The sequence below is a fragment of the Pseudomonas sp. Tav-5-1A genome (genome assembly GCF_055755055.1).
The window spans coordinates 2,979,248-3,203,274 of the sequence record NZ_CM146901.1; the positions used below are offsets into that span (position 1 = coordinate 2,979,248).

203 protein-coding genes and 4 pseudogenes (1 of these 207 cut by a window edge) are annotated in these 224,027 nt (G+C 65.9%); 95 read left to right on the plus strand and 112 right to left on the minus strand.

The features are described 5' to 3' along the window. The 5 genes from gspM to AC0J42_RS13620 all read left to right on the plus strand — a co-directional run. A protein-coding gene (gspM, locus tag AC0J42_RS13600) for a type II secretion system protein GspM (protein ID WP_473006542.1) crosses the window boundary here: on the plus strand, nt 1-359 show its 3' portion. 256 nt of this gene lie to the left of the window's left edge; only the last 359 of its 615 coding nucleotides appear in the window; its start codon lies beyond the left edge, outside the window; the stop codon is at nt 357-359. Beyond that, on the plus strand, nt 356-913 hold the full coding sequence (locus AC0J42_RS13605; protein WP_473006543.1) for a hypothetical protein: 558 nt from the start codon (nt 356-358) through the stop codon (nt 911-913). Before gspM ends, AC0J42_RS13605 begins: the two co-directional genes overlap by 4 nt. Nucleotides 914-915: 2 nt before the next feature. Next, on the plus strand, nt 916-3,177 hold the full coding sequence (gspD, locus tag AC0J42_RS13610) for a type II secretion system secretin GspD (protein WP_473006544.1): 2,262 nt from the start codon (nt 916-918) through the stop codon (nt 3,175-3,177). Nucleotides 3,178-3,384: 207 nt separating this feature from the next. Then, nucleotides 3,385-4,563, plus strand: a complete 1,179-nt coding sequence (gene hpxO, locus AC0J42_RS13615; protein ID WP_473006545.1) for an FAD-dependent urate hydroxylase HpxO — start codon at nt 3,385-3,387, stop codon at nt 4,561-4,563. A gap of 142 nt (nt 4,564-4,705) precedes the next feature. Continuing rightward, nucleotides 4,706-5,263 carry a YceI family protein gene (locus AC0J42_RS13620; protein ID WP_473006546.1) on the plus strand — a complete coding sequence of 186 codons (558 nt, stop codon included), beginning with the start codon at nt 4,706-4,708 and terminating at the stop codon, nt 5,261-5,263. A gap of 121 nt (nt 5,264-5,384) precedes the next feature. Here the strand turns inward: AC0J42_RS13620 and AC0J42_RS13625 are convergent, their stop codons facing one another. The 10 genes from AC0J42_RS13625 to AC0J42_RS13670 all read right to left on the minus strand — a co-directional run bounded on the left by AC0J42_RS13625 (nt 5,385) and on the right by AC0J42_RS13670 (nt 18,386). Beyond that, nucleotides 5,385-6,950, minus strand: a complete 1,566-nt coding sequence (locus tag AC0J42_RS13625; protein ID WP_473006547.1) for a DHA2 family efflux MFS transporter permease subunit — start codon at nt 6,948-6,950, stop codon at nt 5,385-5,387. Then, on the minus strand, nt 6,947-8,065 hold the full coding sequence (locus AC0J42_RS13630) for an HlyD family secretion protein (protein ID WP_473006548.1): 1,119 nt from the start codon (nt 8,063-8,065) through the stop codon (nt 6,947-6,949). The genes AC0J42_RS13625 and AC0J42_RS13630 overlap by 4 nt, the downstream gene beginning before the upstream one ends. 920 nt (nt 8,066-8,985) lie before the next feature. Then, complete coding sequence (locus AC0J42_RS13635; protein ID WP_473006549.1) at nt 8,986-11,385, minus strand: DUF3772 domain-containing protein; 2,400 nt, start codon at nt 11,383-11,385, stop codon at nt 8,986-8,988. 97 nt (nt 11,386-11,482) lie between these two features. Beyond that, a complete protein-coding gene (locus tag AC0J42_RS13640; RefSeq protein WP_416424073.1) occupies nt 11,483-11,707 on the minus strand; it encodes a hypothetical protein in 225 nt (74 codons plus the stop codon). A gap of 370 nt (nt 11,708-12,077) precedes the next feature. Further along, a complete protein-coding gene (locus tag AC0J42_RS13645) occupies nt 12,078-12,356 on the minus strand; it encodes a DUF3077 domain-containing protein (protein WP_416424074.1) in 279 nt (92 codons plus the stop codon). A 320-nt stretch (nt 12,357-12,676) separates the two neighbouring features. Continuing rightward, the gene (locus tag AC0J42_RS13650; protein ID WP_473006550.1) at nt 12,677-13,051 is read right to left on the minus strand and encodes a MarR family winged helix-turn-helix transcriptional regulator; all 375 of its coding nucleotides are present in this window, start codon (nt 13,049-13,051) and stop codon (nt 12,677-12,679) included. A 286-nt stretch (nt 13,052-13,337) separates the two neighbouring features. Then, on the minus strand, nt 13,338-14,612 hold the full coding sequence (locus AC0J42_RS13655) for a sugar MFS transporter (protein ID WP_416424076.1): 1,275 nt from the start codon (nt 14,610-14,612) through the stop codon (nt 13,338-13,340). 234 nt (nt 14,613-14,846) lie between these two features. Beyond that, on the minus strand, nt 14,847-16,565 hold the full coding sequence (gene poxB / locus AC0J42_RS13660; protein WP_473006551.1) for a ubiquinone-dependent pyruvate dehydrogenase: 1,719 nt from the start codon (nt 16,563-16,565) through the stop codon (nt 14,847-14,849). Nucleotides 16,566-16,661: 96 nt separating this feature from the next. Beyond that, on the minus strand, nt 16,662-17,519 hold the full coding sequence (locus AC0J42_RS13665) for a transporter substrate-binding domain-containing protein (RefSeq protein ID WP_473006552.1): 858 nt from the start codon (nt 17,517-17,519) through the stop codon (nt 16,662-16,664). Between the two features lie 78 nt (nt 17,520-17,597). Then, the gene (locus AC0J42_RS13670) at nt 17,598-18,386 is read right to left on the minus strand and encodes a HalD/BesD family halogenase (RefSeq protein WP_473006553.1); all 789 of its coding nucleotides are present in this window, start codon (nt 18,384-18,386) and stop codon (nt 17,598-17,600) included. Between the two features lie 105 nt (nt 18,387-18,491). On the opposite strand from AC0J42_RS13670, the gene AC0J42_RS13675 reads away from it, so the two are divergent. Then, nucleotides 18,492-19,388: a LysR substrate-binding domain-containing protein gene (locus tag AC0J42_RS13675; RefSeq protein WP_473006554.1), complete on the plus strand. Its 897-nt coding sequence runs from the start codon at nt 18,492-18,494 to the stop codon at nt 19,386-19,388. 78 nt (nt 19,389-19,466) lie between these two features. On the opposite strand, the gene lldD is transcribed toward AC0J42_RS13675, so the two are convergent. Further along, nucleotides 19,467-20,621, minus strand: coding sequence for an FMN-dependent L-lactate dehydrogenase LldD (gene lldD, locus AC0J42_RS13680; RefSeq protein WP_473006555.1), 1,155 nt, complete (start codon nt 20,619-20,621; stop codon nt 19,467-19,469). A 375-nt stretch (nt 20,622-20,996) separates the two neighbouring features. Here lldD and idi point away from each other — a divergent pair, with 375 nt between their 5' ends. Further along, nucleotides 20,997-21,506, plus strand: a complete 510-nt coding sequence (idi, locus tag AC0J42_RS13685; protein WP_416424082.1) for an isopentenyl-diphosphate Delta-isomerase — start codon at nt 20,997-20,999, stop codon at nt 21,504-21,506. A gap of 5 nt (nt 21,507-21,511) precedes the next feature. On the opposite strand, the gene AC0J42_RS13690 is transcribed toward idi, so the two are convergent. The 4 genes from AC0J42_RS13690 to AC0J42_RS13705 form a co-directional block, all read right to left on the minus strand. Next, a complete protein-coding gene (locus tag AC0J42_RS13690; RefSeq protein WP_416424083.1) occupies nt 21,512-22,261 on the minus strand; it encodes a substrate-binding periplasmic protein in 750 nt (249 codons plus the stop codon). Nucleotides 22,262-22,327: 66 nt separating this feature from the next. Next, nucleotides 22,328-23,251 (minus strand): sugar ABC transporter substrate-binding protein, encoded by a 924-nt coding sequence (locus tag AC0J42_RS13695; protein ID WP_473006556.1) that lies wholly within the window; start codon nt 23,249-23,251, stop codon nt 22,328-22,330. A 37-nt stretch (nt 23,252-23,288) separates the two neighbouring features. Next, nucleotides 23,289-24,440, minus strand: a complete 1,152-nt coding sequence (locus tag AC0J42_RS13700; RefSeq protein ID WP_473006558.1) for a phytanoyl-CoA dioxygenase family protein — start codon at nt 24,438-24,440, stop codon at nt 23,289-23,291. Beyond that, on the minus strand, nt 24,440-25,285 hold the full coding sequence (locus tag AC0J42_RS13705; RefSeq protein WP_473006559.1) for an SDR family oxidoreductase: 846 nt from the start codon (nt 25,283-25,285) through the stop codon (nt 24,440-24,442). The genes AC0J42_RS13700 and AC0J42_RS13705 overlap by 1 nt, the downstream gene beginning before the upstream one ends. A gap of 118 nt (nt 25,286-25,403) precedes the next feature. Between AC0J42_RS13705 and AC0J42_RS13710 the strand changes: the two genes are divergently transcribed. Next, nucleotides 25,404-26,435: a LacI family DNA-binding transcriptional regulator gene (locus AC0J42_RS13710; protein WP_473006560.1), complete on the plus strand. Its 1,032-nt coding sequence runs from the start codon at nt 25,404-25,406 to the stop codon at nt 26,433-26,435. Here AC0J42_RS13710 and AC0J42_RS13715 read toward each other — a convergent pair whose 3' ends face one another. Genes AC0J42_RS13715 through AC0J42_RS13725 form a run of 3 tightly spaced genes read right to left on the minus strand, consistent with a single transcriptional unit; the run spans nt 26,436 to nt 28,737 of the window. Continuing rightward, nucleotides 26,436-27,500, minus strand: coding sequence for a maleylacetate reductase (locus tag AC0J42_RS13715; protein ID WP_473006562.1), 1,065 nt, complete (start codon nt 27,498-27,500; stop codon nt 26,436-26,438). Next, on the minus strand, nt 27,475-27,903 hold the full coding sequence (locus AC0J42_RS13720; protein WP_473006563.1) for a nuclear transport factor 2 family protein: 429 nt from the start codon (nt 27,901-27,903) through the stop codon (nt 27,475-27,477). Before AC0J42_RS13720 ends, AC0J42_RS13715 begins: the two co-directional genes overlap by 26 nt. A gap of 21 nt (nt 27,904-27,924) precedes the next feature. After that, nucleotides 27,925-28,737, minus strand: coding sequence for a dioxygenase family protein (locus tag AC0J42_RS13725; RefSeq protein ID WP_473006564.1), 813 nt, complete (start codon nt 28,735-28,737; stop codon nt 27,925-27,927). A gap of 128 nt (nt 28,738-28,865) precedes the next feature. On the opposite strand from AC0J42_RS13725, the gene AC0J42_RS13730 reads away from it, so the two are divergent. From AC0J42_RS13730 to AC0J42_RS13775, 10 genes are all read left to right on the plus strand, one after another. Continuing rightward, nucleotides 28,866-29,780: a LysR family transcriptional regulator gene (locus AC0J42_RS13730; RefSeq protein ID WP_473006565.1), complete on the plus strand. Its 915-nt coding sequence runs from the start codon at nt 28,866-28,868 to the stop codon at nt 29,778-29,780. 181 nt (nt 29,781-29,961) lie between these two features. Next, complete coding sequence (locus AC0J42_RS13735) at nt 29,962-31,437, plus strand: sugar porter family MFS transporter (protein WP_473006854.1); 1,476 nt, start codon at nt 29,962-29,964, stop codon at nt 31,435-31,437. Between the two features lie 45 nt (nt 31,438-31,482). Beyond that, nucleotides 31,483-32,379: an intradiol ring-cleavage dioxygenase gene (locus AC0J42_RS13740; RefSeq protein WP_473006566.1), complete on the plus strand. Its 897-nt coding sequence runs from the start codon at nt 31,483-31,485 to the stop codon at nt 32,377-32,379. A gap of 41 nt (nt 32,380-32,420) precedes the next feature. After that, a complete protein-coding gene (locus AC0J42_RS13745; protein WP_473006567.1) occupies nt 32,421-33,287 on the plus strand; it encodes a sugar phosphate isomerase/epimerase family protein in 867 nt (288 codons plus the stop codon). A 106-nt stretch (nt 33,288-33,393) separates the two neighbouring features. Beyond that, nucleotides 33,394-34,389, plus strand: coding sequence for an inositol 2-dehydrogenase (gene iolG, locus AC0J42_RS13750; protein WP_473006568.1), 996 nt, complete (start codon nt 33,394-33,396; stop codon nt 34,387-34,389). A gap of 24 nt (nt 34,390-34,413) precedes the next feature. Beyond that, nucleotides 34,414-35,505 (plus strand): Gfo/Idh/MocA family protein, encoded by a 1,092-nt coding sequence (locus AC0J42_RS13755; protein WP_473006569.1) that lies wholly within the window; start codon nt 34,414-34,416, stop codon nt 35,503-35,505. Nucleotides 35,506-35,613: 108 nt separating this feature from the next. Next, nucleotides 35,614-36,684, plus strand: coding sequence for a multiple monosaccharide ABC transporter substrate-binding protein (gene chvE / locus AC0J42_RS13760; protein WP_416424098.1), 1,071 nt, complete (start codon nt 35,614-35,616; stop codon nt 36,682-36,684). After that, nucleotides 36,681-38,207: a multiple monosaccharide ABC transporter ATP-binding protein gene (mmsA, locus tag AC0J42_RS13765; RefSeq protein WP_473006570.1), complete on the plus strand. Its 1,527-nt coding sequence runs from the start codon at nt 36,681-36,683 to the stop codon at nt 38,205-38,207. The genes chvE and mmsA overlap by 4 nt, the downstream gene beginning before the upstream one ends. Beyond that, nucleotides 38,204-39,394 carry a multiple monosaccharide ABC transporter permease gene (gene mmsB, locus AC0J42_RS13770; RefSeq protein ID WP_473006571.1) on the plus strand — a complete coding sequence of 397 codons (1,191 nt, stop codon included), beginning with the start codon at nt 38,204-38,206 and terminating at the stop codon, nt 39,392-39,394. The genes mmsA and mmsB overlap by 4 nt, the downstream gene beginning before the upstream one ends. Before the next feature lie 4 nt (nt 39,395-39,398). Next, a complete protein-coding gene (locus AC0J42_RS13775) occupies nt 39,399-39,710 on the plus strand; it encodes a Dabb family protein (protein ID WP_473006572.1) in 312 nt (103 codons plus the stop codon). Between the two features lie 43 nt (nt 39,711-39,753). Here the strand turns inward: AC0J42_RS13775 and AC0J42_RS13780 are convergent, their stop codons facing one another. Further along, nucleotides 39,754-40,677, minus strand: coding sequence for a LysR family transcriptional regulator (locus tag AC0J42_RS13780; RefSeq protein ID WP_473006573.1), 924 nt, complete (start codon nt 40,675-40,677; stop codon nt 39,754-39,756). A 268-nt stretch (nt 40,678-40,945) separates the two neighbouring features. On the opposite strand from AC0J42_RS13780, the gene AC0J42_RS13785 reads away from it, so the two are divergent. Next, on the plus strand, nt 40,946-41,725 hold the full coding sequence (locus AC0J42_RS13785) for a sugar phosphate isomerase/epimerase family protein (RefSeq protein WP_473006574.1): 780 nt from the start codon (nt 40,946-40,948) through the stop codon (nt 41,723-41,725). Nucleotides 41,726-41,969: 244 nt separating this feature from the next. Here the strand turns inward: AC0J42_RS13785 and AC0J42_RS13790 are convergent, their stop codons facing one another. Further along, nucleotides 41,970-42,587 carry a TetR/AcrR family transcriptional regulator gene (locus AC0J42_RS13790; RefSeq protein ID WP_473006575.1) on the minus strand — a complete coding sequence of 206 codons (618 nt, stop codon included), beginning with the start codon at nt 42,585-42,587 and terminating at the stop codon, nt 41,970-41,972. A 129-nt stretch (nt 42,588-42,716) separates the two neighbouring features. On the opposite strand from AC0J42_RS13790, the gene AC0J42_RS13795 reads away from it, so the two are divergent. The 5 genes from AC0J42_RS13795 to AC0J42_RS13815 all read left to right on the plus strand — a co-directional run bounded on the left by AC0J42_RS13795 (nt 42,717) and on the right by AC0J42_RS13815 (nt 48,467). Next, nucleotides 42,717-43,943 carry a serine hydrolase domain-containing protein gene (locus AC0J42_RS13795; protein ID WP_473006577.1) on the plus strand — a complete coding sequence of 409 codons (1,227 nt, stop codon included), beginning with the start codon at nt 42,717-42,719 and terminating at the stop codon, nt 43,941-43,943. Nucleotides 43,944-43,968: 25 nt separating this feature from the next. Next, on the plus strand, nt 43,969-45,072 hold the full coding sequence (locus tag AC0J42_RS13800) for a polyamine ABC transporter substrate-binding protein (protein ID WP_416424106.1): 1,104 nt from the start codon (nt 43,969-43,971) through the stop codon (nt 45,070-45,072). A gap of 144 nt (nt 45,073-45,216) precedes the next feature. Beyond that, complete coding sequence (locus AC0J42_RS13805; protein WP_473006578.1) at nt 45,217-46,011, plus strand: TorF family putative porin; 795 nt, start codon at nt 45,217-45,219, stop codon at nt 46,009-46,011. Nucleotides 46,012-46,043: 32 nt separating this feature from the next. Further along, nucleotides 46,044-47,891 carry a CocE/NonD family hydrolase gene (locus AC0J42_RS13810; protein WP_473006579.1) on the plus strand — a complete coding sequence of 616 codons (1,848 nt, stop codon included), beginning with the start codon at nt 46,044-46,046 and terminating at the stop codon, nt 47,889-47,891. A gap of 9 nt (nt 47,892-47,900) precedes the next feature. Then, nucleotides 47,901-48,467 (plus strand): DUF3237 domain-containing protein, encoded by a 567-nt coding sequence (locus AC0J42_RS13815; RefSeq protein WP_473006580.1) that lies wholly within the window; start codon nt 47,901-47,903, stop codon nt 48,465-48,467. 143 nt (nt 48,468-48,610) lie between these two features. Here AC0J42_RS13815 and AC0J42_RS13820 read toward each other — a convergent pair whose 3' ends face one another. Then, a complete protein-coding gene (locus tag AC0J42_RS13820; protein WP_473006581.1) occupies nt 48,611-49,150 on the minus strand; it encodes a TetR family transcriptional regulator in 540 nt (179 codons plus the stop codon). Between the two features lie 144 nt (nt 49,151-49,294). Between AC0J42_RS13820 and AC0J42_RS13825 the strand changes: the two genes are divergently transcribed. Beyond that, complete coding sequence (locus AC0J42_RS13825; RefSeq protein ID WP_473006582.1) at nt 49,295-50,083, plus strand: SDR family NAD(P)-dependent oxidoreductase; 789 nt, start codon at nt 49,295-49,297, stop codon at nt 50,081-50,083. 9 nt (nt 50,084-50,092) lie between these two features. Here AC0J42_RS13825 and AC0J42_RS13830 read toward each other — a convergent pair whose 3' ends face one another. From AC0J42_RS13830 to AC0J42_RS13850, 5 genes are all read right to left on the minus strand, one after another. Beyond that, nucleotides 50,093-51,004 carry a hypothetical protein gene (locus AC0J42_RS13830; RefSeq protein ID WP_473006583.1) on the minus strand — a complete coding sequence of 304 codons (912 nt, stop codon included), beginning with the start codon at nt 51,002-51,004 and terminating at the stop codon, nt 50,093-50,095. Beyond that, on the minus strand, nt 51,001-52,281 hold the full coding sequence (locus tag AC0J42_RS13835) for an AAA family ATPase (RefSeq protein WP_473006584.1): 1,281 nt from the start codon (nt 52,279-52,281) through the stop codon (nt 51,001-51,003). The genes AC0J42_RS13830 and AC0J42_RS13835 overlap by 4 nt, the downstream gene beginning before the upstream one ends. Before the next feature lie 109 nt (nt 52,282-52,390). After that, nucleotides 52,391-53,815: a sugar porter family MFS transporter gene (locus tag AC0J42_RS13840; protein WP_473006585.1), complete on the minus strand. Its 1,425-nt coding sequence runs from the start codon at nt 53,813-53,815 to the stop codon at nt 52,391-52,393. Nucleotides 53,816-53,910: 95 nt separating this feature from the next. Continuing rightward, nucleotides 53,911-54,870, minus strand: a complete 960-nt coding sequence (locus AC0J42_RS13845; protein WP_473006586.1) for a sugar phosphate isomerase/epimerase family protein — start codon at nt 54,868-54,870, stop codon at nt 53,911-53,913. Continuing rightward, on the minus strand, nt 54,867-55,895 hold the full coding sequence (locus AC0J42_RS13850) for a Gfo/Idh/MocA family oxidoreductase (RefSeq protein WP_473006587.1): 1,029 nt from the start codon (nt 55,893-55,895) through the stop codon (nt 54,867-54,869). The genes AC0J42_RS13845 and AC0J42_RS13850 overlap by 4 nt, the downstream gene beginning before the upstream one ends. 196 nt (nt 55,896-56,091) lie before the next feature. On the opposite strand from AC0J42_RS13850, the gene AC0J42_RS13855 reads away from it, so the two are divergent. Then, complete coding sequence (locus AC0J42_RS13855) at nt 56,092-57,120, plus strand: LacI family DNA-binding transcriptional regulator (protein WP_473006588.1); 1,029 nt, start codon at nt 56,092-56,094, stop codon at nt 57,118-57,120. A 90-nt stretch (nt 57,121-57,210) separates the two neighbouring features. Here AC0J42_RS13855 and AC0J42_RS13860 read toward each other — a convergent pair whose 3' ends face one another. The 13 genes from AC0J42_RS13860 to paaF all read right to left on the minus strand — a co-directional run bounded on the left by AC0J42_RS13860 (nt 57,211) and on the right by paaF (nt 70,573). Next, nucleotides 57,211-58,110, minus strand: coding sequence for a helix-turn-helix domain-containing protein (locus tag AC0J42_RS13860; RefSeq protein WP_473006589.1), 900 nt, complete (start codon nt 58,108-58,110; stop codon nt 57,211-57,213). A gap of 282 nt (nt 58,111-58,392) precedes the next feature. Further along, nucleotides 58,393-60,441, minus strand: a complete 2,049-nt coding sequence (gene paaZ, locus AC0J42_RS13865) for a phenylacetic acid degradation bifunctional protein PaaZ (protein WP_473006591.1) — start codon at nt 60,439-60,441, stop codon at nt 58,393-58,395. 112 nt (nt 60,442-60,553) lie between these two features. After that, nucleotides 60,554-61,630, minus strand: a complete 1,077-nt coding sequence (gene paaE, locus AC0J42_RS13870; RefSeq protein ID WP_473006592.1) for a 1,2-phenylacetyl-CoA epoxidase subunit PaaE — start codon at nt 61,628-61,630, stop codon at nt 60,554-60,556. Between the two features lie 19 nt (nt 61,631-61,649). Further along, entirely contained in the window at nt 61,650-62,183 is a 534-nt protein-coding gene (gene paaD, locus AC0J42_RS13875; protein ID WP_473006593.1) for a 1,2-phenylacetyl-CoA epoxidase subunit PaaD, read from the minus strand. Then, the gene (gene paaC / locus AC0J42_RS13880; RefSeq protein ID WP_473006594.1) at nt 62,170-62,931 is read right to left on the minus strand and encodes a 1,2-phenylacetyl-CoA epoxidase subunit PaaC; all 762 of its coding nucleotides are present in this window, start codon (nt 62,929-62,931) and stop codon (nt 62,170-62,172) included. The genes paaD and paaC overlap by 14 nt, the downstream gene beginning before the upstream one ends. 8 nt (nt 62,932-62,939) lie before the next feature. Beyond that, entirely contained in the window at nt 62,940-63,221 is a 282-nt protein-coding gene (gene paaB / locus AC0J42_RS13885; protein WP_473006596.1) for a 1,2-phenylacetyl-CoA epoxidase subunit PaaB, read from the minus strand. A 14-nt stretch (nt 63,222-63,235) separates the two neighbouring features. After that, nucleotides 63,236-64,225, minus strand: coding sequence for a 1,2-phenylacetyl-CoA epoxidase subunit PaaA (gene paaA, locus AC0J42_RS13890; protein ID WP_473006597.1), 990 nt, complete (start codon nt 64,223-64,225; stop codon nt 63,236-63,238). A 220-nt stretch (nt 64,226-64,445) separates the two neighbouring features. Further along, entirely contained in the window at nt 64,446-65,753 is a 1,308-nt protein-coding gene (paaK, locus tag AC0J42_RS13895) for a phenylacetate--CoA ligase PaaK (protein ID WP_473006598.1), read from the minus strand. Between the two features lie 63 nt (nt 65,754-65,816). After that, entirely contained in the window at nt 65,817-67,022 is a 1,206-nt protein-coding gene (gene pcaF, locus AC0J42_RS13900; protein WP_473006599.1) for a 3-oxoadipyl-CoA thiolase, read from the minus strand. Continuing rightward, a complete protein-coding gene (paaI, locus tag AC0J42_RS13905) occupies nt 67,015-67,464 on the minus strand; it encodes a hydroxyphenylacetyl-CoA thioesterase PaaI (RefSeq protein ID WP_473006601.1) in 450 nt (149 codons plus the stop codon). Before paaI ends, pcaF begins: the two co-directional genes overlap by 8 nt. Further along, nucleotides 67,457-68,974, minus strand: coding sequence for a 3-hydroxyacyl-CoA dehydrogenase PaaH (gene paaH / locus AC0J42_RS13910; RefSeq protein WP_473006602.1), 1,518 nt, complete (start codon nt 68,972-68,974; stop codon nt 67,457-67,459). Before paaH ends, paaI begins: the two co-directional genes overlap by 8 nt. Nucleotides 68,975-68,977: 3 nt before the next feature. Then, nucleotides 68,978-69,769 carry a 2-(1,2-epoxy-1,2-dihydrophenyl)acetyl-CoA isomerase PaaG gene (gene paaG / locus AC0J42_RS13915; protein ID WP_473006603.1) on the minus strand — a complete coding sequence of 264 codons (792 nt, stop codon included), beginning with the start codon at nt 69,767-69,769 and terminating at the stop codon, nt 68,978-68,980. A 33-nt stretch (nt 69,770-69,802) separates the two neighbouring features. After that, nucleotides 69,803-70,573, minus strand: a complete 771-nt coding sequence (gene paaF, locus AC0J42_RS13920; protein ID WP_416424130.1) for a 2,3-dehydroadipyl-CoA hydratase PaaF — start codon at nt 70,571-70,573, stop codon at nt 69,803-69,805. A gap of 342 nt (nt 70,574-70,915) precedes the next feature. Here paaF and AC0J42_RS13925 point away from each other — a divergent pair, with 342 nt between their 5' ends. Beyond that, nucleotides 70,916-72,415 (plus strand): aldehyde dehydrogenase family protein, encoded by a 1,500-nt coding sequence (locus AC0J42_RS13925; RefSeq protein ID WP_473006604.1) that lies wholly within the window; start codon nt 70,916-70,918, stop codon nt 72,413-72,415. A gap of 67 nt (nt 72,416-72,482) precedes the next feature. On the opposite strand, the gene AC0J42_RS13930 is transcribed toward AC0J42_RS13925, so the two are convergent. The 3 genes and pseudogenes from AC0J42_RS13930 to feaR form a co-directional block, all read right to left on the minus strand. Beyond that, nucleotides 72,483-72,731, minus strand: a complete 249-nt coding sequence (locus AC0J42_RS13930; RefSeq protein WP_416424132.1) for a BrnA antitoxin family protein — start codon at nt 72,729-72,731, stop codon at nt 72,483-72,485. Further along, nucleotides 72,709-72,985, minus strand: a pseudogene (locus AC0J42_RS13935) (BrnT family toxin). The gene AC0J42_RS13930 and the pseudogene AC0J42_RS13935 overlap by 23 nt, the downstream one beginning before the upstream one ends. A gap of 316 nt (nt 72,986-73,301) precedes the next feature. Continuing rightward, nucleotides 73,302-74,189, minus strand: a complete 888-nt coding sequence (gene feaR / locus AC0J42_RS13940) for a transcriptional regulator FeaR (RefSeq protein ID WP_473006605.1) — start codon at nt 74,187-74,189, stop codon at nt 73,302-73,304. Nucleotides 74,190-74,271: 82 nt separating this feature from the next. Here feaR and paaY point away from each other — a divergent pair, with 82 nt between their 5' ends. Both paaY and paaX read left to right on the plus strand, forming a co-directional pair. Continuing rightward, entirely contained in the window at nt 74,272-74,868 is a 597-nt protein-coding gene (gene paaY / locus AC0J42_RS13945) for a phenylacetic acid degradation protein PaaY (RefSeq protein ID WP_473006607.1), read from the plus strand. A gap of 66 nt (nt 74,869-74,934) precedes the next feature. Continuing rightward, on the plus strand, nt 74,935-75,858 hold the full coding sequence (paaX, locus tag AC0J42_RS13950) for a phenylacetic acid degradation operon negative regulatory protein PaaX (protein ID WP_416424135.1): 924 nt from the start codon (nt 74,935-74,937) through the stop codon (nt 75,856-75,858). A 101-nt stretch (nt 75,859-75,959) separates the two neighbouring features. Here paaX and tynA read toward each other — a convergent pair whose 3' ends face one another. Beyond that, entirely contained in the window at nt 75,960-78,248 is a 2,289-nt protein-coding gene (gene tynA / locus AC0J42_RS13955) for a primary-amine oxidase (protein WP_416424136.1), read from the minus strand. A gap of 260 nt (nt 78,249-78,508) precedes the next feature. On the opposite strand from tynA, the gene AC0J42_RS13960 reads away from it, so the two are divergent. The 6 genes from AC0J42_RS13960 (at nt 78,509) to leuD (ending at nt 84,470) form a co-directional block, all read left to right on the plus strand. After that, the gene (locus AC0J42_RS13960) at nt 78,509-79,420 is read left to right on the plus strand and encodes a LysR family transcriptional regulator (protein ID WP_473006608.1); all 912 of its coding nucleotides are present in this window, start codon (nt 78,509-78,511) and stop codon (nt 79,418-79,420) included. A 128-nt stretch (nt 79,421-79,548) separates the two neighbouring features. After that, a complete protein-coding gene (locus AC0J42_RS13965) occupies nt 79,549-80,262 on the plus strand; it encodes a GntR family transcriptional regulator (RefSeq protein WP_416424138.1) in 714 nt (237 codons plus the stop codon). A gap of 491 nt (nt 80,263-80,753) precedes the next feature. Further along, nucleotides 80,754-81,623: a sulfotransferase family protein gene (locus tag AC0J42_RS13970; RefSeq protein ID WP_473006609.1), complete on the plus strand. Its 870-nt coding sequence runs from the start codon at nt 80,754-80,756 to the stop codon at nt 81,621-81,623. Between the two features lie 26 nt (nt 81,624-81,649). Continuing rightward, nucleotides 81,650-82,306, plus strand: a complete 657-nt coding sequence (gene cysC, locus AC0J42_RS13975) for an adenylyl-sulfate kinase (protein WP_473006610.1) — start codon at nt 81,650-81,652, stop codon at nt 82,304-82,306. 131 nt (nt 82,307-82,437) lie between these two features. Next, nucleotides 82,438-83,859, plus strand: coding sequence for a 3-isopropylmalate dehydratase large subunit (gene leuC / locus AC0J42_RS13980; RefSeq protein ID WP_473006611.1), 1,422 nt, complete (start codon nt 82,438-82,440; stop codon nt 83,857-83,859). Continuing rightward, complete coding sequence (leuD, locus tag AC0J42_RS13985) at nt 83,856-84,470, plus strand: 3-isopropylmalate dehydratase small subunit (RefSeq protein ID WP_473006612.1); 615 nt, start codon at nt 83,856-83,858, stop codon at nt 84,468-84,470. The genes leuC and leuD overlap by 4 nt, the downstream gene beginning before the upstream one ends. An 11-nt stretch (nt 84,471-84,481) precedes the next feature. Here the strand turns inward: leuD and AC0J42_RS13990 are convergent, their stop codons facing one another. Beyond that, nucleotides 84,482-85,399, minus strand: a complete 918-nt coding sequence (locus AC0J42_RS13990; RefSeq protein ID WP_416424142.1) for a LysR substrate-binding domain-containing protein — start codon at nt 85,397-85,399, stop codon at nt 84,482-84,484. 195 nt (nt 85,400-85,594) lie between these two features. On the opposite strand from AC0J42_RS13990, the gene AC0J42_RS13995 reads away from it, so the two are divergent. Both AC0J42_RS13995 and AC0J42_RS14000 read left to right on the plus strand, forming a co-directional pair. Next, nucleotides 85,595-86,974 (plus strand): purine-cytosine permease family protein, encoded by a 1,380-nt coding sequence (locus AC0J42_RS13995; protein WP_473006613.1) that lies wholly within the window; start codon nt 85,595-85,597, stop codon nt 86,972-86,974. A gap of 108 nt (nt 86,975-87,082) precedes the next feature. Beyond that, nucleotides 87,083-88,501: an MFS transporter gene (locus AC0J42_RS14000; protein ID WP_473006614.1), complete on the plus strand. Its 1,419-nt coding sequence runs from the start codon at nt 87,083-87,085 to the stop codon at nt 88,499-88,501. Here the strand turns inward: AC0J42_RS14000 and AC0J42_RS14005 are convergent. Continuing rightward, the gene (locus tag AC0J42_RS14005) at nt 88,483-88,815 is read right to left on the minus strand and encodes a hypothetical protein (protein ID WP_416424145.1); all 333 of its coding nucleotides are present in this window, start codon (nt 88,813-88,815) and stop codon (nt 88,483-88,485) included. The two genes, AC0J42_RS14000 and AC0J42_RS14005, sit on opposite strands and share 19 nt — an antisense overlap. A 62-nt stretch (nt 88,816-88,877) precedes the next feature. Then, on the minus strand, nt 88,878-89,162 hold the full coding sequence (locus AC0J42_RS14010; protein ID WP_416424146.1) for a hypothetical protein: 285 nt from the start codon (nt 89,160-89,162) through the stop codon (nt 88,878-88,880). Between the two features lie 600 nt (nt 89,163-89,762). On the opposite strand from AC0J42_RS14010, the gene AC0J42_RS14015 reads away from it, so the two are divergent. Together AC0J42_RS14015 and AC0J42_RS14020 are read left to right on the plus strand one after the other, a co-directional pair. Beyond that, nucleotides 89,763-90,272, plus strand: a complete 510-nt coding sequence (locus AC0J42_RS14015) for a CinA family protein (protein WP_473006615.1) — start codon at nt 89,763-89,765, stop codon at nt 90,270-90,272. A gap of 312 nt (nt 90,273-90,584) precedes the next feature. Beyond that, nucleotides 90,585-92,996, plus strand: coding sequence for a glucose/quinate/shikimate family membrane-bound PQQ-dependent dehydrogenase (locus tag AC0J42_RS14020; RefSeq protein ID WP_473006616.1), 2,412 nt, complete (start codon nt 90,585-90,587; stop codon nt 92,994-92,996). A gap of 103 nt (nt 92,997-93,099) precedes the next feature. Here the strand turns inward: AC0J42_RS14020 and AC0J42_RS14025 are convergent, their stop codons facing one another. Further along, entirely contained in the window at nt 93,100-93,546 is a 447-nt protein-coding gene (locus AC0J42_RS14025) for a GNAT family N-acetyltransferase (RefSeq protein ID WP_473006617.1), read from the minus strand. 65 nt (nt 93,547-93,611) lie between these two features. On the opposite strand from AC0J42_RS14025, the pseudogene AC0J42_RS14030 reads away from it, so the two are divergent. Next, nucleotides 93,612-94,283, plus strand: a pseudogene (locus AC0J42_RS14030) (efflux RND transporter permease subunit); the annotation flags it as partial. 56 nt (nt 94,284-94,339) lie between these two features. Here AC0J42_RS14030 and AC0J42_RS14035 read toward each other — a convergent pair. From AC0J42_RS14035 to AC0J42_RS14050, 4 genes are all read right to left on the minus strand, one after another. Beyond that, nucleotides 94,340-94,765, minus strand: coding sequence for a hypothetical protein (locus tag AC0J42_RS14035; protein WP_473006618.1), 426 nt, complete (start codon nt 94,763-94,765; stop codon nt 94,340-94,342). Beyond that, nucleotides 94,762-95,304 carry a YncE family protein gene (locus AC0J42_RS14040; RefSeq protein ID WP_473006619.1) on the minus strand — a complete coding sequence of 181 codons (543 nt, stop codon included), beginning with the start codon at nt 95,302-95,304 and terminating at the stop codon, nt 94,762-94,764. Before AC0J42_RS14040 ends, AC0J42_RS14035 begins: the two co-directional genes overlap by 4 nt. Nucleotides 95,305-95,445: 141 nt before the next feature. Beyond that, a complete protein-coding gene (locus AC0J42_RS14045) occupies nt 95,446-95,934 on the minus strand; it encodes an acyl-CoA thioesterase (RefSeq protein WP_416424151.1) in 489 nt (162 codons plus the stop codon). Between the two features lie 252 nt (nt 95,935-96,186). After that, complete coding sequence (locus AC0J42_RS14050) at nt 96,187-97,089, minus strand: LysR family transcriptional regulator (protein WP_473006620.1); 903 nt, start codon at nt 97,087-97,089, stop codon at nt 96,187-96,189. Nucleotides 97,090-97,182: 93 nt separating this feature from the next. Between AC0J42_RS14050 and AC0J42_RS14055 the strand changes: the two genes are divergently transcribed. The 9 genes from AC0J42_RS14055 to AC0J42_RS14095 all read left to right on the plus strand — a co-directional run bounded on the left by AC0J42_RS14055 (nt 97,183) and on the right by AC0J42_RS14095 (nt 105,337). Beyond that, complete coding sequence (locus AC0J42_RS14055; RefSeq protein ID WP_473006621.1) at nt 97,183-98,136, plus strand: ketopantoate reductase family protein; 954 nt, start codon at nt 97,183-97,185, stop codon at nt 98,134-98,136. After that, nucleotides 98,133-98,519 (plus strand): VOC family protein, encoded by a 387-nt coding sequence (locus AC0J42_RS14060; protein WP_416424154.1) that lies wholly within the window; start codon nt 98,133-98,135, stop codon nt 98,517-98,519. Before AC0J42_RS14055 ends, AC0J42_RS14060 begins: the two co-directional genes overlap by 4 nt. 8 nt (nt 98,520-98,527) lie before the next feature. After that, the gene (locus AC0J42_RS14065) at nt 98,528-98,983 is read left to right on the plus strand and encodes a MaoC family dehydratase (RefSeq protein ID WP_473006622.1); all 456 of its coding nucleotides are present in this window, start codon (nt 98,528-98,530) and stop codon (nt 98,981-98,983) included. Next, the gene (locus tag AC0J42_RS14070) at nt 98,980-100,212 is read left to right on the plus strand and encodes a CaiB/BaiF CoA transferase family protein (RefSeq protein ID WP_473006623.1); all 1,233 of its coding nucleotides are present in this window, start codon (nt 98,980-98,982) and stop codon (nt 100,210-100,212) included. Before AC0J42_RS14065 ends, AC0J42_RS14070 begins: the two co-directional genes overlap by 4 nt. Beyond that, entirely contained in the window at nt 100,209-101,027 is an 819-nt protein-coding gene (aroE, locus tag AC0J42_RS14075; protein WP_473006624.1) for a shikimate dehydrogenase, read from the plus strand. Before AC0J42_RS14070 ends, aroE begins: the two co-directional genes overlap by 4 nt. Before the next feature lie 4 nt (nt 101,028-101,031). Then, nucleotides 101,032-101,487 carry a type II 3-dehydroquinate dehydratase gene (gene aroQ, locus AC0J42_RS14080; RefSeq protein ID WP_473006625.1) on the plus strand — a complete coding sequence of 152 codons (456 nt, stop codon included), beginning with the start codon at nt 101,032-101,034 and terminating at the stop codon, nt 101,485-101,487. Between the two features lie 126 nt (nt 101,488-101,613). Continuing rightward, a complete protein-coding gene (locus tag AC0J42_RS14085) occupies nt 101,614-102,951 on the plus strand; it encodes an MFS transporter (protein ID WP_473006855.1) in 1,338 nt (445 codons plus the stop codon). A gap of 84 nt (nt 102,952-103,035) precedes the next feature. Next, nucleotides 103,036-103,917 (plus strand): helix-turn-helix domain-containing protein, encoded by an 882-nt coding sequence (locus AC0J42_RS14090; protein WP_473006626.1) that lies wholly within the window; start codon nt 103,036-103,038, stop codon nt 103,915-103,917. A gap of 151 nt (nt 103,918-104,068) precedes the next feature. Beyond that, nucleotides 104,069-105,337, plus strand: a complete 1,269-nt coding sequence (locus tag AC0J42_RS14095; RefSeq protein WP_473006627.1) for a DUF1479 domain-containing protein — start codon at nt 104,069-104,071, stop codon at nt 105,335-105,337. Nucleotides 105,338-105,390: 53 nt separating this feature from the next. On the opposite strand, the gene arsH is transcribed toward AC0J42_RS14095, so the two are convergent. The 10 genes from arsH to AC0J42_RS14145 all read right to left on the minus strand — a co-directional run bounded on the left by arsH (nt 105,391) and on the right by AC0J42_RS14145 (nt 114,623). After that, nucleotides 105,391-106,104: an arsenical resistance protein ArsH gene (gene arsH / locus AC0J42_RS14100; RefSeq protein WP_473006628.1), complete on the minus strand. Its 714-nt coding sequence runs from the start codon at nt 106,102-106,104 to the stop codon at nt 105,391-105,393. Between the two features lie 19 nt (nt 106,105-106,123). Further along, nucleotides 106,124-106,594 carry an arsenate reductase ArsC gene (locus tag AC0J42_RS14105; RefSeq protein ID WP_473006629.1) on the minus strand — a complete coding sequence of 157 codons (471 nt, stop codon included), beginning with the start codon at nt 106,592-106,594 and terminating at the stop codon, nt 106,124-106,126. 16 nt (nt 106,595-106,610) lie between these two features. Then, entirely contained in the window at nt 106,611-107,894 is a 1,284-nt protein-coding gene (locus AC0J42_RS14110; RefSeq protein WP_473006630.1) for an arsenic transporter, read from the minus strand. Nucleotides 107,895-108,016: 122 nt separating this feature from the next. Beyond that, complete coding sequence (locus AC0J42_RS14115) at nt 108,017-108,553, minus strand: arsinothricin resistance N-acetyltransferase ArsN1 family B (protein ID WP_473006631.1); 537 nt, start codon at nt 108,551-108,553, stop codon at nt 108,017-108,019. Nucleotides 108,554-108,611: 58 nt separating this feature from the next. Next, on the minus strand, nt 108,612-108,962 hold the full coding sequence (locus AC0J42_RS14120; protein ID WP_416424163.1) for a metalloregulator ArsR/SmtB family transcription factor: 351 nt from the start codon (nt 108,960-108,962) through the stop codon (nt 108,612-108,614). A gap of 192 nt (nt 108,963-109,154) precedes the next feature. Next, nucleotides 109,155-110,396: an MFS transporter gene (locus AC0J42_RS14125; protein ID WP_473006632.1), complete on the minus strand. Its 1,242-nt coding sequence runs from the start codon at nt 110,394-110,396 to the stop codon at nt 109,155-109,157. Between the two features lie 48 nt (nt 110,397-110,444). Next, a complete protein-coding gene (locus tag AC0J42_RS14130; RefSeq protein ID WP_473006633.1) occupies nt 110,445-110,945 on the minus strand; it encodes an ectoine synthase in 501 nt (166 codons plus the stop codon). After that, nucleotides 110,866-111,576, minus strand: a complete 711-nt coding sequence (locus tag AC0J42_RS14135; RefSeq protein ID WP_473006634.1) for an acyl-CoA dehydrogenase family protein — start codon at nt 111,574-111,576, stop codon at nt 110,866-110,868. The genes AC0J42_RS14130 and AC0J42_RS14135 overlap by 80 nt, the downstream gene beginning before the upstream one ends. Nucleotides 111,577-112,039: 463 nt before the next feature. Beyond that, nucleotides 112,040-113,065, minus strand: a complete 1,026-nt coding sequence (locus AC0J42_RS14140; RefSeq protein ID WP_473006635.1) for a class I SAM-dependent methyltransferase — start codon at nt 113,063-113,065, stop codon at nt 112,040-112,042. A 16-nt stretch (nt 113,066-113,081) separates the two neighbouring features. Further along, nucleotides 113,082-114,623, minus strand: coding sequence for a class I adenylate-forming enzyme family protein (locus AC0J42_RS14145; RefSeq protein WP_473006636.1), 1,542 nt, complete (start codon nt 114,621-114,623; stop codon nt 113,082-113,084). Nucleotides 114,624-115,393: 770 nt separating this feature from the next. Here AC0J42_RS14145 and AC0J42_RS14150 point away from each other — a divergent pair. Continuing rightward, nucleotides 115,394-115,579, plus strand: a pseudogene (locus AC0J42_RS14150) (transposase); the annotation flags it as partial. Between the two features lie 212 nt (nt 115,580-115,791). Here AC0J42_RS14150 and AC0J42_RS14155 read toward each other — a convergent pair. After that, nucleotides 115,792-116,706, minus strand: a complete 915-nt coding sequence (locus AC0J42_RS14155; protein WP_416424182.1) for a LysR family transcriptional regulator — start codon at nt 116,704-116,706, stop codon at nt 115,792-115,794. 214 nt (nt 116,707-116,920) lie between these two features. Here AC0J42_RS14155 and AC0J42_RS14160 point away from each other — a divergent pair, with 214 nt between their 5' ends. The 6 genes from AC0J42_RS14160 (at nt 116,921) to pgm (ending at nt 127,024) form a co-directional block, all read left to right on the plus strand. Beyond that, nucleotides 116,921-117,937, plus strand: coding sequence for a zinc-dependent alcohol dehydrogenase family protein (locus AC0J42_RS14160; RefSeq protein WP_473006637.1), 1,017 nt, complete (start codon nt 116,921-116,923; stop codon nt 117,935-117,937). Nucleotides 117,938-118,376: 439 nt separating this feature from the next. Further along, entirely contained in the window at nt 118,377-119,882 is a 1,506-nt protein-coding gene (locus AC0J42_RS14165; protein ID WP_473006638.1) for a hypothetical protein, read from the plus strand. Continuing rightward, entirely contained in the window at nt 119,882-121,279 is a 1,398-nt protein-coding gene (locus AC0J42_RS14170) for a GntR family transcriptional regulator (RefSeq protein ID WP_473006639.1), read from the plus strand. Before AC0J42_RS14165 ends, AC0J42_RS14170 begins: the two co-directional genes overlap by 1 nt. Before the next feature lie 85 nt (nt 121,280-121,364). Next, on the plus strand, nt 121,365-123,008 hold the full coding sequence (locus tag AC0J42_RS14175) for a VRR-NUC domain-containing protein (RefSeq protein ID WP_473006640.1): 1,644 nt from the start codon (nt 121,365-121,367) through the stop codon (nt 123,006-123,008). After that, entirely contained in the window at nt 123,005-125,260 is a 2,256-nt protein-coding gene (locus tag AC0J42_RS14180; protein ID WP_473006641.1) for an ATP-dependent DNA helicase, read from the plus strand. Before AC0J42_RS14175 ends, AC0J42_RS14180 begins: the two co-directional genes overlap by 4 nt. A 123-nt stretch (nt 125,261-125,383) precedes the next feature. Next, entirely contained in the window at nt 125,384-127,024 is a 1,641-nt protein-coding gene (pgm, locus tag AC0J42_RS14185) for a phosphoglucomutase (alpha-D-glucose-1,6-bisphosphate-dependent) (RefSeq protein WP_473006642.1), read from the plus strand. A gap of 53 nt (nt 127,025-127,077) precedes the next feature. Here the strand turns inward: pgm and AC0J42_RS14190 are convergent, their stop codons facing one another. Then, complete coding sequence (locus AC0J42_RS14190; RefSeq protein WP_416424189.1) at nt 127,078-127,776, minus strand: pirin family protein; 699 nt, start codon at nt 127,774-127,776, stop codon at nt 127,078-127,080. 284 nt (nt 127,777-128,060) lie between these two features. Here AC0J42_RS14190 and AC0J42_RS14195 point away from each other — a divergent pair, with 284 nt between their 5' ends. Further along, on the plus strand, nt 128,061-130,523 hold the full coding sequence (locus AC0J42_RS14195; RefSeq protein ID WP_473006643.1) for a UvrD-helicase domain-containing protein: 2,463 nt from the start codon (nt 128,061-128,063) through the stop codon (nt 130,521-130,523). Between the two features lie 210 nt (nt 130,524-130,733). Here AC0J42_RS14195 and AC0J42_RS14200 read toward each other — a convergent pair whose 3' ends face one another. Then, on the minus strand, nt 130,734-131,009 hold the full coding sequence (locus AC0J42_RS14200) for a DUF1652 domain-containing protein (RefSeq protein ID WP_416424191.1): 276 nt from the start codon (nt 131,007-131,009) through the stop codon (nt 130,734-130,736). Nucleotides 131,010-131,382: 373 nt separating this feature from the next. On the opposite strand from AC0J42_RS14200, the gene AC0J42_RS14205 reads away from it, so the two are divergent. From AC0J42_RS14205 to AC0J42_RS14220, 4 genes are all read left to right on the plus strand, one after another. After that, entirely contained in the window at nt 131,383-133,008 is a 1,626-nt protein-coding gene (locus AC0J42_RS14205; RefSeq protein WP_473006644.1) for a methyl-accepting chemotaxis protein, read from the plus strand. A 69-nt stretch (nt 133,009-133,077) separates the two neighbouring features. Beyond that, on the plus strand, nt 133,078-134,259 hold the full coding sequence (locus AC0J42_RS14210; RefSeq protein ID WP_473006645.1) for a pyridoxal phosphate-dependent aminotransferase: 1,182 nt from the start codon (nt 133,078-133,080) through the stop codon (nt 134,257-134,259). Nucleotides 134,260-134,466: 207 nt separating this feature from the next. After that, a complete protein-coding gene (locus AC0J42_RS14215; protein ID WP_416424194.1) occupies nt 134,467-135,270 on the plus strand; it encodes a class I SAM-dependent methyltransferase in 804 nt (267 codons plus the stop codon). Nucleotides 135,271-135,821: 551 nt separating this feature from the next. Then, on the plus strand, nt 135,822-136,568 hold the full coding sequence (locus tag AC0J42_RS14220; protein WP_473006646.1) for a hypothetical protein: 747 nt from the start codon (nt 135,822-135,824) through the stop codon (nt 136,566-136,568). 14 nt (nt 136,569-136,582) lie between these two features. On the opposite strand, the gene AC0J42_RS14225 is transcribed toward AC0J42_RS14220, so the two are convergent. Next, nucleotides 136,583-136,864 (minus strand): YkgJ family cysteine cluster protein, encoded by a 282-nt coding sequence (locus AC0J42_RS14225; RefSeq protein WP_473006856.1) that lies wholly within the window; start codon nt 136,862-136,864, stop codon nt 136,583-136,585. Between the two features lie 212 nt (nt 136,865-137,076). On the opposite strand from AC0J42_RS14225, the gene AC0J42_RS14230 reads away from it, so the two are divergent. After that, entirely contained in the window at nt 137,077-137,808 is a 732-nt protein-coding gene (locus AC0J42_RS14230) for a hypothetical protein (RefSeq protein WP_473006647.1), read from the plus strand. A gap of 19 nt (nt 137,809-137,827) precedes the next feature. Here the strand turns inward: AC0J42_RS14230 and AC0J42_RS14235 are convergent, their stop codons facing one another. The 15 genes from AC0J42_RS14235 to moaA all read right to left on the minus strand — a co-directional run bounded on the left by AC0J42_RS14235 (nt 137,828) and on the right by moaA (nt 156,476). Then, on the minus strand, nt 137,828-138,397 hold the full coding sequence (locus AC0J42_RS14235) for a hypothetical protein (RefSeq protein WP_473006648.1): 570 nt from the start codon (nt 138,395-138,397) through the stop codon (nt 137,828-137,830). 108 nt (nt 138,398-138,505) lie between these two features. Beyond that, the gene (locus tag AC0J42_RS14240; protein WP_473006649.1) at nt 138,506-139,501 is read right to left on the minus strand and encodes a nucleoside hydrolase; all 996 of its coding nucleotides are present in this window, start codon (nt 139,499-139,501) and stop codon (nt 138,506-138,508) included. Nucleotides 139,502-139,671: 170 nt separating this feature from the next. Next, nucleotides 139,672-140,670: a PstS family phosphate ABC transporter substrate-binding protein gene (locus AC0J42_RS14245; protein WP_473006650.1), complete on the minus strand. Its 999-nt coding sequence runs from the start codon at nt 140,668-140,670 to the stop codon at nt 139,672-139,674. After that, nucleotides 140,667-141,698: a PstS family phosphate ABC transporter substrate-binding protein gene (locus tag AC0J42_RS14250; protein WP_473006651.1), complete on the minus strand. Its 1,032-nt coding sequence runs from the start codon at nt 141,696-141,698 to the stop codon at nt 140,667-140,669. The genes AC0J42_RS14245 and AC0J42_RS14250 overlap by 4 nt, the downstream gene beginning before the upstream one ends. Nucleotides 141,699-141,713: 15 nt before the next feature. After that, nucleotides 141,714-143,804 carry a TonB-dependent siderophore receptor gene (locus AC0J42_RS14255; RefSeq protein ID WP_416427600.1) on the minus strand — a complete coding sequence of 697 codons (2,091 nt, stop codon included), beginning with the start codon at nt 143,802-143,804 and terminating at the stop codon, nt 141,714-141,716. A gap of 253 nt (nt 143,805-144,057) precedes the next feature. After that, nucleotides 144,058-146,463 carry a TonB-dependent siderophore receptor gene (locus AC0J42_RS14260; protein ID WP_473006652.1) on the minus strand — a complete coding sequence of 802 codons (2,406 nt, stop codon included), beginning with the start codon at nt 146,461-146,463 and terminating at the stop codon, nt 144,058-144,060. A gap of 68 nt (nt 146,464-146,531) precedes the next feature. Beyond that, a complete protein-coding gene (locus AC0J42_RS14265) occupies nt 146,532-147,539 on the minus strand; it encodes a FecR family protein (protein ID WP_473006653.1) in 1,008 nt (335 codons plus the stop codon). Then, nucleotides 147,536-148,090 carry an RNA polymerase sigma factor gene (locus tag AC0J42_RS14270; RefSeq protein WP_416424203.1) on the minus strand — a complete coding sequence of 185 codons (555 nt, stop codon included), beginning with the start codon at nt 148,088-148,090 and terminating at the stop codon, nt 147,536-147,538. The genes AC0J42_RS14265 and AC0J42_RS14270 overlap by 4 nt, the downstream gene beginning before the upstream one ends. Nucleotides 148,091-148,155: 65 nt before the next feature. Further along, on the minus strand, nt 148,156-149,010 hold the full coding sequence (gene thiM / locus AC0J42_RS14275; protein ID WP_473006654.1) for a hydroxyethylthiazole kinase: 855 nt from the start codon (nt 149,008-149,010) through the stop codon (nt 148,156-148,158). A 203-nt stretch (nt 149,011-149,213) separates the two neighbouring features. Continuing rightward, a complete protein-coding gene (locus AC0J42_RS14280; protein ID WP_473006655.1) occupies nt 149,214-150,194 on the minus strand; it encodes an ABC transporter substrate-binding protein in 981 nt (326 codons plus the stop codon). Continuing rightward, the gene (locus AC0J42_RS14285) at nt 150,191-152,314 is read right to left on the minus strand and encodes a TonB-dependent receptor (RefSeq protein WP_473006656.1); all 2,124 of its coding nucleotides are present in this window, start codon (nt 152,312-152,314) and stop codon (nt 150,191-150,193) included. Before AC0J42_RS14285 ends, AC0J42_RS14280 begins: the two co-directional genes overlap by 4 nt. Before the next feature lie 26 nt (nt 152,315-152,340). Further along, on the minus strand, nt 152,341-153,111 hold the full coding sequence (locus AC0J42_RS14290; RefSeq protein WP_473006658.1) for an ABC transporter ATP-binding protein: 771 nt from the start codon (nt 153,109-153,111) through the stop codon (nt 152,341-152,343). Then, nucleotides 153,108-154,127, minus strand: coding sequence for a FecCD family ABC transporter permease (locus AC0J42_RS14295; RefSeq protein WP_473006659.1), 1,020 nt, complete (start codon nt 154,125-154,127; stop codon nt 153,108-153,110). The genes AC0J42_RS14290 and AC0J42_RS14295 overlap by 4 nt, the downstream gene beginning before the upstream one ends. A gap of 388 nt (nt 154,128-154,515) precedes the next feature. Next, nucleotides 154,516-155,412: a LysR family transcriptional regulator gene (locus AC0J42_RS14300; protein WP_473006660.1), complete on the minus strand. Its 897-nt coding sequence runs from the start codon at nt 155,410-155,412 to the stop codon at nt 154,516-154,518. A 65-nt stretch (nt 155,413-155,477) separates the two neighbouring features. Next, nucleotides 155,478-156,476, minus strand: a complete 999-nt coding sequence (moaA, locus tag AC0J42_RS14305) for a GTP 3',8-cyclase MoaA (protein WP_416424210.1) — start codon at nt 156,474-156,476, stop codon at nt 155,478-155,480. Nucleotides 156,477-156,684: 208 nt separating this feature from the next. Here moaA and AC0J42_RS14310 point away from each other — a divergent pair, with 208 nt between their 5' ends. The 4 genes from AC0J42_RS14310 (at nt 156,685) to AC0J42_RS14325 (ending at nt 162,533) form a co-directional block, all read left to right on the plus strand. Further along, nucleotides 156,685-159,009: an FdhF/YdeP family oxidoreductase gene (locus AC0J42_RS14310; protein ID WP_473006661.1), complete on the plus strand. Its 2,325-nt coding sequence runs from the start codon at nt 156,685-156,687 to the stop codon at nt 159,007-159,009. Between the two features lie 156 nt (nt 159,010-159,165). Beyond that, nucleotides 159,166-159,657: a sugar dehydrogenase complex small subunit gene (locus AC0J42_RS14315; RefSeq protein ID WP_416424212.1), complete on the plus strand. Its 492-nt coding sequence runs from the start codon at nt 159,166-159,168 to the stop codon at nt 159,655-159,657. Then, nucleotides 159,650-161,248: a GMC family oxidoreductase gene (locus AC0J42_RS14320; RefSeq protein ID WP_473006662.1), complete on the plus strand. Its 1,599-nt coding sequence runs from the start codon at nt 159,650-159,652 to the stop codon at nt 161,246-161,248. The genes AC0J42_RS14315 and AC0J42_RS14320 overlap by 8 nt, the downstream gene beginning before the upstream one ends. A 103-nt stretch (nt 161,249-161,351) precedes the next feature. After that, complete coding sequence (locus tag AC0J42_RS14325; RefSeq protein ID WP_473006663.1) at nt 161,352-162,533, plus strand: acetyl-CoA C-acetyltransferase; 1,182 nt, start codon at nt 161,352-161,354, stop codon at nt 162,531-162,533. A gap of 63 nt (nt 162,534-162,596) precedes the next feature. Here AC0J42_RS14325 and AC0J42_RS14330 read toward each other — a convergent pair whose 3' ends face one another. Continuing rightward, complete coding sequence (locus tag AC0J42_RS14330; RefSeq protein ID WP_473006664.1) at nt 162,597-163,943, minus strand: MFS transporter; 1,347 nt, start codon at nt 163,941-163,943, stop codon at nt 162,597-162,599. A gap of 429 nt (nt 163,944-164,372) precedes the next feature. Here AC0J42_RS14330 and AC0J42_RS14335 point away from each other — a divergent pair. Then, a pseudogene (locus AC0J42_RS14335) lies at nt 164,373-164,819 on the plus strand (REP-associated tyrosine transposase); the annotation flags it as partial. A 119-nt stretch (nt 164,820-164,938) separates the two neighbouring features. Here AC0J42_RS14335 and AC0J42_RS14340 read toward each other — a convergent pair. After that, nucleotides 164,939-166,561, minus strand: a complete 1,623-nt coding sequence (locus AC0J42_RS14340; RefSeq protein WP_416424216.1) for an NADP-dependent glyceraldehyde-3-phosphate dehydrogenase — start codon at nt 166,559-166,561, stop codon at nt 164,939-164,941. Between the two features lie 184 nt (nt 166,562-166,745). On the opposite strand from AC0J42_RS14340, the gene AC0J42_RS14345 reads away from it, so the two are divergent. Beyond that, nucleotides 166,746-167,684 (plus strand): site-specific integrase, encoded by a 939-nt coding sequence (locus tag AC0J42_RS14345; RefSeq protein WP_416424217.1) that lies wholly within the window; start codon nt 166,746-166,748, stop codon nt 167,682-167,684. An 87-nt stretch (nt 167,685-167,771) separates the two neighbouring features. On the opposite strand, the gene copD is transcribed toward AC0J42_RS14345, so the two are convergent. Both copD and copC read right to left on the minus strand, forming a co-directional pair. After that, complete coding sequence (gene copD, locus AC0J42_RS14350; protein WP_473006665.1) at nt 167,772-168,635, minus strand: copper homeostasis membrane protein CopD; 864 nt, start codon at nt 168,633-168,635, stop codon at nt 167,772-167,774. A 4-nt stretch (nt 168,636-168,639) separates the two neighbouring features. Continuing rightward, the gene (gene copC, locus AC0J42_RS14355) at nt 168,640-169,005 is read right to left on the minus strand and encodes a copper homeostasis periplasmic binding protein CopC (protein WP_416427601.1); all 366 of its coding nucleotides are present in this window, start codon (nt 169,003-169,005) and stop codon (nt 168,640-168,642) included. Between the two features lie 151 nt (nt 169,006-169,156). On the opposite strand from copC, the gene AC0J42_RS14360 reads away from it, so the two are divergent. Further along, complete coding sequence (locus tag AC0J42_RS14360; protein ID WP_473006666.1) at nt 169,157-169,693, plus strand: DUF4946 domain-containing protein; 537 nt, start codon at nt 169,157-169,159, stop codon at nt 169,691-169,693. 112 nt (nt 169,694-169,805) lie between these two features. Here the strand turns inward: AC0J42_RS14360 and AC0J42_RS14365 are convergent, their stop codons facing one another. Continuing rightward, on the minus strand, nt 169,806-170,930 hold the full coding sequence (locus AC0J42_RS14365; protein WP_473006857.1) for an MFS transporter: 1,125 nt from the start codon (nt 170,928-170,930) through the stop codon (nt 169,806-169,808). Nucleotides 170,931-171,286: 356 nt separating this feature from the next. Here AC0J42_RS14365 and AC0J42_RS14370 point away from each other — a divergent pair, with 356 nt between their 5' ends. Next, a complete protein-coding gene (locus AC0J42_RS14370; protein WP_473006858.1) occupies nt 171,287-172,561 on the plus strand; it encodes an Nramp family divalent metal transporter in 1,275 nt (424 codons plus the stop codon). Between the two features lie 280 nt (nt 172,562-172,841). Here the strand turns inward: AC0J42_RS14370 and AC0J42_RS14375 are convergent, their stop codons facing one another. The 4 genes from AC0J42_RS14375 to AC0J42_RS14390 form a co-directional block, all read right to left on the minus strand. Then, nucleotides 172,842-173,519: a TetR family transcriptional regulator C-terminal domain-containing protein gene (locus tag AC0J42_RS14375; protein ID WP_473006667.1), complete on the minus strand. Its 678-nt coding sequence runs from the start codon at nt 173,517-173,519 to the stop codon at nt 172,842-172,844. Between the two features lie 120 nt (nt 173,520-173,639). After that, nucleotides 173,640-174,137 carry an HPP family protein gene (locus AC0J42_RS14380; protein WP_473006668.1) on the minus strand — a complete coding sequence of 166 codons (498 nt, stop codon included), beginning with the start codon at nt 174,135-174,137 and terminating at the stop codon, nt 173,640-173,642. A gap of 7 nt (nt 174,138-174,144) precedes the next feature. Then, the gene (locus AC0J42_RS14385) at nt 174,145-175,344 is read right to left on the minus strand and encodes an NAD-dependent formate dehydrogenase (RefSeq protein WP_473006669.1); all 1,200 of its coding nucleotides are present in this window, start codon (nt 175,342-175,344) and stop codon (nt 174,145-174,147) included. A gap of 111 nt (nt 175,345-175,455) precedes the next feature. After that, the gene (locus AC0J42_RS14390; RefSeq protein WP_473006670.1) at nt 175,456-176,367 is read right to left on the minus strand and encodes a LysR family transcriptional regulator; all 912 of its coding nucleotides are present in this window, start codon (nt 176,365-176,367) and stop codon (nt 175,456-175,458) included. A 202-nt stretch (nt 176,368-176,569) separates the two neighbouring features. Here AC0J42_RS14390 and AC0J42_RS14395 point away from each other — a divergent pair, with 202 nt between their 5' ends. The 10 genes from AC0J42_RS14395 (at nt 176,570) to AC0J42_RS14440 (ending at nt 188,198) form a co-directional block, all read left to right on the plus strand. Next, nucleotides 176,570-177,445: an alpha/beta fold hydrolase gene (locus AC0J42_RS14395; protein ID WP_473006671.1), complete on the plus strand. Its 876-nt coding sequence runs from the start codon at nt 176,570-176,572 to the stop codon at nt 177,443-177,445. 89 nt (nt 177,446-177,534) lie between these two features. Then, nucleotides 177,535-178,440 (plus strand): LysR family transcriptional regulator, encoded by a 906-nt coding sequence (locus tag AC0J42_RS14400; RefSeq protein WP_416424226.1) that lies wholly within the window; start codon nt 177,535-177,537, stop codon nt 178,438-178,440. A gap of 112 nt (nt 178,441-178,552) precedes the next feature. Next, a complete protein-coding gene (locus AC0J42_RS14405) occupies nt 178,553-179,353 on the plus strand; it encodes a class II aldolase/adducin family protein (RefSeq protein ID WP_473006672.1) in 801 nt (266 codons plus the stop codon). A 402-nt stretch (nt 179,354-179,755) separates the two neighbouring features. Next, nucleotides 179,756-182,191: a TonB-dependent receptor plug domain-containing protein gene (locus AC0J42_RS14410; RefSeq protein ID WP_473006673.1), complete on the plus strand. Its 2,436-nt coding sequence runs from the start codon at nt 179,756-179,758 to the stop codon at nt 182,189-182,191. A gap of 10 nt (nt 182,192-182,201) precedes the next feature. Beyond that, complete coding sequence (locus tag AC0J42_RS14415; RefSeq protein WP_473006674.1) at nt 182,202-183,158, plus strand: amino acid ABC transporter permease; 957 nt, start codon at nt 182,202-182,204, stop codon at nt 183,156-183,158. Then, nucleotides 183,151-183,936, plus strand: coding sequence for an amino acid ABC transporter ATP-binding protein (locus tag AC0J42_RS14420; RefSeq protein WP_416424230.1), 786 nt, complete (start codon nt 183,151-183,153; stop codon nt 183,934-183,936). The genes AC0J42_RS14415 and AC0J42_RS14420 overlap by 8 nt, the downstream gene beginning before the upstream one ends. A gap of 5 nt (nt 183,937-183,941) precedes the next feature. After that, entirely contained in the window at nt 183,942-184,859 is a 918-nt protein-coding gene (locus tag AC0J42_RS14425) for an ABC transporter substrate-binding protein (protein WP_473006675.1), read from the plus strand. A 13-nt stretch (nt 184,860-184,872) separates the two neighbouring features. Next, complete coding sequence (locus tag AC0J42_RS14430) at nt 184,873-186,450, plus strand: flavin monoamine oxidase family protein (RefSeq protein ID WP_473006676.1); 1,578 nt, start codon at nt 184,873-184,875, stop codon at nt 186,448-186,450. A 33-nt stretch (nt 186,451-186,483) separates the two neighbouring features. Next, nucleotides 186,484-186,918, plus strand: a complete 435-nt coding sequence (locus tag AC0J42_RS14435; protein ID WP_473006678.1) for a RidA family protein — start codon at nt 186,484-186,486, stop codon at nt 186,916-186,918. A gap of 152 nt (nt 186,919-187,070) precedes the next feature. Further along, nucleotides 187,071-188,198, plus strand: coding sequence for a GGDEF domain-containing protein (locus AC0J42_RS14440; RefSeq protein ID WP_473006679.1), 1,128 nt, complete (start codon nt 187,071-187,073; stop codon nt 188,196-188,198). Nucleotides 188,199-188,323: 125 nt separating this feature from the next. On the opposite strand, the gene AC0J42_RS14445 is transcribed toward AC0J42_RS14440, so the two are convergent. Next, nucleotides 188,324-189,094: a MetQ/NlpA family ABC transporter substrate-binding protein gene (locus tag AC0J42_RS14445; protein WP_473006680.1), complete on the minus strand. Its 771-nt coding sequence runs from the start codon at nt 189,092-189,094 to the stop codon at nt 188,324-188,326. Nucleotides 189,095-189,143: 49 nt separating this feature from the next. Beyond that, nucleotides 189,144-189,809, minus strand: coding sequence for a methionine ABC transporter permease (locus tag AC0J42_RS14450; RefSeq protein WP_473006681.1), 666 nt, complete (start codon nt 189,807-189,809; stop codon nt 189,144-189,146). A 499-nt stretch (nt 189,810-190,308) separates the two neighbouring features. Here AC0J42_RS14450 and AC0J42_RS14455 point away from each other — a divergent pair, with 499 nt between their 5' ends. Further along, nucleotides 190,309-190,785, plus strand: a complete 477-nt coding sequence (locus AC0J42_RS14455) for a BRO-N domain-containing protein (protein ID WP_473006682.1) — start codon at nt 190,309-190,311, stop codon at nt 190,783-190,785. A gap of 81 nt (nt 190,786-190,866) precedes the next feature. Here AC0J42_RS14455 and AC0J42_RS14460 read toward each other — a convergent pair whose 3' ends face one another. From AC0J42_RS14460 to AC0J42_RS14490, 7 genes are all read right to left on the minus strand, one after another. Then, the gene (locus AC0J42_RS14460; RefSeq protein ID WP_416424236.1) at nt 190,867-191,628 is read right to left on the minus strand and encodes an amino acid ABC transporter ATP-binding protein; all 762 of its coding nucleotides are present in this window, start codon (nt 191,626-191,628) and stop codon (nt 190,867-190,869) included. Further along, a complete protein-coding gene (gene ehuD / locus AC0J42_RS14465) occupies nt 191,621-192,271 on the minus strand; it encodes an ectoine/hydroxyectoine ABC transporter permease subunit EhuD (protein ID WP_473006683.1) in 651 nt (216 codons plus the stop codon). The genes AC0J42_RS14460 and ehuD overlap by 8 nt, the downstream gene beginning before the upstream one ends. A 2-nt stretch (nt 192,272-192,273) precedes the next feature. After that, a complete protein-coding gene (gene ehuC, locus AC0J42_RS14470; protein WP_473006684.1) occupies nt 192,274-192,945 on the minus strand; it encodes an ectoine/hydroxyectoine ABC transporter permease subunit EhuC in 672 nt (223 codons plus the stop codon). Beyond that, nucleotides 192,933-193,787 (minus strand): ectoine/hydroxyectoine ABC transporter substrate-binding protein EhuB, encoded by an 855-nt coding sequence (gene ehuB, locus AC0J42_RS14475; RefSeq protein ID WP_473006685.1) that lies wholly within the window; start codon nt 193,785-193,787, stop codon nt 192,933-192,935. The genes ehuC and ehuB overlap by 13 nt, the downstream gene beginning before the upstream one ends. A 129-nt stretch (nt 193,788-193,916) precedes the next feature. Continuing rightward, complete coding sequence (locus AC0J42_RS14480; protein WP_473006686.1) at nt 193,917-194,954, minus strand: ABC transporter substrate-binding protein; 1,038 nt, start codon at nt 194,952-194,954, stop codon at nt 193,917-193,919. Between the two features lie 99 nt (nt 194,955-195,053). Continuing rightward, entirely contained in the window at nt 195,054-195,821 is a 768-nt protein-coding gene (locus AC0J42_RS14485) for an ABC transporter permease (protein ID WP_473006687.1), read from the minus strand. After that, nucleotides 195,818-196,792, minus strand: coding sequence for an aliphatic sulfonate ABC transporter substrate-binding protein (locus tag AC0J42_RS14490; protein WP_473006688.1), 975 nt, complete (start codon nt 196,790-196,792; stop codon nt 195,818-195,820). The genes AC0J42_RS14485 and AC0J42_RS14490 overlap by 4 nt, the downstream gene beginning before the upstream one ends. Before the next feature lie 324 nt (nt 196,793-197,116). Here AC0J42_RS14490 and AC0J42_RS14495 point away from each other — a divergent pair, with 324 nt between their 5' ends. Further along, nucleotides 197,117-197,671, plus strand: coding sequence for a DsbA family protein (locus tag AC0J42_RS14495; RefSeq protein WP_473006689.1), 555 nt, complete (start codon nt 197,117-197,119; stop codon nt 197,669-197,671). Nucleotides 197,672-198,383: 712 nt separating this feature from the next. On the opposite strand, the gene AC0J42_RS14500 is transcribed toward AC0J42_RS14495, so the two are convergent. After that, complete coding sequence (locus AC0J42_RS14500) at nt 198,384-199,199, minus strand: DUF1838 family protein (RefSeq protein WP_473006690.1); 816 nt, start codon at nt 199,197-199,199, stop codon at nt 198,384-198,386. Between the two features lie 131 nt (nt 199,200-199,330). Between AC0J42_RS14500 and AC0J42_RS14505 the strand changes: the two genes are divergently transcribed. The 3 genes from AC0J42_RS14505 to surE all read left to right on the plus strand — a co-directional run bounded on the left by AC0J42_RS14505 (nt 199,331) and on the right by surE (nt 201,526). Next, on the plus strand, nt 199,331-200,278 hold the full coding sequence (locus AC0J42_RS14505) for a Dyp-type peroxidase (protein WP_473006691.1): 948 nt from the start codon (nt 199,331-199,333) through the stop codon (nt 200,276-200,278). A gap of 82 nt (nt 200,279-200,360) precedes the next feature. Then, nucleotides 200,361-200,738 carry a VOC family protein gene (locus AC0J42_RS14510; RefSeq protein ID WP_473006692.1) on the plus strand — a complete coding sequence of 126 codons (378 nt, stop codon included), beginning with the start codon at nt 200,361-200,363 and terminating at the stop codon, nt 200,736-200,738. A gap of 23 nt (nt 200,739-200,761) precedes the next feature. Beyond that, the gene (gene surE / locus AC0J42_RS14515) at nt 200,762-201,526 is read left to right on the plus strand and encodes a 5'/3'-nucleotidase SurE (RefSeq protein ID WP_473006693.1); all 765 of its coding nucleotides are present in this window, start codon (nt 200,762-200,764) and stop codon (nt 201,524-201,526) included. 97 nt (nt 201,527-201,623) lie between these two features. Here surE and AC0J42_RS14520 read toward each other — a convergent pair whose 3' ends face one another. From AC0J42_RS14520 to AC0J42_RS14535, 4 genes are all read right to left on the minus strand, one after another. Continuing rightward, nucleotides 201,624-203,621, minus strand: a complete 1,998-nt coding sequence (locus AC0J42_RS14520) for a peptidase U32 family protein (protein ID WP_416424249.1) — start codon at nt 203,619-203,621, stop codon at nt 201,624-201,626. A gap of 156 nt (nt 203,622-203,777) precedes the next feature. Then, nucleotides 203,778-204,146, minus strand: a complete 369-nt coding sequence (locus tag AC0J42_RS14525) for a RidA family protein (RefSeq protein WP_416424250.1) — start codon at nt 204,144-204,146, stop codon at nt 203,778-203,780. A 57-nt stretch (nt 204,147-204,203) separates the two neighbouring features. After that, on the minus strand, nt 204,204-205,394 hold the full coding sequence (locus tag AC0J42_RS14530; protein ID WP_473006694.1) for an MFS transporter: 1,191 nt from the start codon (nt 205,392-205,394) through the stop codon (nt 204,204-204,206). A 211-nt stretch (nt 205,395-205,605) separates the two neighbouring features. Then, entirely contained in the window at nt 205,606-206,844 is a 1,239-nt protein-coding gene (locus AC0J42_RS14535) for a multidrug effflux MFS transporter (RefSeq protein WP_473006695.1), read from the minus strand. Between the two features lie 187 nt (nt 206,845-207,031). On the opposite strand from AC0J42_RS14535, the gene AC0J42_RS14540 reads away from it, so the two are divergent. Further along, entirely contained in the window at nt 207,032-207,778 is a 747-nt protein-coding gene (locus AC0J42_RS14540; protein WP_473006696.1) for an EcsC family protein, read from the plus strand. A 3-nt stretch (nt 207,779-207,781) separates the two neighbouring features. Here AC0J42_RS14540 and AC0J42_RS14545 read toward each other — a convergent pair whose 3' ends face one another. Then, entirely contained in the window at nt 207,782-208,579 is a 798-nt protein-coding gene (locus AC0J42_RS14545) for a helix-turn-helix transcriptional regulator (RefSeq protein WP_473006697.1), read from the minus strand. Between the two features lie 96 nt (nt 208,580-208,675). Between AC0J42_RS14545 and AC0J42_RS14550 the strand changes: the two genes are divergently transcribed. Continuing rightward, entirely contained in the window at nt 208,676-209,662 is a 987-nt protein-coding gene (locus tag AC0J42_RS14550; protein WP_473006698.1) for a threonine dehydratase, read from the plus strand. A gap of 18 nt (nt 209,663-209,680) precedes the next feature. On the opposite strand, the gene AC0J42_RS14555 is transcribed toward AC0J42_RS14550, so the two are convergent. Then, a complete protein-coding gene (locus tag AC0J42_RS14555) occupies nt 209,681-210,859 on the minus strand; it encodes an MFS transporter (protein WP_473006699.1) in 1,179 nt (392 codons plus the stop codon). Between the two features lie 110 nt (nt 210,860-210,969). Between AC0J42_RS14555 and AC0J42_RS14560 the strand changes: the two genes are divergently transcribed. The 3 genes from AC0J42_RS14560 to AC0J42_RS14570 are packed head-to-tail and all read left to right on the plus strand — an operon-like array spanning nt 210,970 to nt 213,244. After that, entirely contained in the window at nt 210,970-211,905 is a 936-nt protein-coding gene (locus tag AC0J42_RS14560) for a LysR family transcriptional regulator (protein ID WP_473006701.1), read from the plus strand. A 35-nt stretch (nt 211,906-211,940) separates the two neighbouring features. Then, nucleotides 211,941-212,354, plus strand: coding sequence for a response regulator (locus AC0J42_RS14565; protein ID WP_473006702.1), 414 nt, complete (start codon nt 211,941-211,943; stop codon nt 212,352-212,354). After that, a complete protein-coding gene (locus tag AC0J42_RS14570) occupies nt 212,354-213,244 on the plus strand; it encodes a DNA-3-methyladenine glycosylase family protein (RefSeq protein ID WP_473006703.1) in 891 nt (296 codons plus the stop codon). The genes AC0J42_RS14565 and AC0J42_RS14570 overlap by 1 nt, the downstream gene beginning before the upstream one ends. Nucleotides 213,245-213,341: 97 nt before the next feature. Here the strand turns inward: AC0J42_RS14570 and AC0J42_RS14575 are convergent, their stop codons facing one another. From AC0J42_RS14575 to AC0J42_RS14590, 4 genes are read right to left on the minus strand one after another with little or no spacing between them, the layout of a single operon-like run. Continuing rightward, on the minus strand, nt 213,342-214,349 hold the full coding sequence (locus AC0J42_RS14575) for a transketolase family protein (RefSeq protein WP_473006704.1): 1,008 nt from the start codon (nt 214,347-214,349) through the stop codon (nt 213,342-213,344). Next, entirely contained in the window at nt 214,346-215,194 is an 849-nt protein-coding gene (locus tag AC0J42_RS14580; RefSeq protein WP_473006705.1) for a transketolase, read from the minus strand. The genes AC0J42_RS14575 and AC0J42_RS14580 overlap by 4 nt, the downstream gene beginning before the upstream one ends. An 18-nt stretch (nt 215,195-215,212) precedes the next feature. Then, a complete protein-coding gene (locus AC0J42_RS14585; RefSeq protein ID WP_416424262.1) occupies nt 215,213-216,511 on the minus strand; it encodes an MFS transporter in 1,299 nt (432 codons plus the stop codon). 60 nt (nt 216,512-216,571) lie between these two features. Then, on the minus strand, nt 216,572-217,321 hold the full coding sequence (locus AC0J42_RS14590; RefSeq protein WP_473006707.1) for an SDR family NAD(P)-dependent oxidoreductase: 750 nt from the start codon (nt 217,319-217,321) through the stop codon (nt 216,572-216,574). A gap of 181 nt (nt 217,322-217,502) precedes the next feature. On the opposite strand from AC0J42_RS14590, the gene AC0J42_RS14595 reads away from it, so the two are divergent. Both AC0J42_RS14595 and AC0J42_RS14600 read left to right on the plus strand, forming a co-directional pair. Next, nucleotides 217,503-218,411 carry a LysR substrate-binding domain-containing protein gene (locus tag AC0J42_RS14595; protein ID WP_416424264.1) on the plus strand — a complete coding sequence of 303 codons (909 nt, stop codon included), beginning with the start codon at nt 217,503-217,505 and terminating at the stop codon, nt 218,409-218,411. A 91-nt stretch (nt 218,412-218,502) separates the two neighbouring features. Further along, on the plus strand, nt 218,503-218,721 hold the full coding sequence (locus AC0J42_RS14600; protein ID WP_416424265.1) for a hypothetical protein: 219 nt from the start codon (nt 218,503-218,505) through the stop codon (nt 218,719-218,721). A gap of 3 nt (nt 218,722-218,724) precedes the next feature. Here the strand turns inward: AC0J42_RS14600 and AC0J42_RS14605 are convergent, their stop codons facing one another. The 3 genes from AC0J42_RS14605 to AC0J42_RS14615 form a co-directional block, all read right to left on the minus strand. Continuing rightward, nucleotides 218,725-218,997: a hypothetical protein gene (locus AC0J42_RS14605; protein ID WP_473006708.1), complete on the minus strand. Its 273-nt coding sequence runs from the start codon at nt 218,995-218,997 to the stop codon at nt 218,725-218,727. A gap of 133 nt (nt 218,998-219,130) precedes the next feature. Next, nucleotides 219,131-219,907 (minus strand): alpha/beta hydrolase, encoded by a 777-nt coding sequence (locus AC0J42_RS14610; RefSeq protein ID WP_473006709.1) that lies wholly within the window; start codon nt 219,905-219,907, stop codon nt 219,131-219,133. 200 nt (nt 219,908-220,107) lie between these two features. After that, nucleotides 220,108-220,980: a helix-turn-helix domain-containing protein gene (locus AC0J42_RS14615; protein ID WP_473006859.1), complete on the minus strand. Its 873-nt coding sequence runs from the start codon at nt 220,978-220,980 to the stop codon at nt 220,108-220,110. 178 nt (nt 220,981-221,158) lie between these two features. Here AC0J42_RS14615 and AC0J42_RS14620 point away from each other — a divergent pair, with 178 nt between their 5' ends. Genes AC0J42_RS14620 through AC0J42_RS14630 form a run of 3 tightly spaced genes read left to right on the plus strand, consistent with a single transcriptional unit; the run spans nt 221,159 to nt 223,991 of the window. Further along, a complete protein-coding gene (locus AC0J42_RS14620; RefSeq protein ID WP_473006710.1) occupies nt 221,159-221,968 on the plus strand; it encodes an SDR family NAD(P)-dependent oxidoreductase in 810 nt (269 codons plus the stop codon). Then, on the plus strand, nt 221,965-223,680 hold the full coding sequence (locus AC0J42_RS14625) for an FAD-dependent oxidoreductase (RefSeq protein ID WP_473006711.1): 1,716 nt from the start codon (nt 221,965-221,967) through the stop codon (nt 223,678-223,680). Before AC0J42_RS14620 ends, AC0J42_RS14625 begins: the two co-directional genes overlap by 4 nt. Continuing rightward, a complete protein-coding gene (locus AC0J42_RS14630) occupies nt 223,677-223,991 on the plus strand; it encodes an NIPSNAP family protein (RefSeq protein ID WP_473006712.1) in 315 nt (104 codons plus the stop codon). The genes AC0J42_RS14625 and AC0J42_RS14630 overlap by 4 nt, the downstream gene beginning before the upstream one ends. Nucleotides 223,992-224,027 lie beyond the last annotated feature (36 nt).

A 224,027-nucleotide genomic window follows, 5' to 3' on the forward strand; every position in this document is an offset into this window, starting at 1 on the left:
GCGCCGTGGCCGCCGACCTGATGCAGAACGTCGCCCAGCGCATCAAGGCGCTGGCCGGCCGCGGCGCCGGCTGCCAGCTGACCCAGCGCATGCCCATCGTCACCCAGGAGCAGGCCACGGCGCCGTTTCGCCAGGTGCGCCTGAGCCTGGACCTGGTCTGCGGCATCGAACCCTTGACCGCCTTGCTGCAGCAGCTGGAGGCGGCGCAGCCGTTGCTGTTCGTCGACGAGATGAACGTGCACCGCGCCACCAACGCCCCACCCGCCGGTGGCGCCGGGCGGCTGGTGGTGCACCTGCTGGTCAGTGGCTACCTGGCGGCGGCGCCCGCTGGCACGCCTGCCGAGGCACCGGCGCAATGAGGGCCTGGCGCCGGCCGCTGGTGCAGGCGCTGGCCCTGCTGGCGCTGGTGCTGGCGGCCGCCCTGGCGTGGCTGTGGAACGGCGTGGGCAGCCAGCCGCAGTGGCCGGCGACCGAGGTGCGCCAGGCGCCGGTGGCCGCCGCCGATGCCCCGGCCCTGCCTGAGGCGCCCGGTTTGCAGCAGCTGGGCAACACCTGGCAGAGCCCACTGTTCAGCCCCGACCGCGCGCCGGACAAGCCTGTACAAACTGCCCAGGCCGCCCCGGACCTGAATGGCCTGCGCCTGACCGGCGTGGTGATCGACGGCAACGTGCGCCGGGCGCTGTTCAAGCAGGCCGATGGCCGCGACCTGAGCCTGCGCGAGGGTGCCCAACTGGCCAACGGCTGGCACCTGCTGCACGTCGACGCCCAGGCGGTGCAGCTGGAGCTAGATGGCCAGCGCCGCAGCCTGCAACTGCCGGCGCCGCGCCTGCCAAATATGCCGATGAAGCCGGCACGGTCGTCCATACTGCCAAACGTGCCCGCGCCTTTGCCGCCTGCCCCCGGGGGTCATTGAATATGCCATCATCCTTGGTTCCGGTCCTGCTCGCCCTGTTCCTGCTGGCTGCCTGTTCCACCGCACCGCACAGCCTGGACAACGACTACAGCCTGGAACGCGAGGCCCTGCGCGGCACCGGCGACCAGCGCGGGCCGGTGCCGCCCAGCCCGCTCCCGCCACCGGTGGCCAACCCGCCGGGCACGGTCAGCGGCGGCCAGCGGCAGATCATCCAGGGCAACCAGCGCTTCGTCCAGGGCCCGGGCAACAGCGTCGGCCTGCCGGTGGCGGCCCCCGGCGCGGCGCGCCAGGGCGACGGCAGCGGCGGGGTGATGTTCAACTTCAACAACCAGTCCATCGTCGCCGTGATCAACACCATCATGGGCGACCTGTTGCAGGAAAACTACAGCATTGCCCAGGGCGTGACCGGCGACGTGTCGTTCTCCACCTCCAAGCCGGTGGACAAGGCGCAGTCCATGGCCATCCTGCAGTCGCTGCTGTCCTGGACCAACAACGCCATGATCCGCCAGGGCGACCGCTACCTGATCCTGCCGGCCAGCCAGGCGGTGGCCGGGCAGCTGGTGCCGTCCATGGACCTGCGCCAGCCGGCGGCGGGGCTGTCGGTGCGGCTGTTCCCGCTGCGCTTTATCTCGGCCACCGAGATGCAGAAACTGCTCAAGCCGTTCGCCCGGGAAAACGCCTTCCTGCTGGTGGACCCGGCGCGCAACGTGCTGGGCATGGCCGGCACCAGCGACGAACTGGCCAACTACCAGGCCAGTATCAACACCTTCGACGTCGACTGGCTGCGCGGCATGTCCATCGGCGTGTTCGGCCTGCAACGCGCCACGGTGGCGGAACTGATGCCCGAGCTGCAGAAGGTCTTCGGCCCCGACAGCGGCACGCCCCTGGCGGGCATGCTGCGCTTCATGCCCATCGAGCGCACCAATTCGGTGGTGGCGATTTCCTCGCAACCGCAGTACCTGCAGGAGGTGGGCGAGTGGATTCGCACCATCGACAACGGCGGCGGCAACGAGCCGCAGCTGTACGTGTACGACGTGCGCAACATGAAGGCCACGGACCTGGCCAAGTACCTGCGGCAGATCTACGGCAGCGGCGCGATCAAGGACGAGGCCGCCGCCGAGGTGGCGCCCGGCCTGACCACCACCACCCTGGGCACGCCTATCGGCAGCAACGGCGGCATGGGCGCCGGCGGGCTCAGCAGCCTGAGCCGCAGCAACGCCATCGGCCAGGGCAGCAACAACCCGATTATCCAGGGCGCCACCAACCAAACCCAGGGCTATGGCCAACAGGCCCAGGCCACGAGCACCGCCGCCGACGAAGGCGACACCACCGACACCAGCACCAACGGCCGCAAGAGCCTCGACGACAGCACCCGCATCACCGCCCAGCAAAGCAGCAACCAGTTGCTGATCCGTACGCGCCCCAGCCAGTGGGCCGAGATTGAAAGCGCCATCCGCCGCCTGGACAACCCGCCGATGCAGGTGCAGATCGAGACGCGCATCCTCGAGGTGTCGCTGACCGGCGAGCTGGACCTGGGCGTGCAATGGTATCTGGGCCGCCTGGCCGGCAATTCCACCACCACCGGCATCGGCAACGTCAGTGGCAGCCAAGGTGCGCTGGGCAGCGGCGGGGCAGGGCTGGGCGCCACCGACGCGCTGTTCTACTCGTTCGTTGGCAACAACCTGCAGGTGGCCATCCATGCCCTGGAGTCCAGTGGCAAGACCCAGGTGCTGTCGGCGCCATCGCTGGTGGTGATGAACAACCAGCAGGCGCAGATCCAGGTGGGCGACGACATTCCCATCAGCCAGACCACGGTGAACACCATTGCCTCGGACACCACCCTGAGCAGCGTCGAGTACGTGCAGACCGGGGTGATCCTTGACGTGGTGCCGCGCATCAATCCGGGCGGCCTGGTGTACATGGACATCAAGCAGCAGGTCAGCGACGCCGGCACCACCACCAGCGCCGACGTCAACCCGCGCATCTCCACGCGCTCCATCGCCACCCAGGTGGCGGTGCAGAGCGGCCAGACCGTGCTGCTGGGCGGGTTGATCAAGCAGGACAACGCCGAGACGGTGAACAAGGTGCCGTACCTGGGGTCCATTCCCGGCCTGGGCTGGCTGTTCGGCGCCACCACGCGCAGCAAGGGCCGCACCGAACTGATCGTGCTGATTACTCCCAGGGTGGTGACCAGCAACAGCGAGGCGCGCGAGGTGACGGACGAGTACCAGCGCCAGTTCAAGCTGTTGCAACCGGCGCGGTGATGCCCTGGCGTGGGGCGCCCTCGTCGCGGGCGCTCCACCGTGTGGCATTTCTTCCTGCGCTCGCGCAGGGCCATGTGCCCCCCTGGCGCCCCGCGTACACAGGCCCGCGAGGGCTCTGGCACAAGCTTCATGTGCCGTTTGGCAAAGCTGGCAAGCAACCTGCAATACCTGACCAATCGATCAGGTTTGTTATCAAGGTACTTCGCCATGTCCCCAACTTCCCGCCCCCTCGACATCGTCATCATCGGCGCCGGCATCGGTGGCCTGTCCGCCGGCATCGCCCTGCAGCGCGGCGGCCACCGCGTGCGGCTGTTCGACCGGGTGCCGCAGCTGACCCCGGCCGGCGCGGCCATTTCCATCTGGCCCAACGGCGTCAACGTGCTGGCCAAGCTCGGCCTGGGCGAGGCGATCAAGGCGGCCAGCGGCGACATGCGCGGCATGAGCTACAGCACCGCGGCAGGCGAGCTGCTGACCCGCTTCAGCCTGGAACCGCTGTATGACACCGTCGGCCAGCGCGCCTGCCCGATCGCCCGCACTGCCTTGCAGGCGATCCTGCTGCAAGCCTGCGGGCCGCAGCACGTGACGCTCGGGGTTAGTTATGAAACCGTCGAGCCGCTGGACGACGGCGTGCGGGTGACCTTCAGCGACGGCCAGCAGATCAAGGCCGACCTGGTGGTGGCGGCCGACGGCACGCACTCGCGCCTGCGCAACCACGTGGTGGGCCGCGAGGTGCAGCGCGAGTACTGTGGCTACGTCAACTGGAACGGCCGCATCGACGCGGCTGCCGACCTGGCGCCTGAAGGCGAGTGGACGCAGTTCGTCGGCGAGCACAAGCGCGTGTCGCTGATGCCCATGGGCAACGGCCAGCTGTATTTCTTCTTCGACGTGCCGTTGCCAGCCGGCACGGCGAACCAGCGCGAGGCCTACCGCGATGACCTGGCCAGCCACTTCAGCGGCTGGGCCGCCCCGGTGCAGCGCTTGATCGAACGCCTGGACCCGGCCATCGTCAGCCGGGTGGAAATCCATGACATGGCGCCCATCAGCAGTTTCGTCAAAGGCCGCGTGGTGCTGCTGGGCGACGCTGCCCACCCCATGGCCCCGGACCTGGGCCAGGGTGGCTGCCAGGCCATGGAGGACGCCTGGGTGCTGGCGCGCTGCCTGGACGGTGACATTGGCCTGGACGCCGCCCTGCAACGCTACGACGCTGCGCGCGCCGAGCGCACCGCGCAGATCATGCAGCGCGCCCGCGCACGGTCGCAGGTCACCCATGGCGGTGAGCCGCAGGCCACCCAGGCCTGGTACCAGGAGCTGGCGGCGGAAACCGGCGAACGGGTGATCGCCGGCCTGGCCAAGACCGCCACGGGCGGCGGCGAATTGCTGATGTAACCCCACACCGATGCGTGCGTAGCCGCTGCCGCAGGCTGCGCTGGCCCTGAGTTACGCAGGAGACCTCCAGTTTGGACGAGGGCCAGCGCAGCCTGTCGGCAGCGGCTACAGTGAAGGGTGTGCCGTGCGTCAGGGGTGTGCCATGAAACGATTGTTGTGTTGCACCTTTTGGGCAGCCTTGGTTCTCGCCCCTGCCATCCAGGCGGCGCAATACACCGACGTCAACCCCACGGCCAGTACCCTGAGCTTCACCTTCAACCAGATGGGCTCGGGGACCTACGGCACCTTCAAGCGTTTCGTCGGCAGCCTGAGCTTCGACACCGAGCACCCCGAGGCTGCGCATTCACGGCTGGTCATCGAGCTGGCCAGTATCGACGCCGGCAGCGACACCGCCAACACCGAACTGCGCAAGCCGGCCTGGTTCGACACCGCCGCCAACCCCCAGGCCACCTTCGAATCCACCGCCACCCAGGCCCTGGGCGACAGCCGTTACCAGGTCACCGGCAACCTCACCCTGCGCGGCATCACCCGCCCAGTGACCGTGCCCTTTCACCTGAAGGCCGAAGGCGGCATCGGCATCTTCGAGGGCGAGCTGACCCTCAAGCGCAGCGACTTCAACATCGGCAAGGGCGAATGGGCGGACACGGTGGTCTCGGACGACATCGCCATCAAGTTCCGCCTCGTAGCCCCCCAGCTGTGACCGCTGCTTTTGTGGGAGCTGGCTTGCCAGCGAGTTTTCAGGGCCGCAACAGCTCGCTGGCAAGCCAGCTCCCACAATCCGCGTAGCAGCTGCCGAAGGCTGCGTCCAGGCACCCCCGCGATCAATGGGCGTCGGCCGAGGGCTGTTGCGGCGGTTGCACCTTGCGCATCAGCGGCACCAGCGCCGTGGCGACGATGAAGCAGGCCATGATCATCAGGAACGCATCGGCGTAGGTCAGCACCTGTGCCTCGCGCCAGGTCAGCGCCCACAGCTGGCGCAGGGCCGTCTGGCTGGCGTCGAGGCTGTTCTGGCCCAGCAGTTGGGCGTTCAGGGTGAGTTGCTCGAGCCAGTTGTTCATGCTTTCGTTGCGGGTGTTGAGGTGCTCGGCCAGGCGCAGGAAGTGCAGGTTGCTGCGGTCATTGAGCACCGTGGCGCAGGCGGCGATACCGAGGGCGCCGCCCAGGTTGCGCATCAGGTTGAACAGACCCGAGGCCAGTTTCAGGCGGTCAGGGGCCAAGGAACCGAGCGTCAGGGTGACCACCGGCGGCACCGCCATCTGTTGGGCAAAGCCGCGGATGGCTTGGGGCAGCAGCAGTTCCTTGGCGCCCCAGTCGTGGGTGATGGGCGAAAAATCCCACATGGACAGGGCGAACAGCGACAGCCCCAGCATCAGTATCCAGCGCAGGTCGATGCGGTTGGCCAGCAACGCGTACACCGGAATCGCCAGCAGCTGGAAGATGCCGGTGGAGAACACCGCCAAGCCGATGTCCAGTGAACCGTAGCCACGCACGCGGCCCAGGAACAGCGGGGTGAGGTAGATGGTGGCAAAGATACCGATGCCGGTGATGAACGAGAACAGGCAGCCCAGGGCGAAGTTGCGCTCGCCCAGGGCACGCAGGTCGACGATGGGCTCGCGTATTTCCAGGCAGCGCCAGATGAACAGCGCGCCGCTGACCGCGGCGATCCAGGCGGTGGTGGCGATGGTGCTGTCGCTGAACCAGTTCCAGCGCGGGCCTTCTTCCAGGGTGTACTCCAGGCAGCCGAGGAACACTGCCATCAGCGCCATGCCGATGTAGTCGGCGCCCTTGAGGAGGCTGGGGTTGGGGCGGTCGACCTTGACCAGCATCGGTACGGCGAAGGTCACGAACAGCCCCGGCAGCAGGTTGATGTAGAACAGCCAGTGCCAGGACGAGATGTCGGTGATCCAGCCGCCCACCGCCGGGCCCAGGGTCGGCGCCAGGGAGGCGATGGCGCCGATGGTGGAGGCGGCGATGACGCGCTGCTTGCCGGTGAAATACATGAAGGCGGTGGTGAAAACCAACGGGATCATCGAGCCACCCAAGAAGCCCTGCAAGGCGCGGAAGGCAATCATGCTCTGGATGTTCCAGGCCAGCGCGCACAGCAGGCTGGTCAGGGTGAAGCCGGCCGCCGAGGCGGCGAACAGCCAGCGCGTGCTCATCACCCGTGACAGCCAGCCGGACATGGGGATGACGATGATTTCGGCGATCAGGTAGGCGGTCTGCACCCAGGCGGTGTCGTCGGCGCCGGCAGACAGGCCGCCGCCGATGTCCTTGAGCGAGGCGGAGACGATCTGGATGTCGATCAGGGCGATGAACATGCCGACGCACATGGTGGCGAAGGCGGCGACCTTCTGGCCGGTGCTGAGGGTGGGCAGCGGGCTGTTCATGGCCGGCTGGCAACGGCAACGTCATCGTGGGCGGCGTGCTGCTGGGTGTCGACCCGGGCGGTCACCGACAGGCCGGGGCGCAAGGCGCCGAATTCGGCATCGCTGCTGTCCAGGCGCACCCGCACCGGCACGCGTTGGACGATCTTGGTGAAGTTGCCGGTGGCGTTTTCCGGCGGCAGCACGCTGAACTGTGCGCCGGTGGCCGGCGCCAGGCTGTCGATGTGGCCATGGAACACACGCCCTGGGAGGATATCGGCGCGGATGCTGACGCCCTGGCCCACCTGCATGCGCGCCAGCTGGTCCTCCTTGAAGTTGGCGTCGATCCACAGGCCCTTGGCCGGCACCACCGAAATCAGCTGGCTGCCGGCGGCCGCGTAGGCGCCCACCCGTGCACGGCGGTTGCCGACGTAGCCGTCCACCGGCGCGCGCAGCTCGGTGTAGCCGATGTTCAGCTGCGCCTGGTCGCGCTCGGCCTGGGCCTGCTGCAACGCGGCGCGGGCCTGGCCGCGCTGGCTGTCGATCACGTCCAGTTGGCGGCGCGCGGCTTGCAGGCCGGCCTCGGCGCGGGCACGGTCGGCGCGCGCGGTCTTCCAGGTGGCGTCGGCGCGCTGGGCGCTTTCCACCGACACGGCCTGGCTGCGTACCAGGGTCTGGTAGCGGGCGTGGTCGTCGCCGGCGCGCTGGGCCTCGGCGTCGGCGGCGTCGATCTGCGCGCGGGCCTGGTTGATCACCGCCTGTTGCAGCTGTTCGGTGGCGTCGAGGTTGACCAGCGTTGCCTGCTGCGCGGCCACGGCGCCGTCGGCCTTGGCCAGGGCGGTGCGGTAGTCGCGCACATCGATGCGCGCCAGCAGGTCGCCGGCCTTGACGAACTGATTGTCCTGCACCGCCACGTCGGTGATGTAGCCGGGCACTTTGGCGCTGATCACGGTCACGTCGGCGCCGACGTAGGCGTCGTCGGTGTCCTCGATGAAGCGGGCGGCCAGCCACCAGTGGCCGGCGTAGGCCAGGGCGCCGAGCACGGCGAGGGTCAGCACGCCCAGGCGCAGGGCTTGCTTGCGACTGGCGCCAGGGGTGGCGGTGAGGGTTTCGGGCGCGGGGGTGACGTGAGCGTCCATGGCGGGCGGCCTCGTGTTTTTCGGGGATGGTGTTTATATTATGGTCATAATATTACACAGTGAATTTAATAATGGAAGGGCGGGGGGAGGTCCGGTTGTCGGCGCGGCGCGGCGCAGCCGCGCCCAGGAAACGCCGCGAGCCGCGTTTGATCTTGATCCCGTGCGGCCGTTGATCTTGATTGTGTGCCCCGTAAAGCGCCAGGGCCGACTGGAGGCGTCGAGCAAGCGGTCCGAGGCGGAGCCGAGGAAGACGGAACCGGAGACGCTTCTATTCCGGGCCGTCGTCCGCTTGATCGGCGCCGGAGGGAGGGGACCCGCAGCGAAGCGTAGGGACCAAGCAGGGGCAAGCCTTTTTTGCTTACTTTTTGTGGCGTTTGACAAAAAGTGAGCCGGCGTAAGGCCGGAAAGGTGATTGTGCATCACCCTTGGTAATGGATATGTGCATGGCTTTCGAATCTCGCTTCTGAGGGATTTGGACATATCCATTTTCGCGGGGATACCACTGACCGTTTCGGCCTTACGCCGACTCACTTTTTGGCAGTCGCCCCAAAAAGTAAGCAAAAAAGGCTTGCCCCTGCTTGGGCCCTCCGCTGCGCTACGGGTCCCCTCCTTCCGGCGCCGATCAACGGGCAGACGGCACCCGCTATAGAAGCCTGCGGGTTACCGTCTCTTCGGCCTGCGGCCTCGGCCCTTCGGGCAGCCCGTTGATCGACGCCTCCAGTCGGCCCGGGCGCTTTACGGGGCATACAATCAAGGTCAAAAGCCAGATCAAGATCAAAAGCCAGATCAAGATCAAAAGCCAGATCAAGATCAAAAGCTAGATCACAAGCAGATCACAAGCAGATCACAAGCGCGTCGTACGCAACGCGCCTGTGTGTGCCGCGCCCGGCGAGGGATGCCGGGCGCGGCTGGGGGCGCTGTTACAGGGGGAGGGGGGCTTTGCTGGATTCGTCGTTGATCAGCAGCATGCTTTGCGGCGAAGACAGCGCTACGCCCATCTCGCGCAGCTGGCCAAGGATGGTAAACAGCAAGTCACTACGCGCGCCCGACACCGAACGCGGGCTGTTCACGTAGCCGCTGGCGCTGATGATCAGCCCGCTGGCAGTCAGGTCCTTGAACGACACCGACGGCGCCGGCGCATCGAGGATCGACTCATGGGCGTTCAGCGCGTTGAGCAGCAGCTCGCGGATCTTCAGCACGTCGGTGTCCAGCGGCAGGGTCAGGGTGATGCCGACCACGCCCAGGGCGTTGCCCATGGTCACGTTGCGCACGTTCTGGGTGATGAACTGCGAGTTCGGCACGATCACCGTGGAACGGTCGGACATCTGGATTTCCGTGGCGCGCACGTTGATGCGGCGAATGTCGCCCTCAACGCCGGCCAGGCTGACCCAGTCGCCTACCTTCACCGGGCGCTCGGTGAGCAAGATCAGGCCGGAGATAAAGTTCTGCACGATCGCCTGCAGGCCGAAACCGATACCCACCGACAGGGCACTGACCACCCAGGTGAGGTTGGTGAGGCTGATGCTCAGGGTGGACATCACCATGATCGCCAGCAACACGTAGCCGATGTAGCCCACCAGGGTCACCAGGGAGGCGCGCATGCCGGCGTCCATGGTGGTTTCCGGCAGCAGGCGCTCGGTGAGCCAGGCCTTGAGGATGCGAATGCCCAGCAGGCCGCCGACCAGCAGGGCCAGGGCCAGCAGGATGTCGCCGGGCAGCACTTTCAGGCCGCCCAGGGGCTTGTCGCCCAGGTCCAGCAGGGTGAAGCTCTCGAGGATCTCGGCAGGGCTGGAGCCGGACGGCATGAACGCCAGCAGCATGCCGGAGAACAGCAGCAGCGTGCGGCCAATGCCGGCCAGCAGGGTGCTGACCTGCGCCTGGTGGCGTTGCGACAGGCCCAGCGCCGAGGCCAGGGCCAGGCCGCCGGGTTCCTTGGGCGACAGCAGGGTTTCGCACAGGTCGCCGAAGAAGGCGATCAGCAGGTAGGCGCTGGTTGCCACCACGCTGATCCACAGCATCTTCACGGTGAGGAAGTAGGCCAGGGTCAGGTAGCCCGTCACCAGGGCCAGCAGGATTACGCCCACCCAGGTGCCGAGCAGCAGCGGCAGCAGTGCGGGGAAGCCGGTGGGACGTTCCACCTCGAACTGGTGGTGGCTGCGGTGGTAGCGCACCAGCGCCCAGAAGGCGATCAGCGAGACCACAAGGGCGGTCAGGCCGTTGACGGCCACGGTCAGGGCCAGGCTGCTGGCGATGACGCTGTTGATACGTTCCTGGGTGCCGATCAGCATCAGCGCCAGGGCCAGCAGTTTCGGGAACGGGCCCAGGGCGCTGGCGATTTCATCGGCGATGTTGGGCAGGCGCCACGAAGGCCGGCGCAACATCAGCATGGCGCGGCCCAGGCCAACGATGAAGGCGCAGAAGATCGCCAGGGTCATCATCTGGTCCAGCAGGTTGACCACGTTGGCGCTGAGGTCGGCGTTGCCGGTGATGCCCCAGTGCAGCACCTGCGCCGAGACGCCGATGGTCAGCACGGTGGTCAGCCCCACGCTCAGCGCCAGGGCGCTGCGGCGCAGGCGGCCTTCGGGCAGGAAGCGGGTCATCGACCAGGCCAGCAGGCGCTCCAGCAGGCGGCGGCCGCTGGTCCAGATCAGCACGGCCACGACCAGTGCGCCGAGGAAGAACCAGCGCGCCTGCGGTGCCATGACCGCGGCACTGCCGTTGCCCACGTCCTGGGCCAGGCTGCTCAGGCGACGCACGTCGTCGTCGGTGGGGCGGATCAGATTAGACCAGAAGGTCGGGCTCAGCGGGCTGGCCGAACGGGCGCTGATCTGCGAGTTGAACAGGCCGCGGCGCAGGTTGACGATCTGCGTGGCCAGGTCGCGGGCCGACTGGCTCAGGGCCGTCAGCTGCTTCTCGTCGTCCACCAGCGCGTTGCGCTTGCCGGTCAGGGCCTGGCGCTGGGCGGTAAGGGTGGGCGCCTCGTCGGGCACCAGTGGGCCGATGACCTTGAGCTGGTCGTCCAGGTGCTCGATGCTGACCGAGCGCTGGGTGTTGAGGTCGTCCGCCTGCTTCTGCACCTGCAGCGCCGCCTGGCGCAGGGTGGACAGTTGGTCGTCGTTGGCGCTGCCGGTGACCCGCTGGCGAATCAGGTCGAGCTGGTCGTTGAGGGTTTCCAGGGTGGCGCCGTCGGCCAGCGTCGGCAGGGCGGTTGCGGTCTGTGACGGGGCAGCACTGGACTGCGCGAAGGCTGGCAAGGTGGTACAAAGCAGTAGCAGGGTGAGCACCCCGGCGTACCAACGGTTCAGCTTGGCTTGCTGCATTCTCGGTTCTCTTTGTGCGGTGAGCGTGTAAACCGCAGAAGAGTAACAGAAAATTACCGCCCGCCCGGTGAAGGCCGCCGGGCGGGCCTGGCCCTGTTCAGCCGTTGAGCATGCGCGCGATGCCGAAGGTCATGGCGCTGGCCAGTGCGGTGAGGGTGAAGGCGGTGGCCACCAGCCACTTGATCAGCGTCGACTCCATGCCCGCGAGGTCGGCCTTGGTGGCGCCATGTTTCTCGATCGAGTCGGCCTTGCCTTCTACGCGGGTGAGCTTGTCGCGAATCTCGGGCAAGGTGTGCTCCAGTTGTTCGATGCGCTTTTCCATGCCGTTTCCTCCCGACGGGTTGGAACCTGGGCGGCAGTTGCCCCGGTTGGGTTCACTACGCTTGAGCACGGCGGCTGAAGGCGTCTTGAAATGCCGTTTGCAGTCGATGCTTCCGTTCATGGTGATTCATCCTCTTCCAGCGCAGCCCAGGTGCCGATGGTTGGGGGCAGGCGACAGGAAAAGCTTACGGGGGCAACCAGGCCCTCACAAGCTGGCCGGGAAGAATCAGAAGCGTCCTACGGTGGGTCCTACGGCAGCAGGGCGGGCGGCCCGTAGCCGCTGCCGCCAGGCTGCGCTGGTCCGTACATACGCTGGAGATCCTCAGCGTGGCTCATGGCCAGCGCAGCCTTCGGCAGCGGCTACGGCGGCTTCATAAGCTGGCGCCATTCCTCAACGCAAGCCCTTTCAGTAACGCATCCGTCAGCGCTTTTGCGCTGTCTATGCAGTGAATGGTCGCGCCCAGAAGCCCCCGCTGCGGTAGTTCACAGTCGGAGAGTTCATACGTCGTCTGCCCGGCGTACTTGAGTAGTTGCGAAATATTGATCAGGGCATCTTCCAGCACGATGCCTCCGTTCACCGCGAACAGTGGCTGCTGATTGGCGTCGCATTCGCCGAAAGAGTGGGGGGCTGTGTCGAGATCGTCGTTCATGAGTCATTCCTGTGCAAACCAGCATGGAGGCCGCACCTTTCGCTACCAAACGAAGGGTGGCGGCCGTACGCAGGTTGGTAGACCGGTGCACAGGACCCGGCGCACACGAATGTGCCCTACGCACGGCCACCGTCAAACGGCGCAATGCGCATGTGCATGCTGGGCTACCAAACCCGGTCGCCGATAGTGGCAACGGCGGGCAGGTTAGAGCATGCACATGGGGTTGGGGAGCTTACACGGCGAAAACAGAATCGTCCTACAGGAAATGCGAAACTGCCTTTGTCAGACCATCCAGCAATGTCCTGTTGGTCCGGGGCGGCTCAAAACGCCCGCAACATCACGTTCAACGCTTCGAAATAAGCCCCTGGCACAACGCGCTCAACCTCGTCGGGCAGTCGTGCCAGCAGGGCGGTTGCGCGCGCATGGACCTCGCTGCCGGCTGGGGTGGGGCTGAGTTTTATCCGGCGCCGGTCGGGCTGGTGGTGCAGGCGCTCGAGCCATTGCTTGCGTTCCAGCTGGTCGACCAGGGTGGTCACGCCTGACAGCGAGATGCCCAGCTGCTGGCTCAGGTGCATCGACACGCTGGTCTTGTGCTGTACCAGCTGGTCGAGCAGGGTGAACTGCGAAAGAGTCAGCCCCAGGGGGGCCAGGCATTGGCTCAGCGTGCGCTCAAGCGTGCCACGCGCTTGGGTCATGAGCCGGTAGGAATCCAGGTACGCTAATGTCATGCAGGTAACGCCAGTGGTTCGGGACGGGAAAACTTGCCGCGGCAGGGTACGACGACTGGCACTGGAAATTAACGAGGGATCGCTCAAAGCAGCGTTGCGGGGGGCGCAATGATCTGGGGACGCGGCCTGTGGCCGCTGCTACAGACAATTGATGGGGGGGTACGGATTCGCGTAGCAGCTGCCGCAGGCTGCGTCCGCTGCACGCGGGTGTCAGGTGCAGGACGCGGCCGGCGGCCGCTGCTACGGGGTTACATCAGGCGGGCTTGCGGGTGTACCAGCCGTAGCCGGCGATGGCGGCGTAGCACACCGCCGGTACCGCGAGGGAGAACGACAGGGTGCTGAAGTCGGCCACAAGGCCGGTCAGCGGCGGGACGATGGCGCCGCCGACGATGGCGCAGCAGATCAGCCCCGAACCTTCGGCGGAACGCGCACCCAGGTTGGCGCAGGCAAGCGCGAACAGGGTTGGGAACATCACCGAGTTGAACAGGCCCACCGCCAGGATCGACCAGCCGGCCACGGCGCCGTGGCTGTTGGCCGCCAGCAGGATCAGGCTGATGGAGCAGGCGGCGGCGCAGGCCAGCACCTTGCCCGGGGCGAAGCGGCGCAGCAGCGCGGCGCCGATGAAGCGGCCGACCATGGCGCCACCCCAGTAGTAGGCCACGTGCTTGCCCGCCAGTTCAGCGTTGAAGCCGAAGGTGTTGTCCTGCATCAGGAAGTTGGTCAGCAGGCTGCCGATGGCCACTTCCGCGCCCACGTAGAAGAACAGGCTGGCGGCGCCGAACGCGAAGCGCGGGCGCTTGAGCAGGCTCAGGGCTGCCAGTGGGTTGGTGGCTTCGGGGTTGATGGTCGGCGGCAGCTGCTTGCGCTGCTGCCAGACGATCAGCGCCACGGCCACCAGCGCCAGGGCGATGCCCAGGTAGGTGTGGCTGATGACCTGGGCTTCTTCGGCCAGGAAGGCGATCAGCGCCTGGGGCGACAGGCTGGCCGGGTCGACGGCGTTCAGCGTGCCCAGGATCAGGATGGCGCCCAGGTACGGGGCCACGGTGGTGCCCAGCGAGTTGAAGGCGTGGGCGAAGGTGACGCGGCTGCTGGCGGTGTCGGTCGGGCCCAGCAGGTTGATCAGCGGGTTGGCCACCACTTGCACGATGGTCACGCCGATGGCCAGCACGAACAGCGCACCCAGGAACGCGCCGAACACGCCCACCAGGGCGGCGGGAATGAACATCAGGCAGCCGGCGGCCATGGTCAGCAGGCCGATGACTGCGGCGCGCATGTAGCCCACCCGTGCCAGCAGCAGGCCGGCCGGAATCGAGGCAATCACGTAGGCCAGGAAGAACGAAGACTGCACCAACATGGCCTGGGCGTAGGTCAGGCTGAACAGGCTCTTGAGTTTCGGGATCAGCACGTCATTGAGGCTGGTGATGCTGCCGAAAATGAAAAACAGCGAGAAAACGAAAAAACTCAGGCGCTGGACGTTGCCGGTGGCAAGGGAGTTCAGCTCTGGTTTGGCAGTGGCAGTGCCGGTCATGAAATGGCTCTCGGTCTTATTTATGCTTGGAGGAATGGAAGTACGCCGGAGCGACGTTGCAGAGGAAGGTCATGGTGAATCAGCCAGTGTAGGGGCCGCGGATAATACTATTGTGGTGTCGAAATTCAACCGAATGGTCATGAAAACAGGCACTTGCGTGCAAAGAAGGAAGGCGGGCGCAGCGCCGTAGCCGCTGCCGAAGGCTGCGCTGGCCCGGATAAACGATGGATTTCTTCAGCGCAACCAGTTGGTCTTTGCCAGGTTTACCAATTCCTTGGCCCGCCCATCCAGCACCGCGCGCAGCATGAACAGACCGAACCCCTTGACGTTGGCGGCGGTGATTTCGGGTGGGATGATCAGCTCCTGGCGCTCGCTGACCACGTCCACCAACACCGGCCCGTCATGGGCGAAAGCATTGGCCAGGGCGCCTTCCAGGTCCTGTGGCCGTTCCACGCGGATGCCCTTGATGCCCATGCTTTGGGCAAAGGCGGCGAAGTCGGGGTTCTTCAGTTCACAGCCCACGTCCGGCAGACCGCTGGCCTTCATCTCCATCTCGACGAAGCCCAGGGTGCCGTTGTTGAGCACGATCACCTTCACCGGCAGGTTGGCTTGGCTGAGGGTGAGGAAGTCGCCCATCATCATGCTGAAACCGCCGTCGCCGGACATCGACACCACCTGGCGCCCCGGGTAGGTGGCCTGGGCGCCGATGGCCTGAAGCATGGCGTTGGCCATGGAACCGTGGTTGAACGAGCCGACCAGGCGGCGCTTGCCGTTCATTTTCAGGTAGCGCGCGGCCCAGGCAGTGGGGGTGCCCACGTCGCAGGTGAAGATGGCGTCCTCGGCGGCCATTTCGCTGACCAGGCGGCTGAGGTATTGCGGGTGAATGGTGCTGCTGCCGGGGCCGCTTTCGGCCAGGCCGTCGAGGTCCTTGCGGGCCTTGGCGTAGTCGGCCAGGGCCTGGTCCAGGTGCGCCGAGTCGGTGCGTTCGGGCAGGCGCGGCAGTAGCTGCTGCAAGGTGTGCTTGACGTCGCCGATCATGCCCAGGGCCAGCGGGCAGCGGTTGCCCAGGGCTTCGGGCTGCAGGTCGATCTGGGCGATGCGCGCGTGCTCGGGGAAGAACTGCCGGTAGGGGAAGTTGCTGCCCAGGATCAGCAGAGTGTCGCAGGCCTTCATGGCCTTGAAGCCTGACGCGAAGCCGATCAGCCCGGTCATGCCCACGTCATAAGGGTTGTCATATTCCAGGTGCTCCTTGCCGCGCAGCGCGTGCACGATGGGCGCCTTCAGCTGGCGGGCCAGGGCCACCACTTCGGCGTGGGCGCCGGCGCAACCGGCGCCGCACAGCAGGGTGATGCGCTGGCCCGATTGCAGTAAATGGACCAGTTGGTCTATTTCCGCTGCCTGGGGCACTACCACGGGCGGCTTGGGCGCCAGCCACTGGCTTACCGGCGCGTCCAGTGCGGCCAGGGCCACATCGCCGGGGATCACCACCACCGCTACGCCACGACGGCTGACCGCTACGCGCATGGCCCGCTCCATGATCTGCGGCAGTTGCTCGGGGCGCGATACCAGCTCCACGTAATGGCTGCAGTCCTTGAACAGGCTTTCGGGATGGGTGGCCTGGAAGTAGTCGATGCCGATTTCGCTGCTGGGGATGTGCGCGGCAATGGCCAGCACCGGCACGCCGCTGCGGTGGCAGTCGAACAGGCCGTTGATCAGGTGCAGGTTGCCCGGGCCGCAACTGCCGGCGCACACCGCCAGCTCGCCGGTCAGGTGCGCCTCGGCGCCGGCGGCGAACGCGCCGGCCTCCTCGTTGCGCATGTGCACCCAGTCCAGCCCGCCCAGGCGCCGCAGGGCGTCGGTGAAGCCGTTGAGCGAATCGCCCACCACGCCGTAGACGCGCTGGACGCCGGCTTGCTTGAGGGTGTTGACCATGTAATCGGCTGCGGTGGGCATGCTGCGCACTCCTGGATTCAAGTAGGTTCCTGAGTCTGAGTGCGCAGCGCCGCGGGTGTTCCGGGGCAATTATTAAGAAATTGCCATGAAGCGGGTTCAGGGCGCGACGTCGGCCTTGAACCATTTCTGCGAGAGTTTCTGTACCGTGCCGTCGGCCAGGGCCTCGGTCAGCGCTGCATCCAGGCGCGCCTTGAGGTCGCCGTCGCTCTTGCGGAAGGCCAGCGCCTCACCCGGGCCCCAGATGGCGCCGCCGATCTTCGGGCCGACCATGTGCACGGCCTGGTTGTCGGGGTTCTGCAGCGCCGAGGCGAAGAAGGTCACGTCATCGAAGGCGAAGTCGATGCGCCCGGCGTTGAGGTCCATCATGTGCTCGCCGGACTTCTTGTAGACGCGCACGGTGGCGACGTCGGCGAAGTTCTTCTCGATGAAATCGGTGTAGGCGGTGCCTGACTGGATGCCGATGGTCTTGCCTTTCACCAGGGCTTTCAGCGCCTCGATGGTCGGCCGGTCGTGGGCGGCATCACCGTCCAGCTTGACCACGGTATCGCTGGGGGCGCTGGCGATCAGCGCCGGGGTGGCGCTGACGAACACGCCCTGGGTGGCGGCGTAGGGGCGGGAGAAGTCGACGATGGCCTGGCGCTCCGGGGTGATGACGATGGCGTCCATCAGCATGTCGAACTTGCCGGTGTTGAGGCCGGCGATCATGCCGTCCCAGTCCTGGGCCTGCAACTTGCAGTCCAGCTGCACGCGGGCGCAGAGGTTGCTCAGCAGCTCGGGTTCGAAGCCGGCGATTTCGCCGCTGGGCAGGGTGGTGTTCCAGGGCTCGTAGGCGCCCTCGGTGGCGACGCGCACCTGGGTCCATTCCTTGGCGTTGGCCATGGCCGTGGTTAGCAGGGCGCTGCCGAGCAGGCAGCAGGTGACAAGGGTACGGGTAGTGCGGCTGATCGCGTTCATGTGTTTCCCCAGAAGTTCGAGTGGTTCGGCAGGGGCAAAAGGTGCTGACGCTGTTGTTATTGTGCTGACGCGCTGGGCTCAGGCGGTGCGGCCGTAGAAGCCCTGTTGTTCCTCGGGGCTGAACAGCACGCCGGGGGTTTCGTAATAGGAGAACACCGCCACCATGCGCTCACGGTCGCCGCGCACCGGGGTCACGCGGTGCGCGGTGTGCTTGCCGCGGAACACGTTGAGAGTGCCGGCCTGCAGGGCCAGGGTCTGCACTTGCGGGTCGCGGCCTTCCAGCAGTTCGGCGACGCCGGCGTAGTTGGGGTCATCGGCGCTGCGCAGGTCGGTGCGGTACTGGAACTCGCCGCCTTCGGCGGGCGATTGCAGCATCAGCGTGGTGGTGAATTCGGAGCGGTCGAAATGCCAGTTCAGGGTTTCGCCATGGCGGTAGCTCATCACGTTGACCCGGGCCAGCGGGTCGGCCATCAGGTACAGGTGGGGCTTGTCCATCACTGCCGCCAGGAAAGCTACCAGTGGTGCGTACTCGTACACTTCGCTGACCAGGCTGTCGCGCAGCTGGTCGGCGCACAGGGTGTGGCTGACGGTTTCCACCTGGCGCAGGGCCGGGTGGTCGGCGGGCAGGCCATCGATGCTCGGCTTGAAGTAGATGTTGTGGGTGCGGCTGTGGGTGTGGGATTCACGGTCCATCACCGGCTGGATCTGCTGGGCGGCATCGCGCACCGCGTCGCTGCGAATGAAGCCTTCCAGGCTGAACATGCCGTGCTGCTGCAACTGCGCGCGGGACTCGTTGACCAGTTTGTGCCAGGCGTCGCTGCCGGGCTGGTGCAGGGGGTAGCGCTGAAGATCAATGATGCTGCTCATGATGGACCTCGCGTTTGACGATGGAGCCACCGTAACCCGAGAAAAACTTAGCAACAACGGCAGAAATTGTTAGGCTTCCCGCAGAAAAACTGGAGGGAAAGCCCCATGCGCCTGCCACCGCTGAATGCCCTGCGTACCTTTGAAGTGGCTGCCCGGCTGGGCAGCTTTGTGCTGGCTGGCAGCGAGCTGGGGGTGTCGGCGGCGGCCGTGAGCCTGCAGGTCCGCCACCTGGAGGATTACTTCGGCAAGAAGCTGTTCACCCGCAGCGGCAACCGCCTTGCGCTGACCGATGCCGGCCTTGCGGTGTACCCGCAGACCGCCCGGGCCCTGGGCGAAATCGCCAGCATGACTCTGCGCACCCTGGAGGGCGAGGTGCGCACGCGGCTGATCGTCAGCGTGCCGTTTTCCCTCGCCGAGGGCTGGCTGGCCCCGCGCCTGGCGCGGCTGCTGGAGGTGTACCCGCAGCTGTCGGTGGACGTGCGCGTGGAGGACGACCCGGTGGACCTGGCCCGGCATGACGTGGATATTCGCGTCAGCTACGGCGACTACCATTATCCGGCGTGCAAGGCGGTACCGTTGTTCCATGACCAGGTGGTGCCGGTGTGCACGCCAGAGCTGTGGTACCGCCACGGCAACCCGCAGTTCGACCTGGGCCAGTTGCCCCCCAGCCTGTTCATCCACACCCAGTGGGGCGCCAATTACGCCTCGCACCCTACGTGGAGCGACTGGTTTGCGGCGCGGCAGGTGCAGCGCTCGCCAGACCCGGCGCTGGGGCGGCGGTCGGGGCTGTCGAGCCTGTCGGTGACCCTGGCGCGGCTGGGCATGGGCATTGCGCTGGGGCAGCAGGCCCTGGCCGCGCCGGACCTGGAGGCGGGGCGGTTGATTGCCCTGTCCACCGCGTCGTTGCAGTTGGGGCACCCGTATTGCGCGTTCGTGCCCGGCGGCAAGGAGCAGCGCGCCGACGTCGAACGCATGCTGGCCCTGTTGAAACACCCCCTGTAGCAGCTGCCGCAGGCGGCGTCCTCACCACGGGGCGTGTCAGGTCCAACGCGTCGCCGATGACGCGGCCTGCGGCCGCTGCTACGGGGCGGCAGCGAAGGCGGTGGCGGCCAACGACTCGCGGGTGATTTCCTTGATCGACTTCGCGCCGGTCAGCACCATGGCTACGCGCATTTCCTTTTCGATCAGGTCGAGCAGGTTGCTCACGCCGGCACCGCCGGCGACGGCCAGCGCATAGATAAAGGCGCGGCCCAACAACACCGTGTCGGCCCCCAGGGCAATCATCCGCACGATGTCCAGCCCGTTGCGCACCCCCGAGTCCGCCAGTATCGCCAGCTCGCCCTTCACCGCATCGGCAATCGCCGGCAGCGCGCGGGCGCTGGACAGCACACCGTCCAGTTGGCGACCGCCGTGGTTGGACACCACGATGCCATCGGCGCCGAACGTCACCGCGTCGCGGGCGTCCTGGGGGTCGAGGATGCCCTTGATCACCATCGGCCCCTGCCAGTAGTCACGAATCCACTCCAGGTCCTTCCAGGAAATCGACGGGTCGAAGTTGCTGCCCAGCCAGCCGATGTAGTCGGCAAGGCCGGTGGGGTGGCCACGGTAGGTGGAGATATTGCCCAGGTCGTGGGGCCGGCCCAGCAAGCCCACGTCCCAGGCCCAGACCGGGTGGGTGACTGCCTGCAGCATGCGCCGCAGCGGCGCGTTGGGGCCGCTCATGCCCGAGTGCGCGTCGCGATACCGCGCGCCGGGCACCGGCATGTCGACGGTGAACACCAGCGTGGTAACCCCCGCGGCCCGGGCGCGCTCCAGGGCGTTCTTCATGAAGCCGCGGTCCTTGAGCACGTACAGCTGGAACCACATGGGCCGCTTGATGGCCGGCGCCACCTCTTCGATAGGGCACACCGACACCGTCGACAGCGTGAACGGAATGCCCTTGGCATCGGCCGCCTTCGCCGCCTGCACCTCACCGCGCCGGGCGAACATGCCGCACAGGCCGATGGGCGCCAGCGCCGCTGGCAGGCTCAAGGTCTCGCCGAACAACTGGGTCTCCAGGCTCAGCTCGGCCATATTGCGCAGCACCCGCTGGCGCAGGGCGATGTCGGCCAGGTCGTCGACGTTGCGCCGCAGGGTATGCTCGGCGTAGGCGCCGCCGTCGAGGTAATGGAACAGGAAAGGCGGCAGTTTGGCTTGCGCCGCAGCGCGGTAGTCGGTGGCAGCCGAAATGATCATGAGCGAAGGGGTTCTCCTTGAGGGCGCAATGCGCAGGCCATGCACGTCGCACCACTGTAGCAGCAACTGTCTTTGTGGGAGCTGGCTCGCCAGCGAGTTTTCAAGGCCTCAACAGCTCGCTGGCAAGCCAGCTCCCACAGTCCGTAGCAGCAACGCCTTGAAACCGCGTCGTCTGCATCGCGACCATGTACACGCGTTCCCGTAGCAGCGGCCGCAGGCCGCGTCATGGCAACACCGCAGGGCCCCGGACGCCGCCTGGCGGCAGCTGCTACGGGATTCATAAGCGGGCGCTTATCAATGATGCACCCTTTAGTGAATGGATTGCCCATTCATTTGCGTTCATCGTGCAGGCTTGTCCGATTACGCGAAGTTCTTATGCCCACGCACGCCCTCCACACACCGCAAGTTGCCAAGGCCTTTTCCTGCTACATCTTCGATGCCCAGGGCAGGGTACTGATTACCCGCCGCGCGTTGGGCAAGCGCGTGTGGCCGGGGGTGTGGAGCAACTCGCTGCATGGCCACGCCCAGCCAGGCGAGGCGCTGGACCAGGCGCTGCTGCGCAGGTCGGCCTGCGAGCTGGGCATTGCCGTGGAGCAGGTGGAGCTGTTGATGGACGACTTCAGCCAGCCGGCGGACCCTGCGTGCGCAGGCGTCGAGGTGTTCCGCGCGGTGACCCGCGACGCGCCGCTGCCAGCGCCTGACGAGGTCATGGAGTGGCAATGGGTGAAGGCCGAGACCGTGCTCAGCAGCGCCAGCGCCACGCCGTTCCTGTACAGCCCGTGGATGGTTGCGCAGCTGGAAGCCATTCTGGTGCGGGGCCTGTACCTGCGCTGGCGCGGCAACGCCATCAAGCGCAGCAACGGCCGCTTTCCGTACCGCTGGTAGGCCGCTCAGCGCTCGATGTAACGGCGCTGGATGCGCGCCAGCTCGCCCGACTGCCGCAGCTGTTCCAGGGCTCGGCCCCACGCCGCCACCAGCCTGTCATCCGAGTCCTGGCTGAAGGCGATGTAGAGTGATGAGCGATACAGCTCCACGGGGATCTGCCGCAGGGTGCCCGGGGCAATGTGCAGCACCTGGCTGTAGTAGGCGACGCCCGCCGCGGTGTCGCCGATGATGATGCCAGTACGGCCGGCCAGCAGCATGCGGTACAGCTGCAGGTTACTGGCGGCGCTCTTGTCGAGGTTGCCGAAACCCTGCGCCTCCAGCTGTTCAGGCACCAGCCCGGCCTGCCGGGTGGTGATCTGCGGGGCGTGCAGCAGCTGCTCGCGGGAGTCGAGTTGCTGGGGCGCGCTGGCCAGCTGGTAGGGGTAGATCGACTCTTCGACGATAGGCCCGACCCATTTGTACAGCGGCTCGCGCGCGGCAGTGCGGAACAGCGAAAACATGATTGTCCGGGGGCGGGTCTGCAGGGCATGGGTGCTGCGCATGCTGGGCAGCAGCTGCACCTGGAAGTCATCCCCGGTCAGCGCCATGATCGCCCGGACCACGTCGGTGGTCATGCCGGTGAGCTGATTGTTTTCCAGGTAGTTGTACGGGGCCCACTCTTCGGTTACCACCCGGTAAGGCTCGGCGGCGGCGACCTTGCCAAGTGGGCCCAGCAACAGACAGAGCAACGCGGTGATGAGTGTCGTCGATTTCACGTGTCCTGCCCGGTCGGCTGTACGGGGGAAGCAGCCCCAGTATAGACCGAGGCGCCCCGGTAACCGCTAGGGGTTCACAAACTGCTGGTAGTTGGCCTTGGTAATCAGCTGGTAGGGGATGGTCAGCTCCGCCTGGTAGGGTTCCTTGCGCACCATCTTCAGCGCCAGGTCGATGGAGCCGTAGGCCTGGCCCTTGTTGTCCTGGTACACGGTCACGCTCAGGTCGTCCTTCTTGATCGCCTCGAGGCCCGCCGGGCCGCCGTCGCTGCCGCCCACCAGGATGTCCTTGCCCGGCTGCAGGCCGGCCTGGCGGATGGCCATGGCAGCGCCGATGGCCATCTCGTCGGCGTTGGCGGCCACGGCGTCGATCTGCTTGCCCGAGACGATCCAGTTGTTCATCAGGTCCATGGCCTTGCTGCGCTGCCAGTCGGCGGTCTGCTCTTCCACCACGTGAATATTGGGGTAGTCCTTGAGCACGCTTTTCACCCCGCGGGTGCGGTTGTGGGTGGCGTCGTTGGACAACAGCCCGAGCATGATCGCCAGGTTGCCCTTGCCGCCCATTTTGTCAGCCAGGTAGCGCATCTGCATTTCCCCGGCCTTCACCTCGTCCGAGCCCACGTAGCCCACGCCCACTGGCAACTGCGGGGTTTCCGGGCGACGGTTGACGTACACCAGCGGGATGTGGGCCTTTTGCGCGTCTTCGGTGATCTTGGCAGTTGCGGCGGTGTCCACCGGGTTGACGATGATGGCGTCCATGCCCTGGGCGGTGAAGCTGAGCACCTGGTTGAGTTGGCGTACCACGTCGCCCTGGGCGTCCTCGAACTGCAGGGTCACGCCCTGCAGCTGTTTGCCGTGGGCGGCCATGTAGTCGCGCATCTGCGCCAGGAACACATCATCCACCTGGGCGATGCTGATGCCGATGCGCACATCGGCCATGGCCAGGGGGGACAGCAGGGCACTGAACAGCACGGCGAGCATTTGTTTTTTCATGGGTAGATCCGCTTTGTCGTTATTGTTGGAAGGATGTTCAGGCCCTGCGTTTGTCGCGCAACTGCTGCACGCGCTCGGTAAAAGTGGCCACGCTGCAGCCTTCGGCCAGTGCCGCCAGCATCAGCTGTTGCCCGGTCTGCGGGGCCAGGCCGTGCAGGGGCGGGTCGGTGTCGAGGTTGGTGGGGAACGAATAGCCGTCCGCGGTGCAGGCCACCACCGCCGCCACCTGCTCGGCGCTCAGCACCTGGTCGCGCACCTGCTGCAGCAGGCAGGGGTACAGCGCCAGCATCATGCGTTCGCGGTCCAGGGCCTCCATGGGCTTGCCGAACGCCGAGGAAATCTGCAGCAGGTTGGCCATGCGCTGGCGGTCGGCAGTGCGGTTGGTACCGGCTGCATGGAACAGCGCCGGGTTGAAGAACAGCAGGTCGCCCTTGTTCAGCGGCAGCTGCACCGCATGCGCCTGAAAGTACTCGATGAACTCCGGGCGGCGCCAGGCCAGGTAGCCCAGCGGGTACTGCTGGGAAAACGGCAGCAGCAGGGTCGGCCCGGTGTCCAGCGGCATGTCCGAATGGGCGATGGCGCCCTGCAGGGTCAGGTACTGGGACAGCACGTGCAGCGGCAGCGGGAAGCGCTCCACCACTTCCGGCACCTGGAAGCCCAGGTGGTAGTCGCGGTGCGGCTGCTGCGCCTGGCCGCCGGGGTGCACTACGTTGACTTGGGCGGTGACCTGGAAATCCGGGCCCAGCCAGGCCTCGGCGATCAGCCCCAGCAGCGGGTTGGCGTAGTACTCGATGAACGAGGCCGGCGAGTGCAGCGCGGCCTTCTGCAAAGCGTTCCAGATGCGCCCGTTGCTGCCGGCCTTGGCGAAATGGTCGGCTGCCACGCCCTGGGCTGCCTCTTCGGCGAAGATGGCGTCGAACACCTCGCTGTGGCGGTCCACCACTGCCAGGTCGGTGTAGGCCTGGCGCACCACCATCACCCCCGGGCCCTGGCTGAACAACTGGTGCAGCTCGTTGAGCACCGCGCCGCGCTCGGCGTCGCGCAGGGTGTGAGCCTGGTAGATGGGCACATTGGCCTGCACCTCGGCGCACAGCGGGTAGTGCTGGGGCAGCGCCTGTTGCTCGCACAGGCGGCTGAAGTCCTGCAGCTGCACGGCGTCGCTGCGCACGAATACCGATGGGCTGTTCATCAGGCGCCCTCCGGCAGGGTCAGCGGGCCGCTGGGGCGCGGCGCGGTGTCGTCGCCGCAGCCGACTACGCCTTGCTCAAGGTCGAGCACGGTGCCGGTCATCATTCCCGACTCGGCGGACAGCAGGTAGGCGACGCTGCGCGCTACTTCTTCAGGCTTGAGCAGGCGGCCAAACGGCAGCCCTTGCTCGGCCCGTTCCAGCCAGCCGTCCTGGGCGCCGTGGTAGCGGCGCTGGATCTCGTCCTCGTGGGGCGTGTCCATCCAGCCGATGTTCAGGCCGTTGACGCGGATGCGGTTGCGCAGGGCGCTGAAGGCGACATTCTTGGTCAGCACCGCCAGCGCGCCCTTGGAGGTGGAGTAGGGGCACAGGTACGCCGGGCCACCGTGGCCGACGATGCTCTGGATATTGACGATGGCGCCGGCCACGCCCTGGCCGATCATCAGCTTGATGGCCTCCTGCATGAGGAAGAACGGCGCGCGCACGTTCACCGCGAACAGCCGGTCGAACAGCTCGGGCGAGGTGTCGAGGATGGTGCCGCGGTCGGACATGCCCGCGCAGTTGACCAGCCCGTGCAGGGTGCCGAAGTGGGTGCGCGCGGCCTGGATGATGGCGCGGCAGTCTTCCACGCGTTCGAGGTCGGCCTGCACGAAGTGCGCCTGGCAATCGAGCCGGGCCAGTGCCTGCACCTGGGCCTGGCCTTCGGCCTGGCGGCGGCCGCAGATGATCAGGCCGGCGGCGCCACGCTGGGCGAGGGTGTGCGCCACGGCCGCGCCCAGGCCCTGGGTGCTGCCGGTGACGACGAAATACTGGCCGTGGAAGGGGCGGTTGAGGTCAGCTGCTGCCATGGGTTTGCTCCTGGTTTTTTGTTGTTGTGCTGCCCTGGCTCGACGCCTGGCGAAACTGAGACTAGCATTGCGCTGACCTCGTCAAACCCCAAAAAGACCTCAGAAAAACCTCACGCCCATGACCCTTCTCGAACGCGCCCGGCACTTCTCCATCAAGCAGCTCTCGACCCAGGCCGGGGTCAGCAAGGCCACCGTCGACCGCGTGCTGCACCAGCGCGGCAGCGTGCATTACCAGACCCAGCGGCGCATCGAGCAGGCCCTGGGCGAACTGGAGGCCCAGGAGCAGAACGGCCTGGCCGTGGGCCGCACCTTCCATGTCGATGTGATCATGCACACGCCCAAGCGCTTCAGCGCCGCCGTGCAGGCGGCCATCACCCAGCAGCTGGGCAGCCTGGCGCCGTTCCGCATTGCCCCGCGCTTTCACCTGTTCGAGGAAATCGAGCCCCAGGCCATGCACGACCAACTGCTGCGCTGCCTGCACACCGGCAGCCAGGGCGTGGTGCTGAAGGCCGCCGACGAGCCGGTGGTGAACCAGGCGGTGAAGCAGCTAAGCGCCGCCGGCATTCCCGTGGTGACCCTGGTCACCGACCTGCCGCACAGCGAGCGCATCGGCTATGTGGGCATGGACAACCGCACCGCCGGGCAGACCGCCGCCTACCTGCTGTCCCGCTGGCTGGCGCCTCAGGCGCAGCAGGTGGCGGTGGTCATCGGCAGCGCCTTGTTCCGCGGCGAGGAGGAGCGCGAGATGGGCCTGCGCATGTGGCTGCGCGCCCACGCCCCGCACGTGCAGGTGATTGATATCAGCGGCGGCTATGGGGTGTACGAGCGCACCCGCGAGCGGGTTACCGCGGCGCTTGCCCAGCACCCCGGCTTGCGCGCGGTGTACAGCGTGGGCGGCGGCAACCGCGCCATCGTCGACGCCTTCGCCGCGTGCGGGCGGCCGCTGGAGGTGTTCATCGGCCACGACCTGGACGAGGAAAACCGCCAGCTGCTGGAAGAACAGCAGATGGCTGCGGTCATCGACCACAACCTGCAGGTGGATGCACGCAACCTGTTCCTGCACATCCTGCAGTACCACCGGGTGTGGAAAACGGGGCCCATCGCACCCTCGCAGGTGCAGATCGTCACCCCGTTCAACCTGCCGTACTGATTACTGCGGGCGCACGCCGTCGTAGGCGTCCTGCAGCAGCTGGCGAATGGCCGTGGCCTCGATGGCGCGCGGGTTCCAGTAGGGGTTGGAAAGGGCGATGTCGGTGGCGCGGTCCAGGTCGACCTCGGTCAGGCCCAGGTCCTTGAGGCGGGTGGGCGCGCCCAGCGAGCTGGACAGGTCGAACAGCGCCTGCGCCGGGCTGCTGTCCACGCCCAGCGCGCGGCTGATGCGCGACAGCGCCGGCGCCGCCGACTGGTTGTAGGCGATGGCGTGGGGCAAGACGATGGTGTGGGTTTGCGCGTGGGGCAGGTTGAAGCTGCCGCCCAGGGTGTGGCACAGCTTGTGGTGCAGGGCCATGCCGACGTTGCCCAGCACCGTGCCGCACAGCCAGGCGCCGTACAGGCAGTCGCCACGGGCAGCCAGGTCGGCGGGGTCGCGGTGGATGCTTTTCAGGCCTGCGGCCAGGGCGCGGATGCCTTCCTCGGCCATCAGCGACATCACCGGGTTGCCGTCCTGGGCGTACAGCCCTTCGGCGGCGTGGGCGATGGCGTTCATGCCGCTGGTGATGGACATTTCCACCGGCAGGCTGACGGTCAACTCAGGGTCGTAGATCACGGTTTTCGGCAGCACGCGCGGGTCTTTGCCGGTGCGTTTCAGGCCGTTTTCGGTGAGGCCGAACACCGGGGTCATCTCCGAGCCGGCGTAGGTGGTGGGAATGGCCAGAATCGGCAGGCCGGAATCCATGGCAATGGCCTTGCCCAGGCCGGTGGTGGAGCCGCCGCCAATGGCCACGGCGCAGTCTGCGCCCAGGCGCCGGGCTACCTCGCGGGCTTCGCGCGCGGTCTCGATGGGCACGTGCATCACCGCCTTGTCGAAAATGTCGGCGGCGCGCTCACCCAGCAATTGCGCAATGTGCTCGGCCTGGGCGCGCTGTTCGGGGGTGCACAACACCAGCGCGCGCTTGGCGCCCAGGCGGTCGATCTCCGCTTCCAGCTGTTGCAGCGAACCCTGGCCGAAGATGACGCGTGACGGCTGGCCGTTATAGACGAATGGGGGCGTGGACATGGGGCAGGTCTCCTTGAGAAGTGACGGGGCGCTGGACGACGGCGGTGGGCTGGTAGGCGACCAGCGCCCATTGCCCGCCGCTGTTGAGCCAGACGCTCAGCGTGCGGTTGTGCAGGGTCTTGGCGACACCGTGGGAGGTGATGTCGGCCGTCATCTCGCCGAACGCCAGGGCGGTGTCGCCCAGGCGGCGCACCTCGTGCACCTGGTGGTCGATGCGGTGGTACAGGTACAGGCCCTGGCGGCACTTTTCCAGATAGGCGGCCAGGGTGTCCTTGACGCCATTGGAATGCACGTAGACCAGGTCCGGGTGGGCAAGCCGTGCGAAGGTGTCCAGGTCGCCCAGGCGCATGGCCTGGTAGCGCTGGTGTTCCAGCGCGGCAATGGCAGCGTGATCGTCGTGCAAGGGGGCCTCCAGGGGCAGGGTTCAGGCGTGTTTCGCCAGGACAAAGTCGAACGCAAGGGTGTAGAACACCTCGTCGCTGTGGCCGCCATCGGGCGTGGCGCCTGCCGGCTGGCATTGCCACTGGGTGATCAGCGACGGGCGCACGGCAAACAGCGCGTCCGAGTCCAGGTACGGGTCGCCTTCACGGTACACATGGGTGGTCAGCGGCTGGTAGCCGCTGGCGCTTACCGAAAACGCCAGGTGCGCCGGGCGCCAGGCATGGCGGTTGAGCACGCTCAGCAGCTGGTTCACCGGGCCGTCGTGGCGCACTTGCTGGCTGCCGGGCAACGAGGTGCTGAAATGGTAGCGGCCCTGGTCGTCGGCCTGCAGCAACGCCTCCACCCCGGCCACGCGCAGGTGCAGTTCGGCGTAGGGCACGGCGGCGCCCTTGTCGTCGCGTACCACGCCCTGCACGTAGCCCTTGGGGCCGCCCAGGTGCGGGTTGATGTCGGCGCCCAGGTCGTGCAGCACGGCACTCGGGCCGGGGGCTACGTAGAAGGCGGTGGCCTGGGTGCAGGCCGCCGGCTTGCGCTCGTTCTGCGCCAATACCAGGGTCGACAGCCCCAACACGTTGGACAGCAGCGCGAATTCCTCGCTGGCCGGCGCCACCTGGCCCACCTGGCCAAGAAACTCGATACCCTGGCGCCATTCGGCTTCGGTCAGCTTGATGTCCCGGGCGAAGGCGTGCAGGTGCTGCACCAGGCTGGTCATCAGCTCGCACAGGCGCGCATCGCCGGTGCCGCGGTTAGAGGCCAGCACTGCCTGGGTAATGGTGGTTTCGTCCAAATCGCGCATCGTCACTCCTGCGGGGCAGCACGCTTCTCAGCCTGTAGCGCCGCACGTTATAGTTCCGCAGGATGTAAGAAAAGGCCGCTCGCGGAATTCTTTATTTCACCTGTGAAAAAATAAAAAGGACGTACACAGTGGACCGCCTGACCGAACTTGAGCTGTTTGTACTGACCGCCGAAGTGGGCACCCTGAGCAAGGCGGCAGAGATTCTGGGCCTTTCCAACGCCGCCGCCAGCCGCCACCTGGTGGCGCTGGAGCAGCGCCTGAACACGCGGCTGATCGACCGCAATACCCGGCGCCTGGCCCTGACCAATTCCGGCCACCAGTTCTATGCCAGCTGCAAAAGCCTGCTGGGCGAACTGAAGGAAGCCGAGGCCTCGCTGAGTGAATCGCTGGTGCAGCCGGTGGGCACGCTGACCATCACCTCGTCGATTTCCTTCTGCATGCTGCACATCGCGCCGCTGATTCCGGCGTTCCGCAAGCTGTACCCGCACATCACCGTGAAGCTGCTGGGCGAGAACCGCTACTTCGACATCATCGACAGCGAGATCGACCTGGCCATCCGCACCAAGGAATACGAGCCGGACTCCAACATCACCATTCGCCGCCTGGCCGAGACCCGCCGGGTGCTGGCGGCGTCCCCCGGCTACCTGCAGCGCAAGGGCACGCCCAGGTCGATCGACGACCTGGCCAACCATGACCTGCTGATCTACAGCCACGCCAACCAGCCGCGCACCCTGCGCTTCACCCGAGGCAAGGAAGAGGCGGCGTTCAAGGCCGAGCCGATCCTGGAAACCAACGACGGCCAGATAGTGCGCGCTGCCGCCCTGGCCGGCGGCGGCATCCTGGTGCAGCCCAAGTACATCATCAACGCCGACTTGGTGGCGGGGCGCTTGATACCGGTGCTGGACGATTGGGATTTGCCACGGCTGACCATCAACATGGCGTTCCAGAGCCGGCGCTACATGCCGGCGAAGTTGCGGGTGTTCATCGAGTTTCTGCTGGCTGATTTCAACACGCACGAATACGAGCGTCATTGGACGCGTTGAGGGTTGTTTAAATGTGCGGCGCTTGCGGACGCGGCCTGCGGCCGCTGCTACGGGGGGGCGGCGTCCGGCGGCGCCGCGGTGTTGCTGGGAATATGCGGTACATCAGTCTTCCACCCAGCGGAAAACACAATTGCCGTTACGGCATTTTTCTTCCACTTCAACCCCGGTAGTCTCGACCCCACTGAGCGAACACATAAATTCAATAAAGGTTGACCTCATGCCCCGCACTCAAGCCGCTACCGGCGCGTCCGCGAAAATCCTCTGGCGCATTGCCGCCATCACCACCATGGGCTCGTTGGGGTTCGGTTACGACACCGGGGTCATCTCCGGCGCATTGCCATTCATGGCCCTGGAACCCGCCCAGGGCGGCCTGGGCCTTACGCCCATGTCCGAAGGCCTGGTGGCCTCGGCACTGATCTTCGGCGGCGCTTTCGGCGCACTGTTCGCCGGCCAACTCTCCGACCGTTATGGCCGCCTCGGCGTGCTCAAGGCCCTGGCCGTGCTGTTTGCCCTGGGCGCCCTGGGCACTGCGCTGTCGCCCACCCTGTGGAGCATGGTCGCCACCCGTTTCGTGCTGGGCATCGCCGTGGGCGGCGCCTCGTCGGCAGTGCCGGTGCTGATCGCCGAGCTGGCCGCGCCCAAGCATCGCGGCCGGCTGGTGTGCCAGAGTGAACTGATGATTGTCTCCGGCCAATGCCTGGCCTACATCGCCAGCGCCGGCCTGGTGCACCTGTTCGAAAGCCCCTCGGTGTGGCGCTACATGCTGGCCATCGCGCTGATTCCGGCGGCGCTGCTGTACGTGGGCATGCATTTCGTGCCTTCGTCGCCGCGCTGGTTGGTCAGTAAGGGCCGCATCGACGAAGCCAAAGCCACGTTGCTGGGCATCCGCGACACCCACCGCGAAGTGGACCGTGAGTTGAAGGAAATCATCGCCCAGTGCGACGTCGAGCGCCGCCATGGCGGCAGCCTGGCCAAGCTCGCCGAGCCCTGGCTGCTCAAGCTGCTGGGCATTGGCATCGCCCTGGGCTTCATCATCCAGTTCACCGGCGTCAACGCCTTCATGTACTACACCCCCATGATTCTCAAGGAAACCGGCATGGGCACCCACGCCGCCCTGATCGCCACCATCGGCAACGGCGTGGTGGCGGTGGTGGCGACGCTGATCGGCATGTGGTTGATCAACCGCCTGGGCCGGCGCACGATCCTGCTGCTGGGCCTGACCGTGGTGGTGCTGGCGCAGATCTTCCTCGGCGTGGTGATGAACTTCATGCCCCACTCGCTGCTGCAAAGCTACCTGGCGCTGGGCGGCGTGCTGATGTTCCTGTTCTTCATGCAGATGTGCATCGGCCCGGTGTACTGGCTGCTGATGTCCGAACTGTTCCCCACCCACGTGCGCGGTTTGATGAACGGCATCAGCGTCGGCATCTTCTGGCTGTTCAACGCCGTCGTCGCCTTCGCCTTCCCGCTGATGCTCAGCGTGATGGGCGGCATGACCTTCTTCCTGTTCGCCGTCATCAACATCGGCTCCATCGTGTTCTGCACCTTGTGGTTGCCTGAAACAAAGGGCATGACCCTGGAGCAGATCGAGCAATTCATGCAGCAGCGCCTGGGCGGCCGCACCTGGCGCCGCGCCAGTGCCAACGCCAATCCCTGCTGACACCGACCACCGGCCTTCCACAATAATGATCAAGGACATCAAGCCATGACTGCTCACCTGAACACCGACACGCCCGTAGGCGGGCTCTTCGAGGAAGAGCGTTCGGCCGAGATCGTCAACGCGCGCATCACCGCCGAAGCCGACCCGCGCCTGCGCGAGGTCATGTCAGTCATCACCCGCCACCTGCACGCGGCTATCAAGGAAATCGAGCCCACCCACGAAGAGTGGTTCAAGGCCATCGAATTTCTCACCACCACCGGCCATATGTGCACCGACTGGCGCCAGGAATACATTCTGCTGTCTGACGTGCTGGGCGTGACCATGCTGGTGGACGCCATCAACCACCGCCGCCCCAGTGGCGCCACCCCCAACACCATCCTCGGCCCGTTCTACGTGGCCGACGCGCCGCGCTACGAGAACGGCGCCAACATCTGCCTGGACGGCAAGGGCGAGCCTACCCTGGTCAGCGGCCGGGTGCTGGACACCGCGGGCAACCCGGTGGTCGGTGCCACCCTGGACATCTGGCAGACCAACGACGACGGCTTCTACGACGTGCAGCAGAAGGGCGTGCAGCCCGAGTACAACCTGCGCGGCCTGTTTACCACCGACGCCGACGGCTACTACGCCTTCCGCACGGTGAAGCCACGGCATTATCCGATTCCGGCCGACGGCCCGGTGGGCAAGCTGCTAGGCCAGCTGGGGCGCCACCCCAACCGCGCCGCGCACCTGCACTTCATCGTCACCGCGCCCGGCTACGACCAGGTCATTACCCACATCTTCACCCCCGACTGCCCGTACCTGCACGAGGACACGGTGTTCGGCGTGAAGAAAGAGCTGATCGCCGAATTCACCACGCAGCGCGACGCGGCCACGGCCCAGCGCTACGACCTGCAAGTGCCTTACCTGGCCGTGAACTGGGACTTCGTCCTGACTACGGCCTGATACCTCGACCCGATCTTCAACGACAATCAAAAGTGATCGACATGCCCGACAAAAACGTTGAACTGCTTGCAGCCTACTGGACCCTGGCCGGTGATACCTACCCCGGCGCGCCCAGCGAGATCAGCCCGTTTTCCCTGCAGGCGCGTGCCGAGGCGGCCGCCAAGGCCGGCTGGCGCGGCATGGGCCTGGTGCACGCGGACTTGGTGCACAACGTCGCCAAGCTGGGCATCTCCACCGTGCGCAACATTCTCAAGGACAACGGCATCAAGCACGTGGAGGTCGAGTTCCTGACCGACTGGCACCTGGAAGGTGACGTGCTGGCGGCCTCCCACGTGATTCGCGACGAGCTGCTGGAAATAGCCGGCGAGCTGGGCGCGCGCAGCCTGAAAGTGGCCGGCGGCCTGTTCGAGGAAGGCCCACCTGACGTGGCGCGCATGCGTGACGCCTTCGCCATCCTCTGTGATGCCGCGGCGCCCTATGGCACCAACGTGGTCATCGAGTTCCTGCCGTTCTCCAGCGTCAACACCATCGACCGCGCCATCGCCGTCACCGAAGGCGTGCGCCCCAACGGCGGCCTGCTGGTGGACACCTGGCACGTGGCCCGTGGCGGCATGAGCTTCGACGAAATCAGCAAGATCCCGCTGGAACTGATCAAGTCCATCGAGCTGGACGACGCCAACCATGCGGTGGTCGAGTCGTTCTTCAACGACTCCACCCACCACCGCAAGCTGTGTGGGGAAGGGCAGTTGGACGTGCCGGAGTTCATTCAGCAAGTGGTCAACGTCGGCTACCGCGGCCCCTGGGGCGTGGAGCTGATCAGCGCCGAGCTGCGCAAGCTGCCCCTGGACGTCGCGGCCAAGCGGGCCTTCGACACCACCATGGCGCAGTTTGAAAACATCAAGTTCTGAAAAAAATGTGGGAGTTGGCTTGCCAGCGAGCCTTTCAGCCGTTCAACAGCTCGCTGGCAAGCCAGCTCCCACACATACAAACAACAGCGTTTTCAGGAGAAACAACATGGTAGGTATCGCAGTGCTGGGCGCAGGCCGTATCGGCAAGATCCACGCCGCCAACGTGGCCGCGAGCAAACTGGCCAAACTGGTGGTGGTGGCCGACCCCTTCGCCGAAGCGGCCTCGCGCCTGGCCGATGAGCTGGGCGCCGAAGCCATGACCGATTGCGAGGCGGCCATCGACCGCGCCGACGTCGATGCCATCGTCATCGGCACGCCCACCCACACCCACATCAACCTGATGCTGCGCGCCGTGCGCCAGGGCAAGGCGGTGTTGTGCGAAAAACCCATCGACCTGGACATGGCCAAGAGCCTGGCCGCGGTGGAAGAAGTGGAGCGCCTGAACGGCCGCGTGATGCTGGCCTTCAACCGCCGCTTCGAGAGCACCTTCGCTGAAATGCGCGCTGCCATCGACGCCGGCGACATCGGCGAAGTGCGCCAGGTGGTCATCACCAGCCGCGACCCGGGCCTGGCACCGGAAGACTACATCCAGCATTCGGGTGGCATCTTTCGCGACATGACCATTCACGACCTGGACATCGGCCGCTGGCTGCTGGGCGAGGAGCCGGTGGAAATCAACGCCATCGGCAGCCGCCTGATTGACCCGGCCATGATGGAAAAGTACGACGACTACGACACCGCCATGGTGCAGATGCAGACCGCCTCGGGCAAGCAGTGCCACATCAACAACTGCCGCAACGCGGTGTACGGCTACGACCAGCGCATCGAGGTGTTCGGCGCCAAGGGCATGCTGCAAATGGACAACCTGCGGCCCACTACCATCCGCCGCTGGAGCCAGGACGTTACCGACGCCCGCGAGCCGTTGCTGAACTTCTTCCTGGAACGCTACCAGCAGGCCTACAAGTCGGAACTGGAAGCCTACATCGACGCCCTGGTGCACAAGAAGCCGCTGCCCACCACCGTGCAGGATGGCCTGAAAGCCCTGAAACTGGCCGACGCCTGCGTGGAATCGGTGGCCAGCGGCCGCACGGTCAAGATTTAAGCCGCGGATAACAGGAGAACAACCATGACTTACCAACGTGAGCGCGGCACCCCAATCGGCGTGGCCTGCCTGGGCATTACCCACCCGCACACCTCGGGCCGCGTCAAGGCCTTCAAGCGCCTGGTCAACGTGCAGTTCCACGGCGCCTACGACGACACGCCGCTGCTGCAGCCGTTCTGCGACGCCCTGGACGTGCAGCCGCGCAGCAAGGAAGAAATCCTCGCCGACCCCAACGTGCACATCGTGCTGGTGCACCCCAAGAGCTACCTGATGGCCGAGTGGGCCATCGAGGCCCTGGAAGCCGGCAAGGCAGTGCTGTGCGAAAAACCCGCCGGCCGCGGCACCCAGGACACCCAGCGTATCGTCGAAGCCGTCGAACGCACCGGCGGCCTGTTCCAGGTGGGCTACTGCTGGCGCTACGCGCCGTCGGTGGAAAAGATGCAGCAGGTGCTGCAGAGCGGCGAGATCGGCAAGGTGCTGCAGGTGCGCGCCCACGCCGGCTGCTCCCACGACGAGGCCGACACCAACCACATGAAGCAGCCGGGCGACCGTGGCGGCGCGTTCTACGTGATCGGCTGCCACACCATCGATCGCATCCTGCTGCACTTCGGCAAGCCGAAATCAGTGAACGCGCGCATCACCAAGTTCGCCGGGCAGATGAGCGATTCGGCCCGCGAAGATGCCGTGGGCGCGGTGCTCAACTATGACGACAAGCTGGTGACCATCGACTTCATGTCCTGGGACCCGATGCCCTGGACCGAAAGCTGGGACATCACCGCCTACGGCACCCACGGCGTGATGCATTCCACGCCCATGCCGGCCTCGTACAAGCTGTACCACGACGGCAAGAACGGCCACCAGCAGGGCTGGACCCACTGGAACGAAAACAGCTTCCCGGAGATCTGGGCGGTGCGCAAGACGGTCTATTCGCCGGAAATCGCCGAGATCGGCAACCCGGTGTATTTCGACCGCGAAGCCGCGGCCTTCATGCACTCGGTGTACACCGGCGCGCCATCCAACGTGCCGGCCACCCAGGCCCATGACATCAACGTGATCCTCGAGGCACTGTTCGAGTCCGCTGATGCCAACGGCCAGGAAGTCACCCTGGCGCTGTAACACCACCCGCAGTCCCGGTACGCGAAGTGCCCGCTCGGCTCGATTGATTTCGAGCCGACTGGGGCTCTGCATGCCCGAGAAAACCACAACAACAAAGTCGAGGACGCCATGCATACATTCATCAAGGCCGCTGCTGTCGTGATACTGGGGGTGGCACTGGCCGCCTGCAACAAACAGGAAACCAACACCAAGGGCACCATCGGCATCGCCATGCCGTCGAAAACCGAGGCGCGCTGGGTGTCGGACGGTGCCAACATCGTCGACTCGCTCAAGCAGCTGGGCTACGACACCGACCTGCAATACGCCCAGTACGAGGCGCCCACGCAGCTGTCGCAAATCGAAAACATGATGGTCAAGGGCATCAAGGGCCTGATCGTCGCGCCCATCGACGGCACCACCATGGCCGACGTGCTCAAGCAGGCGAAGGAGAAGGGCATCAAGGTCATCAGCTATGACCGGTTGATCCGCAATTCCAAGGACTTCGACTACTACGTGACCTTCGACAACTACCGCACCGGTGTGCTGCAGGGCCAGTCCATCGTCGATGCGCTGCACCTGAAGGAAGGCAAGGGCCCGTTCAACCTGGAAATTTTCGCCGGCTCCACCGACGACAACAATGCCCACGTGGTGTACGCCGGGGTGATGTCGCAGCTCAAACCTTACATCGACAGCGGCAAACTGGTGATTCGCAGCGGCCAGCAGGCCATCGACAAAGTGGCCACGCCGAACTGGGACGGGGCCCTGGCCCAGGCGCGCATGGACAACCTGCTCAGCGCCTTCTACAGCACCGCGCACCTGGACGCCGTGCTGGCCATGAACGACCAGATCGCCAACGGCGTGGTGTCCTCGCTGCGCGGCGTGGGCTACGGCAGCGGCAAGGCAGCGATGCCGATCGTCACCGGCCAGGACGCCGAAGTGGGCAGCGTCAAGTCGATCATCCGCGGCGACCAGACCTCCACCGTCTTCAAGGACACCCGCGCGCTGGCCGGGGCTGCCGCGCAGATGATGGACGCCGAACTCAGCGGCAAGGCGGTCAGCGTCAACGACACCACCTCCTATGACAACGGCTCCATGGTAGTGCCCACCCAGCTGCTGACCCCGCAACTGGTGAACGGCGGCAATTGGCAGAAAGTGCTGGTGGACGACACCAAGTTCTACACCCAGGCGCAGCTGCAATGATTCTGCAGATGCGCGACATCCGCAAAAGCTTCGGCGCGGTGAAGGCGCTGAGCGGTGTCAACCTCAAGGTGGGCGCGGGCGAGATCCACGCCATCTGCGGCGAGAACGGTGCCGGCAAGTCGACGCTGATGAAGATCCTCAGCGGCGTCTACCCCCACGGCAGCTTCGACGGTGAAATCATTTTCGACGGTGCACCGCGCACCTTCCAGCGCCTGCGTGACAGCGAGGCGCTGGGCATCTGCATCATCCACCAGGAACTGGCGCTGGTGCCGATGCTGTCGATCACCGAAAACCTGTTCCTGGGCAACGAGATCGCCCACCACGGCGTGATCGACTGGGACGCGGCGCACCTCAAGGCCCGCGACCTGCTGGCGCGGGTGGGCCTGGACGCACGGCCGCAGACCCTGGTGGGCAACCTGGGCATCGGCCAGCAGCAAATGGTGGAAATTGCCAAGGCGCTGGCCAAGGACGTGCGCCTGTTGATCCTCGACGAGCCCACCGCCAGCCTCAACGAGAAAGACAGCGACACCCTGCTGCGGCTGATGCTGGAGCTGAAGGGGCGCGGCATCACCTCGATCATCATCTCGCACAAGCTCAACGAGATAGGCCGGGTGGCCGATGAGATCACGGTGATCCGCGATGGCAGCACCGTCGACGTCATCGACTGCCGCGCCGACGGCATCGACGAGGGCAGGGTGGTGCGCAGCATGGTCGGCCGCGAGCTGTCCGACCGCTACCCCACGCGCGTGCCGGCCCTTGGCGAGACGCTGTTCGAGGTACGCGATTGGTCGGTGGGCGACCCCCAGCGGCCCGAGCGCGACCGCGTGCGCAACATCAACTTCCACGTGCGCCGCGGCGAAGTGGTGGGCATCGCCGGCTTGATGGGCGCCGGCCGCACCGAGTTCGCCATGAGCGTGTTCGGCCGTTCCTACGGTGTCAACGTGCGTGGCACGGCGCGTCTGGAGGGCCGCGAGGTGGACCTGGGCACTGTGCGCAAGGCCATCGACCAGGGCCTGGCTTACGCCACCGAAGACCGCAAGGGCGCCGGCCTGGTGCTGGGCGACAGCATCACCCACAACACCTCCATGGCCAACCTGGCCGCCGTGTCGCGGCGCTGGGTGATGAACGAACTGGGCGAGACGGCGGTGGCCGACGGCTTTCGCGCGCGGTTGCGTATTCGCAGCCCGGACGTGACCCAGTCGGTGGAAAAGCTCTCGGGCGGAAACCAGCAGAAAGTGGTACTGGGCAAGTGGCTGTTCTCCGACCCCAAGGTGCTGATCCTCGACGAGCCCACCCGCGGCATCGACGTGGGCGCCAAGTACGAGATCTACGGTGTGGTCAACCAGGTGGTCAGCGAAGGGCGCGCGGTGGTGATGATCTCTTCGGAGATGCCTGAGCTGCTGGGCACCTGCGACCGCATCTATGTGATGAACGAAGGGCGTTTCGTGGGCGAGTTCCTCGCCGCCGACGCCTCGCAGGAAAAAATCATGCACGCAATCATGAAAAACGAGGTGATCCAATGAGTGAAGCCAGCCTGCCTCTCTCTTCCAAACCCGGCCCCCTGACCTCGTTCAAGCGCGGCGCGCGCGAGTATGGCCTGCTGGTATCGCTGATTGTCATCATGGTGTTCTTCCAGGTGGCCACCGGCGGTGCGCTGATGCAACCGCTGAACCTCACCAACCTGCTGCTGCAGAACAGCTACATCGTAGTGATGGCGCTGGGCATGCTGATGGTCATCGTCTGCGGCCATATCGACCTGTCGGTCGGTTCGGTGGTGGGCGTGGTCGGCTCCATCGCCGCAGTGCTGATGGTGCAGTACCGCCTCGATTTCTTCACCGTTACCCTGATCTGCCTGCTGGCCGGTGGCTTGATCGGCGCAGCCCAGGGCTATTGGGTGGCGGTGTGGGGCATGCCGTCGTTCATCGTTACCCTGGCGGGCATGCTGATTTTCCGCGGCGCTACCATTGCCATCTCCCAGGGGCAGTCCATCGGCCCGTTCCCGCCGGCGTTCTCGGCCATCAGCTCAGGCTTCGTGCCGGAACTGTTCAGCCATGAACAGCTGCGCATCACCTCGCTGCTGCTGGGCATCGCCGTGGCCGTGGCGTTCTGGGTGATCGAATACCGCAGCCGCCTGCGTACCTTGAAAAGTGGCGGCAACGTGGCGCCGATGCTGGTGTTCGCCCTGAAAAACGGCGTGGTCACCGCGCTGATCGGGTACTTCTGCTACCTGCTGTCCACCTACCGTGGCATCCCCACGGTGCTGGTGATCATGAGCGTGCTGATTGGCCTGTACACCTTCATCATGAACCGCACGGTGATCGGCCGCTGGGTGTACGCGGTGGGCGGCAACCTCAAGGCGGCGCGGCTATCGGGCATCAACACCGCGCGGGTGACCTTCTTCGCCTTCGTCAACATGGGCGTGCTGGCGGCGGTGGCGGGGCTGATCTTCGTCGCGCGCCTGAACAGCGCCACCCCGCGCGGCGGCACCGGCTTTGAACTGGACGTGATTGCCGCGGTGTTCATCGGCGGCGCCTCGGCCTCCGGTGGCGTGGGCAAGGTGGTGGGCGTGGTGATTGGCGCGTTCATCATGGGCGTGCTGAACAACGGCATGTCGATCATGGGCATCGGTATCGATTACCAGCAGATGATCAAGGGGGCGGTGCTGCTGGCCGCCGTGTTCGTGGATGTTTACCAGAAGAACAAGGGCTGAGGCCATGGATGACAAGACCGTCAAGCATATCGTGATGTGGAACCTGGCGGGGGACACCCCGGAGCGCAACCGCCAGGCCTGCCAGTTCCTCAAGGAGCAGTTCGAAGGGCTGGCGGGGTTGATTCCGGGACTGCTGAAGATCGAAGTGGGGGTGGACTTCAGTCGTATCGACTACGCCTGCGACGTGGTGCTGTACAGCGAGTTCGCCTCGGCCCAGGCCCTGGCGGCCTACGCCACCCACCCCGAGCACCTGCGGGTGAAGCGCGTGCTGGGCGATTGCCGCATTGCGCGGCACCAGGTGGATTACGTGGTGTAAGCGAAAACCCCGTAGCAGCGGCCGCAAGGCCGCGTCCTGGCCATCACGCCTGTGTCTGGTTCAACGCATACGGCCCCTCACGCAACTCACGGCGCAAGTAATCAATACACACCCGCACCTTGGCCGACTGGTCGGTGCGGGCCACGGTTACTGCCCACACATCCGCCGGCTGGCTCCATTTCGACAGCACCCGCACCAGGCGGCCGTCGCCCAGTTGCTGCCGCACGTTCCAGTCCGCCATCATCACGATGCCGTGCCCGGCCAGGCACCAGCGCAACGCCACCTCGCTGTCGTTGGACGCCAGGCTGCCCGTCACGTTGACCGTCTCCCAGCGGTCGGGCCCCTTGAGCTTCCACGTGCCGAACGGCTCGTCGCGGTCGCGGAACACCATGCAGTCGTGGTTGGCGAGGTCTGTGGGCGTACGCGGTCGGCCATGTCGCTCCAGGTAGGCGGGGCTGGCGCACAGGATGCGCGGGGTGCTGGCGATGTGATGGGGGATCAGCCCTGGTTCTTCCACCTCGCCAACGCGGATGTCGATGTCGAAGCCTTCCTCGATCAGATCCACCCGCCGGTCCATCAGTTCCAGCCACACCAGCAACCCCGGGTGGGCCTGCTGCAGCGCGCCGATGAGCGGCGCGATATGCCGCCGGCCCAGGCGTTGGCTGGAACTGACCCGCAGCGCCCCCGTGGGTTCGGCCCGCGCGCCGGCTAGCTGTTCTTCCAGTGCGCGGGCCTGTTCCAGCAGCGCCTGGGCGTACTGGTACACGGTGGTGCCGGCTTCCGAGATTTTCACCTTGCGGGTGGTGCGGTGCAGCAGTTTGACCCCCAACGCCGTCTCCAGCTGCTTGATGCGCTTGCTCACCGACGCCTGGGTGACGCCGCTGGCCTGGGCCGCACCGAGGAAACTGGCGTGGCGCACCACCAGGCAGAACAGCTGCAGGTCGCGCAGGGGGACGTCGTTTAACACCGTGAAGGTCCTTGTCGGCGGGTGAGGGCGGTCATCATAACGCAGCCCACTTGTGGGGAATGGGCGCAGGGGGTGGAATTAACAGAAAGTCCACAATGGAATAAATTCAACGCATTGATTTGTATGGTTAATGACGAATTTGAGCGCTGTGTAGACGCGCCTGTGGGCAACGTGCAGTGGGCTGATTGGCAGACGGCGATTTGACCACCCGCCAGGCGGGTTTCACCATTCGCCGCACACGACATTGACCCGCTACAAGGACGCACAGATGAAATTCGGATGGTGTGGCACCCTCGACAAAGCCCACGACATGGCCGCCGCTGGCCTGGACTACATCGAGGTGCAACTGGTGCCGTTGAACCTTGAAGATGACGCCGCCTTCGCCGAGGCCAAACAGCGCATCCGCGATCTGCCCCTGCCGGCGCTGGCCTCCAGCTACCTGTTCCCGCGCGACTTCAGGATAGTCGGCCCGCAGCGCGACGAGCCACGCAACCGCCGCTACTTTGAGCGCGTGGTGCAGCTGCTGGCCCTGGCCGGCACGCGCATCGTGGTGCTGGGCAGCGGCTGGACCCGCGACATTCCACCCGGCTGGAGCCGCGCCCAGGCCGAAGACCAGTTCGCCCACACCCTGGGCTGGTGCGCCGACCTGCTGCAAGGCGGCCCTACCACGCTGGTGATAGAGCCGCTGAACCGTAGCGAATCGAACCTCATCAACAGCGTGGGCGAGGGCGTGCAATTGGCGCGGCGCGTGAACCGCAACGAAGTACGCGGCCTGGCCGACTTCTACCACATGGACCAGGAGCACGAGCCGTTGGCCGAGGTCGGCGCCTACCCGGGCTGGCTGAGCCACGTGCACCTGGCCGACACTGGCCGCCTCAACCCCGGCACTGGCCAATACGACTACGACAGCTTCTTCCGCCACCTGCAAGCGGGCGGCTACCAGGGCCTGCTGAGCAGCGAATGCAGCCTGCCCAATGGCGCCGACCCTGTGCAGGCCATGCGCGAAAGCGCCACCTTCCTGCGCCAAAAATGGCAAACAGCCTCGTAGCAGCAACTGTGTTGTGGCAGCTGCCGTCAGGCGGCGTCCGGGGGCCCTGGGGCACCCCGAGCACCTGTGGGTAAAACGCGCCCTGGGCGCCTGCCGCATTGCCCGGCACCAGGTGGATTACGTGGTGTGAACGCATGGGGCTGGCAGCATCACCCAACCGCGTATATCGCAGGGCCCCTGTAGCAGCGGCCGCAGGCCGCGTCCAAAGGCGCCGCGGTTGTCCGGACGCAGCCTTCGGCAGCTGCTACGCGGTAGCGGGCCGCGGCGCCAAGCCGTCGAACAGCATCTGCGTCATCTGCCGCACCCGCGCCTGGTGCGCGGTGAAGTCCGGTGGGTCTTCCTGTACCAGGCGCATGAACTGCATCGAGCTGTAGTCGTTGAGGAAGTACGCCACGAAATCCACGTCGATGGCCTGGTTCAACAACTGGCGCGCCTGCAGGTCGCGCAGCAGCCGCGCTATCTCTTCCACCAGCCGCGCGTTCAGCGGCAGCACGGTCGCAGGCTTGGGCCCCACCAGCCCCAGCGGTAGCAGCTCGCGCCAGATGCTGGGCGGCAGCACCTGCAGTTCGTGCTGCACGATCAGCGCTTCGAGGTGGCACATGGCGTCCACGGCGTTATCGAACGCCGGCATCGACAGCTGGGCATCGGTGACGGCGCGCAGGTCGGCCTGTTCCACCACCGCCAGCAGAATGTCCTGCTTGCTGCCGAAGTAGTTGAACACCGTGGGGATCGACACCCCGGTGCGCTCGGCTATCTGCTCCACCGTGGTGGCGGCGAACCCCTGGTCGTCGAACAAGCCCAGCGCCGCCTCGAGAATGGCTTCTCGCCGCTGCTGCTTCTGCCTTTCCCGCAATCCGCTCATGCCGTCTCCCGCACCCCGAAGGTTTAAGTGCTTGATTCTAATCGAAGGATTAGTCGAGGCAAATGTTTTATTTGACTAAAACGTTTTATCGCAATAAAACTATTCCCATCACGACAGAGGGAAGCGTTCATGACCACCGATTTTCACCAGGCCTTGCGCAGCGCCTACGCTGCCACCGACGCCGAGCCGCACCCGGCGTTGATGCAGGGCTTCCCGCCGCAGCCAGCGGCGCGCGTCACCTGGCACAACTTCATGCAGCCGCCGTACAACCGCTGGGCGTTCCTGAACCTGGGCCGTATTCGCCCCAGCATCAGCGTTCCCCGTGGCCAGGCGCCGGCGCAGCCGCTGCCTCAGGGCGAACCACGGCTTGAAAACTTTCAGTTTCACAGCGCCTCGGGGGCCAGCGTGGGCTTGCACGAGCACCTGTTGGCCAGCTGCACTGACGGCTGGCTGGTGATGAAAGCGGGGGCGGTGGTGCAGGAGCGCTATTTCAACGGCCACGCGCCGATGAAGCGGCACATCATGTTCTCGGTGACCAAGTCGCTGATCGGCCTGCTGGCCCAGGACCTGGTGCGCCAGGGCGTGCTGGTGGAGCAAGCGTTGGCCACGGCCTACGTGCCGGAGCTGGCCGGCAGCGCCTTCGGCGACGCCACGGTGCGGCAGCTGCTGGACATGGCGGTGGCCATCGATTACGACGAGGTCTACGACGACCCGCGCTCGGGCAGCTCGCAGTTCGGCTACGCCTGCGGCCTGACGCTGCCGCCCGCCGACGTGCAGGCAGCTTACCAATCGCTGTACGAATACCTGCCCGCCACCCGCAAGAACGGCGAGCACGGCGGCTTCTTCCACTATGTCACCGCCACCACCGAGGCCCTGGCCTGGGTGATGGAGCGCGCCAGCGGCGTCAGCTGCGCCCAGCAGTTGAGCACGGTGTGGCAGGGCCTGGGCTGTGACCGCGACGGCTTCTTCATCGCCGACCCCTGGGGCCGCAACGTCGCCGGCGCCGGCTTCAACGCCACCCTGCGCGACATGGCCCGCTTCGGTGCCATGCTACTGGCCGGCGGCCAGGGCCTGCTGCCGCGGCAGGTGATCGACAACGTGCTGGCCGGCGGCGACCCGGCGGTGTACGCCGCCAACCCGGCGTTCGCGCAGTGGAGCCCCGGTGCCACCTACCGCAGCCAGTGGTACGTGTACCCCGGCGAGGCGCTGCTGGCGGTGGGCATTCATGGCCAGTACCTTTACGTGGATTTCAGCCGCCAGGTGGTCATCGTCAAGCAGTCCTCGCTGCCGGTGGCCGAGAGCGTGCTGGACGTCGACACCCTGCGCCTGATCCGGGCGCTGGCAACCGCGCTGTAACCCTGACCTTTGCTGGAGTCTTTCGATGAAACGCTTGTTATCCGCCAGCCTGGCCGGGCTGTTGTGCGCGGTGGCGGGGCTGGGCGCCCGGGCCGAACCCATCGGCGGCCAGTTGCACATCTACAACTGGATCGAGTACCTGCCCAAGGACGTGCTTGAAGACTTCAGGCAGCGCACCGGCATCGAGGTGATCTACGACATCTTCGACAGCCCGCAAACCCTGGAAGCGCGCCTGCTGACCGGCAACTCCGGCTACGACGTGGCGTTCCCCAGCAGCAGCCAGCTGCCGACGCTGATCAACTCGGGGGCGGTGCTGCCGCTGGCCCGCCAGCAACTGCCGAACTGGCAGCAACTGGACCCTGTGCTGATGCACCAGCGCGAAGGCCTGGACCCGGGCAACCGCTTCGCCGTGCCGTACCTGTGGGGTAGCACGCTGCTGGGCTACAACAAGGCCAAGGTCGAGGCGGTGCTGGGCAAGGGCGTGGACATGCGCGACTACGACCTGCTGTTCAAGCCCGAGAACATCGCCAAGCTCAGCCAGTGCGGGGTGGCCATCCTCGACAGCCCCAGCGAGGTGTTCCCCATCGCCCTGAATTACCTGGGCCTGAACCCCAGCAGCAGCAACCCTGCCGACTACGACAAGGCCACCGCGCTGTTGCAGGCGATACGCCCGTACGTGCGCTACTTCAACTCGGCCAAGTACCCGCAGGATTTGGCCAACGGCGATATCTGCGTGGCCCTGGGCTGGTCGGGCGGCATGCTGGCGGCGCGCAACATGGCCAAGGCCGCGCACAACGGCAATGACATCGGCCTGGCCTTGCCACGCCAGGGCACGCTGATGTGGTCCGACGACATGGTCATTCCCAAGGGCGCGAAGAACCTGGTGCAGGCCCATGCCTTCATGGACTTCCTGCTGCAGCCGGCGGTGATCGCCCGCGTCAGCAACGAGATCGGCTACCCCAACCCCAACCCGGCCAGCACGCCGCTGATAGACCCGGCGTTGCGCGCCGAGGAAAACCTGTTCGTGCCGGACAAGGACCGCGGGCTGCTGTTCCAGATAGAGCCGCCGTCGTTGAAGGTGCAGCGCCTGATCACGCGCTTGTGGAACCGCATCCGCTCGGACGTCTGACCCCGTTCACCCGCTAACCCACACGGCCGGCTTCCTGAGCACGGCCCGGGCACCGCTGCACCCGCAACATTCACACACCAAAAACAAAACAGCTGTCGCTTGAACTTTTCTGCCATTTCAAACAAAACAACGGAGCAGAAGTACATGAACAAGTGGGTATTCGTGGCCGTGGGGCTCGCCAGTGCGAGCTGCACGTTGCCAAGCCAGGCCTTTGACCTGACCCCGGAGGTGATGCTCAACGTCGACGCCACCGCCGCCAGTGACTACCGGGTGGGCGGTTTCTCGCTGACCCAGGGCAACCCGGCGCTGTTGACCGCGGCCACCCTGGTGCACAAGCCCAGCGGGCTGTTCGCCGGGGTGTTCACCACCAACGTCGATTTCGGCACGGCCACGCGCCGGGAGTTCGACTACTACGCCGGCATTGCCCGGCCCCTGAGCCAGAACACACGCTTTTCCCTGGCCTACGTGGCCTACGACTACCCCAAGGACAGCTGGGTGAACTTCAACGAATGGATCGGCACGTTCGGCGTCTACGGCGCCACGCTGGGCTTCAAGTATTCCAGCAACCTGCAGAACCCGCCGGCGCGCCAGGCCCTGGCCGCGCAGCTGGCGCCCTATGGCGTGGTGATCAAGCCGCGCGACAACGACCGCTTCATCACCTGGGTGGAATACAACGTGCCGCTGCCGTACCAGACCCTGCTCAACCTGCGCTACGGCTACACCGACACCCACGATGACCAGGCCTACCAGGCCGGCGACGGCTCGTTCCGCAGCACCTACCGCGACTGGGGCGTGTCGCTGAGCAAGCCGTTCCTGGGCCTGCTGTGGAAGGCGGCCTACATCGATACCGACCTGTCCAGGGCCGAATGTTATTCGGCGTTCGGCAGCGCCGGCGACTGTTCCGCCACGGTGGTCGCGTCCGTGACCAAATCCTTTTGAGCCGTCTTTCACTGTGCAGGTCGAGGCCTTCCATGTTCGCGAAAAAATTCAATCACATCACCTGTGCGCTGGCCCTGTCGCTGCTGGCAAGCGTGGCCGTGCAGGCCGCCGAACCCGGCGCCCAGGAGGGGCCGGCGCGCAGCTGGCAGCCGTTCTGGGGCAAGCGCGTGACCGGCTACCTGGCCGCCGCCGACGGCACCCAGCTGCGCTATTCGGTGCTGCTGCCCAAGGGCGAGGGGCGCTTCCCGGTGGTGGTGCGCTACAGCGGTTATGACTCGGGCAGCATCGGCGGCCCGGCGTACCTGCACGACAACGAAACCTTCTCGGTGGCCACCGACAAGCAACTGGTGGAGCAGGGCTACGCGGTGATGGGCGTGCAGGCCCGTGGCACCGGCTGCAGCCAGGGCACCTTCGATTTCCTGGGCCCGGCCTATGGCCTGGACGGCCGCGACGCGGTGGAGTTCGCCGCCGCGCAGCCCTGGTCCAACGGTGACATTGGCATGTTCGGCTGGTCGTGGTCGGGCATGTCGCAATTGATGACGGCCGCCGCGCAGCCACCGCACCTGAAGGCCATCGCCCCGGGCATGGTGATCGGCGATGCGCGCAGCGACAGCTGGGCGCCGGGCGGGGTGCCGAACCAGGCGTTCACCACCTCGTGGCACTGGTTCGTGGACATGCGCTGGGACGCCGTGAAGGCCAGCGCCAAGGCCGAAAACGATGAGCGCTGCCTGGCCCAGGTCACCCAGAACCAGGCCAAGGTGGTCAGCACTTCATTGATGTACAACCTGCTGCGCCACCCGCTGCGCGACGCCTGGGCCAACCAGCGCAGCCCGCGCGAGCAGGCCGCGCGCATCAAGGTGCCGGTGCTGTCCATGCACAGCTGGCAGGACGAGGCGGTGCTGGCCCGCGAGGGCTATTACCAGGAGCGCCTGGACCCCAACCAGCTGTGGCTGGTGGAGTCCAGCGGCGGCCACAACCTGTATGAGTCGGAGCGCTTCCGGCAGAAGCTGATCGCCTTCCTCGACCACTTCGTCAAAGGCAAGGCCAACGGCTTCGAGCACAGCCCACGCGTGGAAGTGTGGCAGGAAACCGTGGCCGACCAGCGCGACGGCGGCCGCCATGAACCCAATGAAACCGCGCGGCCAGGCTGGACCATCGAGCGCGATCATTTCCCCCTGGCGGTGCAGCCGGTGACCTTTGCCCTGGGCGAACACGGCAGCCTGGTGGAGAACGGGCAGGGCGGCGGTGCGCCAGACAGCTACAACTACCCCATCCCCGGCCCGGAGGTGAACACCTACCTCAACGACAACGCCTGGGGCGCGCAGCACCCGGTGTGGAAACAGGGCAGCCTGGCCTACACCAGCGCGCCGTTGCAGCGTGACCTGCTGACCTACGGCACCGCCAGCGCCGACCTGTGGCTGACCACCTTCCTGGCGCCGGACACCGACCTGCAGGTGACCGTCACCGAAGTGCGCCCCGACGGCCAGGAGGTGTTCGTGCAGCGCGGCTGGCTGCGCATGTCCCTGCGCAAGCTGGACGAAGCGCGGTCCACCGCGCTGCGCCCCTGGTTGCTGGACGACCCGGACGGCATCCAGCCGATGCTGCCCAACGTGCCCGCCCTGGGCCGGGTGGAAATACCGCCGTTCTCGCACCCGTTCCGCAAGGGCTCGCGCCTGCGCCTGTGGGTGGACACGCCGTCCGGCACCGGCGGCTATGGCTTCGATTACTTCTCCATCCCCAGCCGCAACAGCGTGCTGCACGACGCCGCGCACCCTTCGCGCCTGGTGCTGGGTGAACTCACCGGGGTACCGGTGCCAGCGGCCCGGCCGGCCTGTGGCGCGCTGCTCAAACAACCTTGCCGTCCCGACCCTTTGAACTGAGGAAATACAATGCTTACTACTTTCAAGACCCTGACCGGCATCGCCTTCGCGGCTGCCCTGGCTGCGCCGTCCATGGCGGCTGAACTCAAGGAACGTATTCCTGACCGCCTGACCCACGAGCTGGTGATGCAGATCGACGTCCAGCTCGGCCCCCAGGAAGACATGGGCAAGGGCGCGGACGGCGCGCGCATCAACTACCCGATCATCGGCGGCACCTTCACCGGCAAGGGCATGAAGGGCACCGTGGTGCCGGGCGGCGCCGACATGTCGGTGACCCGCGACGACGGCGTCACCCACATCAACGCCCTGTACCGGCTCAAGACCGACGACGGCCAGGTGATCATCATCAACAACGCCGGCATCTGGCGCCTCAACGAGTCGGGGCTGGCGAAAAAGGCCAAGGGCCTTGCGATCAAGGATATGCAGGAGAGTGATTTCTACTGCCGCACCGTGCCGTCGTTCAAGACCGCGCCGGGGGCCCATGCGTGGCTGAACGACTACATCTTTACCGGCACCATCGATGGCATCAGCGAGCATGAGGTGCTGATCAGCGTGTACCGCGTGGGGGGCCAGTAACGTCCCGGACGCGGCCTGCGGCCGCTGCTATAGGGGATGTGAAACACCGTTGTGGGAGCTGGCTTGCCAGCGAGCTGTTGAGGCCCTCAATGCAACGCAGTTTTTTGCCCTCTGTAGCAGCGGCCGCAGGCCGCGTCCACGCACTACGAAGCCAACCCCGCCAACGCCTGCGCGCAACACGCCTGCAGAATCTCGTCCGCCAGCGCCGAATCGTCCGGACACGCCCTGGACAGCAGGATGGCCCCCACCAGGTGCGCCATCTCGTTGATGCGCCTGGCCCGCGCAGCATCACCTTGCGCCTGCTCCAGCGAGCGCTCGATCGCTTGCCCAAACACCTCTTTCACCTCCGCCGGCTGGCGCGACGCATCGGCCGACAGCGCGGCCATGGTGCAGCCATCGCCGGGCCCGTCGCGGTGCTCGCGCGACAGGTACTGTTTGATCAACGCCGCGCGCTCGGCCGTGCCGGTGCGCGCCTCGGTCTGGGCAAAACCGCAGGCCGCGGCCTCGGTCATCAGGTCGGCCTTGGAGCGGAAATGCTTGTAGAAGCCGCCATGGGTAAAGCCGGCGGCGCCCATCAGGTCCGCCACGCTGACGCCGTCGTAGCCGCGCTCGCGGAACAGGGTGGCGGCGGTGGCGACAATGTGCGCGCGGTTGGCCTGCGCCTGGGCCTTGGTGACCTTCATGTTCGTGCCTGCACAAATGGGGGAGTGACTGCCCGTCAGTATACATTGATGTTGATTGACATCAAAATGCTTGACGGTTTAGATTTCGGTCATCATCATAAATTCAATACTAACCCAGCACGTCCAACCCAGGAGCAGGACCTCATGAGCAAGCTTCCAGCTGTTTTGATCACAGGCGCGTCCAGCGGAATCGGCGCCACCTATGCACAACGTTTCGCCCGCCGCGGCCACGACCTGGTGCTGGTGGCCCGCAACAAGGAGCGCCTGGATGCCCTGGCGGCCCGCTTGCGTGACGAAAGCGGCGTCAACATTGATGTGCTGCAGGCCGACCTGACCCAGGCCCAAGACCTGGCGCGCGTGGAGCAACGCCTGGCCGAAGACGCCACCATTGGCGTGCTGATCAACAACGCCGGCGCCGGGCAGTCAGGTGGCTTCACCCAACAAACCGCCGCCGCCATCGACAGCCTGCTGGCCCTCAACGTCACCGCGGTGACCCGCCTGGCAGCCGCCATAGCCCCGCGCCTGGCGCAGGCAGGTGAGGGCGCCATCGTCAACATTGGCTCGGTGGTGGGGCTGGCCCCGGAACTGAACATGACCGTCTACGGCGCCACCAAGGCCTTCGTGCTGTTCCTGTCCCAGGGCCTGCACCTGGAACTGGGGCCCAAGGGCGTGTACGTGCAGGCCGTGCTGCCCGCCGCCACCCGCACCGAGATCTGGCAGCACTCGGGCATCGACATCAGCACCTTGCCCGAGGTGATGGAAGTCGAGGACCTGGTGGACGCCGCGCTGGTGGGCTACGACCGCCGCGAGCTGGTGACCATTCCGCCGCTGCACGTGGCCGAGCGCTGGGACGCGCTGGATGGCGCGCGGCGGTTGCTGCTGTCGGATCTGCGCCAGGCGCAGCCGGCCAAGCGTTATCGGGCAGCGGGCTAGGCCGCCGGTTCAGCCGATGCTTGCGGCGCGATCGTGGTCGTAAGGAGGCGCAGTGCCTGCCTCGCTAAACATGTATTCGCGGCACTGCTCGAAGACCCGTTGGGCAAGCGCGGCATCGCGTGCCCATAGCTGCTTGTAGGCGCGCAAGCAGCTGCAATGCGGCAGATTGGCCTCGGTCATGCTGGCGATGAGCCGCAGGTCCGAGGCGCTGGCGGTGCCTTGGGCCTGCGCCAGCAGTGCAGGGCCGAACAGGGCCAGCACGCGTGCCCGGTCACGGTGCAGTTGTTCGCGCCTATTGAGCCCGAAGAAGTCGATGATGATCTGCCCGCGCAACCGCCCGGGGCCATCGGCCTGGGCTGGAACTGCAACGGTGGCGATGAAGGTGACCAGGGTTTCCGGGTCTTCGCCATCGGCGCCGAGGGGATAGCACAGGTACGGTGCTTCGGCCGCAAGCTCGGCTGTCGTCGAATTGACCGCGCCACGCGGGCCTGCGACGGGGAAATAGTTGAGCTTGAACGTGGTGTTGCACACCTTGCAGGACGCGGCATAGTTGAGTGGGTCATAGGCTAGCCAGAAATAACCTGCTGGTGCTGCGTCCCCCATCGCGACTGAATAGGCGAGCTGCGGGTGCTTCCTGGGATCCGGCCACGCCAGGACAGATGACTTCGGCCGAAAATGCTCAAGGTCAAACTCGATGGTCCCGTACTGGGGGCTCTCGAATTGTCGCTCGCAAAACACGCACTTGTTGAACTGCACCTTCATGTAGACAGGTTTCACCTGGCTCCAGATCGAGGTTTTCTCCTGGAAAGCCCCCAGTTGCACCAGCTTGCGGGCGCGTTTGGCGGCGTTGCTCGACCATCGGGGCACAGCCGCTTCGATCGCATCCTCCAGGGCTGCCGGTGTGATGGAGTATTTGATCATTCCTGCCGCTTCCCACCCTTGGGTTCATCCGGGTCGGAAGGTAACGGCGCGGCTTGGGTAAGCTGGGCCAGGAAATCCAGCGCGGCGTTCGCGTCGCCCTCGGCAGCCTTGCGGAACAGTTGTTCGCCGTCCGCCTGGAACGCCTCCGGGCGCGTGGTCTGCATGCCGAAGTAGGAGGACAGCAGCAGTTGCTCCATGCTTCTGCCGTAGACGTGCTCTTCCAGCTGCCGGACGGTGGCGGTGCCGCCGGGCGCGGTGTCGGTGATGAACACGTTCTCGCGTTTTACCGTGCTGGCCACCAGCGGGCTGTGGGAGGTGAACACAAACTGCAGCTGCGGGAAGGCGGCGGCCAGGGAGGGCACGACGCCGCGTTGCCATTCCGGGTGCAGGTGCAGGTCGATCTCGTCCACCAGCACGATGCCGGGAATCTCGTCGATGGCCTTGCCCTCGGGCGTCACGTCGCAGAGGTGCCCCAGCAAGTCGGTCACCCAGCCGATGAAGGCCTTGTAGCCATCGGAAAGCGAAGTGAATGGGGTCGGCACGCCATCGAACAGGAACAGGTATTGCTCGTCTTCTTCATCCTGCTCGCCGGTGAAGCAGACGTTGCCCGGCAGCACGCTGTTGAGCAGGTTGATCACCCGGTTGAACCGCTGTGGGTTGCGCGATTGCAGTTTTCCCAGCCACGGCTGCAACGGCCGCAGCGCCACCTGGTCTTCGAACAGCCCGGCCAGGCGCTGGTAGCGCAGGCCGCGGGAACGGCGCGCGCTGCTGGGCGAATAGTCATCGGTCTCGACCCGGCGCGTTGCGCCATAGCCCACCATGAAGAATGCCGGCGACTTGTCGTCCTCCAGCAGGCGGGCGATGGGGGAGTCGGGGGTGCTGTCGAGGTGCAGGCGGTCCTGGCTGCCTTTCGGGCCGCGGGGTTCGAGGCGCGCCAGCAGTTCGAGCTTGCGGCTGCGGGGGGCGGCTGGCGAGTAGTCTTCGCCGGTGGCCACGGCCTCGATTTTCAACAGGCATTCCTTGACCGGGGCCTGCCCCAGGGCCGGCCGCCGTACCAGGCGGTACGGTACGAAACCGGAGTCCAGGAGCGCCGGCGCCAGTGCGGCGATGGCCAGCGCCCGCAGGATGGAAGATTTGCCGCCGCCATTGTCTCCCAGTATCAGGTTGACATTCTTCAACGCCGACACGCCCTTGCCAGTACGCCCCGGGTACTGCAGGCGCAGGACCGCCTTGCCGTAGCATTTGAAGTCGTAGATATGCAGGGATTTGGCGTACAAGAAAGAACCTCGCGGAAGCGGCTGCGGCATGACGAGCCATTCTGCGGGCGATGGGTGGCGTGTGCAACCCTGGACACCGCCCGTCCAGGGTTGCCCGCCACGGCGTGGTTCAGCCGTACAACCGCTGCTCGATCTCCTCCAGCGTGCTGCCCCGGGTCTCGGGCACCCACAGCGCGACAAACACCAGCGACAGCACCCCCGCAGCCACGAACACGAAGAAGGTCTGGCCAATGCCGATGGTCGCCACCAGCGTGGGGAAGAACAGGCCGATCATGACGTTGGTCAGCCAGAACGCGCCGATGGCCATGCCCATGCAGCCACCCCGGATGCGCATCGGGAAGATCTCGGCCAGCAGCACCCAGAACGCCGGGCCGATCAGGCCTTGCATGGAGGCCAGGAACAGCCCCATGGCACCGAGGATGAGCATGGCGCGCGACACCGAAGGTTCGACCAGCACCGACACCAGGCCAATCAACAGCAACGACAGGGTGGTGCCGGCAAAGCCCATCAGCATCATCGGCCGCCGGCCCAGGCGGTCCAGCAGGTAGATGCCGATGAAGGTGGCACCAATGGAGATCACCCCGTTGACCACGTTGGCGATCAGCGCGCTGCGCTGGGCCAGGCCGGCCTCGGTGAGGATCTGCGTGCCGAAGTACATGATCGAGTTCACCCCGGTGAACTGCGAGGTCACCGCAATGCCGATGCCGATGAAGAAGATGCGCCGCGCGCCCTTTTTCGACAGGTCGCGCCAGCCGCCTTGCTTGATGAATTTCTCGTTGCCGATCTGCCGGGCAATGGCGTCCATCTCGACCTTGGCATGGTATTCCTCGCGCACCAGTTTCAGCACCGCCAGGGCTTCGCCCAGGCGGCCCTTGGTGGCCAGCCAGCGCGGGCTTTCGGGCATGTAGAGCATGCCCAGCCACAGGGCTATCGCCGGCAGCGTGGCCAGGGCCAGCATCCAGCGCCACACGCCGTCGAGGTCGCCGAACAGGTTGCCGAGCATGGCGTTGGTGGTGAAGGCCAGGAACTGCCCGGTGACGATCATCAGCTCGTTGCGGGTGATGATGCGCCCGCGGATGTTGGACGGCGACATTTCCGCCAGGTACGCCGGCACCACCACCGAGGCGCCGCCTACCGCCAGCCCCAGCAGGAAACGGGCGGCGACCATGACGCCCAGCGTGGGCGCCAGGGAGCAGCCCAGGGCGCCGATGAAGAACAGCACGGCCAGGAACAGGATGCTGCGGCGCCGGCCCTTGAGGTCTGACAAGCGCCCGCTGCACAGCGCGCCCAGCATGGCGCCGATCAGCAACGCGCTGGTCACCAGGCCTTCGGTAAAGGGCGTCAGGCCCAGGTCGGTCTTCATGTACAGCAGGGCGCCGTTGATCACGCCGGTGTCAAAACCGAACAGCAGGCCGCCGAAGGTGGCGACCAGGGTGACCTTTTGCAGGTAGCGACGTGCCTGGCGTTTCTCGCCGTTGAGGTAGGGGGCGGCGACGTCGGCTGCAGCGGTATTTCCGTAGGAATTAATTGTCATTGTGATATTCCTGACTGAAATTGCGGAACGGCGCCCAGCCGGGGTCGCGGGCAGGCGCCAGTGCGGTGGTTACATCGAGGGGGCTCCGGGGTGGGTCAGATGGCCTGGGGCTTGAAGTCGGCGGCGGCGACCGGCATCACGCCTTGCAGCAGGGCGATGGATTTCTCCAGGCCCTCAAGGCTGTTGAGCAGCACGTCTTCGTGCTCCACCGACAGCCAGCCGTCATAGCCGGCCATTTTCAGGCGGTAGCAGAACTGCCGCCACCACTGCTCGCCATGGCCGAAGCCGAGGGTGATGTACGACCAGCTGCGCGCCGCAATGTCCATCAGCGAGCCGTTTTCCAGCAGCGAGTCGACCGCTTGCACCGGGGTGTTGAGCAGGGTGTCCTTGGCGTGCACGTGGTAAATCGCCTCGCCCAGGGCTTCGGCGGCCGCCAACGGGTCGGCGCCCATCCAGAACAGGTGCGAGGGGTCGAGGTTGGCGCCGATCAGCGGGCCGATGGCCTCGCGCAGTTGCAGCAGCGAGCGCACGTTGTACACGCACTGGCTGCCGTGCAGTTCCAGGGCGATGCGCTCGACGCCGTTTTCCTTGGCCAGCGCGGCGATCTCCGCCCAGAACGGCAGCAGCCGCTCCTGCCACTGGTAGCGCAGGATGGCCTGGGTTTCCGGCGGCCACGACGCCACCACCCAGTTGGGCATGCGGTCGCCGGCCTGGCCTTCGGGCAGGCCGGACATGGTGCACACGGTCTTGACCCCCAGCTCGCCGGCCACGCGAATAGTGTCCTTCAGGCATTGGCCCTGTTCGGGTTGGGTGGGGTGCAGCGGGTTGCCGTTGGCGTTGAGGGCGATGATCTCCAGGTTGCGCGTCTCGAAGCTGCGCTTGAGCTCGCGGCGTGAGGCAGTGCTGTCGAGCATCTGCGCCAGGTTGAAGTGCGGCGCCGTGGACCAGCCGCCGGTGTTGATCTCCAGGCCCGAGACGCCCAGGCGTTGCGCGTGGTCGAGTACGTCCTGGAAGGGCAGGCCGCCCAGGCTGTCGGTGACGAATCCCAGTTTCATGGACGTGCTCCTTGGCGTGGCAGGTAAAGGTCGGGGGTGGCGAGGCTGTGCAGGATGACCCGGCGGCCCTCGTTCAGGGCCTGGATGCCGGCCTGGGCCACGCTGGCGGCGCAGTAGCCGTCCCAGGCGTTGGCCGCCTGGGCGGGGAACACGCCGGTGGTGACGAACTCAAGGAACGCCTGGTCCTGCAAGCGGTAGGCGTCGGCAAAGCGCGGGCGCCAGTCGGCGGCGTAACGGTGGCCGGCGTGCAGGTGGCGGTTGACGCGGGCCTGCACCGGCGCCGCCAGCTCGATGGAGCCTTGCTCGCCCACCAGTTCGCCGCGCACGTCGTAGCCGTAGGCGGCGTTGTTGTTGACCTCGATGTTCACCAGGTGGCCGTCGCGGGTTTCCAGCACCATGAACACCGGCGCACCGACGCCTGTGCTGGAGCTGCGGGCGGGCTGGAACACGGCGATGGCGCTGTACTCGGTGCCCAGCACGTGGCGCGCCACGTCGAACTCGTGGGGGGCGGAGTTGCTGATTGCCATCTGCCCGCTGAAGTTGGCCGGCGCTTCGACGTTGCGGTGGAAGTTGTGCATCATCACCGCGCGGCCGATCAGGCCGGTGTCCAGGGCGTGCTTCATTTCCCGATAAGAGGGGTCGAAGCGGCGCATGAAGCCCAGCTGGATGAATTGGCGGCCCAGGGACGTCTCCCGGTCGATCACCGCCAGGCACTCGTCCGGGCTCTGCGACAGGGGTTTTTCGCACAGGGCCGGTTTGCCCGCGCTGATGGCGGCCATGGCCAGTGAGGCGTGGGTGTCGTCGGGGCTGGCGATGATCACCGCGTCGACGTCGGCGCGGGCGATGGCTTGCAGCGGGTCGTGGGTGGCGTCGACGGCGCCGAACTGGTCGGCCACGGCGCGGGCACGGCCGGGGGAGGGGTCGCAGATCAATTGCAGGGTGGCCCCGGGCACCTCGCGGGCGATGATGCGGGCGTGATCCTGGCCCATGATGCCGGCGCCAATGACGGCGATGCGTATGCTCATGTTCGCGTACCTGATCGGTTTGTTGTGGTTGTTGTGGGCCGATTATCAGCAGCGCAAAACCAGCCGGCAACGAGCACGAAGGTCACTTTCTGATGTGATTCCAATCAAATCAGGTATGGGCGTTTTTTCGCCAGGTGCTGGAATAGTTGAGCCATAGGCCTATTCTTGATGGGAAATACATCAACGGGGAGATGGCATGGGCGGCGCAACACCGGGACAGGTATGGAAGGGCCCCAAGGTGCAGGACATCGCCCGGGTCGCGCGGGTGGGGCCGGCCACCGTGGACCGGGTGCTGAACAACCGCCCCGGCGTGCGCGAGGGCACGCGCCTGAAGGTGCTGGCGGCGCTGGAGAAACTGCGCCACGACCTGGCCGAGGGCCGCGCCACGTTGCAGATCAAGCTGTTCTGCGATTCGGGCGAGACCTTCAACGCCACCCTGGCCCAGGCCGAGGCGGTGGTGAACAGCTCGATGCCGGGGGTAGTGGTGCAGGGCGTGTACGTGCCCACCAGCCAGGTCGACCCGGCGGCCTTCGCCGACCGCGTGCAGGCCGAAGGGGCGTCGGCCGACGGCGTGATCGTGGTGTCGCGCGAGCACCCGGCCATCAACCGCGCCATTCGCACGCTATGTGGGCAGGGCGTTGCCGTGGTGTGCCTGACCACCGATTTGCCCAACTCCAACCGCAGCGCCTACGTGGGCAACGACCAGTACGCTGCCGGCAGCGTGGCGGGTGTATTGATCGGCAACGGCCTGCCGCGTGCGCCGGCGAAGATTCTGTTGGTGAACAGCATGCCGTTTCGTTGCCAGCAGGAGCGCGAGATGGGCTTCCGGCGGGTGCTGCGGGCGGATTTTCCGTACCTGAAGATCGATGAGCGAATGATGTCCGACGATCGCCCGCAGACCACGACCGACCAACTGATGCGCTATTTCTCCAAGCATGACTACCCGGCGGCCATTTATAACGTGGCCGGCGCCAACCGTGGCGTGGCCCAGGCCATCGCCACGGTGCCAGTTGCGCAGCGGCCGATCTTCGTCGGCCATGAGCTGACAGTGCACACCCGGGCGATGCTGGAAAGCGGGGTGATGGACTACGTCATTTCCCACGACTTCGCCGGTGAGCTGGCCGCGGCGGCGCGCTGGATACGCGGCGCGGTGGAAGGCAGCCGCGCGGCGCCGGGGTTTACGCAGATAGTGGTGCATACCCGGTATAACTGCGAGGGGGGCTGAGGTGAGGCTGTTGTGGGAGCTGGCTTGCCAGCGAGCTGTCGAGGCCCTAAAAACTCGCTGGCAAGCCAGCTCCCACAAAGACAGTTGTTGTTACGGGGGGCTGGGTTTGCGGCGGTCGGAGGGTTTTTCGCCGAACAGCTTGTGGTACTGGCTGCAGAAGTAGCTGGTGTGCTCGAACCCCCATTGCGCGGCAATGTCGCTGATGCGCGCCTGGGGCTGGCGGGTGAGGGCGCGGCGTGCCTCGTTGAGGCGCACCGAGCGCAGGTACTGCACGGGGTTGACGTCGGCGACGCTCTGGAAGCTGTACTGCAACGTGCGCCGGGAAATCTTCAGGCGCCTGCACAGCTCCACCAGGCTGGCGGTGCCGTGGGGGTCTTCCATCACCAACTCGTGGCAACGCTGCACGATGTACTGGCGGGTGGTGAAGCTGGGCTGGTGGCTGGGCTGCACGTCCAGCGCGCCGAGCAGGCTGGCGGTCAGTTCCAGCAGCCGCGGCTTGATGCACTGGTCGGCGTGGCTGCCCAGCAACGCCACCAGTTCGCGGCAGGCACCCCGGTGGGCCAACGCCGGCAGGGCCACGCCCTGCACCGCCTGGCTGGCGCGGCAGCGGGCCAGGGTGGCGTCGCTCAGCACATCGGCCAGTTCGGCGTAGGGAATGGACAGCCCCAGCACGTCCATGCCGGCGCCGGTGACGGTGCGAAATTCACGCTGGTTGGGCAGCAGGTTGAGGCCATCGAGCAGCCATTTCTGCTCGCTGCCGCCCTGTGGCCACACCAGCGGCAGGATCAGGTTGAGGTGGTCGCGCGGCAGCTGCATGTGCTGGATCGCGGCCTGGCTCAGCCGCTCGCGGAACAGGCGGATGGCGCCGACGTCGCGCACCCACAGCGCGGCGTCCAGCGGGCCGCTGCTCAGCTGGTCATAGCGCTGGTCCCAGCCGGTGAGGTGGCTGGCGTGTTCGGACATGTCGGCGGACTGAAAAAACTGCTGCATCAGGCAACCTGCTGGATGAGGGTTGGGACTGAAATTGCAATTGCCGTGCCGGTTGTGAGTAGGCGTAGTAACCTGTTGAAAACCCTGAACTAGAGCGGTTTCAACAGGCCTGGGAAAGCTCTCGTCCGTGAGAGTGTTGCAAGATGTTTCTGAATGCACCATCACGGCCCCCGCAGCGACCGTGACGGTAACAATTGGGGCGCGAACATCAGGTGGGAGCTGGCTTGCCAGCGAGCTTTTCGTGCCTCAAAAGCTCGCTGGCAAGCCAGCTCCCACCAAGGTTCAGCCTTCGCGCTTCACCACCAGGGTCAGGATGTCGTAGCTGGCCACCACTTCATCGCGCTGGTTGGTGACTTCCACGTCCCAGGCCACCACCCCCTGCGGGATGCCCTGGGGGCTCTGCTTGCCCTGGTCGATCTTGCGCTTGCAGGTCAGCCGCGCGCGGATGGTGTCGCCGATAGCCACCGGGTTGATGAAGCGCAGGGTGTCCAGGCCATAGTTGGCCAGCACCGGCCCTTCGCCCGGGGAGACAAACAGCCCGGCGGCGGCCGACAGCACGAAGTACCCGTGGGCGATGCGCTGGCCGAACTGCGAGCGGCGCGCCGCCAGCTCGTCGAAGTGCATGTAGAAATGGTCGCCGGACAGGCAGCCGAAGTTCACCAGATCGGCCTCGGTGACGGTGCGCCGGTGGGTGAGCAGCGACTCGCCGATTTGCAGGTCCTGGAAGTGCCGGCGGAACGGGTGCACTTCGGTTTCGATGACGTCGGCGCCGCGCACGTACTCGCCAGTGATGGCCGCCAGCATGGTCGGCGAACCCTGGATGGCGGCGCGTTGCAGGTAGTGCTTGACGGCGCGCAGGCCGCCCAGTTCCTCACCACCGCCGGCACGCCCCGGGCCGCCGTGCTTGAGCTGCGGCAGCGGCGAGCCGTGGCCGGTGGATTCGGCGGCAGCGTGGCGGTCCAGCACCAACAGGCGGCCATGCCAGGCGGCTGCGGCCGGGATGGCCTTGGCAGCAATCTGCGGGCTCCTGGTGACCAGGCTGGCGACCAGGCTGCCTTTGCCGCGGGCGGCCAGCACCAGGGCTTCATCCAGGTCGTCGTAGGCCATCAGCGTGCTCACCGGGCCGAACGCCTCGATGTCATGGGCGCCGCCTTCGGCGTGGGCGTCGCGGGCCAGCAGCAGGGTGGGGGCGAAGAACGCGCCCTCGGCCACTCCCTCGCCACGCGGGCTGAAGCCGTCGGCGGTGCCGAACAGGGTGTCGCAGCTTTGCTGCAGCAGCGCCAGGCGCTCGCCGACGTCACGCTGCTGGGCGTGGGAGGCCAGGGCGCCCATGCGTACGCCTTCCACCGCGGGGTCACCGACCACCACTTTGGCCAGGCGCTCGCGAATGCGCGTGGCCACCGCGTCCAGGTGCTGGCGCGGGACGATGGCGCGGCGGATGGCGGTGCACTTCTGCCCGGCCTTGGTGGTCATCTCGCGTACCACTTCCTTCACGTACAGCTCGAACTCTTCGTCGTCCGGGGTCACGTCCGGGGCCAGGATGGCGCAGTTCAGCGAGTCGGCCTCGGCGGTGAAAGGCACCGAATGGCGGATCAGGTTGGGCGTGACGCGCAGCTTGGCGGCGGTGTCGGCGGAGCCGGTGAAGGTCACCAGGTCCTGGCCTTGCAGGCGGTCGAGCAGGTCGCCGGTGCTGCCGATCACCAGCTGCAGGCTGCCGGCGGGCAACAGGCCGGACTCATCCATCAGCCGCACCACCGCTTCGGTAAGGTAGCTGGTGGCCGTGGCCGGCTTGACCACGCAGGGCATGCCGGCAAGGAAGCACGGCGCGAACTTTTCCAGCATGCCCCAGATGGGGAAGTTGAAGGCGTTGATGTGCACCGCCAGGCCGCCGCGTGGCACCAGGATGTGGCTGCCGGCGAACTGGCCGAGCTTGCCCAGGGGGAACGCCGGGCCTTCGTGCACCACGTTGCCCGACGGCAGTTCGCGGCTGCCGATGCCGGCGTAGCTGAACAGCGTGGCGTTGCCGCCCTCGATGTCGATCCAGCTGTCGGCGCGGGTGGCGCCGCTGTGGTGGGACAGGGCGTAGAGCTGTTCCTTGCGCTCGGCCAGGTACAGCGCCAGGGCCTTGAGGCGCTGGGCGCGCTGCTGGAAGTCAAGGGCGCCGAGGCTCAGGTTGCCGACGCGGCGGCCGTGGTCCACGGCTTCGGCGAAGTCGAGGGTGTCCTCGTGGGTGCGCGCCAGGGGCTGGCCGTTGAGGGCACTGCGCAGGGTTTGCGCGCCGTGCTGGCCGACCCAGCGGCCGGCGATGAAGGATTGCAGGGTAGGGGTCATGAGGCATCTCCACAAACAAACAGGGCATGAGCCCGTAGCAGCTGCCGCCAGGCGGCGTCAGGGGGCACCGTGGTGGCAGGGGACGCGGCCGGCGGCCGCTGCTACGGGGGTGTCAGATTTGGTCGAAATCGAGGACGACTTTCTGGCTGAGGGGGAAGGTCTGGCAGGACAGGACATAACCCGCCGCCACTTCGTAGTCCTCCAGGGCATGGTTGGCGTCCATCTCCACCTCGCCCTCGATGACCTTGCACTTGCAGGTCGAGCACACCCCGGCCTTGCACGAATAGGGCAGCTCGGCGCCGATGGCGTTGCCGGCGTCCAGCACGCTGACGCTGTTGCGCGGCAGGTCGAAGGCCAGGGCGCGGCCGTCGCTGATCACGGTGATCTGGCTTACCGCCGAGTCCAGTTGCCGCGCCGCTTCGCGGGCCTCGCGCTTGTGGCCGTCGTCGGCCACGCCGAACAGCTCGAAGTGGATGCGCTGGGCGGCCATGCCATGGGCCTTGAGCTGGTCGCGCACGGTCTCGGTCATGGCCTGGGGGCCGCAGATGAACGCGGCGTCCAGGGTTTTCACGTCCACCCAGCGGCTGAACAGTTGCTGGCACTTGGCGGCGTCGATGCGACCGTTGTACAGGTCCACGTCCTGCTGCTCGCGGCTGAACACGAACACCAGGTTCAGGCGTTGCAGGTAGCGGTTCTTGAGGTCTTCCAGCTGCTCGCGGAACAGCGCCCCGGAGCTGGAGCGGTTGCCGTACAGCAGGGTGACGCGGCTGTGGGGCTCGTGTTCCAGGGTGGTCTTGATGATCGACAGGATCGGCGTGATGCCGCTGCCGGCCGCCACCGCCAGGTAGCTGCCGTGGCGCGCCGGGTCCAGCGGCACGCTGAACTCGCCGGCGGGCGGCATCACCTCAAGCTGGTGGCCAGCCTGCAGGTGCTGGTTGGCGTAGGCGGAAAAACGCCCGCCGGCCACCTGCTTGATCGCCACCCGCAGCTCGTTGTCGTTGACCCCGGTGCAGATGGAGTAGGAGCGGCGCACTTCCTCGCCATCCAGCTGGGTGCGCATGACCAGGTGCTGGCCCTGGGTGTAGCGGAATTCGTCCTGCAGGTGGGCCGGCACGTCGAACACGATAGACACCGCGTCGCGGGTCTCGGCGCGGACCTGCTTGATGGTCAGGCTGTGGAACTGGCTCATTGTTGTTCTCCGGTAGCCATCAGATGCACTTGAAATAGTCGAACGGCTCGCGGCATTCGACGCAGCGGTACAGCGCCTTGCAGGCCGTGGAGCCGAACTGGCTGAGCAGCTCGGTGTGGGCGCTGCCGCACTGCGGGCACAACACCTGCGGCGCCTGGCCCAGCAGCGTGCGCTTGCTGGTGCTGCCTTCGGGCGGGGCGATGCCGTAGGCGCGTAGCTGCTCGCGGCCCTGGGGGGTGATCCAGTCGGTGGTCCAGGCCGGGGTCAGCTGGCGTTGCAGGCTGGGGGCGGGGAAACCGGCCCGTTCCAGGGCGTCGCGAATGTCGCCCTCGATCACCTCGGTGGCCGGGCAGCCGGAGTAGGTGGGGGTGACCACCACCTGCAGATGCCCGGCCTCCCAGGCCAGGTCGCGGACGATGCCCAGGGCCACCACGCTGACCACCGGCACCTCCGGGTCCATGACCTGGTCCAGCACGGCCCAGGCCTGGGCCAGGTCGCCGGCCTGTTGCGGCCGCGCGCCCCGGTCGCTGACGATCAGCTCACCAGGTTGCATCGGGGTAGGCTCGCGGCAGGTATTGCATTTCGGCCAGCAGCAGGCCCAGGTGTTCGCTGTGCAGGCCCTCGCGGCCGTCGAGGTAGAACGGGCTGGCGGGCTCGGGCAGCGGCAGGGTGGCGCGGGCGAACACGTCGGCGACCTTGGCGCGCCACGCCGCTGCGACCTCCAGGGGGTCGCCGATCAGCCCGGCGGCCGCCAGGCGCTGCTCGGCGGCGCTGGGGTTGACCAGTTCCACGGTGAAGCGCCAGACCTTGGGCAGCGCCGCCAGCATGCGCGCGTGGCTTTCCTCGGTGCCGTCGCCCAGGCGCTCCACCCACTCGGCGGAGCGGCGCAGGTGGTAGGTCACCTCTTTCAGGCCCTTGGCGGCGATGCCGGCGATGCGCGCGTCGCTGGTACCGGCAAGCCCGTGCAGCACCTGCAAATGCCAGGCGTCGTAGAAGAACTGCTTGAGCATGGTTACCGCGAAGTCGCCATTGGGCTGTTCCACCAGCAGCAGGTTGCGCAGCTCGCGTTCGTTGCGCAGGAAGGCAAGGGCGTCGGCGTCGCGGCCATCGGCCAGGCGCTCGGCGGCGTATTCCAGCCAGTGGCGCGCCTGGCCGATCAGGTCGAGGCCGACGTTGGCCAGGGCCAGTTCTTCTTCCAGCGCCGGCGCGTGGCCGATCCACTGGCTCAGGCGCTGGCCCTGGATCAGGGCGCTGTCGCCCAGGTGCAGCAGGTAATGGGTCAGGTCGTGTTCGATGCTCATGGTCGGCCTCACATGTGCCCCACTTCGGGCGGCAGTTCGTAGAAGCTGGCGTGGCGGTAGACCTTGTCGTCGGCCGGTTCGAACAGCGGTTCCTTGTCGTCCGGCGAGGAGGCGGTGATCAGCGCCGAGGGCACCACCCACAGGCTCACGCCTTCGCTGCGACGGGTGTACAACTCGCGGGCGTTCTCGATGGCCATGACCGCATCGGCGGCGTGCACGCTGCCCACGTGCTTGTGGTTGAGGCCGTGCTTGCTGCGCACGAAGACTTCGAACAGGGTCCAGTCGGACATGGGGTTTCTCCAGCTCAGGCGGCGTTCTTGTTGTGGTGTTTGCGGGCGTGGGCCACGGCGGCCTGGCGCACCCAGGCGCCGTCCTCGATGGCCTGCTTGCGGGTGGCCACGCGTTCGGCGTTGCACGGGCCGTTGCCCTTGAGCACTTCGTGGAATTCATCCCACTGGATGGCACCGAAGTCGTAATGGCCGGTCTCGGCGTTCCATTTCAGGTCCGGGTCGGGGCAGGTGCAGCCCAGCAGCTCCAGCTGGGGGATGGTCTGGTCGACGAAGCGCTGGCGCAGTTCGTCGTTGCCCTGGCGCTTGATCTTCCAGGCCATGGACTGGGCGCTGTTGGGCGAGTGTTCGTCGCTGGGACCGAACATCATCAGTGCCGGCCACCACAGGCGGTTGATGGCGTCCTGCACCATGTCCTTCTGGGCCTGGGTGCCGTGGCGCATCATGGTCAGGAGCATTTCGTAGCCCTGGCGCTGGTGGAAGCTCTCTTCCTTGCAGATGCGCACCATGGCCCGGGCGTAGGGGCCGTAGGAGGTGCGCTGCAGCACCACCTGGTTGACGATGGCGGCGCCATCCACCAGCCAGCCTACCGCGCCCATGTCGGCCCAGCTCAGGGTGGGGTAGTTGAAGATGCTCGAATACTTGGCCTTGCCGGCGTGCATCTTGGCAATTTCTGTATCGCGATCGGCGCCCAGGGTTTCCATGGCGCTGTACAGGTACAGGCCGTGGCCGGCTTCGTCCTGGATCTTGGCCATCAACTGCAGCTTGCGCTTGAGCGTCGGCGCGCGGGTGACCCAGTTGCCTTCGGGCAGCATGCCGACGATTTCCGAGTGGGCGTGCTGGGAGATCTGGCGAATCAGGGTTTGCCGGTAGGCGTCGGGCATCCAGTTCTTGGCTTCAATCTTGATTTCAGCGTCGATACGTGCCTGGAAGGCGCGTTCCTGGGCGTCCATCTCGTCGAGGGTCTTGAGGCGCTTGACGCCGGTTTCCACTAGCTGTGCGTACATGAAGGGTCTCCGCCATGATGGGGCATGGCTATTTTATAAGTGATACAGAATCAAATATCAAACACAAAATATGCGTATCAAATAAATTTCCGTATCACGTTTCCGAGGCAAACGAATCCCGTAGCAGCGGCCGCAAGGCCGCGTCATGGGCGCTGCGGTGCAGCAGGTACACCGCGGGGTGAGGGGAAGGACGCGGCCTGCGGCCGCTGCTACGGGGTTACTAGCGTTTGTCGAAGACGTGGGCGGCCTTGCCTTCCGAGCGCTTGAGGGAGTGCAGCGGCTGCAGCAGCACGCGGGTGCTGATGCCGATGTAGGTCTTGATCTGCTTGCTTAGCTCGTTGCACACGGCCTGCTGCTGGGCCGGGTCCAGGTGCTGCTGTTCGGGGCGCAGTTCGACGTGGACGTCCACCGAATCGAGGTTGCCGTTGCGATACAGGTGCATCTCGTAGCATTCGCTGAGCTGTTTGATTTTCAGCACTTGCTCTTCCACCTGGGTGGGGAACACGTTGACGCCGCGGATGATCAGCATGTCGTCGCTGCGCCCGGTGATTTTGTCCATGCGCCGCATCGGCCGGCCACTGCCGGGCAACAGCCGGGTGAGGTCGCGGGTGCGGTAGCGGATCATCGGCAGGGCCTCCTTGCTCAGGGAGGTGAACACCAGCTCGCCGAACTGGCCGTCGGGCAGCACCTGGCCGGTGACCGGGTCGATGATTTCCGGGTAGAAGTGGTCTTCCCAGATGGTCGGGTGGCCGCGGCTGTCGGCGCATTCCATGGCCACGCCCGGGCCCATGATCTCCGACAGGCCATAGATGTCCTGGGCGACGATGCCCAGGCGGCGCTCGATGGCGCCGCGCAACTCGTCGGTCCAGGGTTCGGCGCCGAAGATGCCCAGGCGCAGGGCGAGTTTCTGCGGGTCGATGCCCTGGCGCTCGATCTCGTCGGCGATGTTGAGCATGTACGAGGGCGTGACCATGATGATGTCGGGGTTGAAGTCGCGGATCAGCTGCACCTGTTTCTCGGTCTGCCCACCCGACATGGGGATCACCGTGCAGCCCAGGCGCTCGGCGCCGTAGTGGGCGCCCAGGCCTCCGGTGAACAGGCCGTAGCCGTAGGAAATGTGCACCTTGTCGCCGCGCTTGCCGCCGGCGGCGCGAATCGAGCGGGCGACGATGTTGGCCCAGGTGTCGATGTCGTTCTGGGTGTAGCCCACCACGGTGGGCTTGCCGGTGGTGCCGCTGGAGGCGTGCAGGCGCACCACCTCGTGCTGGGGCACGGCGAACATGCCGTAGGGGTAGTTGTCGCGCAGGTCGTTCTTGCCGGTGAAGGGGAAGCGGCCCAGGTCGTCCAGTGACTTCAGGTCGTCGGGGTGCAGGCCCAGGGCGTCGAAGCGCTGGCGGTACAGCGGCACGTTCTGGTAGGCGTGGGTGAGGCTCCAGCGCAGGCGCTGCAGCTGGTGTTCGCGCAGTTGGTCGACGCTGGCGGTTTCGAACGGGTCCAGCAAGGCTTCAGGGTCAAGGTGCATGTTCATGGTTTCACTCGAATTGTTCTTGTGTGAGTGTCCGGCCCGCAGCAGGGCGGGCTGTGCATAGGCTTACAGGCGTTCGATGATCAAGGCAATGCCCTGGCCGACGCCGATGCACATGGTGCACAGGGCGTAGCGGCCATTGGTCTGTTCCAGCTGGTGCAGGGCGGTGGTCACCAGGCGCGCGCCGCTCATGCCCAGCGGGTGGCCCAGGGCAATGGCGCCACCGTTGGGGTTCACCCGCGGGTCGTCGTCGGCCAGGCCCAGTTCACGCAGCACGGCCAGGCCCTGGGCGGCGAAGGCTTCGTTGAGTTCGATCACGTCCATGTCGGCCAGGGCCAGGTTGGCGCGCTCCAGCACCTTGCGCGTGGCGGGCACCGGGCCGATGCCCATGATGCGCGGCTCGACGCCGGCGGTGGCCATGGCCAGCACCCGGCCACGGGCCTTGAGGCGGTAGCGCTCGGCTGCTTCGGGGCTTGCCAGCAGCAGCGCGCAGGCGCCGTCGTTGACCCCCGAGGCGTTGCCGGCGGTGACGCTGCCGTTGGCGCGGAACGGCGTGCCCAGCTTGTGCAGTTGCTCAAGGGTAGTATCGCCGCGCGGGTGCTCGTCGTGCTCTACGACTTTGGCCGGGCCCTTGCGCTGGGCGATGCTGACCGCGACGATTTCCCGTGCCAGGCGCCCGTTGGCCTGGGCGGCGGCGGCGCGTTGCTGGCTGCGCAGGGCGAAGGCGTCCTGGTCGGCGCGGCTGATGTTGAACTGCGCGGCGACGTTCTCGGCGGTCTCGGGCATCGAGTCGATGCCGTACTGCGCCTGCATCAGCGGGTTGACGAAGCGCCAGCCGATGGTGGTGTCGAACAGCTCGGCCTGGCGCGAAAAGGCCGTCTCGGCCTTGCCCATCACCAGTGGCGCACGGGACATGGATTCCACGCCGCCCACCAGCATCAGCCCGGTCTCGCCACTGCGAATCGCCCGCGCCGCCGTGCCCACCGCGTCCAGCCCCGAGCCGCACAGGCGGTTGAGTGTGGTGCCGGGCACGCTCACCGGCAGGCCGGCCAACAGCGCCGACATGCGCGCCACGTTGCGGTTGTCCTCGCCGGCCTGGTTGGCGCAGCCATAGATGACATCGTCCACCTGGCTCCAGTCCACCTGCGGGTGGCGCTCGAGCAGGGCGCGCAGGGGCACGGCGCCGAGGTCGTCGGCGCGCACGCCGCTGAGGGCGCCGCCGTAGCGGCCGATGGGGGTGCGCACGGCGTCGATGATAAGGGCATCAGTCATGAGGGTTCTCCGGCGTCAGCACGGTGCCGCGCACTTGGTAGGACTTGCCCCGGAACAGGGCGATCAGTTGGCCGTTCTGGTTTTCGATGCGCACGTCGTAGGTGCCGGTGCGGCCGCGACGGCTGAGTTCGTGGCAGGTGGCGGTAAGCACGTCGCCCACCGGCACCGCGCCGATGTACTCGATGCTGCAACCCTGGGCCACGGTGGCCAGGTCGTAGCTGTTGCAGGCCACGGCGAACGCCGAGTCGGCCAGGGCGAAGATGAAGCCGCCGTGGCAGGTGCGGTGGCCCTGGAGCATGTCGGGGCGCACGGTCATGGTCAGCTGCGCGTAGCCGGCGTCGGCGTCCAGCAGGTGCAGGCCCAGGGCGCGGCTGGCATTGTCGCGTTCCAGCAGCGCCATGGCGCATTGCTGGGCCAGGTCGCGGGCGGTGGCTTCAGTCATGCAGGCTTCTCCCTTGCGCCAGGCAGCGGCGCAGCAGCAACGAGGGGCGGTAGCGCTCTTCGCCGTAGGCGGCCTGCAGGTGCTGCAGCACGGCCACGACCGTGTCCAGCCCCAGGGCGTCGGCCCAGGCCAGCGGCCCGCGCGGGTAATTGACCCCGGCGCGCATGGCCAGGTCGATGTCGGCTGCCGAGGCCACGCCTTGCAGCGCGGCGTCGGCGCCTTCGTTGGCGAGCATGGCCACGGTGCGCAGCACGCACAGGCCGGGGCTGTCGGTGAGGGCGCTGACGGCCAGGCCGGCGCGGTTCAGCAGGGCCACGGCCTGGTCGATGGCGGCGGGCGAGGTGGCGGCTGCCCAGCTGATGCCGATGCGCGTGGCCGTGGCAAAGTCCAGGGCCAGGTCCAGCAGCACCAGGTGTTGCAGGCCGTGGTCCAGGGCGCGCTGGCTGGCCATGCGGCCGTCGGACAGGGCCAGCACGGCGTCGCCGCAGCGCAGCAGGCCGTTGCCGGGGCGGCGGGTCACCTGCACGCCCTGGGCTTCCAGGCGTGCCAGCAGGCCGTCGAGCAGCGGCGGCAGGCCTTCGGCCACGCAGTGCTGCACCGTGGCGCTGCTGGCCAGGGTGTGCGGCAGCGGCCGTTGCGCGCCGTCGCGGTAGTCGTAGAAGCCCTGGCCGCTCTTGCGGCCCAGGCGCCCGGCGTCCACCAGCTCCTTCTGCAGCAGCGAGGGCTGGAAGCGCATGTCTTGGTAATAGGCGTCGAACACCGAGCAGGTCACCGCGTAATTGACGTCGTGGCCGATCAGGTCGGTCAGCTCGAAGGCGCCCATGGCAAAGCCACCGGCCTCGCGCAGCAGGGCGTCGAGGGTGGCGCTGTCGGCGGCCCCTTCCTGCAGCAGGCGCAGGCTCTCGGCGTAGAACGGCCGGGCCACGCGGTTGACGATAAAGCCCGGCGTTGAGCGGGTGTGCACCGGCCGTTTGCCCCAGGCGCTGGCAGTGTCATGCAGGGTGCGCGCGGTGTGCTCGGCGGTGGCCAGGCCGCTGACCACTTCCACCAGCGCCATCACCGGCGCCGGGTTGAAGAAATGCAGGCCGGCGAAGCGTTCGGGGTGCGCAAGCTCGGCCGCCAGGGTGGTGATGGACAGCGACGAGGTGTTGCTGGCCAGCAGGCAGTCGGGCGCGCACAGGCGCTCCAGTTCGGCGAACAGTTGGCGCTTGACCGCCAGTTGCTCGACGATGGCCTCGATCACCAGGCGGGCGTCGGCCAGTGCGGGCAGGGCGTCGCAGGCGTGCAGGTTGGCCAGGCAGGCGAGGCGGGCGCTGTCGGCCAGCTTGCCGGCCTTCACCCGCTGGCCCAGGCGCTGGTCGATGGCGGCGATGGCCTGGGCGGCGGCGCCGGGGCGGTTGTCGTAGAGCTTCACCGGGTGCCCGGCCTGGGCGGCCACCTGGGCGATGCCGGCGCCCATGGCACCGGCGCCGATCACCGCCACTTCGGCGGACAAGGGCAATGCGGCCATGGCTCAGTTCCCCTTGAACGCGGCGGGGCGCTTGGCCATGAACGCGGCCACGCCTTCGCGGTAGTCGTGGCTGCGTCCGGCCAGGCGTTGCAGGTCGCGTTCAAGTTCCAACTGCTGGTCCAGGCTGTTGTCGAAACTGGCGTTGAGGCTGCGCTTGATCAGCGCCAGGCCGTAGGTGGGCTGGGTGGCCAGGTGGCGCGCCAGTTTCAGCGCTTCGTCGCGCAGCGCGTCGTCATCCACGCAGCGGTAGATCAGCCCCCATTGCTCGGCCTGTTCGGCGCTCAGGCGTTCGCCCAGCAGGGCCAGGGCCTTGGCGCGGGCCATGCCCACCAGCCGTGGCAGCGCCCAGGTGCCGCCCGAGTCGGGGATCAGGCCGATCTTGCAGAACGCCTGGATAAAGCTGGCCGAGCGCGCCGCCAGCACCAGGTCGCAGGCCAGCGGGATGTTCGCGCCGGCGCCGGCGGCCACGCCGTTGACCGCGCAGACCACCGGCAGCGGCAGCTCGCGCAGGGCGCGGATCAGCGGGTTGTAGAACTGCTCGATGGACTGGCCCAGGTCCGGCGCATCGGCGCGGGGGGCGACGTTGCGGTCGGCCAGGTCTTGCCCTGCGCAGAAGCCGCGGCCTTCGCCGGTCAGCAGCAGCACGCGCACGCTGGCGTCCTGGCGCACGCGCTTGAGGGCTTCGCGCACCTCGCCGTGCATCTGGGCGTTGAAGCTGTTGAGTTGCTCGGGACGGTTGAGGCTGAGCAAGGCGACGCCGTCGTCGATGGCGAACACGATGGTTTCGAAGGTCATGGCTGGGGTGCCCCTGGAGGGTGAACGGATGGGTTACTGCCCGCGGAACTGCGGGCGGCGCTTGTCCTGGAAGGCGCGGATGCCTTCGTCGCGGTCCTGGGTGCCAGCCAGCAGCGTGAAGGCGTGGCGTTCGAAACGCAGGCCGCTGGCAAGGTCGGTGTCCTGGGCCTTGAGCAGCGCTTCCTTGGCCAGGCGCACGGCCAGCGGCGCCTTCTCGGCGATGCGCCGGGCGATGGCCAGGGCGCGCTCCACGGTGAATTCCGGCTCGGTGATTTCGCTGACCAGCCCGGCCTCCAGGGCCTGGCGGGCGCCGATGGGCTCGCCGGTGAGCACCATCTGCATGGCCAGGGACTTGCCCACGGCCCGCAACAAGCGCTGGGTGCCGCCGGCGCCGGGCATGATGCCGAGGTTGATTTCCGGTTGGCCAAACAGCGTGTCGCGCCCGGCAATCAGGATGTCGGCGTGCATCGCCAGCTCGCAGCCGCCGCCCAGGGCATAGCCGTTGACGGCGGCGACCAGGGGCTTGGTGAAGGCGGTGATGCGCTGCCAGGAGGCCACGCGCGGGTCATTGAGGATGCCCACCAAGTCGCGTTCGGCCATTTCCTTGATGTCGGCACCGGCGGCAAAGGCCTTGCGGCTGCCGGTCAGCACCACGGCCCGGGTGTCCGGGCACTGCTCGGCGTCGCTCAGCGCTGCGGCCAGCTCGGCGAGCAGTTGGGTGTTGAGCGCGTTCAGCGCCTCGGGGCGGTGGAGGGTGACCAGGCGGACGGCGTCCAGCTGTTCGACCACAAGCAGTGCAGGCATGGGCAGGCCTCACGGGTGTGCCCGGCTAGCGTGGCCGGGCTGATTATTGGAGCGGCTGGGGTGGCCGATGGGCTCAGTATAATCACAATGCGATACACAAAAACAACATCAAAAATAAAATACCGTGTCTCAATTATTGCTTGGTCCCGTAGCAGCGGCCCCAGGCCGCGTCCCAGGCCCTACGGTTTTGCAGGAAGACCGCGTTGTGGCCGGACGCGGCCTGGGGCCGCTGCTACGGGGGGATGTGGCAGGCTGGGAAATTGAATTGGCAGGCAGGGGAAACTGGCGCCTCGCCGGTTTGCTTAAGCTGGTCGCACGCCCCTTTCAGCAAGGACACCCCCCATGGCCAGTCAAACCGTTTACCCCCTCGACAGTGTCACCGCCTTCCTCGGCCGCCAGCACGGCCTCTACATCGACGGCGCCTGGGTAGCCGCGCGCGGCGAAGGCAACCTGCCGGTGTACAACCCGGCCACCGGCGCACAGATCGCCGCCACCGCCGACGCCGACGCAAGCGATGTAGACCGTGCGGTCCAATCGGCCCACAAGGCCTTCACCTCCGGGGTGTGGTCACGGCGCCTGCCGGCCGAGCGCGAGCGCATCCTGCTGCGCTACGCCGACCTGCTGGAGCAGCACGCCGAGGAGCTGGCGCAGCTGGAAACCCTGGAGCAGGGCAAGTCCATCGCCATCGCCCGTGCCTTCGAGGTGGGCAGCACGCTGAACTGGATGCGCTACACCGCAGGCCTGGCCACCAAGCTGTCGGGGCGCACCCTGGACCTGTCCATCCCGGTGCCGGATGGCGCGCGCTACACCGCGTTTACCCGCAAGGAGCCGGTGGGCGTGGTGGCCGGCATCGTGCCGTGGAACTTCCCGCTGATGATTGGCATGTGGAAGGTGATGCCGGCGCTGGCGGCGGGCTGCTCCATTGTCATCAAGCCCTCGGAAATCACCCCGCTAACCCTGATGCGCATGGCCGAACTGGCCACCGAGGCCGGGGTGCCGCCGGGCGTGTTCAACCTGGTCACCGGCAGCGGCGGCGTGTGCGGCCGGGTGCTGACCACCCACCCGTTGATCAGCAAAATCAGCTTCACCGGCTCCACGGCGACCGGAAAGGGTATCGCCAGGAGCGCTGTCGATCGCCTGACGCGTATCACGTTGGAGCTGGGCGGCAAGAACCCCGCCATCGTGCTCAAGGACGCCGACATCCAGCAGGTGGTGGAAGGCCTGATGATGGGCAGCTTCCTCAACCAGGGCCAGGTGTGCGCGGCCAGTTCGCGCATCTACGTGGAGGCGCCGATCTTCGACCAGGTGGCGGCGGCGTTCGAAGGGGCGGTGAAGGGGCTGAGCGTTGGCCCGGGGATGGACCCGACGTTCCAGATCAACCCGCTGGCCTCGCAGCCCCACCAGGCCAAGGTGCTGGCGTACCTGGAGGACGCGCGCCGCCAGGATGCCGAGCTGATCAGTGGCGCCAAGGCACCGGACGGCAATGGCTTCTACGTGTCGCCGACGCTGGTGATCAACCCCGACGACCAGCTCAAGCTGACCCGCGAGGAGGTGTTCGGCCCGGTGCTGTGCCTGAGCCGCGTGGACGACGTGGAGCAGGCGCTGGCCCTGGCCAACGACTCCGACTACGGCCTGACCGCCAGCCTGTGGACTCGCGACCTGAACGCGGCGATGAACCTGACCCCGCGTATCGAAGCGGGCACGGTGTGGGTCAACAGCCATACGCTGATCGATGCCAACATGCCGTTTGGTGGCTTCAAGCAGTCGGGCACCGGGCGTGATTTTGGCGCCGATTGGCTGGAGGCGTTCACTGAAACCAAGTCGGTGTGCATACGTCACTGATCTGGGCAGCTTTCTTCAGCAACGCGGCGCCTGTGGACGCGGCCTGCGGCCGCTGCTACGGGGGGCGTTAGCGCTTGTGCGCTTCCATATACAGCCGCAGTAGCTGATTTATGCGGGTTTGGTAACCGCTGCCCTGATCCTTGAACCACTCCAGCACATCCACGTCAAGGCGTATTGTGACCGCTTGCTTGGGGGGGATGTGCAGCTCTGCGTTCTTGAAAAAAGCGTCGCCCAGTTCCGGAACGTCCGATGTGTCGATCTGCTCGTCGGTTTGGGCTGCGAGTCGCTGCCAGTCAGTTCTTGATGCTTTGGACATATCGTTTTGCCTCCTGCCGAGTGGCCTTGCGTGCCGAAATGATTCGAATGATGCCTTGGCGCCGCTCGGTGTGAACAACCACGCTGACAAACGTTCGAAGCGCTCCCAGGCTGATCCAGCGCTCCTCCAGATAGCCGAAGCGATCGTCGCGCATCGTCAAAAGCGGATGGTTGAATAGCTCTGGGACATCGTTGAAATCTATCCCATGTTTTTGCAGGTTGATTTGGCTTATCTTCGTCCCACTCAAATTTCATGAGTGGTCCTGTATTTACAGGTGTACATACAGTAGCCTCTTTTTGCCGAGGCGGAAACCCGTTCGTCCGCCAGAATTACGCGGACGTTATTGCCCTTGGCGGCTTGGGACAAGCGCAAAACCTGTGCAATCGACAGTTTCAGATGGCTCTGACATTGTTGCTGGGCTTGGTCCTACGCCGGCTGTTTATCAGGGCCATATGATTACTGGCTCCCGTAGCAGCTGCCGCCAGGCGGCGTCCGGCCTTTCCGCATTTTCTTGGCAATACCACGGCGCTTTCGGGCGCGGCCTGACGGCCGCTGCTACGGGAAGGTGGGTCAATGGCGGCGGCGATACTCGCCGGGTGCCACGCCGAAGCGGGCCTTGAAGGCGGTGTTGAAGTGGCTGCTGTTGGTGAAGCCCCATTGGTAGGCCAGGGCGGCGAGCTTGGTGCCGGCGGCGCCGTCGCGCAGGTTTTGCGCGCAGCGGTCCAGGCGGCGGTCGCGGATGTGCTGGGCGACGCTGGCGCCGTGGCGGCCGAAGGCGCGGTACAGGCCCCGCAGGGACATGCCGCATTCATGGGCCACGCGTTCAGGGGTCAGCTCGCTATCGCCCAGGTGCTGCTCGATCCACGCCACGCAGCGCCGGTAAGCCTTGGCCTGGCTGTCCTCGTCCATATCCCTGTGTAGCAAGGCGGGGCGCAGCAGGCCCAGGATCGCGTCCAGCACGGCCTCGCTTTCGCCCTGGGAAAGGTCGTCGCGCAGCCGAGTGCCCAGCAACAACTGGGTGGCCAGGCCGGCGACCGGCACACCACTCGCTACTTTCTGGCCAGGCTGTAGCAGGCCCTGGCCCCGCGCATGCGGCACGATCAGCGACAATTGCCGCGCCGGCCCCTGGTAGTCGAAGGCGCTGGGGCAGTGGTTGTCGATGAACATGATGTCGCCCGGCTGCAGCGTTTCGCGCACCTCGCCCTGGCGCATCTGCGCCGTGCCTTCAAGTTGGAACACCGCGAAAAAATGATGCTCGCCACTCTGCTGCACCTCGCGGTGCTGGCGGACCAGGCGCGCCTGGGCGGCGTGCACGGTGCTCATTTTCAGCGCGCCTTGCCGGTGTTCGACGATGCGGCCCTGGAAGCCGGCGCCCGTGGCCTGGCCGTCGAAGCGGTCGCAGATGCGGTTGATGGCGTGCAGCCAGCCGTCGAACGCGGCGTCAGGGGAAATACTCATGGTCGCCCTCACTGATTATGTGATACAAAAAACATAACAATAAGCACGAATATCGTGCCACAAGACTCGATAAGGAGCCATCATGCCCTGCTACCGCCTCGACGGCCTGACCCCGGTGGTCGACCCCAGCGCCTACGTGCACCCCACGGCGGTGCTGATTGGCGACGTGATCATCGGCCCCCATTGCTACGTGGGCCCGCTGGCCAGCCTGCGCGGCGATTTCGGCCGCATCGTGCTGGAGGAGGGCGCCAACCTGCAGGACACCTGCGTGATGCACGGTTTCCCCGACAGCGACACGGTGGTGGCGCGCAACGGCCATATCGGCCACGGCGCGGTGCTGCACGGCTGCCATATCGGTGCGGACGCGCTGGTGGGCATGAACGCGGTGGTGATGGACAACGCGCGCATCGGTGCCCGCAGCTTCGTCGCCGCCACGGCCTTCGTCAAGGCCGGGTTCGAGTGCCCGGAACAATCGCTGGTGGTGGGCAGCCCGGCCAGCGTCAAGCGCGTGCTGGGCGACCAGGAAGTGGCGTGGAAGCAGGCCGGTACCCGCGAGTACCAGGCGCTGGCCCGTCGTTGCCTGGAAGGCCTGCGCGAGTGCCCGCCGCTGGCCCAGGTGGAAGACGGCCGCCCGCGCCTGCAGGTCAGCCAGCACCATCCCAAAAACGCTTCGAAGTGATACTGACAGTGGCCCCCAGGGGCCGGCTGTCGGTATATTTGCCCCTTTGCCTTGTACGGACTGCCCATGTCGTCGCTTACGCCACTCAATCAACTGATCGCGCGGTTCCAGCAACAGGTGCCGATTCGCGCCAGCTCGCTGATCGTCACCCTGTATGGCGATGCCATCGAACCCCACGGCGGCCGGGTCTGGCTGGGTAGCCTGATCCGCCTGCTGGAGCCCATGGGCATCAACGAACGGCTGATCCGCACCTCTATTTTCCGCCTGACCAAGGAGAACTGGCTGAGCGCCGAAAAGGTCGGCCGGCGCAGTGACTACAGCCTGACCGGCACCGGCCGCCGGCGCTTCGACAAGGCCTTCAAGCGCGTGTACAGCGCCACGCCGCCAGCCTGGGACGGTGCCTGGTGCCTGGTGATGCTGACCCAGCTGCCGGCGCCGCTGCGCAAGGAAGTGCGCGAGGAGCTGGAATGGCAGGGTTTCGGCGCCGTGGCCCCGGCCGTGCTGGCCAGCCCGCGCATCGAGCGCGCCGACCTCAATACCACCCTGGCGGACCTGGGCGCGCTGGAAGACACCATTGTGTTCGAGACCACGGCGCAGGACGTGATGGCCTCCAAGGCGTTGCGCCTGCAGGTCAAGGAGAGCTGGAACATCGAGGAGCTGGCAGCGCATTACAGTGAGTTCATCCAGTTGTTCCGGCCCCTGTGGCAGGCGCTGCGCGAGCAGGAAAACCTGGACCCGGAGGAATGCTTCCTGGCCCGTACCCTGCTGATTCACGAGTACCGCAAGCTGCTGCTGCGCGACCCGCAATTGCCGGATGAGTTGCTGCCGGGGGATTGGGAAGGGCGCGCCGCGCGGCAGCTGGCGCGCAATATCTACCGGTTGATCTATGCCCAGGCCGAGGCGTGGTTGAACACCGTGATGGAAACGGCTGACGGGCCGTTGCCCGAGGCGGGGGAGAGTTTCTACCGCCGCTTCGGCGGTTTGCGCTGACCCCCGCATCACCACTGTGGGAGCTGGCTTGCCAGCGAGCTGTTGAGGGCCAAAAACTCGCCGGCAAGCCAGCTCCCACAAAAGGCAGTTTCTGCTACAGGTTATTTGGGGGCGTTGAGGTTCAACGTCGGCGTTTCGTCGAAGAAGTTCCACGGCTTGAGCAGCATGTGCACCCACTCGGTCGGCATGATCGGCCATTCCTCGGCCCGGGCCACGTGGGTGGTGCCGGTGGTCAGCCACACCACGTCGTCGGTGTTGTCGATGGACTGGTTGTCCTGGGTGTACTGGCCCAGCCCGGTGTCCTTGTCGGAGCGGTTCGGGTACTTGCCTTCCGGGTAGCGCTCGTCGGGGTTGTAGCGGGTTACCCAGATCTGCTTGTCCATGAAGCTCAGGCGGTGGTACAGCCATTCATCCTTGCCGAAGTTTGCGCCCTTGGCCACCGGGTGGGTGCCGCCCGCGTACGGAATCAACTGGTAGGACACCGGGTTGCCCATGCGGTTTTCCTTGTTGGGGTTGCTCAGCAGGCGCACGGTGGCGGGGTCGAACTTCTGCGCGGCGGCCTGTTCGTTGGTCACCTTCTGCTGCTGGATCTGCATGGTGCTGGTGCGCGGCCCGCCACGGTCGTTGCCGGCTACCACGGGGTTCACCTCCACCAGGGTGTTGTTCTCGCCGTCGATGTCCATGTCCAGGCGGAAGTTGTAGATGTGCTGGTGGGTGGTGCCGACGATGTTGGTGTCGATCAGCGTGCCGTAGCGGGTGTCCTCCTTGGCGGTGGCATCGTGCATGGTCTTGCTCTTCACGCCCTTGACCGCCTCGATGCCGGTGGCGCCGGCATCGATGCCGATGGTGCCGTTCTGCTGGAACACCCAGTCGAAGATGTAGTCGTAGTTGCCCACGGTGCTGATCCAGCGGATCACCAGCTCACGCCGCTCGGTGGACAGGTTGGGCTGGCCCATTTCCTGGTGCTTGTACTCCGGCCCCGCGTAGCGCTCGAAAATCGCCATGGCGTGGGGGATGGTGGTCGGCTTGCCGGTGTAGTCGGCGATGGTGGCGTCCAGCAGCACGGCGTTCTGCGGCGCGTCCTTGCCGCGCTGGATGGGCGAGGTGAGGGTGCCCATGCCGTAGTCGCCCGAGTCCAGGTAGGCCTTGAAGTACCAGCCCACGTCCGGGTCGCCGTAGGGCACGATCATGCCGCCCAGGCTGCCTTCGTACATGATCTTGCGCTTGGTGCCCTTGTCGTCGTAGGTGACGGTGGACAGGATCGGGCCCACGCGCGAGTCCAGGCGCAGGTGCAGGTCCCAGTTCTGCCAGTGGATGCTGTTGCCGGTGATGGTGTAGTTCTTGCCTTCGGGCTCGGTGATGTCCAGCGGCTTGACCGTGGCGGCCTTGCGCCCGCGGCCGTCATAGGGCGTGGGTTTCATCGGCACCGGGATGACCCCGGCGTCTTCGATTTTCACCACTTTTTTCTGCTCCAGGTCCACCACCGCCACCAGGTTCTCGATGGGGTGCGCCCAGTAGTTGCCGTCGCCCACGTCCAGGTAGCTCACCACCTTGAGCAGGCGCTTGTCCTGGGCCAGGCCGTCCTTGCCGTCGAAGTAGCCGACCGTCAGCGGCGTGGTCACCACCTTCTTGACGTCATTGATGCCGCGGCTTTTCAAGGCCTGGGCGTACTCGTCGCTGCCTTCGATGATCGATTGCACGGCGGTGAAGTCGTCCAGCAGCACCATGCCGTGGGCGCCGACCACCGGCTTCCAGGACAGCACCTGGCGGGTCTTGAGGTCGACGGTGCTTTCGATCACGTGCTTGCCGTCCAGCACCACCACGTTGGCCTCGCGCGGGTCGGTGACCGGGTTGCCGGTGTAGACGAACTTCCACACCTGGTCCTTGGCCGGCTCGTGCAGGGAAATCTCGGTGAAGCGGTAATTGCCCTGGTAGTGGGGCGAGGCCTTGATGGCGTCCACCGCGGTCTTGATTTCATCGGCGCTCAGTGGGTTGAGCGGGTGCGGGCGGGTTTCCACCACGAAGGTCTTGTCCAGGCCTGACTGGAACACCTCGTTGATAAAGTCGTGGGACATGTACGCGGTCTTGCCCTTGAACACCACCGGCACCTGCAGCTCGATGCGCTTACCGTTGAGCATGGCCACCCGGGTGTTGGGCTTGACCTTGACGTAGGCGCCGTCCTTGGCGATGACGAAGACATCGGCGTAGTCGTCCCATTTGACGCTGGCGCCGAAGTCTTCCAGGGTCGATTGCAGCGGCACCATCTCGGCCGCGCCGCCGTGGGCGCTGGCCTCGGGCAGCCACCACGGCAGGCTGGCCAGGCTCAGGGAAATGGCCAGGGCCAGGCGGGCGACGGGTTTGGGTTGGTAGCGGGACAGCGCGTTGAACATGATGGAATTCCTCGACGGAGCACTGGCGGCTCCTTCCTGCAGTCGGTTGGCGTGGCGGGGCAGGCCCGCACGTCTCGACTCTAGGGCAGGGCACCGGGCGGGAAGTAGCACAAATCGGCAACGCGTAACGGGCTTGCGTGTATCGGTTTCGACGATGAGCGCTGCTCATGGGGGCTTTGAGCTAGGCTCAGTAATGCACGGCGGGTTGCCCCGGTAGACTGGCCGGTGCATTTGCCCTTCATCACGGCCAGGAGCCCACCATGCACATCAGCCGCGCCAACTTGGCCGACTTCGTCTATTTCCTGGCCATCGCCCGCCACCAGAGCTTTAGCCGCGCGGGGCTGGAGGTGGGTATCAGCGCCTCGGCGCTCAGCCATGCGATGAAGGGCCTGGAGGCGCGGCTGGGTGTGCGCCTGCTCAACCGCACCACCCGCAGCGTGACCCTGACCGCGGCCGGCGAGGAACTGCACGGCATGATCGACGGGCCCATCGAGACCATCGGCCAGGCCATGGAGACGCTCAACCGCTTTCGCGACGAGCCGGCGGGGCGCATTCGCCTGAACATCCTCAGCGATGGCGCCGACCTGCTGCTGGGGCCGGTGCTGCCGGTGTTCAACGACCGTTACCCGCAGGTGGAGGTCGACCTGACCGTGACCAACCGCATGGTCGATGTGATCGGCGGCGGCCACGACGCGGGCATCCGCTACGGCGGCACGGTGCCCGAGGACATGATCGCCCAGCCGCTGTCGCCGGACATTCGCTGGGTGGTGGTGGGTTCGCCCACCTACCTGCAGCGCTTTGGCGTGCCCCAGCACCCTGCGGACCTGGCGGCGCACCGCTGCCTGCGCATCCGCCTGGGCAACGACCGCATGTACGAGTGGGAATTCGAGCGCGGCAGCGAGCAACTGGCGGTGGCGGTGCCGGGCGCCGTGACCATCGACGAGACACGGGTGGGCGTGGCCCTGGCACGCAACGGCGGGGGGCTGATGTACGTGCCGGAACCGGTGGTAGCGCCGTGGGTGCAGGCCGGCGAACTGGTGCGCGTGCTGGATGACTGGGCCAGCGTGGCGCCTGGGTTCCACCTGTACTATTCCAGCCGTCGGCAGCTGCCGGTGGGGCTGCGGTTGTTGATCGAGCTGATTCGCGAGCTTCAGCCCTTGGGGGCGTTGTGAGCGGTCTTTACCTGGCGGTTCGTGGCCCAGCCAGGCGGCTGCCTGAAGCAGGCCTTTGATTACGGGCATTTGCGGGTAATATTGCGCGTGTTTATTTATTTTTCGAGACGCATTGCTGGAGCTTGTTCGTGAAAAACGGCAAGAACACGCTATATGAGGACCTGAAGCGGCAGATTCTCACCATGGAACTGAGCCCTGACGAGGTGCTCGACGAGGTGGGCCTGAGCGAACGCTACGGCCTGTCCCGCACCCCGGTGCGCGAAGTCTTCCGCCGCCTGGCGGGCGAAGGCTACCTCGATATCCAGGAAAACCGCGGCGCGCGGGTCATTGCCATGAACTACGCCACCCTGCGCAATTTCTTCCTGGTGGCGCCGATGATCTACGCCGCTGTCGGGCGCCTGGCCGTGCACAACTTCCGCCCGGCCCAGCTGGAAGACCTCAAGCAGACCCAGCAGCGCTTCCGCCAGGCCACCCAGGCGCGCGACGCGCTGGCCATGGTGCTGGAGAACAACCGCTTCCACGAGATCATGGGCGAGATGGCTGGCAACCAGTATCTGGAACCCAGCCTGGGGCGCCTGCTGATCGACCACGGGCGCATCGGCCACACCTTCTACCGGCCACGCGACCCCGACATGGAGCAGCGCCTGGACTTGTCGGCCGACCACCATGACGCGTTCATCGAAGCCATCGAGCGTCGTGACGAGGAGGCGGTGGTGAACCTGGTGTTCGAGCACTGGGAGCTGTCGCGCGCCAACATGGAAATGTTCATCGCCCCCCGGGGCCTGGGCTCCGACGGCCAGGAAGACCTGCTGCGCAGCCTGAACTCGATGAAAAAGATGTAGCAGCGGCCGCAGGCCGCGTCCAGGGGCTATGCGGTTAACCTGGACGCCGCCTTCGGCAGCTGCTGCGGGGCGCGTGTACCCCGCCGGTATCATCCTTGATACGTTTATCACAACTTCCCGTACACGAAAGTCTTCAAGCAATTTCTCATTGAGTCGATAGCGTCAATGGCGTTCCTGTTGGCACTTCCAAGTGCTGCCGGCGACGTTGTAACGTTATTGATTCACTGTTGAGCCGTGGAGATAAAGGGCATGCCTGTCATCAAGGCGTTGAGGACATGTGCCGTTGGGCTAATTGCCACTAACGGGAATATGTCAAATACGATACATGACGTGCGAGCCCGGGCTTACTACGCTCGAACGCGAGTCTTATTGCTGGGTCGCTATCCATCGGGGCTAATTGGCGCCGATGAAATCGACGCTATATTGAGCCTGTATTACCGTCACCAAATCCCTGGCCGGGCGAGTGGCCAGTCTGTAGAGGATTTACCTGAATGAATGGCTTTATCATCGGCACGGGACGTTGCGGCACGACCATGCTCGCGTCGATCCTGAACAGTCACTCGCAGATCTGCGTCCCGCCCGAGACCCAGCTGCTGTGCCAATACGCCGGCAACGGCGCTGGCCTGCATGAACTCTTCGAAGCCGGTGCGCAGTTTGATGGGACCGCCGAGCAATTTATCGGTTATGTCCAGAAACGCTGCCCGCACAAGTTGCATGAATACTTTGACTACGCCAGTTACTTCCGGGCGCAGCGTTATCCGGTCGCCCGTTTGAAGGAGTTCATGGGCGATTTTTATGCCGCCATTGCCACGGCGAAAAACAAGTCGATATGTATCGAGCAAACCCCCTGGTATGGCCAACGTATTGATGTTTTGGAAGACCTGTTTCCAACGGCGAAATACATACACATGGTGCGCGACGGGCGCGATGTCGCTATCTCTTTCAGCCGAACTCCGTGGTGGCATAATAACATTGAGCACAACTTGATTCGCTGGGCAGCAGAGGTCGATCGGATTCAACGCTTGAGCAACCGAATGTTGTCGCCGGAACGGATTCTGACCGTTCGTTATGAAGACTTCGTCGACGCCCCTCACGCCAAGCTGGAAGAAATATGCGGTTTCCTCGGTGTGGCGTATGAGCCGTCCATGCTCGATGCCCAGGACAACATTGATTACCACCAGCTGGGCAAGATGACCTCTGCGCCGATTTCGTCGCTGGCCATGAACCAATGGCGCACGGAAAAACAGAGCCCGGTATTCAAGGACAGTGTCCAGGCCTGGAGAAACTTCGCCGGGTACGACTTTGCTGCCACGCCTGCGCATGTCAAGGAATGCCTTGCTCGCCAGGGCTACGACGCCTGACAACCGCCATGAACAGAAGCCATGCGATGAAACATATTGCCGAGAGCGCTGGCGTGCAGCGCAACATCCAGTGCGTTCCAAGCCAAATCAGCCAGCGTGACCGGGCGCAGCTGCTTGGCCAGGCCGCGATTACCGTCTGGTTCACGGGTCTTTCAGCGTCCGGCAAGTCGACCCTTGCCTACGCGCTGGAGCAGGAACTGGTGCGTCGCGGCCATGCCTGCTACGTGCTGGACGGCGACAATGTCAGGCACGGCTTGAACCGGGACCTGGGGTTTTCCGAGCAGGACCGCAGTGAAAATATTCGCCGGGTTGCCGAAGTGGCGAGCCTGATGAACAACGCCGGCCTGATCGTGTTGAGCGCGCTGATCTCGCCCAAGTGTGCCGACCGTGAGATGGCCCGCGAGATCATCGGCGACCAGCGCTTTGTCGAGGTCTACCTGTCGACGCCACTGCACGCCTGCGAGGCGCGCGACCCCAAGGGCTTGTACGCAAAGGCGCGCGCCGCGCAGATCCAGGGGTTCACGGGCGTCAGTGCCCCCTACGAGCCACCGCAGGGCGCGGCCCTTGCGCTGGACACCGCACAGCACGGACTGGCTGACTGCCTGGCGCAAGTGATGACCCTGGTGCAAGCAAAGCTGCCCCCCCCTGTAGCAGCTGCCGCAGGCGGCGTCCCCAACCCATAATGCACAAATCGTAAACCAAGGATGCACTGATGGCCCATTGATGGGTATTTTCACCGCGCTATCCTGTTGCCGACGCTGCACTGCAGCGACCCTGATGCCTCAGGCCCTGGACAACGAGGTACGTACCGGCGATGACCCTCCCACGCACGCTGTATCAGAAGCATATCGACTCCCACACCGTCTGCGCGCTGGACGACCAGGGCCATGTCCTGCTGTATATCGACCGCCAGGTGGCCAACGAATACACCAGCCCCCAGGCGTTCAGCGGCCTGCGCGAGGCCGGCCGCCAGGTCTGGCGCCCCTCGGCGACCTTGTGCGTGGTGGACCATGTGAACCCCACCACCCCTGCGCGCAACGCCGCGATGGCGGATGCGGGTGGCGCGCTGCAGGTTGATTATTTCCAGCAGAACTGCCGTGATTTCGGCATCGAACTGTTCGATGTGCTGGACAAGCGCCAAGGCATCGAGCACGTAGTCGCGCCGGAGCAGGGTTTTATCCTGCCGGGCATGGTGGTGGCCGCGGGCGACAGCCACACCACGACCTATGGCGCGCTGGGGGCCTTCGGCTTCGGCATCGGCACCTCGGAAATCGAACACCTGCTGGCCACCCAGACCCTGGTCTACAAGCGCCTGAAGACGATGCGCGTGACCGTCGAGGGCGAGCCCGGGGCGGGCCTGGTATCCAAGGACATCATCATGGCGCTGATTCGCCAGATCGGCGCCGCGGGGGCCACCGGCTACGCCATCGAATTCGCCGGGCCGGCCATCAGCGCCCTCAGTGTCGAGGCGCGGATGACCATCTGCAACATGGCGGTGGAGGCGGGTGCCCGCGGCGCCTTCATGGCCCCCGACGACAAGGTCTACGCCTACCTGCGGGACAAGCCGCGTGCTCCCCAGGGCGCGCAGTGGGACGCCGCGGTGGCGCAGTGGCAACGGCTGTTCACCGACCCCGGCGCCACCTTCGACCACGAGGTGGTGATGCACATCGCCGACCTGCAACCCATGGTGACCTGGGGCACCAGCCCCGACCAGGCGGCCGCCATCACCGGCCGGGTGCCTGACCCGCTGGCGGAGCCGGACCTGATCCTGCGCCAGGACCTGCAGCGCGCCTTGCGCTACATGGACCTGCAGCCAGGCACGGCGCTGGAAGGCATCCCCATCAGCCATGCCTTTATCGGGTCCTGCACCAACGCCCGCCTGGAGGACCTGCGCGACGCTGCCCGCGTGGTGCGCGGGCGGCAGGTGGCCAGGGGCGTGCGGGCGATGATCGTGCCGGGTTCGACCCTGGTGCGTGACCAGGCGGAAGCCGAGGGGCTGGCCCAGGTGTTCAGGGACGCCGGCTTCGAATGGCGGCAGTCGGGGTGCTCGATGTGCCTGGCAATGAACGATGACGTGCTCGGCCCCGGTGACCGCTGCGCGTCCAGCACCAACCGCAACTTCGAGGGCCGCCAGGGGGCGGGCGCCCGAACCCATCTGATGAGCCCGGCCATGGTCGCCGCGGCGGCGGTCGCCGGGCATCTGGTCGACGTGCGTTCCCTGGCGCTGGAGGTGTGAGCATGCAACCGTTCAATCACGTGGAAGGGATAGCGGCGCCGATGCTGGCCGCCAACGTCGACACCGACGTCATCATGCCCAAGCAGTTCCTCAAGGGCATCGACCGCAGCGGGCTCGACCGCGGCGCTTTTTTCGACCTGCGCTTCCTGGCCGATGGCAGTGCCAACCCAGAGTTTGTGCTCAACCAGGCGCCCTGGAACCGCGCCGCGTTCCTGGTGGTGGGGCCCAACTTCGGGTGCGGTTCCAGCCGCGAGCATGCCGTGTGGGGCCTGAAGCAGCTGGGGATTCGCGCCCTGATCGGCACTACTTTTGCCGGGATCTTCCATGACAACTGCCAACGCAATGGCGTGTTGACCATTCAATTGACGCCTGCGCAGCTCAAGGAGCTAGGCACGGTGGTCAGTGACGCAAACACCGCCGGTATCGCCATTGACCTTGAAGCCCAGCACATCCTGCTGGGGGATGGCCGGGTGCTCGCGTTCCAGATCGATGCGCTGCGCAAGCAGGCGTTGCTGCTGGGCCTGGATGCCATTGGCAGCACCCTGCAGCGCAGCGATGCCATTCGGGCGTTCGAGGCGCGGCACCTGCAAGCCAATCCCTGGCTGGCCTGATGACCCTGGGTTCAGTCCGCCTGCAGGCGGCTGAACCAGCGCTCCAGGAATTCCACGCAGGCGCGCAGCTTGCCCGATTCGGCCAGGCGGGTCGGGTACACCGCCCAGACGTTGGCGCTCTGGCTGCAATCGGGCAACACCTGCACCAGTCGGCCCTCATCGAGCAGCGGCTTCACATCCCACATCGAACGCAGCAGCAGGCCCTGGTGGGCCAACGCCCATTGCAGCACGATCTCGCCGTTGTTGGACGAGAGCTGGCCGCTGACGCGCACCGTTTCATCGCCTTTGGCGGTGCGCAACTGCCACACGCCGAACAGGTTGTTGCGCTCCTTGAGCACCAGGCAGTCGTGGTGGGCCAGGTCTTCAAGGGTCTGCGGCGTGCCGCGCTTTGCCAGATACTCCGGCGTCGCGCAAATGATCCGCCGGTTGGCCACCAGCTGGCGGCTGATGTGCTGGCCGGGCAGGTCATCACCCACGCGGATCTCCAGGTCAAAGCCCTCCGCGACGATGTCCACCACCCGGTCGAACACGTCCAGGCGAATTTCCAGGTCGGGGTAGGCCACGGCCAGGTCGGCGATGGCCGGCGCCACGTAGTTGCGCCCGAAGCCGAAGCTGCTGCACAGGTGCACCCGCCCACGGGGCGCCTTGCGCACCTGGCTCAATTCGCCCATGAAGTCGTCCATGTCATCGAGGATGCGCGCCGCCCACTGCTGCGCCCGCACGCCGGTGTCGGTCAGGGCGATGCGGCGCGTGGTGCGGTGCAGCAACCTGGTCCCCAGCACGTTTTCCAGCACCTTGATGCGCTTGCTGACATAGGCCGGCGACTGTTGCAGTTCCTCTGCCGCCCCGACGAAGCTGGCCTTGCGGATGACGGTGAGGAACACACGCAAGTCTTCGGGCAACGGCGATTGTTCATATTTCGTGTTCATGGGCTGGGTAAATGCCTTGTTCTTCTCCGCAATCATGCAGGATAGCACCCGCCACCCCGTAGCAGCTGCCGCAGGCTGTGTCCCAGGCCCCGCATGCCCCCCCCGCGGTCGCTGATAGCTAAGAGAGGTTCGCCATCAGGCCCATGCTGCTCCAACACCTTGAGCATAATCAGGAAAATGGAACAGGAGACGGTCGTGCAGCTGGAAAAACGCAGTATCGAGTTTGTCCCTCACGCTGAGCGCTATGGCACCCCAGCACGGTTATTCACCATCTGGTTCAGCTCCAACTTCCAGATCACCGCCCTGATGGTCGGCACCCTGGGGATTGCCTCGGGGTTGAGCCTAGCCTGGACGGTGCTGGGCCTGCTGGTCGGCAACCTCGTCGGCACCGTGTTCATGGCCGCGCACTCCGCCCAGGGCCCGCACCTGGGCGTCCCGCAGATGATCCAGAGCCGGGCGCAGTTTGGTGTCTATGGCGCGGCCATCCCGCTGCTGGTGATGGTGGTGGCCGCGGTGCTGTTCCTGGCCGCCAGTGGCGTGTTGATGCGCGATGCCTTGAAGGCGCTGCTGCACATCAGCGACAACCAGGCCATCGTGGTGGTGGGCGTGCTGACCTTCGTCATCGGTTTCGTCGGTTATGAGCTGATCCATCGCCTGGGGGCGTGGATGAGCCTGCTGTCGACGCTGGTGTTCGGCTGTGCGCTGGTGTTGATCCTGCTGCACCCCGGCGGCGTGGCACCGGCCACGGCGACCGGCAAGGTGTTTTCGTGGACCGCCTTCAACCTGGTGATCGCGCAAGCGGCCTCCTGGACCCTTGGCTACGGCCCCTACGTGGCCGACTATTCGCGCTACCTCCCGGCCAACGTCAACACCCGCACCACGTTCTGGACCACCTATTGCGGCTGCGCACTGGGCTCATTCGCCATGATGGCGCTGGGCGCGCTGCTGGCCGTGGCGATCCCGGCCGCACTGGGGGGCGACCCTGCCACCGCCATTGCCAAACTCTTCGGCGCCTGGGCGCCGGTGGCACTGGGGGTGATTGCCCTCGGCGTCATTCAATACAACGTGCTGTGCCTGTACAGCGCCTACATGTCGTCGGTGACCATCGTCGGCGCCTTTGGCGGGTTGCGGCACGTCACGGCTGCCTCGAAAGCCTGGGTGATGGCCGGGTTGACCGTGGCGGCGACCTTGATTGCCATCGCCACCCAGTACCGGTTTGACACCTTCTTCGAGGACATTCTGATTGGCCAGCTGTATTTGCTGATTCCCTGGAGCGCGATCAACCTGGCTGACTACTACTGGGTCTGCCGCGGGCACTACGAGGTAGGCGAACTGTATGACCCCAAGGGCCAGTACGGCGCCTTCAATCGACGGACCCTGGGTGTGTATGCGGTGTCCATCATCGGCACGGTGCCCTTCATGAAGTTCTCGTTCTACACCGGCTTCGTCGCGAGCTGGCTGGGGGCGGACATCAGTTGGGGCGTGGGCTTGCTGCTGGCTGCGGCGCTGTATTGCATGGTCAGCAAACGCCCCGCGCACAGGGGGAGCGCCGCGCTTCAGCCACGCCCCGCATGAGCTTATGCGCATTAGGTATTTGGCGCTGCCTGCTTTGGATCCTAAGATCGCCCAGCCGACCACGGCACCGCACCCACACGGGCAATCAGGTCCTCCTTGGAGTCAGGCATGCGCCACGCGGCAAACGATCATCGCAAATGGTGGGCACTGGCGGGCGTGAGCATCGCCAGTTTCCTGGGGTGCGTGGATTTCACCATCGTCAACACCGCGCTGCCGGCGCTGCAGGGCCAGCTGGGCGTGCCGGTCAGCACCCTGCAATGGGTGATCAACGGCTTCCTGCTGGCCATGTCCAGTTGCATGGTCGTGGTGGGGCGGTTGGCCGACCTGCACGGCCGCAAGCGCGTCCTGTGCATTGGCCTGGCGGTGTTCGGGGTGGCCTCCGTGGTGGCCGGGCAGGCCCAGGGGCCAGGCTTGCTGATCGCCGCCCGGGTGGCCCAGGGCCTGGCCTGCGCGGTGTTGTACACCGCGTCGGGGGCCATCGTGGCGCAGGCGTTCGCCGCCCATGAACAGGGCAAGGCGTTCGGCGTGCTGTTCGGTTTCAACGGCGTGGGGCTGGCGGTGGGCCCCGTGCTGGGCGGTGTGTTGACCCAGGCGTTCGGCTGGCCGTGGATCTTCCTCATCAACGTGCCCTTCGTGCTGCTGAGCCTGTTGCTGATCGCGGTCAATGTCGACGAATCGCGCGCCGACGATCAGGGCCAGGGCCTGGACTGGGCAGGGGCCGTGCTGTTGCTGGTGGGCCTGCCGAGCCTGGTGTTGCTGATCGTGCAGGGCGACAGCTGGGGCTGGGCGTCGCCGCAAAGCCTGGGGGTGCTGGCCGTGGCCGTTGTCGCGCTGGCGCTGTTCGTGTGGGTGGAGTTGCGGGTCGCCGCGCCCATCATCAACCTGCAGCTGTTCGCCAACCGGCGCTTCGTGGCCGCGGTGCTGGCCAGCTTCAGCCTGGCGGTCTTCTACTGCGTGGCGTTTTTCGTCATGCCGCTGTACCTGACCCAGGTGCGCGGCGCCGACGTGCAAGCCAGCGGCCTGCTGTTGCTGCCCACCACGTTGGGCGTGGCATTGCTGTCGCCCTGGGTCGGCCGCTGGGTGGATCGCAAGGGGGCAGGGCCGCTGATCCAGATCGGGCTGCTGCTGTTCGCGGGCTCGGCGCTGCTGCAAATCGGTTTCTCGGCCAGCACGGCATTGCCATCCGTAGTGGCCGCCTTTGCCGTCATGGGGTTGGGCTGGGCGTGCCTGCTGGGGCCGTCCACGGTGCTGGGAGTGAGCGCGGTGCCCGAGCGGTTCGGCTCGGTGGCGGTGGGTTCGCTGATGACCCTGCACAACGTCGGTGGCGGGTTGGGCCTGGCGCTGGGGGTGAGCCTGCTGCGGCACTACACCGGCCCGGCCCAGGCGGTCGCCCCCGACGCGCTGCTGTCAGGGTACCGGGCGGTGATGCTCGCCCTGGCGGTGCTCATGGTGGTGGCGTGGGCCGGGCAGCGCTGGTTGCTGCGCGTCGGCGCTGCGGCGGGTGTGCCTCAGTGCCCACACGGCTGACCGTGCCCGCCGTTGCGCACGGCGCTGAGCAGCACCACCTTTCGGGTCGCGGCCCCGTCAACAAATGCCTTCGCCCTGGCAATGCCCCATTGCATGGCCTGGGTAGTATTCAGATCGGGCAGGGCGTCGAAGTATTCTTCGACCAGCGTCATGCCGAATGAATTGTAGATACCCAGGAAAAGTTGCGTGATGCCTTGTCGGGATGAACGCACGACAACATCGATATGGGCGTCCGCACCATACTCTTCCACATGGGAAAAGTTGGGCAGCTGGCTGTCTGCCCACTGATAATAACTTGGCCCTCGCATGCGCATGGTCGCGCACCTCCCGGTGGTGGTTGGCGGGTAATCGAGATTCAAATCACAAGCTCGGGGCATCAGCCTGTGCACGCCCGGGGCAAGCTCGACGCCAACCAGCGGGCGCGCTCCACCCCAGCCAGCAGCGCTTCGCTGAGGCTGTCGGCGGTTGAGTGGCGGATGTATTCCTCAAAAACGGCTTCGCCAGACCGGTCATACACGCCGATAAACACCTGGATGGCGCCCGTGGTGGAGAGGCGCACGCCCACGTCTATTTCCTTGCCGTTCGCAAGTTCCTCGGCATGGCTACGGCTATGTTGTTGTGCATCCACCCATTCCCAATACTTCTCGCCACGCTGTCTCATGTTGCACCTCTACAGTTGGCTAACAGGGTTTATTGAGTTTAGATGCGCGCCGCGTGTTGTGAAGCGAGGGAGATTAAGTTGTGTTTGTTCCCGATAAGTGGAATTAAAAGTTATACAGATATATGTGCGGGAAGTATGCCTTTGTATAACTTTGTGAGGGTTTATGGACGTGAACCGTTACAGCTGTTCCGGGCGTGAAACAGGCTTGTATAACACGGCGGCGGCGTCTGCCGGTGCACCGTGGTGGTGGCGGGAGGTGCCATTCGTCTTTTGGGGCGCACCTTGCCTGGGAGGCCATTTCAAATGGATACGGCCCGGGGTTCCCGGGCTTTGAACGGTGAGGTGCGTATGGCTGACGACTCAAGCTTGCCCTATGAAACACCGGCCCCTGTGCCCGGCACGGACGAACCGTCCCTGGACCCCGACAACCCCAATGATCTTGACCCGCTCAGGCGTCCCCATGAACCGGACGAGGAGGGTGGTGAGGCGCCCAACGAAGAGGTGCCGGCGCCCGATCAGGAGACACCGCTATCCGATGATCTCAGGTAAAGGAAGAGGTGCTTGCGGATACGGCCGTGGGCCAGATCACATGGCCACTGTATGACAGGCACGAAAATCACCCAGCAGGTCGTCGACTACCTCCGCCAGCACCGGCTGTACTTGACCACGGCTGAGGCGGGGACGGCTGGAAGAATCATTGCGCTGCTTGCCGACGTTGCAGGCTGCGGCGATGTGGTCGAGAGCGGCTCTGTCATTTATTCGCCGCACGCCTTGCACAGGCTTCTGGGCGTAAGTGCCGAGACCCTGAGGGACTTCAACGTGACCAGCCCGGAGGTCGCCCGGGAAATGGCCCTCGGTGCATTACGCGACAGCCCTGCCAACGCCGTGATTGCGACCACCGGGTTGTGCGATGGCGGTGACGGCACCGTAGGTTTCGCCTGGGGCTTCGTCAGCGCGGGAGGGACACAGATCTTCACCCGCCAGCAGCGGTTCAGTGGGGACCTCCACGCCATGCAGCATGCCGCTGCATTGCATGCGCTGGTGAATCTGCGCGAATTCCACCGGCACATGCTGGCGGGAGCAACCCGCAGCGATGCGCGGCGCCCGTGACGCGGCCTGCGGCCGCTGCTACATCCTGTGGGAGCTGGCTTGCCAGCGAGCTGTTGAGGCCCTGAAAACTCGCTGGCAAGCCAGCTCCCACAAAGACAGTTGCTGCTACAGGTGTACCGGTTGCGCGCATTCCCGTAGCAGCTGCCGAAGGCTGCGTCTTGACCAGCGCGGAGTCGCTGGGGCTGCGCGGCGTTGGTGACGAGGGGGATTGGCGGTGTTGGCTGGACAGTAGGGGCCGTTCAACTACGATCACTAGACACTATCGTCGATCATGTCTGCACCCTTGGCCTGCGGACTGGAGAAAACACGACCATGAACACCCCCGGTACAGCTTCAGGTCTGAAAACGTTTACGGTGATCGTCGCCGCCCTGATCGGGTTGGCCCTGCTGCTTGGCGGGGTCTGGCTGACGGTGCTGGGCGGCTCCTTCTATTATGTCATCGCAGGCGTGGCGCTGCTGGTGTTCGCACTGCTGCTGCAGCGTGGCTCCGGTGCCGCGCTGTGGCTGTATGGCGCTCTGATGCTGCTGACCACCCTGTGGGGCCTGTGGGAGGCCGGTTCGGACTTCTGGGCGCTGGTGCCGCGCCTGGACATCCTGGGCGTGCTGGGCATCTGGCTGCTGGTGCCTGCCGTGACCCGCGGGTTCGTTGCCGACCTGCGCGCCGGCAGGACCTTCCTGGTGGTGACACTGGCGTTTGCGATCGCCGTGCTGATCTACTCGATCTTCAACGACCCGCAGGAAATCAACGGCACCCTTGCCGCGTCCCAGCCGGCCGAGGCCCAGGCCATCGAAGGGGTTGCGCCAGGCGATTGGCCGGCCTACGGCAGGACCCAGGCGGGCACCCGTTATTCGCCGCTGAACCAGATCAATGAAAAGAACGTGGCCAACCTGGAAGTCGCCTGGACCTTCCGCAGTGGCGAAAGCAAGACCGCGAATGACTCGGGCGAGACCACCAACGAACTCACGCCGATCAAGATTGGCGACAACATGTTCATCTGCACCACGCACCAGATCCTGGTGGCCCTGGACCCTACCACGGGCAAGGAAAAATGGCGGTTCGACCCCAAGCTCAAGGGCGACCCCTCGTTCCAGCACCTGACCTGCCGCGGCGTGGCGTACTACGATAGTGCCAACACCGCCGAATTCGCCACCAGCCTCGCCAGCGCCGCACCGGTACAAAGCGAGTGCCCGCGCAAGGTGTTCCTGCCCGTGAACGATGGCCGCCTGTTCGCCATCAACGCCGACAACGGCAAGCCGTGCAGCGACTTCGCCAACAAGGGCGAGTTGGACCTCAAGCAGATGCAACCCTACGCCTACCCGGGTGGCCTTGAGCCGACCTCACCGCCCGTGGTCACCGGCACCACGGTGGTGATCGGTGGCTCAGTGACCGACAACCTGTCCGTCCATGAACCTTCGGGTGCCCTGCGCGGCTACGACGTCAATACCGGCGCGTTGCACTGGATCTTCGACACCGGCGCAGAAAACCCCAACGCCGTGCCGGGCGACGGGCACACCCTGGTCAACAACTCCCCCAACGCCTGGGCGCCGCTGGCGTATGACGCCAAGACCGACGTGGTGTACATCCCCACGGGCAACCCGACGCCGGATATCTGGGGCGGCAACCGCACCGCGATCATGGAGCGCTACTCAAGCTCGATCCTGGCCTTGAACGCCACCACCGGCAAGCTGGTGTGGAGCTTCCAGACCACCCACCACGACCTCTGGGACATGGACGTGCCTTCGCAACCCACCCTGGCCGACGTGAAGGTCGCTTCAGGCGAAGCGGTGCCGGCCGTCTACGTGCCGACCAAGGCCGGCAACCTGTTCGTGTTCGACCGCCGCGACGGCAAGCCCATCGTGCCCATCAGCGAAGTGCCGGTGCCTTCGACCCAGGCCGCGCCGGGTGACCGCGCCAGCCCGACCCAGCCACGCTCGGCGTTGAACCTGACCTCCGTGCAGACCCTGACCGACAAGAACATGTGGGGCGCCACGATGTTCGACCAGCTGATGTGCCGGGTGATCTTCAAGCGCCTGTCCTACGCGGGCCAGTACACGCCGCCGTCGGAGCAGGGCACCCTGGTGTTCCCGGGCAACCTGGGCGTGTTCGAATGGGGCGGCATCTCGGTCAACCCCGACCGCCAGGTGGCGCTGATGAACCCGATGGCCCTGCCGTTCGTGTCCAAGCTGATCCCTCGCGGCCCCAACAACCCGCTGTGGCCTAAAGAGGGCGACACCGGTGGCAGCTCGGGCACCGAGATGGGCATCCAGCCCCAATACGGCACGCCCTTCGGCGTGGAGATCAACGCGTTCCTGTCCCCCCTGGGTCTGCCCTGCAAGGCGCCTGCCTGGGGCTATGTCGCCGGCGTGGACCTGAAGACCCACCAGGTGGCCTGGCGCAAACGGATCGGCACAGTGCGCGACAGCCTGCCAGGCATTCAACTGCCGCCACTGAAGATCGGCGTGCCCATGCTGGGCGGCCCAATCTCGACCGCAGGCAACCTGATGTTCATGGCGGGCACCCAGGACGACTACATCCGCGCCTACAACGTCACCAACGGCGACCTGGTGTGGCAAGCGCGCTTGCCTGCCGGTGGCCAGGCTACGCCAATGACCTATGAGGCCAATGGCAAGCAGTACGTGGTGATCATGGCCGGCGGGCACGGGTCGTTCGGGACCAAGATGGGTGACTACCTGATCGCCTATGCGTTGCCGTCCGGCAAATAGAAGCAGCGGCGGCCTGTAGCTGCCGCCGGTCCTCGATCACGCTGGAGATCTTCAGCGTAACGGGGGCCGGCGCAGCCTGGCGGCGTCGATGCCTTTGGCATCCTCACCCCAGGCTTTTCTCGAAATAGACGCGCTTGAAACCCTGCTCGGTGCGTCGCCCCACTTCAACATACCCAAGCTTGGCGTACATCGAGAGGTTGTCGGTCATCTTCTCGTTGGTATAAAGATGCACCGCATTCATCCCGAGCTGTCGGGTGGCATGTTCACAAAAGCTGATCAGTGATTTACCTACCCCACGTCCTGCTGCGCTGGGCAGCACGGCTACATTCTCCAGCAGCACATGACCGTCCTCGGCATAGAACACCACAAACCCTTCGAGGGTGGCGTGTTCATCCGTCGCCACGTAGACGCTCCCCGCCGCGATTTGCGCGGCAAAGTCGGCAGTCATCGGCGCGGGCTTGCGCCCCAGTTCAGGTACATAGCGGGCGTAGGCCTGCTCGGCGCAGTGTCTGATGGCAGGCTCATCGTTGGCTTGGGCTAAACGGATCAAGAATTGGCCTTCCAGGGGGGGCGGGATTGGCGGGTAATACTCTGGCAGATCGCAAACGCAGGTGTCTCACCGTCAGGGGGGATATTGCCGACGGCACCCAACCCCCGGACGTGTCCATGGTGGTGTGGCACGAACTCCAGCCACTGGTTGCGATACTGCCCTCCGGCTACCGGATCGAAATGGCGGGGGCGATCGAGGAAGCGGGTAAAGCCAATGACGCCCTGGCACCTTTGTTTCCGATCATGCTGCTGACGATGTTGGTGATCATCTTCCAGGTGCGCTCGCTGGCGGCCATGGCCATGGTGCTCGCCACCGCGCCGTTGGGGCTGATCGGGGTGGTGCCGACCTTGATGCTCTTCCACCAGCCATTCGGTTTCAATGCATTGATCGGGCTGATCGGCCTGGCAGGCATCCTGATGCGCAACACGCTGATTCTGATTGGCCAGATTCACACCAACCAGGCGCAGGGGCTGGGGGCATATGACGCAGTGGTGGAGGCGACCATTCAACGCTCGCGTCCGGTGTTGTTGACGGCGATGGCGGCAGTGCTGGCGTTTATCCCGCTGACCCAATCCGTGTTCTGGGGCACCTTGGCCTATACCCTGATCGGTGGCACGTTTGGTGGGACGATCATGACCCTGGTGTTCCTGCCTGCGCTTTATGCCATCTGGTTCAAGATCAAGGCGAAACAGCCCCGGGCCCGTTTAGTGGTTAAGCGCGTTCTGGAAACTCAGTGACGCGCTGAATTGATTTGGCCCGGCCATCGAGAGGGTTGGCCGGGCCCAGCGGCTACTCATTCAGGGGTCCCGCGCTGGAAATAAGCAAGAATTTCACACCCATCGCCCACCGGCACATGCCCAACCGTGCTGCGCTTGCCAATGTCCACCACACTCACAGTGGCGTCGTTTTCATTGGCAACCAGCAAGTAATCCTGCGCCGGGCTGAAGCACCCGTCCAACGGCTTGTCACCCAGCTCGGCATTGAACAGCCATTGCAGATGCTCATCGAAAAAACTCACCACCGGTTCAAAGTCACCCATCACCGCCAGTATTCGGCCATCGGCACTGAAGCGCACCACCTGCCCGGGGCGCTGGTGCCCAGGCAGTTCGAGGGTGCGCAGCAGGCGGTGCTGCTCGGTGTCGACGACGTACAGCACCGGCCGATCCTGTGCGGTGGCCACTACCCACGGATGGCGTGGTGATGCGTCGATGCCGTTCAAGGGACCTGGCATAGCCAGGGCTGCAGGCGCCTGGCCGGGTTCGCGCAGGTCGACGGCATAGAGTTGGCCATCCTCTTCGTTTTCAGCCCATAGCTGGTCGGCGTGCGGTAGCGGCGTGAGGCGGTGCACATTTTCGAGGGGACGTGGATGTGGCCCACGATCTGGTCCTGGGCAGGGTCTATGACGAGGATCGTCGCGCTGTTTTCACAGCACAGGTACACCCGGCCATCACGGCCCAGGCGTCCGGTGTGGGGTGACACATAGGGCAGGGTGTCGATGAACCCGCTCAGGCGGCGGCTATCAAGGTCGATCACGGCGACCTGGTGGTTAGGGTGGGGGTTATCGCCGTGGACGCCGTCACCGTAGATGGGCACGTAGGCCTTGCGCAGGTGCTCAAGCACGAGCAATTCGTGGGGCCGTGATGGCAGGTCGGTGATGGCGGCGCGGACTGAGAGGTCCCCGGGGTTCAGGAACAGGACCTGCTGGCCCTGTTTGTCGACGGCGATTATTTCCTGTCCGGCACTGTGTTTGAGGTTCATCAGTTTCATCCTGTGCTGACGGCAAGCAAGCGTTGAATGTAGTGATGGAGAGCCTCGCGACGGCTTTAGTTCAAGTGGATTGCCCAGGGCTGCCGAGTGTACTTTGCTGCCGCTACACGTCCCGGCAACGGTTCTGGTTGGCTACAACGCACCCACTTCGCGGATCTGCGCGTACTTGGCCTGCAACTCTTGCCGCTGTTGCTTGCGCAACTGCCCCTGGGCATAGCGCCGGCGCTCGGTGAGGGTGTCAGGCTGCAAGGGGCGCACGGGGCAGGGGCGGCCGTCGGTGTCCACTGCCACCATGGTGAAGTAACAGCTGTTGGTGTGGCGCACGGTGCGCTCGTGGATGTTCTCGGTCATGACCTTCACGCCTACTTCCAGCGAGGTGCGCCCGGTGTAGTTGACCGAGGCCAGGAAGGTGACCAACTCGCCTACGTGAATGGGCTCCTTGAAAATCACCTGGTCCACCGAGAGGGTGACCACGTAGCGGCCGGCGTAGCGTTTGGCGCAGGCGAAGGCCACTTCATCGAGCATTTTCAGCAGGGCGCCGCCATGTACGTTGCCGGAGAAGTTGGCTTTGTCGGGGGTCATGAGCACGCTCATGCTCAGTTGGTAGCTGCCAGGTTCCATATACACCTCATCACGGGCTCAGGTGCGGCGAAAGGTAGCAGTCCTTGAAGATAGTTAGCTAGCTAACATAATGAAAGAGTGCTTTTCCAGTCCAGTAACAATGGGGGATTCCGCCCGCAGCGTTTCCCGTAGCAGCTGCCGAAGGCTGCGTCCACGTCAAAGCGAGTCCTGGGGAAGCATTCGCTCATTGCTGTTTAAATTTTGAGAGTGAGAAGTATTACTAATGGTTGCCCGGCAACTGGCAAGGCCGGCTCAGGCCTTGAAAAGCTTCACCATCACCGTGCGCAACCAGCGGTTGCCAGTGTCCAGGTGATACCGCGCATGCCAGTGCTGCTTCACTGCAAAGCCCTCTATCGCCACCGGGCAATCATGCACGCTCAGGCCATGGGCCGCGGCCAGGGTTTCACCGATATGCCGGGGCAGGGTGGCGATCAGGTCGGTGCTGCCGATGATCGCGCCCAGGCCCAGGAAACCGGGGAGTTCCAGGATGATCTGGCGCTCGATGCCTTGGCGCGCCAAGGCGGCTTCCAGCAGCTTCTGGCCGGTACCCGCGGTGACCAGCACGTGGCCTTCGGCCTGGTAACGCGGCAGGTCAAGGGGCGTGCCCAGGCGGGGGTGGCTGGCGTTGCTCAGGCACACCCAGTCCTGAGGAAACAGCACCTGCTGGTACATGCCACCGCCCAGCCAGGGCACGAAGCCCACGGCAAGGTCAGCCTCGCCAGACTCCAGGGCGCGCTCGGTGTTGCCGTCGATGCGCGCAGCCTCAAGGCGAATGCCCGGCGCTACCTGGCGCAGGTGTTCCAGCAGCCGCGGCAGCAGGGTGATGTGGCTGGCGTCGCTGATGCACAGGCGGAACCGCCGTTGCGCGGTGGCCGGGTCGAAGACTGGCGCGTGGCTGGTCAGCCTGCGCAAGGATTCCAGCACTTCACGGCAGGGTCCGATCAAGGCTTCTGCCCGGGGCGTGGGTGCCATGCCACCCGGCGTGCGCACGAACAGCGGGTCATGCAACTGCTCGCGCAAGCGCCCCAGCCAGATGCTGATGGTGGGTTGGCTCTGGCCCAGTTGGTCGGCGGCGCGGGTCACGCTGCGGGTGTCGTAGAGCACGCTGAACAGCTGCAGCAGCTTGGGTTCGGGCAGCGCGAGGAAGTCGACCATTATTTAAATTCACAATAGAGCTATTGCGGTCATTGTATAGCTCAACAATGCCCCCGCGCATAGAGTGGCCCCACAACAACCGGAGGCCACCCCTTGAAAGTATGCATTCTGGGCGCAGGCGCGCTGGGCTGCGCCATCGGCGCAACCCTGAGCGAGGCCGGCCACGAGACCTGGCTGCTCAACCGCAACGCCGGCCATGTCCAGGCGATCAATGATCACGGCCTCAAGGTCCTGGACGAGCGCGGTGAGCGCGCGGTCAAGATCCGCGCCAGTACCCACGCCGACCTCATCGGCGCGGTTGACCTGGTGGTGGTGTTGGTCAAATCCTTCCACACCGCACAGGCCATTGCCGGCGCCCAAGCGTTGGTCGGGCCCGACACCCTGGTGCTGTCGCTGCAGAACGGCCTGGGCCACGAGGATATCCTCGCCGAGGCGGTAGGGCGCGACAAGGTGCTGGCGGGCAAGACCTACGTCGGTGGGGTGCTGCTGGCGCCGGGTGTGATCCGCGCCGGCGTGGCCGGCAAACACACCTACATCGGTGAGCTGGACGGCAGCCTCAGCGACCGCGTGCAGGCCATCGCCGACGCCTTCAACGGCGCCGGCCTGGCCACTACGGTCAGCGAAAACATCGTCGGCACCATGTGGGACAAGCTGTTGGTCAACGTCGCCACCGGTGCGCTCACCGGCATCACACGTCTTACTTACGGCCAGCTCTACAGCGAGCCGTTGCTCAAGGCGGTGTCACTGGCGGCGGTGGCCGAAGCCATCGCCGTGGCCACCGCCGCCGGCGTGCAACTGAGCCTGACCAACCCTGGCGCCGCCTGGAACCTGGCGGCCGAGGGCCTGCCCGCTGCGTTCAAGACTTCCATGCTGCAGAGCCTGGAAAAGGGCTCGGTCACCGAAATCGACTTCATCAACGGTTCCGTCGTGCGCTGGGGCCAGCGCCACGGTGTGCCTACGCCCGTCAACGAGACCCTGGTGGCCTGCATCAAGGGCATCGAGCGGGCGATGACCGATCACCATCAACAAGAGGAAGCCAAGTCGTGAGCATTCCCAAAGCTTATGTGGAACACGTGGCCGTCTGGGTCAAGGACATCCACTGGCACATCCGTTTCTTCCATGAGGTGTTCGGCATGACCCTGCGCGAAGTGCAGGGCACCGTCGAGGAGCCAATCCAGTACTGGACCCTGGGCGGCATGCAGTTCATGAGCAAGCCCGACCACGACGCGCCCGAAGGCCGCCTCGGCCACCTGGGCGTGATGTGCGAAGACCTGGAGTACGCCCTGGCCGCGGCCCACAAGTTTGACGTCACCGTCATGCCCCAAGGCCGCAACTGGCTGCGCCTGCCCGACGGCCTGGCGGTGGAATTCATTCAAGCCTCGCCCGTTGCCTGCGTGGCACAGGCCCTGGCCATCAACCCTCGTTCGTGAGCTGCCCTATGACCACACAAGAAAAATACTGGGACGACGCCTGTGAAGGCGACGAATGCACCAGCCCGGAATACACCGTCACCAAGGAACGCATCCTGGCCTACGCCGACCTCACCGGTGACCACACCCCGGTGCACGTCGACGAAGCCTACGCCAACGCCAGCCACTTCGGCTGCCTGGTGGCCCACGGGCTGTTCGGCCAGAGCATCGCCGACGGCCTCAAGACCCAGAGCGACTACCGCTTCCTGCCGGGCATGAGCCTGGGCTGGACCTGGGACTTCGTGTTGCCGATCAAGGTCAACGACGTGCTCCACGTGAAATTCCGCGTAGGCAGCATGCGTGCCAGCAACAGTAAGCCGGGCTGGGGCATCGTCGTCCTGCCGTCGGAATTGATCAACCAGCACGGCCAGGTCGTGCAACGCGGTGAACACCGCCTGATGGTGCCACGGAGACCGCACGCATGAGCCAGCCACTGCCTTTGAAGGGCATTCGTGTCATCGACTACAGCCACTTCCTCGCCGGCCCGTACGTGGGCCGCTGCCTGGCGGCCCTGGGCGCCGAAGTGATCAAGGTGGAACGCCCCGGTAGCGGTGACGCCGGCCGCCAGCACGCCTTCACCCTGGACGAACACCAGAGCGGCTACTTCCTGCAGCTGAACATGGGCAAGCAGGGCGTCAGCGTCAACATGAAGGACCCACGCGGCAAGGCGTTCATGCAGAAGCTGTGCGATTCGGCCGACGTGTTCATCGAGAACTACCGCCCCGGCGCCCTGGAAAAACTCGGCCTGGGCTATGCGGAGTTGTCGGCGCGCAACCCCAAGCTGGTCTATTGCTCGATCTCGGCCTACGGTCACACCGGCCCCGACGCCCACCGCGCCGGTTTCGGCCTGATCGCCGAGGCCAAGAGCGGCATCATGCAGATGGTCGGCAACCCCGGCGAAGCGCCGCCGCTGCTGCGTATTTCCCTGGGCGACATGTACACCGGCATCCACGCGGTGGCGGCCATCAATGCCGCCTTGCTGGGGCGGGTCAATAGCGGCCGCGGCCAGCACATCGACATGGCGCTGTACGACACTCTGGTGTCCATGCACGAGTACGCGGTGCAGTGCTACACCCTGTCCAACGGCGAGATCGTGCCCCAGCAGACCGGCCACGACATGCCCACTTCCACCCTGTACGGCGTGTTCCGCGCCGCCGACGGTGACCTGGTGATCGCCGCACAGGTGGACGATGCCTGGAAGCGCTTCGCGGTGATGCTGGAGGCCAATGGCGGCCCTGCAGGCTTTGGCAGTGACACGCGGTTCCACAGCCTCAACGGCCGCAACACCCACCGGGTGGAAATCCTCACGGCGGTGAAGGCCTGGGTCGCCGCCAACCCGGTGGCGCGCATCCTGTCGTTGCTCGACGAGATCGACGTGCCCAGCGCCAAGGTGCAACGCATTGACGAGGTCATCGCCGACCCGCAGATCAAGGCGCGGAATATGGTCGTAGAGCAACAGCACCCGCGCTACGGTACCTTGCGCATGCCGAACCTGCCGTTCCGTTTCTCCGACTGCGACACCACGATCCATCAGGTGGCCCCTGACCTTGGCGAGCACAACGCCCAGGTGGCGGCCGAACTGGGCTTCAGCGCGGACGAAATCGCGGCGATGCAGGCCGACGGCGTGCTGTTTTCTCATGGAGGTGAACAATGACAGACCGTTATAGCGTGATCGGGCGCCCGATCAACCACACCAAGTCGCCGCTGATTCATGGCCTGTTTGCCGAGGTGACCGAGCAGGACCTTGAATACGGCGCCATCGAAGGCGAACTGGAAGGCTTCGAAGCCCAGGTGCTGGGCTTCCGCGACGGCGGCGGGCGCGGCATGAACATCACCGCGCCGTTCAAATTGCGCGCCTATGAGCTGGCCGATGCGCGCAGCGAGCGCGCCACCCTGGCCAAGGCCTCCAACGCGCTGAAGTTCGAACACGGCAAGGTCTACGCCGAGAACTTCGACGGCATCGGCCTGCTGCGTGACATCGAGCACAACCTGCAAGTGCCGTTGGCCGGCCGCCGGGTGCTGGTGCTGGGCGCCGGCGGTGCGGTGCGCGGGGCGTTGCTGCCGTTCCTGGCGGCGGGGCCTGCGCAGGTGGTCATCGCCAACCGCCATGTGGCCAAGGCCCATGCCCTGGCTGCGGAAGTGAACGATGAGCGCGTGCACGTCAGCAGCTACCAGGCGCTGGCCGGCCAACGCTTCGACCTGGTGGTCAACGCCACATCCGCCAGCCTCACCGGTGAGTTGCCGCCGGTGACCGCCGAGGTGTTCGACGGTGCTTTGCTGGCCTATGAACTGGCCTACGGCAAGGGCCTTACGCCGTTCCTGCGGCTGGCGAGGGAAGCCGGCGTAGAGCGCCTGGCCGATGGCGTCGGCATGCTGGTGGAGCAGGCCGCCGAGGCCTTTGAATGGTGGCGTGGTGTGCGCCCGGCAACCCGCCCGGTCATCGACCGCCTGACCGTGCCGCTGGAGTAACCCCATGACCACTGTCCTGATGCTGCATGGCATCAACCACAACATGTTCGGCAAGCGTGACCCGGTGCAGTACGGCACCACCACCCTGGCCGAGATCGACGCCGGCCTGCACGCCCTCGGCGATGAACTGGGGGTGACCTTGCAGACCTTCCAGAGCAATTTCGAAGGGGCGATCGTCGAGCGGATTCACCAGGGGTTCGCCGATGGTGTAGACGCGGTGATCATCAACGCGGGTGCCTGGACCCACTACAGTTACGGCATCCGCGACGCCTTGGCGATCCTCACGGTGCCGGTGGTGGAGATCCACATGTCCAACATCCATGCCCGCGAGAGCTTCCGTCACCATTCGGTGTTTGCCGAAATCGTCACCGGGCAGATCTGCGGTTTTGGTGCCGACAGCTATCAACTGGGCCTGCGCGCGGCGGTCAGCGCCCATCAGGCAGGGCGGCAGCGCTCATAACACCTAATGCTTTAAGGACGAAGACCCGTGGCAAGTTCAACAACCCTGGATGCCAGCACTGTCGATTCAAACGCCGGCGCGCGCCGCGCCACGTGCATCGCCTTGCTGGTGGCCGTTACGTTTTTCATGGAAAACCTCGACGCCACGGTCATCGCCACGGCCCTGCCGCAGATGGCCAAGGACTTCGGCGAGGCGGCGGTCAGCCTCAACGTGGGCATCAGCGCCTACCTGCTGGCGGTGGCGATCTTCATTCCCCTCAGCGGCTGGCTGGCCGACCGCCTGGGCGCCAGGGGCGTGTTCGCCGGTGCGATCACGTTGTTTACCCTGGCGTCGATCCTCTGCGCCGCGGCGCCCAACCTTGAGTGGTTCGTGGCGGCGCGGGTGCTACAGGGCATCGCCGGCGCCTTGATGGTGCCGGTAGGCCGGTTGGTAGTGCTGCGGGTCACCGAGAAGAAGGACCTGGTACGCATGATGGCAATCATCATCTGGCCAGGGCTGGCGGCACCGGTGCTGGGCCCGCCGATTGGCGGCTTTATCGTCACGCACTTTGCCTGGCCGTGGATTTTCTACCTGAACATTCCGTTGGGCATCATCGCGTGCCTGGCGGCGTTGCGGTTGATCCCCAACACTCGCCTGGCACAGCCGCGGCCCTTCGACGGCGTGGGCTTCGTGTTGCTGGCCAGCGCCTGCGCCGCCTGGTTCCTGGGCCTGGAATCCCTGGGCTCGTCCGCCAGCGGCCAGTTGCAGCGCGGCGCGCTGCTGGTACTGGCAGGGGCGGTGCTGACGTTTGCCTCCATCTGGCATTGCCGACGGCACCCCACGGCGTTGCTGCCACTGGGGGCGGCGGCCATTGCCAGCTTCCGCGCCAGCATTGTCGGTGCCACGCTGTTCCGGTTGTCGATCACCGCGTTGCCGTTCCTGCTGCCGTTGCTGCTGCAGGTAGGCTTCGGCATGTCCCCCGTGGATGCGGGCATGCTGGTGCTGGCGATCTTTGTCGGTGACCTGTCGATGAAGCCGTTCACCACGCGGCTGATGCGGCGCTTCGGCTTGCGCCGGGTGCTGGTGGTGAATGGGCTGGTGGGCGTGGCCTCGATCCTCTGTTGCCTGACGTTCCAGGCGAATACGCCGTGGTACTGGATGGCGTTCGTGTTGTTCGTCAGCGGGCTGTCGCGCTCCATGCAGTTCACCAGCTACAACGCGGTGGGCTTTTGCGAGATACCCCAGGAACGGATGAGCCAGGCCTCGACCTTGTTCAGCCTGTTCTTTCAGTTGGGCATGGCGCTGGGTGTGGCGGTCTCGGCGTTGCTGTTGCAGTTGTCAATGAAAGTGCAGGGGCATGGGGATGCCTTGCAGGTCAGCGATTTTCACTGGGCGTTCGTGGGTATTGCGGTGATCGGGCTGCTGGCGTTGATCGATGCGGCGAAGCTGCCGCGGGAAGTGGGGGCGCAGGTGTTGGCGCGCTAACGCTGAGCACCCACCGGGGCGGGGACCCGCATAGCTGATACAATTGTGGCGTTTTCAGTCGATGTTTGTGCGGAATCACGTTGCATGAAGCCCAGTTTTGAAAAGGTCCCCACCGCCGCCAACGCGTCCTGGACGCTGTTGCACCGGCGGCTGAACGACGAAATTCCCTTTGAATGGCACCACCATCCCGAATATGAGCTGACCCTGACGCTCAACAGCCGCGGTCACCGTTACATCGGCAGTGACGTGCAGCCCTATGACGATTGCGACCTGACCCTGGTGGGGCCCAACGTGCCGCACAGCTGGTGCTCTGCCGAAGGGGTCGATCCCGGCCAGCCGCATGTGGCCTTCGTCATCTGGTTTTCCGAGGCCTGGGCCCAGTCGTTGATGGGGCTGTTTCCGGAGTTGAGCCGGTTGCGCAACCTGCTGACGGCCGCCCAGTGCGCCCTGACCTTCAGCCCCGCCTTTGCCCGCGAGTTGCGGCCGGTCATCGAAGGGATGGCCGCGCAGGACGACCCACAGCGCCTGGTCTCGTTGCTGCAGGTGTTGACCCGTCTACTTCATGACGGCGACGCGCAGCCTATTGCCCCTGACCAGTGGACGGCGATTGCTGGCACCCAGGGCGAGGACGCGCGTCTTCATCGGGTGCTGGACCATATCCACGTGCATTACACCAAGCCGCTCACGGTGCCGGTGCTGGCCGAGATGGCGTGCGTCAGCGTCTCGGCGTTCCACCGCATGTTCCGGCGCCACACCCGCGGCACGCTGCTGGAGTACATTGCGCGTCTGCGCATAGGCCGGGCGTGTGCGCTGCTGCTGGCAAGCGAGACGAACATTGCCACGGTGGCCGAGGCGGTGGGTTATTCCTCGGTGGTGTTTTTCAATCGTCAGTTCAAGGCGCACAAGGGCATGACCCCGACTGAATTTCGTCGCCAGCATGGTCGACGTTTTCTTCAGGGCGCCTGAGACGCTCCCGGCGCGACAATTGTACTGAAAGACGCGCCAATCCTGACTCCCGCCTGCTCGGAGGCGAGTGTATCTATACAGGCGCTGGAAACACGCTGGCCCCTGCATGCCGAGGGGCTTCACACCGCAATGACCCGAGTCAGTCAAATCCATGAAAAACTACCAGGCGTTCGAGAGCGCCGACCTTCCCGACAATTACAAAGACAACGTGATCACCATGAAACGCGTGCTGCGCGCGCAGATCGGTGATGTGGAGGCACTGTTCGCTGAAGTCAGTGCGTTTATCGAAGGCGAAATCGCGTCCATCCGTGAGCAGGAAGCCGCCACCGGGTGCGGCTGGGCGGTGCTGGAATACGACGCCATCGCCCGTGGCGAGGTAACCCCCGAGCAGTTGGCGCTGATCAAGCGGCGCGGTTGCCTGGTGGTCAGGAACCATTTCCCGCGCGAGCAGGTGCTGGGCTGGGACCAGGCCTTGCTGGACTACCTGGACACCAACGCGTTCGACGCCACCTATCGCGGGCCGGTCGACCAGTTCTTCGGCAGCCTGGAAGCCTCCAGGCCCGAAATTTTCCCCATCTACTGGTCGCCGTCGCAGATGCAGTTGCGCCAGCATGAACGCATGGCCACGGCGCAATCGTTCCTGAACCGCCTGTGGAAGACCGAGTCCCAGGGCCAGGCCTGGTTCAACCCCGACGTCAACGCCTTGTACCCGGACCGGGTGCGCCGCCGCCCGCCGGGTACCCGTTCCAAAGGGCTGGGGCCGCACACCGATTCCGGCGCGCTGGAGCGCTGGCTGCACCCGGCGTACCTGAAGGTGTTCGACAAGATCTACCGCAACGACTTCAGTGCGTATGACCCGTGGGATGCGGCCTACCGTACCGACGTCGAGGAATACGCCTACAAGGACACGGTCAAGTGCTCGGCGTTCCGCACGTTCCAGGGCTGGACGGCGCTGTCGGACATGCAGGCGGACCAGGGCGTGCTGCACACGCTGCCCATCCCCGCCGCCATGGCCTATATGCTGCTGCGCCCGCTGCTCAATGACGTGCCCGAGGATGAGCTGTGTGGCGTGGCGCCAGGCAAGGTGCTGCCGGTGTCGGAGCGGTGGCACCCGTTGCTGGTCAAGGGGCTGACGGCGATCCCCGACGTCCGCGCGGGCGACTCGGTGTGGTGGCACTGCGACGTGATCCACAGCGTTGCCCCCGTCGAGGACCAGCAAGGCTGGGGCAACGTGATGTACGTGCCCGCGGCGCCCATGTGCCCGAAGAACCAGCGCTATGCGCGGGACGTGTTCAAGGCGTTCGAGCAAGGGGCTTCGCCGTACGACTTCCCGCCCGAGGATTACGAGGTGAGCTGGAAAGACCGCTTCACCGTGGGCCAGCTCAATGACATTGGCCGCAAGGGGTTGGGCGCTGAGTGACGGGCTGCGCCGGGGGCTGACGCGCGCGTCGGCCCCCGTGATGGATCAAACTCTCAGATGGACCGCTGGTTGACGCGGCTGGACAGCGCTTGCGCCGTCTCCTTGCGCTCGGAATAGCGGTCCACCAGGGTTTCCGAGCGATCACGCAGCAACAGCGTGAACTTCATCAGTTCCTCCATCACGTCGACCAATCGGTCGTAATACGGCGAGGGCTTCATCCGGCCCTGGTCGTCGAACTCGGTGAACGCCTTGGGCACCGACGATTGATTGGGGATGGTGAACATGCGCATCCAGCGGCCCAACACGCGCAACTGGTTGACCACGTTGAAGGACTGCGAGCCCCCGCACACTTGCATCACTGCCAGCGTCTTGCCCTGGGTGGGGCGCACTGCGCCCATGGCCAGCGGTACCCAGTCGATCTGCGCCTTGAACACCGCACTCATGGCGCCGTGCCGTTCCGGCGAACACCATACCTGGCCTTCGGACCACTGCATCAGCTCGCGCAGTTGCGCCACCTTGGGATGGGTGTCGGGTGCGTCGTCCGGCAACGGCAGGCCGCTGGGGTCGAAAATAATGGTTTCAGCGCCGAACGTTTCCAGCAGGCGTGCGGCTTCCTGGGTCACCAGCCGGCTGAAGGAGCGCGGGCGGGTCGAGCCGTACAGCAGCAGGATGCGTGGTTTATGGGCAGCAGGCTGCTGTGGCATCAACTGCGCAAGGGTTGGGATAGCGAGCAGGGTAGGGTCGATATTGGGCAGGTCGTGGTTCATCAAACAGACTCCAGCAGGCTTACAGGGTGCCAATGCGCGCAAGCTCCGCGCCCAGCTCGTCACGGTTCAGGGCATCCAGGGGCAGGGCAAGCAAGGCGCCTACCCGTTCGCGGATCTTGGCCACGGTCTGCTGGAACGCCCGTTCGATCTGCTGCTCGGTGCCGCTCACCGCAGAAGGGTCGGCCAGCCCCCAATGGGCCTTGAGCGAAGGGCCGAAATACACCGGGCAGGCTTCGCCGGCGGCGCGGTCGCAGACGGTAATGACGATGTCCGGTGGCGCGCCCTCAAAGGCATCCGAGGCCTTGCTGTGCAGACCGTCGGTGGCAATGCCCGCGGCAGCCAGGGTGCGCAGCGCCCGGGCGTTGACCTGGCCACTGGGGAAACTGCCGGAGCTGACGGCCATTATTCCAGCCGGCGCCACGTGGTTGAACAAGGCCTCGGAGAGGATGCTGCGGCAGCTGTTGTGGGTACACATGAACAGCACTTTCATGACGGGCGTCCTGGGTTCAAAGGCTGAGGCGCAAGGCGAGTGCGCACAGCGTGGCGACAAGGATGGGAAGCGTGAGCACGATCCCGGTTCTGAAGTAGTAGCCCCAGCTGACGGTGATGTCTTTTTTCGCCAGCACATGCAGCCATAGCAGGGTGGCCAGGCTGCCGATGGGGGTGATCTTGGGGCCCAGGTCGCAGCCAATGACGTTGGCGTAGACCATGGCCTGATGCACCACGCCAGGCGCGTCGGCGGCATGAATCGCCAGCGCGCCCACCAACACGGTGGGCATGTTGTTCATGATCGAGGACAGCGCTGCGCTCAGCAGCCCGGTGCCCAGGGCAGCCCCCCATACACCGTGCTGGGCGAACACGTTGAGCAGCTGCGCGATGTAATCGGTGAGGCCGGCGTTCTTCAGGCCGTAGACCACCAGGTACATGCCCAGGGAGAAGACCACCACCTGCCAGGGGGCGCCCTTGAGCACCTTGCCGGAGTCGATGGCGTGGCCCTTGGCGGCAATCAGGTACAGCACCAGCGCACACGCAGCGGCGGTCGCGCTGATGGGCACCCCCAATGGCTCCAGGACAAAGAAGCCGATCAGCAGCGCGGCCAACACCCACCACCCGGCGCGAAACGTCCCGCGGTCGCGAATGGCTTCCCGTGGGGCTTTCAGTTGCGCCAGGTCATAGACCTGGGGCAGATCGGCGCGAAAAAACCACAGCAGCATGCCCAGCGTGGTGGCGATGCTCACCAGGGTGACCGGCACCATCACGGCGGCGTAGCGGGCGAAGCCAAGGTCGAAATAGTCAGCCGAGACGATGTTCACCAGGTTCGACACCACCAGCGGCAAGCTCGCGGTGTCGGCGATAAACCCGGCGGCCATGACAAAGGCCAGGGTGGCGGCCGGCGAGAAGCGCAGGGCAAGCAGCATGGCGATGACGATGGGGGTGAGGATCAGCGCGGCGCCATCGTTGGCGAACAACGCCGATACAGCGGCGCCCAGCAGAATGATAAAGGCGAACAGCCGCCGGCTGCTGCCGCCGCCCCAGCGCGCCACATGCAGCGCGGTCCATTCAAAGAACCCGGCTTCATCAAGCAGCAGGCTGATGATAATGACCGCGATAAAGGTCGCGGTGGCGTTCCAGACGATGTGCCACACCTGTGGAATATCCCCCAGTGTCACCGCGCCGCTGAGCAGTGCCAGCACCGCGCCAAAGGTGGCGCTCCAACCGACGCCAAGGCCTTTTGGCTGCCAGACGACCAGGATGATGGTAAGGGCGAAGATGAGCAGCGCGGGCAACATGCGAGGTACCGGGGCAGGGGAGCAGACAAGCGACTGCCAGAGCAGTAGCATATGATTATTCGAATATACGGATATCCATATGTTAGGTAAAGGTCATTCTGCTGATGCCCAGCTCTCAGCGACTACACACTACTGTATGGAATGATCTCGGTGGGCGGGGTGGGACCGCCAAGTGCCTTGCGCCAGTAGCCCACGCTGTGCCATTGGCCGTGCTTGAAACCCACTTCAGGGTAGGTCCCGATATGGCTGAAACCCAGGGCCTGATGCAGGCCTACGCTCGCTGGATTGGGCAGGGCGATGCCCGCGTAGGCAGCGTGGAATCCTTGTCGTTCGAGTATCGGCAGCAGCTTCTGGTACATCGCTCGCCCTATGCCTTGACGGTGGGCGGTGGGGCTTACGTACACGGTTACATCTACCGACCATCGGTAGGCTTCGCGGGCGCGGTGTTGGCTGGCGTAGGCATAACCAACCACCTCGCCGTCAACCTCGGCCACCAGGTAGGGATAGATGAGCAGGGTGGCTTCGATTCGTCCTGCCATCTCGTCGATCGTCGGTGGGACGAGTTCGAAGGAAATGGCCGTGTCGCAGACCATCGGGGCATAGATGGCCTGAATGGCCCTAGCGTCTGCCGTTGTTGCTGTCCTGATGTTGACTGTCATGATCGTCCTTGCTGTGGGGTTGGCGCTATGCCGCTGTTGCGAGGGTATTCGCAGGTATTCAGCAGCAAGCCTGCTGGCGAACCGGGCGGCCCTCCATGGACTCCAGGCGACGGCGGTCGCCGTGCACCCAGGCCAGGTTGGCGTCCAGGGTCAGTTGCAAGACCTCCAGCACCCACTGTGGCAACTCCGGGTGCAGGCGGTAGTAGACCCACTGGCCCTGCCGACGGTCTGCCAGCAGCCCGCAGGCCCGTAGCTGGGCCAGGTGCCGGGAAATTTTTGGCTGGCTGTCCTCGAGCGCGGCGATCAGCTCGCAGACGCAAAGCTCGCCTTCGGCCCGCACCAGCAGCATGATGCGCGCCCGGGTCTCGTCGCCAAGGCATTTGAATACGGCGGGGGGGGACATGCTCATGTTGCCGCTTCCGTAGGTTGTGGTGCGTATATGCGTATTTACGCATGTGTTTGTGGTTTTCGGAAGAGGGGCGATTTGATTGCCTGGGGTTTAGCGGTGTGCCTGGCGAACGGTGGTGCCTGGGACGCGGCCTGGTGGCCGCTGCTACGGGATGTCCCCCATTCGCCGGCGTAGGTATCGACCATGCGCTGCTCATGGCGGGGAATCACCTGGCAGTCCTCGTTGCTCCACTCCGAGGCTCGAATGCTCGGCACGACTGCCGCCTTGGGCAAAGCACCACGTTGCGAACGCCCCTAGCAGCGCAGTCAGCACAGCTAGAATCAGAATGACGTGCTGGGTACCAATAGGCGCGGCCAACACGGCCACCAACAAACCAGCCAGCGGCTGGGACATGTTATTTAGAAGCGTGATCACGCCGACGGTCTTGCCGAAATCCTGGGGAGGTATTGCCCGCTGCCGGACCGTGCGCATGTAGACATTGAACATTTTATCGAAGGCGACGATTAACAGAAAACCCAATGCATAACCTTGCAGGCCCTGACTCAGTGCGGTAACGAACGCGCCACATGCGATCATCGAGTATCCAACACCGCCGAGCATTCGCAGCGGCATCGTGACCCGGGCGAGCACGAACAGAATCACAATTGTCGTGACCGCACCCGCGGCCTGCAGCGCTGCGTAACTGTCCTTGGCGGCGCCATACTGACCAATAACCATGGCGGCCGAAGTCGCCAGTGTGACGCCAACAATCAAGTTGACACCCACCGCTAGCGTGATGATCTTTTGCAGCTCGCTCAGGTTGCGGATATGACCGAACGCGATCTTCAAGGGCTGCAGCCAGATGTCCTGATGCTGCTCGAACGTCGCCAGCGTGATTCGGCTAAAACGTTGCCACACCATCATGCTCAGGTCTGCCAGCAGAAACAGTCCGGCGGCCCACAGTACCACCCAGTGCCACGCCCAGACCTCCAACATCAGTGCCGCAAGCAAGGGGCCCAGCACCAGGCCTGTCTGATCGGCGATCTGCGAATAGGACAAGGTTTTGGTGTAACTGTAGTGTTGGAAGATATGCGGCATCAGCACCTCACGGGCCATGATGCCTTGCGTGGTCAGCACGCCGCACAGCGCCGACAGCGCAATGAGCCAGCCGATACCACCGAAGACCCCATACAGCGCCATCGCCAACACGCAGAGCGATGCCCGGCAGATTTGACTGATACGCAGGATCCTGATGGGCGAGAATTTGTCGCACAGAGCGCCGCACAGGGGGAAGGCGAGGAACCGTGGCAGGGATTCGAGGAAAAACGCGAGCCCGGCCCAGGACGCGCTGTGGGTGGCCTGGAACACAACCAGTGGCACGATGAATAACAGAATCTGATCCGCCAGCCTCGATAGGAAAAGGGAAGTGAAAAACGCGAGGTATTCCTTACGCATCGCAAGCTCCTGTGGGTAAACGACGTGGCATGGCAGTCAGAAAAAACATCAGTAAGCCGACCCTGAACTGTCGTTAAGATTGTGCCGCTCGTCACCCCGCAGAGGGGGATTGAAGACGCTCACAAGAATCAAGTCCTGCTCCTTTCCTCCGCGTAGAAAGTGCCGATCATGTTGATCAAGTACATACACATCCCCAGGTCGTATCGGAAATACGTTGCCTTGCATGTCCTCGACTTCCCCCTCTCCAGCGATGCAGTAACACGCCTCCAAATGATTTCGATAGTGGAGAAGGGACTCCGTGCCGGCACGGACCACGGTATGGCATAGGGTAAAGCCCATAGCATCACGCTCGGTGAGAAGGCGATGGCTGGTGCCTGCGCCCCACTCAACGAAATATGGGGTTTCCTCAACATCGGATTTGCTGCGAACGAACATTTGAAACCTCTCTGGGATAGTTGCGTTGGACGAATCAGTTTTTTTGGAGGGGGGCGGCGATTGATCGGAACACGGCATCACCGCTGGCCTGCATGGATTCGTTCCAGGCGACATCTCGATGCGCGGCCATGGTCTGGATATCGCGCCAGGCGCGCTGAAGCGGGTTGCTGGCCACCAATGATGAAGCGCTTAGCCTTTCCACCAAACGGCGTACAACCTGTACACACATTTGCGCCAGGTATGCCCTATCGCGCTTGAGTAGCAGCAATTGTTGAGTGTCGAACGCTTGGCCACTCACACCCGCGTCGTGCAGCCGCGTGACTAGCGAGCCGTACAAGAGTTCGGCAGTGTAAAGCTGCGCGGCGGAGTGAGCGGCCTGCTCACAGATTCGGGGATCGTTTACTGTCAATGATTCGTTGCAACTGTTTACAAACGCGGCCATGGCGCCCTCGGCGCAGCCTAGCAGCGGGCCAATGATCGAGGTGGTCAGGTAGGGGACCAATGGCACCCTATCGATGTAATCGCTCCCCTGCGCCAAGGGGTTCTGAGCAAATAGCGCATGCAGCGCAAAGACACGCTCGTGCGGCACTAGCAACCCTCGGGTCAGCACATCGTGAGAGCCAGTGGCTGCCATACCGCAGCTATCCCAACTCCCAAGTTTTTCAACTTCACTAGTGCTGATCACCACCAGAAAACGGGGTGTGTGAGCGGCTTCTGGGTGAGAGGGGCAAGGGGCATTGAGCATCAACCAATTTGCATCCTCGATGCCTGAACTGAATCGCCATCGTCCGTCGACACGTATACCTCCGGGCTCAAAACGCAGCGCGCTATTCGCACTGGTGGACGCGGAGGCGAAGAGCTGTCGTAGGCCAGCACTGTATAGTTGATCGACGCAAAGTGCGGGTAGCCGACGTGCTATTGAACCGTGACCGCCCACTAGCGCGAGCAGCCAGCCTGTGGACGCACAAGCCTTGGCGGCTATACGCGCGCTCGCTACCAATTCGGGCCAGTTACTGGAGCGCGTGGCCGGAGCAAGCGGTGAAACCAAATCCAACCAGCCTTCGGCAAACAACTCGTCAAATGTAGCGCTGCTCAACCTGCGATTTTTTTCGGCTGTAGGAGCACGATCACGCCACTGGGGAAGATAGTGGACCGCCCGATGCTCATCCAGGGAAAACGCATGGCGTTGGACCGATTGCTCCGCATACCTAAGCATCCGCGAGGTCCTCACCGCAGGTGGGAATGACCGAGCCCAGAGCAGTAGCTTCGAAGCAAAACTTCGCTGGTTGAACGACCGGCCCCAACAGATCCATGAATTGCTCAAGCTGCTCTGGATCGTCCGATGCCACGAACTCGCAAAAGTTACTGCTGCTCCAGAGGAGGCGCACGCATCTAAAGCGAGCTGACAGAACATTCATTAGCTCCTCCAACGTGACCTGCCCGTTTTGCATCTGCTCGAGCATCTGTTGGCGCTTCCAACGGATTTCTTCATCGCTGAAGTAACGGGTCTTGAACGCCTCATCCTTGACTAGCTCCCGGCGCAAATACTCTTCCGGATCAGTGTGGTTGAGCTTCTCCAGAAAAAATACCAGCCCGCTCGGTTTCAAGAATTGCTTGATATGCGAGACCTGGCCGGCTCGGTCACGGGTATAGAATTGGAATGCAGCCATCTCATAGATGAAGTCAAATCCCTTGTCGAAGCAGCCAAACTCCATACTCTGTAAAAGAGCGGGCGTCACTTTGAATACCGACTGCGGGAAAAACCAGGATAGGGCTGGGTCCGCATGCTGCTCAAACGCAATCTTGTTGGCGGCATTCGGAGAAGACGTAAAACTACGGATTAGCCCGTTTGAATGGCCAGCAAGAGCGCGGCCGTTACTTCCATCGAAGGCGTCCACTTCAAAAATGCTGAAGGTTTGACCGGTTGTTTTGCTATTGGCCTGAGCCAGACGGGTTAGAGCAACACCGATCCTAGCAAGTTCCTCGAGAATGTAAGGCACGCTAGCCAGAAAATGGGTAAACAACGGGCCAGCGCCTGCGATCAGTCGATCGTGATAATCGAGGATCTGTAGATCGCTGATTTCTGATCGCAGGTGACTATCCAGGGGCTGTGCAGGGACTTGGCTTGCACCTGTGGCCAGGCTGTGAAAGTGTGCGGCGAGTTTAAGCATTGCAGTTTGTTGCAGATCTCGGTCGAGATCGCTGTTATCTTGTACTTTGGATGATCTCTTCATGGTATGGCTCCTTCTATCACATCAGTCCTTTGGCGCTAGCTTTTCCCGAATCGGTTTTCGGCAGAGCATCGAGAAATACACACTCGGTTGGCACCATGTGCCAGTCCAAATGCTCTTTGGAATACTCAATCAGCGCCTTTTCGCTCGTTTGCCGGTGCTTGACATCAAGGACGATGTAAGCCCTTGGCACGTGTCCGGCCGATTCGTCTGCAACCGGCACCACCCATACCTCGGCAACTGCGGGGTGCAAAGCTAGACACTGCTCAATCTCGCGAGGATTTACGTTCCAGATATTCCGCGCAAATAAATCGTCCTTACGAGCGACGTAGTAGAGATAGCCATCGGCGTCCCGTTTGAACAGGTCGCCAGTGCGGTACAGTCGAGAATGACCGAAGGCCTCGGTTAAAAAAGCTTTGGCGTTCGCCTCAGGCATTTCCCAGTACTCGAGCATCAGGTAGTCACTCGTTACTAGTAGCTCACCCATCTGCCCTGGCTCATCAATGAGCCGGTCCTGTTCGTCTACCAGATACAGACTGACGCCGGGTAATGGTTTTCCTACCGATGTTGGGCGCGAGTCAATTTCCTCAGGGGGGAGATAACTCACGCGCTTACATTCAGTGAGACCATAGTTGGAAAAGATCTGCACCTGTGGCAGCGCTTGTCGAATTCGCTGGATATGGCGTCTATGGAGGGCTTGCCCGCTGCTGGAAATGTAACGCAAGCTTGACACTCGTGCCTGCCATTCCGGTCCGGTATTGGCGAGCAGGAAGAACACCGGTGGGAATACGTGCATTGCGGTAACCACTTCACGCTCGACGATGCCCAGTACGCTCTCGGCGTTTAGAGCCGGATTGGTTTCAATGACGCTAGTAGCCCCGGCGTATAGCGGCATCATCACGTTGTAGACGCCGTAGTCTGATGCGAGCGTGGAGTAGCTGAGGATGCGATCCTCCGCGCAGATGCCCAGGTACTCAGTCACCCGGCAGCAGGCTGCAAGCATGATGCGGTGATTTACGAGTACACCCTTCGGGTTGAACGTCGATCCCGAGGTATAAAAAATCGACGTTGGGCGTTCAGGATCGTTAACAAGCCGCGATACGTCAGAGTGTTTTTCACCGCGGCACCTCGTAAGGGCCTCTGCAAACTGAATAACGCGCGCAATGGCCCGCTGGCTCGGCGTTATGAGTAGCACAAGTTCGAGGCTTGCTTGCTCGATCAAACCTGGCAGATCCTCGGTGCAATCAGTGATCAGCACCCGCGCCCCCGAGTGCTTGAGTTGATGAACCAGCCTAGCGCGACTCAGCGTGTGATGCGTTGCAGCGGTAATCCCCCCGACTTGTAGTACGCCCAGATAGCTGGCGATCAAGTCAATAGAGATCGGCGCATACAAACCCACACGGTCGCCCGGTGTGATGCCAAGCGTGGAGAGCAAAAATGCAATGTCATCTGCTCGATTTTGCAATTCTTGGTATGACGTTGCCTGCCCATCAAGGATGACAGCTGGTTTGACCGGATATTCAGAGGCATTACGTGCGATGACCTGATGAAATAACTGCATGCTCAATCCTTTTGGGCAATGTTTCTTGTCGTTATTTTCGTTTTTTGCACACGCCGAAATGTGAGTGTCTTGCCATGTATTGGGGGCTATGGCTACCTCCTGGGAGTTGCTAAGAGGCCAATCTCGCTTATCAAATAGCTGATTGGATGCGATGTCGAAATCAACTAACCGGGCATCGAAAAAGCTTTCACTTTCTTGGATAAATAATCAGGTTCTTTATCTCGGGCAAATGGTTCATAGGTGGATTGAAAAAACTGGTCAGATCAGATATTCAGGGAAAATATATACACCCAATTTCACTGCGTGAGTTGTTGTCGTGTGACCTGTTGGAATGATACGCAGCACGCTATGTCACGAACAAAACGTAGCATTAAAATAATGAAGGTCGTAACTAACGTATAATGCGTGCAGTTATTGGTCTTTAAGGCTCAGGCAGCAGAACATCGCTGAACTGCATTTCAGTGCTTATAGTAGTCTCGCATAACCGATGATTTATCGTGATTGTTGGTGGGATGGATACTTCCACTGATTCAGCTTTCATGTCAAGAATCCCTTCAGGATTGGATCCGTTTTTTTGTCACGCTCGGGTGACAATCAGTGACATATCACCATACTCAACGTGAACGATAAGTAGATTTTGTCCCAGGAAGTCAGATGCTGATCTGCTCAAGCGAATGATCCAGTTCGTGTCCAGCGCATGATGGAATTCGATGTCGAAGGCCTGTGCATCGCCGGCTTCGACGTCAAAAGCCCCGACCGGTTAAACAGCTGCAACGGCCACCGTTATCGCCAAGGCTTACACCCTAGGCGTCTCGACGCGTTCGGTGGACGAGCTGGTCGAGGCGACGGGCGTGTCGGGCATTTCGAAAAGCCAGGTTTCGCGGCTCGCCGGCGAGATCGATGAGCGCGTCCACGCTTTCCTTGATCGCCTCCTTGAAGGTGACTGGCCGTACCTGTGAATCGGTCGCATCGTGCCGGTCGCCGTTATAATCGCCGTGGCCGTAATTCCCCAAGGCGCACCGGTGGCAGTTGCACGGCACCAATCCGCTGGAGCGGTTGAACGGCGGGATCAAGCTTCGCACGAGGTCGTGGGTATCTTACCGAGCGACCCAGCCATCACTCGCCTGGCTGGGGCAATGCTACGCCACTTCCTGGGACACGATCATGCCTAAAGACTATCGGGGTCCCCGAAGAACATCTGAATCCGCGACCTCAACCACCGCTCCCCCGGATCATTATCCTGCGCTCCCCGCCACGCCATGTGCAGCTCGAACCCCGGCATCTCCAGCGGCATGTCTTCAGCCCGCACGCCACCGGCCGCGGTCAGCGCCTCGGCGGTGTAGTCCGGTACCGTGGCGACAATGTCTGTCCCGGCCAGCAGGGTGCTCAAGCCGTTGAACTGCGGCACCGCCAGCACTACGTGGCGCTTGCGGTCGAGTTTTTCCAGCTCGGTGTCGATGAAGCCGCTGAGGTCGCCGGCGAACGACACCAGCGCGTGGGGGCGGGCGCAGAAGTCGTCGAGGCTGATGGGGCCGGGCATGGTGTCGGCGCGCAGCAGCCGGGGGCGGCTGCGGCGCAGCACTTTGCGCTTGGCGTTGGCCGGCAGGTCGCTGGTGTAGCTGACGGCGATGGAGATTTCGCCCGAGGCCAGCAGCGGCGGGGCGAGAATGTAGTTGACGCGGCGAATCACCAGGACGATGCCCGGGGCTTCGGCGCGCAGGCGCTTGAGCAGCGGCGGCAGCAGGGCGAACTCGACGTCGTCGGACAGGCCGATGCGGAACACCGCGGTGCTGGTGGCCGGGTCGAATTCCGAGGCGCGGCTGACGGCAGTGGAGATGGAGTCCAGGGCCGGCGACAGCAGGGCGAAGATTTCCACGGCGCGCGCCGAGGGCTCCATGCTGCGCCCGGTGCGCACGAACAGCGGGTCGTCGAACAGCCCGCGCAGGCGCGACAGCGCGGCGCTGATGGCGGGTTGGCCGAGGAACAGTTTTTCGGCGGCGCGGGTCACGCTGCGCTCGTGCATCAGCGTTTCGAACACGATCAGCAGGTTGAGGTCGACGCGGCGCAGGTCGTTTCGATTCATCGGGCTCGCTTCAATGCAAGGGTGACAAATGGTTCATGCATGAATCTTACGGGCAAAGGCTGTTAATCTGCACGGGTAAATTCAGTTTTGCCTGGCGCGCAAGTCATCGCGCAATCAATGTCAGGCATGTCGACTATTAATGGCCACGGGTGGTCTAACCGGTAAAGCCCGGATAGAGTTCATGGCATTAGAGGTTAAAAAGGCGAGGTTTGCGATGTCCCGCACGATCCGTTTTCACAAGTTTGGCCCGGCCGAAGTGCTCAAGTGCGAAGAGCATGCGGCCGCCTTGCCCGGCCCGGGCGAAGTGCAGGTGCGCGTCGAAGCCATCGGCATCAGCTGGTATGACGTGCTCTGGCGCCAGAACCTGGCCCCGTCCCAGGCACGTCTGCCCGCAGGCCTTGGCCACGAGATGGCCGGCGTGGTGACAGCGGTCGGCAGCGGCGTCGAAGGCTTCGCGGTGGGCGACAAGGTCGCCAGCTTCCCGGCCGAGAGCCCCAACCAGTACCCGGTGTACGGCGAGGTCATCGTGCTGCCGGCGCTGGCCCTGACGCGTTACCCCGATGTGCTCACGCCGGTCGAAGCGGCGGTGCACTACACGCCGTACCTGATCGCGTCGTTTGCCTATACCGAGCTGGCCCGTGCCAAGCCGGGGCAGACCGCGCTGGTCACTGACGCCAGCCATTGCGCCGGCCCGTCCTTCGTGCAGCTGGGCAACGCCCTGGGCCTGAAGGTGATTGCCGCCACCAAGTCCGCCGACGAGCGTGAGTACCTGCTGTCGCTGGGCGCCAGCAAGGTCATCGTCACCGAAGAGCAGGACCTGTTGATGGCCATCAACAAGTACACCGACAACCGCGGCGTGGACATGGTGCTGGACGGCCTGGGCGGCCCGCAGATGTCGATCCTGGGCGACGTGCTGGCGCCGCGTGGCAGCCTGATTCTGTACGGCCTGCAGGGCGGCAACCAGACCCCGTTCCCGGCATGTGCGGCGTTCCAGAAGAACATCCAGTTCTACGTGCACTGCCTGGGCAACTTCACCGGCAAGCCCGAACTGGGCATCAGCCAGGACCAGGCGGCGTTGCAGCGTGCGCTGCGCGAGATCAACCAGCTGACCGCAGACCGCGTGCTGGTGCCGCAGATCACCCGGGTGTTCGCCTTCGAGCAGTTCGTGGAGGCGCACAAGTTGATGGACGAGTGCCCATGCGGCGGGCGGATTGCGTTGAGCCTCGCCTGAGTAACCACTCCACCCGTAGCAGCGGCCGAAGGCCGCGTCATGAGCGCCCCGGGCTCGGCTTGGGTTTATGGGGCGCCCTCGAGATCGAGCGCCGTCCGCACGGCGCGACGCAGCCTGGCGGCAGCATCTACATTTGTTGCATCGTGCCATGGCCTGAGCGATAGGCGTTGCCAGCCTTGTTTGTTTGTCTGGGGATGGGGGTTGGGTTCAAAATCCTTCCCAAATAACCGCCAGATCCTTCCGTAACTTCCTCCGAAATTTCCTACAAATTTGCCTCTGGCGGTTGCGCGAGCCCTCTAGGCTGGCGCTTGTGCCGTGGGTGCCTTGCCATACCTGGCATCTGCACTGGTTTTTGCGCTTTTACTGTCACTGTTTTTCCCCCGGCCACCCCACCTACCATCTCGAGGGTCAATCACCACTCCACTTATCGGTGTCATGCGTGTCAATTCATCACGTCAGCGTCATTCATCGCGAAGCCATGAACGGCATTTACCAGCAGGTGCTGGAGCGCTTGCTGGCGCACTTCACCCACGCCCAGCGGGCCGCGTTGCAGTTGCTGGTGCAACGCATAGGCGTGGCCGCCGGCGGGCTGGACCGGCTGTCGCAGTTCAAGGTGCTGGTGGCCCACGGCGGCGGCAGCACCAGCGGCCAGTGCCTGGCCATGGTGCGCGCGGCGCAGTTGAGCCTGGCGGTGCGCTACCCGGCGACCTTTCTGCTGCGGGTGGCCACCTACCGGCACTCGGGCATGGGCGCCGAGGTGATGGCCAACATCGAGCGCGGCTATGGGGCGCTGTCGTTGCACGACGACCCGCGGGTGGAGTTGCTGGTGGTGGATGACCAGCAGGTGCAGCCCTACGACCCGCTGGCACCGCTGTCCGCCGCCACGCGCCTGCGCAACCGCACGGATTTCCTGGTGGCCGGGCACCTGGGCGGTGGGCAGGGGCGAGTCGGCCTGTGCCATGTCTGCTACCTGGGCCGTGCCGACTTCTACCAGCGCGCCATGGCCTGGAACGGCGGCGTGCATGCATTGGTCTGCGGCCAGCCGCCCGGGCGCCGGCGCCGCTACCTGGCCTGGGGGCTGCACGCCGCGCGCCAGGCCGGCCTCGGCGCGGCGGAGGCTCCACGGGACAAGGGCGAGGCAGCCCTGGAGGTCATTGCCCTGGTGGGCGAAGCGTTCCACCGGCAGTTGTACGAGGAAAAACTGGTGACCCGACGCCTGCCACGGTCGCGGCGCAAGGCACTGGTGTGTCGGGTGGACATGCACGACCTGCTGGCCGCCGCGCCCCAGGAGCACTGGCGCCTGCTGGTGGAGTTCCTGGGCTTCCGCTTTTCCGCCCTGGCCATGGGCTTCAGCGAGACGGCGTGCGCCAACCCGCTGCTGATGGCGCACCTGCGTGGCCTGGGCGCGGAAAAATTGCAGCAGCGCAGCTATGGCGAAGGGGTCGCGGAATACCTCGCGGCCGCGCGCCAACTGATGCTGCGCAAGGGCTCGCCGGGGCACTTGGTGGACCTGATGCTGTCGGCCTACGACGACCCGCACAAGCTGCAGGAGCGCCGGGCGCTGGCCGAGGAGCATGGGCGGGCCGCGTACCAGGTGGAGGACCTGCAACTGGTGTGCATGCTGCATGCGCCCTTCGTCGACAGCGGCCGGCACCTGGCGACCTACCTGCAGCGGTGCCACCCGCGGCGGGTCGACAGCCTGGCCACGCTGCACCAGGTGCTGCAGGGCACCCGCAACGACGAGCGTCTTGGCCGCTGGCTGGCTGACACCAGTGGCCTGCCGATCGTGGCGCTGCGCCGCCTGTATGGCCAGCGCAGCGCCTGTGGGCCCGGGCCGCAGACCCTGATTGCGCGCCTGCGGGCGAGTGATCCGGACGGCGCCCGGGTGCCGACGCTGGACCCGGTCACCGGGACAACTTCACTGGAACGGGTGTGTGGCCGCTGATGACCATCAAATCTCTGCAGGGTTTTGCCTACCAGGCGGTGTATCGCTACCTGTCGGCGCTGGTGGATGCCGGCGAGCCGGGGGTGCCGTTCAAGCTGCCGTCGCTGCGCTCGCTGGCCGGACGCCTGGGCGTGTCGGTGTCGACCATCCAGTACGCCTACACGTTGCTGGAAAACGAGGGCCGGGTCTACGCCCTGGCCAAGTCCGGCTATTACGCACGGCCACCGGCCCGGGCCATTCCGGCCAAGGACGGCAGCGACCTGCTGCAGCGCATCCAGGCCGAGCACCGCCGCCAGGTGGGCAGCCAGGCGGCCCTGCTTGCCCTGGACGTGCCATTGCTGCGCCTGGAGCGCCAGGTGCAGCGCCAGTACGGCAACCTGCCGGCACCGGCCTGGCACCCCTGCGGCGACCCGGAGCTGCGCCGCGCCCTGGCCGCGCGCTATACCCAGGGCCCGCGCCACGCCTGGCACGGTGACCATGTGTACCTGGGCAACGACCTGCGCGGGTTGCTGGACATCCTGTTCGAGGCGCTGGTGCTGGCCGATGAGCCGGTACTGGTGGCCTCGCCCTGTTGCCCGCTGATCCTGCAGGCGTTGCGCCTGGCCAAGGCGCGAATCATTGAGCTGCCGCTGGCCGACGATGGCCGCCTGGACCTGAACTGCGTGCGCGAGCACCTGGATGCCGTGCCGGTGCGCCTGCTGGTGATGGACGCCGGCTTCAGCAGCGTGCAGGGCTCGCGCATGCCGGCCGCCGACCTTGACAGCCTGGCGCTGCTGTTGACCCGCTACGACGTGTGGCTGCTGGAGAACGACGTGCAGGGCGCCCTGGGCTTCGAGCCGGGGCGCAGCCTGCGCGAATCCATGGCGGCCCAGCGGGTGCTGGTGATCGGTTCCCTGGAACCCTGGCTGGGCGCCGAAGCGCCGTTTGCCTACCTGCTGGCGGCGGGGGCGGCGCGGGCCCTGGTCACCGCGTTCCAGCGGCGCGCCATGCGCTTGCCGCCGCTGCGCCAGAAAGCCGTGGCACGCCTGCTGGACCAGGGCGTGCTCGACGACCACCTGCCGGCGTTGCGCATGCACCTGCAGCAACAGCTGTGGCGCCTGGACCGCCAGGTGCGCAACCGCCTGGGTCGCTACCTGATGGCCGTGCAGGCGGCGGGCGGCACTGGCCTGTGGCTGCGCAGCCGATTTCCGCTGGACATGCGCCGGGTGTTCGAACGCCTGCTGGCCCAAGGGCACGTGGTGGAACCGGGGCCGCTGTTCAGTGCCCATGGGTTGCACGACCGCTACCTGCGCATCAACGCCCTGGGCCTGGACAACGAGGGCTTGCAGGCGCTGATGAAGGCCTTGGCCGAGGCGTTTGGCGAGGAGCGCAAGCGGCTGGAGACCGCCAGCCCCTGAACCGGCCACCGGTCCAAAAGGCTTTGCCAAAAGGGTGGGTCTGTATGTATAACCAGTGCCTTTCTCCTCGGCACTTGTACTGATCGTGACCCCCGGCAACCTCGACGACCCGTTCTACTACCTCATCAACTTCCAGCGCGTGCTGGACTGGCTGGGGCGGCGCTACGCCGACCTGTTGGATGACGAGGAGCAGCGTTTCCTCGACGGCTTCGCGCAGTTGCCGCGCGGCGCCCAGGCGCTGCTGGTGCGCATGGTGATGCGCAAGGGCCCGCTGTACCGGGCCAGCAAGCTGGTGTACGGCGAGATCGGCCCGACCCGGGAGGCGGTGCAACCGCTGTTGCAGGCAGGCTGGGTGGACAGTGGCGCGCCATTGTCGCTGGCGCAGCTGTTCGAGGTGCTGCAGAAGACCGAGCTGCTGGCGCTGTTCAAGGGGCAGGTCAGCCGCGCGTCCCTGCGCAAGGAGCAGATGCTCGCGGAGCTGCTGGACGCAGCGCCAGCGCCCCAGCCGTTCGCCGCCTGGTGCCCGAATTTGGACGACCAAGTCTATTCCCTGCCGGTGCGGCCGCTGTGTGACCGCCTGCGCCTGCTGTTCTTCGGCAACCTGCGCCAGGACTGGTCGGAGTTCGTGCTGGCCGACCTGGGCATCTACCGCTATGAACAGGTGGAGCTGGACCCGGCCTCGCGAGGGCTGCAGAGCCGCGCCGACATTGACTTCTGCCTCGAGCTGCAAGGCTGCCGTCAGGCGCTGGAGGAGGGCGGCCTGCTGGAACCGCTGCTGCTGCGCATCGCCGCCCTGAATAGCGCCAACCCCTGGCTGCAGGGCCGTCGTGACCGGCTGCTGTTCGCCGTGGGCCAGCAATGCGAGCGCCAGGGCCTGATGGAGCATGCCCTGGCCATTTATACCCAGTGCGCCTACCCCGGTGCCCGGGCCAGGCGGGTGCGGGTGCTGGAATTGTGCGAGCAGTACCAACAGGCCCTGGCGTTGGCCGAAAGCGCCCTGGCAGCGCCGGAAAGCGCTGCCGAAGCCCAACAGATTCCCCGCGTGCTGCCGCGCCTGCGGCGCAAGCTGGGGCTGCCGGCCCTGCCCAAGGCGCCGAAGGCGGCGGTCAACGAATGGCAACTGGCGTTGCCGCAGCAGCCCGACCTCAGCGTCGAGCAGCGGGTGGCGCTGCACCTGCATCAGCCCGAGGCGCCAGTGCATTTCGTGGAGAACAGCCTGATCAACTCGCTGTTCGGCCTGCTGTGCTGGCCGGCCATCTTCGCGGCGTTGCCGGGGGCCTTCTTCCACCCGTTCCAGAGCGGCCCCACCGACCTGCACCAGCCCGATTTCCGCCAGCGCCGCGCGACGCTGTTCGAAGCCTGCCTGGCGCAGTTGCATGACGGCCGCTACCAGGACAGCATCCGCGCCTGCTACCGCGACAAGTGGGGGCTGGCGTCGCCGTTCGTGTACTGGCATGCGCTCACCGAAGAGCTGCTGGAGCTGGCCCTGCGCTGCCTGCCCGCCACGCACCTGCAGCACTGCTTCGAACGGTTGCTGCAGGACATCGCCGCCAACCGCGCCGGCATGCCGGACCTGATCCAGTTCTGGCCCGAGGAGGGCCGCTACCAGATGATCGAGGTCAAGGGGCCGGGCGACCGCCTGCAGGACAACCAATTGCGTTGGCTGGACTTCTGCGCCCGCCACCAGATGCCGGTGCAGGTCTGCTACGTGCAGTGGGCGCAGCCGTGATCTACCGCATTGCCGTGCGCGCCCTGTGCGAATTCACCGCCAAGCTGGGCGACCTGGACCTGCGCTTCACGCCGTCGCCTACCGCCCAGGAAGGCATGGCCGGCCACCGCCGGGTCACGGCCGGGCGCGGCGCGGGCTACCAGAGTGAAGTGGCGCTGGAGGGCGAGTACCAGGCGCTGCGTGTGCGCGGCCGCGCCGATGGCTACGACCCGGCACGCAACCGCCTGGAAGAGATCAAGACCCACCGCGGCGACCTGGAGCGCCAGCCCGCCAACCACCGCCACCTGCACTGGGCCCAGGCGCGGGTGTACGGCTGGCTGCTGTGCCAGCGCGACGGGCTGGCGCAGCTCAACCTGGCGCTGGTGTACCTGGACGTCGACAGCGACCGCCAGACCCTGATCGAGGAATGCTGGCAGGCGGCAGAGCTGGAGGCGTTCTTCCACCAGCAGTGCGCGCTGTTCCTCGACTGGGCGCGCGCGGAGATGCTGCGCGCCGCCGAACGCGACCAGGCCCTGCGCGAGCTGAAGTTTCCCCATGGCGACTTCCGCCTGGGCCAGCGCGACCTCGCCGAGACCGTCTACAAGGCCGTCAGCACTGGGCGCTGCCTGATGGCCCAGGCCACCACCGGCATCGGCAAGACCCTGGGCACGCTGTTCCCGCTGCTCAAGGCGCTGGTGCCGCAGCAGCTGGACAAGATCTTCTTCCTCACCGCAAAAACCCCAGGCCGCCAGCTGGCCCTGGAGGCGCTGCGGCAGGTGGGCGACAGCGCCCCGAACCTGCCCTTGCGCAGCCTGGAGCTGGTGGCGCGGGACAAGGCCTGCGAGCACCTGGACAAGGCCTGTCATGGCGACTCCTGCCCGTTGGCCAAGGGCTTCTACGACCGCTTGCCCGCCGCCCGCGCCGCCGCGGTCAACGTGCGCCTGCAAGACCAGCAGGCGGTGCGCGAGGTGGCGCTGGCCCATCAGGTGTGCCCGTATTACCTGAGCCAGGAGCTGGCGCGTTGGGCCGACGTGGTGATCGGCGACTACAACTATTACTTCGACCTCAATGCCTTGCTGTTCGGCCTGGCCCAGGCCAACCAGTGGCGCCTGGCGCTGCTGGCCGACGAGGCGCACAACCTGGTGGACCGCACGCGCGGCATGTACAGCGCCAGCCTCGACCAATACCACCTGGGCGCGCTGCGCCGCGACCCACCGGCGGCGTTGAAAAACCCGCTGCAGCGCCTCAACCGCGAATGGAACGCGCTGCACAAGGACCAGCTGGGGCCCTATCAGGCCTACGCGCACCTGCCGGACAAGTTCGTGATGGCGCTGCTGCGCTGCGTCAGCGCCATCGGCGATCTGTTCAACGAGCAGCCCGAGGGCCTGGACCGCGCCTGGCTGGACTTCTACTTCGACGCGCTGCAGTTCACCCGCGTGGCCGAGCTGTACGGCGAGCACTACGTGTTCGACATCCAGCAGCGCGAAGGGGCAGGGCGGCGGCGCCAGGCGCAGCTGAACCTGCGCAACGTGGTGCCGGCCCCGCTCAGCGGCCCGCGCCTGGCGGCGGCGCGCAGTGCCGTGCTGTTTTCCGCCACCTTGAGCCCGCGGCGCTACTTCGCCGACCTGCTGGGGCTGCCGGCGGACTGCGCGTGGATCGACGTGCAGTCGCCGTTCAGCGCCGAGCAGTTGCAGGTGCGCATCGTCGACAGCATCTCCACGCGCTTCAACCACCGCAAGGCGTCCCTGGCGCCCATCGCCGACCTGATCGCCGAGCAGTTCGCCCGCCAGCCGGGCAACTACCTGGCGTTTTTCAGCAGCTTCGACTACCTGCAGCAGGTGGCCGAGGTGCTGGCCGAGCGGCACCCGCAGGTGCCGTTGTGGTTGCAGGGGCGCAAGATGGACGAAGCGCAGCGGCGCGATTTTCTCGCGCAGTTCAGCGACCACAGCCAGGGCGTGGGCTTTGCCGTGCTGGGCGGCGCCTTTGGCGAGGGCATCGACCTGCCGGGCAAGCGCCTGATTGGCGCCTTTATCGCCACCCTGGGGCTGGCGCAGCTCAACCCGGTGAACGAGCAGTTGAAGGCGCGCATGGGCGAGATCTTCGGCGCCGGCTACGACTACACCTACCTGTACCCTGGGTTGCATAAAGTGGTGCAGGCGGCAGGGCGGGTGATCCGTGGGCAGGAGGATCGAGGGGTGGTGATGTTGATTGACGACCGCTTCAGCGAGGCACGGGTGAAGGCGTTGTTGCCGCAATGGTGGCAGGTCAACTGAACCGGTGGGGGCTGCCAATGTGTCAATTTTCATGCGGGGTGGGGATCGAACCCGTCGCGTCGAGGTCAAACTGCCAGTAAACTGACCCCACGTGTCCCCGATTTCCCTTTTCCGAGGTTATGCATGAAGCTCAGTCCATTGGCGGGTAAGCCAGCTCCAGCCAGCGTGCTGGTCGATATTCCGCGACTGGTGACCGCCTACTACACGGTCCAGCCCGACCCCGCCGAGTCCACCCAGCGCGTAGCGTTCGGCACCTCCGGCCACCGTGGCAGTTCCTTTGATGCAAGCTTCAACGAATGGCATGTGCTGGCTATCAGCCAGGCCATCTGCCTGTACCGCCAAGCCCAGGGTATCGACGGCCCGCTGTACCTGGGCGCCGACACCCACGCGCTGTCCACCCCGGCCGCCGCCAGCGCCCTGGAAGTGCTGGCCGCCAACGGCGTGCAGGTGATGATCTCGCACAATGACGAGTACACCCCGACACCGGCCGTGTCCCACGCCATCCTGTGCTACAACAAGGGCCGCACCCAGGGCCTGGCCGACGGCATCGTCATCACCCCGTCGCACAACCCGCCGCAAAGCGGTGGCTTCAAGTACAACCCGCCCAACGGCGGCCCGGCTGACAGCCACGTGACCAAGTGGATCGAGGCCAAGGCCAACGAACTGCTGGCCGACGGCCTCAAGGGCGTCAAGCGCATCAGCCACGAGCAGGCACTGAAGGCCGGCACCACCCACCGCCACGACTACCTCAACACCTACGTGGCGGACCTGGGCAACGTCATCGACCTAGACGCCATCCGTGGCGCCGGCCTGCGCCTGGGCGTCGACCCGCTGGGCGGCGCCGGGGTCAACTACTGGTCGGCCATTGCCGAGCAGTACAAGCTCAACCTCGACGTGGTCAACACCCACGTCGACCCTACGTTCCGCTTCATGTGCGTGGACTGGGACGGCCAGATCCGCATGGACCCGTCCTCGCCCTACGCGATGCAGGGCCTGATCGGCCTCAAGGACCGTTTCGACGTGGCCTTCGCCTGCGACCCGGACCACGACCGCCACGGCATCGTCACCCCGAACGGCGGCCTGCTGGCGCCGAACAACTACCTGGCGGTGGCCATCGACTACCTGTTCCAGCACCGCCCGCAGTGGCGCGCCGACGCTGCCGTGGGCAAGACCGTGGTCAGCAGCGGCCTGATCGACCGCGTCACCGCGCGCCTGGGCCGTCGCCTGTATGAAGTGCCGGTGGGCTTCAAGTACTTCGCCGATGGCCTGTTCGACGGCTCGCTGGGCTTCGGCGGTGAAGAAAGCGCCGGTGCTTCGTTCCTGCGTCGCGACGGCAGCGTCTGGGCCACCGACAAGGACGGCCTGATCCCGGCCCTGCTGGCCGCGGAAATCACCGCGCGCACCGGCCGCAACCCGGGCCTGGCCTACCAGGAACTGACCCGCGACCTGGGCGAACCGTTCGCCACCCGCGTCGAAGCCAAGGCCAGCCCTGCGCAGAAAGCCGCGCTGGGCAAGCTGTCGCCTGCGCAGGTCAAGTCCACCGAACTGGCGGGTGAGAAGATCGAGCAGATCCTCAGCCACGCGCCGGGCAACGACCAGGCCATTGGCGGCCTGAAGGTGATGACCGCCAACGGCTGGTTCGCCGCGCGGCCGTCGGGCACCGAGGACATCTACAAGATCTACGCCGAAAGCTTTGTCGACGAGGCGCACCTGCAGCGCCTGGTCGGCGAGGCGCAGGTGCTGGTAGACGCTGCCATCAGCTGATACGCCGCGTTTGCCGCATAAAAAAAGGGCCTGCAATGCAGGCCCTTTTTCGTTTACGCCACGTCCACCAGGACGATTTCGGCGTCTTCCACCGCGGTCACCCGCAGCACACGCTCGTCTTCCACCGCCACGCCATCGCGGGCCACGGCGCGCACGCCGTTGACTTCGATCACGCCCGTGGCGGGCACCAGGTAGGCCTTGCGGCCTTCGTCCACCACGTACTCGGCGGTTTCGCCGGCTTTCAACGTCGCGGCCACCAGGCGGCCATCGGCGCGGATGCGCAGGCTCACATCATCCTCGGCACGGCCGCTGGCCAGCGTCACGAAGCCTTCGCCACGCTCGCCTTTGGGGAACGGCCGGGCGCCCCACGACGGTGCTTCGCCGCGTTTGTCCGGGATAATCCAGATCTGGAAGATGCGCGTTGCGCCTTTTTCCAGGTTGTACTCGCTGTGGACGATGCCGGTGCCGGCGCTCATCACTTGCACGTCACCGGCTTCGGTGCGGCCTTTGTTGCCCAGGCTGTCCTGGTGGGTAATGGCCCCTTCACGCACGTAAGTGATGATTTCCATGTCGCGGTGCGGGTGCTGCGGGAAGCCGGTGCCGGGGGCGATCACGTCGTCGTTCCACACCCGCAGGTTGCCCCAGTTCATGCGTTTGGGGTCATGGTATTCGGCGAACGAGAAATGGTGATGGGCGTCGAGCCATCCGTGGTTGGCGCCACCCAAGGACGCGAAAGGTCTGAGCTGGATCATGGTGCACTCCTTAAGTGGAAGATTTGAATCACGGAGCTAGTGTCCCTCTTTCATAGATCGAAAAAAAGCGTAAAAAATTCGCCAAACCAATCAACTAAATAGATACAACCCCGTAGCAGCTGCCAAAGGCTGCGTCCGGCCATCTACCTATCCCAACGCCCGGGACGCGGCCTGCGGCCACTGCTACGGGATTGCGGCCGTTTGTAGGTTTGTGCGGTAAACGCTTGATTCATCAAGGTTTGGCTGGCAGTGTCTGAGGCTACAGAATCCATGCTGGTGCCCGCGTGTCTGAACTCCCCGCAGAACTTGTCCCTCCCGCCCAACTGCCCCTGCTCAAACGCCTGGTGGCGCGCCTGCTGGGCCGCGGCCTCAGCCGCCTCAGCGCGCAGCACCGCGACTCCTGGTTCCACGGCCACGTGGCCGGCCAGCGTAGCGGCCACGGCGAGGGCCTGCGCGAAGGTTACGAGCGCGGGCGGGTAGAGGGCTTCGAGGAAGGCCAGCAGGTGCTGGTGATCCGCGACACGCGCCCCGACGAGCACGGCGTGCCGGGAGTGGACGACTACCTGTTCGACGCCTGGAAGCTGGGCCTGACCGCCGAGCTGAAAAAGCGCATCAAGGCCGACGTCGCCGAACGCCTGCCAGCGGCGGCGCAACCCAGCGCCGCGCAGTGGAAGCTGATCTTCAGCGACACCCCGTCCACCTGCGTGATCGCCGGTGCCGGGGCCGGCAAGTCGACCTCGCTGGTGCTGCGCATGCTGGTGCTGCACCACTACCTGGGCATGGAGCTGGATGCCCTGACCGTGGTGACCTTCACCCGCGAGTCGCGCAAGGACTTCATCAATAAAGTGCTGCAGGTGTTTGGCCTGTGGGGTTATCAGCTCACCGGCAAGCAGGTGCGCGAGGTGGTGCGCACCTTCCACTCGCGCATTTTGCCGCTGGTGCGCAGCCTGCCGGGCTTCGGCCAGCTGCGTGCGTTCGAGAACCTCAGCAACCAGGCGCCGCTGCCGGGGGCCGAGGAAGACGCCGACAGCAACCCCTTCGACCTGCGCCTCAACGACGCCCAGCGCCAGCAGATGAACCTGGCCTACCGCGACCTGATGCAGGGCAACGAGCGCTTCGCCGAGCTGATTGGCCAGCTGCGCCGCCAGGCCCTGCAGCTCAAGGAACTGGACCGCGACCACCCCGACGTGCAGAAACGCGTGGCGGTGACCGAGCTGTCGTCGCGCCGCGACGAAGAACTCTGCGACCTGGTCGAGGACCTGTGGTTCAACGCCGGCGCCTGGCCAATCAAGGGCATCGAGCCCAGCCGCGAGACCGTGGACATCAACGGCAGCCGCTTCCACTTCCACGGCTACATCGCCGAGATGGACGCCTGGGTGGTGCTGGGCTTCGACCCGTCCCAGGACCAGCAAATGAAGCGCCCCGGCGCCAAGCTGCCGGTGTGGGCCGAGTGGGTGATCAAGCGCACGCTGTTCCAGGCGTTCTGCCCGAAACCGGTGATCTGGCTGGAAAACTACGCCCAGGCGCGCCGCCTGCTGGGCTCACTGGCCGCCGACGCCGTGGCGGGGCCGGGCTTCGACTATAAAGTGAAGGGGGAGCTGGTGGCCGCGCCGCTGCTGGACTGTTTTGTCGGCGCCGCCGGTTTCATCGAGAACCTGGGGCTGGACGTCACGGTTGCGGTCAACCAGATGAGCTTCCCCAGCGACGACACCGACCGGCTGTTCTTCGAGGCGCTGAGCCTGTACTGGAAGGCCTTCGAGGCGCACCTGCTCAAACAGTCACCGCCGGTGATGACCTACAACCGCATGTTCGCCCTGTTCGGCGAGAACAACCCGGAGAACCTGCGGCAGCTGGGCGACGAGATGCTGCGGCCGCTGTCGCACCTGATGATCGACGAGTTCCAGGACGTGTCGCCGCAGATCGTCTCCTGGCTGCGCGCCACCTTGCGCGAGATCCGCAGCCGCGGCCCGCAGCTGTCGGTGGGGCGCGTGGCCCAGCATTCATCGCTGCTGTGCGTGGGCGATGACTGGCAGTCGATCTACGGCTGGCGCGGCAGCTCGCCGAAGTATTTCATGGAGTTCGCCAAGCAGTTCCCGTCGCCGGCCACCACCCGCGTGATGCTGGCCGACAACTTCCGCAGCCACCAGCACATCATCGACGCCGCCGAACACCTGGTGCGCAACGCCCCGGCCATCGCCGGCAAGAAGGCCCGTGCCGCTGGCGAGCAGCCCGAGACCCTGACCCCGGTGCGGGTACTGGACCGCGACGACGAGACCATGGCCCTGACCGTGGCCGAGCACTACCAGCGCGGCGACTCGATACTGCTGCTGTTCCGCAAGGGCAGCGACCGCGCCGCGGCCGCCGAGCACCTGTTGCCCCTGCTGCAGCGCGACCAGGCCAGGCCCGCCGGCGAGCGGCAGATCAAGCAGCTGACCTACCACAGCGCCAAAGGCTTGCAGGCCGACGCGGTGTTCCTGCTGGGCGACTGCCAGCACGTCACCCGTTCGCCATACAAGAACCAGGTGTACCGCGCGGCAGGGCTGGGCAAGGCCGGCGAGCTGGAGGCCTACGACAAGGCCCAGCAGGACGAAACCCTGCGCCTGGCCTACGTGGCCGTGACGCGGGCGGTCAGCCATTGCTACTGGTACGTGGAACCGGCCACCAAGGACAGCGCGGCGCTGCCTCGCGCCTCCGACAACGTGGCCGGCGACAAACCGTTCTTCGATGACCTGCGCACTCCCACGTAGCAGCAACTGTCTTGTGGGAGCTGGCTTGCCAGCGAGCTTTTATGGCCCAACAGCTCGCTGGCAAGCCAGCTCCCACAGGATGTAGCGGCTGCCGAAAGCTGCGTCAGAGGCGCGCGCGGTGCCCCGGACGCGGCCTGGCGGCCGTTGCTACAGGAGCGAGCATAAAAAAACCGATGCCATGGCATCGGTTTTTTGTGGGGCAGGGGACGTTCAGCCAAACGCCGACAACGAATGCGGCGGCACGAACGCCTCCAGCTCCGCTTCTACCGCCTCGATGATGCGCTCCACATCGGCGGCGTTCATTACCGTGGCGCAGGGGATACCGGCAATGGCGATCAAGGTCTCGCCACTGGCCCGGTCAAAAAGTCGTGCCACCATGCTGCTGGGCGCGTCCATGCTGCCCTCGAACCCCATGGGGTGGAAGTGCCAACGCATGACCTGGCAGGCGTTGGGAAAGGTCATCTTGTTCATATGCCACCTCTGCATCGTGCAGCCTGGCCGGTGCGCCGGAATTCTTCGAGCGGCGTGCTGTCCCCGACCCTTTCAAGACTGTAAAAGTAGCATTGCCAAGGGCACTACAGGGGAGTTTTTTTAATTAAATATCATCCGCAAGTCGTGTTTTTTGATGCAGGTCATAAAATCCCCGACCGGTGGCAGTGGTATTAATGTGCCATAGGTTTGAGCGCAAACGTTTCACCTCTCATTAGTTAATGAAATCTCGATTTATTTTCAATAACCGCCTCATTTTTCTAAAGTTCTGCCGATAGCTCTGGCAAGCCACGTGACTTTCCGGCGCGCGTGGCGCGTGCCTCATCGGATCGCAGGGATGCCGTACCACCTTCTTGTCGAGAGCTACCTCATGTCCCTACGAAATCTGAACATCGCCCCGCGTGCTTTCCTCGGCTTTGCCTTTATTGCCTTGCTGGTCGTGGCGTTGGGGGTGTTCGCCTCCAACCGCATGGCCATCATTCGCCAGGCGTCCATCGACATGCAGACCAATCAACTACCCAGCGTCGGTTATCTTGGAAACATGGTCGAGGGTGTTGTACGTTTGCGCGTCACTTCTTTCCGTTTATTGGTTAACCGTGAACCGGAGATGATTGCCGATACCGACACACGCATGGGCGTCCTGGTTAATAAGTTGAAAGAAGCCCAACGCAACTACGCGGTGTTGCCGGCGGGGGCGGAAGAACAAGGGTTATACCGCGAGTTTGAAAGCTCGCTGAATACTTACTTGCAACTGCAATCGCGCCTGCAGGACCTGTCGCACCAAAACAAACTGGAAGACATGCGCACCCTGCTCAACACCGGCATCAAAGACGGTTCCGACAAGATGGGCGACCAGCTCAACCGCCTGGTGGCCATCAACCAGGCGGGCGCCAAGGCCGCCGGCGAGGAAGCCGCCGCCCAGTACAGCCTGGCCAACACCTGGGTGATCATCGTCTCGGTGCTCGCCTGCCTGATGACCGTGCTGCTGGCCTGGCTGCTGACCCGTAGCATCGTCAACCCGCTGCAGGTGGCCGTGAAGGCGGCGCAGACCATTGCCGACGGCAACCTCACCCAGCCTATCCACGTCGAAGGCAGCGACGAGCCGGCGCAACTGCTCAAGGCCTTGGGCCAGATGCAGGCTAACCTGCGCCAGACCATCGAGCAGATCGCCGGCTCCGCCACCCAGCTGGCCTCGGCGGCGGAAGAGCTGAGCGCGGTGACCGAGGAAGCCTCCAAGGGCTTGCTGGCACAGAACCAGGAAATCGAGCAGGCAGCCACGGCGGTCAACGAGATGACCGCGGCGGTGGAAGAGGTGGCGCGCAACGCCGTGTCCACCTCCCAGGCCTCGCAGGAGTCGAACCAGGTGGCGCTGCAAGGCCGCGACCGCGTGGGCGAGACCGTCGGCGCCATCCAGCACATGACCCAGGACGTGCAGCAGACCTCGGTGCTGATCGAAGGCCTGGCGGCCCAGGGCCGTGACATTGGCCAGGTGCTGGACGTGATTCGCGCCATTGCCGAGCAGACCAACCTGCTGGCGTTGAACGCCGCCATCGAGGCGGCGCGCGCCGGGGAAGCGGGCCGTGGTTTCGCCGTGGTGGCCGATGAAGTGCGGGCCCTGGCCCATCGCACCCAGCAGTCCACCCGCGAGATCGAGCAGATGGTCAGCGGCATCCAGACCGGCACTGGCGAAGCGGTGCAGTCGATGCAGCAGAGCAGCCAGCGCAGCCAATCCACCCTGGACATGGCGCGCCAGGCCGGCACGGCGTTGCAGCAGATCACCGAGTCGATCTCGCTGATCAACGAGCGCAACCTGGTGATCGCCAGCGCCTCGGAAGAGCAGGCCCAGGTGGCCCGCGAAGTGGACCGCAACCTGGTCAACATCCGCGACCTGGCCAACCAGTCTGCTGCCGGCGCGCACCAGACCAGCGCCGCCAGCCACGAGCTGTCGCGCCTGGCCGTGGGCCTCAGCGGCATGGTCGCGCGGTTCGTGATCTAACCAATGATGTAACTGCGCCCGCAGTGGTGGTAGGGTCAGGGGCCGCAAGCCTGCATAAGGGAAATGTGCATGCGCTATTCCGCCCTGACCCAACGTATCGCCGGTGACGGCGCCGCCGCCTGGAACATCCATTACCGCGCCCTGCGCCTGATCGAACAGGGGCAGGACGTGATCCTGCTGTCGGTGGGCGACCCGGACTTCGACACCCCGGCCCCGGTGGTCGAAGCTGCCGTGCAGAGCCTGCGCGCCGGCCATACCCATTATTCCGAAGTGCGTGGCAACCTGGCCCTGCGCCAGGCCATCGCCCGCCACCATGGCCAGTGCAGCGGCCGCGCCGTCGATGCCGACGAGGTGGTGGTGCTGCCGGGCGCCCAGTGCGCGGTGTTCAGCGTGGCGCAATGCCTGCTGGAGGCCGGCGACGAGGTGCTGGTGGCCGAACCCATGTACGTCACCTACGAAGCCGTGTTCGGCGCCTGTGGTGCCCGGGTGGTGCCGGTGCCGCTGCGGCCTGAGCATGGCTTTGCCCTGCAGCCCGCCGACCTTGCCGCACGCATCGGCCCGCGCACCCGCGCGGTGATGCTCAACAGCCCCCACAACCCCACGGGCGCCAGCCTCTCGCGCGCCACCTGGCAGGCGGTGGCGCAGCTGTGCATTGAGCACGACCTGTGGCTGATCAGCGACGAGGTCTACAGCGAGCTGCTGTATGACGGTGAACACATCAGTCCGGCGAGCCTGCCGGGCATGGCGGCGCGCACCGCCACCCTCAACAGCCTGTCCAAGTCCCACGCCATGAGCGGCTGGCGGGTCGGCTGGGTGGTGGCGCCGCCGGAGCTGGCCGGCCACCTGGGCAACCTGGCGCTGTGCATGCTCTACGGGCTGCCGGACTTCGTCCAGCACGCCGCCCAGGTCGCCATCGAGGCGCCGCTGCCGGAAGTGGCGGCCATGCGCGACACCTACCGCCAGCGCCGCGACCGGGTGTGCGCGGCGCTGGAAGGCTGCCCCGGCGTGCGCGCGGTGAAGCCCGACGGCGGCATGTTCGTGATGGTCGACATCCGCGAGACCGGCCTCAGCGCCCAGGCCTTCGCCGACCGCCTGCTGGACCAGCATGGCGTCTCGGTGCTGGCCGGGGAGGCCTTCGGCCCCAGCGCCGCCGGCCACGTGCGCATGGGCCTTGTGCAGGACGCCGAACGCCTGGAAGAAGCCTGCCGCCGCATCGCCTGCTGCGCAGTGCAGGTGCTGGAAGCCCGTTAGCGGCTTGTCACCAACCTTGTAGCCGCTGCCGCCAGGCTGCGCTGGCCGTGATGTGCGCTGGAGATCTCCAGGAGCCCCCATGGCCAGCGCAGCCTCCGGCAGCGGCTACGGGAATGGCGTGGGTTTGGATACTCCTTGAAACAACCCGTGCAATGAATGCCCTGGGCAAGCGGTGCTATCTTGGGCGCCCTACAAGGAGCCCCTGTCATGACGACCCCGACTGCCGCGCACATGATCGCCAGCAACAAGCACGCCTGGGACGCCTCGGCCGACCTGCATCGCCAGACCCCGGCCTGGCAACGCCTGCTGGCCAGTTTCAAGGACCCACGCTACTCCTGCCTCGACACCACCCTTACCCAATGCCTGCAGGAGGTGGGCGTGCAGGGCAGGGACGTCATTCAGCTGGGCTGCAACAACGGCCGCGAGACCCTGTCGCTGCTGGCCATGGGCGCACGCCGCGCCGTGGGTGTAGACCAATCGGTCGCATTTCTGCAGCAAGCCCGTGAGCTGGCCGCAGCCTCCTCACACCCCGCCGAGTTCATCGAGGCCGATATTCACCACCTGCCGGTCGAGCTTCAAGGCACGTTCGATGTCGCGCTGATTACCATCGGCGTGCTCAATTGGATGCCGGACCTGCAAGCGTTCATGGCGTGCGTGGCCAGCACCCTGAAGCCCGGTGGCCAGTTGGTGATCTACGAGACCCATCCGTTCCTGGAAATGTTCGACCCGGCAGGCGTGGACCCTTTCAGCCCCAGCGATTCCTATTTCCGCGCCACGCCCGTGGTGCTGGAGGAGGCCATCGTCTATGAAGGCGATGCCCCGGCCATGGCGGCTCCTTCCTACTGGCACATCCACACCCTGGGCGAGATCTTCACCGCGCTGATTCGGGCAGGCCTGCAGCTTCGCCATTTCCAGGAATACCCCCATTCCAACCGCGAAGAGGCCTACGACCAATACGAAAATCGTGCCGCGCAGCTACCCATGTGTTTCACCGCAGTAGCACTTCGCTGACGGATATTTGGCGGGTAGCTCATTTCTGGTTTTTATCCATTCCAAGTCGACGACTGGCATGACAATTTCTTCATCTTCGTTAGGTCCAAGTGATAACGACTGCTAGTCTCACTTCAACGCCGCAGGTTGCGCCTTTAAAGGGGCGCCGCGGTACCAAGGATGAACATTGTGAAGCGGCGGTCAGCCGGCAGGCCGGTAGGGAGCTCCCTGGCGTGCCGGGCGGCCGCGAAGTGCTTCAGCGCGACCTGGGCGTGATCAGTACCAGGTCAGGGACGAGCCCGCTCGTGTCTTGCCACCAGAGCAGCCGTAACCGCACAACGAGCCGGGTTTAGCTTGTCTGCCGATTCGCCTCGCCTGCCATAGAGGCCTGAGCTCAAGGATCAATCGACACTGCCCGGCCGTAGGTGGGAGCGCCCACCTCGATGCACTGTCCTGTATATGCCCGCTGGATGAACCTGCCTTGACGCACTGCCCCTGGGACGGCACGCGGCTGGGCGCGCGACTGGCGGCTTCTAACAACCTTGGGTCAAAAGAGAGTTGGGGAGATGGACATGCAATACACCTATTTCAGTGACGAACAGATCAAGGCATTGACGCAAACCATTGATCAACAGGGGTACGCGGTGCTGCCGAACTGGGCGAGCCCCGAGGAGCTGGAGGAAATACGCGGGCTGGTCAGGCGCTCGGTGGCCGCAGCGGGCAATAGCTATGTGGCCCTGACCGGGCAGCAGGCGGTGATGGGCTCGACGCTGTATGACTGGGGGCGTTCACCGGTCATGCTCGACCTGTGCAAGCGCGTGGTCACCCAGGCCACTGGCCGTGCCGCCAATGACGACGGTTTGCACCAAGTGTTGCGTTGCCTGGTGGGGGACAGCGGCCGGCGCGAATCGATGATCTTCCATTACGATTCCTACGTGCTCACCACCATCATGCCGGTGTGCCTGCCCGAGGGCGCCAAGGGCGACCTGCTGATGCTGCCCAGCAAGCGGCCGTTGCGCGAGACCTACGCCATGAACCTGCTGGACAAGCTGAAGATCGACAACCGCTGGAGCCAGCGCTACCTGATCAACGCCTACCAGAAGGGCAACAAGCGCTTTACCCAGGTGGCCATGGAACCGGGGAACATGTACCTGTTCTGGGGCTACCGCTCGCTGCACACCAACCTGCCGGCCGACCCCAACGGCATCCGCGCCACGGCGGTGTTCCATTACGACAACCTGCACGGGGCCAGTTCGCTGGTGGGGCGCATTCGCTCGTCCCTGGGCCACGTGCGGCCGCGCCCACGGGCGATGGTATGAGGCGGTAGGGGCGGTCAGGGCACCTGGCGTTCTTCCAGGCAGTCACTGCCGCCCATTTCGAATTCCCGGCAGATCAGCGGGCGTACGCGGTAGATGCTGCAACTCATGGTGCGGCGGTCCAGGGCCGCGCACCAGCCGTCATCCAGGCGCGCCATGGTCTGCGAGCCCCAGTCATCGGTGGCGATGAAGCGCTCGGGCACGCCGGTGTCGGTGATCAGCATCACCTCCAGGCGGCAGCACTTGGCGGCGCAGGTGTCGCACGTGGCAGTGGGGTCGAGGACCGGCAGCGTCTGCAGCGGTATCAAGGGCTTCATCCTGGAGGGCGTGAACGCAGAGGGTACCGGGTCTGCGGGCAATCACAAAGCGCTGCGGATGACAGCGCCGTGAATCCCGACCAATTGCTGGGCGATGGCGGCCTCTTGTCGGGTTTTGCCGGTGGATCGCACTTTTTGCCGATTTGGCCCTCTATACCTGCCACTGCCGTCGCCAGGACACCCCGCCCAGCCCGATGATTTCGACGTTTTCCGCCTTGCCTCGTTTATTGGCGCTGTTGGCCTGCCTGCTTGCCGTGCAAGGGTGCAGCCGCCAGACCGGCCAGGACATTGCCACGCAGATCGGCAATGGCAAGCCCGACGAGTTCTTCCAGACCAGCGTCGACCGCATGGCCACCCTGGCCATGCACGACAACCTGCAGAGCCTGTACCTGCTGATGAACAAGCTGTACCTGCGCAACCCCGCGCAGTGGAAGCGCTCCGGCTTCCTCGATGCCGCTACCGCCGAGCGCCAGGTGCGCCAGGCCATCGAACAGCAGCAGCCGCTGCCGCAACTGGGCGGGCGCAAGGACCTGGCGGCGTTGAGCTACGCCATGAGCCCGGAATTCCTCGGTGACCGCGTAGGCGCGTTCATCTACGCCATCGGCAGCATGCTGGTGACCGCCCACGGCAACCGCCTGGCGTTCTACATGACCGACAGCCTCAACCCGCGGTTCATCAACAACGCCGCGCGCAACATCGAGAAGGCCACCTGGCTGCTCGGCCAGCGCCAGGACGCCCAGGGCGAGCCGTTGCTGTTCTCCAACGCGATATCCGAGGAAGGCAGCAACCTGAGCTTCGCCACCGAATTCGGCAAGATCGTCGCGCGGCTGGACCTTGTGGCGCAGATGCTGGACGAACGATATAGACGGATAGGTCTGAATTACGCCCAGAGCCTGTTGTTCCTGAATTTCCTACCGGTGCAGTAGACCCGGGTGGATGCAGGTTCTACAGGTCTGTGACCTTGACGCTTGCTACGACCTGGTTGGCGTTACTCAGATAATAGGTCTCGTCGAGCGCGGCATACGCGGGGCGTACCAACTGCAGCGTGACGCCTGCCAAGGTTTCGCCAGGCAAGATTGGCCCCGTCCCCGCAGCAAACGTAAGTCGAACTGTTACCGAATTGCCGTGCAAGTTGCATTGCGGGGTAAAGCCGTTCGCCAAAGGCAACGCGGAGAGGTTGGAAATTGCTCCCTGAAAGGTGCTGCGCAAAACATCGGCGCCGGGCGAGGTAATATAGAATCCGTCCTCGATGTCTCGCTGTGGCAGGTCCTTGAACCCCAGCAAGACGCTTTGGGAACGCTCGCATTCAGGTACCGGCCATAGTCCAGGCACTTGCGAGACGCTGATACCGGTACATTGCGCTGGAGTTGGCTGGGCCCCGTTAATGATCTCGACCGTATCGCCGAAGGCCAGGCGGCCCGCCAGCACCTGACAGTCGGCGAAAGTACCGAGCGAAGGTTTGTAGAACGTCTGGTTTACATAGGCCACCAAAGGTGGTGTGGGGTTTGCGGTCATTTGCTGGTCATCCCGTAGGGTCTGGGCGTGAACGCCCGATAGGGCTATCTTCAGCCAAGACCGGCTGCGCGTAACCTGATAGAAATGACAGTCGCGCCCCCCGCCCTCTCAAGCGCCGTTTATGACCTGCGCGAACTGCCGCGCAAACTGCGTTTGCGACACGCCCAGCACAATGTCCACTTTGCGCGAACCGCTGGTTTCCACCCGCAGCTGCCCACAATGGTTGTCATGCTCGTCCTCGCCCAACTCCACCGACAGGTACTGGCTGTCGACCTTGTTGGCCGTCACCGCGCCGGTCATCAGCAGGGTAGCCAGCGGGTCGAAGATCGGGACTGGCAGGTTGCCCTCGGCGTTCTCGTGGGTCTTCTTGTCGAAGATCCCGCGCACCAGGTTGGCGACCGGGTCGGTGGCGGTGATTTTCGCCTCATAGCTAGCATCGAGGATCACCTGGTTGCAGGCGTCCAGCGGCACCAGGGTCAGCGGCAGTTCGGACTTGAGCAGGCGATCGGTGGCCAGCGGGTCGACGAACACGTTCCATTCGGCGTAGTGGTTGCTGCTGTAGCGGCTGCCCTGGTCCCAAGCGGGCAGGGCGCCGTTCAGGGCGGCGACGTTGCCGTCCACGTACACGGCGCCGGCCATGGCATGGATGCGTTCAATCTTGGCCAGGTCGCTGGCGGCGGGCTTGAGGTCCAGCAGCTTGGCGAAGTTGGTGAAGCCGCCCAGGGACAGGATGGTGACCTTGCCCGTGGCGCTCTTGAGCGTGTCATGCAGGAACTCCCACGCAGGTTTCGGCGACAGGGTTGGCAGTTCCTTGGGGTTGAGGCTGCCCAGCAGGCCCATGATGTCGTTCATGTCGTTCTTGAACAGCTGCGGAAATACATTGTTCAGGGCCAGCGGCACGTCGGTGCCACGGGCCACCGGCACGTGGCTGTGGTTGCCGATGCCCAGCAGGTGCTGGGCGATGATGGTGCCCCAGCCCAGGTCGGTTTCGCCGCAGCCGGTGACCGTGAGGCCGATGATCTCGATGCCGGGGTCTTTCATCAGGTAGGCGATCGACAGCACGTCGTCCCAGCCCATGTCCGAATCGATGATGACCTTTTTCATGCTGCTCTTCCTTGATGGTGGGGGTAAGGATTCCCAGTGTAAGTGGGCATTGGCGATCCCGCACCTACCGTAGCCGCTGCCGCAGGCTGCGCTGGCCCTGAGCCACGCTGAAGATTGTCAGCGAACACACAGGCCAGCGCAGCCTGGCGGCAGCGGCTACGGGATTGTGGCTACAGTTCCCGCAGTTTTTGCCGCTCGCGCGCCAGGTCGGCGGCGCTCAACGGCACGTAGCCTTCGGCGCTGGCCGTTTGCGCGCGCACCAGGGCCTGGCCTTCGTCGCTCAGGGCCATCTGCAGGTAGGCCTTGATGAACGGCGCTGGGGCGTTGCCGACGAACAGGTGCAGGTACGACGACAGCGGGTAGGCGCCCGCGGCCACGTCTGCCAGCGCCGGGCCATGGGCGGCTTCGCCGGCCTTGCTGGCCAGGGGCACGATGTGCAGGCCGGGGGCCAGCTTGGCGCCATTGGCCCAGCCGGTCAGGCCGATGCCATGGCTGTCACTGGCCACGGCCTTGAGCACCGCGCCGACGCTGTCCAGCGCCTCGTAATGGGGGCTGAAGGGCCGGCCGCCGAAGCGGTCCATGCGCTGGTTGGTGGCGAAGCCGCCGTCGTCGCGCAGGCCGTACACGTGGATGCGCCGCAGCGCCCACTCGCCGGTCAGGCCCAGCTGCCCCCAGGTATTGATGTCGCCACCCGGCTGGCCGGCGGTGGCCAGCTTCGCCAGTTGCTCCACGGTGAGCTGCTTGAGCGGGTTGTCGGGGTGCACGTACACCGCTGGCGGGGTCTTGCCGTTGGTGCGCGGACCATGGCCCGAATAGCCGATGCGGATGTCCAGCGGCGCCTGGCCGAACACCTGTTCATAACCGTGCAGGTCGCCCAGCCACGGCTCGCGGGACAGCGGCGCAATGGCGGTGGCACCGGAGGTCAGCGCCGGCAGGCCCACCGAGGAGCCCTTGGCGGTGACGGCGAAGCGGAAGCCGGGGTGCTGGCGGATGAACAACGCGTTCAGCTGCTCGATCAGCGGCTGCATGCCGTCGTTGCCGATGATGGCGATGGCACCGTCGGCCGTCAGGTAGCTGGCGTTGGCGGGCGGTTGCAGGGTGTCGGCCTGGGCCCAGCCCAGGTGCAGGCACAGGCCCAGGCAGGCCGCGCGTTTGAGGAACGTGATCATAGCGGGGCAACCTCGTCGAGTTTGGCCAGTTCGGCCTGGGCTTGGGCGGCGCTCAAGGGGAAATAGCCCTTGGGCTGGTCGGCGATGATCTGCTGGCCCTGGCGCGACAGCACGAAGCGCAGGTACTCGCGCACCACCGGGTCCACGGCCTTGCCGGGCTCGCGGCGCAGGTACAGGTACAGGAAGCGGCCATAGGGGTAGCGGCCGTCGCGCACCTGGGCCTCGGTGCCGGTGGTCAGCAGGCCCTGGGCGTCGCGAATCGGCAGCGCCTTGATCTGCGCGTTGTCCAGGCCGATGGCCGCCACCGCCAGCCCGGCCGGGTCGGCGGCCAGGCGCGCGAGGATGGCCTCGGTGTTGCCGTAGCCTTCGTAGCTGGGCGCAAGAGCCCGGCCTTGCAGGTGGTTGCTTTGCATATAGGTGCCGAAACCGGTGAACTCCGGGGTGCCATAGGGGTGGATGCGCCGCTCGCGCCATTCACCCTTGAGGCCCAACTGCCCCCAGGTGGACAGGTCGCCCTCGGGGTTGCCGAGGCTCAAGGTGCGGCGCACCTCATCGGCGCTGACCTGGGCCAGCGGGTTGGCGCGGTTGACGTACACCGCCAGCGAGGTGGCCAGGTGCTGGGAGGTGTCGTTGGCGGCCAGGGCGATGCGGATCTCCAGTGGCGCGGCGCCGACGATCTTGCGGTACGCCTTGATCTCCAGCGGGTTGATCTCGCGGCCCATGGCGCCAAACAGGGTGACGCCGTGGGTCAGCAGCGGCACGGCGCTGGTGGTGCCCTTGGACTCGTCCTGGAAGCGCCAGCCGGGGTGCTGCTGCACCAGGGCGGCGTTGAAGCGCTCGACAATGTAGCGCACGTGCTCGGCACCGCCGATGCGGATGGCACCGTCGGCGGCCAGGTACGGCGCGTGGGCGGGAGGCAGCACCGCCTGGGCGGTGTAGGGCGGCAGTCGCGGGTCGACGGCGGCGTGGGCCGGCAGCGCCAGCCACGCGGCGCTGGCGAGGGCCAGCGCGCGGGTGATCAGGTTCATGGTCAGTCCTTGGGGTTAGAAGGCGAGGGTGGCCTTGGCGATGACCTGGCGCGGTTCGCCGATGACGATGGCCGGCGAGCCCAGGCCGCTGCTGGAGACGTAGTAGGTCTCGTCGAACAGGTTCTTGACGTTCAGCTGCAGGGTCAGGTCCTTGTGGTCGAGCTTCATCTTGTAGGCCACGAAGGCGTCGGCGACCTTGGCCGAGGGCAGCCAGTATTCGGTGCCGGTGCCGTCGTTGGCGCCCCACTTGCTCATGTAGCGGCCGCCTGCGCCTACGCGCAGGTCGCCGATGCCGACGTGGCCGAAGTCGCGGGTCAGGTACAGGGCCGCGGTGTTTTTCGACACGCCGTCCAGCGGCGTGCCCTGCAGAATCGGGTCCTTGGTCCATTCGGTGTCGGTGTAGGCGTAGCTGCCGGTCAGGCTCCAGAACTCGTTGAGCTGGCCGCTGACGTCCAGTTCCACGCCGCGCGAGCGTGCTTCGCCGCCCAGCCGGGTGCAGGTCTCGGTGCCGCAGGTGGCGCTGGTCTGCACGTTTTTCTTGGTGATGGTGAAGGCCGCGAGGCTGGCGGTGAGGTAGTCGTTCTGGAACTTGGTGCCGATCTCGTAGGCCTTGGCCTCTTCGGGCGCCAGGTCACCGATGACGGTGGCGATGGAGGTGTTGGGGCGGAACGACTCGGTGTAGCTGCCGTACACCGACCAGTCCGGCTGGATCATGTACACCAGGCCCAGGCGCGGCACCGCCTTGCTGCGGTCGACGTCGGCGCCGACCACGAAGGGGCGGCCCTTGCCGGTCAGCTCGGTGAACGACTCGTAGCGCAGGCCGGCCTGCAGAATCCACTTGTCGGTCAGGTGAATGGCGTCCTGCACGAACAGTGCATGGGTGTGCAGCAGGTCGGTCTGGTCGCTGTTGGCGGCGCTGACGCGGCTGGGCACCGGCACCTGGCCGTAGACCGGGTCGTTGTAGTTGAAGCCGGTGTCGTTGACGTTGCGGATCAGGTCGCCCAGGGTGCGGTCGTTGTGCATGTAGTCCACGCCCACCAGCAGCTCGTGGCGCATGCCGGCGAACTGCAGGTCGCCCAGGGCGCTGACGGTGGCGGTGTGGGCCACTTGCAGGGCGTCGCGGGTGGCGTCGCCGCGGCGGGTGACCTGGCCGGTGGTGAAGTTGGCGGAGATGTAGCGCGACTGGTGGTCGTTGTAGTAGTTGCGGCTGTAGCCGTAGCCGGCCTTCAGGGTCCAGTCGTCGTTGAGGCGGTGCTCGGCGGTCAGGTTGAACGCGTCGGAGCGGCCGGTGGTGATGTTGAAATGCTCGTCCAGGCGGCGCGTGCGCGGAATATCCAGCACCTTGCCGGTGGTGGTGTTGATCTGCGTGCCGCGGTCGAAGGGCACGCTGTATTCCATGTGCTCGTAGGCGGCGGTGATGGTGGTGTCGTCGCCGAACCACGACAGCGACGGCGCGATGACCTCCTGGTCGGTGCTGCCGAAGTTGCGCCAGTAGTCGGTCTGCTGCTTGTCGTAGATCAGGCGGTAGGCCAGGCCGGTGTCGCCCACGGGGCCGGTGGTGTCGAGCTGGCCGCCACCGCCGCCGAAGCTGGTGCCCCAGCCGGACACGCTGGTGGCTTGGGTGAGTTGCGGTTTCTTGGTGACCACGTTGATCACCCCGCCTGGGTCCTGCACGCCGTAGAGCATCGACGCCGGGCCCTTGAGCACCTCGACGCGCTCGGTGGTGGGGGTGAAGTTGCGCGCCTGCACCGACTGCATGCCGTCGCGCATGATCGAGTTGTCGCGGTTGGTACCGAAGCCGCGCTTGATGATCGCGTCCTGGGTGCCGCCCAGGGTGTTGCCCTGCTTGACGCCGCTGACCGCGTTGATGGCTTCGTCGAGGCTCTGGGGCGCGCGGTCTTCGATGACGCGGTGGGTGACGACGTTGACCGAGGCGGGCACTTCGATCAGCGGGGTCTCGGTGCGGGTGGCCACGGTGGAGGCCACGGCCTGGTAGCTGGTCTGGCTTTTTTCGGTGGTGGTGGGCGCCACGGCGGTGCTGTCGATGTTGGTGGCGCCCAGTTCCACGCTGTCGGCGGCCCACAGGGGCTGCGCCAGGCTGAGCATCAACACGCCGCTGGCGCAGGCGCTGCGGTAACGAAGGGTAGGGGTGGAGCCGCTGGGGGTGAAGGAGGCGGTCATGCGGGTGCTCTGCGTGAAGGGTGTGAATGGAAATGGGATTGCCTTTCATTCACAACACGGAGCTCGACGGGAAACACCTCAGTAAAAATTTGAATATTTTTTCAAATCCCGTGGGAGCTGGCTTGCCAGCGAGCTGTTGAGGCCCTGAAGCTCGCTGGCAAGCCAGCTCCCACAAAAATCAGAACGACAGGCTGGTGCTCAGCACCACCTGCCGCGGGTCGCCCACGGCGACCACGTAATTGCTCACGGCCGAAGGGTAGTAGTGGCGGTCGAACAGGTTATTGACGTTGAGCTGCACCCGCACCTCGTGCCCGTCCACGCGGGTGTCGTAGCGGGCGAACGCATCGGTGACGGTGTAGGCCGGCAGCTTGAAGCTGTCCTGCGGGTCGCCGGCGCGTTCGCCCACGTAGCGCGGGCCGCCGCCGATGTGCAGGCGGTCGCCGCCCAGCAGCGTGCCCAGGTCGTGGGTCAGGTACAGCGAGGCGCTCTGCCGGGGCACGTTCTGCAGCGGGTTGCCGCGTAGCTGCGGGTCGCGGGTGACCCAGGCGTCGGTGAAGGCATAGGCCGCCATCAGCTCCCAGCCAGGGGCGAGGCTGCCACTGGCCTCGAGCTCGAGGCCGCGCGAACGCACGGCGCCGGCGTTGCGGCTTACCGGCAGGTCGTTGACCGTCTCGCTCACCAGCACATTGCGCTTGCGGATGTCGTACAGCGCGACGCTGGCCGACAGGCCGTCGGGGTGTTCGTACTTGAGGCCGGTCTCCCAGGCCCTGGCCTGCTCAGGACGGATGGTGGAGTCGATGATCTGGTCGGTGGCGGCGTTCAACGGCGCGATGCTGGAGTTGGGCTTGAACGACTCGCTGTAGCTGGCGTACCACGACCAGTCCGGGGCGAAGCGGTACACCAGGCCGGCGCTGGGCACCCAGGCGCTGCCGTTGATGTCGGTGTTGGCGTGGAACGGCCGGCCGCGCCCGGCGTACTGGTCGTAGCTGAGCAGGCGGGCGCCGAGGATGGCCAGCCACTGCTCGTTCAAGTGCACCGAATCGCGTAGGTACAACGCTGTGGTGCGCAGCCGGTCCAGCTGCGCGCTGGAGCTGTCGGAGACACTGGTGGGCGCCACCTCCCGGCCGTACACCGGGTTCATGTAGCTGAAGGTGGCGAGGCTGTTCTGCCGCAGCAGGTCGTCACGGTAGTACAGCCGGTGCTCTTCGCTCAGGCCCACCAGCACTTCGTGTTCCAGGCCCAGCCAGGTGGGGTTGCCCGACAGCTCCAGCTCGCCCTGCTGGGCGCGGCTGACCGAGCCCAGGGTGCCGTCCATGCTGCGGGTGAGGGTGCCGGTGCTGGTGTTCACGCCGGTGATGCGCACCTGGTAGGCGTCGTAGGTTTCCTCGTTGTAGCTGTAGGCGGCGTGGGTCTGCCAGCCGTTGGCCAGCTGATGGTTGTAGCTCAGGCGCACCCGCTGCGAACGGCCGGTCATGTCGTTGAACGGCTCGTCCAGGCGCCGGGTGTAGGGGATGTCCAGCACGTGGCCGGTGTCGGGGTTGATCACCGTGCCGCGGTCGAAGGGGGTGACGAAGGTGCGCTGTTCAAACGCCAGCTGTACCTCATCGCGCTCGCCGTACCAGGCCAGCGAGGGCGCCACCAGGGTTTCCCGGTGCACGCCGTAGTTGCGCCAGTAGTCTTCGTCCTGGTGGTCGAGGATCAGCCGGTAGGCCAGGCCGCTGTCGCCCAGCGGGCCGGTGCTGTCCAGGGTCACGGCGCGGCCGTCGCGGTCGTGGGCGAAGCTTGAGGCCTTGGCCTGCAGTTCGTTGTGGGCGGTCAACTGCGGGGTCTTGCTGACCACGTTGATCACCCCACCGGGGTCCTGGATGCCGTACAGCAGGGCAGCGGGGCCCTTGAGCACCTCGACGCTGTCGGTGGTGGCGTTGAAGTTGCGGCCCTGCACCATGGGCATGCCGTCGCGCAGGATCGAGCCGTCGCGGTTGTCGCCGAAGCCGCGTTTGACCAGGGTGTCCTGGGTGCTGCCCAGGGTGTTGCCCTGGGTCAGGCCGCTGACGTTGCGCAGGGCGTCGTCGAGGTTGCGCGGCTGCTGGTCGCGCAGCACGTCATTGTTGACGCGGCTGATGGACTGCGGCTGTTCCAGCCACGGGCCACTGCTGCGGTTGACCCTGGCGACGCTGGCGGGCTGGTAACGGGCCAGGCGCTCGCTGTCGATGTTCAGCGGCTGCAGCAGGATTTGCTGGTTGTTTGCAGGCGGGCTGCTCAACGCCAGGGTATGGGCATCGGTGCGGCGGTAGGCCAGGCCGCTGCCGGCCAGCAGCCGCGCCAGGGCCTGTTCCACGGTGAGCTGGCCGTGCACGGAGGGCGCTTGCAGCTGGTAGGGCGCATCGTCGGCGTAGACGATGTTCTGCCCGCTCAGGCGGCTGAGCGCGGCCAGGGCATCGGGCAGGGGTTGGGCGGGCAGCGTCAGGCTCAAGCGCGCTTCGGTGCCCTGGGCGGCGCCGGCGTCGGCCTGGGCCGCGGTGGGCAGGCCCAGGGGCGTCGTCAGCGCTGCTGCCAGCAAGGAAAGTCGCAACCGGCAGCGCATCGGATCAGGCTCTGGGTCAGGGATTAAAGATGCGAATATATCTCATTATCTTTAATGTTGCATCCCTTTCAGCGAATGATCAGCGTGCCGCCTGGCAGCCGCTGCGCCGAATAGCCCAGCAGGCCCTGGAAGGCGGCGAGCATCACCTGCGGGTCGTTGCTGGTGAAATCGCCGCTGACCGGGCGCGCGCCCAGCTCGGCGTTGAGCAGCACGATGCGGCCCGGGTAGTAGCGCTGCACCACGGCCAGGGCGTCGGCCAGGGGCTGGCGACGGAAGCTGACATGGCCGTCGCGCCAGCCGAACGCCTGCTGCGGGTTGACGCTCTGCAGCGCGCCGGCGTGGCCTTGCTGGTAGTCGACGCGCTGGGCGGCGGTGAGCATCACCGGGGCGGCATCATGCTGCGGCTGCACCGCCACTTTGCCTTCTTCCACGGTGACCTGGGTGGCGGCGGCCTCGCGGCGCACCTCGAAACGGGTGCCCACCACGCGCACTTCGCCGTCGCCGGTGTGCACCACGAACGGCTGGCCATTGTGGCTGACGTGGAAGAACGCGGCGCCACGGCGCAGGGTCACGTCGCGGCCCTGTTCGGTGAGTTTCACGTCGATGGCGCTGTTGCCGTCCAGTTGCACTTCGCTGCCGTCGGCCAGGGTGATGTTGCGCAGCTGCCCAGGGGCACTGTGGTAGTCGGCCTGCAGGTCATCGAGCCAGCGTTCGGGCTGCCAGGCCATGGCCAGCACGCCCGCCAGCACCACGCTGGCGGCCATGGCCAGGGCCACCCGGCGGCCACGGCGGGTCGGCGCCTTGGCACGCCGCAGCAGGGCCTGCAGCACGGCGTCTTCCTCGCGGGCCAGTTGCGCAGCGCCCGGGCCGGTGAGGCGCCACAGCCGGCGCGCATCGCGGTAGGCCTCGGCGTTAGCCGGGTCATGGCTCAGCCAGCGCTGCAGTTCCTGCTGTTCCAGCAGCGGCAGGCGGCTTTCATCCAGGCCGGGGTTGTCGGGTTCGGCCGCCAGGCGGGTGACCCACAGCAGGGCCACGTCCTCGCCGGCGTGGCGCGGTGGGGGGCTGACCACGTTCATTGTCTGGCCTTCACGGTAGGGGCGTCGACGCTACTCTTGCAGGCCTGCAAGGCGCGCATCATATGTTTTTCCACGGCGCTGGCGGAGATGTCCAGTGCGCGGGCTATTTCGCTGTAGCTCTGGCCATGGATGCGGTTGAGCAGGAACACATGGCGGGTGCGCTCGGGCAGTGCGCGCAGGGCGGCGTCCACCTGCTGCAATTCGTGGTTGGCCTGGTGGCCGTCTTCCAGCGGCGTGGGCGCGCCCACCAGTTGCTCGGGCAGCAGCGCGGTCTCGCTGCGCAGGCGGCTGCGCTGGCTGCGGATATGGTCGATGGCCAGGTTGCGGGCGCTGCGCATCATGTACTGGCTCATGTCCTGCACCTGCACGTCCTTGCGCCGCCACAGGCGGATGAACAGCTCCTGGCACAGGTCGGCGGCGGTGGCGCGGCAGGCCACCCAGCGGCTCAGCTGTTTTTCCACGCGCCCCTGTTGCTGCAGGAACACCTGCAGCATGTCCTGCGCGCCGGACGTGTCGTCGGCGCTGGGTTCGGGAGGTGGGGGTTTGCGCATGGGGATGGGCTGGCCGGGGAAACGCGCATGATAAGCGCTTGCAGGCACAAAGGCCACGGTCGCGGCTACAGCCGTGTGCCCTCGACCTGCGCCTTGGCGCGAATCAGGCGGGCGTCCACCAGGTCCAGGCCATCGAGGAACGCCGGCACGAAGGAGCCCGGCCCGCGGGCCTGGCGCTCGGCGTATTCGGCAGCCAGGGCGAAGTGCACGTGGGCGGCGGCCACCGCGCAGAAGCCGTCCTGGGTAGCGGCCGCGTAAGCGGCCACCAGCGCGCCCAGCGCGCAGCCAGAGGCGGTCACCCGGGGCAGCAGGGCGCTGCCGCCGGCGATGCGCAGCAGGTAGTGGCTGATGTCGCCCTTGTCGTCCTGCACCTTGCCGACCACATGGTCTATAGGCCCGGACGCAGACACGCAGCTGGCGTGCTGCAGCAGGCTGATGGCGGCGTCGACGGCATCGGCCGGGTCGTTGGAGCTGTCGAAGCCCTTGGCGTGGCTGGCACCCAGCCCGGCCAGGCCGATGATTTCCGAGGCGTTGCCGCGGATCACCGTGGGCCGGAAGGCCAGCAGCTCGGCGGCCACGCCGCCGCGCCAGGGCAGGGCGCCGGCGCCGATGGGGTCGAGCACCCAGGGCTTGCCGATGTCGTAGGCGGCCTGCACGGCCAGGCGCATGCCTTCGACCTGGGCGGTGGTGGGGGTGCCCAGGTTGACCAGCACCGCGCCGGCGATGCTGGCGAAGCCGGCGGCTTCCTCGGGGTTGTCGACCATGGCCGGCGACGCCCCGGCGGCCAGCAGCACGTTGGCCATGAAGTTGGCCGACACCACGTTGGTCAGGCACTGCACCAGCGGCCCCTGGGCGCGCAGGGCGGCGTGGGCGCTGATGATGGTTTCGACGGTCGGGGCCTGGCGGGCGATGGGCAGCATGGTGGGCAGTTCCGGTAAGGCGGGAAAACGCCAAAATACCTGTTTGCAGCCGTCCTGTCGCCCAGCCTGTCCAAGGTCCGCCGGACGCGGCGTGTCCCCCGTAGCAGCTGCCGAAGGCTGCGTCCGCATACGACACGGACCGCAGGTGCGCCGGGACGCGGCCTGCGGCCGCTGCTACAGAGGCGTACGACGCGGACCCGGGATTAGGGGCGTTGCGCGGTGAGGATGCGGGTGGCCTCAGTCGCGGTCAGGGGGTAGTCGAAGAAGCGTCGGTAGAAGGCCATGGTCTGCTGCTGCAGGTCGATATCCTGGAACCGCTCGGGGTGCAGCTGCTGCGCCGCCCACAACAATTGCAGGCCCACTTCGGTGCCGTAGCGGTCCCAGGGGAACACCCCGGCCGGGTTGCGCAGCACTTTCGCGCTGTGCAGCTGTGCCAGCAACGGCACCTGGCTGATGTCGCCAGCGTCCGCCGCCAGCACGATCACGTCCGGGTGCCAGGCCAGCACCTGCTCGGCGTTCACCACCTGCAGGTTGCCGTGCAGCCCGGTGGCGGCGTTGCGGCCGCCGGCCAGGTTGATCCAGGTGTCGATCAGGGTGCCATCGCCGTCGACCTTCAACGGCTTCAGCGAGGCGATGTGCAGCACCCGTGGCCGCTGCGCGTCGCTCAGGCCGGCGCTGCGCTGGCGCACCAGCGCCACCTGCCGGTCGAGCCAGGCGTTGTAGTCACGGGCCCGCTGGCGCGCGGTGTCGGTGCCCAGGGCCTGGGCGGTGACGTCGAGGCTGTGTTCCAGCCCCGGCAGGTCGTTGAAGCCCATGTGCACCACCGCGATGCCGGCCTGCTGGTAGGCCAGGGCCTGGCGGTCGCCGGTGCTGGTGAACACCAGGTCGACCTTGTCGGCCAGCAGGCTTTCGACGTTGAACGCCGTGCCCGTGACGATCTGCGCCTGGTTCAGCGCTGGCTGCACCTTGAACATCCATGGCTGGCGGTCGGGGTGGTTGACCGTGGCGACGATGCGCTCGCCCGCGCCCAGGGTCAGCATCAGCGCGTGGTGGGCGAACCAGCCATCGGCGATGCGCCGGGGCTGGGCCGGCACCTCGACGCGCTGGCCGCTGTCGTCGATCACTGTGCCGGCCACCGCGGCGCCGCTGAGCAGCGCCAGGGCCAGGGCCGCCAGGCGCCTCACAGGTCCACCTGGATCGACGCCTGCAGCATGCGCGGCGCGCCCAGGCTGGCGCTGGCGTTGCCGGCGGCGCTGTAGCCGTTGAGGCCGCCGGGGACGATGTTGGTCCAGTAGCGCTCGTTGGTCAGGTTGGTGACCTCCAGGCGGTACACGGTGTTGCGCTGCATCAGGCGCGTGGTGAAGCTGGCGCCGAGGTCGAAGGTCTCGTAGCTGCTGACCCAGTGGGTGTCGGTGTTGTCGGTGGGGCGCGCGCCGACATAACGGGCGTTGAGGTTCAGCGCCAGGCCGTTGACCTGCGGCACCTGATATTCGGTCAACAGGCTGGCGGTGTAGCGCGACAGGCCGACGATGCGCGTGTCGTCGGTGCTGGCGCTACCGGTGTCGAGCAGCTTGGGGTCCAGCCAGGTGATGCCGCCGAACATCCGCACGTTGCTGCTGACCTTGCCGTCAGCCATGAACTCCAGGCCGCGGTTGCGCTGCTCGCCGGCCACCGCGTAGGTGCCGTTGCTCTGGGTGAAGGCGTACGGCCGCTTGATCTGGAACGCCGCCAGCGACAGGTTGACGCCGCCCACGGCCAGCTTGCCGCCGATTTCCCACTGCTTGCTGCGGTACGGCGCCAGGATGGTGTTGGCGTTGCTGGTGCCGCTTGGCGCGGTGTCGCCCTGCTGCAGGCTGTCGGCGTAAGTGACGTACAGGGTCAGGTTGTCGACCGGCTTGTACATCAGGCTGCTGGCGCCGCTCAGGCCGTGGTCGTTGGAGCCGCTGGTGGTGGCGCCGGCCAGGCTGTAGTTGTGCACCGACATCTGGCTCTGGCTGCCGGTGAGCATCAGGCTCCACTGCGGCGTGAAGGTCAGGGTGTCGCCGAAGATCAGCGATTGTTGGGTGGCGGTGGCCGAGTGATAGCGGTCGGTGAAGTCGGGGTAGTTGGGCTCGGCGAAGTTCTGCGGGTCGCCGAGGCTGGCGGTGCCCAGGGTGGTGGTGGCGCCGTTGACCGGGTTGAAGTTCTTCCAGTCGAAGCCGCTCAGGCCGAAGGTCAGGTCATGGCGCACCGAGCCGGTCCACTCGCTGCCGTTGAGGTTGGCCAGGTAGCTGTTGATGGTGAAGCGGCTGGCCGTGGCGGTGGCGACGGTGGAGGTGTAGGTGTTGCCGGTGGCGGCCAGGGTGTTGGTGACGGCCGTGGACTCGCGGTCGGCGATCTGCCGCAGCAGGCCCACGTCCAGCTTCCAGTTGCCGTTGAAGTCGTGCTTGAAGTGCACGCTGGCGGTGTCGGTGGTGTCGTTGTCGCCGGCGTAGTTCTGGCCCAGGTTGCTCTTGGTCGGGTCCATGGCATGGGGGAAGCTGGCGCCGGAGGCCAGCGCGAACTTGCCCGGCAGGCCCTTGGCCAGGTAGTTGTAGTGGCTGAAGTTGGTCTCGATGACGTCGTTGTCGCTCAGCTGGAAGTCCAGCGCCAGGCTCACCAGCTGGCGGCGCAGGGTGCTGCCCGGGGCGTAGCTGTGGCCCTGTTCGTCGAGCAGGTTGAGGCGGTACTTGATCTTGCCGTCCGGGTCGAACGGGCCGCTGAGGTCGGCGGCTTTCAGCCAGCTCAGGCCGGTGCCCACGCCCACGGTCACGCGGTTCAGGCGCTCGTCGGTGGGCCGCTTGGAAATGAAGTTGAAGGTGCCGGCAGGGTTGGCCGGGCCGTACAGCGAGCCGGCCAGGCCGTTGAGCACCTGCACGTTGTCGAACTGCTCGGCGGGGTAGTCGGTGGTCGACACCACGTTGAGGCCGTCCAGGCGCGTGTTCTGCACCACGCTGCCCTGCAGGCCGCGGCTTTGCGGGCGGGCGCCGTCACCTTGCACCGAGGGCAGGTAGCGCAGGATGTCCTTGACGCTTTTCAGCTGCTGGTCCTGGATCAGGTCGTGGGGCACCACGTTCAGCGAGTAGGGCGTGTCCAGCAGCCGGCGCTCGCCCAGCGGGCCGAGGTTGGCGCTTTTCTCCCGGGCGGCGCGAGCGTCCTGCTCGGCCTGGGTGTCCTGGACACCGTTGACCGTGACGGCGCCCAGCTGCACGGGCGCGCTGTCGGCGGCGTGGGCCAGGTTGACGGCTGCGGCCAGCAGCAGCGGGGCATAGGGGAGGTGCTTCATGCAGGACTCTCTCTGAAAGGGGCGGCTTACAAGGGGGCAAAAAAACGATGGCGGTCGCTGTCGATCTGGCGCACGGGCACGCCGTACAGGCGCTGCATCAAGGCGGCGTCGATGACGTCATGGGGCGTGCCGTCGGCGATCAGGCGCTGCTGGTGCAGCACCCAGGCGCGGTTGGCGCCGGCCAGCGCCTGTTCGGGGCGGTGGCTGGTGGTCAGGATGGCCAGGCCGCTGGCGGCCAGTTGCTGCAGGCGTTCGAGCAGGCGCAGCTGGTGGCCGAAATCCAGGCCGGTGACGGGTTCGTCCAGCAGGATCATTCGCGCCTGTTGCACCAGCGCGCGGGCGATCAGCACCAACTGGCGCTCGCCGCCGGACAGCTCGGTGTAGGTGCGTTCGGCCAGTGCTTCGATGCCCAGCTCGTGCAGGGCGCGGGCCACGGCGTCGTGATCGGTGCTGCTCGGCGCGCGGCCCAGCCCGGTGATCGGCAGGCGGCCTTGGGTAATGATCTGGCGCACGCTGTAGGGGAAGCTCGGCACGTGGGTCTGCGGCACGTAGGCCAGCAGCTGGGCGATGCTGCGGCGGTCCAGCGCGGTCAGCGGCTGGCCGTTGACCAGCACGCGGCCGGCGCTGGGCTTGAGCAGCCCCAGCAGCAGCTTCAGCAGCGTACTCTTGCCCGCGCCATTGGCGCCCAGCAGCGCGATGCAATCGCCCGCCTGCACGCTGAGGTTGACGTCTTCGAACAGCCAGCGCTCGCCGATGCGGTAGCCCAGCCCCTCGGCCTGCAGCAGCGGCGCGCTCACAGCCAGCCCCGGCGCACGCGGCGCAGCACCAGCACGAAAGCGACTGCACCGAGCAGTTCGGTAATGATGCCCAGCGGAATCTCGCCGGCGCCCAGGCTGCGCGCCAGGGCATCGGCGGCCAGCAGGAAGCAGGCGCCCAGCCCGGCGCTGACCGGCAGCAGCCGCGCGTTGCCCGGGCCCACCAGCAGGCGCGCCAGGTGCGGCACCAGCAGGCCCACCCAGCCGACCATGCCGGCGATGCTCACGGTGAGCGCGCTGATCAGCGTGGCCAGGATAATCACCCCGTAGCGAATGCGCTTGACCGGCACGCCCAGGCTCAGCGCCTCGTCATCGCTCAGCGACAGCGCATCGATGGCGCGCCCCAGCAGGCACAGCACGCCGATGGCCAGCAGCAACAGCGGCGCAGTCAGCTTCAGGGCCTGTTGGTCCACGGCGCTGAGGCTGCCCAGCAGCCAGTAGACGATGGTGGGCAGCTGGTTGAGCGGGTCGGCCAGGTATTGGGTGATCGACAGCAGCGAGGTGAACAGTGCATTGGCGACGATGCCGCCCAGCACCAGCATCAGGATCGAGCTCATGCCGAACAGGTTGGCGATGGTCACGCCCAGGGCCACCGCCGCCAGCCCGGTCAGGCACGCCAGCAGCGGAATCCACACGCCGTGCAGGTTGGCGACAATGCCCACGGCGGCGCCGAACGCGCAGCCGCTCAACACCCCCAGCAGCCCGGGCGACACCAGCGGGTTGCGAAACACCGCCTGGTAGGCCGCCCCCGACACCGACAGCCCGGCGCCCACCAGCACCGCGGCGATGATGCGCGGCAGGCGGCTGTCGATCACCAGGCTGTGCAGCAGGGCGTATTGGTCGGCGGGCAGCGTGGTCAGCCCCAGCCAGGCTGCAATGAAATCCAGCAGTTGCGACAGGGGCAGCGGGTAGCGGCCGATGGTCAGGGCCACCAGGCTGGCGAGGGTCACGGCGATCAGGCTGAAAGCTGCGGGGTAGAGCGGGGCGGCGCGTGACATCAGGGGGATTCGATTGCTGGCGGTGTATCAAAAAGTATATAGCGATGGCCAGCATTGAACCAGAACGTACATAACGCCCAGCATGAATAAAATTTCACCTGGCGGTAGGGGGAATGTGGGGGGCGTAAAAAAGGGCCATTACCACCAGGGGGGAGCAGGGATAATGGCCCAATAGGGGCGTCGAGCAGTTGGCAATCTCGACGCCGAGCAATGTATCAGCGGGTCTGTTTGTTAGCTACCTATCAAAAAGAAAGGGTGTATTCCTGTTCGCGCAACAATGCGCAAAGGTCCCCGCGTCCCGCGTAGCAGCTGCCGCCAGGCGGCGTCCAGCCACGACGCGGTACTCCAGGGATAAGCGGTGCGTTCGGACGCGGCCTTCGGGCCGCTGCTACGGGGATGGGTTAGGGGTGAGGAACTGGCGGGCCTGGGCGAAGCATTTTTCGGCGATGGCCGAGCGCGGCTCGGTGCGGCGCATGATCAGGCCCAGCGGCGCCAGTACTTCGGCGTCGGGCAGCTCCAGCACGCCGATGTGTTCGCTCAGGCCCTCGAAGCCGCCGTCCAGGGGCATGACTGCGCAGCAGAAGCCGGCCTGCAGCGCCTGGATCAGCTGGAAGGTGGAGTCGCTTTCCAGCACCGGGCGCGGGCTGAGGCCGCGGCTGCGGAAGCTCAGGTCCACGGATTTGCGGAAGTGCATGCCGTTGAGGATCATCCCCAGCGGCAGTTCGGCGGCGTCTTCCCAGCTGATGTGCGCGCTGGCGAAGTTGAAATAGCGCTTGTCGTAGAGCACGCCGATGCGGGTCGAGGACAGTTCGAAGTACTCGAAGTGGCTGGCGTTGACCTGGTCCAGGTAGCAGATGCCCAGGTCGATGTGGTTGTTGGCCAGGCCGGCGACGATGTCGTCGCTGGTCAGCGTGGAGACGCTGAAGCCCAGTTCGGGAAACTCCTTGGCCAGCGCCTGGATGAACTGCGTGGTGTTGAAGCTGCTCAGCGGCACCACGCCCAGGCGCAGGTCGCCGATCAACTGCCCGCGGCAGGCCGCCGCTTCTGCGTACAGCCCGTCGTGGGCGGCGATCAGCGTGCGCGCCCAGGCCAGCACGCGCTCGCCGGCCGGGGTGAAGCCCTCGAAGCGCTGGCCACGGTTGACCAGCACGATGTTCAGTTCGTCTTCCAGGTTGCGCAGGCGCATGGACAGGGTCGGCTGGGTGATGTTGCAGCGCGCGGCGGCCTGGCCGAAGTGCCGGGTCTGGTCCAGGGCAATGAGGAACTTGAGCTGTTTGATATCCAAGGCAACACCGGGGCTGGGCAGGGGGAGCAGGTTCGATGATAGCGGTTACAGGCGCGCCGTGGGTGCTAACCGCCGGTCATGTTCATGAACCGCACCACCTGCACGTCGTCGTTGAGCTGGAAGTCATGCCGCCACGGCTTGAGCTTCATGGCCTCGACAATCGCCTGTTCGACCTTATGCGGCTGGCCCGGGTTGGCGCGCAGCACGGCCTTGAGGTCCATGCCGTGCTCGTTGCCCAGGCACAGCAACAGGCGCCCTTCGACGGTGACGCGCACGCGGTTGCAGGTGGCGCAGAAGTTGTGGCTGTGGGGCGAGATGAAGCCGATGCGGATGTGCGGTGCCTCGGCCAGCCGCCAGTAGCGCGATGGCCCCTGGGTGGATTCGGCGGAGTCGATCAGGGTGTAGCGCTGGGCGATCACCTCGCGCACCTGGGCACTGGAGAAGAACGCCTCGGCGCGGCTGTGCTCGCTGATCGTGCCCAACGGCATCTCTTCAATAAAGGAAATGTCCACGCCGCGGTCGATGGCGAACGCCACCAGGTCGTTGATCTCGTGGTCGTTGCGGCCCTTCATCACCACGCAGTTGAGCTTGGTGTGGGTGAAGCCGGCGGCGTTGGCGGCATCGACGCCGTCTATCACCGCCTGCAGGTCGCCGGTGCGGGTCAGTTCCTTGAAGCGCGCCGGGTCCAGGCTGTCGAGGCTGATGTTCAGGCGCTTGACGCCCGCCGCCTTGAGCGGCTGGGCCAGGCGCGCCAGCTGCGAGCCGTTGGTGGTCAGGCACAATTCGCGCAGGCCGGGCAGGGCGCTGATGCGCTGGCACAGTTCGACGATACCCTTGCGCACCAGCGGTTCGCCGCCGGTAAGGCGGATTTTGCGGGTGCCCAGGGCGACGAAGCGCTCGGCCAGCTCGCCGATCTCTTCCAGGCTGAGAATGCGCTGGCGCGGCAGAAAGGTCATGTCCTCGGCCATGCAGTACACGCAGCGGAAATCGCAGCGGTCGGTCACCGACAGGCGCACGTAGTCCACGCGCCGGGCGAAACCGTCTACCAGGGTCCGATCAGACATGCATACCTCGTTGAACAGCTCATTCGTGCGTCCAGAATAAGGGTGTGGTGGGGGCAGGTCTAATTACTTCGAGTGAAGACATGATCAATGGCGTCTATCACGGTGTGATAGATGGCGTCGATCACGCGTTCACTAATAGCAATTGGACAGCTGGCAGGGCCGGGAATAGCCTGAGATTCTGAATTCACTGCCGAAAACGGAGCGCCCCATGTCCACGCACGAACGCTATAAACCCTACAAAGGTGCCGCAGCTGGTTGGGGCGCTTTAGTAGCGGTGACGCGCAGTTGGCTGGGCAGCAAGAAGGCGCTCACTAACATTCGCGCCATGCTCAAGACCAACCAGAACGGCGGTTTCGACTGCCCGGGCTGCGCCTGGGGCGAGTCGCCGGAAAACGGCATGGTCAAGTTCTGCGAGAACGGCGCCAAGGCCGTCAACTGGGAAGCCACCGGGCGCCTGGTGAACCCGGCGTTCTTCAACAAATACACGGTAACGGCGCTGGCCTCGCAAAGTGACTACTGGCTGGAGTACCAGGGCCGCCTGACCCACCCGGTGCGCTACGACGCCGCCAGCGACAAATACGTGGAAACCAGCTGGGAAGACGCCTACGCGCTGATCGCCAGGCACCTGAAGGCCCTGCCGTCGCCGGACATGGCCGAGTTCTACACCTCGGGCCGCGCCAGCAACGAGGCCGCCTTCCTGTACCAGCTGTTCGTGCGGGCCTATGGCACCAACAACTTCCCCGACTGCTCGAACATGTGCCACGAAGCCAGCGGCGTGAGCATGAAAGAGACCCTGGGCGTGGGCAAGGGCACCGTGGTGTTCCACGACCTGGAGCACGCCGACGCCATCTTCGTCATCGGCCAGAACCCCGGCACCAACCACCCGCGCATGCTCGAGCCGCTGCGTGAAGCGGTGGAGCGTGGCGCCCAGGTGATTTGCATCAACCCGCTCAAGGAGCGCGGCCTGGAACGCTTCCAGCACCCACAGCACCCGCTGGAAATGCTCGGCAACGGCTCCAAGCCCACCAGTTCGGCCTACTTCCGCCCCGCGCTGGGCGGCGACATGGCGTTGTTCCGCGGCATGGCCAAGTTCCTGCTGCAATGGGAGCGCGAGGCCCAGGCCAATGGCGAACCCGCGGTGTTCGACCACGCCTTCATTGCCGAGCACACCACCGGCATGGACGCCTACCTGGCTGAAGTGGACGCCACTACCTGGGCGCACATTGTCGAGCAGTCGGGCCTGCCGTTGGCGGATATCGAACTGGCCGCCAGCATGTACCGCAAGGCCGAGCGCGTGATCATGTGCTGGGCCATGGGCCTCACCCAACACAAGCACTCGGTGCCGACCATCCAGGAAGTCATCAACGTGCAACTGCTGCGCGGCAACGTCGGCCGCCCGGGCGCCGGCCTGTCGCCGGTGCGTGGCCACAGTAACGTGCAGGGCGACCGCACCATGGGCATCGACGAAAAGCCGTCGAAAGCCCTGCTGGACGCCATCGAAAAGCGCTTCAACTTCACCGTGCCGCGCGAAGTGGGGCACAACGCCGTGCAGGCCATCGGCGCCATGGAACGTGGCGAAGCCAAGGTGTTCATCGGCCTGGGCGGCAACTTCGCCCAAGCCACGCCGGACACCCCGCGCACCCACGAAGCCCTGCGCAAATGCGACCTGACGGTGCATATCGCCACCAAGCTCAACCGCAGCCACCTGGTCACCGGCAAGGACGCGCTGATTCTGCCGTGCCTGGGCCGTACCGAGATCGACGTGCAGGTCAATGGCCCGCAGGGCATCACCGTGGAAGATACCTTCAGCATGGTGCACATCTCCCACGGCCAGCTGAAGCCGCGCTCGCCGGCGCTGCGCTCGGAGCCTGCGATCATTGCCGGCATCGCCGCCGCCACCCTGGGCAACCACCCGGTGGACTGGCACTGGCTGGTGGGCGACTACAGCCGCATCCGCGACCTGATCGCCGACACCCTGCCGGGCTTCACCGACTTCAACAAGCGCCTGGAGCACCCGGGCGGCTTCCACCTGGGCAACACCGCTGCCCAGCGCGTGTGGAAAACCGCCAGCGGCAAGGCGCAGTTCACCGCCAGCCTGCTGCCCGACGACCTGGTCAACGCCGGCGTGCGCAAGATGAACGTCGCGCCGGACCTGATCCTGCAGACCATGCGCTCCCACGACCAGTACAACACCACCCTGTACGGCCTCGACGACCGCTACCGCGGTGTGTACGGCATGCGTGACGTGGTGTTCGTCAACGAGGCGGACATTCGCAAGCTGGGTATGGCGCCGGGCGACAAGGTCGACCTGGTGGCGCTGTGGGATGACAACCGCGAGCGTCGGGTCAAGGGCTTCACCCTGATCGCCTACGACATCCCCGAAGGCCAGGCCGCTGCCTATTACCCGGAGACCAACCCGTTGGTGCCGCTGGAAAGCTACGGCGACCGCACCTTCACTCCGACCTCGAAGTTCATCGCCATCAAGGTCGAAAAGGCTGCCGCCAGCACCCTGATCGCCGCCGCCGTCGCATAAACCCTGTGGGAGCTGGCTTGCCAGCGAGTTTTTGAGGCCCAAAAGCTCGCTGGCAAGCCAGCTCCCACAAAAATTCAGCGATGGCGTTTATTGCGCATCCCGTGAATTTCTCCGGCTCGCCGTGTTCCAACAGCGATGCCCCGGAGAATGGATGCCATGAACCCCACCCGCCGAACCCTGCTGACGGCCATGCTGGGCGCCTGGACGGCCTCGCACATCGGCTTTGCCCTGGCTGAACCGGTCGACAGCCCGGCCCAGGCCGATTTCCTCGCCCTGTCGGCGCTGATCGCCGGCCAGCAGGCCCTGGACGCCAGCCTGGCCGCCGCCCTGTACCGGGCCTTGTGCGACCTGCACCCTGATTTTCCCCAGCAGGCCCGCCAACTGCTGAGCCTGATCGAAGCGCGGCGCATCAGCCCCGAGACCCTGCAGCACACCCTCGACAGCGAACAATCGCCGCTGGCCAAAGTGCCCCGGGCCATCGCCCGCGCCTGGTTCATGGGCATCGTCGGCAGCGGCGCCCAGGCGCGCTGCGTGGCCTACGAACAAGCGCTGAACGCGCAAATGGTCAGCGACGTGCTGCAGCCGCCCAGCTTTGCCTTGGGTGGCTACGGCAGCTGGACGCAAAAGCCGGTGGCGGGCAATGCCTGAGGCCCTGAGCGCCGACGTGGTGGTGATCGGCAGCGGCATTGTCGGCGCCACCGCGGCCAGGCGCCTGGCAGAGTGCGGCCTGTCGGTGCTGATCCTGGAGGCGGGCGGGCCCATCGACCACGCCCAGGTGGTGGCCGCGTTTCGCGCCGCGCCGCGCAAGCACGACTGGCTGGCGCCGTACCCGTACCACGACTGGGCGCCGCACCCTATCTACCAGCCCGAGCCCAACGGCTACCTCGACCAGGCCGGCCCGTACCCCTACGACACCCAGTACATCCGCGGCGTAGGCGGCACCAGCTGGCACTGGGCGGCCCAGGCCTGGCGCCTGCTGCCCAACGATTTTCGCCTGAAGAGCCTGTACGACGTGGGCGTCGACTGGCCGCTGGCCTACGCCGACCTGGAGCCGTTCTACCAACAGGCCGAGGTGCTGATGGGCGTATCCGGCGCCGCCAACACCGGCTCGCCCCGCAGCCAGCCGCTGCCCATGGCGCCGGTGGCCGAGCCCTACGCCATGGCGCGCATTCGCGAGCGCCTGGCGCCGGCCTACAGCGTGGTGGGCAACACGGCGGCGCGCAACAGCCAGGTCTACGATGGCCGGCCGCCGTGCTGCGCCAGCAACAGCTGCCAGCCCATTTGCCCGATCAACGCCCAGTACCACGGTGGCATTGCCATCCAGCAGGCCCTGGCGGCGGGCGTGCGCCTGCAGATCAAGGCGGTGGTCTACCGCCTGGAGCACGACGCCCAGGGGCGCATCGTCGCCGCTCATTACTATGACCCGGACAAACAGAGCCATCGGGTCACCGGGCAGACCTTCATCGTCGCCGCCAACGGCATCGAAAGCCCCAAGCTGCTGCTGATGTCGGCCAGCGACCGCTACCCCCACGGCCTGGCCAACGGTTCGGGGCAGGTGGGCCGCAACCTCATGGACCATCCCAGCACCTCGCTCAGTTTCGACGCCGACGAGGAACTATGGCTGGGCCGCGGCCCGCAAAGCCCCAGTTCGATCAACACCCTGCGCGACGGCGATTTCCGCCGCCATCGCGCCGCCTACCGGTTGGATTTCACCAACGTCTCGCGGGTCGACACGGCCAGCGAGGCGCTGCTCAAGGCTGGGGTCTATGGCGTAGCGTTCAAGACCCAGTTGCGCCACCGCGCCGCCTTCGAAATGAGCGTGAAGGACGTGCTGGAGCTGCTGCCCCACCCCGACAACCGCGTCACCCTCAGCGACCGCCGCGACAAACTGGGCCTGCCCACGCCACGCCTGCACTACGCAATAGACGACTACACCCGGCGCGGCGCCGATGCTTCGCGCCAGGACTTCCTGCGCATCGCCCAGCTAATGGGCGGCACCCACCTGCGCCACAGCGCCGATGGCAAGTTCTCCAACAACCAGCACATCACCGGTACCCTGGGCATGGGCCACGACCCACGCACCTCGGTGTGCGACGCCTTCGGCCGTTGCCATGAGCATGACAACCTCTACCTGTGCGGCACCGGGGTGATGCCGACCTCGGCCACGGTCAACTCGACGCTGACGGCGGTGGCCCTGGCGCTGCGCAGCGCGCAGGCGATCATTGATAAGCAAAGCTGATGAACTGCTTTGAAAAACAAAATTATCAAAATAATCTAATGGCGTGACAATCCACCGATGCCCGTATCGTATCGAATCGTCCAATAACAACGAGGTTCACACCATGCAAGACGTCGTCATCGTCGCCGCCACCCGCACCGCGGTCGGCAGTTTCCAGGGCTCGCTGGCCACCATTCCCGCCGTCGACCTGGGCGCCGCGGTGATCCGCCAACTGCTGGCCCAGACCGGCCTCGACGGCAGCCTGGTGGACGAAGTTATCCTTGGCCAGGTGCTCACCGCCGGTGCCGGCCAGAACCCTGCGCGCCAGGCCGCCATCAAGGCCGGCCTGCCAGTGGCCGTGCCGGCCATGACCCTGAACAAGGTCTGTGGCTCGGGCCTCAAGACCCTGCACCTGGCGGCCCAGGCCATCCGCTGCGGCGACGCCGATGTAATCATCGCCGGCGGCCAGGAGAACATGAGTCTCGCCAACTACGTGCTGCCCGGCGCCCGCACCGGCCTGCGCATGGGCCACGCGAGCATGGTCGACAGCATGATCAGCGACGGCCTGTGGGACGCGTTCAACGACTACCACATGGGCATCACCGCCGAGAACCTGGTGGACAAGTACGGCATCAGCCGCGAAGCCCAGGACGCCTTCGCCGCGCAGTCCCAGGCCAAGGCTGCAGCCGCCATCGAAGGCGGGCGCTTTGTCGCCGAGATCACCCCCATTCTGATTCCGCAGCGCAAGGGCGACCCCATCGCCTTCGCCACCGACGAGCAGCCACGCGCCGGCACCACGGCCGACAGCCTGGCCAAGCTCAAGCCGGCGTTCAAGAAGGACGGTACGGTCACGGCCGGCAACGCCTCGTCGCTGAACGACGGCGCGGCCGCCGTGTTGCTGATGAGCGCCGCCAAGGCCCAGGAACTGCACCTGCCGGTGCTGGCCCGCGTCGCCGCCTACGCCAACGCTGGCGTCGACCCGGCCATCATGGGCATCGGCCCGGTCAGCGCCACACGCCGTTGCCTGCAGAAAGCCGGCTGGACCCTCGACCAACTGGACCTGATCGAAGCCAACGAAGCCTTCGCCGCGCAGGCGCTGTCGGTGGGGCAGGAGTTGGGCTGGGACGCCGACAAGGTCAACGTCAACGGTGGCGCCATCGCCCTGGGCCACCCCATTGGCGCGTCGGGCTGCCGCGTGCTGGTGACTCTGCTGCATGAAATGATCAAGCGCGATGCGCGCAAGGGGTTGGCGACCTTGTGCATCGGCGGCGGGCAGGGTGTGGCGTTGGCGTTGGAACGGGTGTAACGCCCGGACGCGGCCTGCGGCCGCTGCTGTAGCAGCTGCCGCAGGCCGCGTCACCAGCGCCGCTTACTCAGCCCGCGTCGCATGAGCCCAGCGGTAATCCAACCGCGGCACCCGCACCTTGATTCGGCGCGTGGCCTGGGTCAGCACCGGCTCATGCACCGGTTCCGGGTCACGCAGGAACACCATCATCACCGCGCTCAGCGCATACAACCCCGAAAACGCCCACACCACGCCTTCCAGCCCGTAACGGTCGCTGAAAATCGCCACCACCGCAGGGCCCACCCACGTGGAGGCACCCGCACCCAGGCTCAGCACTGACAACGCCGCCGCCTTGTTTTGCGGCGCCAGGGCCGGTGCCAGCGCCGACAGCGGCACGAAGCACGCCAGCGTCAGCCCGTAGAACGCGCCGAACACCGAGGCCAGCAGGAAGTTGTGCGGGAACGCCTGGGGCATGAAGAAGAACAGCGGCGTGCTGATGGTGCTGCCCACTGCGCCCAGCCAGAGGATGGTGTTGCGGTAGCCGATGCGCGTGCTGACGATGCTCGAGCCCATGTTGCCGATGATGTTGAACACGAACACGATGGTCAGCAGGCGCAGCCATTGCTCCAGGGTGAAGCCCACGGTGTGCATGAAGAAACCGGGGAGCACCACCAGGAAGCCGAACATCGACGCGGTGTTGATCACCCGCACCAACCCGGCCAGGGTCACCTTGGGCTGGGTCCACATGATGGTGATGTTCTTCGCCATCGACACCAGCGGTTTCTCGCCTTCGGGCGCCAGGCGTTGCAGGCCGTGGCTTTCACGCATGCCCACCAGGCCGATGATGCCGCCGATGACTACCAGGCCGAACGACAGCCAGAACGTCTGCAGGGCGCCGATGATGGGGATGCTGATGCTCGCCACCAGCGAGCCCAGGGTTGGCAGGCCCGCCGCGTAGGCCACCCAGAACCAGCCTACCGCCAGGCCCATCTTGCGTGACGGCGTGGCGGCGGCGATCCACACCAGGAAGCCGTAGGCGAACAACGGGTAGCCGAAGCCGCGCAGGCCGTAGGTGAGCAGGATCATCGGGTAGCTGAGCTTCTGCAGGCCGTAGACCAGGAACAGCGCCTCGAAGACGCTCCAGATGATCAGCCCGAGGGTCATCACCCGTTTCGGGCCCCAGAGGTTGGACAGCGCGCCGGCCAGCCAGGAGGAAATGCCGACCGTGATCCCGTACAGGGTGAAGACCATGGCGATCTGGTGTTCAGGCAGGCCGCGTTGGCCGAGGAAGGGCGAGAGGTAACCGAGTTCGACGCCGTCGCCGATCATGAAGATCAACAGGCCGACGAAGCCCCAGAACAGCGGGTAGGGAATGCCGATTTTGGCGCATAGGCGGGCGAGGGGAGAGTGCGGAGTGGATTGATCGCTCAATGTTCCGTTTCCTTGTGTGCAGCAGGTGCTTGGGCGCACCAATGAATGGCCTCGAGGAGGTTGAAGGGCAGGCTCAGGTGAGCGGTCATAAAACGACGGAAAACGACAGTGATGCGGGCGTGGTTTCTGGCTTTTATCGGGTGTCGAGTCGCGTTACCTTTTTAGTTATCGCACCTGAAAACCGATAGCGCAACCGTTTGCGTGGCGCTGGCCTGCGACATCTCGCCCGGTTGCAAGGCCCCTGGCCACCATTCCCCGTGGCCTGCCGCGCCCAGAAAAAACTTCCGGACACCGCCATTTCGCGGGTCCACGCAAGTGTATTTGTAGCAGCGGCCACAGGCCGCGTCTGAAATCCCCCGCAACGCACCCACGGTAGCCATTCCTCAGCCTCGCCATTACCGTACTGTCTTCAGCCAGGGAGGCATTACCATGGAAGGCAAGCGCCGCGCCTACACACTGCGCACCGGCCGTTGCAGCGAACCGGGCCGCATCTACCTGCTCACCACGGTGACCGAGGGACGGGAGCGGTATTTCGAGCAGTTGCGGGCGGGCCGGCTGGTGGTCCATGAACTGCGCTCGGCGCACGAGGCAGGGCTGGTCGAGTCGTTGGCCTGGGTGGTGATGCCGGACCATTTGCACTGGTTGATGGCGTTGCGAGAAAAGTCGTTGGGCGAAGTCATGTGCAGGGTGAAGGCGCGCAGTAGCCAGAGCATCAATCAGTATCTGGGCCGCACCGGGCGCTTTTGGCAAAAGGGCTACCACGACCGTGCGTTGCGCAAGGAAGACAACCTCAAGCAGATGGCGCGGTACGTCGTCGCCAATCCCTTGCGCGCCGGCCTGGTGAAGCGCCTGGGCGATTATCCGCTGTGGGATGCCAGCCAGGCGCAGCCTTCGGCAGCTGCTACGCGAAATTCCTGTAGCAGCGGCCACAGGCCGCGTCCCGAGCGCCGCGGTTTTGCTGGCACGCCGCAGGCCGCGTCCCGCGGGCTGTCACATCAGAAGATGTAATCCGTGGTCAGGAAGTTCGACTTCCGGTCGTGGATGATGTCGCTGATCAACGTCTTGTTCGCGTCCTGGAACTTGGTGGCCACCAGGGTGCGAATCGAGAAGGTGCGCAGGGCGTCGAACACCGACAGGGTGCCTTCGGCCGAGTTCTTGCGGCCGTTGAACGGGTAGGTGTCCGGGCCACGCTGGCACTGGGCGTTGATGTTGATGCGGCCGACCTGGTTGGCGAAGATGTCCACCAGCTTGCCCACCTGGGTAGCGTCGGTGCCGAAGATGCTCGCCTGCTGGCCGAAGTCGGACTCCAGCACGTAGTCGATCACGGTCTCCAGGTCACGGAACGGCACGATCGGCACCACCGGGCCGAACTGCTCTTCCTGGTACACGCGCATCTGCGGGGTGACCGGGAACAGCACGGCCGGGTAGAAGAAGTTGCCACGAATGGCACCGCCACCGGCGTTCACCACCTTGGCGCCCTTGGCCTCGGCGTCGGCGACCAGGCCCGACAGGTACTCGGTCTTGCCCGACTCCGGCAGCGGCGTCAGCGACACGCCCGCGTCCCACGGCATACCGGATTTCAGCGCCGCCAGCTTCTGGTTGAATTTCTCGATGAAGCTGCCCACCACGTTCTCGTGCACGAACAGGATCTTCAGGGCGGTGCAGCGCTGGCCGTTGAACGACAGCGAGCCGGTGATGGCCTCGTTGACGGCGTTGTCCAGGTCCACCTCGGGCAGGATGATGCCGGGGTTCTTGGCGTCCAGGCCCAGGGCCGAGCGCAGGCGGTGCGGCTTGGGATGCAGTTTTTTCAGGTCACTGGCGGCCTTGTGGGTGCCGATGAAGGCGAAGATGTCGATCTTGCCGCTGGCCATCAGCGCGCTGACGGTCTCGCGGCCGCTGCCGTAGATGACGTTGATGACGCCGGCCGGGAAGCTGTCGCGGAACGCTTCCAGCAACGGACGAATCAGCAGCACGCCGAACTTGGCCGGCTTGAACACCACGGTGTTGCCCATGATCAGCGCCGGGATCAGCGTGGTGAAGGTCTCGTTCAGCGGGTAGTTGTACGGGCCCATGCACAGCGCCACGCCCAGCGGCACGCGGCGGATCTGGCCCAGGGTGTCCTGTTCCAGCTCGAAGCGGCTGGACTTGCGGTCCACGTCCTTGAGGGCGTTGATGGTGTCGACGATGTAGTCGCACGTACGGTCGAACTCTTTCTGCGAGTCCTTGAGGTTCTTGCCGATTTCCCACATCAGCAGGTTGACCACCGCGTCGCGCTGCTCGCGCATGCGTGCCAGGAAGCCTTCGACGTGGCGAATACGCTCGGCCACGCGCAGGTTCGGCCAGGCACCGCGGCCCTTGTCGTAGGCGCGCACGGCGGCGTCCAGGGCGGTCAAGGCGGTGTCGGCGTCGAGCAGCGGCGTGCTGCCCAGGATCACCTGCTGGTCGCCTTCGGGGGTGTCGAGGAAAATCGGGCTGCGGACGGTGGCCAGGGGGCCTTCCCAGCGGCGCAGTTCGCCATCGACCAGGTAGTCGCGTTGCTCGACCTGGCCGCTCAGGCGGTACTGCTCGGGGATATCCGCTGCTGTGGGGTACAGACTGCTCAGTGGATCTTGGCTCATGACGCTACCTCCATGGATGACCGGGACAAAGAAATCAGCATAGCGCTATTGTGGGCCGGCTGAAACGTGTCAGCACCAAAATCGGTCGGGTTTTCATCAGCTTGCTGCAAAAGGGTGAGCGCCCATCATTTGCCAGGGGCTGTTAACATGGCCGCGCTTTGAAGCCCACGAGGAACCCCGCGTTTTGCCTGAAATCCCCGCCCTAGACCCGTTGCCGGACGTGCGCAACCCCCTGGTCCAGTACCTGGCGCGGCTGGTGCCATCCAGCCAGCTGACCATGAAATACGTGCTGCAGGACGCCGCCGATCGCTTAGGCTTCGCCGACACCGACATCCGCGACGTGCCCTGGCACGTGCTGCAACCGGGCCATATCACCGGCCTGGTGGCCGCCCTGCGCACCGACGGCTATGCGCCCAACACCTCGTCGCTGTACGTCAACGCCATTCGTGGGGTGATGAACGAGGCCTGGCGCCTGAGCCTGATCGACCAGGACCACCTGCTGAAAATGCGCTCGGTCAAGCCGGCCGCCGGCACGCGGCTCAGCCAGGGCCGCAACCTCAAGCGCACGCTGATCCGCGAACTGATGGACGTGTGCGCCGCCGACCCGCGGCCCCAGGGCCTGCGCGACGCGGCGGTGATCGCGATTCTGTACGGTTCGGGCATGCGCAAGTCGGAGTCGGTGAACCTTGACCTGGCGCAAATCGATTTCCAGGAACGCAGCCTGCAGGTTACCGGCAAGGGCAACAAGCAACTGGTGAAATACGCCCCGGCCTGGGCGTTCGAGAAGCTGGAAGCCTGGCTGGCGTTTCGCCGCGAGCACCTGGGCGAGGGCGAGCAGGACGACACGTTCCTGTTCAACCGCATCCGCCGCGGCAGCCACATCACCCGCGAGCGCATCACCAAGCACGCGATCTATTACATCGCCCGCCAGCGCGGCACCCAGGTCGGCGTGAAAATCATGCCCCATGATTTCCGCCGCTCGTTCATCACCCGGGTGATCGAAGAGCACGACCTGTCCATCGCCCAGAAACTAGCGCACCACACCAATATCCAGACCACCGCCAACTACGACGTGCGCGACGACAACGAACGCCGCCGCGCAGTAGACCGTTACGATTTATAAGGGTAATGGACGGCCTGTGGGAGCTGGCTTGCCAGCGAGCCTTTGAGGTCAAAAGCTCGCCGGCAAGCCGGCTCCCACGGTTATTGTCTACACCAACGGCACCGGGCTCAACGTACCCAGTAACGACACCGCCGCCAACGCCCCCAACCCCAGCAGCCACTCCACCAGCACCGTCTGGCGCAAGGTGTTCAGGGCAATGCGCTGATTGGCCAGCGCCGCGCGGTTGAACAGTGCCAACGCCAGCATGCACGCCACGATCGAGGCCTTCACCGCCAGCACCAGGGCAAAGCCCGAGTCCATGGGCGTGGGCCACAGCGCACCGGTCAGCACGCGCACGTTGATCAGGCCGGTAACCAGGATGCCGGCCACCAGCACCAGGCCATAACCGCTGAAGCGCAGCAGGGTGCCGCGCAGGTCGTAGCCGGCCGGGCGTGCCTGGATGATCATCAGCAGCATCAGCGCGCCCATCCAGCCCGCCACGCACAGCAGGTGCACCAGCTGGTTGAGCATCAGCAGCGCGCCGGGCACGCCACTGAGCATGGCGGCGTGGCCAACCGGCGCCAGGGTGGCCAGTTGCACGGTGCTCAGGCCCAGGGGCAGCCAGGTGGGCAGGCGCATGGGAATGCGCAGGCACATCAGCAGCACCAGGCTGGCGAACAGGTGCACGAACCAGGCCTTGCCGAAGAAGGTCTGGGTCAGCACCTTCATGATCACTTCACTGTTGAGCGCCGACTGCCAGTTGCCGGCCATGTCGGCAGCGGTCAGCATCAACCAGGCCACCGAGGTGATCAGGCCGATGCCGGCCAGCAGGCACAGCAGCGGGTCCAGCCACTGGCGCAAGCGCGCCTGCTGGCGGGCGTCGCCCAGCAGCAACGGGCGGAAAACCAAAGTGCCGAACACCAGCAGCACCACGCAGAAATGCACGAAACGAACGACGACCAAAGCACTCATGGGGTTACGGGGCCACCTTGAAGCTGTAGCTGCCGTCGCTGTTGTGGGTGTCCACCGACAGGGCGTGCCACTTCACGGTGTAGGTGCCTGCGGCCAGCGGTGCGGCCGGGGTGACGATCAGGGTCTTCTTGTCGGCGCCCTGGGTGGCGATGCTCTTGACCAGCACGGGCTCGCCGTCGCGGCTGAGGTCAACCTTGGTGAAGCTTTCCTCGACGCCCTCGGTGAACACCAGGCTCAGCTCGGCCGGGGCGCTGACGGTGGCGTCAGCGGCCGGCGTGGCGCTTTTCAGGTGGGCATGGGCGAACACCAGCGGCGACACGGCGCAGCCAAGCAGCAGCGCGGTGGCACCCAGCAGTTTTTTCAAGGGCAGGGCAGGCATATGCAGTACCTCGGGCAGTTAAATAGGCGCAATTAAACACGATCTGAGGGTAGCAGGCGGGTGAAATGTTTTACTTGAAGTCTAAGTTGCGTCACGCTCGCGGTTTCATCGGCCCCCTTTCTCAACGGACCCCGCGCTTTCCATGACCTTCCCGCACCGTGGCTGTACCGTGTTTGCCCTTGGCCTGTTGCTGGCCGCGCCCCTGGCCCTGGCCGACGAGGTGGTGATCACCTGGCCGGCGGGCTGGAGCGTCGAGGACCTGCCCGCCGGCAGCGACCCGGCCGTGCACCGCCAGCGCGCGGCGAAGAATGACGCCAACGGTGACCCGCAGATGGTCGTGGAACTGACCCGCACGGCCTTGGCGCCGGACCACCAGGTGAACCTGGGCGGCGTGGTGCTGGAAATGCGCAAGGCGCTGCAGATCAACTTCAGCCATGGCGGTTATCAGAGCGTGTGCACCAAGGTGCACGACTCGAAGCTGGGCGACATCGCCGCGGTGGAAACCACCTGCAAGATCAGCCTCAACGGCGGCCACGTGATGACCCAGACCCTGGTGGCAGGAAGTGCGCCGGGGGCGGCGTATTCGTTGTCGTATGCGGGGTCGGCGCAGGGGTACGCCGACAACGAGGCGCAGGTGCAGGCGATTCGCGATGGCCTGAAGTTGCAGCAAACCCAATGAGTCCGCCGCTATCGCCCGTAGCCGCTGCCGCCAGGCTGCGCTGGCCATCGCGTACGCTGGAGATGTGCAGCGAGGCATAGGGCCAGCGCAGCCTGCGGCAGCGGCTACGGCATCAGTGGCGCGGCATGTGGCGCTGCAACGCCACTACCGTCCCCACGTTGACCAGCGCCAGCACGCCCAGCACCGCCAGCGTCGCCGTGGCACCGAAATGCGCCTGCAGATACCCACCCAGCAGCGGTGTCAGCGCCTGGGCAATCAACACCGGGCGCGCGATGCGGCCCAGCACCACGGCGTAGGTGGCCGGGCCAAACAGCGCCAGGGGCAGGGTGCCGCGCACAATCGACCGAATACCGCTGCCCAGCCCGTACACCACGATAGCCACCAGCGCCCACTGGGTCGCGAACAGCAGCCCTGCCAGGCCCGCGGCCACCAGCAGCACCGACACCAGCGTGCTCCAGATAGGGTGCGCGTTGCGCCCCAGCACCACCTGCAGCACCCGCACGCCCACCTGGCTGGGGCCGATCAGCGCGGCCACGCCCAGGGCTGCCGTAAGGCTGAAGCCGAGGTTTTGCAGCAGGCTGATCAGTTGCACTGAAATAGCGGTGAAAATAACCGCCGCCAGGGTGAAACTGGCCGTCAGCAGCAGGAACACCCGGCGGTCTGGCGCCGTGCCGCTGGCACCGGGCGCCGCCGCGTGGCTGGCGGGCAGGGCAGCCAGCGGTGGCAGGGTGCGCAGGTAAATCGGCAGCACTAGCACCAGCAGCAGGCCGCTGTAGGTCAGGCAGGCGCCGCGCCAGCCCAGGTGCGCCACCAGCGCCGCCACCAGCGGCCAGGTGATCGAGGTGCAGAACCCCGACACCAGGGTGATCTGGGTGATGGCGCTGCGTGCGTCGCTGCCGAAACGCTGGCCCAGGGCCGCGAACAAAGGGTCATAGAGCCCTGTAGCCATGCCGATGCCGATCACCACCCAGGCCAGCAAAAAGCACGGCAGGTTGGGCGCCACCGCCAGCAGCGCCAGGCCGGCGGCCAGTATCGGCGCGCTGGCCACCAGCACCCGGCGGCCGCCCAGGCGCGCCACCAGGCGGCCAACAGTGGGTGCCAACAGGCCCGACAGCAGGATGGCCAGCGACAGGGCGCCGTACACCCAGGCCTGGCTCCAGCCCGTGTCGGCCACCACGGGCGCCGCAAGCACGGCAATCAGATAGAACGAGCCACCCCAGGCGATGATCTGGGCGATACCCAGCAGGGTGGAGGTAGTGAGCGTGGGGCGATGGGCAGAATCAGTCACGGCGGCTCCGGTGGCCAGGCGGGGAAGGCTGGCAAGGGTATCCCAGCACGGGGCCGCTCGCCCAGTGAAGGTGCCGCTGATCGCCTGCAATCGACCTTCACCCAGCCCTGTGGTCGGAAATAATTCGCCAGGCGAGTAAATTTCCGCAAAGCCGCTACGTTCAGCAGATAGGCGCTTTGTTTCGCCGGCAGTTTTCGACTCAGTAACAGCGAAGCGCGACCTTGAATACGGATAACCACCAGGCCGACTACACGGCCCGCCACAGGCGCACGCTCCCCCTTGCCGCCCGCCCCAGCCTGGGTGCGATGAACGGCAGTGTCGCCGTGCCCGCAAATGGCCATTGGCTGCGCCGCCTGCTGGCGTTCGCCGGGCCCGGCTACATGGTTGCGGTGGGCTACATGGATCCGGGCAACTGGGCCACCGACATCGCCGGCGGCTCGCAGTTTGGCTACACGCTGCTGTCGGTGATCCTGCTGTCGAACATCATGGCCGTGCTGCTGCAGGCCCTGGCCGCGCGCCTGGGCATCGCCACCGGCCTGGACCTGGCCCAGGCCTGTCGCCAGCGCTATCCCAAGCCGGTGTGCATTGCCCTGTGGCTGGCCTGCGAGGCGGCGATCATCGCCTGCGACCTGGCGGAGGTGATCGGCACCGCCATCGCCCTCAAGCTGCTGTTCGGCATACCCATGCTGTGGGGCGCGGTGCTTTGCGTGCTGGACGTGTTCCTGATCCTGCTGCTGATGAACCGTGGCTTCCGCGCGCTGGAAGCCTTCGTCATTGCCTTGCTGACCCTGATATTTGCCTGTTTTGCCGCGCAATTGGTGCTGGCCCAGCCGCAATGGCGTGAAGTGTTCCAGGGCTTTATCCCCCAGGCGAGCATTGTCACCCACCCGGCCATGCTGTACATCGCCATCGGCATCATTGGCGCCACGGTGATGCCGCACAACCTCTACCTGCATTCCTCCATCGTCCAGACCCGTGCCTACCCACGCACCCCGGAAGGCCGTCGCAGCGGCCTGCGCTGGGCGGTGGCCGACAGTACCATTGCCCTGACCCTGGCGCTGTTCGTCAACGCCGCGATCCTCATCACGGCTGCTGCCGTCTTCCATGGCAGCGGCCACACCGACGTGGTGGAGATCGAGCAGGCCTACCACCTGCTGTCGCCGCTGCTGGGCGTGGGCATCGCCTCGGCGTTGCTGGGCGTGGCGCTGCTGGCCTCGGGCATCAACTCCACGGTGACCGCCACCCTGGCGGGGCAGATCGTCATGGAAGGCTTCCTCGACCTGCGCATCCCCGACTGGGCGCGGCGCCTGCTGACCCGTGGCATCGCCATCGTGCCGGTGATCGCGGTCACCAGCCTGTACGGCGAGGAGGGCACCGCGCACCTGCTGGTGTTGAGCCAGGTGGTGCTGTCGATGCAGCTGCCGTTCGCGGTGATTCCGCTGGTGAGCTTCGTCTCCGACCGCCGCAGCATGGGCGAGCTGGTCATCGGCCCGGTGACCAAGGTGCTGGCCTGGCTGGTAGCCGCGGTGATCGTGGTGCTGAACCTGAAGCTGTTGTGGGACACGCTGGGCAGCCTCTAACCCCTCCTTTTTTTCTCCACCGTAGCAGCGGCCGCATGGCCGCGTCATTGGCGTGTCCGTTATTCGGTGGTGCACAGGACGCAGCCTGCGGCAGCTGCTACGATTTCGTACTGTATTACGTACCCTGTAATTACATATGATTTGTCGCTTGTTATTTTGCGGTAATTTCAATTTATAAAGAGTTGATAATATAGGATTATCAAATGTCAGCACCTGAACACGGCAAAACCACCCGCAAAACAGGTACGAAACCCCAGGGGTTGTCAGTAGGCGGGGTGTATCAGGCGCGCTTGCGCTGGGCCGCTGGCTGCACGGGTGTCAGGCCTTCCACCAGCAGCCGCGTGGCGGTCTGGGTGGCGGCGGCGTAGTCGATCGCTTCCAGCTGCTCGCGGCCGCGCAGGCCTGGCACCTGCCAGCCCAGGCTGATGCACGACTGGGCGATGGCCCAGGTCGACAGCAACAGGTGCCGCGGGTCCACCGGGGCCAGCAGGCCGGCGTCGACCCAGCGGCCCAGCCGCTCGATGTGCTCGCGCACCCGCGCCGCCCAGCGTTCGGCGTAGGCGGGCGGCAGGCGCGTGGCGCCTTCCTTGAGCTCGACCATGAACACCTTGGACGCAAACGGCTGGCGTTCGAACAGCTGCACCATGGCGCTCACCGTACGGGTCAGGGCCGCCACCGGCTGGTCGTCGTCGTGCAGTGACAGGCAGGCGTCCAGGTACGGCGTGGCAATGCTTTCCAGCACCTGGGCGTAGAGGTTGTCCTTGGACTTGAAGTAGTACAGCACGTTGGGCTTGGGCAGCCCGGCGTGCTGGGCGATGCCGTTGACCGTGGCCGCATCGAAGCCTTCGCGGGCGAACACCTGGCAGGCGGCCTGCAGGATGTGCTCGCGCACCGGTAACTGCGGCGCGGGGGCAGGGGGGCTGGCGTCCAGCCGGGGGTCGAAAGGCATGATGTACATCGGCGGATCCTTGTTGTGCTTCATTCCCGTGCTGTGCGCGGAAGGGAATTGAGAATCGCAATATACAAAACTATATAGCGTTTGCGTAGAGGCCGCTGCGTCCAGGCAGCGGCCACTGCTTCAGCCACGCTTGCTCAAGGCGACCAGGCGCCAGTATCCCCAGGCGGTCGCGGTCAACAGCACCGCGCCGGCCAGGGTGGGCACCAGGGCGAAATCCCAGCCCGGCAAGGTCATGAAGATGATGATGGGGTTGCCGCCCGCCGGCGGGTGGGTGGTGTCGGTCAGCCCCATCAACATCACCGACAGCGCTGCTGCCACGGCCATGGGCAAAATGCCCGGGCCCAGCAGCGCCAGGCAGGCCAGCCCGGTGCACGAGCACAGCAGGTGCCCGCCGATGACGTTGCGCGGCCGCGAGAACGGCCCCTTGGGGAAGCCGAACAGCAGCACGCAGGTGGCGCCGAACGAGCCGATCAGCAGGGGCTGGCCGCTACGGCTGGCCAGGATGGCGATCAGGGCCACGGCCAGCAGGGTGCCCAGGCCGGTCAGCAATAGCTGGCCGGCCCGCGCCCGCGCCGCCGACGCCACGTTCAGGGTAATGCCTGACGGAGTCTGGCTCATGGGCACCTCAGCGCTTGAAGCGTGCGGCTTCTTCGGAGCCCTGGGTGGCGTTGCCGGCGCTGTAGGAGTGCGCGCCTACCCCCGCCAGCTGGCCGCCCTGCACGATCAGGTATTCCTCGCGGATCGGCCGCTGCTCGAAGTAGCACTCCAGGATCTCGCGGGTGCCGGCGGCATAGCGCGCCTGCGCCGACAGGCTGGTGCCGGAGATGTGCGGGGTCATGCCATGGTGGGGCATGCGCCGCCACGGGTGGTCGGCCGGCGCCGGTTGCGGGAACCACACGTCACCACCGTAGCCGGCCAACTGGCCGCTCTCCAGGGCCGCGGCGACGGCGTCGCGGTCGCACAGCTTGCCGCGCGCGGTGTTGATCAGGTAGGCGCCGCGCTTGAAATGCTTGAGCGACTCCTGGTTGATCATGTGCTCGGTTTCCGGGTGCAGCGGGCAGTTCAGGGTCACCACGTCGCAGGCCTTGGCCAGGCTTTCCAGGGTGGCGTGGTAGGTCAGGTTCAGCTCCTTCTCCACGGCCTCGGGCAGGCGGTGGCGGTCCATGTAGTGCAAATGCATGTCGAACGGCTTGAGCAGGCGCAGCACCCGCAGGCCGATGCGCCCGGCGGCCACCGTGCCCACGTGCATGCCTTCCACGTCGTAGGAGCGCGCCACGCAGTCGGCGATGTTCCAACCGCCCTTGAGCACCCACTGGTGCGACGGCAGGTAATTGCGCACCAGCGCCAGGGTGGTCATGACCACGTGTTCGGCGACACTGTTGCTGTTGCAGTAGGTCACTTCCGCCACGGTGATGCCGCGGTCCATGGCCGCCTGCAGGTCGGTGTGGTCGGAGCCGATTCCGGCGGTGACGATCATCTTCAGCCTGGGCGCCTTGTCCATGCGCTCGGCGGTCATGTAGGCCGGCCAGAACGGCTGCGAAATGACGATCTCGGCGTCATGCAGTTCGCGCTCCAGCACGCTGTCGACGCCGTCCTTGCTGGAGGTGACCACCAACTGGTGGCCGTTGCTCTCCAGGTACTTGCGCAGGCCCAGCTCGCCGGAAACGTTGCCCAGCAGCGTGCCCGGGGTGAAGTCGATGGCCTTGGGGGTGGGCAGGGTCTGGCCGTCGGGGTAGCGGTCCAGGTGCGGCAGCCCATCGCGGGCGTAGGTGTGAGGTTGGCCGGTGACAGGGTCGTCGTAGAGTACGCAAACAATCTTCGCCATTGGAGCCTCCTGAAGGATTGGAAGACAGGCTGTGCTGTCTGGCGCCGATCCTCCGGCATGGGCGCCGCCAGGGCCAATCGCTTGTTCCGATCTGTAGATCAGGGCCGCCTATCAACACTGCAGCAGGGCGTCCACCCGGCGCTGCAGGCCAAGCCCGGTGAACAGCGCCACGGCGCTGGCCAGCACCAGCGGCTGCGGGTCGCGGCGCAGCAGCACCAGGCCGATCTCGCGCTGCAGCTCGGGCAGGATGGGGATGGCGCTGATCTCGTCGCGCATCTCGGTCAGCGCCAGGGCGCTGTGCGGCACCACGCTGTACAGGCCCGAGCAGCGCACGTGGCCGTACAGCACCATCATCGAGTCGGTCTCCACCCGCGGCGTCACCTGCACCCCGGCGTCGGCGAACGCCTGGTCGATGCCCTGGCGGCACTGCATGTTGCGGGTCAGCAGGCACAGGGGCAGGGCGGCCACCTCGTCCCAGCCGATGCCCTGGCTGCCGCGCAGGCCGGTGTCGTCGCGGGCGATCAGCACGTAGCGTTCCTTGAACAGCGGGTGGGTCTCGAACGCTTGCAGGCGCGGGTCCGACAGGTAGGTGAGGCCGATGTCCAGCTCGAAGTTGCTGATGCCCTGGACGATTTCCGAGGTGGCCAGGGTGTGGACCTGATGGTTGATGCGTGGGTACCTGCCCAGGCACGGGTCGGTCATCAGCGGCACCATGGACAGCGCCGTGGGTATCGCCCCCAGGCGCAGCACGCCGGCCGGGTCCTGCTCGCGGTTGCGCGCTTCCTGGCGCAGGGCGCCGCAGTCGGCGAGGATGCGCCGCGCCCACACCAGCACCTTCTCGCCATCGGCGGTGAAGCCTTCGAAACGCCGACTGCGTTGCACTACGGCGACGCCCAGGTCCTGCTCCAGGGTGCGGATGGCTTCCGACAGGGCCGGCTGCGAGACGTTGCATTGCTGGGCGGCGCGGCCGAAGTGGCGCTCCTGGGCGAGGGTGACGAGGTAGGTGAGTTGGCGCAGCAGCATGACGGGGCCCTTGTTGTTATGGTTGCTCGCTATATATAAAACTATATAACGATTGCGGCCGGCACCCCTACACCCGGTCGCGATCGTTGAAGGGCCGGGGGCGTTCACGATTCGTGGCTTATGCGGCCACGGCGGCGCTATTGATTGGATTGCCGTTGCTAATATGCTTTGGCAGCCCTCCCAATAAAAAGGATCACTCTTCATGTTCGCCGGCTTCCGCAAGGCCCACGCCCACGTCAACGGCGTCGACATCGCCTACCGCATCGGCGGCAGCGGCCCCGGGCTGCTGCTGTTGCACGGCCACCCGCAAACCCACGTGATCTGGCACAAGGTGGCCGAGCAACTGGCCCAACACTTCACCGTGGTGGCCGCCGACCTGCGCGGCTACGGCGACAGCGGCCGGCCGCCGGCCAGCGCCGACCACGCGGCCTACAGCAAGCGCGTCATGGCCCAGGACAACGTGGCGCTGATGGCCGCCCTGGGCTTCGAGCAGTTCGCGGTGCTGGCCCACGACCGTGGCGCGCGGGTGGCGCACCGCCTGGCGCTGGACCATCCCGGCGTGGTGCGGCGCATGGTGCTGCTGGACATTGCGCCGACCCTGGCGATGTACGCGCAGACCAACGAAGCCTTCGCCCGCGCCTACTGGCACTGGTTCTTCCTGATCCGCCCGGCGCCGTTGCCGGAAACCCTCATCGAAGCGAACCCCGATGGCTACCTGCGCAGTGTCATGGGCAGCCGCAGCGCCGGCCTGGCGCCGTTCACCGACGAGGCCTTCGGCGAATACCTGCGTTGCCTGCAACGGCCCGGCAGCGCCCGCGGCATCTGCGAGGATTACCGCGCCAGCGCCGCCATCGACCTTGAGCACGACCGCGCCGATCTCGCCCGGGGCCATGGCCTGGAGCTGCCGCTGCTGGTCCTGTGGGGCGCCGAAGGCGTGGTGGGGCGCTGCTTCCAGCCGCTGGAGGAGTGGCGCAAGGTGGCCAGCGACGTGCGCGGCAAGGCGCTGGCGGCCGGGCACTACATTGCGGAGGAGGCGCCGCAGTTGCTCCTGGATGAAGCCCTGGCTTTCCTGCTATGAGGCCATAACCGAATCGCCGTTGCCTGCCCAGGGCGAATGGGACTATGCTTTTCGCACATCTTGTCCCATCTTTACCATGTGCGGCCCGAATGAAAATTGATGATATCGATGCTTTTGTCGCAGTGATCCGTTGCCAATCGATCAGCCATGCCGCCGAGTCCTTGCAGTTGACCCAGCCGGCGATCACCCGGCGCGTGCAGAACTTCGAGCAGGCGCTAGGGGTGGAGCTGTTCGACCGCAACACCAAGCCGCTCAAGCCCACGCTCATCGGCCACCAGGTGTACGCCCAGTGCCGCACCATCCTGCGCGAGATGGACGCCCTGCGCGAACTGGTCGCCAGCGACGCGCCGCCCACCGGTGTGCTGCGCCTGGGCGTGCCGCAGACCATCGGCGACGTGGTGCTGCTCGATGCCCTCAAGCACCTGCGCCACCAGTACCCGGCGCTGCGCGCCCAGGTGGCCACCGGCTGGGGCAGCCACCTGGTGGGCAAGATCGAGAAGGGCGAGCTGGACGCCGCCGCCGCGCTGTTCCCGGCGGGCAAGATTTTCCCGGACAACATCATCGGCGAGTCCATTGGCAAGATGGAGCTGGTGGTGGTGTGCGCCAAGGACCGCGTGCCCAAGCGCCCGTGCAAGCTGGCCGATGTCTACGACGGCGGCTGGGTGCTCAATCCCGACGGCTGCGGTTTCCGCGCCGGCCTGCAGCGCACGCTGTCGGACCAGGGCCTGGGCCTGAAGATCAACCTGGAAACCTTCGGCACCGAGCTGCAGCTGGGCCTGGTGGCCGAGGGCATGGGCCTGGGCCTGGTGCCCCGCGACCTGCTGGAGCGCAGCGCCCACCGCGACCTGCTGGCGGTGGTGCCGCTCAAGGACTTCAAGCCGGTGATGGACCTGTGGCTGATTTTCCCGCGGTTCCTCGGCAACCTGCAGGGGCCGGTGGAGGCGTTCGGCGAGCTGGTGGCCCGGTCGCTGAAGAAAAGCCGCGACGCCGCCTGACAACATAAAAAAATATAATAATTAGCTTAGAATAAAATGTGATTTTTAAATGCTCCCCGAGGCGCTTAGGCTGCGTGCACGACAGTCCTCGGCCCCACAGGGAGCAGTGCCCATGAGCAGCGTCACATCCTTACCGCTTCAACCTACCGCCACCCACGTCCGCGACCGCGTCAGCCCCGAGGAGTGGGAGGTGCGCGTCAAGCTGGCCGCCGCCTACCGCCTGGCGGCCCTGCACCGCTGGACCGACCACATCTACACGCACTTCTCGGCCCGCGTGCCCGGCCCCGACGAGCACTTCCTGATCAACGCCTTCGGCCTGCTGTTCGACGAGATCAACGCCTCCAACCTGGTCAAGGTCGACCTCGACGGCACTATTGTCGACGACCCCACCGGCCTGGGCATCAATTACGCCGGCTACGTGATTCATAGCGCCATCCACGGCGCCCGCCCGGACCTCAAGGCCGTGCTGCACACCCACACCCGCGACGGCATTGCCGTGTCGGCGCAGAAGGACGGCCTGCTGCCCATCTCCCAGCACGCCATTGCCTTCTCTGGCCGCGTGGCCTACCACGGCTACGAGGGCATCGCCCTGGACCTGGACGAGCGCGAGCGGCTGGTGGCCGACCTGGGCGACAAGAGCGTGATGATTCTGCGCAACCACGGCCTGCTCACCGGCGGCATCAGCGTCGAGCACGCCTTCCAGCAGCTGCACGGGCTGGAGCGCGCCTGCGCCATCCAGGTGGCAGCCCAGGCCGCCGGCAATGGGGAGCTGGTGTTCCCGCCACGGGACGTGGTGGCGAAGGTGGAAGAACAGGCCAAGGGCCATTCCGCCGGCGACGGCCCCGGCGTGGCGCGCCATTGGAACGCGTTGATCCGCCAGCTGGAACGCACCGACGTCGACTATAAAAACTGAGGGGCAGGTGGCGGCGCGCTGGGCCCGGACGCAGCCTTCGGCAGCTGCTACGTGAATGTGTCTACGCCATCCTGCAACGCGGTTTCTGTAGCAGCGGCCGCAGGCCGCGTCCAGCGCCACCGCGGTGTGGCCTTGGACGCGGCCTCGCGGCCGCTGCTACGTGGGCGGGTGAAAACCAAAAATATAATTTATTTATGTAATGTAATAAGCTAAAAACAATAAAATAAAATCATAGATTCATATGCTCAAATAGAATTATACGGCTCACCGTTATTCCCCTATCTTAAATCCCAGACCACCTACCCCCACCCCCGGATGGTATCCATCAGATCAGGCCTGCAGCCTATCGGAGCCCCGGACGGGCACCCCGCGTGCAGGTGTTGGACGGGAGTCGCAACACCCATGGAATTCGTCAGCCAACGCAGTGGACGCAATCCTCTTACCCCCACGGTTACCTTCAGCCCCCTGGCCCTGGCCGTGGCCGGCGTGCTGTTCGCCGGCGCCGCCCAGGCCGACGACAGCGCCCTGGACACCGTGGTGGTCACCGGCAACCGCGGCGCCGAACAGCGCACCGTCACCAGCAGCCCGGTGCCCATCGACGTGGTCAGCGCCAAGCAGCTGCAAGCCACCGGCAAACCCGGCCTCATGGAAGCCCTCAGCGCCGTCATTCCCTCGCTGAGCCTGCCGGAGAAGACCGGCTGGGACGCCAGCGGCATGGCCCGCGCGCCCAACCTGCGTGGCATGAATGCCGCCGAGGTGCTGGTGCTGGTGAACGGCAAGCGCCGCCACACCGCGGCCACCCTGAACATCAACGGCATCAACACCGGCGCCGCCCCGGTGGACCTGGACATGATCCCCATCGGCGCCATCGACCACGTCGAAGTGCTGCGCGACGGCGCTGCCGCCCAGTACGGCTCGGACGCCATCGCCGGGGTGATCAACGTGATCCTCAAGGCCGACGCCAGCGGCACCTCGGTGACCAACATCGGCCAGGGCTACGACGGCAAGAAGCAGACCGTGCAGCAGAGCCTGGACAAGGGCTTCGAGATCGGCGACGGCGGCATCGTCCACCTGAGCCTGGACGCGCGCAACCAGAACGACGACAACAAGGCCAGCGCCAACGGCTACACCTATGCCCAGGCCTACAACAAGGCCGGCACCTCCACCTACGGCGGCTACGGCACGCCGAAGATCGACCTGTACAACCTGGCCTACAACGCCGAACTGCCGCTCAACGATGACCTGAGCCTGTACTCGTTCAGCACCGTGTCGCACCGCGAGGCCGAGCAAGGCCAGAACTTCCGCCTGCCGACCATCACCAACACCATCACCACCGGCCCCAACGGCTACCCCGGCGGCTACACGCCGACCTGGACCATCACCGAGGACGACTACCAGGCCGCCTTCGGCGCCAAGGGGCTCGTCGGTGCCTGGGACTGGGACCTGTCCACCACCTATGGCCGCAACGAAGCCACCCAGGGCAGCTTCCACAACCAGAACCCGTCCCTGGGCGAGGCCACGCCCAACACCTTCACCAACGGCACCTGGGTGTCGGACGAGCTGACCACCAACCTCGACTTCAAGCGCAACTACGACGTGGGCCTGAGCAAGCCCATGGACGTGTCCTGGGGCCTGGAGCACCGCCGCGACAGCTATGAAGTGAAGAAGGGCGACTACGCCTCCTATGCCGACGGCGGCTACTGCGTGTCGGCCGGCAACTGCGCGTCCTCCGGCGCCCAGGTCACCAACGGCATCTCGCCGGCGGAAGAGGCCAGCGCCAGCCGCAACGACGTCGCCAGCTACCTGGACCTGGGCATCAACCCGCTGCCGCAGTGGTACCTGGGCACCGCCGTGCGCTACGAGCATTACAACGAAGGCGTGGGCGCCACCCGCAGTGGCAAGCTGACCACCCGTTACGAATTCACCCCCAAGTTCGCCGTGCGCGGCACCGTCAGCAACGGATTCCGCGCGCCGTCTCTGGCCGACAGCCTGTTCAGCGCCCGTTCCACCACCTACGGCGTGGTCGATGGCGTGTACCAGTCCATCAACTACGGCGTGCTGCCGGTAGATTCGGCAGCGGCCAAGGCCCTGGGCGCCAAGGCGCTGAAGCCCGAGCGCTCCACCAACTTCAGCCTGGGCCTGACCTACACGCCCACCGACGACCTGACGCTGACTGCCGACGCCTACGTGGTGAACATCCGTGACCGCATCACCCTGACCGGCACGCTGCTGGGCGACGAGGTCACCCAGGTGCTGCAGAGCAACGGCATCACTTCCACCTCCGGCGGCCAGTACTTCCTCAACGGCGCCGACACCCGCACCAAGGGCCTCGACCTGGTGGGCAACTACAAGCAGGACCTGGGCGCCTGGGGCGCGCTGAAATACACCGCGGCCTTCAACTGGAACGAAACCCAGATCCTCAGCTACACCGCGGCCACCGACATCGGCGGTACCCAGTACCAGCTGATGGACCGCGAGGCGCGCAACCTGCTCACCGGCGTGCAACCCAAGACCAAGCTGATCCTGGGCGGCGCCTGGAGCATCGGCAGGTTCGACGTGAACCTGGGCTTCACCCGCTACGGCTCGTGGAAAGAGGTGAACGACGCCGACGACCGTTCCCTGGACCGCGTGTGGAAAGCCCAGTGGATCACCGACCTGGACGTGGGCTACCACCTGACCAAGGACCTGAGCCTGGCCGTGGGCGCCAAGAACCTGTTTGACGTCTACCCCAAGAAACAGGGCGTGCCGTCTTCCACCATGGTCAGCAGCTACGGCACCTACTCGCCGTACGGCTTCACCGGTGGCTACTACTACACCCGCCTGACGTACACCTTCTGAGGAGTCTGCCATGCCTATCGTTTCCGACGCCGCGCACTACCGCGCCCCAGCCCGGCCCGCCGTGGCCACGCCCAGGGTCGACACCACGCTGCACATCGTCCCGGCCCGCCACCCGTGGCGCTGGGTCGGCTCGGCCTTCGCCGCCCTGGTGCTGGTGGGCATCGTCCATTCCCTGGCCAGCAACCCGCGCTGGGAGTGGGGCGTGTTCGCCGAGTATTTCCTCGCCCCGGCGGTGCTCAAGGGTTTGGGCAAGACCCTGGCACTGACGGTGCTGGCGGCGCTGCTCAGCACCGTGCTGGGCACCGGCCTGGCGCTGGCGCGGCTGTCGCGTTCGCCGCTGCTGGCGGCCCTGGCCTGGAGCTACATCTGGGTGTTCCGCTCGCTGCCGGCGCTGCTGGTGCTGATCATCCTCTACAACTTCGCCTACCTGTACGAGTACCTGTGGCTGGGCGTGCCGTTCACCGAACTGGGCATCAAGTGGTCGACGGTGGACGTGCTCAGCCAGTTCACCGTGGCGGTGCTGGGCCTGGGCATGATGCAGGCGGCCTACACCGCCGAGATCATCCGCGGCGGCATCCTGGGCGTGGACCACGGCCAGCATGAAGCGGCCGCCGCCCTGGGCCTGCCGGCCAGCCGGCGGATCTTCCGCATCATTCTGCCCCAGGCGCTGCGCTCCATCGTGCCCACGGCGTTCAACGAGGTAATCGGGCTGGTCAAGGGCACCTCCATCGTCTACGTGCTGGCCTTGCCGGAACTCTTCTACACCGTGCAGGTGATCTACAACCGCACCCAGGCGGTGATCCCGCTGCTGATCGTGGCCACGGTGTGGTACCTGCTGATCACCAGCGCACTCACCAGTTTGCAGTTCTACGTGGAGCGCTATTTTGCCCGCGGCGCGCTGCGCAACCTGCCGCCCACGCCGCTGCAACGCCTGCGGGGCTGGCTGAAGGAGCACACCCATGGCTGAGGGACGCATCGAAATTCAAGGCGTGAGCAAGCGCTTCGGCAGCCAGTGGGTGCTGAATGATATAGACCTGACGGTCGAACCCGGCCAGGTCACGGTGATCCTCGGGCCGTCGGGCTCGGGCAAGTCGACGCTGCTGCGCACCATCAACCACCTGGAGAAGATCGACGCCGGGCACATCACCATCGACGGCGAGTACGTGGGCTACCGGCGCAAGGGCAACCAGCTGCACGAGCTCAAGGAGCGCGAGGTGCTCAAGCGCCGCCTGGACGTGGGCTTCGTGTTCCAGAACTTCAACCTGTTCGGCCACCTGACGGTGCTCGAGAACCTTACCGAAGCGCCCCTGGCGCACAAGCTGTGGCGCCGCGCCGACGCCCGCGAACAGGCGCTGGCGCTGCTGGCCAAAGTCGGCCTGCAGGACAAGGCCGACGCCTACCCGCGGCAGCTGTCCGGCGGCCAGCAACAGCGCGTGGCCATCGCCCGCGCCCTGGCGCTGCGGCCCAAGGTGCTGCTGTTCGACGAGCCGACCTCGGCCCTGGACCCGGAGCTGGTGGGCGAGGTGCTGGACGTGATCCGCCAGCTGGCCGCCACCGGCACCACCCTGGTGGTGGTGACCCACGAGATCGGCTTCGCCCGCGAGGTGGCCGACCACGTGGTGTTCCTGGTGGACGGCAAGCTGGTGGAGCAGGGCCCACCCGAAGTGATTTTCCAACACCCGCGTCACCCACGCACCGCTGCCTTCCTGGGCAAGGTGCTGACTGCCCCCCTGTTAAAGGAATGACTGCCATGAAACATGCCTTCGTATTGTTGGCCCTTGCCGCCGCCTTGCCGGCGCTGGCTGCAGAAACCCCGGCGCCGTTCGACCTCAGCCCGCAGCAGGCGCACATCGATGCGCCACGCAACCCGGCCGCCATCGCGCAGATCCCGGCGGGCTACAAGTTCGTCGAGCCGGGCACCTTCACCGTGGCCATCGCCGGCGCCTCGGGCCCACCCCTGGCGCTGCTGGCCAGCGACGACAAGACCACCATCGGCAGCGAGGCCGACACCGCGCGGCTGATCGCCGACAGCCTGGGCCTGCAGTTGAAAGTGGTGCAGACCAGCTGGGAGGACTGGCCGCTGGGCGTCAGCTCGGGCAAATACGACGCGGTGCTGAGCAACGTCACCGTGACCGAGTCGCGCAAGAAGCGCTTTGACTTCGCCACTTACCGCCAGGACGTGCTGGGTTTCTACGTGAAAGCCAGCAACGCCATCACCTCCATCAAGGAAGCCAAGGACATCGCCGGCCTGAAAGTCATCGTCGGTTCGGGCACCAACCAGGAGAAGGTGCTGCTGGCCTGGAACGAGGCCAATGAAAAGGCCGGGTTGGCGCCGGCCACCCTGGTGTACTTCGACGACCAGGCCGCCGCCACCCTGGCCGTGCAATCGGGCCGGGTGGACGCGTTCTTCGCGCCCAACTCGCTGCTGGCCTACATCGCCGCCACCCGCGGCGGCATCAAGCAGGTGGGCCTGGTGAACGGCGGCTGGCCGCTGAAGGCCGATATCGCCGTGACCACGCGCAAGGGCAATGGCCTGGTCACGCCGATCCAGACCGCGCTGGAAGGCGCCATCGCCGGCGGCCAGTACGCCAGCGTGCTGCAGCGCTGGGGCCTGGCCGACGAGCGTATCGACCATTCGCTGATCAACCCACCGGGCCTGCCGGACTGAGAGGAGCGCGACCATGACCCTGACACGACGAGAAGCGCTGGCCAGCATCAACGCAGTGGGCGGCGAAGCAGCCGCCAAGGCCGCCCTGGCAGCGCTGGGGCTGGGCCCTTCGACCCACCTGCAACACCAGCCGCTGGACTACAACGGCCAGGCCGGCAAGGGCGCCAAGGTGCTGATACTGGGTGCCGGCATCGCCGGCCTGGTGGCGGCGTTCGAGCTCAAGCGCGCCGGCTTCCAGGTGCGCATCCTGGAAGCGCGCCAGCGCGTAGGCGGGCGCAGCTGGACCCTGCGCCACGGCGACGAAGTCGAGTACCTGGACGGCCGCCGGCAGACCGCGCAGTTCGCCCCGGGCCTGTACTTCAACGCCGGCCCCGCGCGGCTGCCCAGCCAGCACAAGACCATCCTCGACTACTGCAGCCAGCTGGGCGTGCCCCTGGAAGTGCTGGTCAACACCAGCCACAGCGCGCAGCTGCGGCCGGACCTGGAACAACCGGCGTTCAGCGTGCGCCAGGCCTTGAACGACACCCGCGGCCACCTGGCCGGCCTGCTGGCCACCGCCATCAACCGCGACGCGCTGGACGATCAGCTGTCGGCCGAGGAGCGCAGCCGCCTGCTGACCTTCCTGCAAGGCTACGGCGACCTGTCCCAGGAACTGGTGTACGAAGGCAGCCTGCGTGCCGGCCACGGCATTGCCGCGCCGGCGCCCGGCGCGCTGCCGGGCTTCGGCGCGCCGGTGGCGCTGGAGCGGCTGCTGCACCCGGAGCTGTGGGGCGCACTGCTGCACACCGAGTACCCGGAGTTCTCCGCCACCATGCTGCAACCGGTGGGCGGCATGGACCGCATCGCCGCGGCGTTCGAACAGCGGCTGCAGGATGAGCTGCAGTTCGGCGCGGTGGTGCGCCAGTTGCGGCAAAGCGGGGAAGGGGTGAGCGTCACTTACGATGACGCCGCCAGCGGCGAGAGCCGCCTGGAACGCGGCGACTACCTGATCTCGACGCTGCCGCTGCCGCTGCTGGCGCGCCTGGACACCGACTTCAGCGAACCCTTCAAGGCCGCCCTGCACAGCACCCGCAACGACCAGGCCACCAAGGTGGCGTGGCAGGCGCCGCGTTTCTGGGAGCAGAAAGACCGCATCTACGGTGGCCTGTCGTGGCTGGAGCACCCGGCGCGCCTGCTGTGGTACCCCAGCAACGACCTCAACAGCCCGCAAGGCCTGCTGGTGGCCGGCTACGTGACCGGCGAGGGCGCCGCGCAGTTCGGCCACAAGGCCCTGGCCGAGCAATACGCGTCGTCCGCCGAAGCCGTGGAGCTGTTGCACCCTGGCCAGTCCCGGCACCTGCGCCATCCGCTGGCGGTGTCCTGGGAGCAGGTGGCCTACAGCGAAGGGCCGTGGCTGCAACGCGAGCATTTCCCGGCAGCCGCCCACGCCTTGCTGGAAGTGCCCCAGGGCCGCGTGTACCTGGCCAGCGACGGCCTGGGGCAGAGCGGCATCGGCATCTGGCAGGAGTCGGCGGCCAACGCCGCGCGGCGGGTGGTCGGGCAACTGGCCGAACAGGTGATTCGCCAACGCCAGACGGCGTTGGCTTCGTAAGCGTTTTTTCAACTTCACACAGAGAGCACAGACATGACCCAAACCATCGTTCGCACCGGCTCGGCCACGGCCCCCATCGCCCAGACCGTCAGCGTGCCGGCCAATGCCCAGCTGGTGTTCCTCAGCGGCGCCTTGCCCGATGTAGCCGACCCGCAGGCCCCCCAGGGCACTTCGGCGGCCTATGGCGACACCCGCACCCAGACCGAATCGGTGCTGCGCAAGCTCAAGGCGGTGCTGGAAGAGCAGGGCCTGGGCCTGGGCGATATCGTCCAGTTGCGAGTGTTCCTGGTGGGGGTGCCCGAGCTGGACGGGCGCCTTGATTTTGCTGGGCTGCAGGCCGGCTACACGCCGTTCTTCGGCACCGCCGAGCAGCCCCACAAGCCGGCGCGCACGGCTATCCAGGTAGCCGGCCTGCCGTTGCCGGGCGCGTTGGTGGAAATCGACGGCATCGCCGTGCGCCAGGGGTGATTGCGTCGCCTGCGGACGCAGCCTTTGGCCGCTGCTACACAGCCCCTCGTAGCAGCTGCCGCAGGCTGCGTCCAAGGCCACCACGGATTAGGTTGTGACCCAGCCAACCCAATGCGACAATCGGTTTTTCGTCGCAGGATCAGGCGGATCGAATGGATCACCGGGGGCGTCAACAGGACGTACACATCGCTGCACAGGTACGCACGGACCAGCTGCAACAGCTGTTCCGCCAATCGGTGTCGGCAGTGTTTGGCAGTTACCTGGCCGCGCTCATGCTCAGCTGGCTGTGCTGGGACCGCTTCGACCACGCCACTGTGGTCACCTGGTTGGGCCTGCTCAGCGCCTCGACGCTGCTGCGCACCCTGCTGTTCCTGCGTTACTACCGCAGCCCCGAGGCCGAACGCACGCCCCAGCGTTGGGAGCGGCCGTACTGGCTGACCCTGGCGCTGTCCGCGACCATCTGGGGCGCGGGGGCGTTGGCGGTGATGCCGGCGGGTGACCTGCTGGCCCAGGCCCTGGTGATGCTGTTCGCCGTGGGCATGTCGGTGAGCGCGGTGTCGTGCTACTCGGCGTACCGCCACATGACCGTCATGTCGATCCTGCTGGTGCTGCTGCCGCCCACGTGCTGGCTGTTGTTCCAGGCGTCCGAAGTGCAGGTGGGCATGGCCCTGGCGACGCTGGTGTTCGCCTCGTTCGTGGTGCGCGCCACCCACAAGCTGTCCGACGCGCTGGTGAAGGCCTACACCCTGACCCACGAGATGGAGAGCGCCCACCGCATTTCCACCTACGCCGCGCAGACCGACGAACTCACCGGCCTGAAAAACCGCCGCGCCTTCTTCGAACACGCCCAGCAGCTGTTCGCCTACTGCCGGCGCAACCAGCTGCCGCTGTGCGCGGTGATGCTGGACATGGACCACTTCAAGTACATCAACGACACCTACGGCCACCAGGCGGGCGATGAGGTGCTGCGGCAGATTGGCCAGGTGATCACCCGTTCGTTCCGCGCCGCCGATATCCACGGCCGCCTGGGGGGCGAGGAGTTCGCCGTGCTGCTGCCCGACACCACCCTGGCGCAGGCCCGGGACATCGCCCGGCAGGTGCTGCAGACCATCGCCGGCCTGCAGGCCGACCCGGTGCTGAGCATCACCGCCAGCCTTGGCGTGGCCGAGGTGGACGGCGCGGTGCTGGACTTGCACAAGCTGATCAACAGCGCCGACAAGGCGCTTTACCGGGCCAAGGCCCAGGGGCGCAACCAGGTGGTGGTGGCCGAGACCGCGTGACGGCCACGCCCTGTAGCCGCTGCCGCCAGGCTGCGCTGGCCCTTGCGTACACCGCAGATCTCCAGCGGGGCACAGGGCCAGCGCAGCCTTCGGCAGCGGCTACAGGGCGTTGCGCGACGGCTTTACTAAAACGCGGGGGTGATCTCGCCTTTGTAGCGCGTCAGGATGAACTGCCGCACCTCTGGCGAATTCAGCGCCTTGGCCAGCTTCTGGATGCGCGGGTCGTTGATGTCGTCGGGGCGCGCCACCAGGAACTCGGCGTACAGGTCCTTGCCTTTTTCCACGATCAGCGCGCTCTTGATGTCGATGCCTGCTTCCAGCGCGTAGTTGGCGAACACGAACGCCAGGTCCACCTGTTTCACCGAACGCGCCAATAGCGCACCTTCCAGCTCGCGAATCTTCAAATGCCTGGGGTTGGCGGTGATGTCGTGCTCGGTGGACTGCGGGTTGCTGGGGTCCTTGAGCTGGATCAGGCCCTGCTCGGCCAGCAGCACCAGGGCGCGGCCGGTGTTCACCGGGTCGTTGGGGATGGCCACCGACGCGCCGTCCGGCAGTTCGGCCAGGGACTTGTACTTGGTGGAGTAGGCGCCGAACGGCTCGATGTGCACGCCTACCACCGGCACCAGGTCGGTGTGGCGGGTCTTGTTGAAATCATCGAGGAACGGCCGGTACTGGTAGTAGTTGGCGTCAAGATTCTTCTGCGCCAGTTGCAGGTTGGGCTGGATGAAGTCGGTGAACACCTTGATGTCCAGGTCCACGCCTTCCTTGGCCAGTTCCGGTTTCACGAATTCGAGGATTTCGGCGTGGGGCACCGGGGTGGCGCCTACCACCAGTTTTTCACCGGCGTGGGCGCTGAAGGCGACGAAGGCTGCCAATACGGCAAGGGTTTTTTTCATGGTGTTGGTCTCGTGGGCAGTGATGGAGCAGGGTGGGGTTGAACGGGGGTCAGCGCCGGCTGAAGTGCGCCACCAGGCGGTCGCCGGTCATTTGCAGGGCTTGCACCAGCACCACCAGCACGGTGACAGTGATCACCATCACGTCGGTCTGGAAGCGTTGGTAGCCAAAACGAATGGCCAGGTCGCCGAGGCCACCGCCACCGATCACCCCGGCCATGGCCGTGTAGTCCACCAGCACGATGGCGGTGACGGTGACTGCGGCGATCAGCCCGGTGCGTGATTCGGGCAGCAGGGTGTGCCAGATGATCTGCCAGGTGGTGGCGCCCATGGCCTGGGTGGCTTCCACCAGGCCCTTGTCCACCTCGCGCAGCGCCGCTTCCACCAGGCGCGCAAAGAACGGCGTGCAGCCCACCACCATGGGCGGAATGGCCCCGGCCACGCCCAGCGACGTGCCGGTGAGCAGGCTGGTGACCGGTATCAGCACAATCAGCAGAATGATGAAGGGCAGCGACCGCAGGATATTTACCACCAGCGATAGCACCCGGTAGGTGCGCGGCATGGCGTGCAATTGCGACCGCCCGGTCAAATACAGCAGCACCCCCAGCGGCAGGCCCAACAGCACGGTGAACGTCAGCGCGGCGCTGAGCATCGACAGCGTATCGACGCAGGCCTGGCCCAGGTCGCTCCAGATCAGGTTGGCGAACCATTGCTTCATGGTTGGCGCTCCCCGGGAGCAGGGGTGGCGGGGAGGGTGGCGTAAGTTGGCATGGCGTTATCCTTGGCTCAAGCAGCGTTGCAGGAGCCAGTGCACAACCTGTGCCAGCGCTTTTATCCTTTAAAATCAGTTGTGTAGAGCCGGTAGTTGCGCGGCTGTCGATCAAAATGTCGAACCGCTGTTGCCCATTCAACACCCCGGCAGGCACCCTGGCCGGGGCTGGACACAACCCTTAACACTCCTTTGATTGCCACTGCCTCGGTGCCCCCTTACCCTGCGCGGCGTCTCCGAAGCCTCGGGGATCAGGTTTAGCGACCTGCAGGCAACTCCGCAGTACCATACCGCTTGTTTCAGGCAACCACGCCTGAGATAAGTGTTATGGCAGCTGCGTGTGGGAGACTTTCGAGTCTGCCGGTGCCTCCGGTTCGCTAACCTGCACGCAGCTGCCACCCTAACTCCAATGACCGTGGCAGCCCTTCACCCGCAAGGAGCTTTCGCCATGGATGCACTCGCCGCCACCACCTTTTTCCGCCACCAACTCCCGCTGCGCGCGCTGATGCTCGAAGGCCAGGCCTGGCTGTGCATTCACGACCTGGGCCGCTTGATGGGCGTGCACTTCGTGGAGCGCCGCATCCGCCGCCTGGACGCCGACCAGCACCGTGAGGTGTGGGTGCAGGTGGAAGGCGAGTGGGGCAAGCGCCTGCTGGTCAGCGAGACCGGGGCGGTGACCTTGATCATGCACAGCCAGATGCCCGAGAACCGCGCGCTGCGCCAGTGGCTGACGCTGGAAGTGGTGCCCATGCTGCGCAGCAGCGCGCCGGGCACGGTGCCGGCGGTGACGTCCATGTGCACGCAAGGGGGGCAGGTGAAGGTGTTGTATTGGCAGGACGAACCGTGGATTCGCCTGCGCGATATGCCCGATGTGCTGCCCACGAAGGGCCAGCAGAAAGCACCCTGGTGGCGGGTGTGGGCCTAAGCCCGTAGCAGCGGCCAAAGGCCGCGTCCTGGCAGCCATGCCCTGGGGCCCCCGGACGCGGCCTTTGGCCGCTGCTACGGGTTAGTGTTGTGCTACCAGGTTGAGGAAGCGGCGGGTGCGCTCGTTCTGGGGGTTGACCAGGATCTGGTCCGCCGAGCCGTCGGCAACGATGCGCCCGTGCTCCATGAACAGCACGCGGTCGGCCACGTCGCGGGCGAATTTCATTTCGTGGGTCACCAGCAGCATGGTCATCTGCTGCTCGTGGGCGATGCGGCGGATCACCCCCAGCACTTCGCCCACCAGTTCCGGGTCCAGGGCCGAGGTTACCTCGTCGAACAGCATCACCTGCGGGCGCATGGCCAGGGCTCGGGCGATGGCCACCCGTTGCTGCTGGCCGCCAGACAGGGTGGCGGGGTAGGCGTGGACCTTGTGGGCCATGCCGACCATGGCCAGGTAGCCGTGGGCGCGCTCCAGCGCCTCCTCGCGGCTCAGCCGCAGCACTTGCAGCGGCGCCTCGATGACGTTGTCCAGCACACTCAGGTGTGGGAACAGGTTGAACTGCTGGAACACCATGCCCACCCGGTGCACCACCGGCTCGGGCCGCCAGCGCCAGCCACGGCGCGGTGCCGGCACAGGCGCGCCGGCCACCTCGATCTGGCCGTGCTGGTAGCTTTCCAGGCCCTTGATCAGCCGCAGCACCGTGGACTTGCCCGAGCCACTGGGGCCAATCAGGGCCACTTTCTGGCCCTGGGGGATGTTCAGGTCCAGGTGGTCGATGACCCGCGTGCTGCCGAAGTCCTTGACCACCTGGGTGAGGCGGATCTGTGCGGGGGAATCAGGCATGGCTGCGCTTCTCCAGGTGGTTGAACAACAGCGAGGTGGGCACGCTGATCAGCAGGAACAGCAGCGCCATCAGCGTGTAGGGTTCGTTGTAGCGGTAGGTCATGCCGGCCACCTGCTTGGCGGCCTGGAACAGCTCGGGAATGGTGATCACCGCCAGCAGCGGGGTCTCCTTGAACATGCCGATCAGGTAATTGCCCAGCACCGGCACCATGGGCTTCCAGGCCTGGGGCAGGATGATCCGCCGCCAGGTCTGGGCAGTGTTCAAGTCCAGGGCGCGGGCCGCTTCCCACTGGCTGCTGGCGATGCCGTCGATGGCGCCGCGGTAGGCTTCGGCGATGTAGGCGCTGTAATACAGGCCCAGGCCGATGACCCCGGTGGCGAACGCCGGCAGGGTGATGCCCGCCTGCGGCAGCACGAAGAACAACGCGTACAGCTGCACCATCAACGGCGTCAGGCGCAAGAAGCTCAGGTACCCCGCGGCAGCGCGGCGCATCACGGCCCAAGGCGCGCGACCGGCCAGCGCCAGCACCAGGCCCAGCACCACGGCCAGCACGAAGCCCAGCAGCACCACCTCGACGGTCACCAGCAGCCCGGCCAGCAGGTCGGGCAGTATCGACCAGGCGAATGCGAAATCGAAATCCATGGCTACTCCTTGGCCCGGCGCCAGGCCGTGCTGTGGGTTTCATAGCGGCGCACCAGCCAGCTCAGCGGCCAGGCCATGACGAAATAACACACCAGCACGATGCTCCAGATCAGCGATTGGTTGCCCAGGGTGGTGATCAGCTGGCTGCCGGAGAAGGTCAGGTCGGTGAGGGTGATCAACGACACCAGCGAAGTGGTCTTCATCAGTTCAACCAGCTGGTTGCCCAGGGGCGGCAGCATGAACGGCAGCGCCTGTGGCAAAAGCACCCGCCGCAGTGCCGCCAGCCGGCCGAAGTCCAGCGCGCGCACGGCGTCGCGCTGGCCCTGGCTGACGTTGGCCAGCGCCGCGCGGATGATCTCCGCGGCGTAGGCGGAAAACGTCAGGCCCAGGCCGATGACCCCGGTGGCCATGGGCGGCAGGCGAACGCCGAACAGCGGCAGGATGAAGAACAGGTAGAACAGCAGCACCAGCGCCGACAAGCCGCGCAGTACCTGCACGTAGGTGACGGCGAAGGCGCGCAGCAGCCGCGAACGCGACAGGCGCATCAGGGCGATGGCGAAACCCAGGGCCAGCACCAGCACTTCGGCCAGCACGGTGATCTCCACCGTGACCAGCGCGCCATGGCCCAGCTGCGTGGCGATGAACAGCGTGCTGTCCGGGGTCACAGGCTGCAACGCTGCGCGGCGGTGACGGCCGGGTCTGGCAGTTCGTTCTCGGTGTAGCCGTATTTGCTCAGGATCTTCAGCAGCTCACCGGAGGCGCGCAGCTTGGCCAGTTGTTCGTTGAAGGCTTGGGCGAACGCCGGGTCGTTACGCGGCAGGCCGTAGGCGTGGTAGTTCCAGCTCGGCTTGCCGTTGGCGTCGGGGATCTGCTGGAACGGCAGCGCGCGTTCGATGCTCGGGCTGTTGGCCTTGGCCAGCAGGCCGATGATCTCGGCGTCGGGGAAATACACCACGTCCACGCGGCCGGCTTCCAGGGCGGCCAGGGCCTCGGTGTCCTTGTCGAACAGCACCACGTTGGCGGTGGCGATGCCGCTGTCCTTGGCTTCCTGCACCTGGTTGGACCCGGTCTGGGTGGCCAGGCGCGCCGTGCCGCTGGCGGCGACGTCCTTGAGGCTGTGCAGTCTCAGCGGGTTGCCGGCCTTGACGATGAAGGCGCCGCCGGAACGGGTGACCGGGTTGGAGAAGCTGATGACCTTGCAGCGGCTGGGGTTGATGAACAGCCCGGCGCCGATCAGGTCGAAACGCCCGGCGGCCAGGCCCGGTACCAGCGAGCCGAAGTCGGTGATGGGCGTGTCGATGTGGGTGATGCCCAGCGGCGTGAGAATGGCCTGCAGCACTTCGATGTTGGCGCCGGTGGCCTTGCCGTCGGTGCCCAGGTAGGCGTAGGGCTGTTCGTTGGCGATGCCGGCGGTAAGGCCGTCGCTGCGGCCCTTGTCCAGCAGGCCGGCGGCGAGGGTGACGGTGCTGCACAGCAACAGCGCGGCAAGCAGGGGCAAACGTTTGTTGATTGTCATTGGGGAAAGCTCCTGTGATAAGCACCCACCGACCTGTGGGAGCTGGCTTGCCAGCGAGCTGTTGGGCCTCAACAGCTCGCTGGCAAGCCAGCTCCCACAAGGAATCGGCGGGATGAGACGGTAGGGGGGTCAGCTGCCCTGCAGGGGCTTGGCGTCTTCGAAGAAGTAGTCCTGCCACGACGCCGGCTTGTGCTTGATGGCGCCCACGCGGTACATGAACTCGGCCAGCGGGTAGGTGTTCTTCGGGTTGATGGTGAACTCGAAGCGCGGGTTGCTGATGATCTTCAGCAGTTCGGCCCGGTCGATCTTGGCGTGGGTGACGCGGATGTAGGTGTCGGCGGCGCCGGCCTTGTCCTTCTGGATGTAGGCGGCGGCCTCGGTAAGCGCTTCAATGAAGGCGTGGTAGGTCTTGGGGTTGTCGTTGCGGAACTTCTCGGTGGCGAACAGCACGGTGGGCGAGTTCGGCCCCAGCAGGTCGTAGGTGTCGAGCACGGTGTGCACGCCGGCCTTGGACAGTTCCTGCTCCTGGAACGGCGGATTGGAGAAGTGCCCGGTGACCTCGGTGCCGCCCGAAGTGATGCTCGTGGCAGCGTCCGGATGCGGCAGGTTGATGGAGTACTGATCCAGGCGGGCGAAATCCTTGTCGCCCCACTGCTTGGCCGCGGCGTATTGCAGGTAGCGCGACTGCACCGAGACGCCCACCGCCGGCACGGCGATGCGGTCCTTGGCGGTGAAGTCGGCGATGGTCTTGACGTTGGGGTTGTTGCTGACCAACAGGTACGGGAAGTTGCCCAAAGAGGCCACGGCCTTGACGTTCTGGCGGCCGTAGGTGCGGTCCCAGATGGTCAGCAGCGGCCCGGTACCGGCGCCGGCGATGTCCACGGCGCCGGCCAGCAGCGCGTCGTTCACCGCCGAGCCGCCGGACAGTTGGGTCCAGTCCACCTTGATGTCCAGCCCCTCCTGCTTGCCGTATTTTTCCACCAACTGCTGGTCGCGGACTACGTTGAGCAGCAGGTAGACCACGCCGAACTGCTCGGCGATGCGCAGTTGGCCCTCGGCCTGGGCGGCGCTGGGCATCACCAGGCTACCCGCCAGCAGCGACAGGCCGAGGCCCAGGGCGGTGGTCAGTTGGCTCAGGCGGGGAAACGCGGTGCTCAGTGATGCCATGGGGGTTCTGCCTTGCTGTCAGCGGGTAGGTGCGCTGAAGATATAGCTATAAGAGAATAAATTTAAATAACTTAAATTCATAAACTAATGCCTGGCCGATCAGCCCTCCGCCGGCTGCCCGGTGAAGGTGTCACGCCAGCCCAGGCAGCGCTTCTCCAGCGCAGCGAGCAGGCCATCGCTGAGCTTGCCCAGCAGCGCCAGGACAATGATCGCCGCCAGTACAATGTCAGGCCGCGAGGTTTCCCGGCCGTCGCTCAGCAGGTAGCCCAGGCCGCGGGTGGCGGCGATCAGCTCGGCCGCCACCAGGAACATCCACGCCAGGCTCAGGCCGCTGCGCAAGCCGGTGAACAGGCCGGGCAGGGCGGCCGGCAGCAGGATGGGCCGCACCAGTTGCCAGCGATTGAAACCGTAGATGCGGCCGACCTCCACCAGTTTGCGGTCGATGTCGCGGATCGCCGCCACGCCGTTGTGGTACACCGGAAAGAACGCGCCGATGGCGATCAGCACGACCTTCGAGGTTTCGTCGATGCCCAGCCACAACAGCAACAGCGGTACCCAGGCCAGGCTGGGAATCGAGCGCAGGCCGGCAAACGTCGGCGCCAGGTAGGCTTCGGCCTCGCGGCTCAGGCCCACCCAGGCCGCGAACACCAGGGCCAGGCTGGCGCCAATCACAAAGCCTGCCAGCACCCGCGCCAGGCTGGCGCCGATGTGCTTCCACAGCGCGCCCTCCGCGAGGTCGCGCAGGGTCAGCAGGACGTCGCTGGGGGCGGGCATCTGGTAGGCCGGCAGCCAGCCTGCGCGCACCACGCCTTCAAGGATCAGGATGATGGCGATGGGCAGGGCCAGGGCTTTGAAGCGGCTGCTCATTGGCCGGCGACTGCTTGGTCTAAACCTGGCGTGATCAGCTGGTCGATCACCTGATTGACGTCGGTGCCGCGGCGCACCAGTTCCTCGGACACCAGGATGGGCGCGGCGGCCTTCGAGGCGGCGACGTCCTGGGTGGTTAGTTGGGGGCTGCTCAGGTCAGTGCGCGACAGCTGCAACTTGGCCACGTCCAGCGGCAAGCCGGCTTCGGTGGCCAGCAGTTGGGCAAACTCCTCGGGGTGGCCGACGGACCACTGGCGCGCCTGCTCATAGGCGCCGATGACGGTTTTGATGGTGTCCGGGTGCTCCTTGGCGTAGCGCTCGGTGACGCTGACCACGCCATAGCTGTTGAAATCGCGGTTGCGGTACAGCAAGCGCGCGCCGGCCTGCACCTGGCTGGCGGCCATGTGCGGGTCCAGGCCTGCCCAGGCGTCGACGTCGCCTTTTTCCAAGGCCACGCGGCCGTCGGGGTGCTGCAGGTGCACCAGCTCCACGTCGTCTTTCTTCAGGCCGGCCTGCTGCAGGGCGCGCAGGGTAAACAGGTAAGGGTCGGTGCCCTTGGTGGCGGCGATCTTCTTGCCTTTCAGGTCCGCCACGCTGTGCAGTGGCGAGTCCTTGCGCACCACCAACGCGGTCCATTCGGCGCGGCTGTACACGTACACCGACTTGATCGGCGCGCCGTTGGCGCGGCTGAGCACCGCCGCCAGGCTGGCCGACGAGGCAAAGTCGACGCCGCCGCTGTTGAGGTACTCCAGCGAGCGGTTGCTGCCCTGGCTGAACACCCAGTCCACCTTGGTCTGCGGCAGGGCTTTTTCGAGGAAGCCGAAGTGCTTGAGCACCAGGCTCACCGGCGAATAGTAGGCGTAGTCCAGGTGCACCTCGGCTGGTGGCGCGTCGGCGGCCTGGGCCTTGGGGTGCACGGCCAGCGTCAGGGCGCAGGCGCCGATCAGGGAGTAGAAGAGGGTGCGTTTCATGAGCGGGCTCCAGGACGGTTGTTATGTCGGAAAAGTCGGTATGGGTACGGCTTTTCTGCTGGAATGGAATATTGCAGGCTTTGTGCCAGTTGCTGGGACGAGGGTTCCAGAGGGCTTGCGTTGATTCTGCTGTTTACTGCGCAACAGACTGTGGAGTCACTGTTGCAGTAGCAACAGTCATCTGTAGCCGCTGCCGCCAGGCTGCGCTGGCCTTATGCCCCGCTGCAGATTTTCGGTGTACATCATGGCCAGCGCAGCCTTCGGCAGCGGCTACGCGCGGTGTCTGATGGGTATACTGCGGCGCAGACTTCAAGGAGATCGACCATGGAAAACACCACCTGGCACGCCGACCCACTGACCTGGGGCCACGGCCCGCGGGTGTTCGAGGTGTTCCTCGAACCCACCTGTCCGTTCTCGGTGCGCGCCTTCAACAAGCTCGACGACCTGCTGGCCCTGGCTGGCGAAGACCGCATCACGATCAAAGTGCGTTTGCAGTCCCAGCCCTGGCACCTGTTCTCCGGGGTGATCGTGCGCTGCATCCTGGCGGCCTCGACGCTGCCCGGCGGCAAGGCCAACGCCAAGGCGGTGATGGCGGCCGTGGCCGCGCACCGCGAAGAGTTCGAGTTCAGCCACCACGCCAGCGGGCCGAACCTGGATGCCACGCCCAATGACATCATCGCCCGCATCGAGCAGTACAGCGGCGTGCAACTGGCCGCGGCGTTTGCCATTCCTGATCTGGACCGGGAGACCAAATGGCACTGCAAGTACGCGCGGCAGAACGGCATTCATGTGTCGCCGACGTTCATGGTGGATGGGTTGGTGCAGGGGAATATCAGCAGTGGTGATACCGTGGAGCAGTGGTTGGGGCAGGTGAAATAAGCCCACTTCAAACCGCCACGAACTGCTTCTGATCTAGATCTTGACCTTGATCCCGTGCGGCTCTTGATCTTGACTGTGTGCCCCGTAAAGCGCCAGGGCCGACTGGAGGCGTTGGCCAAGCGGTCCCTGGCGTAGCCGGGGAAGACGGAACCGGAGGCGCTTCTATTCCGGGCCGTCGGCCGCTTGGGCGACGCCGGAGGGAGGGGACCCGCAGCGGAGCGGAGGGACCAAGCAGGGGCAAGCCCTTTTTGGTTACTTTTTGTGGCGTTTGACAAAAAGTGACTCGGCGTAAGGCCGAAAAGGTGATTTTGCATCACCCGTAGTAATGGATATGTTCGCGGATTCTGTATCCCGCTTCGGCGATTTCGAACATATCCATTTTTGTGGTGCGACCACTGACCGTTTCGCCCTTACGGCGACTCACTTTATTTCAGACGCCAAAAAAAGTAAGCAAAAAACGCTTGCCCCTGCTTGGGCCCTCCGCTGCGCTGCGGGTCCCCTCCTTCCGGCGCCGCTCAACGGGCAGACGGCACCCGCTATAGAAGCCTGCGGGTTACCGTCTCTTCGGCCTGCGGCCTCGGCCCTTCGGGCAGCCCGTTGATCGACGCCTCCAGTCGGCCCGGGCGCTTTACGGGGCATACAATCAAGATCAAAAGCCAGATCAACAGCAGATCACAAACAGATCACAAACAGATCACAACCCAGGTCAAGATCAGGTGCGCGGGCTCTGTGCTTCTGTGAGTCGCTGCGCGACTGTCCAACTGGTAACGTTCGGGCGCACATCATCCAGCGCCGGCGGCTCACGGTACTCCGGGTAATCCCGGCCAATCGCCTCGCGCAGCACCCCCGGAAAGGCTTCGATACCTGCAACGGTCTGCCCCATGGCGTTGAACACCATCAACCCCGGCCGGCTGCCCATGCGCATGAACGGCAGCCACGGCGCGATACGCACCCATGCCAACGCCGCATTCGCGCTGTCGGTGTCTTTACTGAGCAGCGCCTCGCGGTCGGCCACGAAATCGAAGATTTCCATGGCGTGGTAGTGGTTGCCGACGTACTCCTGGTAATCGCCCGCCAAGGGATTGGGGTAGAACAGCGGGATCTCGCTGGCGGCGAATACACGCTCGCCCTGGACGCGGAAGGGGGAGGCCAAAGGCTGGCCCTGAGGGTCGCGCTCGAAGATCGGGCGCAGGTTCACCGGGTCGTTGGCCACGTGCATCACCGGCACGGCAGCTTGAGTCCAGGGGTTGTGCCAGGTCTTCAAGGGTTCGCCCGTCACCGGGTCGAGGTACAGCATCAGTTCGCGCGACACCAGCCGGAAGCCGGCGCCGCGCTGGGGGTCGTGCAGGCTGCCGCATTGACGAATGTTCATGCCCTCGACCTTGAACAGCAAACGGTCGGGCTCGCCTTCGCGCCGCGCCCAGGCCTGGCCGGACCAGTGGAACACCACGGGCTTGCCGTCCACGGTGGAACCGTGGAGTTTGCGCAGGGCGGTGAGGGCGCCCAGGGGCTGGTGGAGATCGATCATGGCAAAGACTTCCCTGGTGGGTAAATGCCCCCAGTCTACCGCCGGAACGTGCAGAGACAATGGAAAAAGCCCCGGCAACCACCGGCGCAAGCTACGCTGAGCAATGGTTTTCCCAGCCCTGAAGGCCGACCATGACTGACCTCCTTCCCGAACCCCAGGCCGTCTGCAGTCCCATCACCAGCAGCGTCATCTTTATCGTCGCCACCGTGGCGCTGGGCGCCGAGGCCGCCGACACGGTGCGCGGCTGGTGCGGCGACGTGGCGGCGCTGACCCGTACGGTGGGCAAGCGCGTGCCCGACGGCAAGCTGTCCTGCGTGTGCGGCTTCGGCTCCACGGCCTGGGACGTGCTGTTCGGCGCGCCGCGCCCGGTGCAGTTGCACCCGTTCCGCGAGTTCGGCCCCGAAGGCCGCCGTGCGCCGGCTACGGCCGGCGACCTGCTGCTGCACATCCGCGCCGACCGCATGGACATGTGCTTCGAACTGGCCACCCAGCTGTGCGCCGCCCTGGGCGATGCCATCCTGGTGGTGGACGAGGTGCAGGGCTTCCGCAACTTCGACATGCGCAGCATGGTCGGCTTCGTCGACGGCACCGAAAACCCCGCCGGCCGCAAACTGACCGAGTCCACCCTGATCGACAACGAAGACCCGGCTTTCGCCGGCGGCAGCTACGTGATGGTGCAGAAGTACCTGCATAACATGACCGCCTGGAACGCCCTGAGCGTGGAAGACCAGGAACGGGTGATCGGCCGCAAGAAGCTCTCGGACGTGGAATTGGACGACGCCCACAAGCCCAGCAACTCCCACAGCGCCCTGACCACGCTCAGTGAAAACGGCCAGGAAGTGAAAATCCTCCGCGACAACATGCCCTTCGGCCGCCCTGGCATGGGCGAGTTCGGCACCTACTTCATCGGCTATGCGCGCTCGCCGTCGGCCCTGGAAAAAATGCTCGAGAACATGTTCGTGGGCCGCCCGGCGGGCAACTACGACCGCTTGCTCGACTACAGCACGGCGGTGACCGGCGGGTTGTTCTTCGTGCCTTCGGCGGAACTGTTGGAGCAGTTGGCGGAGCGCAAGCCCTGACGCGGGTATCGACAAACGTCGTGATTTTCACTGGCGTGCCAGCAGGGCATCATCAGGGGCCAACCGCCTTGGAGCTTCGCTGATGATCGACCACCTCGACCACCTGGTCCTCACCACCATCGACCTGGACGCCTGCAAGGACTTCTACACCCGCGTGCTCGGCATGCGCCTGGAAACCTTCGGCCAGGGCCGCCTGGCCTTCGTGTTTGGCCGGCAGAAGATCAACGTGCACGTGCGCGGCCACGAGTTCGAGCCCAAGGCGCACCTGCCGGTGCCGGGCGCGCTGGACCTGTGCTTCATTGCCAGCACGCCCCTGGAGCAGGTGATCGAACACCTGCACGTCCAGCAGTGGCCTATCCTCGAAGGGCCGGTGATGCGCACCGGCGCCACCGGGCCGATCCGCTCGGTGTATGTACGTGACCCGGACCTGAACCTGATCGAGATTTCGCAACCGGCCTGACCGCCTTTCACCTGGAGATGCACATGGACCCGTACACCCCCTTGTTCGACCGCGTTCTGCTGACCAACGATGACGGCATCAGCGCCCCTGGCCTGGCCGCGCTGGAAGCCATTGCCACGAAACTGGCCCGCGAGGTCTGGGTGGTGGCACCGGCCCACGACCAGAGTGGCGTGTCCCATGCCATCAGCATTCACCACCCGCTGCGCGTGGAAACCCTGGGCGAGCGGCGCTTTGCCGTACAGGGGACGCCGGGCGATTGCGTGGTGCTGGCGTTGCAGCACCTGATGCCGCACAAGCCGACGTTGATTCTGTCCGGGGTCAACCGCGGCGCCAATCTGGGGGTGGAAACGGCGTTTTCCGGCACGGTGGGCGCGGCGATGGCGGGCATGTTGCTGGGTGTTCCGTCGATTGCCCTGAGCCAGGCGTTTACCAAAGGCCAACCGGTGAAGTGGGCTACCGCCGAGGCGCTGGGGGTGGATGTGCTGGCGCGCGTGGCGCAGGCGGACTGGGCGGCGGGCAGTTGCCTGAACATCAATTTCCCCGACGTGGAACCGGCGGCCTGCAAGGGCACGCAGTACACGTCCCAGGGCACGGGCAGGCTGAACGGTATTCAGGTGACGGGGCAGCAAGACCCGCGCAACGTCGAGTATTTCTGGTTGAACATGTCGCGCACGGAGAGCTTCGACGAAGAGGGCACCGAGACTCACGGTGTGTTCAATGGCTATGTAACCGTGACGCCGTTGACCTTCGAGCGCACGGCCCAGGCAGTCCTGGACTGCCTGAAATAATGTGGGAGCGGGCTCTGCCCGCGAAAAGAACACTGCGGTATGTCAGGCAATACGCGGTGCATTTTTCGCGGGCAGAGCCCGCTCCCACGGCAGCCGATCAATGCGGCGCGCGCGGAATGGTCTTCAGCAGGTCTTCCGGGGTGATGTGCCCCACAACGCTCTTGTTGCTACCCGGCGGCGCCAGGTCGAGGATGTGGCCCTTCATCTTGCCGATGACGTGCATCTCGCACGGCTTGCAGTCGAACTTCAGGGTCAGCACTTCATCGCCGTGAATCAGCTGCATCGGCGCGACCTTGGTGCGCACGCCCGTCACGCCCTTGGCCTGCTTGGGGCACAGGTTGAAGGAGAAGCGCAGGCAGTGCTTGGTGATCATCACCGGCACTTCGCCCGGTTCCTCGTGGGCCTCGTACGCGGCGTCGATCAGCTTCACGCCGTGACGGTGGTAGAAGTCGCGGGCCTTCTGGTTGTAGACGTTGGCCAGGAACGACAGGTGCGAGTCGGGGTACACCGGTGCCGGCACGGTCTCGGCCTTGCGGCCACCGCGCGGGTGGGCGGCGACGCGCGCCTCGGTCAGGGCGTCGATCACTTCGCGGCGCAGGGCCTTGAGCTGCGAGTTGGGAATGAAGTACGCCTGCGGTGCGTCCAGCTTGATGTCGGTGGCGTGGTACTGGGTAGTGCCCAGTTGGCCCAGCAGGTCATGCAGTTGGTCCAGCGCCTGCTCGGGCTTGTTGGCCGCGCCGAAGGGGCCGTCCAGGCTGACGCTGGCGCTGATGCCTTCCTCGCTGGTGACGGTCAGTTGCAGACGGTCTTCGCGCAGCTGCGCCTTCCAGTTCACGCCAATGCGGCGTTCGGCGGAGGTCTTCTGCAGGGCCTGTTGCCAGTTGTGGTCCAGGTTGCGGTTGAGCGGGTGGTTGGGGCGCGCCTTATACAGGTCGGCCGGCATCTCGTTGGGCTCGACGCGGTAGCGGTAGCGCTTCTCGCCGTCTTCCTCGAACTCGCCTTTAGGCTCGGCGATGTTGGCGCGGAAACCCACCACTTCGCGCTTGATCTGCACGTTGAGGCCGTCGCCGTTGGTCAACGGCTCATGGGTGACCACCAGCAGGTCGCGCTTGCCGACCTTTTCCACCACGCCCACGGCCAGGCCGGTGAAGGTGGGGGTGTCGAAGGCGCCGATGTCCACCTTGCGGTCGGTGACGAAGTAGTCGGTGCTGCCGCGGTGGAAGGTCTTGTCCGGGTCGGGCACGAAGAAGTGCGCGGTGCGGCCGCTGGAGGCGCGGGCCAGGTCCGGGCGGCCTTCGAGGATGTCGTCCAGGCGCTGGCGGTAGTAGGCGGTGATGTTCTTCACATAGCCCATGTCCTTGTAGCGGCCTTCGATCTTGAACGAGCGCACGCCGGCTTCCACCAGGGCGCGCAGGTTGGCGCTCTGGTTGTTGTCTTTCATCGACAGCAGGTGCTTCTCGAACGCCACCACGCGGCCCTGGTCGTCTTTCAGGGTGTAGGGCAGGCGGCAGGCCTGGGAGCAGTCGCCACGGTTGGCGCTGCGGCCGTTCTGCGCGTGGCTGATGTTGCACTGGCCGGAGAAGGCCACGCACAGGGCGCCGTGGATGAAGAACTCGATGGCAGCATCGGTTTCATCGGCAATCGCGCGAATTTCCTGCAGGTTCAGCTCGCGGGCCAGCACCAACTGGGAGAAGCCGGCCTGGTCGAGGAACTTGGCCCGGGCCAGGGTGCGGATGTCGGTCTGGGTACTGGCGTGCAGCTCGATGGGCGGAATGTCCAGCTCCATCACCCCCAGGTCCTGGACGATCAGCGCGTCGACGCCGGCATCGTACAGCTGGTGGATCAGTTTGCGCGCCGGTTCCAGCTCGTCATCGTGCAGGATGGTGTTGATGGTGGTGAACACGCGGGCGTGGTAACGGCGGGCGAATTCCACCAGGCGGGCGATATCGGCCACCTCGTTGGAAGCGTTGTGGCGCGCGCCGAAGCTTGGGCCGCCGATGTAGATGGCGTCGGCGCCATGCAGGATGGCCTCGCGCGCGATCTCTACGTCGCGGGCAGGGCTCAGCAATTCCAGGTGATGCTTGGGTAGGGACATGTTTTTTTAGTCAGGCTTTTGCACGGTCAAGGCGGGCATTGTAGCGGTGAAATAGAAGCAGTGGCAGCTTTCCCGTAGCAGCTGCCGCCAGGCGGCGTCCGCTGGCGGCGCTGAATTTGGCGTGCGGGACGCGGCCTGCGGCCGCTGCTACGGAGTTTACGCCTTGGCGGCCATGGCGGTGACTTCCACGCGCATGCCTTCCACCGCCAGCGACGCCACGCCCACCGCGGCGCGCACCGGCCAGGGCTTGGCGAAGAAGCGCTGGTACACCTCGTTGAACGCGGCGCGGTCGGCCATGTCGGTAAGGTAGATGGTCAGGTGCATCACCCGGTCCATGGAGCTGCCGGCGCGCTCCAGGGCCACTTTCAGCGCCTGCAGGGTGCATTCGCTCTGGGCAGTGATGCTGCCCAGCTCCAGGCTGCCGTCGGCGCGGGTGGGGATCTGGGTGGAAACCAGGATGCCGTTGAAGCTGGCAACGTCGGACGAGATGGAGTCCGCGTCCGGGTCAGGAGTGAAAGTCAGCATGTGCACCTCGGGGGTCAGCTTTATGAAAGGCGGGCACCATACCGCCAACCCGGCGCTTCAGCCAACCTTCTCGGCCATCGAGCCGCCCAGCACGTACAACGCGCCGCCCACCACCAGGAACGCCGCCAGCACGTAGAACATCGCCGCCGGCGCCAGCCAGGCCAGGGCCAGGCCGCACACCACCGGGCCCAGGGCGCCGCCCAGGTTGGAGAGGTTCTGCGCCGCGTAGTACATGCCGCGCAGGTGCGTGGGGGCGATGCGGTCGATGAACATGTATTCGGCTGGGAACACGATGATCTCGCCCAGGGTGAAGATGAACATCGCCAGCGCCCAGGCGGTCAGGCTATGGGCCACGGAAAAGCCCACCAGGCCGGCCAGGAACAGCGCCAGGCCGACGATCAGCCAGGGCGTCAGGCGCCGCGCGTCGATGTGCTTGCCCACCGCGTACTGCAGGCCGATGACCACGCTGGCGTTCACCGCCAGCACGGTGCTGATCACCGCGTACACCTGTTGCGGGTCGCTGGTCAGCACCAGGTATTGCGACAGGTAGGCGGTGAACTGGCCGAACACCACCGCGCTGAGGATGCCGCCGACGGTGAAGCACACCAGGCGCCGGTCCTTGAGCAGCACCTGGCCCACGCGCATGAAGGAAAAGCCTTCGCTGGCCGCCTCGGGCCCACTCAAGTGGCGGTCACCGTACAGCGCGTACAGCCCCATGAACACCACGCCCAGCAACGCCGACAGCATGAATGGCAGTTGCAGGCTGACGCCCGCCAGCCCCGCGCCCATGAACGGGCCCACGGCGTAGGCGATGTTGATCAGGGTGTAGCGCAGGGAAAACACCCGGGCCTGCTCGTGGTCGGGCAGCAGCCGGCCGAAGCTGGCCTTGGCCACCACGTCGATCACCGAATAGGCGAAGTTGAAGGCCACCAGGAACAGGAAGAACACCGCCAGGCTGGAGGTCAGGCACATGCCCACGAAACCGGCGACGAAGCAACCGGTAAAACCGAGGATCAGCCGATAGGGGCTGAGCCGGTCGGTGAGGTAGCCGCCATACAGGCTCAGCACCGAGCCCGCCACCAGCGCACCACCAATCACCGCGCCCACGGCGGATACGTCCAAACCGTAGTGCGACGTCAGATAGATGACCAGATAGGGCAGGGTGATGGCCCGGCCCAGGGTTAGCAGGAAGGCGCTGGCCAACAGCAGGTTGACGGCGAGAGGGTAGTGCCGAAGGGTGGCGAGCATGGGGCGTCCAAACAAATGCCTGAACCACCGATCGTAGCAGCTGCCGCCAGGCTGCGTCACGGCCCCACGCCCATGTAGCAGCGGCCATAGGCCGCGTCACAGGGTCTACACGTGAATCAGCGCCACCGAGAAAAACAGCACCAAAATGGCGGCAAGGGTCAGGTGAACATTCATGGCGGCGTCGTCCGTTGGCAAATGGAATGCAGGCAGCTTATGAAGGTTCGCGCTCAAGGGGTAATTGATCAGGCAGATTTGGACTATCAACCTGATTGATAGCCCCGTAGCCTGCGGCAAAGCACAGCAGCGCCAGCACCGAGCAACCGAGCATCACCCCGGCCATGGCATGGGCCGAATGACCGTCGTACAGCAAACCCACCAGGAAACCCGAGGCCGCGCCACCGGCCATCTGCATCGCCCGCAGCAACGCGGCGCCGGAGCCGACCACCTGGTGCAGGCCTTCCAGCGAGGCGTGGGTGGCGTTGGGCATCACCAGTCCAGTGCACACATTACTCAGCACCACCAGGGCCGCCAGTTGCAGCATCGGCGCGCTGGTGAACGCGCTGCACAGCACCAGCCCCAGGCTGCAGCCCAGGCTGGCCAGCAGGCTCAGGCCAATGATGCGCGCCTCGCCCCAACCGCTGCGAATCAGCCGCCCGTTCAGCCACGAACCGCCCAGGGTCCCCAGCGCGGTCACTGCGAACAGCACGGCAAAGCCCTGGCTGCTCAGGCCCAGGGCGTCCATGAACACCAGCGGCGAGGCGGTGATGTAGGCGAACAGGCCGGCGAAGTTCAGCGCCAGGATCAGCGCACATACCACGAAACGGCGGTTGCGCAGCACCTGGCGGTAAGTGGCGATCAGCGGCTGGGCGCTGCGTTTGGCCGGTGGGTGGGATTCGCGCAGCGACAGCCTGGCGCTGGCCAGCAGCGCCACGCCGGCCAGCGCCAAGGTCGCGTAAATACTGCGCCAGCTGCCCAGGCTGAGGATGCCGGCGCCCAACAGCGGGGCCAGCAGCGGCGCGACATTGTTGATGGCCACCAGCGCGCTCTGCAGCGAGCGGCCCTGGGTGCCGGTGAAGGCATCACGGACGATGGCGATGGGCATGGCCGCCGCCGCACCCGCCGCCGCGCCTTGCAGCAGGCGGCTGGCGAGCAGCACGGGCATGCTCGGGGCCAGCGCGCAGGCAAGCCCCGCCAGGGCGAACACCGCCAGCCCGGCAAACAGGATCGGCCGCCGGCCCAGGCGGTCGGACAACGGCCCGAACAGCAGCGGGCCGAGCACAAAGCCGAGGATGAACAGGGTAATGGTCTGCGCCGCCGCGGCGGAGTCGCTGTGCAACGCGCTGCCCACCTGGCTGATGGCCGGCAGCGCCATGTCGGTGGACAACGGCGGCAGGGCAGTGCAGGCGCCCAGCAGCAGGATGTAGCGCCAGGGGGCGTGGGATGTGCTCATCGCAGGGTCTCGTCGGGCCAATCCCTGATCCTAGCGAACGCGCAGGCCAAGGCAAAATGAAACCTGTAGCGGCTTGCGCAGCTCTGCGCCGGGCCTTGTGTACACTGGGGGTAATCAGCGCCGCCGAGGGCCAGCGCAGCCTGGCGGCAGCGGCTACGGTGCCTGCAACTTCGAGATGAGTACTGCCATGAACCTTGCCCCCGAAGACCTCGCCCAACTGCAAGTGGCGAAGCACCTGCTGGAGAATCCTGGTTTCGTCGCCAAGGTCACCAGCATCATCGGCATGCCGGTGGAGGCGGCGCTGCGGCACCTGCCGGGCAGCGTCACCCGGCAAATCGCCACGGTGACCCGCTCGGCGCTGGTCAAGGCGCTGGACGCCGCGGTGTTCACCCTCAAGGACGTGCCGGGCGAGAAGTCCTCCAACTTGTGGCACAAGGCGGGCATCGCTGTCAGCGGCGGGGTGGGCGGTTTCTTCGGCTTCGCCGGGCTGAGCGTCGAGCTGCCGCTGTCGACCTCGATCATGCTGCGCTCCATCGCCGACATCGCCCGCAGCCACGGCGAACGCATCGACAGCGAAGAGGCCAAGCAGGCCTGCCTGGCGGTGTTCGCCCTGGGCGGCCGCTCGGCCAGCGATGACGAGTCGGAAACCGGCTACTACACCGTGCGCGCGGCGCTGGCGAAGTCGTTGAGCGATGGTTCGATCATCAAGCTGATCAGCGCCATTGCCGAGCGCTTTAGCGTCAACGTCGGCGAAAAGGCTGCGGCCCAGGCCATTCCGGCGCTTGGCGCGGTGGGCGGCTCGCTGATCAACCTGGCGTTCATCGACCACTTCCAGGACATGGCCCGCGGGCACTTCATGGTGCGCCAGCTGGAGCGGCGCTACGGCCATGACGCGGTGCAGCAAGCCTACCAGGCCTTGCCGCGCCAGGGCTGAGGCTCAACCCCGCAGCGCGCTGGGGCTTAGGCCCAGGCGCTGCTTGAACGCCGTGGCCAGGTGCGCCTGGGAGGCGAAGCCACAAGCCAAGGCGATATCGGCGAGCCGTGCGCGACGGTCACGCAGCAGCTCGCGGGCCCGTGCCAGGCGGCGGTCGATCAGGTAACTGTGGGGGCTCTGGCCGGTGGCCTGCTTGAACGCACGGAGGAAATAACCTTCCGACAGCCCCAGCAGCGTGGCCATCGTCTGCACGCTCAAAGGCCCGTCGAGGCCGGCGTCGATGAATTCATCCAGCAGGCCCAGGCGCCGCGCGGTCATGGCGTCGCGGTGGGGCGCAGGCAGCGCCTCATCGGCTGCGCGCGCCGCCAGGGCCAGCGCCCAGGCTTCCCACTCATCAGTGGGCGAGGCCCGCAGCAACGCCCGGCGCATGCCCAGGGCCAGCGCCGTGGCCTGGCGGTCGTTGCGGTTGTTGAATGGCTGCGCGCCGGCCAGCGGCAGGCCATCGGTGCGCACCACGCGCAGGTATTCGCCGCCGCGCGCCGAGGTGGAATACACGTCGCAGCCGGCCGGCACGAACGCCAGGCCGTTGGGCGTGGCCAGGAAGGGGCGCACCCGGTCGCTGCCGATGGCGTGCACGCCGCGCTGGCTGTCGAAGGCGAAGCCGATCGCCGATTGGCTGGCGACATAGCGCGCGTCATAGGCATTGGCCGGCAGCAATTCGATCGCCCACGGCCCGGCTTCGGCGCGGCGGACCGGTTCGCTGGCAGGGGACGGGCGTGATGGCTGGGTCATGCCGGTCATCCTACGCAAAGTGCGGCCAAAAGGTCAGGTCAGTTTTTTGAAAGCCTGTGCGCGGCCGTGCCCTCTACAGTGGGGGAAACCCAGGAGGACTGTCCCATGCTCACGCTGACCCGCCACGACATCGAAGCCGCCGCCCGCCAGGTCTACCCGGTGATGCCCGCCACCGCCCAGTACGCCTGGCCGCTGCTGGCCCAGCGGCTGGGTTGCGAGGTGTGGGTGAAGCACGAGAACCACACGCCCACCGGCGCCTTCAAGGTGCGCGGCGGCATCACCTTCATGCACTGGCTCAAGCAGGCCCATCCCGACACTGCCGGCATCGTCACCGCCACCCGCGGCAACCACGGCCAGAGCCTGGCGCTGGCGGCCCGCGCGGCCGGGCTGCGGGCGCTGATCGTGGTGCCGTTCGGCAATTCGCTGGAGAAGAACAGCGCCATGCGTGCCTTCGGTGGCGAGGTGGTGGAATACGGCCGCGACTTCGACGAGGCCCGCGAGGAAGCGGCGCGCCTGGCCCAGCGCGAAGGCCTGTTTCTGGTGCCGCCGTTCCACGATGAACTGGTGAAGGGCGTGGCCACCTACGCCCTGGAGCTGTTCAACGCAGTGCCGGACCTGCACACCCTGTATGTGCCGGTGGGCTGCGGCTCGGGCATCTGCGCGGTCATCGCCGCCCGTGACGCGCTGGGGTTGAACACCCGAGTGGTGGGTGTGGTGGCCAGCGAAGCGGCGGCGGCCAAGCGCTCCTTCGACAGCGGCACCGTCCAGGAGACGGCCACCGCCAACACCTTCGCCGACGGCCTGGCCGTGCGCAAGCCCATCGCCGAGGCGTTCGCGATGTACGCGGCGGGTGCAGAACGCTTCGTTGCCGTCACCGAGCAACAGCTCGCCGACGCCGTGAACGTCTACTACACCGACACCCACAACCTCGCCGAAGGCGCCGGCGCCGCGGCCCTGGCCGCGCTTATGCAGGAACGCGAGGCGATGCAAGGCAAGCGCGTGGCAGTGATACTCTCCGGCGGCAACATAGACAGATCAGTCTATATAAACCTCGTAACAGCTGCCGAAGGCGGCGTCCCGCGCCACCGCTGACGCGGCCTGCGGCCGCTGCTACGAGAACCGCGCAGCGCCAGGGAAACCCTGTTGCCGCGCGCCCCAGACCACGCCAAAGGTCGCCAGCAGCAACACCAGCACCGCACCGGGAAACGCCCCGGCGCCATAACCGTCCAGCAACAGCCCACCCACGATGCCGCCGCCCGCAATGGCCGCGTTCCACGCCGTCACCAGCATGGACTGCGCGACATCGGTGGCGGCGCCCGCGGTTTTCGCCAGGGCAGTCTGGAACAGCGTGGCTGCGCCGCCGAAGCCCAGGCCCCAGATGGCCACGGCGACGTACACCGCCAACGGTTGGCTGCCGGCCAGCCCCAACAGCAGGGCCGCACCGGCGAACAGCGCGGTGCTGGCCAGGGTCAACGGACGCAGGTGCTGGTCGATCAGCACGCCCACACCCCAGATGCCCGCCATCGAGGCCAGGCCGAACACCAGCAGCACGCTGTCGGTGCGCGCTTGCAAGTGTGCCAGTTGCAGAAACGGCGCGATGTAGGTGTAGAGAATGTTGTGGGCCAGTACGAACGCCAGCACGACCACCAGTACAGGCCGCACGCCGGGCATTTTCACGACGTCGCGCAAGGCGAAACGCTTGCCCGCCGGCGTGCCGGCGAAATCCGGCACGCGCAGGCGCACCCAGGCCATCAGCAGCAGCGTCAGCACGCTGATCAAGCCAAAGCACAGGCGCCAGCCCAGCAGGTTGCCCAACCAGGTACCCATGGGCACCCCCAGGGACAACGCCACCGGCGCGCCGGCCATGGCCACGGCAATCGCTCGGCCTTGCTGGTGCGCTGGCACCAACCGCGCCGCATAGCCGGCCAGCAGCGCCCACAACAACCCCGCCGAGACACCCGCCAGCAGGCGTGCCACCAGGCTCAGCGGGTAACTGGCGGACACGGCCGTAATGGTATTGGCCACGGCGAACCCGGCGATCGCCGCCAACAGCAGCGGCCGGCGGCGCAGCCCTTGGGTCGCCGCGGTCAGCGGGATCGCCGCCAACAACGAGCCCAGGGCATACACAGTGATCATTTGCCCCGCCCAGGTTGGCGGGATTTGCATCCCGGCGGCGATCTGCGGCAGCAGGCCGGCCGGCAGGGCTTCGGTGACGATGGTGATGAAACCGGCCATCGCCATGGCCAAGAGCGCCGCCAGCGGCAGTTTTTCAGGGGGAGTGGAGGGCATGGGTGAGCGTCCTTTATGAAGAGAGGCCCACGATAGAAAGTCCAGGACTGTGGAAAAAGTAGGGTAAGGTTCCGGTTTGCACGGACACAAACGTCCGCAATGGGAGCGCGATGGACAGCCTGAACAGTTTCGCGGTGTTTGTGCAGGTCGCCGAAACCCGCAGCTTTGTGGCGGCGGGCCGGCTGCTGGGGGTATCGGCCTCGGCGGTGGGCAAGACGGTGGTGCGCCTGGAGGAAAAGCTGGCGGTGCGGCTGTTCCACCGCAGCACCCGCAGCGTCACCCTGACGCCCGAAGGGGCGATGTTCCTGGAGCGCAGCCGGCGCATCCTCGCCGAAATCGAGGCCGCGCAGTGGGAGCTGTCCCAAGCCGCCGCTGCACCCCGTGGCCGCCTGCGGGTCAGCCTGCCCCTGGTCAGCCCGCTGATGCTGCCGGTGCTCGGCGACTTCATGGCGCAGTATCCGGCCATCGAACTGGACCTGGACTTCACCGACCGCCTGGTCGACGTGATCGAGGACGGCTTCGACGCCGTGATCCGTACCGGTGAGCCTGCCGACTCACGGCTTTCAGCGCGCAGGCTGGGAACCTTCCGCCTGCTGCTGGTAGCGTCCCCTGACTACCTGGCACGCCATGGCACCCCCCAAGCGCCAGCCGACCTGCAAGGGCACACCTGTCTGCATTACCGCTCCACCACCAGCGGCAAGCTGGAGACCTGGGCACTGCGCGATGCCGAGCAGCTGCAGTTGCCGGTGTCGATGATCTGCAACAACATCGAGACCCGCGTGTGCTTTGCCCTGCGCGGCCTTGGCATCGCCTACCTGCCCGAGTTCGCCATCCGCGACGCCCTGGCCGCCGGTAGCCTGCGCCCGATTCTGGTTGACCATGTGCAACAGACCAACGTCTTCCACGTACTGTGGCCGGCCAGCAAACACCCGTCGCCCAAGGTGCGGGCGCTGGTGGATTACCTCAGTGAACACGTGGCATTGACGGTGGGTGAGCCGTCGGTCCACTGGCCTTCGGCTACCATCGACCGCTACTCTCAAGGGTGAAACACTCGGGGTTTGAAGGGGAAGAAGAGCACGCCGTGAATATCCAATGGAAAGGGCTGCGGCCGATCCAGGGCGAGGTGGTCGTTGTCGAGGATGACCCCACCTTGCGGCAGTTGATGGTGGACATCGTCGTCGAACTGGGGGCTTCGTGCATTGCCTTCGACAACGCCGAGGACGCCTTGGTGCACATGCTCAGCCCCGTGGCGAACTGTGGGCTGGTGATTGCCGATCACGGCGTGCCTGGCAGCATCAAGGGCATGGAGCTGGCTGCCATGGTGCAGCAGAAATGGCCGGGCACCGGCTTTGTGTTGACCTCGGGCTATTTGCTCGACGTCTCCGGCTTGCCGCCGCCATTGGTCTACCTGCTCAAGCCCTGGTCCATCGATGCGCTGGTGGTGGCCATCGCCCAGACCTTGCAGCCAGGCGTTGCCATTCACAAGGTAAGTTGATGCTGATGCACCCTGCCGATGAGCTGGAACTACCCTTCACCCCACCCTTCGACTGGGCGCGCATGCTGCGCTTCTTCGGCGGCCGTTCCACCGGTGGCGTCGAGACCGTGGACGGCGACCGTTATATCCGCACCCTGCATTGGCAAGGCGCGCCAGGGTTGCTCACGGTGCGCAAGGACCCCACGCGCCCCTGCCTGATCGCCAGGGTGGAAGGCGAAGCCAGCCGTCACCTGGCGGACATGGCGCCCAGGTTTGGCCACCTGTTCGACCTGCACACCAACCCGCAGCACCTGCGCGAGGCGTTCGACCGCGACCCCTGGCTGCGCCGCCTGGTCGCCCAGGCGCCGGGCCTGCGTATTCCCGGGGCCTGGTCGGGCTTTGAACTGGTGGTGCGCACCATTGTTGGCCAGCAGGTCAGCGTCAAAGCGGCCACCACCATCGTCGGGCGCCTGGTGCAGCGCGCTGGTGCGCCGGCCCAGGCGCCGTTCCACCCCGACACGGCTTGGCTGTTCCCCACGCCGGCGGCCCTGGCGGACGCCAACCTGGAGAAGATCGGCATGCCCGGCAAGCGCGTGGAGACCCTGCAGGCGTTTGCCCGTGCGGTGGCGGAGGGGGTGCTGGATATCGATGCGGCGACGCCGGACGTTCCGGCCCTGCGCAAGGGCCTGCTGGCCCTGAAGGGCATTGGCCCCTGGACGGTGGAATACGTGGCCATGCGCGCCTGGCGCGACGCCGATGCCTGGCCCGGCACCGACCTGGTGCTGATGCAGGCCATTGCCCGCCGCGAGGCGCCGCTTGACACCGAGACCTGGCGGCCGTGGCGGGCGTACGCGGCGATGCACCTGTGGAACGAGATCGCCGACAGCGCCGGCATGGCCAAGGGTGGGTAGCATCCTTGGCATCGCGTGATACCAGACGCAGCCTGCGGCAGCTGCTACGCGAATCCATCTGTAGCAGCGGCCGCAAGGCCGCGTCCGAACGCGCCGCCTACAACCAGCCCTTCACCTGCGCGCACACCGCACTGGTGGATATGCCATACCGGTCATGCAAGGTCGGCAGCGCCCCCGCGTCCAGGAACGCGTCGGGCAGGGCGATCTGCCGGAACGTCGGGGTCACGCCGCTGCGCAGCAACAACCCGGCCACGGCTTCGCCCAGGCCACCGACAATCGAATGGTTCTCGGCCGTCACCACCAGCCTGCCTGGCTTGCGCGCCTCGGCCAGAATCGTCTGCGCGTCCAGCGGCTTGATGGTGGGCACGTGCAACACCGCCACGTCGATGCCGTCGGCGCGCAGCTGTTCGGCCGCCTCCAGGGTGCGCATGGTCATCAACCCGGTGCTGATCATCAGCACGTCGTTGCCGGTGCGCAGGGTCTTGGCCTTGCCAATCTCGAACGTATAGCCGTACTCATCCAGCACCAGCGGCACGTTGCCACGCAGCAGGCGCATGTACACCGGGCCCTGGTGGGCGGCGATGGCCGGCACGGCCTGTTCGATCTCCAGGGCGTCGCAGGGGTCGATCACCATCAGGTTAGGCATGGCCCGGAAGATCGCCAGGTCGTCGGTGGCCTGGTGGCTGGGGCCGTAGCCGGTGGTCAGGCCGGGCAGGGCGCAGACGATCTTGACGTTGAGGTTCTCCTCGGCAATGGCCATGCAGATGAAGTCATAGGCCCGGCGCGCGGCAAACACCGCGTAGGTGGTGGCGAACGGCACGAAGCCTTCGCGGGCCATGCCGGCCGCGGCGCTCATCAGCAGCTGCTCGGCCATGCCCATCTGGTAGAAGCGCTGGGGGTGGGCCTTGGCGAAGACGTGCAGGTCGGTGTACTTGGACAGGTCGGCCGACAAGCCGACGATGTCGGCGCGCTGCTCGGCCAGCGCCGCCAGGGCGTGGCCAAAGGGCGCCGGGCGCACCGGCTGGCCCTCGGCGGCGATGGAGGCGATCATCGCCGAGGTGGTCAGGCGCTTCTTGCCCGCTGGGGTCTGGTTGATGCTGTTCATTTGCTGCTCCCGTGCTCGAGGGTGTCCAGGGCCACTTGCCATTCGTGTTCGTCGACGCGGATGAAATGGGTTTTCTCGCGCTGTTCCAGGAAGCTCACGCCCCTGCCCATCCGGGTGTCGCAGATGATCACCCGCGGCTGCGCGCCCGTATGGCTGCGGGCGGTGTCGAAGGCCTGCACCAGGGCGTCGAGGTCGTTGCCGTCGACGCGCTGCACGAACCAGCCGAACGCCTGCCAGCGGTCGACGATGGGCTCGAAGGCGAGGATCTCGCTGCTGTGGCCGTCGGCCTGCTGGTTGTTGACGTCGATGATGGCGATCAGGTTGTCGAGCTTGCGGTGCGAGGCCGACATGGCCGCCTCCCAGGTCGAGCCCTCGTTCAGCTCGCCGTCGGACAGCAGGTTGTAGACGAACGAAGCCGACTGCTTGCGCTTGAGGCCCAGGCAGGCGCCCACTGCGATGCCCAGGCCGTGGCCCAGCGAACCGCCGGTGATTTCCATGCCAGGGGTGTAGGCGGCCATGCCCGACATGGGCAGGCGGCTGTCGTCGCAGCCGTAGGTTTCCAGCTCATCCAGGGGAATGACCTGCGCCTCGATCAGCGCGGCGTACAGGGCAATGGCGTAGTGGCCGATGGACAGGTAGAAGCGGTCGCGTTGCTCCCAGTGCGGGTCGTGGGGCTGGTAGCGCAGGGCGTGGAAGTAGGCCACGGCCAGCAGGTCGGCGGCGCCCAGGGCCTGGCCCACGTAGCCCTGGCCCTGCACCTGGCCCATGCGCAGGGCGTGCTGGCGAATGTTGTACGCGCGTTGTGCCAGGGGCACGCTGGACGGGTGTGCGGAAGTAGCTGTCATGATCAAGACTCCATGGTTTCAACGGTTGACCGAAGCGGCCGGAATGCGCAGCACCAGCCAGGCGCCCAGGCACAGCACGGCGGTGATCAGGTACATGCCGATGGCGCTGGACCCGGTACGGGTGGTGACCCAGCCGATCAGGTAGGGCGAGCAGAAGCCGGCCAGGTTGGCGAAGCTGTTGATGCCGGCGATACCGGCCGCCGCCGACACGCCGCCCAGCAGGGTGGTAGGCAGCATCCAGAACAGCGAGGACGCACTCAGCACCCCGGCGGCCGCCAGGCACAGGCTGAGCACCGACAGCAGCAGGTTGCTGCCCAGCAGCGCCGCCAGCGCCAGCCCCACGGCACCGGCCAGCATCGGCACTATCAGGTGCCAGCGCCGCTCGCCCTGGCGGTCGCTGCTGCGGCCCATCAGCAGCATGGCGGCGATGGCGCACAGGTACGGCAGGCTGGTCATCAGGCCAATGTGCAGCGGGTCGGCGACCCCGGCGTTGCGGATCAGCGTGGGCAGCCAGAACGTCAGGGCGTACTGGCCCATGACCACGCAGAAGTAGATGCCGGCCAGCAGCCACAGGCGCCTGTCGCGCAGAAACGCGCCCACCGAGGCATGGCTGACCTTGCGGCTGTTGTCCTCGGCCAGCTCCTGGCGCACCAGCTCCTTTTCATCGTCGCGCAGCCAGGTGGCCTGGGCCACGCCGTCCTTCAGGCAGGTCAGCACCAGCAGCCCGACCACCACGGTGGGGACGGCCTCGATGACGAACAGCCACTGCCAGCCGGCCCAGCCATGCACGCCGGCGAATTTGGCCATGATCAGCCCCGACAGCGGCCCGCCGAGCATGCCCGACAACGGAATGGCCACGAACCACAGCACGGTCATGCGCGCCCGCCGGTACGAGGGGAACCAGTAGGTCATGTACAGCAGCAGCCCCGGCGCCAGGCCGGCCTCGGCGATGCCCAGCAGAAAGCGCAGGCCGTAGAACTGCCAGGCGGTCTCGACGAAGGCGAACAGCGCGGAGATGACGCCCCACGAAATCATGATGCGCGCGATCCAGCGGCGCGCACCCACGCGGTGGAGGATGAGGTTGCTGGGCACCTCGCAGAGGAAATAGCCGATGAAGAACATGCCGGCGCCCAGGCCGTAGACCGCCTCGCTCAAGGCCAGGTCGTTCATCATCTGCAGTTTGGCGAAGCCGACGTTGACCCGGTCAAGGTAGGCGCACAGGTAGCACAGCATCAGGAACGGCATCAGCCGCCACGCCGTCTTGCGATAGGCGTTGGAGCGCACGGACACCACCGCGTCGAGCGATAGAGTGGTCATGATGGTCTGTTCTCTTGTTGTTATAAGAACAACGCTGGCACCAGGGCCAGCGTGGGTGGCTCAATGAATGAGCATGCCGCCGTTCACGTCCAGGGTGATGCCCGTCAGATAGGAAGACAGGTCGCTGGCCAGGAACAGCGCGGCGTTGGCCACGTCCTGCGCCTGGCCCAGGCGGCCCAGGGGGATGCCGTCGAGAATGGCCTGGCGGCGCTCGTCCTGCAGCAGGCCGCCGGTGATGTCGGTGTGGATCAGCCCGGGGGCGATGGAATTGACGCGCACCTTGTCCGGGCCCAGCTCCCGCGCCATGGCCCGGGCCAGGCCCAGCACGCCGGCCTTGGCGGCGCTGTAGTGCGGGCCGCCGAAGATGCCGCCGCCGCGCTGGGCCGACACCGAGGACATGCAGACGATGCTGCCCGCGCCCTGGCGGCGCATTGCCGGAATCACCGCCTGGGACATCAGCAGGGTGCCGCGCAGGCTCACGTCCAGCACCTTGTCATAGTCGCTGCCGCGAATGTCCAGGGTCTTCAGCGGCTGGGTGATGCCGGCGTTGTTGACCAGCACGTCGATGCGCCCGAACTGCTCCAGCACCTGGCCCACGGCCTGGTTGACCTGGCCTTCGTCGGCGACGTTGGCGGCCAGGCCCAGGTGGCCTTCGCCCAGGGTGGCGGCGGCGTCGCGGGCAGCGGCGGCGTCCAGGTCAAGGATCACCACCCGCGCGCCCTGGGCGGCGAAGGTGGTGGCGGTGGCGCGGCCGATGCCACGGGCGGAGGCGGCGCCGGTGATGATGACAACCTTGTCTTTGAGCAACATGTGCAGTCCCTCTGATTGTTGTTATGGGTCGGTTGTGCTCAACCGATGACTCAGCTTGTGCCGGGCGGCGGCCCTGAGCAATGCGCTAAACATCATCGGTGGCTGAAAAAAATTCAGCACTCGCGGCCAGCGGTGCTTGAATGAAGCCATCAATAACAAGACCCACGCGCAAGGATCCGCCATGTCCCCGGTCATGCCGCCACTGCCACCCCTGAAAGCAATTCAGGCCTTCGAACAGACCGCGCGCTTCGGCAGCGTGGCCAGGGCCGCCGAGGTGCTGGACCTGACGCCCTCGGCCGTCAGCCACCAACTGGCGAACCTGGAAGCCTTGATCGGCCGCCAGCTGTTCACCCGTGGCGCCCGTGGCGTGCACCTGACGCCGGTGGGCGAGCAGTACCTCAAGGAGGTCTCCGGCATTTTGCAGACCCTGGCGGTGGCCACCGAGCGGGCGGCCAGCGACGTCAGCATCGACTGCCTGCGCCTGCATGCCTCGCCGAGCTTCGGCCTGCTGTGGCTGATGCCGCGCCTGGAGGCGTTCCGCCAGAGCCACCCGGACATCCAGATCAACCTGTCGTGCTCCTACGAGGCCCTGCATTTCAGCCGCGACAAGATCGACGTCGACATTCGCCACGGCCGGCCCGCCTGGCCCAGCTACGAGGTGCGCACCGTGCGCGACGAGTCGGTGGCGGTGCTGGCGGCGCCGGCGCTGCTGGCCCGGCACCCGGTGCGGCAGGCCGCCGACCTGCTGGGCAGCGACCTGATCCTGTCGGCCTCGACCTTGCTGACCTGGCCCGAATGGTTCGCCCAGCACGGCCTGGCGCTGCCGGAGAAGCCTTATGCGCTGAGCTTCGACCGCTCGTACATGACCCTGGAGGCGGCCAGCCTGGGCCTGGGCTTTGCCCTGGAAAGCACCTTGCTGGCGCAGAAATACCTGGCCTCGGGGGCGTTGGTGGCGGTGACGCCGGCGTCACTCAGCGCGCCGGTGGCGGCCCATCACCTGGTGTTTCCGCGCGCACACTCCAGCTTTCCGCGGGTGCGGCGCTTCCTGGCGTGGATGGAGCAGGAGCTGGGGCACGCGTTTGCGTATTGAAGTGCCGACGAAACACTGTTGATGCATCCAGTGGTTGCGGTTATTCTGCGCGGAGAACATTTGTACTCCACCCCGCTGGTGCCCCATGCTCATGACAAACGACCTCGTAGACGCCACTGGTTTCGAACCCTTTCCGTCCCACCTGGAATTGCTGGAACATCAATGCACGCTGCTGGCCAACGAGCTGGATGAAACCAATGCCGAACTGCGGGCATGCCGCCAGCGCATCGCTGCGCTGGTGACCATGCACGGCAGCGACAGCAACGAGATTGCCCGGCTCAAGGCCGAGCTGGCGCGGGTGAAGGGCTAGGCGTCAGGCCGCCTGGGCGCGGGCCGCACGTACTTTCAGGCGGATGCCTTCCAGGTACTGGGCTTCAAGGTCATTGGCCAGGGGGCCGAGGATGGGGTTGTGTTCAAACCCGGCCAGCAAGGTGGCGATCAGGTGGGAGACGGTGGCGTTGGCAACGTCGACGCTGGCGGGCTGCAGTGGGTCGAACGTCAGGTTCTCCATGGCCACGTCCAGGCGCTTGAGCACCGGTTCGGCTTGCTGAATTTGCTGGCGAAGCGCGTCTAGAGACGATTCCATGGTCACTCCCTGTGTCAGTGGTCAGCTGTCTTCAAACTGTCATATAGCAGTCATCTGCGCCATGGTAAGCCTTGTATATTTCACTAATGTGACACGGATCAACGTAGCAGCGGCCCCAGGCCGCGTCAGGGTTTCAGCGAGCTTTCAGCGCCGGCAGATACGCCGGGCTGTCGGAGATGCTGTTGTGGTCGCTGGCCGGGATGAACTGCAGTGTCGCCACGCCCGGGGCGAAATGCGCGTACAGCCGCTCGGTGCTGGCCCGCGGCACCAGGCTGTCGTCGGCGGCCGCCACCAGGCGGGTAGGGGCGCTGACCTGGGGGGCGTAGCGCCATGAGTCGAAGCGGTCCTTGAGCATCCACTGCACCGGGAACAGCGCGAAGCGCTGGCTGGCCAGCTCCGCCAGGCTGTTGAACGGCGTCACCAGCACCAGCCGCGCCACCGGCCGCTGGCTGGCCAGGTACACCGCCACGGCGCTGCCCAGGCTGCGGCCGATCACCGTCACGTGGGGGTGGCCGGCAGCAACCAGGTCATACAGCGCCAGCGCATCGGCCTGCAACGCGGCCTGGGTGGGCGAGCCGCCGCTGCCGCCGAAGCCGCGGTAATGCAGCAGGTACAGCGCCTGGTCGGCGAAAGTTGCCGAGAAGTCGGCGAGGTTCAGCGACACGTCCTCGGCGTTGCCACCCAGGTACAGCACCGCGTCAGGCCCGTCATGGGGGCGCACCGAGGCTTGCAGGCGCACGCCGTCCACCGTGAACGCCATGAGCGAGGCCGGCGTATCGCCCTCGTTGGGTTGCGGGTGATAGATCAGCGCCCGCTGGAACACCAGCAAGGCCGCGCATAGCGCCAGATAAAGCAGCAGGCCGCCGAAGACAATGCCCCCGAACAAGCGAAACCCTCTACGCAGCACCATGCAACACCCCCAACCTTCCCCCACTTACCGTAGCAGCTGCCGCAGGCGGCGTCCGGCTACAAACGCGATTCGCCTGGCCCCCCGCAGCGCCCAGGACGCGGCCATCGGCCGCTGCTACATCCTGTGGGAGCTGGCTTGCCAGCGAGCTGTTGGGGCCATAAAAGCTCGCTGGCAAGCCAGCTCCCACAAGACAGTTGCTGCTACGTCTGCTCGCGGTATTGGCTGGGCGACAGCCCGGTGTGCTTGCGGAAGAAGCGGCTGAAATACGCCACGTCGTTGAACCCCAACCCATGGCCGATGGCCTTGATGCTCAGGCTGGAATAGGCCAGCTCGCGGCGCGCTTCCAGCACCAGCCGGGCGTTGATTAGCGCCATCGGCGGCATGCCCAAGTGCTCCTGGCACAGGCGCCCCAGGGTGACCAGGGTCATGCCCAGCTCCCGGGCATAGGCCTGCAGCGGCCGGTGCTGGCGGAAGTGCATGTCCACCAGCTCGCGAAAACGCACCATCTGCTGCGAGCGCCGCGACGCCGGCGCCTCGTCCACGCCCTGCGGGCAGCGGCCGTGGCGCAGCACCTGCACCAGCAGGCCCAGCAGCAGGCCCATGCTGCAGGCCACGTGGTCGCTGGCGCGGTTGTGGTACTCGTCGCGCAGGCTGGTGAACAGGGGCAACAGCGGGTCGGCTGCGGCGGGCCAAGTGGGCAGGTCCACCACCTGTGCCTGCAGCAGCCGTGCCGCCAGCGGCGCCGACACGGCGTCGGCCATGGCCTGCAGCAGCGTCTGCACGGCCGTGATCACCTGGCCCTCCACCGCGCCGTCCCAGCTGAAGCCATGCACGATAGGCGCCGGCACGATGATTGCGCAGGGCGCCTGCACGCGCAGCACCTGGCCGTCGAAACGCAGCTGGCCGCTGCCGTGTTGCAGGTACAACAGCTGCAACAGGCCTTCGTGGCGGTGGGGGGCGATCTCCCAATGGTGTGCGCCGGAGCGCAGGGAAATCGATTCGACGTGCAGCGCGTCATGCCAGATCGGCTGCACGCGCTCGCCGTACAGGGCGTAGTTGGGAATGGCGGCCATGGTGTCAGGTGTTGTTGTTATGGGCACCGCTACTGTGCCACAGCGCCGTGGCGGGCGGCGCAGTTTGATCGGCATGTGCCGGCCTTTGCAGGTTTTGTCCATTCAAGCCCGGCGGGCGCCAGGCCTACCCTGTGGCCTGTGGAAGCGCCGCCTGTCGCGGCGCCCATTGGAGATAACCATGCACAACAAGAACAATGACTGGCTCAACCTGACTTCACGCGTCTGCGTGGTCACCGGCGCCGCCGGTGGCATTGGCGCCATAGTCGCTCGCGAACTGGCCGCCCAGGGCGCCACCCTGGTGCTGCTGGACCTTGACCTGGACACCTGCCAATCCCTAGCCGCCACCCTGGGCGGCGCGGCCAGCGCCCTGGCCTGCGACATCAGCGATGCCGCCAGCGTGCGCCAGGCCGCCGCCCAGGTGCTGGCCAGCCATGGCCGTTGCGACGTGCTGGTCAACAACGCCAGCGTGATGCGCCCCGGCCGCCTGGAAGACATCAGCCTGGCACACTGGAACCAGGTGCTGGCGGTGAACCTCAGCGGCTACCTGCTGTGCGGCCAGGCGTTCGGCCAGCCGATGCTGGCCCAAGGCAGCGGCAGCATCATCCATGTCGCGTCCATTGCCGCCCACGCGCCGCAACCCTGGAGCGGCGCCTACAGCACCGCCAAGGCGGGGGTGAGCATGCTGTCGCGCCAGCTGGCGGTAGAGTGGGGCGCGCGCGGCGTGCGCAGCAACGCGGTGTGCCCGGGGCTGATCCGCACGCCGCTGTCGGCGGCCTTCTACGCCGACCCACAGGTGGAACAACAGCGCAGCGCCATGACCGCCAGCCGGCGCATCGGCGAGCCCCAGGACATTGCCGACGCCGTGCTGTTCCTGGCCAGCCAGCGCGCCAGCTACATCAACGGCGCCGAACTGCTGGTGGACGGCGGCTTCGAAAGCATGCCCATGGCCCTGTTGCCGCGCCCAGGCTTCGAAGGGGCACGGCCATGAACCGGACCTGCGACGTACTGGTGGTAGGCGCCGGGGCAGGGGGGCTGAGCACCGCCATCACGGCGAAGAAGGCCGGCCTGGACGTGGTGGTCATCGAGAAGGCCGACTGCTTCGGCGGCACCACGGCGTTCTCCGGCGGCGTGCTGTGGATACCTAACAACCGCCTGGGCAAGGCCCAGCAGGCCAACGACAGCCTGGCGCTGGCGCGCACTTACCTGCGCGACCAGGCCGGGGCCTTTTATGACGACGCGGCCATCGAGGCTTTCCTGGCGCACGGCCCGCAGATGGTCGATTTCTTCCAGCGCGAGACCGCCGTGCAGTTCGTCCCCACCCTGTACCCCGACTACCATCCCGACGCCCCGGGCGGCGTCGACGTGGGCCGCTCGATCCTCGCCGCGCCGTTCGATATCCGCCAGCTGGGCGCCGACATGGCGCGCCTGCGCCCACCGCTCAAGACCATCACCTTCATCGGCATGATGTTCAATTCGTCCAACGCCGACCTCAAGCACTTCTTCAACGCCACGCGCTCGCTGACCTCGTTCGTCTACGTGGCCCGGCGCCTGGCCACCCACCTCAAGGAGATGTTGCTGTACCGCCGCGGCACCCAGGTCACCAGCGGCAACGCCCTGGCCGCGCGGTTGGCCAAGTCGGCGTTGGACCTGGGCATTCCGATTCTCACCGGCACTGCGGCGCGGCAGTTGCTCAAGGACCAGGGCCGCATCACCGGCCTGCTCGCCACCAGCGCCCAGGGCGAATGCCGCCTGCACGCGCGCCGCGCGGTGGTGCTGGCCGGCGGCGGCTTCTCCCACGACCGCCAGCGGCTGCGCGAGGCCTACCCCCACGTCAAGCGCGGCGGCGAGCACTTCTCGCCGGTGCCCGACAGCAACACCGGCGACGGCGCGCGCCTGGCCGAAGCCGTGGGCGGGCGCGTGGACATTCGCCTGCAAGCCGCCGCCGCGTGGATGCCGGTGTCGAAGGTGCCGATGGGCAAGGGCCGTTTCACTGCGTTCCCGCACCTGCTGGACCGCTACAAGCCCGGGGTGATCGGCGTGGACGCCAGCGGCCAGCGCTTCACCAACGAGGCCAACAGCTACCACGACGTCGGCGAAGCGATGATCGCCAACGACGCCGCACGCAGCGACACGGCCATGTGGTTGGTGTGCGACGCGAAGACCCTAGGCAAGTACGGCCTGGGCTACGCCAAGCCCTCGCCCATGCCCCTGGGCAAGCTGATTCGCCAGGGCTACCTGTTCAAGGGCCGTACCCTGGCGCAGCTGGCCGGCAAGGCCGGCATCGACGCCGAGGGCCTGGCGCGCACCGTCGCCAGCTACAACCGTGGCGCCGCCCAAGGCCGCGACGAAGCGTTCGGCCGTGGCAGCACCACGTTCAACCGCTATCTGGCCGACCCGCAGCAACGCCCCAACCCCTGCGTGGCGCCCATTGGCGACGGGCCCTATTACGCGGTGAAAACCCTGATGGGCGACCTGGGTACCTTCGACGGCCTGCGCACCAGCGTGGTGGGCGAGGTGCTGGACGCCAGCGACCGGCCCATCGAAGGCCTGTACGCGGTGGGCAACGACCGCGCCAGTATCATGGGCGGCAACTACCCCGGCGCCGGCATCACCCTGGGGCCGATCATGACCTTCGGCTACATCACCGGGCGGCACCTGGCGGGGGTGTTGCAGAAACAGGCAGAGGAGCAGCCAGCATGATCGTCGACCATCGCGTCTATACCATCGTGCCGCGGGGCATGCCCGAGTTCCTGGAGGTGTTCGAGCGCCTGGCGATGCCGATCCTGCTGCGGCACCTGGGGCGGCCGTTGGCGTTCTACACCAGCAGCATCGGCCCGCTGAACCAGGTGGTGCACCTGTGGGGCTATGAGGATTTGGCCGATTTCGAGCGCCGCAGCCTGGCGCGTGATGCGGATGTGGAGTTTGCGGCCTATTTGCAGGCCACGCGGCACCTGGTGGTGGCGCAGGAAACGCGGATCATCCGGCCGGTGGCGTTTGCCTGCCTGAAGTGACGCGGCCTGCGGCCGCTGCTACAGGACCGCGTTTTC

Excerpts from the sequence above, each read along its gene's own strand:
- AC0J42_RS14090 (WP_473006626.1), top strand. The coding sequence starts at position 103,036 with ATGAAGCCCAGTTTTGAAAAGGTCCCCACCGCCGCCAACGCGTCCTGG.
- AC0J42_RS13855 (WP_473006588.1), top strand. The coding sequence starts at position 56,092 with ATGGGCGGCGCAACACCGGGACAGGTATGGAAGGGCCCCAAGGTGCAG.
- AC0J42_RS13775 (WP_473006572.1), top strand. The coding sequence starts at position 39,399 with ATGGATGACAAGACCGTCAAGCATATCGTGATGTGGAACCTGGCGGGG.
- AC0J42_RS14235 (WP_473006648.1), bottom strand. The coding sequence starts at position 138,397 with ATGACCGCAAACCCCACACCACCTTTGGTGGCCTATGTAAACCAGACG.
- AC0J42_RS13795 (WP_473006577.1), top strand. The coding sequence starts at position 42,717 with ATGACCACCGATTTTCACCAGGCCTTGCGCAGCGCCTACGCTGCCACC.
- AC0J42_RS13810 (WP_473006579.1), top strand. The coding sequence starts at position 46,044 with ATGTTCGCGAAAAAATTCAATCACATCACCTGTGCGCTGGCCCTGTCG.
- arsH (WP_473006628.1), bottom strand. The coding sequence starts at position 106,104 with ATGAACCACGACCTGCCCAATATCGACCCTACCCTGCTCGCTATCCCA.
- AC0J42_RS13655 (WP_416424076.1), bottom strand. The coding sequence starts at position 14,612 with ATGACCGGCACTGCCACTGCCAAACCAGAGCTGAACTCCCTTGCCACC.
- AC0J42_RS14525 (WP_416424250.1), bottom strand. The coding sequence starts at position 204,146 with ATGCTGACTTTCACTCCTGACCCGGACGCGGACTCCATCTCGTCCGAC.
- AC0J42_RS13670 (WP_473006553.1), bottom strand. The coding sequence starts at position 18,386 with ATGAGCAGCATCATTGATCTTCAGCGCTACCCCCTGCACCAGCCCGGC.
- AC0J42_RS13960 (WP_473006608.1), top strand. The coding sequence starts at position 78,509 with ATGCACATCAGCCGCGCCAACTTGGCCGACTTCGTCTATTTCCTGGCC.
- AC0J42_RS14620 (WP_473006710.1), top strand. The coding sequence starts at position 221,159 with ATGCACAACAAGAACAATGACTGGCTCAACCTGACTTCACGCGTCTGC.
- AC0J42_RS14400 (WP_416424226.1), top strand. The coding sequence starts at position 177,535 with ATGAAAATTGATGATATCGATGCTTTTGTCGCAGTGATCCGTTGCCAA.
- AC0J42_RS14285 (WP_473006656.1), bottom strand. The coding sequence starts at position 152,314 with ATGAAGCACCTCCCCTATGCCCCGCTGCTGCTGGCCGCAGCCGTCAAC.
- AC0J42_RS14375 (WP_473006667.1), bottom strand. The coding sequence starts at position 173,519 with ATGTACATCATGCCTTTCGACCCCCGGCTGGACGCCAGCCCCCCTGCC.
- AC0J42_RS14530 (WP_473006694.1), bottom strand. The coding sequence starts at position 205,394 with ATGCTCGCCACCCTTCGGCACTACCCTCTCGCCGTCAACCTGCTGTTG.
- AC0J42_RS14560 (WP_473006701.1), top strand. The coding sequence starts at position 210,970 with ATGGACAGCCTGAACAGTTTCGCGGTGTTTGTGCAGGTCGCCGAAACC.
- moaA (WP_416424210.1), bottom strand. The coding sequence starts at position 156,476 with ATGTCTGATCGGACCCTGGTAGACGGTTTCGCCCGGCGCGTGGACTAC.
- AC0J42_RS14020 (WP_473006616.1), top strand. The coding sequence starts at position 90,585 with ATGAACACCCCCGGTACAGCTTCAGGTCTGAAAACGTTTACGGTGATC.
- AC0J42_RS14230 (WP_473006647.1), top strand. The coding sequence starts at position 137,077 with ATGATTTCGACGTTTTCCGCCTTGCCTCGTTTATTGGCGCTGTTGGCC.
- AC0J42_RS13785 (WP_473006574.1), top strand. The coding sequence starts at position 40,946 with ATGAAATTCGGATGGTGTGGCACCCTCGACAAAGCCCACGACATGGCC.
- AC0J42_RS14430 (WP_473006676.1), top strand. The coding sequence starts at position 184,873 with ATGACCCTGACACGACGAGAAGCGCTGGCCAGCATCAACGCAGTGGGC.
- AC0J42_RS13705 (WP_473006559.1), bottom strand. The coding sequence starts at position 25,285 with ATGGCAGCAGCTGACCTCAACCGCCCCTTCCACGGCCAGTATTTCGTC.
- AC0J42_RS14140 (WP_473006635.1), bottom strand. The coding sequence starts at position 113,065 with ATGAAGAGATCATCCAAAGTACAAGATAACAGCGATCTCGACCGAGAT.
- AC0J42_RS14435 (WP_473006678.1), top strand. The coding sequence starts at position 186,484 with ATGACCCAAACCATCGTTCGCACCGGCTCGGCCACGGCCCCCATCGCC.
- gspD (WP_473006544.1), top strand. The coding sequence starts at position 916 with ATGCCATCATCCTTGGTTCCGGTCCTGCTCGCCCTGTTCCTGCTGGCT.
- paaF (WP_416424130.1), bottom strand. The coding sequence starts at position 70,573 with ATGCCTGCACTGCTTGTGGTCGAACAGCTGGACGCCGTCCGCCTGGTC.
- AC0J42_RS14550 (WP_473006698.1), top strand. The coding sequence starts at position 208,676 with ATGCTCACGCTGACCCGCCACGACATCGAAGCCGCCGCCCGCCAGGTC.
- paaI (WP_473006601.1), bottom strand. The coding sequence starts at position 67,464 with ATGACTGAAGCCACCGCCCGCGACCTGGCCCAGCAATGCGCCATGGCG.
- paaE (WP_473006592.1), bottom strand. The coding sequence starts at position 61,630 with ATGAGCCAGTTCCACAGCCTGACCATCAAGCAGGTCCGCGCCGAGACC.
- AC0J42_RS14170 (WP_473006639.1), top strand. The coding sequence starts at position 119,882 with ATGACCATCAAATCTCTGCAGGGTTTTGCCTACCAGGCGGTGTATCGC.
- AC0J42_RS13630 (WP_473006548.1), bottom strand. The coding sequence starts at position 8,065 with ATGGACGCTCACGTCACCCCCGCGCCCGAAACCCTCACCGCCACCCCT.
- paaH (WP_473006602.1), bottom strand. The coding sequence starts at position 68,974 with ATGGCCGCATTGCCCTTGTCCGCCGAAGTGGCGGTGATCGGCGCCGGT.
- AC0J42_RS14000 (WP_473006614.1), top strand. The coding sequence starts at position 87,083 with ATGCGCCACGCGGCAAACGATCATCGCAAATGGTGGGCACTGGCGGGC.
- feaR (WP_473006605.1), bottom strand. The coding sequence starts at position 74,189 with ATGAGTATTTCCCCTGACGCCGCGTTCGACGGCTGGCTGCACGCCATC.
- paaX (WP_416424135.1), top strand. The coding sequence starts at position 74,935 with ATGTCGTCGCTTACGCCACTCAATCAACTGATCGCGCGGTTCCAGCAA.
- AC0J42_RS14065 (WP_473006622.1), top strand. The coding sequence starts at position 98,528 with ATGACCACACAAGAAAAATACTGGGACGACGCCTGTGAAGGCGACGAA.
- AC0J42_RS14485 (WP_473006687.1), bottom strand. The coding sequence starts at position 195,821 with ATGAGCAGCCGCTTCAAAGCCCTGGCCCTGCCCATCGCCATCATCCTG.
- AC0J42_RS14250 (WP_473006651.1), bottom strand. The coding sequence starts at position 141,698 with ATGAACCTGATCACCCGCGCGCTGGCCCTCGCCAGCGCCGCGTGGCTG.
- AC0J42_RS14010 (WP_416424146.1), bottom strand. The coding sequence starts at position 89,162 with ATGAGACAGCGTGGCGAGAAGTATTGGGAATGGGTGGATGCACAACAA.
- AC0J42_RS14215 (WP_416424194.1), top strand. The coding sequence starts at position 134,467 with ATGACGACCCCGACTGCCGCGCACATGATCGCCAGCAACAAGCACGCC.
- AC0J42_RS13745 (WP_473006567.1), top strand. The coding sequence starts at position 32,421 with ATGCCCGACAAAAACGTTGAACTGCTTGCAGCCTACTGGACCCTGGCC.
- AC0J42_RS14110 (WP_473006630.1), bottom strand. The coding sequence starts at position 107,894 with ATGTTGCCCGCGCTGCTCATCTTCGCCCTTACCATCATCCTGGTCGTC.
- hpxO (WP_473006545.1), top strand. The coding sequence starts at position 3,385 with ATGTCCCCAACTTCCCGCCCCCTCGACATCGTCATCATCGGCGCCGGC.
- AC0J42_RS14410 (WP_473006673.1), top strand. The coding sequence starts at position 179,756 with ATGGAATTCGTCAGCCAACGCAGTGGACGCAATCCTCTTACCCCCACG.
- AC0J42_RS13675 (WP_473006554.1), top strand. The coding sequence starts at position 18,492 with ATGCGCCTGCCACCGCTGAATGCCCTGCGTACCTTTGAAGTGGCTGCC.
- AC0J42_RS14245 (WP_473006650.1), bottom strand. The coding sequence starts at position 140,670 with ATGATCACGTTCCTCAAACGCGCGGCCTGCCTGGGCCTGTGCCTGCAC.
- paaB (WP_473006596.1), bottom strand. The coding sequence starts at position 63,221 with ATGTCCGACTGGACCCTGTTCGAAGTCTTCGTGCGCAGCAAGCACGGC.
- AC0J42_RS14540 (WP_473006696.1), top strand. The coding sequence starts at position 207,032 with ATGAACCTTGCCCCCGAAGACCTCGCCCAACTGCAAGTGGCGAAGCAC.
- AC0J42_RS13715 (WP_473006562.1), bottom strand. The coding sequence starts at position 27,500 with ATGTCCACGCCCCCATTCGTCTATAACGGCCAGCCGTCACGCGTCATC.
- AC0J42_RS13645 (WP_416424074.1), bottom strand. The coding sequence starts at position 12,356 with ATGAACGACGATCTCGACACAGCCCCCCACTCTTTCGGCGAATGCGAC.
- AC0J42_RS14405 (WP_473006672.1), top strand. The coding sequence starts at position 178,553 with ATGAGCAGCGTCACATCCTTACCGCTTCAACCTACCGCCACCCACGTC.
- AC0J42_RS14210 (WP_473006645.1), top strand. The coding sequence starts at position 133,078 with ATGCGCTATTCCGCCCTGACCCAACGTATCGCCGGTGACGGCGCCGCC.
- AC0J42_RS14130 (WP_473006633.1), bottom strand. The coding sequence starts at position 110,945 with ATGTCGCCTGGAACGAATCCATGCAGGCCAGCGGTGATGCCGTGTTCC.
- AC0J42_RS14630 (WP_473006712.1), top strand. The coding sequence starts at position 223,677 with ATGATCGTCGACCATCGCGTCTATACCATCGTGCCGCGGGGCATGCCC.
- AC0J42_RS14590 (WP_473006707.1), bottom strand. The coding sequence starts at position 217,321 with ATGTTGCTCAAAGACAAGGTTGTCATCATCACCGGCGCCGCCTCCGCC.
- ehuB (WP_473006685.1), bottom strand. The coding sequence starts at position 193,787 with ATGACAATCAACAAACGTTTGCCCCTGCTTGCCGCGCTGTTGCTGTGC.
- AC0J42_RS14255 (WP_416427600.1), bottom strand. The coding sequence starts at position 143,804 with ATGCTCAGCCTGGCGCAGCCCCTGTGGGCCGCCGACAGCGTGGAACTG.
- AC0J42_RS14490 (WP_473006688.1), bottom strand. The coding sequence starts at position 196,792 with ATGAAACGCACCCTCTTCTACTCCCTGATCGGCGCCTGCGCCCTGACG.
- AC0J42_RS13665 (WP_473006552.1), bottom strand. The coding sequence starts at position 17,519 with ATGAACGCGATCAGCCGCACTACCCGTACCCTTGTCACCTGCTGCCTG.
- AC0J42_RS14135 (WP_473006634.1), bottom strand. The coding sequence starts at position 111,576 with ATGCTCAATGCCCCTTGCCCCTCTCACCCAGAAGCCGCTCACACACCC.
- AC0J42_RS14315 (WP_416424212.1), top strand. The coding sequence starts at position 159,166 with ATGAACCCCACCCGCCGAACCCTGCTGACGGCCATGCTGGGCGCCTGG.
- AC0J42_RS13860 (WP_473006589.1), bottom strand. The coding sequence starts at position 58,110 with ATGCAGCAGTTTTTTCAGTCCGCCGACATGTCCGAACACGCCAGCCAC.
- AC0J42_RS14200 (WP_416424191.1), bottom strand. The coding sequence starts at position 131,009 with ATGCAGAGGTGGCATATGAACAAGATGACCTTTCCCAACGCCTGCCAG.
- AC0J42_RS13650 (WP_473006550.1), bottom strand. The coding sequence starts at position 13,051 with ATGACCCAAGCGCGTGGCACGCTTGAGCGCACGCTGAGCCAATGCCTG.
- AC0J42_RS13700 (WP_473006558.1), bottom strand. The coding sequence starts at position 24,440 with ATGAACAGCCCATCGGTATTCGTGCGCAGCGACGCCGTGCAGCTGCAG.
- AC0J42_RS14625 (WP_473006711.1), top strand. The coding sequence starts at position 221,965 with ATGAACCGGACCTGCGACGTACTGGTGGTAGGCGCCGGGGCAGGGGGG.
- AC0J42_RS14500 (WP_473006690.1), bottom strand. The coding sequence starts at position 199,199 with ATGATCGATCTCCACCAGCCCCTGGGCGCCCTCACCGCCCTGCGCAAA.
- AC0J42_RS14360 (WP_473006666.1), top strand. The coding sequence starts at position 169,157 with ATGACCTTCCCGCACCGTGGCTGTACCGTGTTTGCCCTTGGCCTGTTG.
- AC0J42_RS13820 (WP_473006581.1), bottom strand. The coding sequence starts at position 49,150 with ATGAAGGTCACCAAGGCCCAGGCGCAGGCCAACCGCGCGCACATTGTC.
- iolG (WP_473006568.1), top strand. The coding sequence starts at position 33,394 with ATGGTAGGTATCGCAGTGCTGGGCGCAGGCCGTATCGGCAAGATCCAC.
- AC0J42_RS14105 (WP_473006629.1), bottom strand. The coding sequence starts at position 106,594 with ATGAAAGTGCTGTTCATGTGTACCCACAACAGCTGCCGCAGCATCCTC.
- AC0J42_RS14570 (WP_473006703.1), top strand. The coding sequence starts at position 212,354 with ATGCTGATGCACCCTGCCGATGAGCTGGAACTACCCTTCACCCCACCC.
- aroE (WP_473006624.1), top strand. The coding sequence starts at position 100,209 with ATGACAGACCGTTATAGCGTGATCGGGCGCCCGATCAACCACACCAAG.
- AC0J42_RS13625 (WP_473006547.1), bottom strand. The coding sequence starts at position 6,950 with ATGAACAGCCCGCTGCCCACCCTCAGCACCGGCCAGAAGGTCGCCGCC.
- AC0J42_RS13845 (WP_473006586.1), bottom strand. The coding sequence starts at position 54,870 with ATGAAACTGGGATTCGTCACCGACAGCCTGGGCGGCCTGCCCTTCCAG.
- AC0J42_RS14370 (WP_473006858.1), top strand. The coding sequence starts at position 171,287 with ATGAACGGCAGTGTCGCCGTGCCCGCAAATGGCCATTGGCTGCGCCGC.
- AC0J42_RS13800 (WP_416424106.1), top strand. The coding sequence starts at position 43,969 with ATGAAACGCTTGTTATCCGCCAGCCTGGCCGGGCTGTTGTGCGCGGTG.
- AC0J42_RS14380 (WP_473006668.1), bottom strand. The coding sequence starts at position 174,137 with ATGAGCCAGACTCCGTCAGGCATTACCCTGAACGTGGCGTCGGCGGCG.
- AC0J42_RS14440 (WP_473006679.1), top strand. The coding sequence starts at position 187,071 with ATGGATCACCGGGGGCGTCAACAGGACGTACACATCGCTGCACAGGTA.
- AC0J42_RS14480 (WP_473006686.1), bottom strand. The coding sequence starts at position 194,954 with ATGGCATCACTGAGCACCGCGTTTCCCCGCCTGAGCCAACTGACCACC.
- tynA (WP_416424136.1), bottom strand. The coding sequence starts at position 78,248 with ATGTTCAACGCGCTGTCCCGCTACCAACCCAAACCCGTCGCCCGCCTG.
- AC0J42_RS14535 (WP_473006695.1), bottom strand. The coding sequence starts at position 206,844 with ATGAGCACATCCCACGCCCCCTGGCGCTACATCCTGCTGCTGGGCGCC.
- AC0J42_RS14240 (WP_473006649.1), bottom strand. The coding sequence starts at position 139,501 with ATGAAAAAGGTCATCATCGATTCGGACATGGGCTGGGACGACGTGCTG.
- AC0J42_RS14015 (WP_473006615.1), top strand. The coding sequence starts at position 89,763 with ATGACAGGCACGAAAATCACCCAGCAGGTCGTCGACTACCTCCGCCAG.
- AC0J42_RS13840 (WP_473006585.1), bottom strand. The coding sequence starts at position 53,815 with ATGACAATTAATTCCTACGGAAATACCGCTGCAGCCGACGTCGCCGCC.
- AC0J42_RS13925 (WP_473006604.1), top strand. The coding sequence starts at position 70,916 with ATGGCCAGTCAAACCGTTTACCCCCTCGACAGTGTCACCGCCTTCCTC.
- AC0J42_RS14270 (WP_416424203.1), bottom strand. The coding sequence starts at position 148,090 with ATGCGCAAACCCCCACCTCCCGAACCCAGCGCCGACGACACGTCCGGC.
- paaK (WP_473006598.1), bottom strand. The coding sequence starts at position 65,753 with ATGAACATGCACCTTGACCCTGAAGCCTTGCTGGACCCGTTCGAAACC.
- AC0J42_RS14595 (WP_416424264.1), top strand. The coding sequence starts at position 217,503 with ATGTCCCCGGTCATGCCGCCACTGCCACCCCTGAAAGCAATTCAGGCC.
- AC0J42_RS14120 (WP_416424163.1), bottom strand. The coding sequence starts at position 108,962 with ATGAGCATGTCCCCCCCCGCCGTATTCAAATGCCTTGGCGACGAGACC.
- paaY (WP_473006607.1), top strand. The coding sequence starts at position 74,272 with ATGCCCTGCTACCGCCTCGACGGCCTGACCCCGGTGGTCGACCCCAGC.
- AC0J42_RS14575 (WP_473006704.1), bottom strand. The coding sequence starts at position 214,349 with ATGAACAGCATCAACCAGACCCCAGCGGGCAAGAAGCGCCTGACCACC.
- ehuD (WP_473006683.1), bottom strand. The coding sequence starts at position 192,271 with ATGGATTTCGATTTCGCATTCGCCTGGTCGATACTGCCCGACCTGCTG.
- AC0J42_RS14415 (WP_473006674.1), top strand. The coding sequence starts at position 182,202 with ATGCCTATCGTTTCCGACGCCGCGCACTACCGCGCCCCAGCCCGGCCC.
- AC0J42_RS14145 (WP_473006636.1), bottom strand. The coding sequence starts at position 114,623 with ATGCAGTTATTTCATCAGGTCATCGCACGTAATGCCTCTGAATATCCG.
- AC0J42_RS13815 (WP_473006580.1), top strand. The coding sequence starts at position 47,901 with ATGCTTACTACTTTCAAGACCCTGACCGGCATCGCCTTCGCGGCTGCC.
- AC0J42_RS14545 (WP_473006697.1), bottom strand. The coding sequence starts at position 208,579 with ATGACCGGCATGACCCAGCCATCACGCCCGTCCCCTGCCAGCGAACCG.
- AC0J42_RS14155 (WP_416424182.1), bottom strand. The coding sequence starts at position 116,706 with ATGAATCGAAACGACCTGCGCCGCGTCGACCTCAACCTGCTGATCGTG.
- AC0J42_RS13725 (WP_473006564.1), bottom strand. The coding sequence starts at position 28,737 with ATGCGCGATTTGGACGAAACCACCATTACCCAGGCAGTGCTGGCCTCT.
- AC0J42_RS14005 (WP_416424145.1), bottom strand. The coding sequence starts at position 88,815 with ATGCGCATGCGAGGGCCAAGTTATTATCAGTGGGCAGACAGCCAGCTG.
- AC0J42_RS14510 (WP_473006692.1), top strand. The coding sequence starts at position 200,361 with ATGATCGACCACCTCGACCACCTGGTCCTCACCACCATCGACCTGGAC.
- AC0J42_RS14495 (WP_473006689.1), top strand. The coding sequence starts at position 197,117 with ATGGAAAACACCACCTGGCACGCCGACCCACTGACCTGGGGCCACGGC.
- AC0J42_RS13620 (WP_473006546.1), top strand. The coding sequence starts at position 4,706 with ATGAAACGATTGTTGTGTTGCACCTTTTGGGCAGCCTTGGTTCTCGCC.
- AC0J42_RS14455 (WP_473006682.1), top strand. The coding sequence starts at position 190,309 with ATGGATGCACTCGCCGCCACCACCTTTTTCCGCCACCAACTCCCGCTG.
- AC0J42_RS13850 (WP_473006587.1), bottom strand. The coding sequence starts at position 55,895 with ATGAGCATACGCATCGCCGTCATTGGCGCCGGCATCATGGGCCAGGAT.
- AC0J42_RS14205 (WP_473006644.1), top strand. The coding sequence starts at position 131,383 with ATGTCCCTACGAAATCTGAACATCGCCCCGCGTGCTTTCCTCGGCTTT.
- AC0J42_RS14325 (WP_473006663.1), top strand. The coding sequence starts at position 161,352 with ATGCAAGACGTCGTCATCGTCGCCGCCACCCGCACCGCGGTCGGCAGT.
- AC0J42_RS14085 (WP_473006855.1), top strand. The coding sequence starts at position 101,614 with ATGGAAAACCTCGACGCCACGGTCATCGCCACGGCCCTGCCGCAGATG.
- AC0J42_RS14045 (WP_416424151.1), bottom strand. The coding sequence starts at position 95,934 with ATGGAACCTGGCAGCTACCAACTGAGCATGAGCGTGCTCATGACCCCC.
- AC0J42_RS14445 (WP_473006680.1), bottom strand. The coding sequence starts at position 189,094 with ATGAAAAAAACCCTTGCCGTATTGGCAGCCTTCGTCGCCTTCAGCGCC.
- AC0J42_RS14265 (WP_473006653.1), bottom strand. The coding sequence starts at position 147,539 with ATGAACGTGGTCAGCCCCCCACCGCGCCACGCCGGCGAGGACGTGGCC.
- AC0J42_RS13640 (WP_416424073.1), bottom strand. The coding sequence starts at position 11,707 with ATGGAAAAGCGCATCGAACAACTGGAGCACACCTTGCCCGAGATTCGC.
- AC0J42_RS13790 (WP_473006575.1), bottom strand. The coding sequence starts at position 42,587 with ATGAGCGGATTGCGGGAAAGGCAGAAGCAGCAGCGGCGAGAAGCCATT.
- AC0J42_RS14605 (WP_473006708.1), bottom strand. The coding sequence starts at position 218,997 with ATGGAATCGTCTCTAGACGCGCTTCGCCAGCAAATTCAGCAAGCCGAA.
- AC0J42_RS14600 (WP_416424265.1), top strand. The coding sequence starts at position 218,503 with ATGACAAACGACCTCGTAGACGCCACTGGTTTCGAACCCTTTCCGTCC.
- cysC (WP_473006610.1), top strand. The coding sequence starts at position 81,650 with ATGAAACATATTGCCGAGAGCGCTGGCGTGCAGCGCAACATCCAGTGC.
- paaC (WP_473006594.1), bottom strand. The coding sequence starts at position 62,931 with ATGAGCATCGAACACGACCTGACCCATTACCTGCTGCACCTGGGCGAC.
- AC0J42_RS14420 (WP_416424230.1), top strand. The coding sequence starts at position 183,151 with ATGGCTGAGGGACGCATCGAAATTCAAGGCGTGAGCAAGCGCTTCGGC.
- AC0J42_RS14160 (WP_473006637.1), top strand. The coding sequence starts at position 116,921 with ATGTCCCGCACGATCCGTTTTCACAAGTTTGGCCCGGCCGAAGTGCTC.
- AC0J42_RS14520 (WP_416424249.1), bottom strand. The coding sequence starts at position 203,621 with ATGTCCCTACCCAAGCATCACCTGGAATTGCTGAGCCCTGCCCGCGAC.
- AC0J42_RS14125 (WP_473006632.1), bottom strand. The coding sequence starts at position 110,396 with ATGCGTAAGGAATACCTCGCGTTTTTCACTTCCCTTTTCCTATCGAGG.
- AC0J42_RS14580 (WP_473006705.1), bottom strand. The coding sequence starts at position 215,194 with ATGACAGCTACTTCCGCACACCCGTCCAGCGTGCCCCTGGCACAACGC.
- AC0J42_RS13710 (WP_473006560.1), top strand. The coding sequence starts at position 25,404 with ATGACCCTTCTCGAACGCGCCCGGCACTTCTCCATCAAGCAGCTCTCG.
- AC0J42_RS14615 (WP_473006859.1), bottom strand. The coding sequence starts at position 220,980 with ATGGCCGCCATTCCCAACTACGCCCTGTACGGCGAGCGCGTGCAGCCG.
- poxB (WP_473006551.1), bottom strand. The coding sequence starts at position 16,565 with ATGCCCACCGCAGCCGATTACATGGTCAACACCCTCAAGCAAGCCGGC.
- leuC (WP_473006611.1), top strand. The coding sequence starts at position 82,438 with ATGACCCTCCCACGCACGCTGTATCAGAAGCATATCGACTCCCACACC.
- paaD (WP_473006593.1), bottom strand. The coding sequence starts at position 62,183 with ATGCAACCTGGTGAGCTGATCGTCAGCGACCGGGGCGCGCGGCCGCAA.
- pcaF (WP_473006599.1), bottom strand. The coding sequence starts at position 67,022 with ATGACTGATGCCCTTATCATCGACGCCGTGCGCACCCCCATCGGCCGC.
- AC0J42_RS14610 (WP_473006709.1), bottom strand. The coding sequence starts at position 219,907 with ATGGTGCTGCGTAGAGGGTTTCGCTTGTTCGGGGGCATTGTCTTCGGC.
- copD (WP_473006665.1), bottom strand. The coding sequence starts at position 168,635 with ATGAGTGCTTTGGTCGTCGTTCGTTTCGTGCATTTCTGCGTGGTGCTG.
- AC0J42_RS14040 (WP_473006619.1), bottom strand. The coding sequence starts at position 95,304 with ATGAACCTCAAACACAGTGCCGGACAGGAAATAATCGCCGTCGACAAA.
- AC0J42_RS14585 (WP_416424262.1), bottom strand. The coding sequence starts at position 216,511 with ATGACCACTCTATCGCTCGACGCGGTGGTGTCCGTGCGCTCCAACGCC.
- AC0J42_RS14295 (WP_473006659.1), bottom strand. The coding sequence starts at position 154,127 with ATGTCACGCGCCGCCCCGCTCTACCCCGCAGCTTTCAGCCTGATCGCC.
- AC0J42_RS14425 (WP_473006675.1), top strand. The coding sequence starts at position 183,942 with ATGAAACATGCCTTCGTATTGTTGGCCCTTGCCGCCGCCTTGCCGGCG.
- surE (WP_473006693.1), top strand. The coding sequence starts at position 200,762 with ATGGACCCGTACACCCCCTTGTTCGACCGCGTTCTGCTGACCAACGAT.
- mmsA (WP_473006570.1), top strand. The coding sequence starts at position 36,681 with ATGATTCTGCAGATGCGCGACATCCGCAAAAGCTTCGGCGCGGTGAAG.
- AC0J42_RS14340 (WP_416424216.1), bottom strand. The coding sequence starts at position 166,561 with ATGAGCCAAGATCCACTGAGCAGTCTGTACCCCACAGCAGCGGATATC.
- thiM (WP_473006654.1), bottom strand. The coding sequence starts at position 149,010 with ATGCTGCCCATCGCCCGCCAGGCCCCGACCGTCGAAACCATCATCAGC.
- paaG (WP_473006603.1), bottom strand. The coding sequence starts at position 69,769 with ATGACCTTCGAAACCATCGTGTTCGCCATCGACGACGGCGTCGCCTTG.
- idi (WP_416424082.1), top strand. The coding sequence starts at position 20,997 with ATGCCCACGCACGCCCTCCACACACCGCAAGTTGCCAAGGCCTTTTCC.
- AC0J42_RS14115 (WP_473006631.1), bottom strand. The coding sequence starts at position 108,553 with ATGACAGTCAACATCAGGACAGCAACAACGGCAGACGCTAGGGCCATT.
- AC0J42_RS13970 (WP_473006609.1), top strand. The coding sequence starts at position 80,754 with ATGAATGGCTTTATCATCGGCACGGGACGTTGCGGCACGACCATGCTC.
- AC0J42_RS14460 (WP_416424236.1), bottom strand. The coding sequence starts at position 191,628 with ATGCCTGATTCCCCCGCACAGATCCGCCTCACCCAGGTGGTCAAGGAC.
- AC0J42_RS13605 (WP_473006543.1), top strand. The coding sequence starts at position 356 with ATGAGGGCCTGGCGCCGGCCGCTGGTGCAGGCGCTGGCCCTGCTGGCG.
- AC0J42_RS13830 (WP_473006583.1), bottom strand. The coding sequence starts at position 51,004 with ATGATCAAATACTCCATCACACCGGCAGCCCTGGAGGATGCGATCGAA.
- AC0J42_RS14450 (WP_473006681.1), bottom strand. The coding sequence starts at position 189,809 with ATGAAGCAATGGTTCGCCAACCTGATCTGGAGCGACCTGGGCCAGGCC.
- AC0J42_RS14260 (WP_473006652.1), bottom strand. The coding sequence starts at position 146,463 with ATGCGCTGCCGGTTGCGACTTTCCTTGCTGGCAGCAGCGCTGACGACG.
- AC0J42_RS13990 (WP_416424142.1), bottom strand. The coding sequence starts at position 85,399 with ATGAACACGAAATATGAACAATCGCCGTTGCCCGAAGACTTGCGTGTG.
- AC0J42_RS14310 (WP_473006661.1), top strand. The coding sequence starts at position 156,685 with ATGTCCACGCACGAACGCTATAAACCCTACAAAGGTGCCGCAGCTGGT.
- lldD (WP_473006555.1), bottom strand. The coding sequence starts at position 20,621 with ATGATCATTTCGGCTGCCACCGACTACCGCGCTGCGGCGCAAGCCAAA.
- AC0J42_RS13930 (WP_416424132.1), bottom strand. The coding sequence starts at position 72,731 with ATGTCCAAAGCATCAAGAACTGACTGGCAGCGACTCGCAGCCCAAACC.
- AC0J42_RS14390 (WP_473006670.1), bottom strand. The coding sequence starts at position 176,367 with ATGCTGCTGCGCCAACTCACCTACCTCGTCACCCTCGCCCAGGAGCGC.
- AC0J42_RS14190 (WP_416424189.1), bottom strand. The coding sequence starts at position 127,776 with ATGATCCAGCTCAGACCTTTCGCGTCCTTGGGTGGCGCCAACCACGGA.
- AC0J42_RS14505 (WP_473006691.1), top strand. The coding sequence starts at position 199,331 with ATGACTGACCTCCTTCCCGAACCCCAGGCCGTCTGCAGTCCCATCACC.
- paaA (WP_473006597.1), bottom strand. The coding sequence starts at position 64,225 with ATGTACGCACAGCTAGTGGAAACCGGCGTCAAGCGCCTCAAGACCCTC.
- AC0J42_RS14070 (WP_473006623.1), top strand. The coding sequence starts at position 98,980 with ATGAGCCAGCCACTGCCTTTGAAGGGCATTCGTGTCATCGACTACAGC.
- AC0J42_RS14220 (WP_473006646.1), top strand. The coding sequence starts at position 135,822 with ATGCAATACACCTATTTCAGTGACGAACAGATCAAGGCATTGACGCAA.
- AC0J42_RS14385 (WP_473006669.1), bottom strand. The coding sequence starts at position 175,344 with ATGGCGAAGATTGTTTGCGTACTCTACGACGACCCTGTCACCGGCCAA.
- AC0J42_RS13695 (WP_473006556.1), bottom strand. The coding sequence starts at position 23,251 with ATGAAAAAACAAATGCTCGCCGTGCTGTTCAGTGCCCTGCTGTCCCCC.
- mmsB (WP_473006571.1), top strand. The coding sequence starts at position 38,204 with ATGAGTGAAGCCAGCCTGCCTCTCTCTTCCAAACCCGGCCCCCTGACC.
- AC0J42_RS14395 (WP_473006671.1), top strand. The coding sequence starts at position 176,570 with ATGTTCGCCGGCTTCCGCAAGGCCCACGCCCACGTCAACGGCGTCGAC.
- AC0J42_RS13635 (WP_473006549.1), bottom strand. The coding sequence starts at position 11,385 with ATGCAGCAAGCCAAGCTGAACCGTTGGTACGCCGGGGTGCTCACCCTG.
- AC0J42_RS14095 (WP_473006627.1), top strand. The coding sequence starts at position 104,069 with ATGAAAAACTACCAGGCGTTCGAGAGCGCCGACCTTCCCGACAATTAC.
- AC0J42_RS14555 (WP_473006699.1), bottom strand. The coding sequence starts at position 210,859 with ATGCCCTCCACTCCCCCTGAAAAACTGCCGCTGGCGGCGCTCTTGGCC.
- AC0J42_RS13805 (WP_473006578.1), top strand. The coding sequence starts at position 45,217 with ATGAACAAGTGGGTATTCGTGGCCGTGGGGCTCGCCAGTGCGAGCTGC.
- pgm (WP_473006642.1), top strand. The coding sequence starts at position 125,384 with ATGAAGCTCAGTCCATTGGCGGGTAAGCCAGCTCCAGCCAGCGTGCTG.
- AC0J42_RS13755 (WP_473006569.1), top strand. The coding sequence starts at position 34,414 with ATGACTTACCAACGTGAGCGCGGCACCCCAATCGGCGTGGCCTGCCTG.
- AC0J42_RS13740 (WP_473006566.1), top strand. The coding sequence starts at position 31,483 with ATGACTGCTCACCTGAACACCGACACGCCCGTAGGCGGGCTCTTCGAG.
- aroQ (WP_473006625.1), top strand. The coding sequence starts at position 101,032 with ATGACCACTGTCCTGATGCTGCATGGCATCAACCACAACATGTTCGGC.
- AC0J42_RS14320 (WP_473006662.1), top strand. The coding sequence starts at position 159,650 with ATGCCTGAGGCCCTGAGCGCCGACGTGGTGGTGATCGGCAGCGGCATT.
- chvE (WP_416424098.1), top strand. The coding sequence starts at position 35,614 with ATGCATACATTCATCAAGGCCGCTGCTGTCGTGATACTGGGGGTGGCA.
- paaZ (WP_473006591.1), bottom strand. The coding sequence starts at position 60,441 with ATGACCCCTACCCTGCAATCCTTCATCGCCGGCCGCTGGGTCGGCCAG.
- AC0J42_RS14050 (WP_473006620.1), bottom strand. The coding sequence starts at position 97,089 with ATGGTCGACTTCCTCGCGCTGCCCGAACCCAAGCTGCTGCAGCTGTTC.
- AC0J42_RS13825 (WP_473006582.1), top strand. The coding sequence starts at position 49,295 with ATGAGCAAGCTTCCAGCTGTTTTGATCACAGGCGCGTCCAGCGGAATC.